Genomic DNA, 230,686 nt, shown 5'->3' on the forward strand with positions numbered 1-230,686 from the left:
TGGAAATCGATCCCTTGTGCCATGGGGTTATTTTTTGATTCAATGCCTATGATATTTATATCATATTTACTTGTTTCGACCAATGAACGACCAAACTTTTCGAGCATGCGTGTGTCATCGATAGGCTTGAGGATAGAGGCAATGACAACTTTGGTCTTTTTCATGAAACGTAATTAAAGATAAAAATTTTCTGAATCTGAAATGGAATTAAAAGACATCATAGAAAAGGCTTGGGATGATCGTTCACTCTTACAAGATAAGGATGTGGTCTTGGCGGTAAAGACCATCATTGAAGACCTCGACCATGGCGACAAGCGGGTGGCAGAACCAACTGAGAATGGCTGGCAGGTCAATGAATGGATCAAAAAGGCGGTGATCTTGTATTTTCCTATTCAGCAAATGAAAACCTTTGAGGTAGGTCCTTTTGAGTTTCACGACAAAATGATGTTGAAAACGGGTTATGCCAAAAAGGGCATCCGCGTGGTACCACATGCCATTGCTCGCTACGGAGCTTACATCAGCAAGGGTGTGGTGATGATGCCTTCTTATGTGAATATTGGTGCTTATGTTGACGAGGGGACCATGGTAGATACTTGGGCGACTGTTGGTAGCTGTGCGCAAGTAGGGAAAAATGTGCATTTGAGCGGTGGTGTAGGCATTGGTGGTGTATTGGAGCCGATACAAGCGGCACCAGTGATCATCGAAGATAATGCCTTCATTGGTTCTCGCTGTATCGTGGTAGAAGGTGTTAGAATTGGCAAAGAAGCCGTTTTAGGTGCCAACGTCACCCTGACGGCCTCATCAAAGATCATTGACGTGACAGGAGATAAGCCTGTCGAGTACACCGGTTACGTACCTGAGCGCTCAGTGGTGATTCCGGGAAGTTATGCGAAGAAATTCCCAGCTGGAGAATACAATGTGCCGGCTGCTTTGATCATTGGACAGCGCAAAGCCAGTACAGATTTAAAAACCTCCTTAAACGAAGCCCTGCGAGAGAACAACGTAGCCGTTTAGCGTAGATTTATTGGTACACCGCTAGTCTTAGCATCACTAGTCTTAGCGTCTCGCTAAGACCCCACTACTAGTCTTAGCGTCTCGCTAAGACTCATCGCTAATATCCGCTTGCTCATTAGTAAAGAAAAGTAATGTCAATCATTCCTTTTTCATCCTCATAATCTCGAGCACTGCTGTAAAGCCAATCTCTGGGCTTATCTACCCAACCGGCTTCAACGGGATTGTTGTGTAAATAATCCATCCGTTGCAAAGTCAATTGAGAAGACGATAATTCAATTGGATGATTATGCTGTTGCCAAAGCTGAAAATCCTTGTTGTTGACTTTATTTACCCCTGCTTGATACATCAGATCAAGCAGCCAGCTTTTTCTGCTTTCGTAAGGACTTGCTTCTATGAATTTTCGGATATGCCGTGACGTGTAACTCTTTAGGTCACGAATTACATTGGATAGATTCCCATTCTTTTCAACGCCTAGAATTAAATGGATATGACTGCTCATGATACACCATGCACCTACAAGCAAGCCTTTGTTCTTTTGACAATAGCGAATAGAATCAAGGAATATGTTGCAGTATTCTGTCCGAGTGAATAGGTCTATCCACCCGATTGTAGTGAATGTGACAAAGTAGTACTGGTCTGTGCTCGCAATTCGATACTTCATTCCCATGTTGTGTGTGATTTGTTTTTAAGATATCAAGAACAATACATTTTGTAAAGCGCACTGCGAAGAATTATGTGGTCTGTATTGTGGTTCAGAGATGCGGTCTTAGCGAGACGCTAAGACCAGATAAAGTAGCATCAATCATACCTCACCACTAGTCTTAGCGTCTCCAATACTAGTCTTAGCATCTCGCTAAGACATTCAGAGTCTAACTCACGATTTTTTACGGTTTCCTAACAGGTAGGGGGTTCGAATAGAGACCTTTTCTCCCATTCTGGGAAATAAAAGCATAGGGAAAAATATCTAAACACCTATTAATCAGTGCGATAGGATTTTGGAGTCCAATTTGAAATAAGAGGAAGTGTTGTTTTGAGTTGTTGGCCTGTTGCAGGACAATACGTGTTGAAGGGCAGTGGCTTTCACCCTGTCCGGGAAGAGGAGCTTCGGCTCCTTTTTCTTTTTGAATACTTAGTAGAACCTATACCTTTGCGCCATATTTACGTTCACATGAACATGTTAAGAAAAAGCTTCCTATTTGCCGCCGTGTTGGCCGTGTTATCAGCCTGTACTTCACAAGTATCGAGAGATGCCGATGCCTTGTTTATCCAAGGGGACTTTAAGGGAGCCATAAAATCCTATGACGAGTACTTGGTCACCAAGCCAAAGGATATCAAATCGATCTACAACAGAGGACGAGCCTACGAAGAACTAGGCCAGATCGAACGAGCAAAGGAGGATTTCATTAGAGTGCTGGACATTGATGTAGACAACATCAACGCCAACCTTAGCATGGGAAAATATTGGTACAATAAGTCCGACTTTAAGCAGGCGATCAATTTTTTCGATAAGGTGATCAAAGTAGATGGCGATGAGGAGTCCGCTTATTTATTGAAAGGCCGTTCTTTACACAAGATGGGTAACTTAAAACAAGCCAATCGCAACTACAATGTGGTGATCGATCTGAATAACAAGAACGAGGAGGCCTATTTGTACCGAGGAGCCTTGCGCATCAGCCTGAATCAAACGAAAAAAGCCTGTGACGATTTCACCAGGTCCCGTGCCTTGGGTTCAGAAGAGGCGGCTGAGGCATACAACAAGTACTGCAAGAAGTAACTCAGTACTGCCACTGCTTAGCAGTATAGCCTGATTCTAGGTAATCTTCTAAATCATCCGGAATACTAGGGAAAAAGTCTAGTCCCGTGAACTCTTCAAGTCGATCAATGCTGATCTCATAGCGTTGAAGAGGTAAATCCGTGGCGTCATTTGGGACGAGAAAAGCAATTGCCTTGATATTGGATGGTTGAATGGTCAAAATGATCTTGTAGAACGACTCAGGGGCTGAGACTTTATTTTCCCCAATAGCAGAAAGGTTTTTTGTCAAAAGGGGTCCGGAAACCACCTGTACCTCACCATTCGCCAATGCCCATTCTCGTGTTTTTCGGGCCAAATCTAACCATAAGCCTTCATTGAAAGCGGGCTTTTGAGGACTCACATTGCTCATGTAATAGCTTTGAGACAAGGCGAAGTCATCGTAACTGAAGTCTTCAACCGGCGCCAATTGCCCCATCACATAACCACTTTTGGCGTAATCTTGAGGGCTAGCGGAACCTGTTCGAACCCTGGGGTCGATGCGAAACTCTTCGTTGATCGCTAATTTCTCTTGCGTTAAACTGTCGGCACTATTTGGGTGTGAGTATGCCCTATCTAACCATCAACGAGTTTACTGCGGATAACTCTGACATTACCTTTACCAAGGAACGCTCTTTGTATCTTTTAGCAGGATATGTTTTTGACTTGGGAGCAAGTGACTTTAAGATCAAACCTTACGTAAACCTGAGGGTTCCAAGTGGCGCTCCAGTCCAAGTTGATCTCAATGCTTCTTTGATCTACAAAGAGCAAGTTTATTTAGGGTTTGGTGTACGACCGGGTTCTAGTTTATCGGCCATGTTTGAATGGCAGATTCAAAATTTCAGGTTTGGCTATGCAGCAGACTTTTTACACAACGATTCGGATATTTTTGGAAGAGGGGCAAATGAATTTTTGCTGAGTTATACACTACCAACTAAAGGAAAGGCGCCCAGAATAAGATTCTTTTAAAATAAAAAAAGGGAGTCATTGACTCCCTTTTTTATTGATTGAATTTGTTGTTTATCTCTTATCGATGCCCACATATGGTCGCTCGTTGGCGCCAGTGTACACCTGTCTTGGACGACCGATAGGCTCTTTATTCTCTCTCATTTCTTTCCACTGAGCGATCCAACCTGGAAGTCTTCCCATGGCAAACATCACCGTGAACATGTCCGTAGGAATGCCTAAGGCTCTGTAAATGATGCCTGAGTAGAAATCCACGTTTGGATAAAGCAGCTTACGATCTACGAAGTACGGATCATTCAAGGCTTCTTCTTCCAATCCTTTGGCAATGTCTAACACCGGGTCATTCACACCAAGCTTAGCTAACACATCATCCGCTGCTTTTTTGATGATGCGTGCACGAGGATCAAAATTCTTGTACACTCTGTGTCCGAAGCCCATCAAACGGAAAGGATCATCCTTGTCTTTTGCTTTGGCCATCCATTTTTTCGTGTCGCCACCGTCTTTACGGATGTTCTCTAGCATCTCAATTACTGCTTGATTCGCACCGCCGTGCAAAGGCCCCCAAAGTGCGTTGATTCCTGCAGAAATGGAAGCATACATGCTGGCATGTGATGAACCGACTACTCGGACGGTAGAAGTAGAGCAGTTTTGCTCATGATCTGCGTGTAGGATCAACAGCTTATCCAAAGCATCAGCAACAACAGGATCTACTTCGTATTCCTCAGCAGGTGTAGCAAACATCATTTTCAAGAAGTTTGCCGTATAGTTCAAGCCGTTATCCGGATAATTCACTGGATGACCAATTTGATTCTTGTAAGACCAAGCAGCGAAGGTTGGCATTTTAGCGATCAGTCGAATGATGCTCATGTCCACCTCATCAGAAGATCGGTTAGGATCTAATGATTCCGGGTAAAAGGCTGTTTGGGCACAAACCAAAGAAGACAAGACGCCCATGGGGTGTGCAGTAGATGGAAATCCTTCCAAAATCTTCTTCACATCCTCATGCACCAAGGTGTGGTTGGTGATTTGTGAACGAAAAGTTGCCAACTCATCAGCTGAAGGAAGTTCTCCGTAGATCAACAAATAGGAGACTTCCAAAAAGCTAGACTTTTCAGCCAGGTCTTCTATCGAGTAGCCTCTGTACCTCAAAATACCTTTTTCCCCATCAAGAAAAGTAATCGCACTTTTCGTTGAACCGGTATTTTTGAATCCAGGATCTATGGTAATCACACCACTTTGACCTCTCAAAGCTGAGATGTCGATGGCTTTTTCCTTTTCAGTACCTGCAATAACGGGTAGCTCGTAGCTAGTACCGTCTATTTTAACTTGCGCTGTGTTTGACATTTGACGTATTCGGGGTTTTGTATTGTTTTTATTTCCTCTTTCGCGAATTTATCAAATAAACTTCAAAATTCGTCTCTTGTTTCATGAGTGGTCATTTTTTAATTGTTGCCGAGAATCAGCGGTAAGCCATCTTCGCTTGAGCCTACAATCACCACCTTCGAATTCGGTGATTCTGCTAGCTTCAACGTGGCTTCAATTCCTCTCATTTTCAATAGCGCAGGGGTCAAACTGTTGTTAATGATCTTATTCGCTTGTGATTCTCCTTCCGCAGCAATACGCTTACGCTCGGCTTCACTTTTCTCTTTGTCCAATCTAAACTGGTAGGCAAGCGCTTCTTGCTCTTGCTGGAGTTTACTCTCAATGGCTTGCTTGATCTTGTCTGGTAAGTTGATCGAACGGATCAGCAAGGCCGTCATGGTGACGTTATTGGTGTCATTACCCAATACTTCTGCAGTTTCTGTACGAATGGCAGTTTCTACTTCTGCTCTTTTGGTAGAGTAGATCTCTTCTGCAGTATATCGGCCCATTACCTGGCGGACCGTGGAACGAACCTCTGGGATGACAAGTGTATTGATATAGCTCAATCTGAAGCGCTCATAGATGAAACCAATTCGATCAAAACGCGGGTAAAATCGAACCGATACGTCGACAGAAATACTCAAACCATTCTTGTCCAGCACATCCATGTTTTCTTCCACTTTTGTTTCCGCCACATCGAACACGATCAAATCATTCCATGGGGCTTTGATGTTAAACCCGGGTTGTATAACGTTTTCTTTGTCAAGTCCGCCAGAGAATTTTTTAAAAAGTACAGCACGCTCATTGGCCTGCACCGTGTAAAAAATACTGGAAGACAGTCCTAACACCACGATCAACGCGATGACACTGATGACGATAACGGGTAGTAATTTTCTATTGTCCATAATTCATTCTTCTTATTGGTTTAGCCGATCTTGTGTAGATTGGCTTCAATTTGTTCTAAAATTTGATGCGCTACTTTTAAGGCTTGATAGCCATCCTCAATGGTAACGATTGGTTCGGTATCCTGTTCGATGGCTTGCCCAAAAGAGTACAATTCTTCTCTGATCGCATTGATCGGTTCTACCTTGGGGTTTTCAAAAATGATCTCTTTTTTTCCTTTGTCTTCTCCCAAGTCAAGCACCATTGAGAAGGGTCCTTCATCTCCTGTAGCATCTTTCATCCGAACGATCTCCGATTTTTTTTCAAGGAAATCTACGGCCACATAGGCATCCCGTTGGAAGAATCTTGATTTGCGCATGTTTTTTACGGCTATGCGGCTGGTGGTGAGGTTGGCGACGCAGCCGTTTTCAAATTCTAATCGGGCATTGGCAATGTCCGGGGTATCGGCCACTACATTGACGCCACTGGCAGAGACTTTGGCAACTTTTGATCCTACCGTTTTCAGAATGACGTCCAAGTCGTGAATCATTAAATCCAGCACCACAGGCACATCCAAGCCTCTAGGGTTGAACTGAGCAAGCCGATGCGTTTCAATGAACATGGGCTTATTCAAATGGGGTTTTGCGGCAATAAAGGCTGGATTGAAGCGCTCTACATGACCAACCTGGATTTTCTTACCATTTTTTTGGCTCAACTCAATCAAGCGTTCAGCTTCAGCGAGTGTATTGGTTACCGGTTTTTCAATAAAGACATGTTTACCAGCCTTAAGGGCTTTTTCTGCGCAGGTAAAATGCGAAAGGGTAGGTGTTACGATGTCCACAACATCCACCGCTGCGATCAGGTCGTCGATCGAGTCGAAGGCTTTTAATTCATGTTCGAGGGTAACCTGCTTGGCGTTTTCCTGCGAAGCATCGTAAAAACCCACGAGCTCATACTCAGGAATGTCTTTGATGCATTTGATATGTATTTTACCAAGGTGTCCGGCACCGAGTACGCCAATTTTAAGCATGATCTTGTGTTTGACGTAAAGCTACTAAACAACAAACCATTTGAACAGGCTTTGTCCAAATGATTTGCCGGTAATCAATGGTGCTTACAGCGCTCGTTTGAATTCAAGCACCGGCTGGTCTTCCGATAAGAGTTGCAATACGGCTCGATCCTCTGACAACCGATAGCCTGTAGACTGCATTAAGGCTTGCATGAACGCATCCGAATAGGCCATTTGAGGACATGCTTTCTTGGTTTGAGCTAAAGGCCCAAGGGCAACTTCATCAGTCGTTAATTTGTCAAACTTTCCATTGAAGAAGTTACAGCCATCAGTACCTGAAATGCTATTTGCACGAATGTTTACTTCAATTCTTGGAATTTCATTGCCGCGCATGACCTCAAACGCCTCTCCACCGATCTTATCGGCTACCCAAATGGAATTCATGGCCAGTAGTGGGTCAACCATCTTTTCTTCAACTTCCACTAGCACATAATTCACGGTGGAACCATCGGCTGCTGGTGTAGCCAGAGGTACCTCTCTTACCTGAAGGTCATATAAATAGCCGGGTTCATACACAAAACCATCGATCGTAGAAGCCATGGTTTGCCATTGGCCATGCAGCATTTCTTCTTCTTTCTGGAACTGAAGACACTGAATGTCCGGTGCCAAGGCACAGGGTACGGTATAACTATTGATCCAATAATTGTGCACATCTTGGTCCGCCCCTCCACAAGAAAAAAGGAGAAGGACGAATAACATCGGAAGAATTTTCTTTACTATCATGAATCAGTTTATCAAGTTGAGTGCATAAGTTAGCAGGATATTCAATGTTTAACAATAGACTGAGAATAGAGAAGAACGATTTTTGTACGGCCATTCTTCATTTTCTTATTGCTTGATTTGCTATGAAATATTACATCATTGCCGGAGAAGTATCAGGAGATCTGCACGCATCGAATATGATGAAGCAGTTGAAAAGGCATGATGCGGCTGCTTACTTTCGGGTTTGGGGTGGTGATCGAATGGCCGCAGAAGCACAAGAGTTGGCCAAGCACATCCGTGAGACCTCCTTTATGGGCATCTTCAAGGTGCTCTGGAATATTCGCACGATCAAAAGGAACTTTCGCTTCTGTGAGGCTGACATCGAAAAATTCAAACCAGACGTCCTGATTTTGATCGATAATTCCGGTTTTAATTTGCGGATAGCCAAATACGTCAAACAACGAAAGCTTCAGACCAAGGTCTTCTATTACATCTTACCGCAGGCATGGGCATGGAAGCGCAAGCGCGTGCATACGATCCATCAATGGTGTGACCGCGTATTTGCCATACTACCTTTCGAAAAGGACTTTTATAAATCCTATGGTTATGAAGTAGACTATGTCGGGCATCCTATATTGGATGCGATGGCGGACCGAAAAAAGAACTTGGTGTCTAAGTCAGAATTCAGGAAGGCACATGACATGGATGAACGCCCCATCATCGCCTTGCTTCCAGGAAGCAGGAAGCAGGAGATCAAAACCAAACTGCCGAAAATGGTGGCGGTGATCAAACACTTTCCAAATCATCAGTTTGTGATCGCAGGATCGGATAATGTCGATACAACACTTTATCGTCCATATCTTCAGGAGGCCAAGCTGGTCATAAACAAGACCTACAACCTGCTCAATAATGCGGAAGCGGCATTGGTGACATCCGGGACGGCCACACTGGAAACAGCGCTCTTCAAGGTGCCTCAAGTGGTCTGTTATAAACCAGGAGTAGTGACCTATTATTTATTGAAGAACATCATCAGCATCAATTACATCTGTATGGTGAATTTGATCTTGGATAAGATGGCGGTGGAAGAATTGATTGAAGGAGACCTCAATGAAAAACGCATGACCCAGGCCTTGAAAAAGGCAATGAAAGAACCGGAACGATCCAGGATCCTGACCGATTACGAAGAAATGGAGAAGAAGCTTGGTGGGGAAGGTGCATCTTCTCGAGTGGCCAAATTAATGATTGAGGAGCTCGGCCTGTCTTCTTCTTGAAGGCCCTAAAATGTAACGAAAAGGTTACTAGCTAGGGCTAAAGCACATTATCTGCTAGGGAGAGCCGATCAAGAGCTCAACTCTTCCTTTTGTCAGCTGCGTCCAGTTTTTCCTCGATGGCAGATAGTCGTTCATTCATGGCTTCTAAGCCTGTAATGACTTGATTGAGTCCGTTTCGAAGAACGTGCGCGGTACCGAGAGCACCTACAGCAATAACGGCGAACATGATGGTGTTGAAAATTTCTAACATAACTTCTGTCTTTAATCTCGTGAATCGTTTATTTGGTAAAGTGAGAAGGAAGATAATACTTTTTACCATATTGTTCTGTGCGCTAGCTGCACGGGCTCAAGGCTATCTAAACGTGGATACAACGGAATACATAGAATGGAACGAGCAAAGACCGTTGAGCTGGTCGGATTATCGTTACATTCCACAGGAGGGAAGAGGCAATGGCGTGTACGCCTTGACAACGGTTTTTCATTCCGTAAGAGGGGGAATAAAAAATGGCAAGCCGAATTTTCAAGTCAAGGTGCTCTATGTACGGAAGAAGAGTTGGACGACTACTCTTGGTAATGCGGAACTATTGGCTCATGAGAAGCTTCATTTTGACCTGGCGGAATTGTATGGTCGAAAAATAAGAAAACAGCTGGCATCGCTTGAGCAGCAGGGAGAAGCAAGAATGAAGACCTACAAGGCCAATATTGAACGACTGCTGAATGATTTTAAGATTACCTCCAAGACATATGATGAAGAAACCTTACATGGGAAAATTGCCGAGGCGCAGCAGGAATGGGAAGAATATGTGAGCTATGAACTCGCGCGACTTAATAAATACATAAATATTAATATGAATAAATAAATAAATATTCATATATAAAAAACTCATACAAATGAACCAAAAGGAATACCACAAAGAAGAACTGACCATCGTTTGGAAGCCTGAGCTTTGCATTCATTCCGGCATTTGTTTAAGGGGCTTGCCAAAGGTTTTCAACCTGAAGCAGCGGCCTTGGATCGATACAGCTGGAGCTAATGCTGAGGAAATCGTGTCGGTCGTCAAGGAATGTCCTTCGAAGGCGCTTAGTATAAAAGGGGTGAGGTTCAAGGAAAAGGACAATAGTCAGGTGGAGGTGGTCTTGATTCCTAGGGGTCCACTGATCATCAAGGGTGGAGCCACGGTGAACGATCGAAAGCAAAAGGAAGTTTTCCATGAAACTGTTTCATTTTGTCGTTGCGGAAGATCGAAAAAGTTACCTTATTGCGATGGAACTCACGCTTAACCAAAAGCAAACTAAATATGGCTGTTACGATCAAGGACATAGCAAATGCTTTGGAGATTTCTCCATCGACAGTATCTCGTGCGCTAAATGACCATCCTAACATTAGCGAAGAAACCAAGAAATTGGTTTCGGCCAAGGCCAAGGAAATGAAATACCAGGCTAATTTCATTGCAGCAGGGTTGCGCACAAAACGATCGAATTCTATCGGCATTTTGGTACCTCATATCAACTCTAGCTTTTTCGCTTCAGCCATAGATGGCATACAAAAAGTGGTGAGTGATAATGGTTATTTTTCCATCATTTGTCAATCCAACGAGGACTACAACAACGAAGTGGACCAAATTCGGTCGCTACTTTCGTCTAAAGTAGAAGGGGTTATCCTTTCGCTTTCTAGTGACACCAAGATTTTTGAGCATATCGAAACATTAGAAGCGTATGAAACGCCTTTTGTGTTTTTCGATCGTGTAGCGCCTGGTTTTGACATGCCAACGGTGGAGGCCAACGATTTTGCTGGCGGTTTCCAAGCTGTTGAGCACTTGATCAAAAGAGGGCGTAAAAAGGTGGCACACTTAGGAGGCCCTAGTGTCTTAGGCATTAGCAAACGAAGGTATGAGGGCTATTTGGAGGCACTTAAAACTTACGATTACGAGATCAATGAAAACTATGTGGTCTTTACTGATCCTGATGAAAAGCACGATAACATCATTGAAAAGATGTTTGCTGATCCGAAGAATATGCCGGATGCGTTATTCACGTTCAGCGATGAGCTTGCCGTAGAGGCCATCTTGAAGCTGAAGAAGATGGGGTATAACGTACCGAAGGATGTTTCGGTCGTTGGCTTTGGCAACAGCAACCTCTGTGAAATCGTGGAACCACACTTGACCAGTGTTACCCATGAGCCTGAGCAAATGGGTGAGGCGGCAGCGGACTTGTTGTTCAAAGTCATTCAAAAGCGACATATCCCACCACATTTAAAGAATCAGAAGTTTGATTCGAAGGTGATCATTCGAGACTCTTCGCGTTAAAAGCGCATCAAGAAATCGTTCAAATTGTCTTTTCTTTCGAGCTCAAGTTTCTTTCGCACGCGGTAACGACCTATTTCTACACCTCTTACCGAGATGTTCAGTAAATTGGCGATCTCTTTGGTGTTGAGGTTCATGCGTAGGTAGGCACTGAACTTGATTTCCTGCGGGGTGAGTTTTGGATAGGCTTCTTTTAGTCGGGTAATGAAATTACCGTGCACTTGATCGAAATTGTTCTCGAATTGTGCCCATTCTTCACCTGAAGCCAAGTCTTTATCGATCTGCCGCACCAAACTTCTGAGTTTGGCATTGACATCATCGTCCAAACTGTCTTTGTCTAAACCTTTTAACGTCTTTTTCACTTGCGTCAGCAGCTCATTTTTCTGGATGAGGTGCATCGCAGAAGAGGTAAGGTCTTGCGCTTTTAATTTCAATTCGGCTTCAAGTTTTTCGTTCCTCAAATGGTCGATCTCTTTTTCCGATTCTTCTGCGATCGCCTTGATGCGCTGATTTTTTTCTTCCAGCTCAATGTTTTTGGCGTCCTCAAGTGCACGTGTCGCTTCTTTGTGGCGGTAGTCTAAGGTTTTAAAACCTAAGAAGAACAAGAACATGAGTCCACCGGCATAGAACAAGTAGGCGACGGTGGTCCGATAAATGGGCGGTTTAATGCTGAATTCATAGGTGATGGTTTCACTTTCCTGGTCAAAAATGTTCTTTGCACGCACATGAAATGCATATTCACCTTCTTTCAAATTGGTAAATTCTTTGTAGGAGATAGTCGACCAATCAGACCATTCTTCTTGATAGTTCTCTAAGTAATATTGATAGGCCGTATTGTTACCGGATTGAAAATCAGGGCTGTAATAGGCAAAGCCCAGGGAGTTATTTCGATAGGCCAGGCGTAAGGGTTCTTCCGTAGCCAGTTCACCGTGACCTTGATACAAAGCACTATCTGATCCGTTGAGCACGTGGATTTGATCGAAAGCAATTTTTAATTCAGGCTTTACCAAACGATCTTTTTTCCTTTCGTAGAGAATAAAGCCTTCTCTCGCTCCAAGCAGTACCTTGTCGTAGGTCAATACGTTGATGTTTCCCAGGTCGTCATTCCAAAGCTTTTTGGCTGCTCCAAAATTATTGGTGATCAATTCATAGGCACCGGTAGCTGATTTGGTTAAGCGACCCACTTTATTTCTTTCGATAAAGTAGACATTGCCCACAGCATCCTCATCCATATCGACCATGGCAGCATCGTCGCCTAAGAGCTGATTGAACGCTTCATCAATTATAAAGCGGTCATTTGCAGCATTGAATCGGTAAAATCCTCTTTCAGCACTAAAGATGAGCTCACCATCGATTTCAAATACATTGATCAAAAAATCACTTGGAAAACCATCTTTGGCATTGTAAAGGCGGCTCGATTCGATCGTGCCTTTTTCGATGTCGAGCGACAGGCGATACGCACCTTTATACCCTTGGGTGATCCAAAGGTCAGATTCATCAAAGGCCATTACTCGAGAGCTTTCAGAGAATCCTTCGAATGTCCGAATGACCTGATTACGGTCAAAGTCGAATAAACGGATCCCATTATAGGTGCCTAAAATGGCCAGATTATTTGAGTTTGGAACACGAATGAGTTTCCATGCACCCTTCTCATTGGTCAAAAGTCGTGCATTCCCATCCTCAATAAACATCAGGCCTTCATGGTGTGAGACGTAGACTTGCTCGTTGAATTCTTGTATGGCATAGACCTGACCTTCTGTTCCTGCTAGCATCCTAACCCTTCCTTCTTCCACCACATAGGCGCCAATATTAGTCCCCAGATAGGTCTTGCCATTGGCTTCGATGGCGGTATAACCCGCCCCTTGAATTCCTGCACGTTCATCAATGATGGAAAGGGGAGAGCTGAGATCTATTCTGGAAATGCCATTATTTAAAGAGAGCCAAAGGTTTTCGCTCAAGTCTTCGTAGATGCCGTTGATGGTATTGTCCATTAACCCGACGGACTTGTCTATCTGCTGTAAGTCGTTCGAGAGGAGAGAGACGATGAACAACCCATTGGTTTGGGTGCCAATAGCCAAACGGCCATCTCGCAATAAAATGGCATCGTTAATGATCAGGTTTTCAGGTAGGTCCTTGAATTCCAGGGATTTAATTTTCCCATTATTGTAGAGAAAAAGCCCATGATTAAAGGTGCTGATCAATAGTTCCTTTTTGTTGTAATGTAAGATGGACGAAATTCGTTTGTCCTTAAAAAAAGCTCCCCCGGGTAAAAGTTGCAGGGTTGCATCTTTCAGTTGGCTTAATCCTTTGCCCCATTCCTGAACCATTAATTGGTGGTCTACATAAAAGGAGATTTCAAGCGGGTAAGAAGATGAGATGGCCTTGATTGCCCCTTGCTGCACTTCGAAAATATGATTGAAAGTGCAAAAGTAGAGCTTTTCATTGCCTTCATAGATCTTCCATGTTTCATCAAAATTCCGAAGAGTTGCCGGTAGGGAATCCGCTAAGGAGACGTAATGGAGTCCCCCTCGTTTGTTGGGAAGGAAGTATCCAAAATCGTTCTGCGACCCAACGTAGATCTTATCTTCTTTGACCAATAAAGAGCGCAATTTGGTACCGTACTGGATTTGATAGTTATGCCATTCAGTCCCATCGTATTCTAACAAGCCCAAGTTATTGGCAACATAAAGTCTACCATCACTGGACTGGGTGATGCCCCAGTTTTGAATTCCCGCTTTATAGTCCACTGCTTCGTAATTTTGAATGAAAGGGGATGTCGCTAACGTGGAGATTTGCGCGAATGATTCGATAGAAAACAGCAAGAGGAGAAGAAGAGAGGTATATGCTTTCATAAGTGCTTGTAGCGCATCAGGTTTGTTGAGGTGCAAATGCAGACGTTATGTTCTTTATTGGCTCTAAAGGTATTGATTTTTTTAGTTTTGATGTATTATTGATGTAGCCGTTCGTACAAATTGAGAAAGTCATTACCCTGCCTTTTGTTGCATCTATCGAGTTTCATCAGCATCTTATGCACTGAAATAAATCTCGGACCGTGCGTTGGCATCTATTGAGTAACGATTTGTAGTCAGGCGTTCAATAGAAACTTAGGGTGTTCGGGTATTTTGAACAGCGCAAAGCAAAAGAATATTTTATGAAAACGACTTTGAAATGGAGTTCTGCTCTACTGCTTTTGACAGTTTGGGCATGTGGAGATTCAGATCCAGATCCTACACCGCCTGTGGTTGAATTGCCCGGGTTAGAGATTCCTGAAGGAGGAGCAACATCGCCGACCTCATACGACGGAATGACATTGGTTTGGGAAGAAGAATTTGAGGGAGCAAGTCTCAATACACAGAATTGGAGGCACGAAACCGGTAGAGGAGATAATGGCTGGGGCAACAACGAGTTGCAATATTATCGCCCTGAAAATACATCATTGGTCGATGGTCATTTAGTGATCACAGCAAAACGGGAAGACTTTAGTGGTAGTCCCTACACGTCGTCGCGGATCATTACCCAGGGTAAACAATCATTCCGTTACGGACGAATTGATATTCGTGCTGCTCTTCCTGAAGGGCAAGGCATGTGGCCCGCACTTTGGATGCTGGGTAGCAACTTCAGTAGTGTCGGATGGCCTGCTTGTGGAGAAATTGACATTATGGAAATGGTCGGTGGCCAAGGCAGAGAAAATGAGATTCACGGTACGGTGCATTGGCAAAATGAAGGGGCATGGGCAAATTTCGGTCGTATGACCACCTTACCTGATGGACAGGCACAAAACGAATTCAACGTGTATTCCATCGAGTGGGATGAAAATCAGATCCGTTGGTTGGTCAACGATAGGGAATACAATGTGGTCGACACAAGACCTGCTGAATTGAATGAATTCCGAGAAGAATTCTTTTTCATCATCAATTTGGCTGTTGGCGGCAACTGGCCCGGTTCACCCAATAACACCACCAGTTTTCCGCAATACTTCATTGTAGACTATATCAGAGTATTTCAGGAGAATTGATAACTTCTCCTTTTCAACTTCAACCTTAATAACATACTATGGCTAGTAAATCAGGATTTACCACCAAGATCGCAGCGATTGTTGCCCTTGGTGGTTTACTTATGGGCTTTGATGCTTCTGTGATCTCAGGAGTGAATAAATTCGTTCAGCTCGATTTTCAATTAACAGATGGACAATTAGGATTCTCCGTTGGGTCATTGACCTTTGTGGCAGCGGTTGCCATGCTTTTTTCAGGAGCCATAAGTGACCGCTACGGGCGTAAAGTGGTACTCAAGGCCTGTGCCATCATCTTTACCATCTCTGCCGTAGGTTCTGCCTTGGCACCTAATTTTATCCTCTTTTTGATTTTCAGAATGCTTGGAGGAATAGGTGTTGGTGCTTCGCTGATCTTAGCACCTATGTACATTGCTGAGATCGCTCCGCCTAAGATCCGAGGCAAAATGGTTTCCTTTAATCAGCTGAATATCGTTGTAGGTATTTCTTTGGCTTACTTTACGAATTACCTCATTCTTTCGCTTGGTGATTCCGATGCAACCTGGGTAGAAAGTTTGGGTATCGGCGAGCACAACTGGCGATGGATGCTGGGCTTAGAGGCACTTCCTGCAGTCCTTTACTTCTTCGGTCTTTACATTGTGCCGAGAAGTCCGAGATGGCTGGCCATGAAAAAGCGTGATGACGAAGCCTTGGAGGTCATGAAAATGTTCAGGTCCGAAGAAGATGCAAAACGTGACATTGATGCCGTTAAAGAAGCTATTGCAGCGGATGCTAAGAAAGAAAAGACCCCTGTTACTGCCGTATTCAGGCCAGCTTTCCGATTGGTTTTGGCCATTGGTTTGGTTGTCGGAATTCTTCAGCAGATCGTGGGTATCAATGCTGTATTCTTTTATGCCCCTATGGTATTTGAACAAGCAGGAGGCGGTACCGATGCCGCTTTTAAACAAGCCATCATTGTTGGTATCACCAATGTGGTTTTCACTATTTTGGCCATGTCAGTTATTGATAAATTAGGCAGAAAGAAACTCTTGGTTTTTGGTGTCTCTGGAATTGCTGCATTTATGTTCCTTATCGGGTTCGCCTTTAGTCAGGCCACTTATGTACTTAAAGCCGAAAACCTTGCCGCTATGGAGGTTGATATGGACAAGACTAGACTGAACGCCATTGTTGATCAACCTTTTGAAAATGACGTGGCGTACAAGAAAAAACTTCGGGAACTATTAGGCGATGAACAAGCCAAGACTTATGAGTCGAATCTCATCACCGCAGCCATCGATGTCAATGCAAACCTTGTCCTAATTGGTATCATCGGCTTTATTGCCTGTTTTGCTATGTCCTTGGGTCCGGTCATGTGGGTGCTTTTCTCCGAGTTGTTTCCACTTTCGATCAAGGCCGTTGCGATATCCTTTGTTGGATTCATCAATTCAATGGTAAGTGCAGGTGTACAATCCGTTTTCCCTTGGGAATTGTCCACCATCGGCAGCTCGATGACCTTTATCATTTATGGGGTCTTTGCACTGCTCGGATTGATCTTTATCATCGCCAAGGTTCCTGAGACAAAAGGAAAGAGTTTGGAAGAGTTAGAAGCTATTTTGATCAAAGAGTAAATTATGAAACGCATATATCAGTTATTTCAATTGTGTATATTCTTTGCCCTTTTAGGTTGTGTAAACCCTGTAAAGGAACTCCCTGATGTGGTGGTGGATGTTACCGCCTATGTGGCACAAGAAGGGTCTTGGTTTGATCATTCGACTCAAATGCTGTTGGGCGCGCCGACTGGTTCTCTTTCATACGATATCAATGTACCTGCACCAGGACGTTATCAAGTCGAAGTTGTGGCTGAAGGCATTGGAGAAGTTTGGATCGAAGATTATCGTGATAATGAAGATGGTAGAACTTATAATATTACAGGGGCGATGACGATAGATTCACCAGATGAAACCGTAACGGTGAGTAAAGATGGAAGTCCTTTGAACGCAGGAGTGCACCCGATCAAATTACATGCATCTTCTAATGGGGAAAGTCCTCTTAAAATCAAACAGGTCAACTTCACTAAGATGATCGACCATCAGGTAACCCCTGAATCACTCACTCAGTCTTACGAAGGCGACGAATGGGAGTTGGTGTGGTCTGATGAATTTGAGGGGACCGGAGCTCCGGACACCACCAAGTGGATCTATGATGTCGGTAACTGGGGCTGGGGAAACAATGAGCCTCAGTACTATACAAATGACCGCAGAGAAAACGCCCGTTTAGAGGATGGCAATTTGATCATTGAAGCCAGAAGGAATGATATGGGGCAAGAGTGGACCTCTGCTCGCTTGACGACACGAGGCAAAACAAGCTTTTTGTACGGTAGATACGAGTTCAGAGCGAAAGTACCGGCTAAAGATGGAACATGGGCTGCAGGTTGGTTCTTAGGTGACGAGTACGTCGATGAACTGTCATGGCCTTATTGTGGAGAGATCGATGTGTTGGAATGTGTGGGAAGCGAAATTGATGACATGACGGGAGACGGCATCAATCACGGTTCTTGTCATACCCGAACCTATTACTTTAAAGAGGGAACCCACATTACGGCGGTAACGGATGTCAAGGACATGGTGAACACTTACCATACGTATTCGATCGAGTGGACTCCTGAAGAGATCAAGGCCTTTGTTGATGGCGAGCATTATTACACTTATGACAAGAACAAGGACGAACTGGAGTGGCCTTTTGATAAACCTCAGAACATCATTTTGAATTTGGCCATGGGTGGTGGAATGGGAGGAACGATCGATCCCAGCATTGACAGCCAGGAATTCATCATTGATTACGTTCGCGTTTACGGTAAGAAGTGATGAGAACAAAGATATTTTTTTGGGCACTATTGAGTAGTGCCTTTTTTTATTCCTGTCAGCACAGCCCCGAACTCCTGTGGTCAGATGAGTTTGAAGGGGAGCAGATCGACCCCTCGAAATGGTACATTCATGTGGGTGATGGCTGTCCACAACTCTGCGGCTTTGGAAACAATGAATCACAATACTATAGCGATAGGCCCGAAAACCTTCGTATTGAGGATGGGATATTAGTCATTACAGCTTTAGCGGATTCTTTTGAAACCAGAACCTATTCGAGTGCGAAGCTAAGCACGAAGGGAAAGGCAAGCTGGAAACATGTACGCGTCGAAGTAAAGGCCAAGATCCCTTCAGGTAGGGGGAATTGGCCTGCGATCTGGATGTTACCCGAAGAGAATGTATATGGTGGCTGGCCAAAAAGCGGTGAGATCGATATCATGGAGCATGTTGGCTACGATCAGGGAGTTGTATGGGGAACAGTGCATACGGCTTCCTTTAACCACATGAAAGGGACCCAAAAGGGAGATTCGATCATCGTACAAGACGTTTCGGAGGTTTTTCATGTATATGCCATGGAGTGGCATGAAGACCGTATCGATTGGTTTATTGATAACGAGCAGTACCATAGCTTTGAAAACACCGGCAATGGATCAGACGATTGGCCTTTCGATCATCCTTATCACCTCATCCTAAATGTGGCCATTGGAGGCAGCTGGGGTGGAAAAGAGGGGATTGCAAACGATATCTTTCCGAACAGAATGGAAATTGACTATGTTCGTGTTTATGACTTAAATTAAGTTGTAGATTCACATTCAACCTTAACTTTTAACCTATGGTAGATCTTGTAGGCCTCGATTATGCATTTTTGATCGGCTACTTCGTCATCGTTTTTGGAATCGCCGCATGGGCCACCTTCAAAGAAAAAGTAAATGCCTCATCCTCAGATTACTTTCTTGGCGGCAAGAACGTAGGCTGGTTTGTTATTGGGGCTTCCTTGTTTGCTTCGAATATAGGCTCCGAACACCTTGTGGGGCTTTCCGGAAGTGGTGCAGCTTCTGGTGTGGCCGTTGGTCAATTTGAGATACTAGCCGGGTTTATGCTCTTGCTATTGGGCTGGGTCTTTGTTCCTTTTTACGTGAGATCAGGTGTTTTTACCATGCCCGAGTTTCTAGAAAAAAGATACTCACCAGCAGCAAGAACCTACCTTTCATGGGTATCAATTATTGCCTATGTCCTGACCAAGATCTCTGTGACCATTGCTGCCGGAGGGATCGTTTTTGAGGCCATTGGGGTTAATTTTTGGACAGGTGCAATTATTGTCGTTGTCGCCACTGGTGTCTATACCATTTTTGGAGGCCTAAAAGCCGTGCTCTACACCGATATGATCCAAATGTTTGTGTTGATCGGGGGTTCATTAGCCGTAACAGGATTTGGATTGGCCGAACTAGGGGGCTGGGGAGAACTAAAAGCTACCGTTGGAGAAAGTTATTTCGACATGTGGCAACCCATAGATCACCTCGATTTTCCATGGACAGGGATTTTGTTTGGGGCACCTATTCTGGGACTTTGGTATTGGTGTACTGATCAGTACATCGTACAGCGCGTCTTGTCCGCTCGAAACATTGAACAGGCCCGAAAGGGAACGATCTTTGGTGGTTTTCTGAAGATGTTACCGGTTTTCTTGTTTGTGCTTCCTGGAATAATCGCTTACGCCTTGTCTCAAAAAGGTGTTTTGGCGCTTGAAAATAATGATCAATCATTGATCGTGATGGTGAAGAACATGGTGCCGGCAGGTGTCCGAGGTCTTGTGATTGCCGGCTTGTTGGCTGCATTAATGAGTTCTTTGTCATCAGTATTCAATTCGTGTTCAACGCTTTTCACCATTGATGTATATAAAAGATGGAAACCTGAAACTCCAGAGAAACGCCTGGTGGTCATTGGACAGATCGCTACAGTGATCATGGTGGGCATTGGCCTGGCATGGATTCCTTTTATGGAGAATGTGTCTGATCAGCTCTTTGTTTATTTACAAAGTGTCCAGGGCTACATCGCGCCACCAATTGCTGCGGTATTCTTATTGGGTATTTTCTTTAAGCGTTTGAATGCACAAGGAGCCATGGCGTCTTTGTTGTCAGGATTTGTCCTGGGTGCTACACGATTTGTCCTTGAATTGAACAAGGATACCCTGACGGAAGGATCATTTTTGCATAGCTTTGCAACGATCAATTTCTTGCATATCGCCATCTTTTTGTTTGTGATCTGTAGTGCCATTTTGATCATGGTGTCCTTATTGACAGCGGCACCACCATTGGAGAAAACAGAAGGGTTGACCTATGACCGCAACGTGAAAACCGATTCTTCTGGCAAAAAACTTGATACATTGTTGACTGCTATCTTGTTGGTCATTATTGTCGCACTCTGGATTTACTTTAGCTAATGATGAATAAACAAGCCAAAGTGGCCGTCGTCGGCCCGATTCCCCGCGATCATATCACTACTCATCGGGGTGAGGTAATAGAGAAATACGGATGTATAACACATCCCACAGTTGGACTTGCCCGCTTGCTGGAAGGAAAAGGGACGGTTTATCCCATTTCCAATATCCGTAAGAAGGATATGCCGGCAGTTAAAGAGATCTTTGCGCCTTATCCGGCCATAGACATGTCCAGTGTTTCTGATGAGTCAGATACCGGAGATGTGATCAAATTGAAATTTCTCGATCAGAACTTCCGAGAGGAGCGCCAAACGGCCTTCATGAACCCGATCATGCCCAAGGATGTGGCGCCTTATTTAGATTGTGATGCCTTCGTTTTTGTGCCGATCACTGATCATGAGATCGTGCTGGACACGTTAAAATACCTTAAGGAGCACAGCAAAGGCACAATTATTTTTGACGGACATGGCCCGACGCATTCCATGGCCATCAGTGGGGAACGGCATAAAAAATTCTGGGTAGAGCGCGATCTATGGCTTCCCTACATCGATGTGCTGAAAATGAACCTCGAGGAGTCGTGGTGTACCTGGTATAAAAACGAATACAAAGAAGAAGAGCTGACAGATATGTTAGACGATATTGGTCAGGCACACCTTGCTCCAATGGCGGACTACATTCTAGACAGAGGACCAAAAGCTTTGATCATCACGACCGATTCAACAGGCTGCAAGGTATTTACCAAAGAAAATGGATCGCTTCGAGAGGAATTTGTGAAGTCTATCCACATGGAAAATGTTGTGGATACCACAGGCTGTGGAGACTCTTTTGCAGGTGGCCTGGCATATGGACTGATAGATGGCGGAGATAATTTTGTCTTAGCATCTATGTATGCAAATGCGCTAGGGGCTCAACGCACGCAAGGTTCTACCTTTGAGGTGTTCAAAAGCCTGCGAGAGACTGAAGCCATGATGAAGTCGAATTATCCCAATTTTTAATGAAGATCAAGGCGGTTATTTTTGATTTGGATGGCGTGATCGTGGACACGGTGCCGGCGCATTATGTTGCCTGGAAATCCATCGCGGATGAGCTGGGGATTCCTTTTGGAAAAAAGGAGAACGAGCAATTGAAAGGCGTGAGCCGCATCAAGTCGATGGAGAAGATCTTAGCACTGGGGTCAATGACCAAAACCAAAGAGGAGATACTGGCCCTCACGGATAAGAAAAACAAGATCTATGTAAACATCATCAGCCAAATGACGCCGGATGATATTTTGCCGGGGGTTGTTTATTTTCTCAATTTGCTGGAAAAGCATGGTCTGCCTAAGGCGATCGGTTCAGCTAGTAAGAACACCCCAACGATTCTTCAAGCGGTTGGTTTGTCCGGGCGATTTGACTGCATAGTAGATGGTAATTCCGTAGCCCGATCAAAACCTGATCCTCAAGTCTTCTTAAAAGGAGCCGAAGGCATGGGCATGTCGCCTGATCAATGTGTGGTTTTTGAAGACGCCATCTCAGGTGTCAAAGCAGCCAAAGCAGGAGGGATGTATTGCATAGGAGTAGGTAAGCCGGAAGTATTGGGTGAAGCCGATCTGGTGGTTCCGGATATGAAAAATGTTGATTTAAAAACCTTAGAAAATCTTAAACGATGAAAAATTACATCAAGCACGATCCTTGGTCGATCATAGAAGAAGGCTTCGTCCCTGAGTATAATCAGATATCTGAAAGTATTTTTAGTATTGGCAATGGCATGTTTGGCCAGCGAGCGAATTTTGAAGAGGCCTACAGCGAAGAAACCCTACTTGGGAATTATGTCGCTGGGGTTTATTATCCCGACAAAACCCGCGTGGGCTGGTGGAAGAATGGCTATCCTGAATATTTCGCTAAAGTATTGAATGCTGCGAATTGGATAGGAATAGGGGTCTCCTTTGAAGGTGAAGAACTCGATCTTGCCCGCTGTGAAGTTCGCGACTTTCGTCGAGAGCTCAACATGAAAGAGGGCTGGTTGAAAAGAACCTTCACGGCCAAATTGCCTTCAGGCAAAGAGGTAAGAGTGGAGTCCACCCGAATCTGTAGCATGGCCAGGACAAAAATCGGTGCGATCGCTTATCAGGTAACGCCATTGAATTTTAGCGGTGAGGCCATGATCACTCCTTCGGTTGACTTCGATGTAATGAATGCCGATTCTAATTATGATGAGAAATTCTGGTTAGAACAAGACAAGAATGCAGACCTCGAATTTTCCTACGTCTTGGCCAGTACAAAAAAGACCGATTTCTGGGTGGCTACAGGAATGGAGTTTTCAATTGAAGGAGCATGGGAATCAGCGGGTAAGACAGCACTGGAGAGGGAGAAATATGTCGAGGTATCCGAAAAAGGCAACGTTCAAGAAGGTAAGTCATTCACGGTTTTCAAGTACGCAGCGAATATTTCATCCATGTATTTCGCAAAGGATGAATTGGTGAAGGTTTGCCAGCAAGAAGTGGCTGACGCAGGGAAGACTGGATTTGATGCACTAGTAGACGAGCACAAAGCCGCATGGGCCTCAAAATGGGAGAAATCAGATATTGTCATTGATGGTGACGTTTCTGCTCAGCAAGGTATTCGATTCAATATCTTTCAGTTGCAACAGACCTACACAGGAGAAGATGAGCGACTAAATATTGGTCCTAAAGGATTTACGGGCGAAAAATACGGAGGTAGTACCTATTGGGATACAGAGGCGTATTGCCTTGCCTTTTACTTGGCCACTTCAGACCCTGAGGTTTCGAAGAATTTGGTTCTGTATCGCTACAAGCACCTACAAAAGGCCATAGAGAATGCTGAAAAATTGGGTTTTACCAACGGGGCTGCCTTGTATCCGATGGTCACCATGAATGGCGAAGAATGTCACAATGAATGGGAGATTACCTTTGAGGAGATTCACCGAAATGGTGCGATCGCCTATGCCATTTATGATTATGTGAATTACCACGGAGATGACGAATACCTGATCGAATATGGTTTGGAGGTGTTGATCGCGATTTCGAGGTTTTGGGCGCAACGCGTGCATTGGTCTGAGGAGAAAGGCCAGTACGTGATGCATGGTGTTACCGGACCCAATGAATACGAGAACAACGTCAATAACAACTGGTACACCAGCAAAATGGCCTTGTGGACCCTTAAATACACCTTAGAGGGTTTACAGCAATACGAGAATGATGCTAGACTCACAGGACTCCTCAAAAAGCTCAATTTCAAAGAAGCGGAGGAGACGGCTAAATGGAAGCACATTTTGGATACTATGTATTTGGGTTATGATGAAAAACGAGGAGTATTCCTTCAGCAGGATGGTTTCTTGGATAAAGACATCATGCCAGTAAATGACATTCCGGAGGGACAACGTCCGATCAACCAAAATTGGTCATGGGATCGTATTCTAAGGTCTTGTTTCATCAAACAAGCCGATACCTTACAGGGAATTTACTTGTTCGAAGATGAATTTGATCTGGAAACGATTGAGCGAAATTTTGATTTCTATGAACCTATGACGGTGCATGAATCGTCGCTTTCGCCTTGTGTGCATTCGATCTTGGCTTCAAAGTTGGGAAGAGAGGAGAAGGCGTATGAAATGTATCTGCGTACGGCACGTTTGGATTTGGATGACTACAACAACGATACAGAAGAGGGTTGTCATACGACATCGATGGCCGGTACGTGGATGGCGTTTGCCAAAGGATTTGCCGGTATGCGCGTTCGTAATGGGCAGCTGTATTTCTCGCCTAGCCTACCGAAGCACTGGGATGGCTATTCGTTCCACATTAAATTTAGAGGAAGCAACTTAACGATCAAGGCGACAAAAGGGCAAACAACGATTCACAATGATTCTGCTGAGTCGATTGATGTTTACCTGTATGATGAAAAGAAGACTGTCGATGGAAACGGACAAGTTGTGGTGCCAATGAAATAAAAATCTGCGGATTTATGGAAAAGCCCGGTCAGTTTGGCTGGGCTTTTGTTTTATTCGGTAAGAAGGTTAGGCGATGCATACGAAACGATCAAGCACAAAAAAGAAGTCGATGTACTGGAGCTACTGCTCGTTAGCATGCACTACGCTATGCTGGCTTTTCTTTATGTTGATTTTATCACCGTCGCAAGGACAAAGCTATACTGCATCAGGCAACTACCGAGTGTTTCCAATCGACTCCATGGGGGTAGTGCTTTTCTCTACGGAATTGAGAGAAGTTGAGTCTACTGCTTTTCAACTCACCATAACGAGACTCGATACCGATTTGAAGGAAGTATGGACCAATTCATTTCCCTTTACCAAGGGCTTGCGTCTTGCGCTTCAAGAAATAGGCGAGGAAGAAATCAGTTTGCTTTTTACCTCTCAAAACGGTCGGTATCTTGAGCTTATTCGAGCGAATACAGCCTTCGGGGATTATACACGATCACGTTATGAGTTTTCGGCTGCCTTTGTTCCATCTTCCATCACCAGCTACTTTGATAACTTTTGGGTTACTGGTTTTATTAACGAGAATCCGGTCATTTTTAATCTGAAAGAGCAAGGTCGTTACGAAACCTTACCGGTAGGCATTCCAGGTGAGCTAAAGGCCATTGCCGGTTTGGACTATGATCGGAAATCGAAGGCATTGAATTATGTGCTGTTGGGGAATGTAGATGGAGAGTCTGTGATGATCTGGCGATCGCTCGGGCTGGATGGCCGTTTGATTCAAAATCACAGGTCTGCTTCATTTGAGTCAAACCAAGCCATGAACGTTCGAGTCATTTACGACGAACAGCACGCAGCTTATGTCGTGGGAACCTATTCTAAAACGAATAGATCGACAGTGGAGGGTTTTTACTTCAGTCGTATTGCGACCGATCCAGACAATAAGTTCCAGCGATTGAAATCGATCAATGCAGCCATCAGTTATAAACGACTGAATCGCTTGGAGAGTGGTAACTTTGACCAGCTCAAGGAAGTGAAAACAAGCAAGGTCAATAAGCTGTATGCATTGGATGCATTGTCTTGGAGTCCTTCAGGGCAGCTGATGGTTTCCTTTGAAGTCTATGGACGTGAATTTCGAAATAGAGGAACGTTGGAGCAACAGATCATTGCCAGAGATCGAGCCGCTCAGATTGATTTGAATACCTACGGACGAAGAGCTTTTGACCAAACGGGCCCCGATCTGACCGAGAGGATAGATCAAATGTCAGCTACAGATCAATTGCAAATGCGGTTCATGGATCAGTCTTTGGCCAAAGCCATTGCAGAAGGGGTCTATTTTCAACATGTCGGGGTCATCAGGTTCAACAAACTGCTCGATATAGAACAGAGCTATGGACTGTTTCTGGATTTGGACGATCAGGGCAGCTATGCACAAGCAGAAAACATGATACAAGGAGAATTGAGATATGCACAGGGCAATCGTATCAAGACCATAGATTTACTCAAAAAGCAGTTTTCTCAACACGATGGACCAGAACAGAGCTTTTTAATTCCCTGGCAGCAACATGTTGACTTGGTCGTCGCCTTTAATGCCGCTGCTGAACAGCTACAGTTGTCTGTTCTTCCGCGGGACTAATGGGTCATTTGAGAGAGTTGATATAGGAAGCAAATGCAGGGTCGGAGAGAAGCTTAGGCTTGGCATCTATTAAATTTCCTTCGCCATCAAGCAAAAGGGTAGTAGGAATAAATTCCTTGAAGAACTTTCTAACCAAGTCCTCTTCAAGACCAATGAGGTACTGGCTCTGATGAAATTCAGGTCTAATCAATCCATGGATCACCTGATTCGTTTGCCATTGTTCTGTTGCTTGATCAAGAGAGACCAGATGCACTTGGACGATTCCCTTTTTGATGAGTCGTCGGGTGGTAGTTGATCCGATCAACTCGTAATAGTTAGGCGGAGCCCATCCTGCCCAAAAGACAACAAAATGGAAAGTAGCCGGTGAGGCTGTAATCCGTTCTAGAAAGTCGGGTTCTTCGATTATCCCCCTTATTCCCTTTTTCATTTGATTATAGCGCAAAAATTGTTCGTCTAATTCCATACGCTGAGAGAGGTCTTCAATGATCTGATCCTCCAAAGGAGTTGCTTGCAGTACGGTGTAGTCATTCCAAAAAGTACTGTCGAATGTGATGTTATTCAATTGTTCCTCCTCGGGTTCTTCACGGCTAAACCCATCGGGATCACCCTTCAGCTGAATGTTGTTGACCATCAGCTCGATGTGTGACTCATGACGCGTCGACGGTTGCGTAGTATATCGAAGGTCGACATGCGTTGCGGCCACATCTGAAATCACTCGATTGGGATAATAGTGTCGGTCGATCCTTTGGTAAAAGATCTTTTTTTCCACCACGGAATACGTACTATCGTAGCTCGTCACTTCTGTTTGCGCCTCTTGAATATCTGCTCTCACGAAAGCCTTGTCTTTCAAGGTGATGTAGAGCATGCCGCTATAACTTCTGGTCGAATGTTCTGTGTTTTCCGAAATAAAATCCACCAAGACAACGGCTTCATTATTGAATTGCGTCGTGTCTTTTATGGTGAACTTTAGCCGATTGAAGGCGCTCCTTAACGGATTTCGAAATTCATAATTCATAAGGTCATTAGATAGTAAGAAATTCAACGAGATGGGAGGGTGCTCAAGTTTGGCGAAGGCCGTAAAGTCAAAACTTCTCCGCAGTTGAGCCAAATGAAAGTTCAAGCGTTCTTCCGGTATTTGACTAAACGACTTGTTTGATTTCTCCTGATAGAAACTCAGCGCGGCTTCGACCAACCGTACGTAGCTACTGTCTTCCTTGCAGTAATGCCGATAGAACGAATCGGCTGTATAATGGCCTTTGGCTTTGTTTTTAGGTATTCGATCAATAGCTGACTGCACCAGTTTTTTTGCCTGATTTTCTTCTTTTTTCCGGAGCTTGGTGCCCTTCACCACAAATTCACCCAAGGCATTGCTAGAGCGTTTCAACTGGATTTGTTGGTAGTGCTCGAAATTGATGGTCTGCAGGGCAATGAGCTGATTTTCATATCCAATACAGCTGATCTTTAAGTGATTGTTCTTTTGTACCTGATCTGGTCTGATCTTCAGTTCAAAACGTCCTTCAAGATTGGTAGAGGTGCCGTAATAGTAGCCGTTCAGTAGAATGTTCACAAAAGGAACTGGCTTTCCATTTTCGCTTTCCGTCACCTGACCTTTTAGATGATAGACGTTTTGGGAAAAGGCTGTTGAAGCAGCGAACAGTAAGCAACAGATGAAAAGGAAACGCGGCAACTTGTTCTTCTTTTGGATTTAATTGGCTATAGATTCAATCGGCGTCAGGCTCAAATAACATAAGGATCGGCTCATCGGCTAAGATAGTCTTCAAATACTTTGCCAAGGGCTTTTTCAAAAGCCGATTTTTTGGCATCTTCGCACCAAATAGTTAGCTATGTTCATCATTGTTGTATTCGCCCTGTTTATTGCTGCCATTGCTTCAGCTTTTTTGATCCCTAACAAAAAAGTATCAAGTCATAAGAAGGATTGGGACGTTTGATAAACTTCTCTTTGGCTATACGCTAAGCCTGCTCATTTTTTCTTCAGTTCAAACAGATCTGTTCTTCGGTCTTTAAGGTTGCGTACGCTGCCTTTTTCGTGCAACTCTGTCAACAGGTTGAGGTCCACGTCTGCAATCAATATCATTTCTGAATTAGGTGTCGCTTCTGCCTTTACCCCATTGGTTGGGAAAGCGAAGTCGCAGGGGGTGAAGACCATGGATTGTGCAAATTGGATATCCATATTGTGCACATTCGGAAGGTTGCCAACACTTCCGGCAATGGCAACATAGCACTCATTTTCAATGGCCCTTGCTTGCGCGCAGTTGCGTACCCTCGAATAACCATTCTGCGTATCCGTCAGAAAAGGAACAAACAAGATCTCCATGCCCTCATCTGCTAATAATCTACTTAGTTCCGGAAACTCCACATCATAGCAAATCAACACACCGATCTTACCACAGTCCGTGTCATAGACCCTCAAGGAATCACCTCCTTGCATGCCCCAAACTTTGGTTTCGTCAGGGGTGACATGCAGTTTTTCGAAACGCTCTATGCTTCCGTCTCTGCGACAGAGGTAGCCTACATTGTAAAGCTGATTGTCGATCACTTCTGGCATGCTTCCCGTAATGATGTTAATATTATAGGAGATAGCGAGTCCAGAAAATTTAGAGACGATCTCCTCAGTGTAGGTGGCGAGCTGCCGAATGGCCTCCGGTTCAGAGAGGTGATTGTTTTTGGCCATCAATGGCGCGTTAAAAAACTCGGGAAAGAGTGCGAAGTCAGAACGGTAATCTGATACCGCATCTACAAAATATTCGGCTTGTTGCATCAAGGTCTTGATGTCGTTGTAAGGCCTCATTTGCCATTGGATCAGGCCCAGACGGACTACGGTTTTCGAGCTCGAGGCTTTTTCATCTTCTGATGGATCTTCATAGTAGATGTTTTCCCATTTCAGCAGAACAGCGAATTCATTCGATAAGGTGTCACCTTCCAAATAGCCTCTCAAGATCTTGCTGGGGTAGAAGTCATTCGATATCTGGAAGCTCAAGACAGGGTCATGAATTTCCTTTCGTTTGACTTTTTCAATGTACTGTTTGGGGGTGAGCTCATTCGCATACTCGTGGTAGTTCGGAATTCGTCCACCAAAGGCAATCCCCCTCAAATTCAGTTTTTCACAAAGCTCTTTACGATAGTCGTAGAGCCGTCTTCCCAGGCGCAACCCTCGGAACTCCGGTTTAATGAAGATCTCAATGCCATACAACAAATCACCTTTTGGTTTGTGTGAATTGAAGGTATAATGGCCGGTGACCTCCTCGTAGGTATGGTTCTTATTGACGATCTGATGATTGGTGCGTATGGCCAAGGCACAGCCAGCCAATTGATCATTCACTTTGATCACCACTTGTCCTTCCGGGAATTTGGTGACTAGGGTTTCAATATGTGATTCCTCCCAGTAGTCATCCGGCATGGTAGGGTATGCCTTGATCATCGCTTCTTTTAAGAAGCGGTAATCTTCCAGTTTAAGGAATTCTAACTCTACCTTATCAATCTCATTGAGCTTCATTAGCAGTCATTTCTTTTTTGGCCTTGTTCAGGAGTTATCCTTTTAAATCTCTTGTAGTGATTAAACAACAAAGCCCCACCCATAGGTGAGGCTAAAGTCTAACTCGTGTAGTGATTTAGATTTCGTATTCGCTTGGATCGATCTTGATTTTGGCTCCGCCATTGTTGATCGCTTCGTGAATCTTGTAAATACAGACCTCCGAACGATACGACTCAATGGCATCATAATTTAAGCTTTCTTCACCTCGAACAGATTCAACAAAGTTGTAGAGGTGGGCGGTATGCGATTGCATGTTGTATACTTTGCTCATCCCACTCATGTCCTTGATGTCATAAGATATCTGAGGCGCAGTAGCTTTGATGCCAGAATCTCCTTGTTCTTTCTCCTTGTATTCTTCCATGTCCGCCAGGTTGGCGATATAGCCCTTATCGATGTACTTTTTCCACTTGTCAGCCGAGATACTAGATTCTCGATAGATTTGGTTACCGTCTCCTTCCGCAATATTGAAGGTGCCTTCATCACCGATAAAGCTTTCGAAGACACCTTTAGCACGTGAATTAGAGATGTTTTCGTAGATGCCGATGGCAGGGCCTTTCGGGGTATCGTACTCTAAAATAGTGGCCATGGTGTCCGCTTGCTCCAATCCAAAGTAGTCGTTATTGCCTGATGCATAGACGGTGTGAGGGAACGCACCCAAGAACCAGTTGAAGATATCGATCTGATGTGAGCCCAAATCAGAAACAACGCCGCCGCCGAGCTTTTTGTAGTTTCGCCAGTTGTACACCTGATCCATGGAGTCAAAACCGTATTTCTTCAATTTGGCCATGTCCAACCGGTCGTTTTTGTTCGGTTGTTGTGTCCAGATTTTCGATCGATTCCATTGTCCGATGGCATGCGTGAGGCGACCGAACATTTGTTCTTGTTCTAGTAGCACCTCTTTGGTAAATCGGTAGCGATCATTCGAACGGCGTTGACGACCAATTTGCAACATGACCCCTGTTCTTTTCATGGCTTTGGCCATGTTTTTCGCATCTTCGATGTTATTCGACATGGCCTTTTCGCAATACACGGGAATACCAGCTTCTAAAGCGGCAATCGCGTGTGGTGCGTGCCAGAAATCCGGTGTAGCCATAGCGATGGCATCCAGTTTTTCTTTTTCCAGCATTTCATAGAAGTCCTCGTAAGCTTTTACTTTGCCATCATACTGAGCGTTGAATCGCTCTTTGGCGCGTTCTCTTCTGCTTTCGATCACATCACAGACAGCCACCAAGTTGGCACTTGGAATTTTGGGAATGTTACTGAAAATCATTCCTCCACCGCGTCCTCCGCAACCAACCACAGCGATATTGATCTTATCTGCAGCCTTTAAAGGGTTTGCCGTGATGTTGAACGGATTGATGAGTACAAGTCCTGTTCCAAGGAGGGTAGATTTCTTCATGAAATCTCTTCTATTTGAATTGTCCATAGTCTTTAAATTTCAATGATTGCGAAAATGCGAGTTGCCCTTAAAAATCTTAATTTAAATCCTCTTTTCCAACAAAATGAAGCTTTCCCTGAGTAGCGTATGCCATCCAAAGAATATCATCGCTTTCGTCGATGCAGGCTTGCATTTCCTCCGGGGTCAACATAAAGGCCGCTGTGGAGAAAGCATCGGAAAGAACCGCCGTTTTCGCGCATACCCAAACCAATTGGTAAGGAGCTTCCAGGTCGTTGTCACCGGTTCTTGGATCAAAGATGTGCTTTCCCTGATAATATGTCCCGCTGGCGCTAATGCTGCAATTCGAAAGTTTAACGATCCGTTGCTCAAATTTGGAGGCGATAGGATAGGGCCAATGGGCTTTTTTCTCTACTTCGTTGCCCAAGAGCAAGGTGGAATCTCCTGCGCTTAGGCTGAAATTGGCAACCTCTAATTCGGCTAATTTTGATTTAACCAAATCGAGTACAAAGCCTTTACCAATTCCCCCAAGGTCGAATTGCATACCGGGCTCACCACAGATGATCAAGGGTTGATCGGGGTCCAAATAAAAGACACACTTACTCTTGTCTTCTTGGACCCTTTGAAGCGCATTTTGCATTTCGTATTCTGTCAGGATACCCTGTTTAGTCGCTCGAAAGATGTCCATGTGTCGAGCAACACCGATGTCAAAGGCTCCTTTGCTCAATTGTTGGGCGTAAAAGGCCTGCTTCATCACCTCCCAGGTTTCCACATCCAGTAGGAGCTGATCACCTGCTTTTAATCGATTGATGCGTGAGATTTCGCTGTCAGGGATGAATCGACTTAAGCGTTGTTCTGTCTCATCAATCAGCCGAAAGACCTGCTCTGCAACACTCAAGGCATAGTTTTCTTCTTCAAAGGCGATGACCAGCTTGAAATAAGTGGCCATGGCTTGATGCTCGTATTGAAATAGAGGTGTTTCCAAGATTAAGCGGCTCGCTTTTTAATTTTACTCCTGCCCATTAATTTTACCAATACGTCAGCATCTGGATTTTGCGCTAGAATTTCTCTCGCCAATACAATAAGGGGCACGGAAAGCAACATGCCTGCAACACCCCAAATGTAACCCCAGACCACAAGGCCTAAAATAACAGTCACTGTGTTCAGCGCGACAGTAGAACCCATTAACAAAGGTTCTATGACATTGCCCCAGGTAAACTGTGTGGCAATGAGGAGGAGCAAAAAGAATAGGAAGGTGCCTCCACTATCGATTTGGATCAGGCCGAGCAAAGTAGGGGGGATGGTGGCAACAATTGACCCCACTGTCGGGATGAAATTCAGAAGAAAAGCGAGGAAGCCCCAGAAGAGGGCGAAATCAATCCCAAATAGCCAGCTGATCCCTCCGAAAAATAATCCGGTGAATAGGCTGGTCAGGAATTTAACCTTCATGTAATCAACGATCGATGTTTTGACCTCAATAAAGGACTTGAGAAGTTTTTCTTTTCCGATCACATCATCTCCTTCGAGGTAGCCGATGTATTTTTCATAGCGCACGATACTCCCAAGAATGGCGACCAGATAAATGGCGGATAGAATAAAGTTAAACGTAAAGGTACCCAGTTGACCCGCTACAATGCCGGAAGTACTGATCAAAAATTCGATGGAGATCAGTTTATTGAGCGTTTCAATTAATCCATCGGTTTCAAAGGCAGTAATTCCGGGAATAAAATCCAGTCCGGAGAGGATATCCTGGAATTTTTCGTTGATCTGTCCGAGGAGCTTCGTTTTTTGAGCCACGATCTGACCCGCAGTATCAAATACTATAAGGCCGATAAGAAATAAAAAGCCGAGGGTCAATATGGTGATGACTGTGATGCTGATCGAGTAAGGCCAACCTTTTTTGGAAAGAAATTGAATGAGGGGTTCTAGTAATAAACCAATGAACAGCGCGAAGGCAAGAGGAATGAGCAGTCCAGCCAGTGTTTTGATGATAAGTACGCCCACAATGGCCAAAAAAATGAGTAAGGTGTTTTTGATCGACCTTACATAGTCTTCTAACGTGTTCAAGTTCATGTATGTCTAAAATTACAACCTATCTGTTCAATTAAAAGCATGGCATGAGCAAACACTTGTTTTTATTTAAAAAGTGAGATGGATAGTAGTTTTGTCCTTAAGTTTGTAGCTTCAAACATAATCAAAGGGAATGCTTTTGGAATTTGAACAACCCATCGTGGACCTAGAAGAGAAGCTAGCGGAAATGAAAAGGCTAGCTGAAAATAGCAAAGTCGATGTTGCTGACGACGTTAAATCGCTCGAAAAGAAAATCGATCTGCTGAAAAAAGAGACGTATAAAAACCTCACGCGTTGGCAGAAAGTACAGCTTTCGCGCCACCCCGATAGACCCTATACCTTAGACTTTATCTACAAGATGACCGATGACTTTGTGGAAATTCACGGAGACCGGAATGTTAGGGATGATAAAGCCATGGTCGGTGGTTTTGGTACATTGGATGGCCAAACGGTTATGTTTGTTGGACAGCAAAAGGGAAGAAATACCAAGCAGCGTCAAATGCGAAATTTTGGTATGGCCAACCCTGAAGGCTATCGAAAAGCGTTGCGCCTATTCAAAATGGCCGAAAAGTTCAATAAACCCATTGTCACCTTGATCGACACCCCCGGAGCCTTTCCGGGCCTGGAAGCCGAGGAGCGAGGGCAGGGCGAAGCCATTGCCAGGAACATTCAGGACATGTTCATGCTGAAAGTGCCGGTCATTTGTATCATCATAGGTGAAGGAGCTTCTGGTGGTGCCTTAGGTATTGCCATAGGGGATAGAGTATTGATGCTCGAAAATACCTGGTATTCGGTGATCTCTCCGGAGTCCTGCTCATCAATTCTTTGGAGAAGCTGGGAATACAAAGAACAAGCAGCCGAGGCCTTAAAATTGACTGCAGAAGACATGAAGGGTTTTGGACTGGTCGATGGGATCATTGAAGAACCATTGGGAGGTGCGCACAAGGACCCGGATTGGATGGCCCAGAAATTAAAAGAGACCATTTTAGACGAGATCAAGGCGTTATCGAAAATGAAACCTCAAGAGCGCATTGATGCCAGAATTGAAAAATTCTCGGGAATGGGAGAATTCATTGAATAAGAAATGCAAGACACCTAAATTAAAGTCACTCAAGCGAGTGACTTTTTTTTGCCTATGAATCAACAAAAGAAAAATATCAGCGCTTATCTCTTCGAAATCATCACTGTGGTGATTGGTATCACCATCGCCCTTGCGCTAGACTCCTATATCCTTAATAATGTCGCTTTTCATCCCAGAGAAGACCGAATTTTGAGTGCTGATCCGCTCAAGACGAACGAAGCCATCAACTTGCTCGGAAGCTTTTTCAACATGATGTCCAAACGAAATCAAGACTACAATGAGTTGATCGATCATTGTAATCATGTCAAGGGTATTCTATCTTCGGCCATATGAAGTTACATCCTATAGAAACGGGCTTTTTCAAATTAGATGGAGGGGCAATGTTTGGCGTTGTACCTAAAGTGCTTTGGGAAAGAACCAATCCGGCAGATGAGAAAAACCTCTGTACCTGGGCCATGCGTTGTTTGTTGATTGAAGAGGGCGATCGTTTGATCCTGATCGATAATGGCATAGGAAATAAGCAAGATGCCAGGTTCTTCAGCCACTATTACCTCCATGGTGAAGCCTCTTTAGACTCCTCCTTGAAGAAAGCAGGGTTTAGCCCCGATGACGTCACTGACATGTTTTTGACACACTTGCATTTTGATCATTGCGGGGGCGGTGTCGACTATGTGGACGAGCAAAAGGATCGACTGGCATTACACTTTCCAAATGCCCGCTATTGGTCGAATAAGGCCCATTGGCTTTGGGCAACCCAACCCAACCCCAGAGAAAAGGCTTCCTTTCTCAAGGAAAACATCCTTCCGATGGAAGAAAGTGGGCATCTCAATTTTGTTGATGTAACCAGAGACAATGACCTGCCTTTTGAAGTGATCACGGCTGATGGCCATACAGATCAACAAATGCTACCTAAAATTCAATATAAGGGGCGGACACTCGTTTTTATGGCTGATCTGTTGCCTTCAATAGGCCATATTCCTTTGCCTTATGTAATGGGATATGATACACGTCCTTTATTGACACTTCAAGAGAAAGAAGCATTTTTGAAAGAAGCGGCGGCTAAGGACTATGTGTTGTTCTTAGAGCATGATGCAGTCAATGAGTGCTGCACTGTTCAGATGACCGAAAAAGGGGTACGACTGAAAGAGACTTTTAAACTAAGCGACTTATAAATGAAAATTGGATTAGCATTATCAGGGGGAGGAGCCAGAGGCTTTGCCCATCTGGGTGTATTGAAGGCCTTAGAAGAAGCAGGAGTCAAAATTGATATGCTCAGTGGTGCCAGTGCCGGTTCTATGGCTGCCGCATTTTACTCACACGGCTATAGTCCTGACGAAATCTTGGATATTTTCGAGTCAACCAGTTTATTGAAGTTGGTGTGGCCGGCATTTAGCTTTACCGGCTTGTTGAATATCCAAAAGACCGAGTCTGTTTATAAGAAATACTTGAAGGACGACTCGTTCGAGAAGGCAAATTTGCCACTTTTCATTTCTACGACCAATTTGAATGAAGGAAAGGCAGAGATGCTCAAGAGTGGTTCTTTGAGTAAGGCCGTCATGGCTTCAAGTTGTATCCCTTTTATTTTTGATCCGGTAAAGATCGGTGACAACTTTTATGTGGATGGAGGGGTGTTGAACAACATGCCGACGGAAGTATTGAAAGAAAATGGTGCGGACATCATCATCGGGGTCAATGTGGCGCCGGTGGTGAAAGAGCCCGAGCTTTCGGGACCTCGAAAAATGATCGAACGTGTCAGTGTACTCGCGCTGAGTGCGAATGTGGCCGCGAGCAGTAAATTGTGTGACTTTTACATCAAGCCTGCGGAGCTTCGCAGTTATGGCACTTTTGACTTTAAGAAATCCAAAGAGATCTTCAACATCGGGTATGAGTATAGCTTGCACGAATTAGAGGTGTTGGATAAAAACAATAAGCTCAAGAAAATGCTTAATAAGGAGAAAAAAGAGCAGGCCTGATGAAACATGTTGCTTCTTTTGTCGACTTAAGGTAAACGAAGCGTTCCATAAGCTAGTTGGTCAAAATTATTCTCTAAACAACATCCCCATGCTAAGGTCGGGCATCGCCCTTTTTCTCTTTTTCTTTCTCTTTATGATGAATGCCCAGAATCGGGTGACATTGAGTGGTTATGTACGAGATGCGGCAACGGGAGAGGAATTATTAGGTGCAACGGTATTCGTCAAAGAAATGCAAAATGGAGTCGTTACCAATGGTTATGGTTTCTACTCGCTTACCTTAGCCCCAGGGGAATACAACTTTGTTTTCAGCTTTATTGGGTACGAGTCGGTCGAGCGGAAAATCAATCTCAACGAAGCCTATTCCCTGAACATAGAATTGATGGAGTTTTCCCAAACCTTGGAAGAAGTGGTGGTTGTCTCTGAGCGAGAAGATGAAAATGTCACGGAGCTCCAAATGAGCCGAAACGACATCAACATTGCCCAGGTAAAGAAATTGCCTGCACTCTTTGGTGAACCCGACATCATCAAAACGATTCAATTATTGCCCGGTGTTATTTCGGCGGGTGAAGGAACCTCTGCATTCTTTGTTAGAGGGGGGAGTGCGGATCAAAACCTGATTTTGATCGATGAAGCACCGGTTTATGACCCCTCGCATTTATTTGGTCTCTTTTCTGTCTTCAATGCAGATGTGATCAAGTCCTCAGAGTTGTATAAGGGAGGTATTCCGGCCCGATACGGCGGAAGGCTTTCCTCGGTGCTGGACGTCAGAACGAAGGACGGGAATAACCAACGCTTTGCCGGGGAGGGAGGAATTGGTTTACTGGCCTCAAGCATCATGCTAGAAGGGCCCATAAAAAAGGACAAAAGCTCTTTTATTGTATCGGGTAGGAGATCCTATGTTGATGCTTTTTTGAGGGCGGCAAATCAAGACAACCTGGTGTTCTTTTACGATGTGAATGCCAAGGTGAATTGGAGAGCAAGTAACAAGGACCGCTTCTTCCTAGCGCTTTATGCCGGACGTGATGATTTTGATTTTGGCGATACCTTTGGCTTTGATTGGGGCAACCGAACCGCAACTTTCCGCTGGAATCATTTATTCAATGACAAGGTATTCTCTAACACCACCTTGATCGCCAATAGTTTTGATTATGGCTTGGGGTCTACCTCCGCCACCAATTCCTTTGATTGGGATTCGAATTTGAGTGAGCTGTCCTTTAAGGAAGACATCAACTATTACTTGTCTCCGTCATTGAGCTTAGATTTTGGATATCATCTGACCTATAGGCGTTTCGCTCCAGGCAAGATCGTTCCAGGTGCTACATCTATTCTGGGTGCAACAGAGCTTCAAAACGAACAAGCCCTTGACCATGCCCTTTATGTATCGGTTAAGCATAAGATATCGGATCGTTTGACTTTAGATTATGGCGGACGCTTGTCCTATTTTCAAAGTGTTGGAGATTATACCTTGTATCTCTACGACGATGTTCAGGACAATATCAATCCGAGACGAGTGGATTCGATCGCTTATGGGAGTTTTGAGACCATTGTGGATTATTTGAATTTCGAACCACGCTTTGGTGCGCGTTACCTGCTCAATCCACAAACCAGTATTAAACTGAGTTACCAGCGTATGGTGCAAAATACGCATTTGATCTCGAGTGGAACGGTACCAGTACCTTTCAATACCTGGGCACCAAGTTCGACCTACCTCAAGCCACAGCTGGCCGATCAATTTGCTCTTGGCTATTTCAAGAACTTCCCAGGGAATCGCTACGAGCTCTCTATTGAAGCCTATTACAAGGACATCCAAAATGTGACGGATTTTGCTGACAATGCAAGCATCTTCTTCAATCAAGACTTGCCTACTGAGTATCGTCAGGGTAATGCGACCGCCTATGGGGTAGAGTTCATGCTTCAAAAGAAGAAGGGAGCCTTAACTGGCTTTGTGAGCTACACATGGTCTGTTGCTGAGCGTCAAGTTGAGGGAGTCAATCAAGGGCGTGTATTCTATGCTAATTATGATCGAAGAAACAACTTGAACATCGTCGCGACCTATGAACACAGTCCAAAGTGGAGTTTTGGAGGAAACTTTACCTACGGAACTGGACGTCCCATCACCTTGACTTCCGGAACCTATGAATTTGGCGAAAGCTATCTGCCTGATATCATTACGGAACGAAATGGGTATCGTTTACCCGCCTTTCATCGAATCGATCTCAGCGCCACTTTAGTGCCTCAAAAAGCACGCAAAAACAAGAACATAGAAACCTCTTGGGTCTTCGGGTTGTACAATGTCTATAGTCGTAAAAATCCTTTCACCTTGTTTACCAGCATCCCATTGGATGATGATGGACAAGTAGAAGGAGATGGTACCTTGAGAGAAGCGAGAATGATCTATCTGTTTCCAGTTTTACCTTCCATCACCTATAATATCAAGTTCTGATCCATGAAACGTGCATTACAATTGGTTTTAGGATGGTCGCTCATGTTGCTTCTGGCATGCGAAGAGGTGGTGGTCATCGATTTGAATGAGCTGGATGAACGTGTGATCATCGAAGGGCTAATCACCAATCGACGAGAACAGGCTTTTGTAAAGCTTACGAGAAGCCGTGATTTCTATGCGCAAGGGCGTGCCGAACGCATTACAGATGCTATCGTGGAAGTATCGATCAACAATGGGGAAATGGTTCAGTTTGCCCATAACCCCGATCAGTCGCCAGCCTTGGAAGGTTATTATTTTCCGTTCGGTGGCTTAGAGGGAATTGTGGGGAACGAATACCAGCTGACCGTTCGGATCGATGAGCAAGTTTATATAGCACGTGAGGCCATGCCGCCGGTAACGGCAATCGACTCATTGACCACTAGGTTCGACCCGTCTGAGTTTGACGATCCACAAGTGCCCGGTCGGTATTATCAGGTTTTGCTGAATGCACAAGAACCTCAAGATCGAGATGATCAATACCTCTTTAAGTTTTATCGCAATGATACCTTGGTCCGAGACTTCCCAACCGATATCTACGTAGCAGAAGATCAGTTGCTAGGAGGTAATATTGCTGAACTGGAAATTGCGGGGTATTATGCCCTCAATGATGTGGCACGGGTGGAAATGTATAGTTTGACCAGAGAAGCGTATATCTATTACTCCGACTTAAGCAACTTGCTCAATGGTGACGGTGGTCTGTTCAGCCCACCTCCTGCAAACCCAAGAAATAACCTGAGCAATGGAGCTTTGGGCTACTTTCAAGTCTCCGCCTTGGCCCGGGAAGAACTAATTGTTTATGATCCCCGAGAGGACGATTAGTCGACTACGCTGATCAGGTAGTAGTTCTTTTTGCCTTTTTGCACCAAGAAGTACTTGTCTTGCAGCAGTTTGACCACTGGTTTGGCATTCATGTCTTCGATTTTGGCTTTATTGATGGAAACGCCACCGCCTTGTAGCATTCTACGTGCTTCTCCTTTGGAAGAAAAGATGATGTCATTTGTCTCAACCGAGAGTAAATCGATGTAGCCTTGTGCGTCGTTCAAGACGCTTTTCGTAATCGTGGTTTGGGGTACACCTTCAAAAACGGACAAGAGGGTACGTTCATCAATGGCTTCTAGGTCTTCTGTCGTCGATTTACCAAAGAGAAGGTTCGATGCTTTCTGTGCCAAAATGAGGTCTTCTTCCGAATGCACACGCACAGTGATGTCTTCCGCCAATGCCTTTTGCAAGACTCTTAAATGCGGGGCCTCCGCGTGCTCCTTAACCAAGGTGTCGATTTCTTCTTTAGGTTTTAAGGTGAAGATCTTAATGAAATTCTCTGCATCCTCATCTGAGGTATTCAGCCAATACTGGTAGAATTTGTATGGAGAGGTGCGTTCGGGATCCAGCCAAACATTGCCTCCTTCTGATTTGCCAAATTTTGATCCGTCAGCTTTCTTAATGAGCGGCGCAGTCAATGCGAATGCTTCGCCCTGAACCTTTCTTCGGATCAATTCCGTTCCAGTAACAATGTTACCCCATTGATCGGAACCTCCCATTTGAAGCTTGCACGACTTGTGTTGGTAAAGGTGTAAAAAGTCATAGCCCTGCACCAGCTGATACGTAAATTCAGTAAACGACATGCCGGTTTCTAAGCGATTCTTTACAGAATCCTTCGCCATCATGTAGTTCACGGAGATGTGCTTGCCTACTTCTCGAATGAAACCTAAAAAGCTGAAGTCCTTGAACCAGTCGTAGTTATTGACGAGTTCCGCTGAGTTGTCTCCGCAATTGAAGTCCAAGAACTTTTTGAGTTGCTCTTTCTGGGCATTGAGGTTATGATTCAATACCGACTCATCCAACATGGGGCGTTCAGCTGATTTTCCTGATGGATCACCCACCATGCCAGTAGCACCACCAACGAGGGCGATGGGTTTATGCCCGGCGCGCTGCAAATGCACGAGTAACATCACCGGCACCAAATTACCGATATGGAGTGAGTCTGCCGTAGGATCAAAACCGACATAGCCGGTGGTCATCTCTTTGGATAATTGCTCTTCCGTTCCGGGCATGATGTCGTGAATCATCCCTCTCCATTCTAATTCTTGTACTAATGGGTTGCTCATGGTCTCAACGATTGGACGGCAAATATAGAATAAGGAAGGGCAGGGGAAAAGGCTAAAAATAAAAAAGCCCGGTCTTTACCAGGCTGCACTTGTGTAGTTGTCGTTCGAAAGCTTGTCAGGCGAGCTGTGCATCTGCAGTTTGGAGGAACGCGAAGGGGAACTTGCCGTAAATTCAGGTAAGTCGATTTCTTTGCCTACCGTGACCTTCCCATTGAGTTCGGCTCCATTTTCAATGGAGATTTCTTTCGCGAAGATCTTACCATAGACCTTCGATTTACTCGTTAACTGCAGCAAGCCATTGGAAATGACATCCCCATTGATATATCCTTCAATGGTGATGTCAGCTCCACTCAAATTACCTCCAATTTCACCTAGCTCACCGATGATGATCTTCTCTTTAGAGATCAAGTCACCTGTCACGAAACCATCCACACGAATGCTGTGTGGAGATTCCATGTTTCCTTTGATCACCGATCCTTCTTTGATCTGGGTGATGTAGGTTGACGGATTAGAATTGGAGAGGCTTTTCTTACTCATTAGTACTCAGAAGGTATGGATGATTCAGTTTCCAAGTTGTTCTCATTAAAAACCGACACGATCGTTGAAGAGTTACCAATATCTAGACCGACTGCATTGGCCTTCGCGCCACCATTCAATTGGGCGGAGTTTATGCAGTATCCTCTACTGGCCAAACTCTGCGGTTCATGAGCCACTTCCAGATCCAGGATGTCCTGAAACTCTTGTTTGAAGCAATCCACTAAGGCCGGATACATGGCGCCACCCCCGGCCAAGAACATTTGATGGGCGATGGTAAAGTCATTGTCATTGAATGCTTTTCTCATGGCAGGAGAGATGACATCGTCATAGTATTGCTTTAATACTTTATCTCTAATGCCTTGAATATCAATTTGTTTTCTATTCAAGAAGATCACGCCTTTTTGGAAGGCAGCGTCAATTTGATGCTCTGTCTTTAGTTCCAAATAGTACTGCTTGGCGAGTTCCTTTTCTAACAAGTTAACCGCATAACGCAAGCCAAAGGTAGATAGTGATGTTCGCTGTACGATACCGCCTTCTGTGCTAACCAAGCCTTCTAGTGTTCCATATCCTAAGGACATGACAAAGAAGTTACCCGATGCATTTTGGATACCTTTTCTCAAGGCTATGGCACAACTAATAACCTCAGGAATGATCTGTACTTGATCCAGTTCTACCTGAACACTCTTTTTGCCTCCACCACCATAGGTGCCTCCATCATAATCGACAACGTGCTGTGTATTGAGCAAATTAGCTGCCGTTTCTTTGTACAATTGAAAGGTTGAGAATGGAAAGTCCGAAGTTACCGTTAAGGGGTTTCCTAATTTTTGATTCGCAATGAGTAGTCCTGATTTCATCAGTAGGTTATAATCCAACTCATCTGGTGCGGCATTAATGTTTCTGTGAGGAGAGATCCCCTCAGTTAATGCCAAATTACCGATCACGTAACCATCTCCATTATGGTAGATTTTAAGCCCGTTGATCAAATCAGGGGCAACGTTTCTTAAATCGGTGTTATTTCCTTCGAATACGCTAGGAAAGATGTAGGTCTTGAACATAGCTTCTTTCTAAGTGGTTGAAAGTCTTGAAAAATTCGAATAGCAATAATACAATTTAATCAGGTTTTTCATTGACCGAAATCCAAAAAAGTTAGGGACTTCGCACATTCTCGCTGCTAATTGTTGATGACCACGGCCAAACGTTTGTTGTTTTGATTTACTGCCATTCGGGTGATGCCTTTGGCAGCCTTTTCTCCTAGATCAGCAAATTCGATCCAATCCTCATCATTCTCCGGATTGTATTTGAAGAGTTTTGTTCCCACAGAAGTAATGTAAGTACCTTCTTGTGTGATGGTCCAGTCATTAGCTCCTTCTGGTTTGGTCCTTACTTTTCTGAACTCATCTGTTTCCTGATAAAGACGATAGATCACCTGACTGCCATCTTCTTCTGTTCTTTCAAAAGCAAAATCATTGGTTTCAGGAATTACCTGAAGCGTCCTTCCCACCTTACTGGTAACGATGATATCATCCACTTCATTGGCATTACCTTTGACTAAGGTGATGGGTTCACCAAGTACAAAGGCCAGAATGTCGTTTTTGCTGTTCCATGCAAAATAACCAACAGGTTCGGCATCAAATAGCACTTGCTCTGGTGGCGCTTGGCCATTCGTATGGAAGATCCACAGGCGTTGCTTCCCATCCTTGCCGACTCGTACGGCACCGAAGGTATCGTAATTGCCGATGATCTGGGCAGAATACTCACTTTCGGCAGATTTGGTCAAGTTCATTTTAGCCCCTTCATAAATGTCCAGGACCATGATGTCTGTCTGGCCATCAAATTCAGAGGTGTACAATAAGAAGTCCTCACGGTAAAAGGTCGGCTGGTTGTCATAGCCTGGTCTGTTGGTGAGCCGAACTTCATCTGAAAGGCTCAGCTTTCCCTTTTTCTCTTTGAGAGTATAGCCCCAAATGTCCGTATTTGATGCGTTTTGGCTATATGCCGCACTGCTGATGCAGAGGGCGAGAAAGTAATGCAGGTATTTCATTGTTCTGGTTTGAAGAATGAAAAGATTAGGAAATTATGCTTTTTCTTAAATCCTTTCCTTTCTTAACAACCAAGTGGCTCATTATCAGTTGTGCCTTTAATGAAAACGCCATTCTTGTCTACCGCTCTCGATTCCATGCGTCAACTGACTGACGATAAAGCAGACGATGTCATTGCGCATTACTTTCCTGCGCAAAAAGCGGATCTACAAGCGCAACTTGCACAGCTCCAAGTCAACCAGGACCTCGAAAAGCTGGAGGTAGCGCCCGTTTTAACTGACTTAATACAGGAGATGAAGAAGGATGCGGCCAAGGGCACGGCCTATTTGAGTCAAGGGCAGGCTTTTTTTAACGATCACGCCTCGGACATCATGTTATTGCTAGGCTTTCTTTCCTTGCCTTATTGTTATGCGGCTGCAAAAGGGGCAGAGGTATTGGTCCGTTCGAAACGAATCGTTGAGCAGCCAGCGGAGCGACTTGCAGAGACGGCACATTTCGTCTTTGATGTATTCCACAAAAACGCTTTCCAAGCGGAGGGAAGGGCATTGGTAGTGATTCTCAAGGTACGTTTAATGCATGCGGCAAGTCGATGGTACGTTTCGCAAGGACCTTGGAATACGGAGGAACTCGGCCAACCTGTCAATCAAGAGGATATGGCGGGCACCAACTTGTCTTTTTCGTTGATGGTGATCAGAGGCTTGCGACGCATGGGCAAACTCATTACCGGAGAAGAAGCCTTGGCCTATATTCAGTACTGGAATTACATTGGGAAATTACTCGGGTTAAAAGAGGAGCTATTGCCTCAGAATAACAAAGAGGCTAACCAACTCGAAAAGGCCATTCGCAAACGCCAGTTTGCTTCCTCTGATGCGGGTCAGCAATTGACCAGTTCTTTGGTTAGCTATTACTACCAGGCGGCTGAAGGAACCCCTTTGGAAGGTAAGGTCAATCAAATGCTTGAATTCCTGCTCGGCGAACCAGTGTGCAATCTCTTGGGATTAAAGACCGATGAGTTGGAATCAAGCTTATTCAAGCCATATACACTGATCATGAAGCTGCAGAATCAATTACTGAAGAAGAATGATTCTTACCAACAGGCCTGGTTCAATTACCAGCAGCAGTCGAAGGATATTTCGCCTGACAGTGCCTTCAGCTTGCCTTGATCATCCGATCCTATGAATGATGGGATTAAAGGCTTTAGAAGCAACCACAACTTTATCGCCTATGTGAAGGCCTGCCGCTTCTTGCTTATCAATAACTACCTGGATCATTTGATTACCAACCAGTATGCCGGCAATAAAAAGTATGCCCTCGTCTTTCAGTGATATCAGGTCTCCTTGGAACTGAAACTTTCCGCTTAACTGTCCTCCTGCGATCAGCTCCGTTGGTTTCCCGGATCTTTCGATTATTCCTTCATCAATGATCAGCAGGTGATCGGCCAGTCGAAGTATCTCGGATTGATCATGAGTGACCATTAGTGTGGTGAGCTGCAATTCCTGATGGACCTTGCTTAAGGTCTGCTGCAGGGCATAGCGTGTGGTGTTGTCTAAGGCAGACAAGGCCTCGTCTAAGAGCAAAAGAGTCGGTTGCTGCGCTAAGGCACGTGCCAGGGCTACCCGTTGTTTTTGTCCACCCGAAAGGGTGTTGATCTTTCGATTGATTAAGTATTGAATGTCAGTAAGATAGATAAATCTATCTAAGTTGTTGTTTGAAGTAAATTCAAGGTTTTGAATCACGGTCATATTTGGGAACAAGGCAGGCTCTTGAAAGACCATGCCAACTCCTCGCTGCTGTGGCGGTATGTCAATGTTACCGTTCTTGTCAAACCAGGGCTTGTTCTTTACCGAAATACGGCCTGCATCAGGAGAATCGAGACCGGCGATCATGCGGAGCAGGCTCGTTTTTCCGGCACCCGATACACCAGAAATGGCAGTAAAGCTACCTTCCTTAATTTCAAATGAAAGGTCGAGTGTGAAGGTGTCAGAACCGTTGTGAAAAGCTTTTTTAATGTCAACCGTAATCATTTGTTCAGTGGCTTAAATGATCGATTATTGACAAGGTACACGGTAAGTAGTATGAGGAAAGTCACCACCACCAGAAAGAGAGCGTACTGATTCGCTGCTGCATAGTTCAGCGACTCCACCTCATCGTAAATGGCAATAGAAGCTACTTTGGTTTCTCCCGGTATATTTCCTCCAATCATCATCACCACGCCAAATTCTCCTATGGTATGGGCAAAGGTTAGGACCAATCCTGTCAGTAAGGACGATTTAATATTGGGCAGTTCCACTTTTCTAAGTGTTTTCCAAGGGCTTTTTCCCATTAAATAAGCCGCTTCTCGCAGATTTTTCGGTAAACCGGCCAAGCCAGATTGGATGGGTTGTACCATAAAGGGCAGGCTGTATATCACAGAGGCCACGATCAAGCCTTCAAAGGAGAAGATCAGCTGTAGACCGAATACCTCATTCAAGAATTGACCTAAGGGACTATTTTGTCCAAAGGCTACTAGGAGGTAAAAACCTAAAACGGTCGGTGGTAACACCAAGGGCATACTGACCAAGGCCTCCACCACTGGTTTCATTTTTGATTTCGTCGTCGTTAGCCATTTGGCTAAGGGGAGGGAGATCACAAAAAGTACGACGGTCACGATCAGAGCCAATTGGAAGGTCAATATGATCGGTTCCCAATTCATGCTTTTGATACCATGACTTCGTTCGTTTTGACCATTGCGACCGCCGGACTTCCCTCGGCAAAACCCAGGCGCTCGACTGATGCGGTCGTAATGATCGCAGCGAGTGGTCCATGTACCGTGTCCAACACAATTCTGCTGAGGAAATGGTCTTTTTCAAGGCCGCTGATGGTACCTTCGATCTGGTTTTGAAGGCTGATCTCCGGTAGTCGTTTGGTGGCTAAGGCTATTTCCGTTTCCTTGATGTGCAAGGTCACTTCGTCGTTTTTCTGATAGCTGTTGTGCTCACTTTTGATGATGATGGCGTATAGCGTACTTGTTCCTTTACTCACCTCGATCAGCTGAAAACTGCCTTCAGATGTAATGCGTGTAATATTTCCGTTGATGCTATTCAAGGTGTTGTGTCAAAATGATGCAGTATAATCAATTTACCCGATACCCATAAGCTCTTAGGATGTCTTTTGCTTCAACGCTCGAAATGAATTGCGCAAAAGCTTCGGCCTCCGATTTCTTTTTGGACTTGCTGACCACGACATAAGCCTGGGCGATGGGTTGGTGTAAGGAGTCAGGGATAAGGATCCATTCACCAGCTGAGCTGAATTTCTTCGATTTAACGGAAGAATAGGAGGTAAACCCTGCATCAACCGTTCCGCTTAATAAGAACTGGTTGACTTGTGAAATGCTTTCACCATAGACCACATCAGGCAATGCCCGGCCTGTTGCTTCCAAATAGTCTTCCGTAGCCTTGCCATATGGGGCTGTTTTCGGATTGGCCATGGCATAGAGTTCCTTCTTACCCTGCGGCTTTTGCCATTCGACTAACTGGCCATAAGCATAAACGACCGGTGCATTGGTCAATTGGCTGCTGGCTAGCTTTTCAGGATATTTAGAATCTGCAGAAAAGAAGAGATCGTAGGGTGCACCAGCTTGTATTTGTGCGGTCAACTTACCTGAAGAGCTGAGGATCATCTCTGCTTTGATTCCTGATTTATTTTCGAATGCCTCGATCAATTCTTCCATGGCAAACTGCATGTTGGCTGCCGTTGCGATGCGCAAGGCATCCGATCTTTTGGTGCAAGCTGCACAGGCTAGCAGACAGCAGCAAAGAAGCAGGAATTTGAACGTTCTTCGACTCATAAAGTGTTGATTAGGCAAGGATAATTGCCTTCTCTAAAGTACATTGCATACGAAGAGACCGATTTTTTCATTTTAATACAACCCTTATGTACAAGCGGCTCCTATTTTTTTTGATGCTGTGCATTGGTACAAGTTTCTCAACCAAGGCACAAAGCGCGAAAGATATCATTCAGAATGCCTTGGACCTACAAAATGGACAAAGTAATGAAGGGGTGTTGGAAATGACCCTAGTCCGACCCAGGTATGAGCGGACTCTGACCATGAAAACTTGGAGTCTAGGAACCGATTATTTCATGATCTACATCGAATCCCCAGCGCGTGATAAAGGACAGGTCTTTTTAAAGCGACAAACCGATATGTGGAACTGGGTACCAAGCATCTCGCGGATGATCAAGCTGCCACCAAGTATGATGAGCCAAAACTGGATGGGATCAGACATGACCAACGACGACCTGGTTAAGATGAACAGTTTGGTCGAAGACTACGAGCAAGAGATCGTTGGGGAAGAAATGATCGAGGGCTTATCGTGTTACGTGATCGAATTGATTCCAAGCCCAGAGGCCAAAGTGGTTTGGGGTAAGATCAAGCTGTGGGTCGCTAAAGAGGACTATTTTCAACTAAAAGGAGAATACTTCGATGAGGACATGGAACTTGTCAATACCATGGAGGCCTCCGAGATCACACAATTTGATGATAGAAAACTGCCTGCTCGATTAGTGATGACCCCTGCGAACAAAGAGGGACATCAAACGATCATGTATACCAAGTCATTGACCTTCTCTGTGCCGATCACAGAAAGCTTTTTTTCACAACAAAACATGAAACGGGTGAAATGAAAAAGCACATGATAATGGCATGGCGCAACCTCTGGCGCAACCGAAAACGGACTAACATAACGTTGGCGTCCATCGTCTTTGCTGTGATCATCGCCACCTTTATGCGTGGTATGCAGCTGGGTAGCTACGACAAAATGCTATCGGATGTCATCACTTCTTCAACCGGTCACTTGGCCATCATGGACAAGCTCTACTGGGATGATAAAACACTGATCAATAGTATGGCATTTCCATCAGACTTGGAAAAGGCCTTGAATGCTGATGTAACCATTGATTTTTGGGCACCTGAGGTGACAGGAGGTTGCTTGGCCAGTTCAGGACCTTATACACGAGGGGTGCTGGTTTTAGGCGTAGATCCGATGGTGAAGGATCGCCAGATGAAATTGAAAGAGAAGCTCATCGCAGGGTCTTATTTGACTGATGAAGATGAGGCTGTACTGATAGGGAAAGACCTGGCGCAATTCTTAAGGATAGGGGTGGGCGATACGATGGTGCTCTTTGGACAAGGTTATCAAGGCGTCACTGCAGCCGCTAAATACCCCGTTAAGGGGGTTTTCGACCATCCCATGGCCGATTTCAACCGGCGATTAACGATCCTTCCGCTAGGTGCGGCGCAGTACCTCTTTTACATGGAGGGCCGAGTCACCAACATCAACCTCATACTGAAGTCAGCTGAAGTGACAGAAGAAAAGGAAGTCGAATACTTAAGTCAGCTCGATACAAGTCTGCTTACGGTCAACGACTGGCAATCAATGAATAAGGAGCTACTCTCTGGCATTGAGTCCGACAATTTTTTCGGGAAGCTGATGATCGGGATTCTCTACATGGTCATCGCCTTTGGGATCTTTGGTACTATTCTCATGATGACCATGGAACGAAAAAAGGAGTTTTCCATCATGATCGCCATTGGAATGCAGCGTTCCCAATTGACTGGCCTCGTGATCATAGAATCCATTTATTTGGCGGCCATTGGTGCCGTGATCGGTTTGATCATAAGTTTCCCTGTGGTATATTTTTATGCGTATAACCCGATCGAGATCACAGGGGAAGCCGCCGAAACCTATCGCCAATTGAACATGGAGCCGATTTTGGCCATTAGCACCAGCCCTGACTATATGGTCATCCAATTCGTGATCGTCATGGGCATCAGCCTATTGGCGAGCATTATTCCCTTGAGGAACATCTATGCATTCAATATTGTAGACATCATAAGAGGAAAGCAATGATCAGGCAGCTGGCATGGCGAAACATATGGCGAAATAAGACAAGAAGCATGGCTGTGATCCTGGCCTTGGCTGCTGGTCTAAGCGGTGCACTCTTTATGTCGGCCATGGCCAATGGTATCGCGCAACGCTCGGTCATGGCTTCTATTGATCGAGAAACCGCGGATATTCAGATACATCAAGCCCAGTACCTGATCATGGAGGACCTCAACATGACCTTTGACGGTGCGGAACTTGATGCGCTATTGAACACCCATTCGGAAATAAGGAATCATTCCTATAGACTGAAAACACCGGCAATGGCCTCAACTGCTACCAATGCCTTGCAGGTGAATTTGATCGGAGTGGAACCGCTTAGCGAACAGCAAGTGAGCACGATCCACAGCTTATTGGAAGCGGGAGCTTATTTTGAAAATGCTTCGCTGCTGCAAGAGATCGTTCTCTCTACGCAATTAGCAGAGAAGTTGAAGGTTAGGATGGGTTCGAAGATCATTCTCTCTTTTGCGAATGTTGAGGGTGAGATCGCTTATGAGAATTACAAGGTCGGTGGACTGTTTAAAACCAATAATGCGGTCTTTGATGAGGCCCATGTGTTTGTCAAGCGAGAGGGTTTGCGAAAGTTGTTAGCGCTCGAACCCGGCATGTTCCACGAAGCGGCAATTCGTTTGAACGAAGGTGCTGTTGTCGAGCGCGCAGCAGAAGACTTGAACGAGCAACTTAATGGCTTGCGTGCTGAAACCTGGAAGGAGCTGAATCCAACCATGGCGGTCGCTTCCTCTACGATGGAGATTTTCAAGTACATTTTGGTCATGATCGTGTTGATCGCCTTGGTATTTGGCATCATCAACACCATGCTCATGGTGATCTTAGAACGGACAAAAGAGATCGGTATGCTACGTTCTTTGGGCATGGCCAAATCGAAGATCGCGCGCATGATCATGTTGGAGACCCTTTATCTGTGTTTGGTGGGTGGGCTGATCGGCAATGCCTTGTCATTTCTTTTGATCAGCTATTTTGGAACAAGAGGAATGAACTTTGAGAGTTTTCAGGAAGGCTTTGAGCAATTTGGTTATTCGGCTGAGATCTTTCCAATGATCGAATCCAGTTTTTACCTGGTGATCACCGTGATGGTCGTCTTCACAGCCATTTTTGCATCATTTTTTCCTATCATGAGAGCCTTTAAACTGGATCTCGCTAGTGCCATAAGAGATTGATATGAGTATTATTTCTACCACACATGCTGTAAAAGTCTATAATCCCGATACCATTCCTGTGAGGGCCGTTGATGACATCTCACTTGCATTCGATAAGGGTGAGTTCACGGCCATTATTGGTCCTTCTGGTTGTGGCAAAACTACCTTTCTTAATTTGATCGGTGGACTTGAATACCCGACGTCAGGAAAAGTACTGGTGAACGGCCAAAGGATAGACCAATTGTCGAGTAAGGCCTTGACCGATTTCCGGCTCCATCATATTGGCTTTGTCTTTCAGGCCTATAACCTGATCCCTGTCATGAGTGCTTATGAGAACATCGCCTTCATCATGGAGCTGCTTGGCAAGCCACAGAAAGAGATCAAGGAGCGCGTGATGAATTTGTTGCAAGCCATGAGCATTGAAGACAAAGCCCATAAACGACCAAATGAGATGTCAGGAGGGCAGCAACAACGAGTGGCTGTCGCTCGGGCTTTAGCCCCGAGGCCAGAATTCATTCTGGCAGATGAGCCGACGGCTAATCTCGACAGCCAGGCTACCGAGAACCTGTTGGATTTGATGCTGAAAATGAACGAGACCGAAGGTACCACCTTTATTTTTTCAACACACGATGACCGAGTGATGAAGCGAGCGAAGCGACTGATCAAGCTAGATGATGGCAAAGTTTTGGCTGATGAGCTGGGTTGAGTTCCCTGAGCGTCTAGCGCCCATGTTCCATGGTCTATGGATAAAAGCCACGAGCGCCAAGCGACAAGCGACAAGGGTTGTGACCTTACTATTCCTTGTAGCTTGCAGCTTACAGCTTGCCGCTCAAGAGGGTTTGCCAGACAAAGAACTCACAGGCTACATTAAGTATCTCCACACCGAGATCATACCGCCAACCGATACGCTCGATTTCACCTCAGATAACTTTTTGCACAATCGCCTAAATTTCAGCTGGTACCTCAATGAGAACTGGACCTTCAAGACCTCTATGCGGAATCGTTTTTTCTGGGGCGAGCTGGTGGAGGAGGCACCGCAACTCTTCCGCAGTCTCGCAGAGGATCCTGGGTTCATGGACCTCAGCTTTGTGTGGCTGCAAGGAGATCGTTCCTTGGGCCATACCATTTTCGATCGGATCAACTTCGCCTATCAAGATGAGCAATGGGAAGTGATCATTGGTAGAGAGCGGATCAACTGGGGCATGACGCTCATCTGGAATCCAAATGATATTTTCAATACCTATGCCTTTTTCGATTTTGATTACGAAGAAAGGCCAGGCACCGATGCCGTGACCGTCAATTACTTTACCTCTGCCACTTCTCAATTTGGCTTGACCTACGCACCGGGGAAGACCTTGGAGGAAAGTACCATTGCCGCACGCTACCGATGGAATACGGGTACTTATGACCTACAGGGCTTTGCCGGCTACCAGAACCAGTTTTATGTAGTGGGTGCTGGCTGGGCAGGAGACATCAAAGGTGCGGGTTTTAGGGGAGAGGGTACCTATTTTGTTCCTGACCAGGGTAGCCTGGGGGAACAGCAGTTTGTGGGGACCTTGGATGCCGACTACTCCTTCTCAAACAGTTTAGCCCTCTTTGTGCAGTTTTCTTATCTCTTCAATTCGCAGGGTATTAATGCACCATCCGGGGATTACTCGGTATGGTTTCTAGACCGAAATTTATCGGCGCAGACCTTGAGTCCTGCCATGCACAACCTGTTCTTCACTATTCGTGGCCAGATCACACCGGTGGTCAATCTGACGATGTCTTCTATGGTGAATCCTGCCGACGGTTCCTGGTTCGTGGGGCCTGCCTTGGATATTTCACTGATGCAGAATGTTGATCTGCTGCTCAATACCCAGCTTTTCCGTGGTGATCCGATGACCCTTTTCGGCGATGGAGGGAGTTTGGTGTTCGGAAGGTTAAAATACTCATTTTGAAAAGGCTCATGCTGCAAGCTATAGGCTTCAAGTCTAGGGAAGCTTCTCGCTACGAGTTTTGAGCTGTTCTTCTCTGAAGTCTGCCGGTTTGGAAGGCATGGAGGTGTCCCGTAGGAACGGAGGAGGATGAAACCTAATTTTAATGCGAAATACGATTATTTTGCTTTGGAACGTCACTGCGAGGCACGAAGCAGTCTTTTTTGAAAGCTGCTCGTTTTTCATGTGTGTGATGTTGATTAAAAATAATAAACGAGTCTAATCCCCCCAACCCCCTTTTCAAAAAGGGGGAGATTGAGTCTTCGTTTTCACTTTAGAGCTAAATGCAATTATCCGTACCTATTCAGGTAATTTTTATCTCCTGATATAAAACTCCATTATCCCCCTTGGTGAAGGGGGCAGGGGGATTGCGCCTTGGTGAAGGGGGCATAGGGATTGTTCCTTGGTGAAATAGGGGGATTGGCCCTTTGCAAAGCCTGCCGGAAAGCAGTGGAGGTAGATTACACTAGAGCATCATATAAAATTTCTACCGGATGCAGCGCCTTACGAGCCGTACCATCTTTGATCTGATGTCGGCAACTCGTACCAGCTGCAGCAATCAGTGTTGTTTCTGGCGTTTCACGTACCGTAGGGAAGAGCACTAGCTCACCGATCTTCATCGACACGGCATAATGCTCTTTTTCATAACCGAAGCTTCCTGCCATCCCGCAGCAACCGGAAGGGATCATCTGTACCTTATAGTTTTTTGGTAGCTGCAAGATCTTCTTGGTGGGCACCATAGAGCTCAAAGACTTCTGATGACAGTGTCCATGCACCTTGATGGTCTTTTCTTCATCGGTGAACTGCTCAGGCTTGATGGCGCCTTGGTCCACTGCCTTGGCTAGGAACTCTTCTATGGTAAAGACATTTTTCGATAGCCTTTTGGCTTTTTCCTGCTCCTCGCCACGTAATAAGGAGGTGTACTCATCCCGAAAGGTAAGAATGGCGGAGGGCTCAATGCCAACCAATGGCGTTTCAGCTGAAACCAGCTCAGCAAAAAGGTTCACATTCGCTTCAGCCAATTGTTTGGCTTGGTCGAGTAGGCCCTTCGACAATTGCGGACGACCTGAATCTTCGTGAACGACATAGATCACTTCAAAACCAAGCTTATCCAATAGCCTCACAGCTGTTTTGCCGATCTCAGCATCATTGAAATTGGTGAACTCATCACAAAAGATGTAGACCTTTTGATCGCTGAATGTTGGGGTGAATTTTTGAAGCCACTTATGAAAACGTTCTTTCGCAATGGGCGGCACAGAGCGTTCTTGAGCAAAACCAACAGCACCTTTCATCAGCTTGCTAGTGATGGGATTGCTAAAGGCAAAATTATAGGCCCAAGGTGCCAGTGAAGCCAGTTTCATGTTCTGAGAGAAAGCAGCGATCTGCTTTGTACGCCATGGAATGCCTTTCTCTTTGTAATACTGGTGTTGCCATTCGGCCTTTAGCTTGGCCATGTCCACATTGGAAGGACATTCGGAGCTACAACCTTTACAGCTCAAGCACAGGTCCATGACCTCCTTGATCTCTTCGTTGGCGAAAGGGTTCTCTTCTATTGAGTGGGTTAAGATCTCGCGTAGAATATTCGCTCGTGCTCTTGTAGTGTCCTTTTCATCTCGAGTGGCCATAAAGCTTGGGCACATGGTACCACCACTTAATTCTGACTTTCGGCAGTCGCCTGAGCCATTGCAATTCTCTGCTGCGCGCAGAATGCCTAGGGTTTCGGAAAAGTCGAATGCTGTGTCAAAGTCTTTGGTTTCCTGGTCCTTACTGTAGCGCAAGGAGGTGTCCATCGGGGGCGCATCCACGATCTTGTTAGGATTGAAGATGTTGTAGGGGTCCCACAACTTCTTGACTTCCTGACAAAGCTTGTAATTGTGTTCGCCCAGCATTTGCGGGATAAACTCCGCGCGTAAGCGGCCATCGCCATGCTCACCGGATAACGAACCTTTGTATTTCTTCACCAAAGTAGCGATCTCTTCAGCGATGACCCGGAAAAGTCGTTGCCCTTCGCTGGTCTTCAGGTCCAAGATCGGACGGAGGTGCAGCTCACCACTACCGGCATGGGCATAGTGCACCGAATACAGCCCATGTTTGGCCAGGATCTCATTAAAGTCAGCAATGTACTGGGGCAGATCTTTGACATCTACCGCGGTGTCTTCTATCACGGGAGCGGCCTTGGCATCTCCAGGTACATTGCTCAATAGACCTAGTCCGGCCTTGCGCAGAGACCAGACCTGTTTGATCTGTTCTCCCTGGATCACAGGAAAGGCATAGCCTCTTTTAGCATTTTTGAGCTCAGTGATCAGTGCGTCTACCTTACGGTCTGCCTCCTCGGGCGTTTCTCCATTAAGCTCTGCCACCAATATCGCTTGCGGATCGCCTTCCACGAAGAAACGCAGCGCATTGTACATGGGGTTGCGCTTGGTGGCCTCCAGAATGTAATGGTCCATCAGCTCACAAGCGGAGGGAACATACTTCAATGCGATCAAGTTGGCATGCAGGGCATCATCGATCGTTTCTGAATGGATACAGACCAAGCGTTTGTTATTGGGCGGGAGAGGGGTCAGCTTGATCTTCGCTGCGGTAACCAAACACAAGGTGCCTTCAGAGCCTGCGATCAGGCTCGAGAAGTTGAAGTCAGTGCCTTGCTCAGCAAAAGGGGTATGACGCAGGAGCATGTCCAGGGCATAGCCAGTATTTCTTCTGGGGATATCCGCTTTGGGATAACCCGCTTCGATCTCTTTTTGGTTCGCCTCATCTCTGAGCATTTCCCGTGTTTCGAAATAGATGCTATTCTGCAATTCTCCCGAAACGGAGAGACCGTTGCAGCGGTCTAAAAAGGCACTCGCATCAACAGGACCGAACCAGGCTTCGGTGCCATCAGCCAATATGGTCTCTACTTCAAGTAAATGTTCTCTTGTGCTATCATAAACAACTGAATTAGAACCACATGAATTATTTCCAATCATCCCGCCGATCATAGCGCGGTTGGCGGTAGAGGTCTCCGGCGCAAAGAAGAAACCATGCTCGGCTAGCTGCTTGTTGAGGTCATCGCGGATCAGGCCCGGTTCTACCCAGGCATAGCCTTCTTCGGCATTGATCTCCAATACTTTGCCGAAGTGTTTGGAGATATCGACCACAATTCCGTCACCGACCACCTGACCGGCCAATGAAGTACCGGCCGTACGCGGGATCAAAGACAGCTCATTTTCTCGAGCGTAATTCACCAAAGTGATGAGGTCTTGCTTGTGGGCGGGAATGGCCACTGCCAAAGGCATTTCTCTGTAGGCAGAAGCATCCGTAGCGTACAATCTACGGGTGGTATTATCGGTGAAGAGTTTTCCTTCTAATTGGTCCTTTAATGCTAGCAATGACATGAGATGCTAAAATAAGGAGGTGTTCATAAAATGGTTTGTGAAAACATGAAATAATTATGCAATCGTGAATCGCTTTACACAAGGCAACCTTCTCTTGGGGACTTTCACCTAGTCTTAGGATCTCCCAAAGACTTAATGGAAAGGTCTTAGCGAGACGCTAAGACCAGATGGGGCGCCATCTTCCCCCTTGGTGAAGGGGGCTAGGGGGATTGCTCCTTTCGTGTCCTGAATTTTGGACGCAAAATGCAGTATGTGTTTTCTACTCAATTGTTTATAAGAACTCAATAGACTCACCTAGTCTTAGGGTCTCCCTAAGACTTGATGGAAAGGTCTTAGCGAGACGCTAAGACCAGTGGGGTAGACCAGTCTTCCGCGGAAGCTGGTGGTGCAGTAGCCTCTTGCAGGAGGACAATATCACAATCAGATGAATTGAGATAATCCCATGACTCTGATCTATGTGCCATATTCCACGAGATGATCTTCATACTAATTCAATTTAATTGATTGGTTCAAAATACAGTTCTTTTCCCCATAACTGAATATCTCTTTCCGGTAAATCGGCCTTATACATTAATTCTGAAAATTCTCTACTGATTTCAAGTACGGCATTCAGGTCGTTGGTTCTCACTCTACTTTCATAATTGTACTTCAAACCACTCCAAGTGAAGTTTATGGAGCCAAGGTAGGCAATGATGTCATCTATGATATAGATCTTGCTGTGAATAGTCGTTTTACTCGAAGTGCGGTTTTGCCATGAACCATAAACTTTAAAGGGAAATAGCTGAGTATAGTAATAATTGTAGATTCTCTTTCTCCGTATTCTAGCTTGGTAACTATTGATCATTAACAACATGATCAAAACCGGCAATAATGCGAAGACCACGAATAGGTTTACCAAATAGAAGAAAAGTAATGCCACAATAACGGTCACTATGACTGAGGCATAACTTAATTTCTTTGAAATATCTTTCCATTTATCCCTTTGCAAAACAGCCTCATAATCAATATTCCTATTCTGCTTTATGAGTTTATGGATATTCTTTTCATAACTGTCATTGTACTCAGGTATATCGTCCGATGTGATTAACTCTACTCTAATACCACGGTCGTGAAGTTTAATCAATTCATTCACCAATGCAGGGGATAAATAGGGAGACACGATCTTAACAGAATTCTGTGCCCTAGATATATCATTCATAAGCTTTTTACCAGCCCCTTTGCCGATATAAATATCACAATTAGCTCCGTTGAAGTTCATGATTCAAAGATTTAAAGCCCTGATAAACACCTTCCAATAGCCTCTCGAATATCATCAGCTTCGGTACTACCTTGACCTTCAGCAGTACATGAATAGACTGTCTCATAGGTTTTAGTATCAAGGAATTTAATGGTGACTTCCAAAGTATATCCCCAAAGACCACCAGCTAGATATCTCTTACCACTTTCACCATAGTTAACAATGAGTGTTTTGTGTGCTAACTGTGGTTTAATCTCAGGAATTATGACCATTCCTTTCTTTAGTAATACTCCTTGAATAACATCGGAAGGATTTACAGACTTTGAAACCGAAGTTCCATAGACTCCATATGTATCTCCATATACACCTCCAGAGCCTGAAGAGAGCGTGTTCGTACTTGGAATTAAAACATATTCATAGTTCCCTATAGAACTCTGCTTTGAAATAGTTGGAGGCTTCAAGCACCCTGTTAGCAAAAAGGCTAGTGACATGAGAGTAATTAGTTTAAAGTTTTTCATATCTATCCGTTTTGGTTCACAGTTGGTCGAGCAAAGTGTACACCAATGTGGAAGAACCGTTTATTTGGGGTTTTAGAGGGGGTGGAGGTTGTTTGGTATTCCCAAATTGGGATAACGAGCCTCAAGCTAAAAGCTGTAAGGAAGGAAGAGTTGCGAGTTACGTGCTCAACCCAGTCTTAGGGTCTCCCAAAGACTTAATGGAAAGGTCTTAGCGAGACGCTAAGACCAGTGGGGGTGACTGAAGTTTTTAGTGTTAGGTGTTGAGTGATTAGTGTTGAGTGGGGGTCGGAGCAAGAATTAAAGCTTTTCACACCATCTAGTCGTTCCGTTTACGATGCGTTAGAAGCCTGAAGTTGAGAGGAGGAGCGGTTTGAGGTACAATGCTAAAACTAGAACAGCTTTTGACGTGCTACTGCTTGGTTCACCTAGATAAGGATTCAAAGCTACTCCTCTTGGTCGGTTTTAGGGCTCATTCGCTGACCGATGCCGGCACCAAGGACAAGACCAATGGCTAACCATGTGCCGGTATTGTCCAACAGTTGACCGATAACGATACCGATGGTCATGCCCATTACCATACCAACAGCCAGGGGTTTGTTCTTATTCATGTAGGAAATAACGCATAATTCACCACATAAACGATGGCTTAGCTCAGAAAGTGGGAGAGCGATAAGCTACAAGCAAAAGGTCACAAGTCTTGAGTTTCTAGGAGAAGTAAGCGATAAGCTGCAAGGAGCCAGAGGCAAGGGTGAGAAGGATGATATCAGAAAGACCGGGTTTAGTTTACATTGGTTTGATGCTTTGAGGCGGTGGCATGTTGGTCCAGTGCATTCGTCTTGAGCATTTCTGCGTAACAGTTGTTGTCGTTGAGGTTCATTTCCAACCAGGTAAAGGCCACATTGCCCACGTCTCCGTTGCCGGTACTTGGAAAGAGCGGTGTGGAATGATTCCCTTCAGCAATCTCATAGAGCATTTTTTTGGTGGATCCAGGGGTATAGGTATAGTGAATATCGGAATGACTTGCCGGTGGTGCTGTTGGGTCCACCTGACCACTGATGATCAACAGGGGTACGTTATGCTCCAAATCCGACTCTTGTAAATTTCTAGGGTATAACCAGGGTGCTATGGCAAACACGGCTTTGATGCGTCGATCTAGTGTAGCGGCCAATTGGGCGCCGCCACCTCCCATAGACCATCCACCCACCGCAATGTTCTCGGTGTCGATCTTCCTACGCAAGGGCGAACCTTTTCTCTTGTTTTCAGCACGAATGGTCTCCATTCCATCGATCAGGGCCTTGGCGCGAAGTGCGGGACTGTCTTTTAATTCGTTAGTGCCGATGGTCATGGCGACATAGCCTCGTTGTGCAAAATACCTCGCCCAAAGGCTGACAGATCGTTCTGTGGCTTTGTATCCGGGTACAAGTACAATGCTTTTGAGTTTTTTGCCCTCCGTTGGAAAATACAAGGTGGCACCATCATAGTCATCTCCATTTCTTACGCCGTCGGTTTCGTACAAGGAGTCAATGGCGAATGCCGTGTAGTTGGCTACGCGGTCGACCGTAACGTTTTCGCACTGGGCATAGCCCAGCTGAGCCATTCCCAATAGGGCTAAGATGAGGATAAGTCTTCCTTTCATTTGAGTTAAGTTGTGTTGGGCAGATGTAAAAGTTCCTTTCAAGATAGGGATAGATTTCATTTGTTGATCAAGACAAGTGGATCTTTGCATCGACCAATTGATGCACAGCATGCAAACTTAGTCCTCCAAACGGATCACCACATTGCCCTTTTTTCGCCCACTGTCGACATGGGCGTGGGCTTGGGCAGCATCTTCTAGGGCATATACTTTTTCGATACTGGCATGAAGTTTACCCTCATCAAATAAAGTGCTGAGCACTGCCAATTGTGTCCCTGTTTCTTTGGCGACATCCATTCCGCCCACTGTAATGTACCTTCCTCCTTTGGTCAATAGGTGTTTGATCTCTCTTTTCTTGATCTTGCCAACAGCATCAAAAACGATATCGAATGAAGCATCCAACTGGCGGAGGTCGTCTTTGGTGTAATCAATGAGTGTATCGGCTCCTAATGACTTGGCCAAACTTGCTCCTTGTGGACTGCAAACGGCCGTCACATGAGCTCCGTAGTGCTTGGCGAGTTCAATGGCTGCAGTACCGACTGCACCGGTAGCTCCGTAGATCATGACCTTCCCTTGCTGGAGTCGTTCAATCCCCGCTTTTTCCAAAAAGTAGAGGGCCGTCATTCCACCAAATAAAATGGCAGCAGCTTCTTCGAAGCTGGCGGTCTGTGGTTTATGCAAGAGAGGAGCCAATTGCTTCACGCGGACATAGTCGGCATGAGCACCCATTCCTGCACTGCCGTAAATTTCATCGCCGATAGCAAACTTATTGACTGCTTCGCCAACGGCCTCCACCACTCCTGAAAACATCATGCCCTGCACACTGTTTTTGGGCTTTTTCCAGCCAAAGATCAGCCGCATGATGACCGGAGGAACGCCACCACCGTCTAAGGCACGGATACGCACATCTCCAGAATTGACTGCTGCGGCTTTGACCTTGACCAATACCTCATTCGACTTGATTGACGGTTTGGGCACTTCTTGTAGTTCAATGACTTCGGGTCCACCGTATCTGGTGGTGATGGCAGCCCGCATAGCATCGGGATTGTGTTTGACAATTCTTTGCTATTAGACGAGGACGGCCTATATAAGTTGCAGTCCGGCAGTTCTTGAGCGGACTTATCGGCTAATGGATTTGAGCATGCCGTTAAAGATAAAGCCATGAAAGGGGAGAACGCTGTACCAATAGAGTCTGCCCATCACACCTAAGGGCCTGAAGGTTGCGGTTTGCACCACTTGCTCTCCCTCCAAGGTAAACTCCAACCAAGCTTCTCCGGGTAATTTCATTTCCGCGAACAGCAATAGTCGACCTTCTTCTTTGTTGGCATACAGCACGCGCCAAAAGTCGAGGGCATCTCCGGCTTTGATGCTATCCGGGTTGGTTCGGCCTCTTCTGAGCCCTACACCTCCTACGAACTTATCCAGCACACCGCGAATCTTCCATAGCCAGTTGCCATAGTAATAGCCGTTTTCGCCACCCAGTTTCCAGATGTTGTCGATGGTGTGGCTTTTGTTCTCGTAATAGCGTTTACGCTTGTCGATGAAACAGCCAAAGGTGGGCACTTCGATGTAATCGGAAATGTTGAAGTTGACATCACTCGATACGTAAGAATCCTTCCAGCTGGAGGTGATGTTGTTTTGTTTGATGCTTCGAAATGCCCGCTCCAAGGCCTCACGATAGCTCATGGGCTTTATGCCTAAGATGTGATTCAGTTCATCATTCTGGGCAACGACTTCAACCTTCATGCTATTGACCAAGGCCACAGCGAGTTTGTAGCTGGTTGAGGTAACAAAGTACAACCAATAAGAAGACAGCTTCGGTGTCATGACAGGCACGACAAAGATCCAGCGTTTCAGCTTACGTACTTTTGCAAAACCCAAGAGCATTTCCTTATAGCTCAAGACATCCGGTCCACCAATATCGAAATGTCGGTCGTAGACCTGTTCATTCCCCAAACAGGCGGTCAACATGTTTTTAACGTCATGCATGCCAATGGGTTGACAACGGGTGTTGAGCCATCTGGGGGTGATCATGACCGGTAATTTTTCTGCCAGGTCGCGAATGATCTCAAAGGAAGCACTGCCCGAACCAATGATGATACCGGCTCTTAGGGTGGTGAGGTGGTAGTTGCCCTCACCAAGAATCTCTTCTACCCGTTTCCTAGAGGCCAGGTGTGGGGAAAGTTCTTTCTCGTTGATCATGCCACTGAGGTAGATCACTTGTTTGGCGCGAGTTTTCGCCAACGCATTTTTGAAGTTGGTCGCACTGCGGGCTTCAAGTTCCTGATAATCGGTAGATGAGCTCATGGAGTGCACGAGGTAATATGCGGCGTCGATGTCCTGCGGAATCTGTTCAAGACTTTTTTCGTCGAGCAAGTCCAGCTCGATGAGCTCGATCGAGGGCGCCAAGGATGCGGGAGCGGAAAAGCGCCGCCGGTCGCGTACACAACAGACGACATGATGGCCTTGATCTACCAATTCGGGTAGAATTCGTTTGCCGATGTAACCTGTTGAACCGGTGAGCAATACTTTCATGTCTTATAAAGTCTTTTGTAGCCTAGAAGGTTTATTCATTTGGTGCACAGGGCTCAATTCTCATAGGGTAAAGGCCTTTATTTGGTCATATCTTATCTATTCTTAGAGTCTGCCTAAGGCGTATATTAAAGATCTTAGCCTGCCTTTGTCGGCAGACAGGCGAGAGGCTAAGACCAGTGTAGTAAGTTGAGGTTTTTAGTTTAGTGTAAGACCCACCCCAACCCCTCCCTTACAAGGAGGGGAGTTTTGAGGGTGTTTTTTGGAAGGTCCTCATCATAGTCCTTGACTAGTCTTAGGGTCTCCCTAAGAGGTATATTAAAGGTCTCAGCGAGACGCTAAGACCAGCGTAGGCTTACCTTTGTCGGCAGACAGGCCAGACGCTAAGACCAGTGTAGTATCACCGATCGATTCGTTTAATAAAACAGCTTGCGGATGGCGATAAAGACCAAAATGGCCAGCGTGTAGGAGAAGAAGAAGGGCAGGATAAAGGATTCGAGTCCTGCCACTAGCAGCAAAGCCATCAATAACAATTGAAAACCCAAGCCCATGGTAGAAAGCGCGGTCATGAACCAATTCGGAAAGACCTTGCCATCCACAGCGTTTTCGTCCAACAAATAAATGGTCTTATCGAAGGCAATGTAAAGCAGGTTATAGGTATGATAAAGCACATTGACCTGCGCCTGACTTTCTCCTTCAAAAGCAACGGGCGCTTTGTGCTCAACGACTCTACTGGTCGTATCGCCATCAAGTTTATTGCGTAAGATCACATAGTAGTAGTTGTAGAGGGTACCCTGCAATTGCAAGCCAATGAAGGCGGCTGCACATAGCCAAAGATCGGCCTGCACCACATGGCCAATGGCCAAGATAAAGACACCGTTCAATAGAATGTCAGCAGTGGAGTCCAAGTAACGTCCGATGTAGGAGGGTTTTTGTTTTACCCGGGCCAGTTCCCCATCGGCGGCATCCAGGATCGATTTGAGCACAAGAAAGAAAGCAGCCATCAAGTACTGTCCTGTCAAAATCCCATAGGTTGCAATCAGACCTGAGATGATAAAACTAATGGTGACATGCACCGGAGTAAAACGTGTTTCTTTCAAACTATTGGCGATCACTTTGGCAATGGGCCTTCCGTAATCAGACAGATCAACGAACTGATGTGCCTTTGGTAATTTCGACATATAAGGTAATAGACTGCTTTTTGAAGGAATATACCCGATAAAGCGGGCGCAAGTTAACCTTTATTTGCTTTCGCATACCCGAGTTTTTTATCTTCTTTTCTCTCAGTAGTTTGTTTGGCAAGAAACGGAGTACCCACTTTTCTCTTGAAAAGGCCTTAGAAAAATGGACCACTTCAGCTTTCTCATTGGGCCGAAAGTGTTTAGCGCTTCATCTTTTCCTACAAGCCCTCTCATCAAATTGTTTTCGGTTTCCATTCGGCAATGCGTAAATTGAGTTGTAAATATTGATCCTATGAAAAAGTTCTTCCTTGCATTTCTCTTTCTCAGTTTGCTTGCCGTTTCAGTGGTTGCTCAGCAGACCGCATTTACGGTTGGGGATATCATCAATGTAAAATCCTTGGGTAGCCAAACCCTGAGCCCTAATGGAGATTGGCTTGCGGGCGTGATTAGTGATGGTACAGCCCGTTTTGGTACCGATCATTTCCGCTTTAGAGATCCCAGCTATGTAAACCTAAGGGCTGGCGAGCCTGTGTTGATCAATACCGCGTCTGGTGAACAGCTCAGGCTCTTCGATGAGAAAGCGCGCATTAGCAACATGACCTGGTCTGCTGACGGCAGTCGCTTGTTCTTTTTCGAGCAACAAGGAGATGCCTTGGTCTTGGCCTATTTCGATGTCAAAAGTGAGAAAGTACGCTACCCAAAAGTGAAGGATGAGCGAATACTGACGAGCAATCAAGGCATTATTGTCGCTCCTGATGGTGAATCTGTGATGATTGGGGTAAGAAAGAAGGGTTGGTTTGAGATGGCCATGGCAGAATACAAGGAAGCTACTGAAGGGCCTATTGTCGTGTATGATGGCAAGGATGACTTTTTGAAATGGGATAAGATCGCCTTGACTTCGTCATTGACGGAACTGGTGAAGATCGATTTGAGATCGGGCAAAGTAGACGACCTTTTACCGGAATCGAATTATGGGGGAGTCAGCCTTTCCGAGAATGGACAATACCTTCGTTTCAATGAAACCTTTCGTTTGAAAACCAGCTACTCCCGAAACAGTGGTTCAGAATACCAAGTGGGGTTTTTAGATCTACAACGAGCAGATTCGGCACAATACATTTATGAGCGAAACAAAGAGCGCAAAAACTATCGCTGGGATGATAGCGGCATGCAATATGCCTGGATCGATTCTGGAAATGTGTTATTGCAAAACCTGGCCAATTATCAAGGCGAACCGGTCAATTTGACCAAGGGAAAAGCTTTTGAGGATGAGGAAGGGAAGAAGGCAGTAAAGTTTTCCATTGTTAGGTTTCACCCCCAAGGAGAGCGCATGCTTCTTTCATCGAATAAAGGGTGGTGGACCATCAATACCGATGGTTCTGCCCTTGAAATGATCTATGAGTTGCCTGATGAAGAGGCGCGTAAAACAGCACCTAATCGCAGCGTGGTCAATTGGTCAAACGATGGGAACTATTTGTATGTGAGCTATTCAGAGAAAGACCAGTGGATGCGTGGCATACAACGGTATAACATCCAAACGAAGGAATTTGAAGATTTGATGACCAGCTCTGACCTCTACAGTGGATGGGAGTTCGCCAAGGAGAGCGATAAGGTGGTCTACAGTTTATCTGACGGCGATCGCCCCAGTGATGTGTTTGTCAGCACCTTGAACTTCAACAACTCAAAGCAACTGACAGTTTTGAATCCATGGGTGGCCAATAAAAAGTGGACAAAGTCTGAGCTGATCACCTACCGCGATGTGGATGGAGAAGAGTTGAAAGGCATTCTGTATTATCCGGTTGACTATGATCCGAATAAGAAATACCCTTTGGTCCTTGAGGTGTATGAGACCTTTTTCAACAATGGCTACCGTTCTTCTATGAACATGATCGCCAACCAAGGCTATTTCGGTTTGAGGCCGTCAGTTGACCTGGAAGAAGGCTATCCCGGCGAGGCCTGGTTAAAGGGCGTGACTGGCGCCATCAACAAACTGGTAGAAGAGGGAAAGGTTGATAATGACAAGGTGGGGCTTCACGGCACCAGTTATGGTGGTTATGCTGCTTCCTTGATCATTACACAAACCGATCGATTCGCTGCAGCCATTAACATTTCTGGAAAGGTGAACATCATCAGCTTTCTGGGTGATAGTCCTAAGATCGGTACAAGGAATTATGCCGCAGCAGAAGTAGGACAAGATCGCATCGGCGGTTCTTTCTGGGATGAGCCCTTGAAGTACTTCCAAACGACGGCAGTACTTTATGCTGACCGCATCAAAACGCCACACCTGCTTTTAACGGGAGAAGGCGATTGGAATGTACCGGGCACTAATACAAGAGAGCTGTATTATGCTATGCGCCGCTTGGGTAAGGACGTGACCTGGGTAAACTACATGAAGGGAGGCCATGGTGCAGGCTGGGCGAGTGATGAGAGTGATTACTACGATCAGTGGGAGCGTATGCTGAGTTTTTATGACAAGCATTTCTTCCCTGAAAAAGAAAAGGAATCTACTTCTAGCGAAATGACTGATGCGCAAGGGAATTAAACGCGTTGAGTGATCAACCTAAGCGATGACCTGTACTTTGAAGCCCTCAAGGTCTTAATTGATCAGTTTGTGGCTGATCATCCGGATATTGATACCGATAGAATTTATGTAGGAGGTTGTAGCAATGGTGGCTACATGAGCTTGAAGTTGATCTTGGAATATCCGAATTACTTTGCCGCAGGCTACATCAGTGCCTTGGCCTATAGTGGCGCCTATTTTTCAGTGGAACAGGCAAAGAGCATCCGGAAAGTACCGATCTGGTTTGTACATTCAAAAGATGATTCCACGACTAAGGCTGATGAAACGGTGATTCCGATCTATGAAAAATTAATGAATGCGGGCGCAAAGGATGTTCATTTTTCCCTCTATGACCATGTGGTGGATATCACTGGCGTCTTCGGGGGTGAAGACTATTATTATCCTGGCCACTTTTCCTGGATCTATTCACATGCGAATAAAGCCCAGAGAGATTATGACGGTAAGCCTGTTGTGGTTGATGTTATGCCGGTGACCATTATGCAGTGGTTGGCTGCTCAAAAGCGTTAGGAATTAGTTGATCAGGTATCCGTTATCAGTTAATCGGAGGGTCGAGGAATTAAGAAGTACGTCATTCAGAGGTACGAAAAAACCAAGGAATTTCAGTGTTCGTCTCGGAGAATTTTTGGTCTTCTGATCATTATCGAAATTCCTTTGAATGAACGAAACCAAGAACTAATTGAACTAGATTCGTTTAATATTTATATGGTTGAATCGCCCTCAAGGAGTTAATTCGCCTCTTACAACTCCGAAAACACTAATGACTTCTTGTTTCTCGTTAATTAGATAGACGATCGTGTAATTGCCAAAAACGAGGTCTCGGATTAGATCATTATCAAAATAAATGGACTTCCTATTTGCATAGGGTTGATTTGGGATTTTCCTTAGGCGAAACAATAGTTCATTTTTGAATTTTCTTGCAGCGGAAGGCTTGTCCCAAGCAATGTAGGCGATTTGTCGATTTAGTTTTTTAAGAAAGTTATCCTGAAGTACGACTTTCATATTTTGTAATCGCCTCTTCAAGAAAAGAATCGGCTTCCCCTATTGTGTATGTTTTAGATTCACCTGATTGGAGTTTTGTAAGATTGGCTTCCAATTCGGCTTGGTTGGCTTCAAACGAATTAGGTTGAATTTCGTAGGTCAATCCTTCTTTTTCTAGTTCTCTTAAAAACTTCGTGATTTTTCCAGATAAATGGTCTTCAGCCCTAATCGTAACTTTAATCATTATTGAATATACAAATTTCCTAAAATACGATTCAACAGAAGTACCGATTAACTGCGTTTGCGCTTGACTCCTCTGATAGCCGGTTCATTCCATGGGTCATCGGGCCAAACATGCTTGGGATAGCGTCTTTTCAACTCTTTGCGTACTTCAAAATAGGCATCGGACCAAAAGCTTTTGAGATCGCTGGTGATCTGAACTGGTTTAAAACCAGGAGAAAGCAAGTGGAGGAGTACAGGCTGCTGGTTATTATTGATCCGAGGTGTTTCGGCCAAACCAAATACTTCTTGGATGCGAACAGCCAAGACAGGCGGCTCGCCATTTTCTCGATAATTCAGTTTAATCGACGAACCACTGGGAACCATTATCTTTTCTGGGGCAAGTTCTTTCAGCTTATTCTGCTGTTCTATACTTAAGATATAGGTGATTATTTCATTGATATTCAGTTTTTTAAGGTCTTCGGGTTTGCGTACAGAAGTCAAATAAGGGCTTAGCCATTCTTGTGCAGAGACGAGGAGACTATCGGTGCTAACTTCTGGCCATTTCGATTGCGGATTCCACTTTCGTAAACTCAATATACGCGCTTGCAGCTGCTGTACATCCTCGTTGAAATCCAATAGTCTTTCGCCTTCTTTTTTGATGGCATCCAGGATGGCCTCGATCAGACGGTCGGGATCAGGATCAGGTAGAGGCGTGCTTTTGAGTACGATGCTACCAATGCACAAATTCAGCGTTGCACTCAGCCCACCATCATCGGTATCCCATTCGACCACTTCCTTTTCTTTTACTAAGGGAGCCAAGTCTCTTGGATTCAAAGGGGAGGCCATATGGATCTTACCCAATCCGTCTCGAGCATCGACATGACAAACCGCCAGCCAAGGCTCTGCAGCGAGGTCATCACGATGCCCGATAGCCGCAATTCGACCGTTCGAAAGCTGAAATTGCGCATTATTACCCGGCCGCGCATGGGCGATGCGTTCTGGATAGGCATAAGTGATCAAAACACCCGTTTCGTATGGGTCGTGTGGGTCGTTGTCTTCCGGCTCATCAAAAAGTTTTCGGTATTGGGATGCGATCTTGGCCAATCGACCCCATTTGTGGTTATCGCGCTGTTCTCTTCTATGAGTTCTGAGTACATCAATGCGTTCATTGATGTCACTTCCTGCTTCTCGTCCCAAAGGGTCTCGTTCTTCTAATAAGGCGGCAATATCAGCAGCTAAAGCGACTTGATCTTGCTCCTCTGCCATGATGAGCATATGGGCGATGCGTGGATGGCATGGGAGTTTTGCCATGGCTTTCCCATGTGCTGTGATCTTACCATTTTCTAGGGCCTCCAATTCGTGCAGCAGTTCGCGCGCCTGCAATAAATGTCCTTTTGGTGGAGGAGTCAACCAAGTCATTTGTTGGATGTCCGAAATTCCCCATTGTGCCATTTCAAGTACCAGTGAAGCCAAGTCGGCCTGTTCGATCTCAGGCAGGATATGGTCTGTTAACCGACTGTGTGTGGCCTTTGACCAAAGCCGGAAAGCAACACCCGGAGAAAGTCTACCCGCACGTCCTGCTCGTTGATCAGCAGAATCTCTAGAAATGCGATGTGTCTCTAAACGGGACAGTCCAGAGTTCGGGTCGAATTGCGAATGACGCCCAAAACCACTGTCAACAACGATTTTGACCCCCTCAATGGTCAAACTGGTCTCGGCAATGGAGGTAGCAAGAACGATCTTGCGTTGTCCATTTTGATCCGGCAGGATGGCTGCTCGCTGTTTGTTTTGCGGTAGTTGTCCATAGAGCAAATGAATCCGGACATTTCCTACTTTGCCTTTCAATAGGTCGGCCGTTTTATGGATCTCGCCTTGTCCGGGTAGAAAGGCTAATACATCACCATCATGTGCTTTGATTGCTTTTTGAATGCTCCGTGCACACATTTCAGCCATCATGAACTCATCCGTATCGCCTTCATACTGCACATCTACCGGATACTGTCTGCCTTTTGACACTACGGCTTCTGACTTGAGTAGGCTTGTTAGTTGAGGCATATTCAAGGTAGCAGACATGATCAAGATGCGAAGGTCTTCTCTTAGCACTTGCTGAGCTTCTCGACAAAGAGCAAGGGCGACATCCGCATGAATGGAGCGCTCGTGGAATTCATCAAAGATGACCATTCCAACGCCCGCTAAGGTGTTATCTGATTGCAACATGCGGGTGAGAATGCCTTCCGTTACGACCTCAATTTTAGTCTTTTCCGATACCCGCGCATCAAAACGAATGCGATAGCCTACCGTTTCACCGACCTGTTCACCTAAAAGATCCGCCATCCGCTCGGCGATCGATCGTGCAGCAAGTCGCCTTGGTTCGAGCATGATGATCTTTTGATTTTTCAACCAGTCGAGGTTAAGAAAAGCAAGAGGCAGGAGGGTAGATTTTCCTGCACCGGGAGGGGCATTGACGATCAAGGTATTTTGAGAAGCCAGTTTTTCATTCACTTCATCAATGATTTCGACGACAGGAAGGTCTATTTGCTTAGGATCAAACATGCTGCGAAGGTAATACTAGTAACCAGTAGATGGTATTGAGTCTTTGGACTTTTGTTTCACAATACGTACAGGCAAGACTCACTACCTATTCATTTCCCCCTTGGTGAAGGGGGCTAAGGGGATTGTTGGTATTGGGGAATGCTGCAATAAATTCCGTTTCTACCCCGGCCCTAAAGGGAGCATATATCGGTGTTGTTTTGACAAAATATCCGCCTTTGTTGGTGTTGTCACCAACAACTTGGCGAATAGCACATGGCGATCTTATGTATCATTCAACCAGCAACTACGAACAACCACCTCAACTCCTCCTTAGAAAGGAGGAGAGTCAGTTTATTGTGGAAATCTCGATTTCGATCTAGCAATGACGCCAGGTTACTAAGAATGACATTCTTTTCTCCCCCTTGGTGAAGGGGGCTAGGGGGATTGTTGGCATTGAGAAGAGCTAGTGTTCAACCTTAAATTCTGCCCCGGCCCTAAAGGGAGACTTTCTGAGCTTGATGCTTGATGATAAACAACTTAACACTCAACACTTAAAACTGAACTACCCCAGCCCTAAAGGGAGACGTTCGCGGCTTGATGCTTGGAGCTTGATGATTGATGACAAACAACTTAACACTCAACATTCAACACTCAAAACTGAACTATAGCAACCCTAAAGAGTGAAGTTTTTATTTTTTCGCACTACGCACTACGCACTACGCACTACACACTACGCACTACGCACTACGCATCCCAGTACCTATCGGGACACTAAACAATACCAAATAGACAATATCTATACGATTGGCAAACATTTCTTCTGTTCGCTTTGTATTATTGCAGAAAAAGAAGATCACTATGCTTTTCGTACTTTCTCCAGCAAAAACATTGGATTTTGAAACACCTTGTGATAAAGAAGCCTCTTATCCGAAGTTCCAGAAAGAGGCACTTGAGCTTATCGGTGTCTTAAAGGAAAAGTCACCGGAAGAAATTCAAGAATTGATGGACCTGAGTGAAAACTTAGCGGAATTGAATGCAACCCGCTATCAAAAATTCGCCAAGGCCAAGAATACGAAAAGAGCAAAACAAGCGGTTTACGCCTTTAAAGGAGATGTCTACGTGGGCTTAGAAGCAGAAGATCTTTCTAATGACGACTTGCTCTACGCGCAAGATCATTTACGCATTCTATCTGGACTTTATGGTATTCTCAAACCATTAGATCTTATTCAGCCGTATCGATTGGAAATGGGCACAAGGTTGGCTTTTGATGACTACCGAACGTTGTACAGCTATTGGGCAGACAAGCTATCAAAAGAACTCAATAAACAAGCCAAGAAAATAGGCGATAAGACCTTAGTCAATTTGGCTTCTCAAGAATACTTTAAGGCCGTGGACTTGAAAGCGTTGAAGATGAAGGTGGTCGATGTCGAATTCTTGGATTACAAAAATGGCCAATACAAGATCATTTCCTTCTTTGCCAAGAAAGCAAGAGGGCTGATGGCTCAATACATCATTAAGAATAGGGTAGAGACCTTTGAGGGCTTACAGGGCTTCGATTACGAGGATTATCTCTACAGTGCCGATGATTCATCCGATAACAAGCTGGTCTTTAAAAGGGGGTAGACCTACTTGATCACTTCCAGCTTATTGTAGCGAATTACTGACCTGACCTCTTTGACATATTCAAGTCCTCTGGCGGAGTATTTTTCTAGTCCAACAGCCATTTCATAGCCTGAGGGAGCTGTCTTTGCTCTTCTTGAGGCAAGTCGAGCATCTCTAAGAGGCTCGTAAAAAGGATGAGAATTGAGGTGATGCATATAGCTCTTAACAGAGGCATTGATCGTTTCGAACTTTTGTACCTCATGGGTTTGATCAGGTTTTCTTTTGCTTGGAACAATACCACATCCTTGCGTAAAACACCACTGACCGAAGAGGTTGTTCGCTGTTTTCGCAAAGCGGCTGGTGCCCCAAGCAGATTCAATAGCCGCCTGCGCCAAGAATAGCGACTCAGGGATGATATCTACCTTCTTCAGCAAGGCTTGAATATCAGCCGATTCGGTCATATCGAATGGAGACACTCGAGAATACGCGGCCATATCTTCTAGCCATTCTTTGTCAGTCTCGCTAAGCTCCTGGCCATCTTCAATTTCACTGAAAAGAGCTAGGATTTGCTCGTTTTCATTTTGTAAGATTTGGTTTTCCTCTTTGACCATGGGTCTGATGAGATCAAAGAACGATCTCTTCTTTGTTTTTACATCTTTGATACTAGCAAAATCAGGAAGTGTGGAAATCGCTTCAGCTTTGTTCACACCCGCTTTAGCCCAGGAAGCATGTGGTAGGTCTTGTGCTTTGCTCGTGAAACAAAGGATGGGTATCAAGAGGATGGAGCCATTTCTGATCATTGGGTGAAGGTAAGGCTAATCTCCTACCATTTCTCACAATACTGCCTGCATTTTATTGATGTTTTCCTTATTTCTATCCGTTGGCAGTTCAAGGACAAAGGTTATGATAAGGCAATACATAAATTATGGAAGCATGGTGTTTACGTTATGCACGAATTCGGTAATCAGGAAATGGGTTCCTTTTTGTCTCTCAGAATGAATCCCAATGCGTATCGGGAGTAATGAGGAGGCTCCTGACCTATTAGGAAGATTCTTCAGTCGTCCGGAGTTCTCGGGGCTCCTTCTAAATGATGATAATTATTAGAACGTCATTCCCGCGCAAGCGGGAATCCCCAAATAAAGAATAGATACCAATTGTGGAGATCCCCGCCTACGCGGGGATGACGTTTTTAATTGAGTTCTGACGCTGCGAATCCACGTTTCCCCCTTGGTGAAGGGGGTTAGGGGGATTGAGGACGATTTACAATGCAAGTGCGTAAACTCTATTTTACCCCAGCCCTAAAGGGAGGCGTTCGAAGCTTGATGCCTGGTGCTTGGAGCTTGATGCACAAACGAACTACACTAGATCCAAGCTTACCTTCGCCTCTTACACATTACCGTTACTTTTTTAGCACAGAATGTGTTAGTATTAGGTTTTGAAGTACTATACAGAACAACTTATGAAATTAAATCCCCTCAAATTAGTCATTGTCCTTGCATTGGGCAGCATGGCTCTGGTCGATGCACAGGCACAAGACAAGCTCAAAAACATGCCAGGGTATGAGCAGTATCGAGAGATTGCTCCGCAGATCAGAAGATCCGTCAAACCCGGTACGCTCTATGTCGACTGGGCGGAAGATGGCAAGTCGTTTACCTATGTGCAAGACGGCAAACAGTGGCAGTACGATGTCAGAAAAAAGAAAGTAACCGAAATGGGGGTTCCTCCACAGGTGCAACCAAGACCCCGCGGTTTCCGACCTGCTCGAGGACGTCAATACCCTTCGGCTGAGTCGCCTGATGGCCAATGGAAGGCTTATACGGAAAACAGGAATATGTACCTGAGCAAGCCTGATGGTTCTGGTAAGGTCGCCATTACCACTGATGGCAATACGGAGAACATGAACAAATACGGCATTGCAACTTGGGTGTATGGTGAAGAACTTGGCCAAAACACCGCCATGTGGTGGTCGCCTGACAGTAAGAAAATTGCCTTTTACAAATTCCAAGAAAAGGGAGCTAAGCAATACTACGTCCTACTCGATCAATTACAGCTCTATGATTCCTTAGAGATCATGTCGTACCCCAAGGTAGGCGAACCCAATCTACCTGTTGACCTGTTGGTCTATGATTTAGAAACCAAACAAATGACGCAATTCGATGTGCGCGATGGTAACGGGTTTCAAGATGGGCCACTCGGTACCTACCTCTATGGCATGAGCTGGACACCGGATGGTAAAGATTTCTTATACCACAGTACTAACCGCAAGCAAGACATTATGGAGTACCGTGCGGGTAACCCTGAGACCGGCGAAACGCGAGTAGTGGTCAGAGAAGAGTGGCTGCCGAGCTTTACGAAGAACACCCCTGAAATGAGGGTTTTGGAAGATGGTGAGCATTTTATTTGGGCTTCAGAAAGAACTGGATTCAACAACTACTACTTGTACAATTGGGACGGCACCTTGGTCAATCCGATCACGCAACATGAGTTTGAAGTAAGCAATATTGTTCGCGTCGACGAGAAAGCAGGCTTGCTCTATTACATGGCACGTAGCGGTGATAATCATATGAAAATGCAATTACACCGTGTTAAACTCGATGGCACAAAAGACACTCGTTTGACCGATCCAACGATGAATCATTCGGTAGATATTGCACCTGATGGCAAGCATTTTATCGACATACAAGAAACGCATAATACGCCGCCGACAACTAAGCTGATCTCAGATAAGGGTAAAGAGCTGGCGATTTTGGCCGAAAGTGACATTTCGAAATGGGAAGAACTAGGCTTAAAAACTGTTGAGGCCTTTACATTTATTTCTGCCGACGGTGTGACCGAATTGCATGGGTTGATCCATTTCCCATCTAATTTTGATCCGAACAAGAAGTATCCGCTGATCTTGGCAAACTATGGAGGTCCGGCGACCAACGAATTCAGAGAGACCTTTACTTTTCCGAATCCATTGACCGAATACGGTTTTTTGGTCGTTGATATTGACGGCAGAAATGTTCGAGGAAGAGGAAAACGCCTGCTAGATCAGCTGTATGGCAACCTCGGCATTGTTGAGCAAGACGATTTTGCGGAGGGCATCAAATCATTGTATGACAGACCGTATTTCGACAAGGACAGAGTAGGGGTCTATGGCACTTCCTATGGTGGAACTACTGCAGCGATGAGCTTATTACGCTTCCCGGATGTATATCATGCCGCTGTGGTAAATTCAGCCGTTACCGATTGGATCAACTATGATAATATCTACACAGAGCGCTACATGAACACGTTGGAGAACAACAAGGCGGGCTATGATGCTTTTAACTTGATGAACTATGCAAAGAACCTACAAGGAGAGATGTTGATCTATTATGGCACGTCGGACAACAATGTGCATCCTTCTAATTCGCTTCAACTCATCAAGGCCTTGCAAGATGCCGGTAAGAGTTTTGAGGTGCAGGTGGGGCCAGACCGAGGGCATACGGCAGTTTCTACTGACCGCATGATGGAGTTCTTTATTGAGCACTTGGTGATGAACAAGAATGAGAAAATGGGGATTCAGCGATAGGCTTCATTTCTTACAATAAATCACAAAGGTGCTTCGAAAGAGGCGCCTTTTTTTATGCCTTGTAGGAAGTTAACAGTAATTTGTGACTTGTAATTTAGAAGTCCTCAAATCTGATAACGAGTATTAGTCTATTGTCATCATTCCCGCGCAGGCGGGAATCTCAAAATACAAACTCGAATATCATTGAGGAGATCCCCGCACAGACGGGGATGAGGTTCCTTTATTTAGTTAAGTAGTTGACTAATCAAAGAAACGCTAAAGATCGTCAACCCCGAGTCGCTTCTCCCGATGTTTATCGGGATCGCAGTAACATTCTATTTATGTAAATTCATGGCTATGAAAATCAAATTCCTAATTCCCTTTGTACTGGGCATGGCCTTTATCGCCATTTTTGCCATGCGTGATGCCGGTCAGCTGCGCCATGTGGTTTGCTTTAAATTCAAGGCAGATGCGACAGAGCAGCAGGTCAATGCTTTAATCGAGGCTTTCAAGAACCTTGAAAACGAGATCGATGAGGTCAAGGCTTTCGAATGGGGCCTCAATAATAGTCCGGAAGGTTTAGATCGAGGCCTGACCCATATCTTTCAGCTTACTTTTGATGATGAAGAGGACAGAGATATTTATTTGCCACATCCTGCGCATCAGGCTTTTATTGAAGCACACGGTGGTTTGATCGAAGAAGTAGTTGTAGTTGATTATTTGATTGAATAGTTATTAGTTAATTGTTAATCGATCAACGAGATTCGCACTACGCACTACGCACTACGCACTACGCACTACGCACTACGACCCAATGCGATTTAACCCTAAAGAAATAGCATCACGAGACTTTAGCTCCGAGTTTCAGTTTCAAACGTCAAGAAGCTCAGGTCCGGGTGGGCAGAATGTGAATAAGGTGGAAACGAGGGTAACTTTACGATTTCGAGTGACGAGCAGCGAGTTACTAGGTCAGAGGGAAAAAGAGAGACTATTGCTCAAATGGAAGAGCAAGCTGACCTCGGAAGGAGAACTACTGGTCAGTGCTGAGAAGCACAGAAGTCAGTTGAAAAATAGGGAAGAGGCGATCAAGCTCTTTCAGAAACTATTGGAGAAAGCGTTTACTGATCCTAAACCCAGAAAAAAGACCAAACCTTCAAAAGCGGCTGTTAAGAAAAGATTGGAATCAAAAAAGCAACAAGCAGAGAAGAAGGCAAATAGAAAACCTCTGAGATTATAGTACAAAGTACATAGTACAAAGCTTTTGATTAGCTCCAAATACTATGTACCATGTACCATTTACCATGTACTATGTACTTACTTTTTCAATGCTCTAAACCCTTGTACATCAAAACCCTTGACCACGCCATCTTCAAAATAGAAGCTCAGCCAAGTGCCATCTGACTTGTCAAAAAGACGCGTTTTTTCACTCACGAATAAGGTGATCTCCGGGTCAATCATATCTCCTGAAGCTTTTAATACACCATCTTCTAATCTGATCTCAAGATCTCCCAATTGTTGAATATTGTATAGGCCTACATAAGCGTTCAGTTCTTCCTCTGAGAGTTCAATCGTACCACGTACATCAGGTGTAATGCCTTCAAGACCATAGGCAACAGCAATGGCCAATTCTATCTCACGAATGATCTGCCCGTTATCGGAATTGACCATTACGACCATCGCCCAAGGTTCTTTTTTAGAGGCGATCAAGTTGGCCCTGAAACCTTCATCAGCACCACCATGCCCAAAAAAATCTTCTTCAGCACTTGGTCCAAGACCGTGATTGTTCATTCCAGGGGTAAGCATGGCTTCGACCGTTTCATAGCTCAATATGCCGTCTTTTTTGTTTTGGTAGATATCCTGAATGGAGATGGCGTACTGGATCAGTTGGGTAGGGGTGGTCCAAAGCCCCGCTGCAGCCATTTCAGGATAGATAGGCCATTTGCCTTCTACCTCATCACCATTGCCTCTGTAGCCGGTTGCCGCGATGCTGTGATACTTTTCTGGCAGCGGGTTTTCAAAAGTGCTGGTCGTCATATTGATCTTATTAAGCACATGCTGCTGCATACTGGTATAGAACGTATCGGCCTCGATATCATCGATCACCAATTGCATGATGGTATAGCCACCTCCTGAATACATCCAGCTTTCACCCGGCTCTTTATAGACTCTTACTGCACCTGTGTTGCCTTTACCATCAAGAACTTCTTGCACTGAAGGGATGTCATCGCCTTTATCATAGCCCGGAAATCCCCAAACTGTTAGCCCTGCTGTATGATTGAGGATTCTTCTCAAAGTGACTTTTTCATCGCTTGTGAATTCATTTTCTGGAAGTTTCCACGAACTCAGATATTCATTGACATTGGCATCAAGGCTCAATAGTCCTGCCTCAGCCATCTGATGAGCGCGCAGGGCTGCTACGGGTTTGCTTATGGACCCAGCCAACAACATGGTCTTGGTGGTCATTTCCCTATTCGAGGCACTATCGGCCATGCCATAAGCGCGTGCCCAAGCTAATTTTCCGTCTTGTACAAAGGCAATACTAACACCTGGGATACCTAGAACTTTCAGTCTTTCTTCTAAACTGAAGGTTGGCACTTCTTCTCCTTCGATTCGAAAGTTCGGTTGAATACTTTGTTCAATAATGGCAATGCTTTGGGCATGGTCAATTCCTGTTTGCTCAGTAGTGCAGGCAAAGAAGGATAGGCTTAGACATAAAAGGATTAACTTTTTCATTTGTTAGGTTTTGAGTTATTTGACTATGAGATTATTGTTTACCGATGAGACTTTAACATTCGAATGATCAGGCCTATCTGACCCAAGTGATAAAGATCATGATGGATCAAGCCTTCTAATAAGAAGCTTAGACCGAACTCTTTTTTATAGTCTTGATCAAAATAATGTTGATCCAAAATTTCATCAGTATGTTGATTTATTGCAATCAGCAGATCTTGATTAGCTTGTTGAAAATCACTTTTAAGTCGCTCCCAACCTAAGTTGCTCAGCTCGCTATTTTCTTGCCAATTTTCAGGGTGATCATCCATTAATAACCCTTTACCTTGTTTGAGCTTAAGCAATGCGTCTTTCTTCCAAGCCGTTAAATGGGCAACGATCTGTGCGACACTATGAATTCCATTATTTGGACTTACAAATGCATTTGAATCATCGATCTGCTTGAATTTGTCAGCAAAATTTTGTCCCATCCAAAGCTGACCATTTTGAATATCTTGAAGCTGCTTGTTATATAGGCTTAGTCTATCATTTGGCATAGAACAAGTTAAGGAGTTAGTAATAAAAAAGCCTGATTCATTAATGAAATCAGGCTTTTGAATTTTATTGCCAAGATATTGAATTAGTTGCCACCAGAACGATTCGGCTTACGAGGGCTTGGCCACGCCATTTGCTCACCACTTCTTCTGCTCATTGGCAAGACAGCCTTGTCTCTAGGGAATGTTTGGTCGTCCTCACTCGCCATATAGGTCAAGATCGCAGTAAGGATCACATTGTCTCTCACGTCATCGAACACGATCTTGTCGTAAGTATCACGATTCGTGTGCCAGGTATAAGTGCCATAGTCCCAGCTCAACGAGCTTAAGCTAAAACCAGGGGCACCTGCTGCCACAAACGAAGCATAATCAGAGCCACCGCCACCTGGCGTCCCTGGGAAAGTCGTGTTGATCTCGCCTTTGATGCTATTTGGAACCGGCTGCATCCATCGCTGGAAGAACTCATAAGCGTGCAAGAAACCTTGTCCGCTAATGTTCACTACTCGACCTGTTCCGTTGTCCTGGTTGAACAAGGCTTGAAGGCCTTCAACCACCTCCGGATTGTCTTCTACAAAAGAGCTTGATCCATTCAGTCCTTGTTCTTCTGATCCCCAATGCCCTGCAATGATGGTTCTTTTGGGATTAGGATACAGTTGCTTCAGGATGCGCATGGCTTCCATCATCACAATGGTTCCTGTTCCATTATCAGTTGCGCCAGTACCACCGTCCCATGAATCAAAATGTGCAGAAAGAATGATGTATTCGTCCGGTTTTTCTGATCCTTTAATTCTTGCAACGGTATTAAATGTTGGCACCATGCCTAAGTCTTCAGACTGTGTTTCAACGCGTAAGCGAGGGGTGTCTCCGTGGGCTACCATGCGGTGCAATGTGCCATAATCTTCCAAGCCGATGTCAATCGTTGGGATTGTCTTTGCTCTGGAGCTAAAGATCTTGTTTACGCCAAACCCTCTCGACCAATAAGAGGAAAGAAGGCCAACGGCTCCAGCCTCTTCCAGATCGGCAGGTAGTGTTCGGCTGTTTACTCCTGCTGTACGGAGGTTGTTGTTCCATGCAGAGGTTACTTCGCGCTGCTCAGCTCTCATGGCTTCAATAGACGCTTCTTTACCAAATTTCTCCCAGTTGTAATTAGGTCTTCCGGTGGGTTGATGCGGGTCGGTCAATACGAGTTTACCTTTAACTGTAGGCAACCAATCTTTGTATGCTTGCTCATTTTCAAATGTTGGTAGGGTCACCACATCGGCTTCGATGGGGCCATTCGTCGAGGCCGACCAAGCCAGTTGCATGGCCTCCAGAGATCTCACGCGAGGTTCGATCATGTCGACATGCGTGATGCCACGGTCCCAACCACGCCATTCTCCCCATTGTTGGTTTTCGGCAGGGATTCCCCATTCTTGGTATTTGGCAACGGCCCACTCATGCGCGGATTGCATTTGTGGAGTGCCGACCAAACGTGGACCGTTTTTGTCCAATAGCTCGTAGGCCAGCTCTTTGAGCATAGAATTTTCACTGGCTTCTTTAATGATATTATCAATGATTTCTTTGTCTTGGGCTTGAAGGTTGATCAACCCAAAACATGCGATCATCAATACGATAAATACTTTTTTCATAGGATTAAAATTTAGTGGAAGTTAAAGATGAATGGGCTTAATCAATAAACCGACTGTGTAATTACTGGTTAGATTCGAATTTGGTCCAAAGGCGATTCGTTTGTGCTTGAAGTTTTTTCTTGAAAAAAGGTGTCCAGCCGATCAGTTGGCCTTGAACACCTAATGCCATGCCTGCCCATTTGTGTAAGTTGAATTTGTCTTTGTGTTGAATGATCAATCCATCTTTGAAGACAAAGGAGGCATCAATTCGATTATGCACCTTTCTTCCTGTTTTAGAAAAGACGTAATGCGCCTCCCAATGCGCTTCATGCACAGAGAACACTTCATATTCAATGACCATGCCTTTGTCTTGTTGGCTTTGACAGAGCATGCGCCACATGTTGGCTGCATGTGCTCCGCTGAGCTGACCAAAGGCAGGGTCTTCAAAGAGCACTTCCGGATGATAGCAGGCCGCCATGGCTTCTGCATCCAATGCCTTGAAGGCTTGGTAGAATTTACTAATGATCTCTTTGCTCATAAATAAGGTTAGGAGGATCTATTTACCGTTTTGGGTGAATAAAGCCATCTTTTTGCATTTGCTTAAAGGTCATCATGGCTACTTCTCTGATGGTTCTGTCGATCTTTGAAGGATTCACAGTACTTGTGATACCTGACCAAACGAGTTTGTTTTCTTCCAACGAAAAGACTTGTGTTTCGATGGCATAATAAGTGTCTTCTCGGTAGTAACCCGGATTATAATAACCACCCCAATAGCCACTATGGTAACCCCAATAGCCGCCGGTATAGGAGCCAGGTACATAGGATGTTTGTTTGTTCTGGTCGATCAAGCGCATTGTCATGATCGCATCGTAGTCGCCTTGTTCAATCTTCCGTTGTAAGGCTTCTTCGTTTTGAATGGTTGCTTTGTCAGGGAATACCGTATAGGAGGCATAAAGGACCTCACTCATGGCCGCGACTTCATCTTCTGCCACTCTTCTTTTGAGGTCACTCGGACTCTGTACAGCCACCAATACTTTTTCCCATTTATCGGGATTGTCAGTTGAATTGGGGTCTTTCCACGAATTGATGATGCTTGTGGAAGAACATGAAGCTAATATACCGGTGATCAATAAGAGGCCCAGTATTCTTTTCGTCGTTTTCATTTGTTGCTTTTTATAGGGATTTGAATGTATTTATGAAAGTATCAAATTAATTATTCAAAACGGAATGATTTGACCAATGAGCAATCAAAAAGAATGTCCTTCTTGTGCCATGACAGTAGATAAAGCAGAAAAGACCTGTCCGATTTGTCAATACGAGTTTCCGACACAGCCGAAAGCCTTTTCGTGGATCGCCATTTTATTGATCATAGCCCTCTTGCTGTTGTTTATTCTTTAATTCGGATCAAAGCGCGTATAACGAAAACTGGCTTCCTGAGTAGCTTCACCTTCTTCACTCATCAATACATGCACCTGCATTTCGTTAGCAGAGACCTTTTCAAAGGTAAGTCCATCGAAATAAACAAAAGCCCCATCGATCTTGACTAAAGCAAAATTGACGGATTCGTTTTGGGTTTCCCATCCGGTAAAGTCGGGGTTGAAATGCCTGATCTGAAGTAGGAGTGTCCCGTTCTTTTCCTGAATGTGCATGAGTTCGTAAAAACTCACTTCACCCTTCATGACCATTTTGAAGGAACCCATCATGGAACCGCCGAGGGCAGGCGACCATATTTCTTCGATCTGACCGCCAAAGGCTTCGCCGCGCCAGTGCCCTTGGATCCAGGTAACGTCTTCAAGTGTAGCACTTGGGGATTCGCTTACTCCTAAAGCGATCGTCTGTTGTGCATAAAGAAGGGGAGTGAATGCGAATAAAATGGCGCCTAGAATTGACCGCATAATAATGACCTTAAAAAATGACACTATCAATTTAAGCAAAAAAATCAATCCTACTCGTTGGTGGCAACACCTACGAGGGCTTAAGAAAGGGTTTTGTTTTTTTCCTCGCCTTTGTTGGTGTGGTCACCACAACCTTTTCCATTTAGTTAGGCTTAGAAGGAACCTGTTTGACATCAACTCCCTGCCGTTGTTGGTGTTGTCACCAACAACCTAGGGTTGTGAAAGCCTAAGCCGTTTTGGGTTCTTTTTTTCTGGTCATGAATTGCTCAAGCAGAATGAGTCCCGTACCGACCATGACGGCCATATCGGCTACATTGAAGATCCCGGTATGGGCGAATTGAAAATCTAGAAACAGCATATCGGTAACTGAACCATAGACGATCCGGTCGAAAATATTACCTAATCCACCACCTACGATGAAGGATAAACCCCACAGGCTATAATTGGTCAAGTCTTTTGAGCGAATCAGGTAAATAAGCAAGCCGATCATGACTGCACTTGGCAATATCAACAAGAGCAGTACGCGCAGGACCGGCGATAGTTCAGAACCCATGCCCAAAAATGCCCCGGTATTTTCCACTTTAGTGAAGATAAGATAGTCACCGATCACCTCGATGGTTTCGTTGTATTCAATATGTTTTCTTGCAAGCACCTTTGTGACTTGATCTAGCGCAATGTTGACTACAATCAGAATGATGATCAAACGGATTCTCGAACTTCCCTTCATGTCAAAAATTTCTTCAAAACTAGTGAATTGGCCTTCAAAACAAACTATTTATAATTCGATCTTAAAAGTGGTACCAAGACTGCTTGATTTAAATGTCAATTGCCCTTGGTGTAAATTGATGATCTGCCGCGACAAACTCAAACCAATACCTGAACCTTTGGCCTTTGTGGTATAGAAAGGGATGAAAACCTGGTCGGCGATCTCTTCAGGCACACCAGTTCCATTATCAATGACCTCAATGATCGCTTTTCCGTCTTCACAGGAATAGACGAGATCAATTGTGCTTCCATGTTCACAGGCCTCAACTGCATTTTTTAACAAGTTGATGATCACCTGCTCCAGAAGAGTCGGGTCGGCCTGAAATAAAGCGCTATCGTTCAAATGCAATGTTAGCAAAATGCCTTCCTTTTCAATTTCCGGTCTAAACAATTGATAAATGCTACCCAAGAATGTGGACGGATCTATTGACTCAACTTTAGGTGTTGGCACTTTGGTTAAGGTGCGATAGGCCTCTGTAAACGCCAACAACCCCTTACTGCGCTGTTCAATCGCTTCTAAGCCTTCCTTTATGGTAGCTAGCTTGTCAGGATGATCTGTGAGTGCTTTCAAAGAAGATGACAGGGAGTAAATAGGGGAGCCTGAGTTCATGATCTCATGAGTCAGTACCCTGATCAATTTGTGCCATGCTTGCATCTCATTGATATCCAGCTCATTCTTGATGTCTTGAACAGAAACGATCTTGTAATGGCGCTGCTTTAATTTCATTTCTGAAGCAGCAATGGCTAAATGATGCAATTGCTCATTTAACTTGGTCTTGAGGGTTGATCTGGTGTTGCTCTGAAGCTGCTGAATGGCGTCATATAAATCGATATTGGTCTCTTTAATTTACTTAATATCAATTAATTGATTCTTATTAATTAAAGTCTTAAATGACTCGTTGCTAAGATGCACCCTTCCTTGATCATCATAGATCAATACGCCCAGTTGCATTTGTGAAATCAGACCAATGATGAACTGGTACTCTGAAGCCTCTTGCTGTGTCTGTTTGACCAATTTCTGATTAATGAGGGTGAAGGCCTTATACAATGAATTAAAAGAAGATCCTTTTTTGCTTTCGGGGTATTTGAGGGTAAAATCATCATGCAGGACGGCGTTGAGGAAAAAACTAAGGTCTCTGTTCGTCTTGTTGATGAAATAGAAAAGGGCAAACAGCATGAGGAGAATGAAGAGGCTGATGAAGAAGATCCGAATGTAATTGAGTTCAATAAAGCTATAATAGATCAACCCATACATAGCCAACGCTATGCACAGTAGGTAACCAATGATTCGAACCGAAAAGTGCTTATAGCTCATATTTTTCCATTCTTCGATACATGGCTCCTCGGCTCAGTCCAAGCTCCTTTGCTGCGTGACTTATATTTCCCTGATGCTTCTTGATCGCCTTGGCTATGGCCCAGGATTCCAATACCTCTAGGTTAAAGGTGTCGATGGATTGGTCTTCCGCTGAATTGATTTCACTCAGGTTAAGGTCGTTCACCTGCAGTTGTTTTCCATCACTCATGATCACCGCTCTTTCAATGGTGTGCTCAAGCTCACGGATATTTCCGGGTATTTCTTCAGAAAAACTTGATCGTCACCTCGCCTGATCTTGGTAGGGATCCGATCATCTTTTGGATTCATCGACCAGACACCGAATACATTGTTGGCTTCCTTAAAAAATCTTGACCGTCCCCAACCAGATTCTATAGCCGTTTGCCCTAGGACAATGCTTGTTGGATGCGTTTTCATTCGTTTGATCAATTGATCGAGGGTTTCTGCACGATAGGCCACTTTCAAGGGCCTTAAAAAGGCAGAGTCCAACTCGTCTAAAACCGTTTTCTTTTTCAGCAAGATCACTTGCTCTCTCTGGAAGTCAATCTCCTTTTTGGCGATAGAGGTGCACGAGATGTTAATCCACAAGATATCACACGCGATGGTGGCAAGGTCTACAGACTTCATGATAATGGTAGTATTCCTTCAAATAATCCATTTGTAGGACAGCAAGGAGCCAAGGAGGCCGTTTTCTCCTATGGACATCGTAATCCTCAAGGAATGGCCACACATCCGTTGACTGGAGACATTTGGTCGCATGAACACGGTCCTCAGGGAGGAGATGAAGTCAACCTGGTCAAAAAGGGCGCAAATTATGGATGGCCTGTGATCACTTACGGTGTAAACTATGGCGGGGCACCAATCACAGATGAAAGAGAAAAGGCAGGCATGGAACAGCCTGTGACCTATTGGGTGCCGTCAATTGCACCTTGCGGTATGGCCTTTGTGCAGGATGCAGTGTACGATGGCTGGGAGAATAATCTAATTGTGGGGTCATTGAAATTCAATTACCTCGTCAGATTGGTCTTAGAGGATAATCAAGTAGTAAGTGAAGAGAAGATCGCTGAGGGCATTGGCCGTGTGCGCAATGTGGAAATGGGGAATGACGGCTATCTTTACGTCGGCGTAGAGGGAAAAGGCTTGTTTCGATTGATCATTGAGAAATAAGGCCTATTCTAAGTTGGCTTGTTCCTCGATAACCTCCTTGAAAGTCAAATTTCGTATCTTAGCATCCAACCATGCATTTAGATCAAAGTAGAGCTGGAGCTTCTTATTGAAAATGTTGTTGTCTAAATGACTCAGGGTTTTTCTTAGGTCCCTGAATCGTTGATTGAGTTCCTGAGGGTAAATATTACCGGTGTCTTTTAGGAATGTGATGAAAATTTCCTGGAAAGCATTTAATGATTTTTGTTGCTCAAAATGTAAATAAGCCGCTTTGATCTTTCGTTCGATGTACGCCTCATCTCCTGAATCATAGTCAACGAGGACCAAGAGTAATCGAGCAAATCCTTTCAGATCATTTCTGAGGGATTCTTTGTCATCCACCAGCAGCTTAAAATAGAATCTTGCGTTGTCGTAATCTCCTTGGGCAAAAAAGAAAACGCCAGCTTTATAAAAGATCACCAATAGATTGTGCTTATCCATGAAGCTGCGCTGGCGATCTACCTTTTTCAGAAGAGAAATAATTTCATCTTGCTGCTTATCAAAATCTGCAAAAAGGAAGACACGATTCAAAGATTGAATAGTCTTGTATTTGAGAATAAGTGAACTCGCATTGGAATTCAGCGGCGCGTTATTTTTTTCAAACTCATCTAATAGCACGAAGTACTCATTAAATTTCGCTTTGTCATTTACGCGGAAAGCAGATTGTAGAAGTCGATTTAAGCCTTTGAGGTAACCGCTTTTACGCTTTTGATGAAGCCCTGTCTGCTGAAATAAGTGTACCCATTTTTCAGCATACAAGACGCAGTTATGAAAGTCGTAAGTGAGGTAAGAGAACCAATAGAATGCACGATAGAGGTAAAATTTTTCATTAAAGGCCATCTTTTCTTCATCATATTCAGGAAGATTTCTGTAGAATAGAGCCCGAAGATTATTCATTTCTTGCTCGTTCTTTACCATACCTTTCTCAATGAATCTGGCCTTCATACGGCTTGCTAGACCAAAGAATTTCTGGACCCTGCCGAATCGGGACATCGCTTCTTCAGTTTCTTTGTCAATCTGTTCAGTATATTTTTCTTCTAGATCAAAGACCTGTTGAGAGCGGATTTGCTTTTCATAGTCTAGAAGGGCTAATTGAAAAAGGTCTTTACGATAATCACCAGTGGTGTTTTTAGCTCTCCCTAACAGTCGAAGACTTTGAAAATAGAGTCCTTTCTTGTAAAGAACACGGATAAAATCCAATTGCTCACGGAGTTGAATATCAATATCGTCTTTGAGGTGAGAAAGCCGTAGACTGGTAAGAACCAAACCATATAAGTGAGATTTTTGATTAGCAAACTGCGACTTTGACACGCCAGGCAGCTTTTTTAAAATAGTCTTTTCATCGTAGCTATTTGCTTGTTCCATGGCATCAAAAAGTATCAGGTACTTTGCTTCACTTTGGTTGTTATGTTTTTTGGCAAAAAGCTTAAAGCTACGCTTCTCCGATTTGGTCATTGAATGAACCAACTCAAATAATAACTGATCGTTAGGTGTTTTGAACATAGGATGAAAATAGGTTCTAACTAATTGATATACAGCTGTTAGGAATTGTTTTTTACCCTTTGACCATCATATAATCACCATAATGTGATTTTCCAGTCTATCGTCAAGAAGCGAAATTCCTAACATACTTCCGGATTCTCACCCGAGAATGACCGTAAACGATTGCCAACAATAGGAGATATGCAGAGAGGGTTATACAGAGAAGAATTTGAAAAAGATGCCTGCGGCATTGGTTTCATTGCAAAAATTGATAACAAGCCGAGTCATTTGGTTGTCGTCGATGGCTTAAAAATGCTTCATCGGATGGAGCACAGAGGTGGAGTTGCAGCTGACGACCAAACTGGTGACGGGGCTGGAATCATGTTGCAGATTCCACATGGTTTCTTTCATGCTGAGGCTCAAAAACAGGGGATTAGATTACCTAAACCAGAATCCTATGGTATCGCCATGACCTTTATCCCCAAGCACGGAACTCATCTGTTCATCAAACAAATCAACTTAGCGGCGCAGGAACTAGGGCTTGAGATCATTTGGGAGCGAACAGTACCCACGAATGATACACAGCTGGGGAATTTTGCCAAATCAAATGAACCGGAGGTTCGTCAGTTTTTCATCCAAGCTTCGGAGAAAACATCGGGTATAGCACTTAATCGCAAGCTGTATGTTTTCAGGAAATTGGCTGAAAAGTATGCCGCGCATTTTGAGGATGCCAAGTCATTTTATATGGCTTCATGTTCTGTGCATACCTTGATCTACAAAGGAGAACTAAGAACTTGGCAGATCGACGAGTATTATCCAGATCTGAAAGTTGAAGGATTTATTTCTTCATTTGCTATCGTTCACTCACGTTTTTCAACCAATACCTTACCTGAATGGCGTCTAGCGCAGCCTTTCCGCTATATCGCGCACAACGGCGAGATCAACACGATCAAAGGGAATATCAATAAAATGTTGAGTCGCGAGTCGTTAATGAAGAGCACTCATTTTACAAAACAAGAAATTGAGCTGTTGCTGCCCATTTGTAAGGCTGAATTTTCGGATTCTGCCAACTTGGATATGGCGGTAGAATTGTTGCTTTTAGGGGGGAGAGATATTGAACGCGTCATGGCCATGTTGGTGCCTCCAGCTTGGCGAGCAGATGAAGATCTCAGCGAAGAATTGCGCGCTTTCTATGCATACCATGCTACCTTTTTAGAGCCGTGGGACGGTCCGGCGGCCCTTTGCTTTACTGATGGCAACAAAATTGGAGCTTGTATTGACCGGAACGGACTAAGGCCTACGCGTTATGCCGTTACCACAGACAACCGTGTGATTTTTGCCTCTGAGGCAGGCATTGTAGACGTTCCGCAAAAGGATATCTTGAGAAGAGGCAAGCTCAAGCCTGGACAAATGTTACTTGTTGATCTATTAGAAAACACGGTTGAGGAAGACGATACGATCAAAGAGAGAATCGCCAATAAGTATCCTTATCAAGAATGGAACGAAAAGCTGATCATTGAAGGGGCTGATCTTTTCACTGAAGAAGGAAATGGGCCTGAGCATATAGAAGAATTATTACTGGAGCAATTGAGCTTTGGCTATTCTAAGGAAGATCTGAAATTCATATTGACACCAATGGCTGAAACAGGCGCAGAACCAATAGGGTCTATGGGGAATGATGCTCCACTTGCTGTTTTTGCGAAGAGAAGTGCACACGTATCTAATTATTTAAGACAGTTATTCGCGCAAGTGAGTAATCCGGCCATTGATCCAATCAGAGAAAAAGCGGTAATGTCTTTGGTCACCTATTTGGGGCAATCAAACAATCTGTTGGAAGACAATGATCCAACATCGAAAAAGATCAAATTAGAGCAGCCAATTCTACAGAAACATGAATTGAATGTTTTGATGAATTACAAACTAGGCTTCAAAAGTACGCGGCTAAATGCGACCTATGATAACAGGCGAACCAATTTATCTGCTGCCCTTGATACGCTTTGCGATCAAGCCCTTTCTGCCGTAAAAGCTGGTGTGAATTTACTTCTGATCAGTAATCGATACGTTACTGATGAGCTTGCTATACCATCTTTGCTAAGTGTTGGGGCTGTTCATCACCATTTGATTAAAAATGGATTGCGTTCACGCGCCAGTATCATTGTTGAGGCGGGTGACGCTACGGAAACGCATCATTATGCCACATTGCTGGGCTATGGAGCTAGTGCAGTCTATCCTTATTTGGCTCTTGCTAGTTTGGGAGAGATAGTTGGAGATGATAAATCACGGGCTGTTTCAAACTATATAGAGGGTGTGAATTACGGATTGCGCAAGATCTTATCAAAAATGGGTATTTCGACGCTGCAGTCCTATGAGAGTGCTCAAATTTTCGAAGTGCTGGGACTTTCTGATGATGTGGTTAACAAATGCTTTAAGGGATCCAGAAATAGCATTGGGGGGAAAACATTTGAAGAATTAGAAGCTGATCTTATTGCCAATCAAGACTTTGTTAAGTTACAAAATGGAGGGAAGCTAAAAGATGGAGGAATCTACCAATGGAGAAAGGAAGGGGAACAACATCTGTTCAATCCAAAGACCATTCATTTACTTCAGAAATCTACCAAACTCAACGATAAAAGACTTTTTAGGCAATACAGTCAACTCATTGATGAGCAGGAAGCGGGCAAAGTAACGCTCAGGAGTCTTCTTGATATCAAAGAAGGACAGTCTATCCCACTAGAAGAGGTCGAGTCTGCCAAGGAAATCATGAAGCGTTTTGCTACAGGGGCTATGTCTTTCGGATCTATTTCTGAGGAAGCCCATACCACCATTGCAAAAGCAATGAATATGATTGGAGCAAAATCTAATTCAGGAGAAGGAGGTGAAGATGCCGAGCGATATACTGTCGGTGACGATGGATTATTAGCAAGATCCGCTACTAAACAGGTCGCTTCAGGTCGGTTTGGAGTGACAGCTCATTATTTGGTTAATGCGGATGAGATACAAATCAAGATTGCCCAGGGAGCTAAACCTGGAGAAGGTGGACAGTTACCTGGCTTAAAAGTAGATAAGAACATTGCTAGAATCAGGCATTCAACACCAGGAGTTACGTTGATCTCACCTCCGCCACATCATGATATTTATTCCATCGAAGATTTGGCACAACTTATTTTCGATTTAAAGAATGTGAATCCAAAGGCTGAATTGAACGTGAAATTAGTGGCGGCAGCTGGTGTGGGTACCATAGCTGCTGGGGTTGCCAAAGCCAACGCAGACAACATTCTAATTTCAGGACATGATGGAGGGACCGGTGCTTCTCCTTTAGGCTCTATTCAGCATGCAGGTATTCCTTGGGAGATTGGCTTGGCAGAAACACATCAAACCTTGATGCGCAATGGCCTTCGTTCACGTGTGAAACTACAAACAGATGGCCAGATCAAAACAGCTAGAGATTTAGCGATTGCGACAATGTTGGGTGCTGAAGAATGGGGGGTAGCTACTGCTGTATTGGTTGTTCAGGGATGTGTAATGATGCGTAAGTGTCATTTAAATACTTGTCCCGTTGGCGTTGCTACACAGAATCCAACACTGAGAAACTTATATACCGGAAAAGTGGAGCATGTGGTCAATTTCTTCACCATGATGGCAGAAGAATTGCGTGAGCTCATGGCATCATTGGGTGTTCGAACGGTGAATGAATTGGTCGGTAGAACAGATCTTCTCAAATTCAATAAGGAAAAAGCTCAAGAAAAAACAGGCACGCTTGATCTAAGTGCATTGCTAGATAATCCATATTTAGGGCAAGATAAGACGCAATTTAAATCACAGCAGCAACCTGATCGAACGGTTGATGTGCTAGATCACCAATTAATAAGACTATCAAGTCCTGTTTTTGATCAAAACGTAAGGGTTAGATTCCAACAAGAAATTAGGTCAGAACAGCGGACAGTTGGCGCCATGCTATCTGGAAAATTTGCGAAATCATTCGGTCCCGAAGGCTTAGCTGACGGAACGATTACCGCAGATTTTAAAGGAACAGCGGGTCAAAGTTTTGGCGCCTTTCTTTCTCATGGCATGACCTTCAATTTGGAAGGGGAAGCAAATGACTATGTTGGTAAGGGCCTATCTGGAGGAAAACTTGTCATCTATCCATCAATGGAAAGTCCATGCAAAGCACATGAGAATATTCTTATTGGGAATGTGGCCTTATATGGAGCCACAAGAGGTCGTTTATACTGTAATGGACAAGCAGGTGAACGATTTGCCGTTCGAAATTCGGGTGTTAAGGCTGTTGTCGAGGGGGTTGGTGATCATGGTTGTGAGTATATGACTGGCGGACGAGTGGTGATCATTGGAGAGACAGGAAAGAATTTTGCAGCAGGAATGAGTGGTGGAATTGCCTATGTTTTTGAAGATGGATTTGATTTTACTTCAAGATGTAATACCGAACTCGTCTCATTAGAATACCTAGAAGAGGATGATGTGAACTTTTTGTACATGATGCTTGACAAGCACCACCGTTATACGAATTCCGTTCGAGCACTTGAACTATTGACACAATGGGAAATCAGTCACTCAAAATTTGTGAAGGTGATTCCTAAGGAATACAAAAGGGTAATGGAAGCAGATAGAAACTTTAAAAACGCAATTGTATAATGGGAGACGTCAAAGGATTTTTGAAGCATAAGAGGGCATCAAAACTGATGCAATTACCTGAAGAACGCGTAACTCATTTTGGTGATTTCACAATGTCTTGGAAGGAAAAGGACTATCAAGAACAAGCTTCGCGCTGTATGGATTGTGGTATTCCTTTCTGTCAAGATGGATGTCCCTTAGGTAATAAGATTCCAGACTTTAATGATGCAGTTTATCGCGGTGAATGGAAAGAAGCGTGGGGCGTATTGAAAGAAACGAACAATTTTCCAGAATTTACAGGCAGAATATGTCCTGCACCCTGTGAAGTGAGCTGTGTTCTTGGCTTGAATAATGCTGCGGTCAATATCGAGCACATTGAAAAGGAGATCAGTGAAAAGGCTTTTTTAGAAGGATGGGAACAGCCAATTACCGTTGAACAAGAGAGAAGTGAGAAAGTGGCTGTTATTGGCTCTGGTCCAGCCGGCCTAGCTGCCGCTGAAGAACTGCGAAAGCAGGGGTTTCAGGTGACGATCTTTGAACGTGAAAATCAAGCAGGTGGATTACTTCGATATGGTATTCCGGATTTCAAACTAGATAAAAAGGTAGTCGAGCGGAGGGTTGAGCTTCTTAGGGAATCCGGTATTTGTTTCCAGCTTGGTGTAGAAATAGGAAAGGATATCACTGCAGAAAGTATTGAAAAACAATTTGATTCAATAGTCATCTGTACAGGTTCCACTGTACCTCGAGACCTTACAATTCCTGGCCGTACACTAAAGGGAGTTGAGTTTGCAATGGGTTTTCTTAAGCACCAGAACCAATTGATAGCTAAAGAGATAGCGGTTGTTAATGAAACATATAGTGCAGATAATAAAAATGTAGTTGTCATTGGTGGTGGTGATACCGGGGCCGACTGCGTTGGTACGAGTAATCGACAGTTAGCAAAGTCCGTGACCCAGATAGAACTAATGGACAAACCGGCAACTGCCCGGAGCATTGAAAATCCGTGGCCCGAATGGCCAATGCTCCTACGCAATTCTACTTCACATGAAGAAGGTGTTGCCCGCGATTGGTCTGTTCTCACGAAGCGATTTGTTGGGAATACTTCAGGTGAGCTGACTCACATTGAAACAGTAAAGATTCAATGGACCGATAAAGCGGCATTCAAGTTTAAGGAGATCGAAGGATCTGAAGAATTAATTCCTTGCGAATTGGCACTTTTAGCCATCGGGTTCACAAAACCTGAATCCTCATTACCGGGAATGTTCGATTTAGAGCTGAATGATCTTGGAAATATCAAAACTACGGGATTTAGAACCTCGAAGTCAAATGTGTATGCGGCAGGAGATTGTAGGAGAGGGCAAAGCCTAGTAGTTTGGGCAATCGCAGAGGGAAGGAATGCTGCCAAGGCAGTTATGCAAAGTCTTCCTGTTATGGCTTAATAGTCGACCAGGTAAAATCTAGATAGACAAGGCCCGTTTTCTGTCCTTGAGACTTCATGGCTTTGCGATCAATTTCGGTGTCACTGCCCATGAAATTCAAGGGTATGCGGACCTTTTCCATTTCAAAACTGGCGATTACCTGACTCGGTAACGCTTGATTGGTCGTATAGCTCAATTCTAAAAGAAAGGTGCCTTCATTTTTCGTAGAGATCTCAGCGCCAACGATTTGATAAGCCTCTGTGTCCACCTTAATGGTCATGATTGCAAAGTCTGCCGTTTGATCATTCGGAATAATGGTATATACCTGAAGCTCTTTTCCGCCTTCCTCAATGAGTCCTCTATCGACTGTCAGAAAATCGACAGCAAATAGGTTGGACCAGCTCAAGTCTAATCCCCTTTTTGGAATGAAGATGAAGTTTTCGGAAGTATAGGCAATGGGTTCTCCTTTCTGATAAAGCAATTGTGCTGATTTCTCCGGCATATTGATGAAGTCCACATCAAGCCGAAGTCTGACTTCTCCCTCTGCACGTTCAACGCCTTCGATTTTATCTTTTGTCTTTTGCAGCAAGGTAGGTAACTGCTGTGCGGACAAGTGCATGGCCATCATGCTGGCAAGCGTACAGATCAATAACCTCATCCGATTTCCTTTTTCATAAAACTTACCCCCCCTAAAACGCCAATAAGAATGGTATAGCACAACAGCAGGAGGTGTTGATGCGTAATTAACGACCAATTGAGCTTAAAGTAAAAGAACTGTTGCCAGGCATTGGTCATCTTGGGTAAAAGCCACTGATTAAATACCCCAAAATCTACTTTCAACAACAAACCATTGAAAATCAGTACAAAAGCACAGAGAATCCATGTGATCGTTTGATCTTTGAACCAGACGGCTAAGCTGATACTGGTGACCGCATAGAAGATCATTAAGAGAATGCCAGAAGCGAATCCAACGAGAATGCGATGAAGCGCCTGCTCTGGTGGAAAAAAATTCAAGCCCGCCAAATAGGTGATAAGGTCTCCATTTCCAAAAATGGAATAGGCCATAAGTAGAGAGGTCACAAGCACAAAAAGGCTGACTAATATGGAAAATACAATCGCAGTAGTGAATTTGCCTAGGATGAATTGACGCTTGCTTACGGCTTGCAAGAAAATGGTTTGTATGGTGCCGTCTTTGTACTCATTGGTTAAGATACCGGATACTAAGATCATCATGATCAATGGAAAGTTGAACCATAGTGAGTTGAGCACAAGGTACATGACCAAATTACCATTCATCAGGTTGCCTTCCAGCACAAAGTTCTTCGATAAGTTTTCCAGCAGTAGCTCGAGGATGTCCTTGCCCTGTACGTAGGCACCGGCTACGATGAACAATTCTATCGCGAAGATCACTCCAACTCCATAAAGCGTGCGCTTTTGCCGCAACAGTTTAAACAACTCTATTTTCGCTAATGACATCATTGGTCTGAATAAAGGTCGTTTAAGTTGAGTTCTGGACCGAAGGATTCGATATCATGCCCTTCCAGGATCAAGGCCTTAATAATAGCCTTTGCTTCGGCCGGCGTAGATGAAAAGAGAGTTACGTCTCCATGTATTTCTTTGGTAAAAGGTGCTAAAAGAGGGGATGTGCCAATGCCAGCGCCAACAAGTCGATACTGTTGTGTTGCTTTGTGCAAGATCTCAGCGGTTCTCCCTGAGTTAATGATCTTTCCTTGTTGCAAGAGATGCAATTGTTCACACACCTTGCTGAGTTCTTCTAATTGATGACTTGACACGAGAATGGCCATATGTTCTTCTTTAGCAAGCCTGATGAGCATTTCACGAAGGTCTTTCATTCCCATGGGGTCGAGTCCAAGAAAAGGTTCGTCAAGGATCAAGGCATCAGGTGCATTCAATAATGCCGTTGCTATGCCGAGACGTTGCTTCATGCCTAGTGAGAAGTTCTTGACTTGATCCTTTCTATTCGGGTCTAGACCAACAGAGGTCAATAAGGCCATGACGTCTGCTTTGCTTAGGGCCAATTGTTGATATTGAGCAAAGGCCTGTAGATTTTCTTGTGCCGAGAGGTATTCATAGAGCTGCGGGTTTTCTATGATGGCGCCAATTTTTTTCGGTTTTGCTGACTCAATTGAGAAGCTTCCGGAGGTCGCCTTAATGAGCCCTGTGAGTATTTTAAACAAGGTCGTTTTTCCTGCCCCATTTGGTCCTAAGACACCGGCTATTTCACCTCGTTGAACAGAAAAGGTGACTTGCTCCAGGGCCGTCAGTTGCCCATATCTTTTTGTGAGGTTGCTCGTCTTGATCATTCCGCAAGGGGCTGAGCAGATAGCGCTTCAAAATTATATTTAGGTGTGTAATGCTTTTCCAAAAATGTCCTTTTCCAGAAGTAAGGTTTAATTAGAAACAGCGGGTCTTTGATCATAAAATCAGGGATATAGTGGTACCAGCGATACCCCATCAAGCGAAACTGTTTCTTGACCTTTTGACCATAGCCCAATTCTCTGGCAGCAGTTTCAACTGCTAAGCGCTGGCATTTCGAGCCGATGTAATGGTTTACCACACGGGGTTGAAAACCGTATTCAAAGAGTTGATCTTTCGCTCGTTTATAGTTTTGAAACCTCGACCAAGCGTCGGCAGTGACGAGAAATATATGGATGAAGGAAAAAAGGAAGCACCATGCCCAAAATAAGATCCATAAAGTGGATTGATTGTCAATGGCACGTTCAAGTGGAAGCCAATAGAGGTAAGACTCCAGTAAAAACAAAAAGGTAGACGCATGAAGCAAACGGCCGCAAACCAAATAGGAGACCCACATAGGGGGTTGCTTGGGTAAAGTATACTGTTCAGTGTTCATGTTGGACCCCTGAATCTATAAAAGAATTCTCATGTTTCAGCCATTTCTAATGGCTAATTGGAGAAAAAGGGAATTATAAAGGACTAGCCCAAAAGGAGAAAACTGTTTGGATTGGTTTGTAGAAGAGCCTTAGGATTGAAGGGTGAAGTTCATTTTGGTAATGAAGGAATTAAAAGCCGCTTCATCTAGCCTGAATTCATTCTCGCGTTTATGCATGATGTTTTGGGTGACGAAACTATCGATAAAGTCCATTTGATCCAGTAAGTATTCACCACCAAAGAAACCCAAGGCAGTGGCATGGTTACGAAGCAACTCTGGAAAGGCCTCATTGAATTCTTCTTCTGCCTTGTCTTCCAGCATGTAACACATATATAAGCCTAACCTTTTTTGGAGCAATGCCTTGAGGTGTACGGTGCAGAAATCCCTCACTTCGTGTTGAATTTTCCCATAGTGAATACTACCTCCAATGACCACTTGATCGTAATCCTCTATCTTATGGGGAGCCTTCTCCATTTTGAGGTCAAGCAAGCGAACGGAAGTGTGATGCAGCTCTTGTGACATTAAATGAGCGATCTTCTGAGCGCTGCCATGTCTACTACAATATGCAATCAAGGTTTTCATGGCGAAGCATTTAATGCTTCAAAGTACATTTCAATTCTTCGCCAAGTAGTGACTATAGCCATAAAACCTGCTGATTTATGTCATTGATTTTAACGCCTTACATAATGCAAGGTCACTACATCATTCCCAAAGTCTGTCGTCTGGCGCAGCTTGAAGGTGGTTTCTGGAGGGATATCGGGGAATAAACGGATACCATCGCCAAGAATGATGGGTATGATCGTTAAGATCAATTCATCCAGCGCATCGAGTTGTAAGAATTGAGAAACCAATTGGCCACCTCCAATGAGCCAAATGTTTTTTCGGCTGGCTGTTCTTATTTTATTGATCCATTCCTGGCTTATATCATGAACCAAGCACGTATTTGGTGTTTGTATCTGGTAATCCTTAGCTGAGGAAATGACATGAGATTGTGCATCTGCGTAGGGCCAAGGCACGTCAAAGCCCAAGACCTGGTCGTAGGTTTTTCGACCCATAACGACTGTGTCGATTCCGGAATAAAACGCGGCATAACCCATATCTGAACCTTCAGGAACCTCGATATTCTCTAGCCAATCAATGCCTTGGTCAGCTCTTGCGATATAGCCATCAAGAGACTGTGCAATGTAACACTGTATTTTGCTCATTACCAGCCTGTTCTATAGTCTCTCTTCACAAATTGGTTGGCTTCGTCAAAATTAGTGATCTTCATGTTATCTCCATCCCAGAGTAATTTGATGTAACGGCCTGGGTATTCCCATTGGTTGTTGCTTCCTCTTCTTCTAATGTCGAAACTTCGTAGCGCCAGATTGCCCATGAGAATACTTTCGGTGAGTGGACCGGCAATATCAAAATCAGAACTACATTCCTGCTTGCCATAACCCGCCATGCAGGCATTGACCCATTGGACGTAATGGCCCTCGGGAACACGAGCAAGTGTCTCTGGTACGTTGATCTCGTCTGTGAGTTGGGTAGGAATCAGTCGAGGATTGATGCCATAGGTATTGCACATCATGGTACCTTCGGTTCCCTTCATGATCACTCCATTTCCTCCGTCTCCCATTTGCTCATTAGCCCCAAGCCCTTCTGGTCGAGTGGGCTGAATGCCACCATCCATCCAGTGTAGTTTCAGTGCCGATTTTCCTTCTCTTTCAGGGAAATCAAGTATGATATGCGAAGAGGGTGGACAACTCTCAGGGAAATAGCCACGTTGAAACTCACCGACATAGACCGAGCCAACAGAGGCTTCTACTGCTGTAGGATAACCCAGTTGCAGTGTTTTGAAGGCCGGTTCAATGATGTGGCATGCCATATCTCCCAAGGCTCCGGTTCCATAGTCCCACCAGCCTCTCCAATTAAAAGGGACTAAGTTGTCGATGTAGTCCTTATTCGGAGCGGTACCTAGCCAAAGGTCCCAGTCTAATTCAGTAGGAACATCCATTTTCTTTTCTTTCGGCAATGGAATGCCTTGTGGCCAAACCGGACGATTGGTCCAACACCAAACCTCGGTTACGTCACCGATCAATCCTGCATTGTACCATTCTTGCATTTTTCGAACACCATCGCCCGATGCACCTTGATTGCCCATCTGAGTGACCACTTTGTATTGGTGCGCCGCTTGGGTGAGTTGGCGTGCTTCGGCAATGTCATGCGTCAAAGGTTTCTGCACATAGACGTGCTTGCTACGTTCCATGGCTGCCATGGCCTGTATGGCATGCATGTGATCAGGAGTGGAGATAGTGACCGCATCAATGGCCTCTTCCTTTTCGAGCATTTCACGGTAATCTTTGTAATAGGGGATGCCTTTCCATTGGTCGATGGCGCGCTCAGCTCTTCGGTCGTCCACATCGCACAATGCCACAATTTTAACCGCATCGCTCTTAGCACATTCGGCTAAATCAGAGTAACCTTTGCCACCGACGCCAATACCTGCAAGGTAGAGGGTGTCAGAAGGAGCTCTGAATCCTTTACCAAGTACATGACGAGGAACAATTGTGAAAGCTGTCGCTGCCAGGGCAGAATTTTTTATAAAGGTTCGACGTGAAGATTTTTTAGGGTCCATAGTGCTGAGATTTGCATAGAATTTAGCTAAAAAAATGAAACCAAGAAACTTGAACTTTTCAGAAGGAAAGCGAGACAAGTTGCAACTACTTGTTCATTTTGATGACGAAGAGCATCCAAAAGGTTTTATGCTCAGAGAGGGAGGGACTTCGGTTGAATTTTGATTACGCTAAGGCTTTTCCGCATTGCGGTTGGCATAAAAGACCAAGAGCTTCATTTCTGTGTTGATCATTGTTTTACATCCCCATCTCAGGCCAAAATTCACATTGAGCATGAAGTTCTCCTCAAAGGTAAACATGGACGTAGCTCCCTTGAAACCATTGCCTAAATCACTCTCAAGACTAATAGGATCTCTCGTACCGAAAACATAGGCATTCTCTCTATCGGTAACATCAAAGTAGACAATGCAGTCTGTTTTTGCCACCAGGTACATGCGAACTGTCGTGTTGGGTTCAAGCGTCTCCAAATAGGCGCTCATTTCGTTATTGACACCCCTTAGTTGGCCGTCAAATGTACCGTAGTATTTCCACTCGACGGTTTCATCCATCATCTGACTCTCTCTAATGCGCTGAGAGATATCGGCGAGGTTTTGAGCTTGACAACAGAGGCTTAGGAGGAATAGGGTAATGGTTAAGGTTGATCTCTTGGTTAATTAAGAACGTATGAATATACACATTTGGATCACCTCAACTAACTGCAATCGGTATTTTGTCATTTTTCTGTATAGTGTACTGCGGCCCAATCCGAGTGTTTTTGCCGCCTTTGTCAAGTTGCCATCATTGAACCGGATGGCGTCTTGGATGGCTTTTTTCTCCAACTCATCAATGCTGAGATCCTGAGAGTTGTTTGATGGGGTTGCCACAGCTGGAATAAAATCACTTGTCGTCAAAAGATGACCTTTTGCTGTCTGACATACTCGCTCACAGACTAAAATCAATTCTTGAAAATTTCCGGGCCATGGGTAATTGGTCAATTCTTGCAAGGTCGTCTCGTTCAGTCGAAAATTGTGTTTACCATATCGTGGTCCGAAGCTCTTCAACAATGCCCTGATCATCTTTTCAAGGTCATCCAGCCGACTTCTCAAGCTCGGTGATTCTACCACGCGGGGCTCGAAAATCTGGATAAAATCAGGTTTTAATTGTTCTGTGTTTTTGAGCTCAGCAAGGGCTTTTGTTGAACTGGCAATGATTCTCAATTCGATCTTGGTGCCTTTAATGTCTTTCGGAGACCTGAACTCTTTGAATTGGATGGTATCCAATAATTTGGCTTGAGCTTGTGGCGTAATCAGCTCAATGTATTCTAAAAATAAGGTTCCCTCATTGGCCAGTTCAATGACACTTGCCTCATCTGATCCACTAAATAGCCCTATTTGCTCTTCGGGGGAGTAGTCTACCAAATTAAGGGAGATGAGTTGACCCGCTTGTGCTGAAAGGTCATGCATTCTTTTGGCTACCAGGTCATGTCTTGTTCCTTTTTCTCCGAACAGCAGGTAGTGATTGGCCTTGTTCAGTTGTTCAAGGCTTTGCACAAATGTTTTAAAGGTCTTGGATTTACCGTCAAAGAATATTTGCTCAATTGTTTCCGTCAGGGGGTCTGTCTTTGGTCTTTTTTGTGCATACTTACTACTGGCATTCAGTTGCCCCAATTCAATTAGCAGGTGAACTCAGGTGATCAACTTTTCTTTTGACCAGGGCTTGACTAAATAGTCTTTAGCCCCGAGTTGTATTGCCTCTAGGGCAACGTCCGTTTCACCATAATCTGCCGTCAGCAAAACTTGTGCATCTGGGAAAAATGAAAATATTCTCTTTAAAATTTTGATGCTTTCTTTTCCCCCGGTTAATCCAAAAGATAAATTCAGATCGAGTACGATGACATCGAAGTGCTCTTTTTCTAAAATACTCTCGAGTCGTTTGGGATGACTTTCGGTCACCACTTTCTGAAATGACGATTGCAGGGCGATGCGCGAAGTAAATAGCATGGCATCATCGGCATTCAGGATCAATACATTACCATTGGCAGTTGTCACAGATGTATAGTTGAGTCTGCCTGTAGGAATTGTATCAAAATGAGACAAGTAAAATGAAATGATTGGCATAAAAAAAGCCCTGACATTACTGAAAGGACTTTGAACGGAATCATTCTTTGTTAAGTACTAGTTTCCTCCACCGCGTCTCCTTCTTTGCATGGGCGGGTTTTCTTCTTTCCATTTTTCATAGAGCACCCATTGGTTCTCATTGAAAATCAATTTCATTTCCTTTTCCAATTCGGTTCTGGCTTCTTCCATAGCCGTTTGCATGGCCTCTCTGTCACCAGATTCGCGTAGCGCCATCATTTTCTCTCTAGATTGTTGCTGGTTTTTAAGCAATAGCTCATAAAGTGATTTATGTTGTTCGTCGGATAGACCAAATTTTTCTTGAAAGAGGTCTGCTCTGGTTTTAGCCATCTCTTCAGGAGATTGTCGCTGGGCTCTGGCTTGCCCGCCACCTTGGGCGATTGCAGATGAAACCCCAATGAAAATTAAAAATGAAAGTAAGAGTGATATTCTTCTCATGTTCTAATCTGTTTCGTGTTAGACAGTTTTGTCTGTGAAAAGTTTAATCGTTAGGCGATTTCGCCTGAGCCGATCAATTCATTGTCCTCATGCCACGCCACAAACTGTCCAGGTGCGATGCCTTTCTGATAGTTGTCAAAAATAAAATAGAGTCCGTCTGCTTCACTGAACAACTCAACTGGTTCGAGCACTTGTCTGTAACGTATGCGCGCCGTGTATTTTTTTGATTCGCCTACGGTCAATGCCAAGTCTGGCCTCACCCAATGGGCCATGCCTCTAGGAACGAATAATCCTTTGCGCAAGAGGCCGGGATGATTTTCCCCTTGTCCGGTATAGATCACATTGTGCTCCGTATCCTTTTCAATAACAAAGAGTGGTTCTGGGCTTCCGCCAACGCCTAGTCCTTTACGCTGTCCAATGGTATAGTAATGAGCTCCCTGGTGCTGACCGACTACTTGACCATCACTGGGCATGTATTCGTAAGGTTTGGTGAGGAATTCCAGTTTTTCACGCTGTGTTGTAAATGTAGCCTTCCCATTTAGTTGATACGATTGGAAATTAGCTGCATCAGCGCTCAATTCTCTGATTTCCCCAGTCTTGGGTTGTAATTGTTGTTGAAGGAAATCCGGCAGCCTGACTTTCCCGATAAAACATAAGCCTTGGGAGTCTTTCTTTTCAGCAGTAATTAGATCTGCAGCTTTAGCGATCTCTCGAACTTGAGACTTTTGCAAATGGCCAATGGGGAAGAGGGCATGAGCGAGCTGTTGCTGATTCAATTGACAGAGGAAGTAACTCTGGTCTTTGTTTGGATCAGCTCCGGCTAACAAACGGTGGACCTCTTTACCGTCTTTTACAATGGTTTCTTTTTGCACATAGTGACCGGTAGCCACGTAGTCTGCTTTGAGCTTGAGGGCGGCATTCAAAAAGATATCGAACTTTACCTCTCGATTGCAGAGGATATCCGGATTGGGTGTTCGTCCTTGCTCGTATTCTCGAAACATGTAATCCACAATGCGCTCTTTGTATTGGGCGCTTAAATCGATCACATGAAAGGGGATGCCCAACTTTTCTGCCACGGCCAAGGCATCGTTGCTGTCTTCTACCCAAGGGCACTCATCGCTGATGATCACTGAATCATCCACCCAATTGCGCATGAACATGCCGATCACTTCATAGCCTTGTTCGACTAACAAGTGAGCTGTGACGCTAGAATCAACACCACCCGATAAACCAACAACTACTCTTTTGCTCATGAATCTGCCCTTTCGCAGGACTAACATCTATTTCGCAAAAATAGTTGAATTGATGGCCATAAAAAAAGCACTGCCGGTTGACAGTGCTTTTTTCAATAATTTAATCTAAGGACTTATTTCTTCTTGATATCGATCACAGGCTTTGTCTTGTCAACACCTGGTGTTCTATTCATGAATTCGTCATACAATCTGATCTGACGAGAAGTCATCGGTACCTTATAGCCATCGATGAACAGGTCAGTGATCTTAGTGGCAGTTTCAAACGGATCGCCAGTGGCGACAAAAACGTTCGCTTTTTTGCCCACTTCGATCGAACCGATTTGATCGCCAACTCCAAGGATTTCTGCTGCATTGATCGTTATCGCTTTCAAGGCTTCTTCACGACCCATCCCGTAAGCCGCAGCGAAACCTGCATGGTAAGGAAGGTTCCTTACGTTTTCAGCTTCCATGGTTCTCAGGGCAACTTTGACACCAGCTTTCTGTAAAACAGCTGGATTCGCATATGCCGCATCAAAACGATCGGATTGTCTTGTTGGAATGGCCTGAACAGGACCTGTAATAACCGATAGGCCGGAAGCGGCAATTTCATCAGCTACTCTCCATCCTTCTGCTACACCAGTCAAAACTACTTTTTCATAACCTCTTTCTTTGATCCAACTAATGGCAGCGGTAATGTCTGCTGCAGCATTTGCCTCAACGAAAAGCGTTAATTCTCCTTTGATAACAGGAACCAAAGCTTCGATTTCAGGATATGCCCGAACATCATCTGCATTTTCGATCTTCGCATAAAGTTCTGCTTTATCCCAAGCATCGTTGATGGTTTTCAAGGCTCTTTCCAAACGCTCTTTCTTCTGCGCTTCTGAAAGTCGTCTTGCTCTCCAGCCTGTTGGGGTAGAAGGGAAGTTCATGACAACACCTTTTGACCCAGCAAACATTTGATCAGGAGTATAACCGAACAAATTGATGGATGCTGCGGTACCAGGCAGTGGTCCGCCTTGTGGCATGGTCCATACGGTGGTTACACCACTTACTCTTGTTACCGGAATGGCAACAGAATTCGGGTTTACAGCAGTCAAAGCCTGCATTTGAGGGGTGATGTCTCCAAACTCTCTAAAGTCTTGCGCTTCAGAAATACTACCGATCTCAGACAAGCCGAGCGTGGTGCCACTATCGATCATGCCTGGGTAAATTTCTTTTCCCTGCACATCGATCACTTCAGCATCGGCCGGGATGGTCACGTTCGTGCCCACCGCTTCAATGATGCCATTAGAGATCAACAGCGTGCCGTTTTCAATGACACCGTTGGTTACTGTGAAGATCTTTGCATTGGTTAATGCAAATTTTCCACTTCTTGCTTTGAGTACCTGATCATCTTCTTGTGCAAAACTGCTACCGGCGAAAATGATAAAGGCAAAAAGCAGGGTGAATAATTTATTTATTGTCGATTTCATCTCATTTATTTTTTAAAGGTTGAGAAGTATTCTTCCATGTTCAAGAAAGCACCTTCCATACATCTGTGATCATTGTGTCTTTCGTACAATGTGATCTCACTGATGCTAGACTCGGGATTGATGTAGATGCGCTGATCGTCACCATCATTCGCGATGTCGAAATACTTCACGCCATCAACAAATGTCATTTGAGGAATGGCATATACAGAAAGAGGATGCTTGTCGAAAATGGCAATGTCAGCATCTTTACCTTCTTCTAAAGAACCTACTCTGTTATCGATGCCCAGCTGTTTAGCAGGGTTCAAGGTGATCAAGGCCAAGGCCTGGTCGTCAGTCAATTCTCCATATTTCTGCGTCTTCGCCGCTTCGTGGAACAGGTGTCTGATCAATTCTCCTGAATCAGAGTTGATGGATGTCAATACACCGTTTTCTGTTAAGATCGCCGCATTGTAGGCAGTAGAGTAGTATACTTCTAGCTTGTATGCCCACCAATCAGCGAATACAGAAGCACTGGCACCAAAAGCAGCCAATTCAGGGGCAACTTTGTAGGCTTCGTTGGCGTGCTGGAACGTAATCTTCGGGATATTGAAATCGCTGAAAACTTTCAACAACATGTAGATCTCATCCGCTCTATAAGAGTGGCAATGCACCAATACGTCACCATTCATGATGTCGACCAAGGTTTGCATTCTCAGATCGTATTCAGGCGCTACTTTACGCGGATCTTTGTTCGCGTTGTAAGCGGTCCATTCTTTTTTGTATTCTACGGCTTGCGTAAACGCGTTTCTCAGCATGTTTTCAACCCCCATACGCGATTGTGGTTGAATACCTCTAGAACGACCACCTCTTGTTGGATTTTCACCCAATGCAAATTTGATCGTACGTGGAGCTCCTTCAAATCGTAGATCGTCAGGGTTAGTGGTGCCATAGCGCAATTTCATGGTTTCATTTTGTCCACCAATCACGTTGGCTGAACCATGCATCAAGTGAATGGATGTTACACCACCTGCTAGGGCTCTGTAAATGGAAACGTCTAGTGGATCCACTACATCTTCCATGCTCACTTCTGCTGTCACCTGGCTGGTGCCTTCATTGATGGCTGAACCGGCAATGTGCGAGTGGGCATCAATAATGCCTGGCATCACGAATTTACCTGTTGCATCTACTTCCATGACACCATTTGGTGTTCTCAAGTTCTTTCCGATTCTTCGGATCTTACCGTCACGGACCAAAATGTCTGTGTTCTCTAGTGTTCCGTTCGTTACGGTCAACACTGTTCCGTTCTTGATCATCACATCACCAGTAGGGGTCTGAGCGACCATAACTGCTGCCATGAAGAACAAGCTTAAGAATGTATATAGCTTCCTCATTGTCTTATTTTTCATCTTTAGTTGCGCTTATTTCTAATGTCACATTGAATGCTTCAACTGTTGCTTGGGCATCATACGAAGTACCCGATACAGTACCTTGAACCACCAATAAAATGGATTGGCCACCTGCATCCAGTTCCAGGTTAAAACTCAATTCATTATCTCTGAAACTGATGTCGTTCATGTCGGTGTCAGGAGACCCTTCATCGCTTGTGAACACACCTTCTAAACCGGCAGCGCCATTTTTAATGATCATTTTGCCAGTTTGCTCTCCTTGAGGAGTTCTGAAAGTATAGCTCCAAGAACCGATTACCGCTGCGTAAGGACCTGTTGCATCTCCAGCTGAAGCGGCTGCTTTGCTCGCTTCTTTTTTGTCCTTAGTGTCGTACTCGTATTTGTCACCATCCACGAACATCATTTTCACTTGAGCGTCTTTTTCGAAAACAGGCGCAGTGGAAACGATCAGGTTGGCCAATTTACCAGACTCTACAGTACCGGTCACTTGGTCAATACCCAACATTTGAGCCGGGTTTGTGGTCAAAGCGGCAAGTGCCACGTCTTCAGATAAGCCATTTTCGATCATGGTTCTGATGTTGGCCATGATCTTTCCGCTACTGGCATCTTTCGAAGAGAAACCAAATTGGATACCTTCTTGTGCCAAAAGCGCTGCCTGTCCGACGTGCTTTTTATAGAATTCCATTCTGCGTGCCTCTAAAGCGGCTACTTCATCCGACTTGTCTTCTGATTTGATTTCTTTGGGTTCGTCAGGCAGATCTAAAGAAAGAAATACCGGAACTCCTGTTGCCTTGAATTCGTCGACCAATTCAAATGCTTGCTGAACGCCCGCCACCATAAGGGTGAATCCGAGGTCATTTTGCAGTCGCATCGCTCTTCTTACATCTAGCATACCAGAAACGTCAAACATTACCGGCTTTTCTTTGGTTAGGACAGGATAGAAGGCCTGGCTCACACGGCTGCTTGTTGGACGAGGTAATCCTGAAGGATTTTCAGCGTACATATCGGCGTGCTGCTTATTCAATTCCGCATTGCGATACAGATTTCTCCATTTGGCCATCATACCCAAGATGTTGTTGGGATATGCACCCGGTGCACCTACCCATTGGGCATAAAGCGCAACATCTCTTGCCATGAGCATCTCATCAGGATGATCAGCCTCTTTCAATAAAATAAGAGAACCACTTCCTGGAAGCATTCTACCGTAAGGTACGGTGTGCGAGATCGCAAAACCGATCTTTCTCATGCCTTCAATGGAACCACTGCTAGCATCCAATTGATCTACCACGCTATTCTCGGGAGTTATTCCGGCATATTCGTTTGGTGGATCTGGTGTAAAAAGGTCTCTTGGTCTTTCTGGATTTTCAGGGCGTGCCGCTCCCGTATTGGACATCCCATCGATAAAAGCTGGGTAAACATACAAGCCAGTGGCGTCGATTACCTCAGCGTTGGCTGGAATGGATACATTTTGGCCCACATTTAGGATGAGTCCATTTCTTACCACAACTGTGGCTTCTGTCAAGGTGCTACCCGGTGAAGTGATCACCGTCGCATTGGTCAATGCAAATGTACCTGTCACAGGAGAGTCACCCGTAGGATCACTCTGTGCAAATGTCACGACATGACCCATGCCGAGCATGAACAGAACCGCTAGTTGTAAACGCAGTTTCTTTAGTCTCTTCATTTATTCTTAGTTAATAGTTTATGCTATCGGGAATATAGGCACACTCTAGCGTGATTTCAAAGCGAAATATGAGAGTGGTTTGCATTTGATTTGGTTGGTGATGTGCTTCAGAAATAGGCAAGTCGACAGTTGCCTTTGGAGGCGAGTAGGTAAAGCACTTAGGGCTCATCTCTCATTGGCGATGTTTTTGTAACAAATGCTACACACATTCGCTTATCCTTATTTAAATTCGAGCAATGCAAGACTATTGGCAAATCATACAAGAAGCATATTCGGGCTACGCTTCCTACTTATGGCAGGAGATCACCTTTGCTTATGATTACAAACCCTGGTGGCAGAATTACTTCTGGGCACTGATCGGCTTGTCTTTGTTCTTTTTGGGCTGGGAATGGTTACGTCCTTGGCGGAAGGATCAACCGAAATTCAGGAAGGACTTTTGGTTGGATGCCTTCTACATGTTCTTCAATTTTTTCCTTTTCTCTTTGATCATCTACAACGCCATGTCGGAGGTTGTGGTGAACGCTTTCAATAGTTTGCTTGCCTCGGTGGGTTTAACGAATCTTGTGGCGATTGAGATCGGTAGCTGGCCTGTTTTCTTGCAATTATTGACCTTGTTTGTGGTGCGAGATTTCGTGCAATGGTGGACTCACCGACTGCTACATGCTGTGCCGGCTCTGTGGGAATACCACAAGGTACATCATTCGGTGGAACAGATGGGCTTTGCTGCTCATTTGCGTTACCATTGGATGGAAACCATCGTGTACCGCACCATCGAATACATTCCCTTGGCGATGATCGGGTTTGGTATTGATGACTTTTTCTATGTGCACCTGTTCACCCTAGCCATAGGGCATTGGAATCATGCCAACATCAAGGTAAATCTAGGCCCATTGAAGTATATCCTAAATAACCCGAATATGCACATGTGGCACCATGCGCATGATCTCCCGGCCGATCGAAGAAGAGGAATCAACTTTGGCATTACCTTAAGTGTCTGGGACTACTTATTCGGGACGGCGTATGTACCGCATAGTGGCCAATCGATCAAGTTGGGTTTCCCTGGAGTATCAAAATTCCCTAAAACCTTCTGGGGTCAGATCAGCCATGGCTTTAAGAAGAAGTCCTAGTTAGTTTCATGTTTCCATTCGTGTAAAGGCATTTAGGTTTTCGAGAGAAAACCATTAGGTTCACTGATGAACTAATCTTTTACTATGAAACGACTACACTACTTTTTGGCCTTCCTTGTTTTGTTTGCGTCATCCTGTACACAGGAAAAAGCCGTAAGCGACATGACGGAAGATGAACTGAATGCCTATGCCAAAGGAATTCATGAGCGCGTCATTACCTTAGATACGCACGATGACATCAACACTTCCAATTTCACTGCAGAACGCAATTATACGCAAGACCTGAGCACGCAGGTTAATCTACCAAAAATGAAGGCTGGGGGCCTGGATGTGGCGTGGTTCATTGTGTATACCGGACAAAGAGCGTTAGATCAAGAAGGCTTCGATGCAGCCTATGCCAATGCTGACGATAAGTTCAATGCCATTCATCGCTTGACCGAAGAAATTGCACCAGATCAGATAGAGCTTGCCTTGACTTCTGACGATGTAAAACGAATTGTTGCCGCTGGCAAAAAAGTGGCCATGATAGGCGTGGAGAATGCATACCCGATCGGTATGGAGATCGAACGGGTAAAGGAATTTCATGACCGAGGTGCACGCTACATGTCATTGTCTCACAATGGCCATAGTCAATTGAGCGATTCCAATACGGGTGAGCGTGACTCGGTTTGGTTGCACAATGGACTGAGTGCCTTTGGAAAAGAAGTGTTGGCCGAAATGAACAAATGGGGCATCATGATCGATTTATCACATCCCTCTAAAGAAGCGAACATGCAGATGATGCAACTGACCAAAGCCCCGGTGATCGCATCGCATTCAAGTGCAAGAGCACTGAATGACGTGAGCAGAAACCTGGATGATGAGCAATTGATGATGCTAAAAGAAAATGGTGGGGTTGTCCAGACCGTCGCTTTTAGAAGCTATGTCAATTCAGATAAGAACGCGGCGAATCGCAGAAAAATGAATGAAGTGGTGGCTGAGATCGCAGAGAGAGAAGGATTTGAGATCAAGCCTGGTGCCATGTTGAGAGGTATGCAGGGGGATCAGCGTAGCGCTTACATTGAGGAGTATAGAGCTTTTCAGGATAAACATGCTGCGGAGATCAACGAAAAGGTGAATGCCGAAGCACCTCCGGTAGATGTCGCTGACTTTGTCGATCATATTGATTACTTGGTTGAAAAGATCGGTATTGAACACGTAGGAATCAGCTCAGATTTCGATGGTGGCGGTGGAGTTGAAGGTTGGGATGATGCATCAGAGACCTTTAATGTCACCTTGGAGCTGGTAAAAAGAGGCTATTCAGAAGAAGAGATTGGCATGCTTTGGTCCGGTAATTTGCTCAGGGTATTGGACGAGGTGCAGGCCGTGGCTAAAAAAATCCAAGCAGGAGAAATGTAAAATATGATACGTCATTCGCGCGCAGGCGGGAATCTCGATTAACTATTATTGATGATATCAATGAGGTTCCGGAATATTTCTTCTTAGAAAATCTTAAGAAGAAATATTTTGGAATGACGTTTTAAAATAGATCTACTATGAAAAAACTCATCTTAGCAACAATATTACTTCTTGCCTTCAATCTTATCCAGGCCCAAGAAACTCCAAAGGCAGACCCGAACGATGTGGTTTCAATGGATGCGATCATAGGTGCACTGTATGATGTGATCTCGGGTCCGGCAGGAGAAAAGCGCGATTGGGATCGGATGAGAAGCCTGTTTATTCCCGAGGGTCGTTTAATGCCTTCTGGGCAGGCTCCTTCGGGCAATACGGCCTATCAAGTATGGACAGTCGAGGATTATATTACCAAGGCTGGGAAAAACCTTGAGGAGAGAGGCTTTTTTGAGCAAGAAATAGCACGTAAGGTGGACGAATACGGCACCATTGCCCATGTTTTTTCAACCTACGAATCGCGCCAAAAGGCCAATGATCCGACTCCATTTGCCAGAGGCATCAATAGCATTCAATTACTAAAAGGCCAAGATCGTTGGTTTATCGTTTCGGTTTTCTGGATGGGGGAGAATCCTAATTTTCCTTTGCCGGCAAAATACTTGAACCACTAGAAACGGTAGATCTGTTCGATGATTGAAGTGCAAAAACGGCTGAATTAAACCTCAATATACTGCGTTTGTAAGTGAGTGAATAGGTATCGCTGGATTATTGTGAACGCCTTTAAACAGGGCATGCTACGCATTTAGCGCAGCGGATTAGTCCATTGATTCTGTGTAAAGCGCGAATCGATCTAAAATGGCTTGCCAGATACGCTGTTGTACTTCCTTATCTTCTGCTGGCGCTGCTTCAAATCGCTGGACACGGCGTATCTCGTCTGTTAATTGTTCGAACATGACAGAAAAACGTCGGCCATCTTCCAATTGATAGGAGATGAGTTTCGTTCGAATCACTTCGGTGTACATTCCTTAGATGGTGTAGCCTGATTGGCCATCCTTAGATTCTATTCGATAATCGAAGGTTCCTCCCACACGGAGGTTGTTTCTGGCTGATGAACAGGACCACTCGTTATCAGCAAAGTTCCAATGAATGATGTGCTCGGGTAAGGTCCAACAAAGCCAAACTTGCTCTAGCGGTGCCCTGACCCTTGTTTCAACAGAAAGGTTCATGTTTACCTAACAGCCTTTGTCTGGCATTGTTTTTAGTTGCCAGGATACCAGTCTTTCAGTTTTACGCTAATGTCTTCGTTACCTTGATTGACGATTTCCTTGAATTGCGCGACGTCTGCCAGGCCACCGGTTCCTCTGTAATGATAAGGATAAACTACCTTAGGCTTAAAGTCTAAAACCGCGTCTGCCGCTTGATTTATGTCCATCGTGTAAGGCAAGTTCATGCATACGAAGGCCAGATCAATTCCCGTCAATGCGCGCATTTCAGGAATATCTTCTGTGTCTCCTTATAGGTACACCTTCTTACCGCCAATGGTCAATACGTAGCCATTGCCGCGGCCTTTGGTGTGTCTTGAGGTTTCGTCTTCGGGAAGATTATACATCGGAATAGCCTGTATCGCTAGTCCATTGATAGTGAGCTCTTGTCCGTTACCAAGCACCTTAGCCTTCGCTTTAAGGTTTTCTGGCAATTGATCCATCACGGCTTGAGGAACGACCAAGGTTGCTTCGCCGGTATTCAAAGCATCTAAGGTATTCTTGTTTAAATGATCGCCGTGGATATCCGTGATCAAGATCAAAGTTGGATTAGCCAAGCCTTCATAGCGTTCGCCCCCTCCATAAGGATCGACAAAAATGTTTTGGTCTTTCCAGTTCAAAACGACAGAACCATGAGTGATCGGTTGTACAGTTAAGGACCCATCGTTGGTTGCTACTTCATCCGGGCTTGTTCTGTTCTGGGCGAATAATAACGAACTGATTAATAGCGTGATAAGGGTTAATTATAATTTCATAGTTTAAGGTTTTTTGGCAGTGTCTATTGATAAATGTCATTCAATACGCCAGCCAATCGAACACCTGCTTGTAATACCCTCAATTTGACAAGATCAAAGTTTTCATAAGAGTATTCGTAACCTAATCGTCCGTTTTCTGGCAATGCATAGACCTGCTCTCTGTAAGACATGGACTCCATGGCCCAATCTCTCACGGTTGCAGCCTGCCATTCCTTAACCTGATTCTTGTCCGGATGGTTTATCCAATCAGCGAATTCATAATAGCTCAACTGTTTGCCGTCGATCATTCGGCTATCCCAAACGCTGTGGAGATTGGTATTGCTGCCGAACCATTGAACACGCACATCATTTCCACCTCGGTCTTCGCCGTTGCCAACGTGTAAGGGTTGGTGAATGTCACCGACCATGTGTACCAAGAATTTCAATTTAATGGCTTCTTCTTCAGGACTGAGTCCACCTGCTTTTAACTCTTTTATCATGGTTTCAATGGCCCAGATCACATCGCCACCTTCTTGTGTTGGTGCTGTTTCGTAGGTCATGCCATCTGGAATGGTGCAGTAATGCCAGGTATTGGCATAGTCAAAGGCGTTGTCAGAACGAACTTCGTCCATCCACGTGCTCACTTCGGCTAGGGTTTCATGGCCTAAAACACGTTTTACCTGCTTTTGTGCTCGCTTGGTCAGCATGCCATCGGCAATATGACCAATGGTTCGATGACCGATCTGTCCCCAAAAAAGAGCACTTGGACGATGAGCGGATAATGTCAAGAGCAGGGTGATGGTGAGAAGAGCGCTACGCTTTAGAAACTTCATAGTAATGATTTTGGGTAAAGATAATTGGCCGAGCGAAAAATATAGGGGCTTTCATTTTAAATCTAGGTTATGCTATTGTGGTTGACCTACTCATTAAAGCTATTGGTCAAAGAACAATCAAATGAGTAGATTCAATCAAAGGATCAGAGCTAAGACCTGAATGGAATGACAGCAGGTTATTTTTTTAGTCCAATGCTTCCCACCAAGGCTCAACTTGGGGTGGCTTTTCCATAGCTACTATTTCACCAATTCTGGGCGTTGAAATGGTGACGCCTTGTTCTCTGGCTGATTGGACAAAGCGCTCAATAGGGTCTTTCCAATGGTGTCGTGCCAGGGGAAAGCCCGCCCAATGCACGGGGGTAAGAACTTTGGCTTTTGCTTCTATTCCTGCTGTAACAGCTTCTTCGGGATACATGTGGATGGCATGCCATAGTTCGTTGTACTGACCATCTTCCATAAATGCCCAATCAAAAGGTCCCAGTTTTTCTCCAATTGCTTTGAAATGAGGGCCTTCACCACCGTCACCGCTCCAATAGACCTTGAACTTGTCAGTGGTAAAGGTAAATCCGCCCCAAATTGATTTGGTCCGGTCGTTCAGGCCTCTCCCTGAAAAATGACGGCTGGGCGTAAATGTGATGTCTATGTTCTCAAATCGAAGACTATCCCACCAATCGAATTCCTTGATGTGCTCGACAGGGATGCCCCATTTGACCAAGTGACGCTGTACACCTATGGCCACAAACCAATTTTGAGTTTTGTCTTGAAGTTTTCGAATACTCGCCAGATCTAAATGATCGTAATGATCATGCGTGATCAAAATGGCATCAATCGGGGGAAATTGATCAATGAGGGAAAGGGTGTTTTCACTAAAGCGTTTGACTTGGAACGGTGCTACAGGAGCAGCATTGGGTCCAAGCATGGGGTCGATCAAAAGTGTTTTCCCATTGAGCTGAAGCAGCAAAACGGAATGTCCATACCAGATGAATTTAGGCGCTGTATCTGCTTCCCAACGTTCTTGATTGAAAGGAATGACCGGTAGGGGACTTTTTGGACTGCGACCTTTTCGATCGAACAACTGCTTCCATAAAAGTCCAGGAATTTTACTGGGTCCAATGTCCATTGTTGTTAAGAGCTGATTTTCGAACACTTTTCCTCCCCATTGTGGGGATTTAGATAGCTTGGCCAATTCCGCATCATCGATTTTGCCACCGAACTGAGGGTTCAGCTTTAAGAAAAGGACCAAGCCCAGAACGAACAAGGCAATCAATAATAAGACAATGACCAGTAGTTCCATTGCATGTAAGATAGGGGAATGGCATGGATTATTCTAGCCCTTGTTTATCCAGGTTAATTAGTGGATGTAGCGCAAGCTTTCCAGACTCTTTTGTAACCCTTGTTACCCTGAGCGTCTTGATGAAATTTTATGAATAAACTTCATGTTCTACGGGTAGTCAAAGCAATAGACTAAACAAAAAGATGATGAAAAAAATAGCCCTATTAATCGCTCCTCTACTGATGCTCAGTTGTAGCCTTTCTCAGGAGGAAGATACTAATCCAGAAAAGCTAACTGCTGAGACAGCTTATGCAGAAAGTTTGATTTTTATGAGAGAGGAAGAAAAACTGGCAAGAGATGTTTACCTCTCACTCCATGCAGAATGGGGACAACCAATCTTTCAGAATATTTCATCAAGCGAACAACAGCATATGGACGCCGTACTCGTATTACTCAATAATTATGGTATTGAAGATCCTGTGACCTCTCTCGCTGTTGGTGAATTTACAAATGAAATGTTGGCAGCTTTATACGATGATTTGATGGCACACGGAACAGCAAGTGTGACAAAAGCCTACGCTGTTGGAGCACTTATCGAAGAAATCGACATTCGAGACCTCGACTTAGCATTAGATTCTATTGCGCAAGCCGATATTTTGACTGTTTACGAGAGTTTGAATAAAGGCAGCAGAAATCATTTAAGAAGCTTTTATGGTGTCCTTAAACAGTCTGGGGTTGATTATCAAGCGCAGGTGCTGAATCAGGAGTACTTTCTATCGATCGTCAATTCACTAATGGAACGAGGCAAATAAAGATGGCTCGAACAAAATATCTCTTGATGAGGCTAGATGAATGGAAGATTGCAGTTGGCACATGTATGACTATCAATTTCTCATTCCATCGATATTCCCTTTGAAATAAAGAAAATGAATCATTTTCAGCTGTTGAAAAAGGAGTCTGACAATAGCGTGCTCCTCCATTGATGACAGGCCACAGGATCTTGCATGAAGTAATAAGTTCATGCAAGATTAGCTGCTAATACGTCAATGGCTAAGCGTGACTTCTATCTTCTTAATGTCTCCCGTTCTTGAGAAGAGCATTTCGCTCATTTCGGCATTCAAACTATTGCCTGTAAGGCTGACGGATTCTCCAGTTGCTAAATCAATCGTAAGAGAATCTGCTGCACCTAATTGATAAACAATCGGTACTTGGCAATAGGTGAAGGCCAGGGCATTTTCAGGTAAAGCCAAGGTCTCGAATTTGCCTTTGACATCCACATATTCAAAAGATGAGGCTTCCTTCATGAACTCAGAGCTATCAAGAATAGTAGGAGCGAAGTGCACCTGACCAGCTGTAACTTCCACACCAAGCTCCATGATACGACTGATCACATCTTCCTTGACCTGGCCCGTCATGCCAGGTTGTTGAGCCCCTTTGTAATACGGGGTGTGCGAATAAGGGTCTATCGGAAATGCACCATAAACCGCAGGGGATTTGTGCACACCAATGCCTTCAAACACTTCTTTAACATGTTCTTTCAGGGGAGCTGTGGCTGCTGCATCTTCCTTCGCCGCAATAATGGCACATTCTTCTACCGCTAAGAGCAATTTGGACACCATGTGCCAATAGATAGAACCAAGCCCCTCATAGCCATAGAAAGTACCCGAACGACCCGTAAAGGTTCTGTGATTGAAGACCTTTTCGTAAATGGCTTGCACTAATTGACTGTCTTTCGCCACCAGCTGGCCGTACTTGGCTTGATCGAGCTTTTTCAAAGCTGCATCCAATTCAAAACGATTTCTAATGGCCCCGTGGAAATGATAAACACCTGTTACGTCCTTTTCGATCACGGTGACTTCTTGGTTTTTCACGAGTTGCTGGAGCAATTCAGAGCTGTTGACCTCTTCGGCTGGCACCTGATTTCTTTCAAGATACCCTTTTAACTCTTTATTCGGATAAAGAATGTAGCTGTTTTGATCTGGTCGATAGAGGGCACTTTTCCTTAGAGCATCGAGTAGGCCTAAGACCTTGTCTGGCGATAAATAACCCGAACTCAACACCGCCACTTGTCCTTCAAGCATTTCATCTAAATACCCTACGCTGACAGCGTTTTCTTCGATGTCGATGATGTTGTAGGCATGATAGAGCTTATCGGCTCGCTCGTTATTGTCAATGGATTTTTCTAGATAAGCATTACTCAATCGATAAAATTCATCCAATGTCTTCAGCTCCAGTGTCGAACGCTCACCGGAAAATCCGTTGCTGTAAATGCTATTTCTGAAGCGCGATGCCGCCTGCCCAAGGCCATCCATCAGTTCTTTTCTTTCGTTATCCGTGAATCCTTTTTCTAATTTGTCTTTGTGTTGGACCAGGGCCTGATGTACAGCAGTAAAGCAGGCATGTAGTTCGGTAGACAGCTCAATGTGTTGATTTGGCATGTCGCTCAAGAGCGCATTGAAAAAGGCCAAAAAGCGTCGCAAGTAGTATAGCGTCACCATACTGACCCCATTTCCCACTAATGCATTGTTGGCATCGTTCCACTCAGGGCGTTGGGTATTCATCCAGATCCCAGCATCAGGTATCAGGTTGGAGATCTTCGCTAGGGTAGTGGCTAATATTTTTTCAATAAAATTGACGTGGTAGACCTTACCCTCAGTTTGCAACATTGCGCCATCCGATCCCAAGGAATCTCTTCTTGCTCTGATCTCTGCATCCCACTCATGGTCAAAAATGATGGTGTCTTTTGGGTTTTTGAGGATCTCTGCATAGTCCTTGATCTGATATGGCACTGCAGCGTAGGTGAAGGTTTCTTGTGTAAAAAGCTCTTCCAGTCTGCCTGGACGATGTTTTTCGATAAATTCCAAGAACTTCAACAAGTAGATGATCTGGTGGTCACCCCAATAGCCAATATAGCTCCATGGGTCATCCGGTTCGATCGTTTCCCAATCAAAGCCATGCTTCATCACACGGTAAGGATTGTAGCCGTCGAAGGTGGAGGCATTCAAGAAACGGAAGATCATGCCTTCCATAAAGTCAGGGTAAGCGAAAGCGAGCGCTTCCCAGTTCTGGAAGATGTCACGCCAATTTCCTTGATAATCCAAGATCTTTGACCCGTCATCCTCATTTCTCGTATTGATCGAGAATTTGTTCCATGGACGACTCGGATCACCATGTCGACGGCTGAACTTGAGTGGAAGGTATTCGCTCAATAAACGTGTGAACGAAGGATCATTGGCCGTTTTTGCCAGCTGTTCCAGATCGGCCAGGGTCAGCAGCTCAGCTAAATTAGAAATTTTATTGTGGTGTGTGTGATAAACCTCCTTATTCGCAATCTCCAGGTATTTCAGCAGGTCCCACTTTTCGATCTGATAATTGTGATCGAAGACCCCTCCACGCATGATGTTGAACATCACATTTGCAAAATGGCGAACATCTTTCAGCTTATCCGCTGAATGTTGTAGTCCATCTGCCGATGCCGTTAGTTTGATCAGTTCTTGGGTGCCCAGTGCAATATCTTCTTGAATGCGTGCTTGGATGTTCGGTTGGGTAATGTCTACGATCAGGTTAGCAACAAAAGGGTGATTCTTATTGACGTCAGTAGCCATTACCCACTGGTGTGAATCCGCCTTGGATAGGGTAAAATGCGATTCTACCAAGTAAGCGCCTTTTTCTGCTTTAACATCGGTTTCTTCAGTTAGGGGCTTTCCTGCTTTGAAAGCCGGCACCTGCTTGGAAGAAACCAAATAAGTAGGATTTTCTAAGCCATTTTGCCAGACAACATTCGCTTTGAGTGCTTCGCTCGGCTCTGCTCGATCGACGATAATGGCGCTTAAGGCATAAATACCCAAACCTGAGGCTTTATCTAGCTCATTCCGTTTGTAGGCATCGACCAAATTACTCTGTTTCATTTGTAGGTCACTGCCCACACCATAAGGCAAAATATTTTGCAAACCATCGAGCAAGCGAATGTCACGCTCTTTTTCCCCTTCATTTCTCAAGTTTGCTGTTCTGACAAACCCATACTTGTCTGAAGAAGCCCATTCGTAACGAAAGGTCATCAGCAGGTCGTGATTGATTTCTTCAAAAACCACCTTATTGCCGTATTGATTCTTGTAGAGATTTCGTTCGATGCTGAATTTTTCTGAACCGAATTGACTAAAAGGTTCCCAGTTGATCAATTGAACATGTTCTTGGCATTGTACGATCGTTTTTGGTCCGGTAATCTCGGTCGATTCAATGATCTTGTCATCCGAGTAGTACGGAAATAAGGCGTATTCAGCATTTTTTCTTCCTGCGGTCAGTCCTCCATTGCTTCCAATGAATAGCCAATGATTGGATGGACTGACGATACTCATAAAGAAAGGGCGCAGTCGATCTGACTTTTCAATTTTGAAGAAGGTTTCTCCGTTCAATTCGACACTTTTTAGCGATTCGAGGGCTTGACTAGTCTTGGTCATTGAATCTTTTGGTTAAGGGTTTGTTGCTTGCGGGCTCAAAATAGTGAAATGTCCGCTAAATTTTGGGGTGAAATTATCAAAGCTGTCGATCTCCTCAGACCGCCACAATGATTTTTGGGTTAATCGATTGCAGAGCTGCAATAAGGCCTTTTTTGTCTTTAGGTGAAATGACCACCGAATTCCATTTTCCATAAAGAATCTCGATGCGATCGAATGAAGCTGCCGGGCTTGCCAACCAAGATGAGGTCTTTTGAATTTTAGTAATAGCTGAAATAGGGATGCTTAGGTTATTCATAAAACCTGCCTTAATTCTTAATTCTTCTGCATCGTTTATCCAGTAGTGTATGCTGAAAAAGGCGTGCAAAATAAATGCGATCGTTAGGATCATAACGATCGACAGTATGACCAGCGCTTGTGTCGGCGCACCATAAATGGCTGGGAGCATCCATGAAGCCACAGAGGTCAAAAGCACAAAGCTTAAAAGTCCATGGCTGATCTTTGATTTATAGATGATCATTGTGATAAGTTCATTTCAATGAAACCCTTTTCAATAGTGCTGTTAGGTATGGTTCAATGTGATTTCAACTTAGTTCTTTCTCAACTCATGCTTCACCCAATCCACTTCCATTTCCCAATTTTGGGTCATGGGTGAATTATTGATCTTGGCGAAATTCAAGATGGCAAAAAGTGGCTCTGGGAAGTTCTTTCCTTGGCCTTCAGCACGATAAACTTCTTGCTCATCCAATCTAAAAACGAGATCATCTCCTTCCCATTCCACAGAGTAGTCATGAAATTCATCGAGTTTAGCTTCTTGTACCAACATCAATTGCTGCCAGTCTCCACTTTGACATTCGCCAAGGCTTTTGATGGCTCTTGCGGCATAGTGATCAGGTCCGCCATCGCTATGGTGTTCGAAAATGTCAATTTCTCCAGATCCAACTAGGGGCCAACAAACGTTTTCGTCTTCATCTTCAACAGGAGGCTCATTATTTCTCGCACCGAGTAGCCACCAAGCAGGAAACATTCCCGATTGTCCGCTATTCGCCACCCGAAGCCTGGCGCTCCATTTACCTTTGATGAATTCCTTTCGATTTTTAGAAATGATCCTGCCCGCGACGTAGGGAGTGGCTGGGTGTTGTTCACCTGTTTTGACATCACGGTTGTTGCAGGGTTTCGCTTCACCTAGGTCGATGACGCGCAACTTCAGTGTTCCATCACTTACTTCACGTGTATTGTATTCACCGTTAGGGACATAGCAATGGTTCTCATTGTTCACCCAGATCATTTGATCCTGCCAATTTTCTTCGTTGAAGGAATTGAAATCATCGAAGAAATCGACTTCCCAGGGGCTTGTAGCAGTTTCTGCGGCTGATTTTTCTTGTTTATTGCTGGTTGAACAGGCTGTAATCGCTATGAAAAAGACTAAAACAGTGATGTGTTTGATTTTAAGCATGGGTCGATTTTGAATGATTTTCGATTTGAATATAAGAAAATTGAATTGTTCCATTGAGTCCATTTAGGTTCGAGACAAATGAAGAGTATCATCTCCTCATAGGAGATTTTTCGGTCGTGTCTCCCTCTGAATGACGGCTAGGATTGAGAATGATGAAATAAAATAGACAACGCCACTCAGAGCCTAGCGAAGAGTCTCCTGAGTGAAAAAGGAGATTCTTCAGTCGTCCTTCGTCCTTCCTCTGAATGACGGATAGGATTGAGAATGATGAAATAAATTAGACAACGTCACTCAGAGCGTAGCGAAGAGTCTCCTCAATAAGTTAACTCCAACTTCGCAACCAATGGCCGATGATCGGAAACCATAGGCTCTTCCAGCAGGTCGATCATTAATACCTTTAGCTGAGAATCTTTCGTGCTTCGGTAGATCACATGATCGATCTCCACCTTGTTTTCTCCCTGAAAACTCAAACGATCTGCCCCTTTGTCGGCAAATTGAAACCCTGCGGTATAAAATAACTGCATGGTAGGAGAATCGGGTGTGCAATTAAAATCTCCTGTGATGATCGTGGGTATTTCAAACTGTGCCAGATAGGTGATGAGAGCTTTGGCTTGTGCACTCCGCCTCTTTTCACCTTCATCACCTGATATCCAATCGAAGTGTACGTTGGCGAAAAGGAGTGTGACGCCCTCCACCAATTCAATTTCCTGAACAATAGCCGATCGCGGCTCATAAAGGCCATCAGGCAGGGGGAGAAGTTGGGTTGAACGAATGGTTTTGCCAGAGAGTGTGGCCATGCCATAAGCACCCCCTTGAAAATCCATAAAGGGTGCGAAAGTGCCTGTCATGTTGAGCGCCTTAGCAAAGAAGGCGGTTTGATCTATGCTGTCTGAGCGCTGTGCCAAATGGTCGATCTCCTGCAGGGCCACAAAGTCTGGTGCTTGTCTTTGGATCACGGCCAAGGCACGGGATAAGTCCAAGGAATCGTCATTTCCCACCCCATGCTTGATGTTGTATGACATTAGCCTTACTTCAACTCTTTTTTGAGTTTGGCAGGAGTTGAAACTGAGGACAATAATGATTAAGAAGGAGAATAGGAGACTTGATTTCTTCACGCTAATGAAGGTATGAAATCCTCTATTTTCTCCCAAGGGTCAGATGAATTGACCAGTTGGGGAAACTGAAAGCCTGCTACACACTTGAATTGTTTTCAACGCTTTTCACCTTCAAGGAATCAATCCATTTGATTATTTTTCGAAATGAAGAAGAGATGCTACCTCTACCTGGCCATCGTACTAACTCTTGCTGCTTGTTCACCTAGTGTTCAAGCTCCAGATCCTATTGGACCGTTGCCCACAAAGGCCCAGTTGGCATGGCAAGAGATGGAGTACTATGCTTTTGTCCATTTCAACATGAACACGTTTACCGATATGGAATGGGGCTACGGTGACGAACCAGCTACTACGTTTGATCCATCGGCCTTGGACACCCGACAATGGGCTCGTGTCGCAAAGGAAGCGGGCATGAAGGGCATCATCCTTACAGCAAAGCACCACGACGGTTTTTGTTTGTGGCCTTCGAACTTTACCGAGCATTCTGTAAAAAATAGTCCATGGAAGAATGGACAAGGTGATGTACTGGCTGATCTTAGGGCTGCGTGTGATGAATTTGGACTTAAAATGGGGGTTTATTTATCACCCTGGGATCGAAATCATCCACAGTATGGACAACCCGAATATGTGACCTATTATCGAAATCAGGCCATCGAGTTGCTCACCAATTATGGAGAGATCTTTGAGTTTTGGGTAGATGGAGCCAATGGTGGCGATGGCTATTATGGAGGAGCAAATGAGACGCGAAATGTAGACAGAACGACTTATTATGATTGGGACAGTACATTCAATTTGGTGAAGTCACTTCAAGAGGACATTATTATTTTTTCTGATGGTGGACCCGGAACACGCTGGGTAGGAAATGAAAATGGTTTTGCAGGAGAAACAAACTGGTCAACTTTCCGCGCAGAACAATTTGCTCCAGGTGTTGGGCCCTACCAAGAGTCACCGTTTGGTCATGAGGATGGAGAATATTGGGTACCTGCAGAGGCTGATGTGTCTATCCGTCCGGGATGGTACTATCACGAAAGTCAAGACAACGAGGTCAAGTCCTTAAGCCAGCTTTTGGCTATTTACTACAAGTCAAACGGTAGAAACGCAAACCTGCTCCTCAATTTGCCTGTCGATCGGAGAGGGTTAGTCCACGAAAATGACGTGGCGGCCTTAATGGAGCTTAGAGAAACATTGGACCACACATTTGCTAACAACCTGGCAACTCGGGCTCAGGTAACTGCATCGGATGAGAGAGGGGCTGGTTTTGAAGCGAGGAATGTTACAGATGCCTCAGGGGATACGTATTGGTCTACACTCGATGGAGTTCATTCCGGAATGCTGACACTGGAATTTGATGAACCCATCACGTTCAATCGACTCAGGTTACAAGAATTCATTGCCCTAGGACAGCGAGTGAAGGCTTTTGAAGTGTGGGTAAAGAAAGGAGAAGAGTACATGAACGTAGCCACGGAAACGACGATTGGCTATCAACGCATTCTTCGGTTCAATGAATTAACAACCACTTCGATTCAACTAAAATTTATCGATGCAAAAGGTCCGCTGACCATTTCTAACCTGGGGATTTACCTGGCCACAAAAGAACCAGCATTCTCCGAATGAAGGGTTTAAGGAGGAGTGTTAGAAACATTCACAAGTGAATTTCACCAAATAAATAGTTCTACAGGCTCCGAACACATAGAATAATACTGCAGCTTATAATACTTACATTACTCAATTATTATGTCCATTAAACGACTTCTCACTTTTGTTTTTATACTCTGTGCCTCGACCACGGTTGCTCAGCAGTTACCTTATCAAAACCCATCACTGAGTACTGAAGAACGCGTTAAAGATCTTTTGTCTCGGATGACGCTGGAGGAAAAAGTTCGGCAAATGGATATGTATAACGGAGCAGAAATGAAGACGAATGAAATGCTTAACCTCGTTGCAGTAGAAGAAAGGTTCAGCGATGGATTAGGCGTGGGATCTATCCACGATCTGTATCCCAAAGATGCTAAGACGATCAATTCTTTGCAGGAGTATGTGATCGAACACAATCGATGGGGCATTCCTGCGATCATCTTTTGTGAGTTTCTGCATGGGTATACAGGTGCTGGCAGCACGGCCTTTCCGATGAACATAGGTTTAGGTGCAACTTGGGATCCTGAACTGATGAAACGGGTCGGGCAGGTGATTGGCAAAGAAGGTAGGGCCCATGGTATTCACTTCGGTTTAGGTCCTAATTTGGACCTAGGCAGAGAGCCACGATGGGGAAGAATTGCCGAGACTTTTGGCGAGGACACACATTTAGCCAGTACATTGGGAACAGCATTGATCCAAGGAATCCAAGGCGATGACCTAAGGTCCAAGACATCCATGATCGCCGAGCCCAAGCATTTTGCTGCTCACGGATCTCCTGAATCGGGAGGAAATGCCGGCCCTGTATTACTCGGTGAACGTTCCGTTCGTTCTGACTATCTCCCTGTTTTTCGCAAGGCCTTTCAAGAAGGAGGAGCCTTAGGAACTATGGCGGCCTATTCTGAGATCGATGGAGTGCCGATGGCATCAAATGAGCATCTTTTAACAGAGATACTCAGGAATGAATGGGGTTATCAAGGTATTGTAGTTTCTGATCTAGGCGCCATTCGTTTTTTAAGAACCAGTCACCGTACTACCTCTACCAACAGAGAGTCCATCAGAGTAGCAGCAGAAGCAGGTGTCGATATGCAGTTTTATGATTTCTCCAATGAAGAGTACCAGACCACGCTTATCGATCTGGTGAATTCCGGGGAGATGGATGAGTCCGTGGTGGACCGAGCGGCTAGTGGAGTTTTACGCCTCAAATTCAAACTTGGATTGTTTGAAGACCCTTTTACTTCTCAAGAATTGATAGATGAGCATCACCACTCCGTTGAAAACCAGGAAGTAGCATTAGAAGCAGCACTTAAATCGATGGTGCTTTTAAAGAATGTGAACAATGCACTTCCATTGAGCAAAGACCTCAAAAAGATCGCAGTCATCGGTCCGATGGCCAATAAAGGTGAGTTAGGTGGTTATTCACTAAGAGATGGGTCCGAAGGAATGAGTGTTTTTGAAGGTGTCAAAGAGCTCCTAGGTGAAACAGCTGAAGTCCTATATGAAGAAGGGGTTCCATTGATTTACAAAGGCCAAGTCATTCCATTTATAAATTTAAAAACACCTGATCGGTCAAGTGCAGGCCTAAAAGCTAGTTTTTATAATAATCGTAATTTGGAAGGTGATCCTGTGTTGACCCGGATCGATAGGCAAGTAGGATTTACATGGGAAGCCTCTCCTGGACAAGGGGTTAATCCCGATCAATTTTCTATCCGATGGGAAGGTTGGTTAATACCGGATGTAGACTTTGAGGGCTGGATCGGAGTGAGTTCAGACGATGGCGTCCGTTTAGCAATAGACGGCCAAATGGTCATCGACAACTGGCGCAAAGGAGCTACCAATATCGAGACAGCCCCCATGTTGTTCAAAGCGGGACAAGAATATAAAGTGGTGCTCGATATGTGGGAAGGAGGTTATGGCGCTAAAGCATTCTTGCTTTGGAATAAGGAGAAGCCTGACTACACCAAAGCGGTAAAGCTGGCCGCGGAGTCAGAAGTAGCCATCGTAGTAGTTGGGGAGTCCAAAGAATTGGTGGAAGAGAACAAAGATGTGACCAGCCTGAATCTCTACGGGCTTCAGCAAGATTTGGTCGATGAGATCTTAACGACAGGTACTCCTGTGGTCGCAGTGCTCTACAATGGTCGTCCACTGAGCATCAATGGATTAGATCAGAAAGTACCTGCGATCTTGGATGCATGGTTTCCTGGCGAAAAAGGAGGATTGGCAGTGGCTCAAACGCTCTTTGGCGATTTTAACCCAGGGGGGAAGCTACCGGTCACTTTTCCAAGAAACGTGGGTCAGCTGCCGATTAACTATTCGTCCAAACCTACACGCAATCATCGTTATGTTGATGAAAAGATTACTCCCCTGTATCCTTTTGGCCATGGCTTAAGTTACACCACATTTGCGTACAGTAATTTGAGTGTTCAAACAAAAGGCAATGGCTATTTAGAGATTCAAATCGAGCTAACCAATACAGGAAAAGTAGCAGGAGAGGAGGTCGTTCAGGTTTATTTATCCGATGTCATCAGTTCTGTGACGACTCCTGTAAAACTGTTAAAGCGCTTTAAGCGTTTAGCGCTCAAGCCCAATGAAACACAGAAAATTACTTTTTTCCTCGAACCCGAAGATTTGGCCCTCTGGGACAGATCTATGGAAATGGTTGTGGAGCCCGGAACTTTTAGAATACAAGTGGGAGGTAACTCTATTGAAGGATTAAAAGTAGATTTTGATGTTTTAGAGGAGATTAGACTAAGAAAATGAGGACTATGAATAAGCACAAGCACCTGATAAATAGAGTGAAAAAGGTGCTTGTGTTTATCGTTTCCTTAAAATTTTAGTTTCTAAAATCATTAATTCCAGAGGCTGCCTCAGGATGATGACCAGATTTTTTTATAAGAACCTGCCAATAGCAATCGCCAATGCAAATGTCATAATGACAAGATTAGTTGTAATTGCTTTAGGGCCGTCCTTTCTCTTCATGTGAAGCACCATGGCTCCAATCATGATACTTGTAGCGCTTGCAGCGGATAAGGGTGTAAGCCAGTTAGGTAATGCCTGAACGAGTAGGGGTACAATTAATCCTATGGCAATTAAGAATTCAAGTGCTCCAATCAGCTTAATGTTGCTGCTAGAAACGTCATCCACCCAGTCCATACTTCCTTTGCCTTTCACTTTTAAATCTTCTTTCGAGTTTGATAATTTCATTAGTCCTGGCATTAACATCATTAAAGCCAACAGACCTTGTAAAATCCATAATGTAGTATTCATCTTTCTTGTTTTTTAAGGCAAAGATGGAGCGGTACAATTTGCATTGCATTGATGTATGTTAATAAAACGAATCAAAGTGCTTTTACTTTTTAAGATGATGGGCCTTTGCTCTGCTGAGAGCTTCGGGAGTTACGCCAAGGTAGGAGGCTATCATTCGCTGTGGAACACGTTGGCTAACATTAGGATACGTTTCAATAAAGTGTCGGTATCGGTCTATAGCAGAGTAACTCATTAACATTGTCACACGCTTCTGGAGTACAAAAAGACGTCTTAGTAGAGGTTCAATGTCTATATTTTCTTTGCCTTTTTCTTTGGTGGTTACCTCAATAACTGAATCCTCTAGTGCATCAATGTATAGTTCACAAGGAATAGTTTCATAAGAAGCATCTGCAACGATCCATCCCTCTGGTGCAAACATAAAAATGTGTTCTTTTCCTTTTTCATCGATCGTATAGCTCCTCAAAAGGCCCGATTTAACAATAAATGCCTGTGTGCTAAAGTCACCTTTCCTTTGTAAAATTTGTCCTTTATTAATCTTAAGTTCCTTCAAATTCAATTATTTCTTGTTGAGTTCAATGCAATGGTGTGGCCTGTGAAGTCCTAAGTGTTCAGGATTGAAATGGTTTAAGTTTACCCAGAACAAATACCGTGGATTGAAGATATCAAATTATTTGTGAGGTTGTATTGACATACGGAGGTAGAGCACCAAGCCAATGAATCACTAATCATTTACTGAAACCAAAAGATGTGGCCTTGAACCCTGTACTAGAAAGGACGATGCAACCTAGCCAAGTACGTAGTCGACTGGGCAAGTCAGTAGAAGATTAAAGAGAAGGTTTTGATGTGTAGAAAGAGTAGTTGAGGAAGATAACGCGCATATATGGCACATGCATCTGACCTTTTCAATATTACAAATGGTTTAAGTTTTGTTCATTTCTTTCAGATTGTTAAGAAAAGACATGCACTATATCGCTTGCTAACGACTACGGGCCTTTTTAAATGAAAATCATAGCTAAAGTCAGTATAGTGCCCGCCAATGCGAAGTAAACTCCTTTTTTGAATACGGACATTCTGGGTGAGTACATCCAAAATGCAGAAACAACAAAGAATAAAAGGGATAAGCCAAAGAAGATATTTAGAAAATATAAAGGACTATTGGTGGTTGCTTTGTGCAGCCTTTCCATTTTTTCCAAGAGAAATGGGAGCTCCATTTTTTTTACTATGGCTAAACCTGTTTTCTGATTGTAAGATCCGTCCTTAAAGAAAAGAACATCACCCTGTTTATCGCTTATAACAATGACCATCCTCAGTTTCGGGCTTAGCTCACCACCAGTCAGGTTTGGCTCGAGTTGAGTTTCAACTACCTGTTCCGATTTAAGAAAACTAGTTTCTCTAAAAATCATAACGATACCGCTCAAAGCGTAGACAACCATGATTCCCGCTAGGAAGAACCCTAAATAGCGATGGATAACACGCATTGAGTTTCTTATTTATTTGATATTTTTCATTTAATAAGTGTTTTTTAATGCGATAAGCTAAAAATCCCAGCCTATAAAAAAACCGTAATTTTCTGTGAAGTTTTTATCCGGACCGTATTGATCCAAATTAGCGCCAAGACCATAATTGAAGTTTCGCTTTTTCAAGCCGATTCTTAAATACATAAAACTCCTATTATGTCGGCTTTCACCCAAACTCTCGTTCAATAGTGCCTGAAATCTCGTATAAAGCGATATCTTTTTATTGATAGGTGGCTTAAACTCATAAGATCCAAAAAAGCTCAGGTCATGTTTTCCATCAATCGAATATGACACGATAGATACCGCCAAAAATTTACGTGAAGCATAAACATGCTTAGGGCCAATAACTGGGGTGAGACCAACTGCTGCGTTAACATTTACTCCTCCCATAAAACCAAATCCTTTCCCCAAATCATAAGTGATTTGATTGATAAGGGCGAGGTCATTTTCATAACTATTCTGGTTGTAACCGGAAGTATAGGTGGTTAAACTGAAGAAGGAAAATTTACTATTTGGACTAAAATTTCGATTGAGAACCAGCTGTGAAAACACCGCCTCATTACCAAATAGTAATTCAGCCGGAATGGGAGGTTGCTTATCCTGTGCATAGCTCTTCAGGCCGCTTAATAAAAAGGCGATCAAAACAATTATCAGCCTCTTGTGCTCAAAACTACTATTCCTCATTGTCGTATTTTTCTGATTACAAAGGACGGGAATAGGATAGATGAAAGTATTGCTCTATAGCAACGTTTTCAACAAGTGATTATAGTTCAGATTTCAATCTGCTTAGCGTGTATTGTGTGACGCCTAGATAGGAAGCAATGACTTTACTCGATAGTTTACTTAATATTTTGGGATGATGGGCCATCAGCCATTTAAGTCTCTCAAGCGCAGAATAGCCTTGAAATCCATAGATCCGTTGTTGTGACATGATGTAGGCCTGTTCCAGCATGTTTCTGTAAATAGAGCTGATCTCTGGCATAGTATTCACGAGAGTATAGAAATCTTGTCTTTTGATCTTCAAAACTTCAGTACTAAGAGCAGTCTGCATAAACTCCTCAGAAGGCTGCTGATTAATGAAACTGGTTAGAGCCGTTCCGAATTTATTTTCAAAAGCGAAATATCGGGTCATTTCATTTCCTTCAGGATTCGTTGTATAAAACCGAATGCACCCTGAATTGACGAAATACATAGAGGTACAGGTTTCTCCTGCGCGAAGAAGAAATTCATTTTTCTTTAATGTTTCTGGTTCAAAATGTGTTTTTATACGATCAAATTGATCAGGGCTTATACCCGGGCCATCTGTTAAGTAGCTATGTAGTTGTTCAAACACTTAGATGTGATTTAAAGAATTACGATTGCCATCACATCGATATTTTGACGTATTCTTCATCAGGAATTATTCAATATGCACACAGTTAAGAATAGTCCTTTACCTATATTTTTTAGTTCTAGCATCTTCTATTTCACCGCTCCAATTGAGGCCAAAAGCAAAATCATATGTATGGTCTTCGGAATCTTTATAGGCTGTCATATCTCTAGGTACATCTTCAAACTGGGCCTCTACGGTTAACATATTGGAAGGCATCTGAAAAGGTAATAATCCGGAAGGTTCTGTCTTGCCAGAAATGATTTCCATTAAAGCTTGGTCTTGAACACCCATATGAATCAAGATAGAAGATGCACTAGGTTCAATTTCAGAGAAGATCATCGGTTTGGATACCTTTATTACCACAATCACAGGTTTATCACCCATTTTACTTTTGGTTGTAGTGACCAGATCCATGTCTGAACTGTTAACAGTTTTAACGGATTTGTCTTTGTAGGTTCTATTCGTGAAATCTTCTAACGGACTACCTCCTGCAAGACTGACTTCCCGAGCGGTTGAAGCAGTATATGGACCGTACTGCAAACTAATAGGAACGTAGCCATTACCGCCTTTTGCTAAATCAGCCGCATCGTAACCTACACCACCATTTGGGCTTTGGATACCTACCAATGCAAAGTCAGCATCATTCGGATCATCTACGACATCGTAATACTGAGCAATCACCGCCATATTAAAGGGCGATTCAGTTTTTGCAGGCGTTACATTACCAAACCAATTAATGGTTGAGGTCACATAGCGCTGTGGAATATAGACTTTTCGTTTTTCTTTTATAGGTAGTGTGCTTGATTGATTTTTAAGCATCACTATCGAACGTAGTTGTGCCTCAAATCCAGCCTTCATGAATTCTGGGTTTCCTACTATTGCCTGGGTTTCTTCAATAGGTAAATAGGGGTTTTCGAAAAGACCTACTCTAAAGATATTCTTTAACAGGCGAATCGCAGAAGTTTCAAATCGCTTGCGCATGTATTCCTCTCCGTGTTCTGCAACTCCCAATTCGTAAGCAGCTAGTACGGGCTTCATGTCATTGTTTCCTCCGAATTGGTCCATGCCAGCTTCAATCGCCTTGTAATGACGTTCAGCAACAGAGAGATCTTCTACACCCCAGGGTTTTCCTTGAAATTGATCAACGGAAGCAACATCACCGGTTATACCCCAATCTGTACACAATACGCCGTCATAGCCATATTTTTCTCGTAAAAGATCAGTGATCAAGTATTTATTATAGCCATTGGCAACCGCTTCACCTTCGCCAACCGAAATGGTGTAATAGGGCATCACGGCAGATGCCATTTTCGTAGCACCATCCAGATTAAAAGCTCCTTCAGTGAAGGGTTTTAGGTGATCTCCAAGGTTTTTGCCTGGATAAACAGCATATGCACCATACCCAAAATGCCCATCACGGCCACCTTCTCCAGGTCCTCCACCAGGCCAATGTTTTACCATGGTGTTGACGCTTTCAAAACCCCAATCTCCCCCTTGAGAAGATTGAAACCCATCGACATAGGCTTTGGCTAAGTCTGCTGCTAAATCAGGATCTTCACCCATTGTGCCATCAAACCGGCTCCATCTTGGTTCGGTGGCTAAGTCAATTTGTGGTGATAAGGCAGTAGCAATTCCCAGGGCACGATACTCTTTCGAGGCAATGTCTCCAAATTGTTTCATCAGTTCAGGGTCGAAAGATGCGGCAATCCCTAATGTGCCTGGCCACATAGAAATGTCACCACCTGCTCCTTCATTGAATTCTGCATAAGTGTCGCTTCCATGTCTTGGGTCAGAACTTGTATTTACGGGTATGCCCAGCCCCATGCCTTCTACAAAAGCTTGCGCATTATTATTCCATTGAGCAGAAATAGCAGCACTTTCAACACTGGTAATTAACACATGTCTTAGGTTATCTTCTGTTAGAAACTTCTTTTGGGCATCAGAAAGGTCGCTTGGTAATGCACCACTTTCTTCATAGGATTTACCTCCGTAGTTAGATCCTCGTCTGCCTCTGGCGGGAATTGATTGATGCCCACTGTAAAGCATCAAACCTGCAATTTGCACTACAGACATTTTGGAGGCTAAGTCTGCCGCTCTTTGCTCAACAGGTAAACGCCAATCTTCATAATCATCCAACTTACCATTTTGATTGAGGTCTTTAAAGGCATATCGGTCTACAGTCAATAGGCCCACGCCAGAATTAGGACTAAAACCTAAGGTACTTCCGTTTTCATTCATAACGCTAATGAACCCGCCTTTCGACTCTGTGGTGAATCTTTCGCCACAATTGGTAAGTAAAAGGAAAGGGGTAAGGGAAAAGAGGAGTTGGATTAGATTCTTGGTCTTCATAGTTACTTAATTTACACGGGAGGCTTTAATTTGTCATTATGACAAATTAAAGATATGTATTATTTTGTTACTTTGAAATATTGGAAGATCGAAGCATCTGTTTTGAGTAAATTTTTAAGAGAGTTAGTAGAAAAGTGTGTCCCGGGTGTATCCCTTGATTGTGTGGTGTTTGGCTACCAGAATAGCGCACTTAAGGTCCTTTTGCTTAAGTATAAGGAGCACAATGCATGGGCCTTACCTGGTGGGTTTTTACCACAAGAACAGGAAATGGAAGAGGTGATAGGTCTGGTGCTGAAGGAAAGAACGGGACTCGATGGGGTTTATTTGGAACAGTTTAAAACCTATAGTTCCATCAATAGAGGGTGGAATTGTAATGAAATCAGTCAAGAGGGGATTAACAAACTTAGATCAACGTGGAATACTTCAGATCGGACTGTCCTTGAGCATTGGTTCAGTCAGCGGTTTATTTCTACCGCCTATTTTGCGCTCATCAATTGTAATAAAGCCGAACCGACTCCGGATGCTGTCAGTGAAGAGTGCGCTTGGATTCCAGTAAATGAACTGCCCAACCTTGTTTTGGATCATAAGGAGATGATTTCGGAAGCGCTGAGTCAGTTAAAAAGACAAATCAATTTTTTACCGATCGGCAAAGAACTTTTGGATCAAAAATTTACTATGCTGGATTTGCAACGACTCTACGAATCAATTCTTGACCAGAAACTTGATAGGGGAAATTTTCAGCGAAAAATGATGAAGTTAGGTATTTTGAAGAGACATGAGAAATTGATGACCGGAGCGCAGAATAAGGCTCCCTATTTGTATAGCATAGACCATAAAGTATATGATCAACTCATACAAACAGGAATCAGTTTTGTGTAAGAGACTTGTTGCTAACGTTAGCCATCGTGCATTTTTGTGCACGATATATTTCCAATAATTTGACTTTTATGCACGATAGCCGTCCCAATTGGAGCGCTTATGTGTATTTTCTCTTATTTCCTGATCGACTGATCATTGCCCACCTGTCTTCTCAATATCAATGCGTCTGTCTTGTTTCTGTAAGGCTTTATTGAATTCTTGGATGTCCTTATTGATCAATTCGTCAAACTGCTCAATGGCTACCTGTAGGCGCTCATCCAACACCTCATAAACCTCACCCTGTTGATCGGTCGGACGGAAATCAATTCCACTCGAGTTGATGTCTGAAGCCAAGGCGCTCAAACGACCATAGAGCTTGATTGGAGAGCGGAAGGCATCTTCTCGGGCGCCCGTCAAGTGGATGTCATAGAGTTTGCCGGCCACTTCTTCAGCGGCAGCTTTTAGTTGTACCGCTTCTCGAATGGTGCGTTTGTTTCCACCTTCTGCGATGATGGCTTCCAGTTCTTTTCGTAAGATTTCGACAGCATTGATGTTGCTGACCGCCACATTCATGGCATCGCGCAATTGCAAGGAGAACTCAACTTGTGCTTGGATATCATCGATCGTTCCCTCCGCATGAGGATCTTTCAATACGGTAAAAGTGGCACTGGTACGGCCAGTTTCCTTACCTTCTTTGTCGGTCAAGATCAAGGTGGCTTCATATTGACCCGGAACTACACGCGGACCGCTTTGACCTGCCATTAGATCAAGATCCCATTGAACCAGTGGTCGCCAGCCCTCGCCATTGAGCTGCACCCAAGGTCGACCCGGAGGCTGTACGCGCAGCTGCGGACGGAAAGTGGGTTCGTAGCGCAAATCCCATTGTGCACGGTTGGCTCCAGCATTCGCTCGGGCATTCACTGTACGCACCAAGTCACCATTGGCATCACGTATTTCAATTTGAGCTGTTCCTTCATGTTTTTCAGGCAAGAAATAATTCAAACTAGCGCCATAGCGTGGGTTACTACCCGAATTAAAGCTTTGTCCGTCCGTTTTGATATTCTCTCGGTTATTGAAACGCCAGGCATCGCGCACATCGAAAAAAGCCAACTCGCTCTTTTGGTCTAAGCCACGAACAGCCGACAAGTCATCTAAGATGTAATAGCCACGCCCATAAGTGCCGACCACGAGGTCGTCAAATCGTTCTTGAATTTCGAGCCAATAAACAGGGGCAGGAGGTAAGTTCAATTTCAATCGACTCCATGAGCTGCCATCATCATGGGAGATGAAAATGCCATTATCGACACCCACATACAGCATGCCTTCTCTTTTGGGGTCTTCCTTGACCACATGCACAAAAGAGGATTCATTTTTTGGAATACCATCCGAGATCTTTGTCCAGCTTTGCCCATAGTCTGTGGTTTTGAAAATATAAGGATCAAAATCACCCATTTGATGCAGATCGACCGTGATGTAAGCTGTGGCCTTATCGTAACGAGAGGGTTCGATATTGGCAATGGTTCCCCATTCCGGTAAGCTGGGGATATTGGCAGTAAGATTGACCCAGCTTTCGCCACCATCTTTCGTTAGTTGCACCTGCCCATCATTGGTGCCCACCCAGATGACTCTGGCTTCAAACTTCGATTCTTCAATAGCAAAGAGGGTAGAACCATCAAAGGTCATGAGGTTGTCGATGGCTACACCACCGGAATTTTGCTGATGGCTTTTCAGGTTTAGGGTTAGATCAGGAGAGATCACCTGCCAGCTTTGGCCACCGTCATCGGTTTTATGGACAAATTGGCTACCCACATAGACTCTACCACTCGTATGAGGAGAATGGCTTAAAGGGAAGTTCCAATGCCATCTGTATTTCATGTCAGCCGGAGCCCAACCGTAACCCGCTTCCGGCCAAACTCGAACATCGCGAGAATAGCCTGTACGCAGGTCGTGACGATCTAAACCACCGTCGTAGCAGCCTGACCAGATGATGTTGTTGTCGACAGGGTCTGGCTTAGCAAAGCCTGATTCACATCCACCTACGCCTTTCCACATGCCAAGCGGAATGTAACCGGCCAGGGAGTTGCTTGGTCCCATGTAAGACCAGCCGTCTTGTCGGTTACCAAAGACATTGTAAGGGATTTGATCATCCACAGCGACATGATACATCTGTGCGATGGGAAGCACCACGCGCTGGAAAGATTTGCCATGATTGTAGGTAATGCTCACCCCACCATCATGGGCAACCATGTAATGATCGGGATTCTTTGGGTTGATCCAAATGTCGTGGTTATCTCCACCACCTCTAGGTGGACGTCTGTTTCTAGTTTTGCCACCGTCTAAGGAATGGGTGAAGCGAACGGTCATCGAGTAGATCTCGTTAGGATCGCCTGTGTTCACTCTCAATCTAGTGTAATAGGGTGCCCGTTCGTTCCAATCATGGTCTTGGCTCATGAGCGTCCAGCTCATGCCTTTGTCTTCCGAACGCCATACTTCAGGACTTTCCGCCTCAAAAAGAGCGTAGACGATATTCGGATCGCTATGGGAAACATCGACAGAGGTTTTCCCAACCGGACGGTCAGCACCAAAAGGTAAACCATATTTATTCAGCGGCTCCCAGCTATCACCTCCATCTGTCGATTTATAGATACCACTGCCGGCACCACCAGAGTTTAGGCCCCAGGTGTTGATGTCTATCGACCACATGGCCGCATAGATGATGTCAGGGTTTTGCGGGTCGATGGCCATATCAGAAACACCAGTACCTTCGTCGACAAACAAGACTTGTTCCCAGGTATTACCACCGTCTTGGGTGCGATATACGCCTCGCTCTTGCTGTGGGCCATAGGTGTGACCCAAGGCACCGGCAAATACCGTTTTTGGGTCAGTCGGGTGGACGATCACTCGTCCAATACGGCCTGTTTTTTCTAGGCCTTTATGTTCCCAGGTTTTACCTGCATCAGGTGAAAAATAGATGCCATTGCCCATGGCGTGAGCCGGACGAATGACGAAAGTTTCACCTGTACCTACCCAAACATGCTGTGGATCAGAAGGTGCCAAGTCGATCGCTGCGACAGAAGAAACGTCCTGTTGATCAAATATCGGGCGCCAGTTGATGCCCATGTCTTCGGTTTTCCAAAGCCCACCTGAAGCAGCACCGATGTAGGCGACACTTGGATTATCCGGTTCAGCGATTACGGCTATGGCACGGTTGCCTTCAGGACCGATAAAGCGGAAGTTGTGTCCGTTGAGTTGCTCATCTAAGCTTTGCTGTGCAAAACAGATGGAAGTGGATAAGAGGAGAACCAGGCTTGAAATGATGCTTTTCATTGGGAACAGATAAAGGTTGAAAACTGAATTTAAGGAAATATTCAATGCTCATCACACCATTTCCACAAAAGGAGATTATGACGTTAAGCGCTTAAGCGGTAAATTCATTCCACATGAAATACTTTTTGATTTTTTACTGCCTCGGTACCATGTCATTGGCAGCACAAGAGGGACGCTATACCTTCGTCTTCCTCAATACCAATCCTGATAGGGAAGAGCTGCCTAAAGAGCAAGTTGACAGTCTACAAGCGGGACATATCGCTAATATTGGCCGTTTGATCGAAGAGCGCAAAATGATCGCAGCGGGACCATTCCATACCGGTGGGGGCATCTTCATTTTTGACAAAGACAAAAAAGCCACGGAGGCAGTGCTGAATTCAGATCCTGCCATTGCTGCAGGTCGTTTCAAGATCGAGACGATTCCGTTTTCTATGGACATGGGACAGCTCTGTCCGATATGGGATAAGGATGAAAGCGAAGTCGAAATGACCACCTATTTTATCATGCGGTTCCGAAATAAGTTCGATTCTGAGGGTTCTTATGCCATGAAAACCAACCGATTTACACTCGATAAGTTGAAGGAAGCCGAACGCAAGCTTCCAGAGGTACAGGTCTTAGGCGACCTCAATTTTGATGGCAATCAAGGGCAAGTGGTGATCTTTAAAGGAGATGAGGGAAAAATGGCAGATTATGAACAATTCTTCAAAGCCCATAAAGGAGTACAAAGTGGGATCATGGAGTTCTATTTGAAACAGCTGTATTTCGCTAAGGGGGTGTTCTGTGAGGAGTAATATTGAGTCTAGAGTCTTGAGTTGGCGTAGGGGCGGCCCGATAGTTGTCGTCACTCAGAGCTCCTTCTCCGTAGTACTACAAAGGAGAAGCACAGCGAACTTGCCTGACGATAGGCAGGGAGTACTCTTCTAATAATAAGGAGATCCTTCTCCCGATAGCTATCGGGACGTCATACTTCCTCCTTCTGGATGACGTAACTAAATAAAGAACGTCACTCAGAGCAGAATCCCGATATCATCGGGATGTAGCGTGGAGTCTCCTTATTCAAAGGAAAAGAAAGACCTGCCGGTGGGCTGGTGCTTGCTTCAATTACTAGATCCAAAAGGCGATCCAACTGAACAAGGTGAAATCACATGGAGGGTGGCTCAACGCACTGAGCACTCAACAGCATTTACCTAAATTTAGGCCGTGGCCATTTTGCCCTTCGGCTGTTCCGTGTAACGAGGACTGAGGTCTTGCTTTTTGTTCTTCGCTCTTTTCTTTTTCAGTTTATTCACCCAGATCAGCGTACCCGTAACCGGTAAACTTGTCGCGATCAAGCAGGTAATGAAATAAATGATCTTGGAGAATGTCCCAAATACATAGCCCATGTGTAAGGCTTTAATGGAACTGCCAATGCGCTCATTCAAAGGTTTTTCAGAAAAGATGTTTTGCTCAACTACCTCACCCGTGTATCGATTCAGTTTGATTTGATCACTTCCCGAGGGAGCAAAAAAGCCTACTTTTGATTTGGTTATTGATATAGTGGTGGCTTCATTGGAGGGGATAGAAATTCGGTAATTACCGTCATAAGCTAAGACTTGATCCGCCTTTGCTAAAGTGGCTTCCAAGGCTAGCGCTTCTTGTCCCTCATAGGATTCCTGAGCTTGAAATTCTTCCTGTTGTGCTCTTTTGGATCGATCCACTCCGAGGACGTTATACAGGCCAGATCTGTACCAATCAAAAGACCATTGAAGGCCTGTCAGACTCATGATGAGTAAGAAAATGGCAGAATAAAAGCCGAGTGCGTTGTGCAGATCGTGATTGACGCGTTTCCAGTTACCCGACCATTTGATAGTCAGTCCTTGCTTCCAAGCTTTTACTTTGCGAGGTGTCCAGATGACTAGTCCTGAAAGGGTAAGGAATACAAAAATGATGGTAGCGATACCGACGATAGGTCTGCCGATGCTTCTATCTAAGGCCAGCCATCGGTGCAGGCGCATCATTAAACTGAAGAAACTGGAACTAGAGGTGGATGTATCGCCTAAGACTTCTCCTGTATATGGATTGATGAGGTAATAGGTACCACGTCTTTCACCTTCTTTACGCACATAGACGCGTGCTGCACGTTCAGGGTTTTCATCCAGACTTAGTGTTGTGATTTGCATCTCAGGGAATACCTCTTGCGAAACGATCAGGATCTCATCAGGAGAGAGTCTTTTGCTATTTTCAGGTATATCCACGAAGAATTTATCGCGGGCAATGGTTTCTTCAATTTCAGTTCTGAAGGTGTAAATAGTCCCCGTTAAACAAACAATGAAAAGGATGAGGCCGGCAACAAGACCAAGCCATAAATGAAGTGTATTCACCAATTTTCTTGCCTTTTGCCAGGTTGTTGTGGGTTTTTGCATCACTAAAGTCTGTGGTTCTCTATTCTTATTTAGACTGATTTCAAGTAATGCAAAACTAATGGTGGAAGTATTGGCAGTCAATCACTAGTTCTAGTGAATATGGTGAGAGTTGAGAGAGTTAAGTCTCAAGTCTTGAGACGTGAGTCTTGAGTTAGCATAGGGGTGGCCTTATGGTTATCGTTACTAGGAGTGAAATTAGGTGGAGCTAGGATTCTCCTTTGCTGAAGGGGAGACCTGCCTGCCGGCAGGGAGAACTCTTCTAATAATAGGGGGATCCTTCTCCCGATAGCTATCGGGACGTCATACTTCCTCCTTCTGGATGACGTACCTAAATAAAGAACATCACTCAGAGCTCCTTCTCCATAGAACTTCGAAGGAGAAGAGCAGCGAAGAGTCCCCTTATTTGAAAGCTTATTAAACTGTATTTCATTAAACACACCATATGACTTACGGCGGGACAGTATATATTCTGACGAATAGACATCACACAACTCTTTACGTAGGTGTCACGTCAGACATTCCATCAAGATTCAGACAACATTTGAATAGAGACGACCCAAAGAGCTTTACGGCTCGATATAACCTGAATAAACTGGTTTATGTAGAACATCTAGATCATATTGATTCTGCGATACAAAGAGAGAAATATATCAAAGGAAAGAGCAGAAAATGGAAAATTGCATTGATTGAAGCTAATAACCCTGACTGGAGTGATCTTGGACCGGAAATATTGAAATGGTAAAAGTTTGAGTAAACGATTAGGAGATCCTTCGGTCGTCATACTTCCTCCCTCTGGATGACGAAAAATAAAAAGGTTCGTCACTCAGAGCGCAGCGAAGAGTCTCCCTAAACGATAGGGAGATTCTTCGGTCGTACCTCCCTCTGAATGACGGTTAGTATTAAGGATGACGAAAAGTAAAAAGAATCGTCTCTCAGAATGGAGTCCCGATGATAATCGGGACGGAATGAAGAGTCTCCTAAATTGACAAGGATACATCTTATTGACGGTAGGTAACTGTGCACTAGGCATCATGCACCGGGCACTATTTTCCTATTTCTACTACATTCTTTCCTATGACCTTTCTGTCCATCAAATCTTGGATGGCTTGTGCACCTTCTTCTAGAGAGTAGGACTTGTGTATGTGTTGCTTCAATTGTCCCGTTTTGATCCAGCCAAGGATCTGCTGAAAGTTCTGCATGCTCTCTTGAGGCTCTTTTTGAGCAAATGCGCCCCAGAAAACACCCACAATCGATGCACCTTTGAGCAATGGCAGGTTCATTGGAATGGCCGAAGGCTTACCTGCCGCGAATCCAACCACCAAATAGCGACCTCCCCATGACAAAGAACGAACGGCAGGTTCGGCATAACGATCACCCACCGGATCATAGATCACATCGATACCTTTGGGGTGATGTTCTTTGACAAAAGCACGTAAGTCGGTTGTCTCATAATTGATCAGTTCATCGGCTCCTGATTCCTTGCAAACGGCTAGTTTTTCTTCAGCACTCGCCGCAGCGATCACATGAGCCCCCATCAATTTGCCTATCTGAACAGCCGCTAAACCCACACCCCCTGAAGCACCTAAGACCAATAATTTTTCTCCTTTTTGGAGCTTTCCTCTTTGCTTAAGTGCATGTAAGGAAGTACCGCAGGTGTACATGGTGGTGGCACCTGTGATAAAATCCATTCCTTCAGGCATGGGCAAACATTTGTGTCCATCGGCTGCTGCATACTCCGCAAAGCCACCCCAACCGGTCAAGGCAAAAACTTGAGTTCCGGGCTTAATGTGTTTGACCTCGCTGCCCACCTCAACCGCAATGCCTGAAACCTCACCACCAGGGGCAAAGGGTAACTCGGGTTTGAATTGATACTTATTTTGAATGATGAGCGTATCGGGAAAATTGACTCCACAGGCCTTGATCTGAATCAAAACTTGATTTGGGTCGACCTTAGGATGAGGTAACTCTCCAAAGCTCAAGTTCTCCGGCTTTCCAAATTGTTGACAGATAAGTGCTTTCATGTCCTTAATTAACAATTAACAATTGACAATTAAGCATTAGTAAATATCAATAATCAGTAAGGCGTCCACTATTGGCGTATGATTTACTGCTCAATGAAGTAGGTAACCGTTACCGATTTGCTGAGCTTTTGAGGTGCCAGGTTATAATTGCCAAAATTTAGCGACTTCTCTCTTGGGGCGACCACTACTTCTCCGAGCATTTCGGCATCGCTGAATCCGAAGGGAGTCCTGTTGCTCTGAAAATCGATTGACTTGATCTTTCCTATTTGAAATGCGCCCGAGGCACTCAATAGTTCTGCTTGCATCTTGGCATCAGCAAAAGCAGCTTGTGAGAGGGTTTTTTCTTTTTGTTTTCTCAAAGATGCACTGATCATTGGGTTAGGAGAAAAGTTGAAGCTTCCTTCAACATCATTGAGCACATTAAGGATCGCAATGATGTCATCTGAATCAGCATTCATGATGAAATACATGTTCTGCAGGCTGCTGAAATAGTTTTTGCCATTGCGATAGGTATTATCAACCACATTGGTTCTGAAATTATCCGTTTTGATACTGTCGGCATGGATTCCTGAACGGGTTAATGCGGCCACTACTTTATCGATCAGTTGATTCAATTCTTCAATAGATTCCTCCTGCGTATCCGCATTGACATTAAAATTTAAATTGAACTGCATCAAGTCAGGGATCACTTCAACTTCGGCATTGCCTACCACACGAACGGTGCCCTGGTCTTGGGCTTGTGAAACTGTGTAGGAAAAGAATAGGAGTAACAAGAATAGCTTTTTCATAGTAATTGTGTTTCCTGTTAGTTGTACAACTACAATGCCATTTATGAATTAAGAGTTAAGAATTGACAATGCACAATTAGGTATTGATAAGAGGTGCAGAGATTGCTTCGTTCGTTTCACTCCCTCACAATGGCAAAAACGAAATGGGACGTCAGTGCGAGCTACGAAGCAATCTAGAATTAAACACTCGCGATGTCACGAAGTGACGCGCGAGTAGTCCATTTCTGGCCAGATGAATTTTTCCCGTATTTCCGGTACATTTCCCAGATAGGGATAGTCTTTCCGGTCACGAAGGTTTCTTACAGAATGGAAATCCAGTAATTCGTCAGGATAGGCCCTGCAAATGTTTTTGATCTCCTCCTGAAATAGTTTTTCTTGAACAGGGTCTCCTTTTTGACCAGGAGAAGTGGGGTATGGCCTTAGGTATTGCTCTGCCTGTTCTTCATCTAGGATCACCAGCATGCGGTGTCCATTCCCTCGTTTGATCATGCTCGGATTGTTATGGATCCGGGCCAGCTTCTCATTGGCCTCACAGGTTAAGGTGGCCAGCACATTCTTCACGACTTCCTCACCAGTCTCTTCATCCACAAAGCGTGCCTTACGACAAATGGCAGCGATGAGCATAGGAGAGTCATCCTTTTTAAAAATACGGAAAGGGTAGGTCTTGCCTTTGTAATGATGTGATTCGTAATAGGCATCGATCTGTACCACACAGCGACCATAACGGGCTGCTTTGCCAAAAGCGCGCTTCTCAAACATGGTCTGTGCTTGTGCATTGAGGTTGTTGTTGTACGGACTAGCCGGATCGTAGGCTTCTTTTTTGTTTTTCACCCAGGAAGGAATAAACCCCCATTCAGCTACAGCCGCTTTTTGTGGGGTCAAGCTAGGGTAAACGATCATCGGTGGATGAGCAAAGCCGCTGACATGGTAGAATCCGGGGAGCTCCATCGATTCAATTTCGTTACCCATTACAGGTCGGCCGGTCAAGGTTTCGATCTCTTTGATCAGTTTCTGAATGGCCGATTCGTCCATACCGCTATGGTAGGCGCGCTTCAATTGACTCTGTAATTGGTATTCTTTATCGTAACACATAGCGCTTCGCGAATTTCAATTGTCAAGTAAGAATTAAAAGGTATCCAATCAAGATACAATAATCACCAGTTGATACTGAGCATGAGGCCTTCCAAACTTCCATTATCGGTCTTCCGACTGATTTTCTCCTCACTCCCAAATGCATGTTGCATAGGCTGTCATAGAAAGTTGCTAAAAATACTAGTGAGAGGCAATGTTACAAGAATGATTAAATACTAAAAATAATAGTTTACTATACTAATATATTTAGTATATTTGAATCATGAAGATCAGCAATTCGAACCCAATGTTTTCTTACAGTGCTTTGAGTGAGTATTTGATCATTGCTTTGCCTTATGCCGAGATCGGTGAAGAGGTGAAGCAGATCAAGAAGGATTTCTTTCAAGCATATGGCGCTTATCCAGGCCAGAATTCTTGTGGCCATATCCGTTTGGTTTCTTTTTTTCAGTTTGAAGAGCGAGAAGAGAAGATCCTTGGAGCGGTACAGTCTGTTTTAGATCAAATGACTTCTTTCGAGGTCTTCTTAGATGGTTTTGGCTTCGATGGGAGGAGAAGAGATGTCTATCTTGACGTATTGAATAAAGGGTCATTAAAGGATCTTTACGATTTGCTTCGTTTAGCGCTTTTCGATCAGCTGGTCTCCTTGGCTTTCTTAAACCCGAATTACGATCCGAGGATGGTGATCGGGCAAGACCTTTCCCCACTCCAGTTTTTGCATGCGATCAAAGCCTATGAGCAAAAAGCATATGCTAATCATTTTAGGATATCGCGGCTGCATGTGCTCAAACGAAAGGCACCTTTTAAGGTATGGGAAAGCTTAACGGCATTGCCTTTAGCAAAGACCCAGTCGGAGCTATTGGGCTTCTACGAATAGTAAGTTCGAGGGCTCAGAAGGAGCCTTCATATGTTTAGGTGAACACCCGCACGTCTCCACTACTGCCATGGTGGAGACGGCTTGGGTGTAAAGACACTCCTGGAGAGTGATGTGTGTAGTCAACAACAATAATCGAAAAAGTAAACCATGAGGCGTTTTAGTAATTTGAAGATCTTAGAACAAGGGATGCAGTTGGTCACTGCGGCGCATCAGCTGAACGACCAATACGCACACACAGATATGGCCGGACTGATCAAAGAGATCAACCTGCTGGCCATTGGTATTCCATCATGCATTGCTGCAGTCAGTGAAGACGAGCAAGAGATGTATCGAAAAGGAATTGAAAAGGCATTGGGCTCAGTAGGTGATATCCAAGGTAAATTGGCCCATATTCCTATTAAGGACGATCAGTTACAGGGCTTCGAAAGCTTGGTGATGGAAGGGTCCGCTCTTCTCAAAAAAGCGCTTACTCCCAAGCAGAAAATAAACTTTAAACGACCAGTCAAGCAATCTAGACTAACCATTGCCAGCAAGGGTAGGGCACCAATGCCTTTGCGCGTAAAGCAAGGTTGGCAGGCGGAGTTGTTTTAGCTATAAGCTTTTAGCTACAAGCTCCAAGGAGATGAAGAATTTTAAAAAGTTAAAAGTTTGGGAGAAGGGAATAGAGCTATCTGTCAAAGTATATCAGTTGGTCAAATCGTTACCTGAGTATGAAAAATATGGACTGTCAAATCAAATGACTAGGTGTGCCATATCGATTCCTGCTAATATAGCTGAAGGAAGTAGTCGAGATAGCAGTAAGGAATATAAGAGGTATCTTGAAATTGCCTTAGGTTCATCTTTTGAGTTAGAAACATTTCTTACCATAGTGCTTAAACTCAAAAAGCTCGAAGAAAGTGCTGTAGATGAGTTAATGCAATTGAATACGGAAGTACAAAAAATGCTTTCAGGACTAATCCGTAAACTCAAATCTGAATACTAAATTCCTATAGTTTAAATCTAGTCCCTTACAACTTGTAGCTCGTAGCTTGTGGCTTGTGGCTTGTGGCTATTCATCATGAATACCATCATGCATCTCGACCTCGACACCTTTTTTGTGTCGGTAGAGCGGTTGTTAGACAATCGCTTAGAGGGTAAACCCGTACTGATCGGAGGAACAAGCGACCGTGGTGTGGTCGCCTCCTGCAGTTACGAAGCACGCGCTTATGGCGTACATTCTGCCATGCCCATGAAAAGGGCACGGGAGCTTTGTCCTGATGCCCTGATCATCAGGGGCAATTCGGGCACTTATACCGAATACTCGAACATGGTCACCGAGATCATACAGGAAACCGTTCCCAGTTTTGAAAAGACCTCTATCGATGAGTTCTATGCCGACCTGACCGGTATGGACAAGTTCTTTAGTAGCTATAAAATGGGTACGGAATTGAGGCATCGCATCATCAAAGAAACCGGTTTGCCCATCTCTTTTGGGATGTCGCGTAACAAAACGGTATCGAAAGTAGCGACAGGTGAGGCCAAGCCTAACAATCAGCTGCGGATCGATGACGGCACAGAGAAGCCCTTCTTGGCGCCGTTGTCTGTAGCGAAGATCCCTATGGTAGGGCAGAAGACACAGCAGACCTTGTATAGCCTGGGAGTAAAACGAATCCATACGATACAGGAAATGCCGGTGGAGCTAATGGAGAAGGTCTTGGGAAAGAATGGGGTCAGCATTTGGCATAAGGCCAATGGCATCGATAACTCGCCCATTATTCCATACCATGAACGCAAGTCGATCTCGACAGAGAGAACCTTTGAGCGAGATACCATTGATGTACATAAACTCAAAGGCATTTTATTGGCCATGACCGAGAACCTGGCATTTCAGCTCAGAAGAGGAACGAAACTGACGGCTTGTGTGACGGTCAAGCTGCGCTATTCTGATTTTAATACCTATACACTGCAGTCGAGGATACCTTACACCTCAGCCGATCATGTGCTGATCCCTAAAGTGATGGAACTGTTTCACAAGCTGTACAATAAAAGACTATTGGTCAGGTTGATAGGTGTTCGATTTAGTCATTTGGTAGGAGGGGGCTATCAGATCAACCTCTTTGATGATGCCGAAGAAATGATCAATCTCTACCATGCCATGGATAAGATCAGAGACAAATTTGGGGATAGGCAAATCATGCGGGCTTCAGGAATGGAGGCGAAGACCATCGGTCGATTCAATCCTTTTAACGGAGAGCCTCCACCATTACTGGCAAACAGGCATCAATAAATATTAATAAAATAGCATATATAAATATGTAATTATAAATGTATATAAATAATCATACGTATTACAGTTTCAAATACGGTGTCATCAATACTAAGGATTTACTCAGAGAAGCCCAAACCGCTGGGATAAAGGACCTGGTATTGACAGACATCAATACGACTGCAGCTTGCCTGAATTTCGTTCGCTTGGCAGAACAGTTTACTGTTCGACCGATCCTTGGTATCGACATTAGGAGGGGGGCTGAGCAGCTTTTTGTGGCCATTGCAAAGAGCAATCAAGGGTTTTATGAACTCAATGAATTCATCTCGCCTTACTTGCACAGCAAAGAAGCACTACCTGAGCGTGCTCCTGATTTTCAGGAGGTCTTTGTAGTCTATCCTTTCCAACGTTATACCGGCTTTGAGTTGAAGTCTTATGAGTTTGTCGGAATAAAACCTGAAGATTTGCCTCGTTTGATCTATCCGCCACATCAAATGAACAAAGACAAGTTGGTCGTTTTGGCAACGTGGACCTTCCGCAACAAAATGGAAGACGGTCAACTGCGCTTATTGAAGCGCGATTTTAATGCACATCGCTTACTCAGGGCAATTGACAACAATACCTTGTTGAGCAAACTGCCTAAGTCAGAAGAAGGGAGTGAAGGAGACTTTCTATACCCACCTAAGGAATTGAAGGAACGTTATGCAGCCTATCCTTACCTAGTGGAAAATACGCAGCAGCTCATTGATCAATGCCATATTCATTTTGAATTTGGGACGGATAAACCACATAAGAACCTACAAACCTATACGGGGACAAAACAGGGTGATTATGCCTTATTAGAAAAGCTAGCTTATTCCGGTTTGACTTATCGTTACAGAAAGCCGGGGCAAGACATCATGAAGCGTATTAAATTGGAGCTAGACCTGATCAGGGAAAAAGGCTTTATGTCTTATTTTCTCATCAACTGGGACATTTGTTCGTATGCCCGGAGCCAGAATTATTTCTATGTCGGCAGGGGTAGTGGGGCGAATTCGATCATTGCCTATTTATTGCGCATTACCGATGTAGACCCTATTGAACTTGACCTGTATTTCGAGCGTTTCATCAACCTGTATCGTCAGAACCCTCCTGACTTCGATATTGATTTTTCCTGGACAGACAGGCAAGACGTTACAGATTATATCTTCAAGCGGTTTCCTCACGTCTGTTTGTTGGCTACTTACAGCACCTTTCAATTCAAAGCGGTCACGCGAGAAATAGGAAAGGTGTTGGGCTTGCCTCCTCATGAGATCGATTACATCTCAGAGGTTCCTGTACAACAGCTCGATGAAATGGCCCGACTGGTGATAAAGTATAGTCAGTTAATACATGGTTTTCCTAGTCATTTGAGCATACATGCTGGGGGTATTCTCATTTCTGAAGCTCCAATCCATTGGTATACAGCCACAGATCTGCCCCCAAAGGGCTTTCCAACGACTCACTTCGATATGCTCATCGCAGAGGATGTAGGGCTTTACAAGTTCGACATCCTTGCTCAGCGCGGCTTGGCGAAGATCAAGGACAGCCTAGCCATCATTGAAAAGAACAATCCTAGAGATGTTCGTTTCGATATCCATGATATCCCGGCCTTTAAGCAAGACGAGAAGGTGAAGGTCTTATTGAGAGAAGGGAAAGCCATTGGTTGTTTTTATGTCGAATCGCCCGCTATGCGGATGTTGCTGAGAAAACTTAAAGTAGATGAGTATTTGGGTTTGGTGGCGGCCAGTTCCGTGATCCGTCCCGGAGTGGCACAGTCAGGGATGATGCGGCAATACATTTTACGCTTTCGTGAGCCTGAGCGAAGAAATGATGCACACCCTGTAATGCTGAAGATCATGCCGGAGACCTTTGGGGTGATGGTCTATCAGGAAGATGTGATCAAGGTAGCGCATTACTTTGCAGGACTGACCTTGGGTGAAGCGGATGTTCTCAGACGTGGGATGTCGGGTAAGTATCGTTCACGCGAAGAGTTTCAAAAGGTCAAAGACAAGTTCTTTTCGAATTGCAAATCAAAAGGCTATACTGATGAATTGACCAAGGAGATCTGGCGACAGATCGAGAGCTTTGCAGGATATGCCTTTGCCAAGGGACACTCGGCATCTTATGCCGTAGAAAGCTACCAAAGCTTGTTTTTGAAAGCCCATTATCCCTTGGAGTACATGGTGGCTTGTTTGAATAATGGCGGTGGATTTTATCGTCCGGAGATCTATGCACATGAGGCCATGATGCATGGCGGCACAATAGTGCCTCCCTGCGTAAACAAGAGCGACTATTTATGCACCATTTACGGTAAGCAGATCTTTATCGGGCTTGGTTTCATTGCTGCACTAGAAAAAGCGACGGTTCAAGCAATCATGCAAAATAGGGAAGAGGGTGGCGCCTTTCTCGACCTGGATGATTTCCTCAAGCGCGTAGCCATCAGTTTGGAGCAGTTAAGCCTGTTCATTCGTATTGGCGCATTTCGTTTCTCGGGTAAAACAAAAAAAGAATTGCTTTGGGAGGCTCATTTTCAACTGGGTAATACCAAGAAAAGCAACCCTGTGAAAATGCTGTTTAACCCCGAAACCAAACGTTTTGAATTGCCCAAATTGAGTTATAGCCGACTGGAAGATGCTTTTGATGAGATCGAATTATTGGGTTTCCCGCTATGCAATCCTTTCGATTTGCTGAAGGAGCAGCCAACAGCAGAAGTATTGGTGAACGATATGCACAAGCATCAGCATAAACTCGTCAAGATGGTCGGCTATCTCGTCCATGTCAAACGCACAAGCACAAAGCATGGCAAGCGGATGTATTTTGGCACTTTCATCGATCGCCAGGGATATTTTTTAGACACTACACATTTTCCGGGAGTGAACGAGAAACACCCGTTCAGGGGAAAGGGAATCTATGAGATCACAGGAAAGGTGGTGGAAGAATTTGAATATTTCAGTTTGGAAGTAACGGGTCTGAGGAAGCTTCTGTATGTGCATGACCCACGGATGGCAGAAGAAGCAAGGCACGCCACCATGGGACTGCCGCAATAAGTGTAAAAAACTATTGCGCGATATAGCATCCTCTCTTTTATTTGTATTTAGATTTAATCTAAATAGATGATTGTACCACACGACGATTTGCCAATCCCTGATGTCAACTCCTCCGGTTGTTTCCATGAAATGGATCGAAAAATGCTTGTACTAGAGGAATGCATTTTTAAAAAGTGTTGCAAGAAGTACAAGAAAAAGGGCAAAAAGCACTGCAAATCATGTCCTAAAAGATAAAAATTCCGGTATTTTTTCTTTGATCTGGTAAGATTTCAATCGATTTCAGCTTCTTTTCGATTTTTTGAACCTTTCTCCCTAACGCTTGTTAGCTTTGTACGATGAGACAAAGCCAACGAGCGAACAAAGATTCAATCGGTAACTTGTTCAACCCGACAACAGTGTTGTTCATCCGAACGCAGCAACTGTAAATCCACCTGTATAGCATTTCAATGATCGACCTACCGCAAGTAGGCCGATGATCCTATTTATATCTACTGTAAAACGTATAAAACACGAAAAATGAAAGTATTAGTAATTGGAGCTGGAAACATGGGATTAACCTATGCAACCGCAATCGCCAGGTCAGGGATTCTGAAAAAGGAAGATCTGATGATCTATGACAAATCGATAGAAGTTGTGGATCGACTGGCAAAGGACAAGGAAAACTATACCGCATACGACAATTTACAAGATACGCTTCCGATCTCAGACATCATCATGGTGGCCGTTAAACCTTATCACAACGAGGGCTTGATGGCAGAGATGAGAGAAATGATGAACGATCAACAACTCGTGATCTCCATTATGGCAGGGGTAACCATTGACACCTTACAAGAAGGACTAGGTGTCAGAAAAATTGTGAGAGCCATGCCTAATCTGCCAGCACAGGTAGGCAAGGGAATGACCTCTTACATGGCTGCCAAAGAGATCTCAAGAATAGAATTGTGGATGGTGGAAGACTTATTGAATTCTACTGGCAAATCGGTACGGGTCGATTCTGAAAAGTTTATCGATGCCTCAACGGGGATCTCCGGCAGTGGACCTGCCTACGTCTTTTACTTTATGGAATCCATGATGGAGGCCGCCAAGAGCATGGGCTTTTCCTATAATGACAGCAAGGCCCTCGTTAGCCAGACCTTTGAGGGAGCGATAGAATTATTCAACAAAAATAGTTTAAGTCCAAATGGCTGGATGAAACGCGTGGCCTCAAAAGGAGGGACAACACAAGCAGCTTTGGATTCACTAGAAGGCAATGATGTCGGTCAATTGATCCATGATGCCGCTTACGCCGCATTTCACCGAGCGGTAGAAATCGGAAAAGAAGACGATCAACAAGAAGAAACGAAAACAACTGAAGCCTCTGAATTAGTATCGTAATGAAGAAGGACATCAAAAGAGTAGTGATCAAGGTGGGTACCAATGTATTGACCAATAAAGATAACCGTATTGTACGGCCAATTATTCACGAGATCGTTCGTCAGATCGCTGAGGTTTACGAGCAGGATGTATTGCCTGTATTGATCTCTTCGGGTTCTGTGATTGCCGGTAAGGAAGTTGTCGGTGATTGTCAGATCAATAACAAAGGAATCCGACGTCAAGTGTTTTCATCCGTTGGTCAACCTCGTATGATGCGGACTTATTATGAAACATTTCACGATTACGGATTGCGATGTGCACAGATATTGGCAACCAAACGTGATTTTACCCCAGGTGTATGGCGTGAGAACATGATCAATTGTTATGAAGGCCTGCTTGCAGAAGGAATCATCCCTATTGCGAATGAAGATGATGCTACATCTGTATCGAGCACCATGTTCACAGATAATGATGAACTGGCCAGCTTGATCGCCGAATTGATCAACGCCGATATGCTCATTTTACTCACCGATACGAATGGTTTTTACAACGGTCATCCGAATAGAGATGACACCAGCATCATTCGAACGGTCAAAGCTACCGATAACCTCGAGCGCTATATTCAAAAGAGTGAAAAAGGTGAAGCAGAAGGAAGAGGGGGCATGGGATCTAAATTGAAAATAGCTCAACAAACCGCCTCAAAAGAGATCACGACATATATCGCCAACGGAAAACGTGATAACGTGATCGTGGATGTAATTAATGGAGAAACTGTAGGAACAAAATTTGTAGCCTAAATGGAATTATTAGATACTAAAACAAAGAATACTATCTTAAAAACGATGATGGAGTTGCTCGATGTCAATAGAGCAGCCATCATTGAAGCGAATCAGCGTGATGTAGAACTCTTCAAAGGGGGTGATCAGGCGATGATGGATCGATTGATCGTGAACAATGCCAAAGTTGACGGCATGATTCAAGCGGTCAAGGAGATCATGGAAAAGCCCGACCCTGTCGATCAGGTGATCAGTGAAATGCTCCGAGAAGACGGTTTGAAGATCATCAATAAAACGGCTCCGTTCGGGACCATCATGATCATTTACGAATCAAGACCTGATGTGACCATAGAAGCTTCGGTTCTCGCTTTCAAGGCCAATAATAAAATTATTCTAAAAGGTGGAAAGGAAGCAAAGAACAGCAATTTGAAGCTTGTTGAATTGTGGCACAAGGCCTTAGCATTAAACGATCTGGAAGAAGATTGGATCGACTACCTCAACCTGCCACGGGAAGAAGTGCAGCAGTTCTTAAAGAAACCAGATCGACCGATCGATCTTATCGCTCCAAGAGGTGGAGAGCGCTTGATCAATTTCGTGAAAGAGCATGCCACCTGTCCTGTGTTGGTAAGCGGTAGAGGCAACAACTTCTTGTTTGTCGATGAAAAGGCTGATTGGGAAAAGGCGAAGCAAGTCATTATCAATGCAAAGACAGATAAAATATCTGCCTGCAATGCATTGGATAAGGTGTTTTTCATGCCTCGCTTCCTGACCTCGCTTCAAAATTGAAGGAGCTTCAAGCTGCTTTACAGGATGCCAAGGTTCAAATTTTAGGAGACGAGCATGTCGCAAAACAACTCGATGGCGTCGAATCCATTATGGACGAGGAGATTTGGTATGAAGAGTTTTTGGAGTTGAAGATTGTCCTTGGCGTGGTTGATAACTTATTTGAAGCCATTGAAAAAATCAACCAATACTCAGGAGGACATTCGAGTAGTATCATCACAGAAGACGCACTTTCTGCTGGTGCTTTTATGCAGCAAGTAGACAGTGGAGCAGTTTATCATAATGCGTCGACTCGCTTTACAGATGGAGGCCAAATGGGAGTTGGGGCTGAATTAGCCATCAGCACCGATAAGCTTCATCATAGAGGACCTCTTGGCTTAGAACAATTGGTGACCAACAAGTACTATGTGTATGGCGACGGCCATGTGCGTGTGTAATACAGTAGATGTATAAAAAGAGAGGTTAGCAAAAGTGATAACCTCTTCTTATTTAAGGCTGTAGGTGTTTTTAATTTAAGCTTTCAATTAAGCTTTTATTCAGTCGGACATAGTCTGGGTTTCCACCTTCTTTTGCTAACTGCATCGATTCAGTAGCCGCCGCTTTGGCCTCTTTATTCATGCCTAGTCTAACCAATAATTTCGCTTTCAAGTGTACCACCCAATATTGCTTCTGCGGACTTCCTTCAATGGCTTTATTGACCCATTCTAGCGCTTGCTTTGCATCACGCTCGGTGTCATAGTAATAGCCCGCTGCTTGGAAATAAACACCCGCATTCTGTGGTATGGCATCGATCACTTGCCTTTGGATGTCTGCCATTACGTATTTGTCCACTTCAGATTCAATGGTGAACATTGCTTTGGTATGTTCCCATTTCATATTCAGGTTGGCTGAATTCATCGTGAAGTCAGAAAAACTGATGGTAAATGTCTCATACATACTGCTTGGGTGTTTAACCGGAACATCGAAGCGTAGCAGATCATCTTTAGCATTATATCCTAATGCTCCCCACCAACTCAAGTTTTTGCTTAAAATGATGGTTGCGGTCTCCTCAGTAAATTGCGTGTACAGGGCATATTCTCCAGCCGGAACCGGGTTGCCATTTAATTTTACGTCCTTTGAGAAGGTGATCTTTGTTGAAGCATTGGCTCCAGTACGCCATACTTCATTATAGGGGATCAGATTTCCTGCCACTTCTCTTCCTCTGGCACTGGGTCTGGAATACACCACCTTGACTTCAGCTAAGCCAACGGTGCCCTTAAGTTCAAAAGTAGGGGAAGGGGCAGGCATTGCAATTTGGCCTTGTGCCCACAAGGTTGTGGCGCAAAGTGCGATTAAAACAAAAAGATTTTTCATGATGCTTGAATTTGATTAGGCGAAAATAAAAAAGCGGCTACTAATGCAGCCGCTTGATCAATGTTTTCTATTGATTTATTGTACTTCGATCGGAAATTTTACTGAGGTATTTCCCCATGCCAATTCAATGTTGGCACTCTTTTTTCCGTCTTTATCAAAATCTTCCATCATGATACGGAAGGTTTCTACTTTTTTGTCCGTTTGTGTTGCTTTCGCCATAAAGCGCACCACATCTTGAGATTCGTCATACTGCGTTCCCCAACTTTTGGCTTTATTGATGATCACTGTCCATTCACCATCTCCCGGAATGGTGTACATTGAATACTCGCCTGCAGCCACTGATTTGCCACCAATCGTTACGTCCTTGTTGAAGTTGATTTTGGTATTGGCATTTGCACCAGTTCTCCAGACTTTACCGTTTGGCGCTAAGGTAGACAGGCTTCTACCGGCTAAGCTCGGACGCGAATAAATAAGAGTCATTTCTGTTCCGCCGATGTCTTGTGTTACAGTAACTGTTGGACTAGGTGCGGGGCCACGCTGTGCAAAACTTTGGTTCATTGTGAAAACCAATGCCAAGGTAAAAATTGCGCTAAGTACTTTTTTCATTTGTATTCTGATTTAGTTTCCCTTGTTTAACTACTTCTTGGCAATAAAGTTGTCGAAATCTATTGTGAGACTAAAAAGAGAATTTTACGAACGGGATGATGTGGTTCTTATCGCCAAAGAACTATTGGGTAAAAAGCTAGTTTCTACTGTTGATGATACCCTCGTGGCCGGCTACATCACCGAGGTTGAGGCTTATAGCGGAAGAAACGATAAAGCCTGTCATGCAAACAATGGGAAAAGGACCGCACGAACGGAAGTGATGTTTGGTTCGGCAGGACACGCCTATGTGTATCTTTGCTATGGCATTCACCACATGCTGAATGTCGTATGCAATGTCAAAGGACAAGCAGATGCCGTGCTCATTAGAGCAATGGAACCAACAGATGGGATAGAAATGATTTATCAAAGAAGAGAGAAAAAGCATTTGGACAGAACCCTCTCCTGTGGACCTGGTAATGTAGGTCAAGCATTGGGAATCAACGCGTCGAGCCATAATGGAATAGATCTTTTAGGAAACCTCTTGTGGATTGAGGAAGGAAAGTGTTACGACAACGATGAAATTGTTGCAACGCCACGCATAGGAGTAGATTATGCCGAAGAGGATGCACTGAAACCGTGGCGATTTTACTTGAAGCAGACAAAATGGATAAGCAAAAAATAGATGTACTTATAGCCACCAAGGTGTGGAATCCTCAACCCTGGATAGAAGGGTTGTCTCAATTGGACACTGTTAACAAAGTTCATGTTTGGCCAACACAAGACGACTTGACCAATGTGGAAGCTCTTTTCGTCTGGAAACCACTAGATGCACACGTTTTGAACCAATTGCCTAACCTTAAATGGATCAGTTCGTTAGGTGCTGGAGTCGATCATTTAGTTACAGACGAACAAATACCTGAGCATCTACCCATCACCCGCATTGTTGATCCTTACCTCACGCGCGACATGACCAATTATGTCATCATGGCCATTATGATGCACCAAAGAAGCATGCTTTCGCTGATCAAAAATCAACAAGAAGCACAATGGGACCGAATTCCTTACAATGACCTGAAGGTGGGTGTACTAGGTTTAGGCGAGTTAGGTGGGCATTGTGCTCAACATTTAGCTCATCTTGGCTTTGAAACCTTAGGCTTTAGTCGGACGCCTAAGAAGATCTCCGGTGTTGAGACATTTTCAGGGGATCAGATGGCGAACTTTCTGGAGCACTTGGATGTGTTGGTGAATTTGCTGCCGGTAACACCCACAACAGAATCCATCTTGAATGCCCGCTTGTTCGAACAGATGAAAAAGGGAGCCTATTTGATCAATGTTGCCCGCGGTAACCACTTGGTAGAAGAAGACCTGCTCAAAGCCTTAGACAAAGGCCAGCTATCAGGAGCTACGTTAGATGTCTTTCGAGAAGAACCCTTGCCTCAGGATAATCCCTTATGGCAACACCCAAAGGTGATGATTACACCACATGTCGCCAGTGTGACTACTCCAGCATCGGCACTGGAATTACTTCGTACCAATATCAACAAACTTCTAGAAGGGCAGGAGCTACTGCATCTGGTCGATCGATCGGCCGGCTATTGAGGCGGGATTCCAATGAACAAAAAAGGAGTCACAAGACCCCTTGATTCATGGCCCAGGCGATCAGGTCAGGTGTATTGGTTTGCCCCGATTTCTTGAGTATATTCTTACGGTGTGTTTTTACGGTATGGACAGATATAAAGAGTCTTTCCGAGATTTCAGTGCTGGTTAAGCCCTCGCTGATCAGCTGTAAGATCTCAACCTCTCTCTTGCCTAGGATTTCACTTGATACTTCATCTTCTGGGAAATCATCAAAGTGTCGTTCATCACCCATAACGCGATGCACGGCTTTGGTCAATTGAAGACCCGTGTTACTTTTCAATATACAGCCTTCCACAAGCGTTGCCAACTCTGTGATAAAGGTTTTTTGAGCATACTGTGTTAGAATGATTATTTTGATATGCGGACGTTCGGCTTTTATTCGCTTCGCACAGGTAATGCCATCCATTTCGGGCATGTTAATGTCCATTACCACAACATCTACCCTATGGGAATCGAGGAAGTTCAATACTTCTACGCCGTTTTCAACCTTACCTACTACTTGTATTTCAGGATCTGCACTCAATAAAAAGTCAAGTCCATCGAGAACAATTCGATGGTCGTCTGCCAACAAGAGTCTGTGTGTTTTATTCATGTGGAACCTCTATAATAAAGCGTGAACCTTTAGGACCTGAATCTATGGACAATTTACCATGATAAGGAGTTAAACGCGTATTAATTCCTTTAATTCCTAGTCCTTTTTTGACCTTTTCGACATCAAAACCGACACCATTGTCTTGGTAACTTATTGTAATCATTCTTTCAGATTGCTCAACGCCGAAACGTAGCTGGCTGGCTTTACTATGTTTCAGGGAGTTGTTCACCAACTCTTGGCAAATGCGATAAAGATTGATGGCTTTTTCTGAAGGCACATCGATAACAGGACAGTCGATCTGCATAGTGACCTTTCCGGCACCGTTAACAGTTTCCTGAAGGTCTTGCAAGGCGTTGTGTAGTCCAAAGTATTGCAAAACACCGGAATGCAATTCGTGGGAGATTTTCCGTGTTTCCGTTGCAGCCATTTTACTCACTTCTGAGATCTTTTGTGCAATGGCTTCCTTGTTGGGACGGTTTTGTAAAAGGCCATCGGCGTACATGCTCAATGTGACCATAATAGAACCCAAGTTATCATGTATATCCGCTGCAATGCGCTTGCGTTCCGCATCTTGGGCCTGCATGATCTCGTAAGCAGACTCCAGTTCTTTATCCTTTAATTCATCCTCTATGGCCTGAAGTTCTAATTTTTTATTGATCAGTTTTCGTTGATAAAGGAAAATGAAGGTGGCAAAACCACCAGCCATCAGAATCATGGCGAAAGTGCCACCATAGAAAATAATGAGGTTGATGATCTCTTCTGAAAACTCCATTAGGTAATGCGCGTCAATGTTCGTTTTTCTTGTTTATGAATCAACCAAATGAGGTAGGAAAAACTTAAATAAGTTAGAATAGAGACGGTGCTTTGGACAATCCATAAGTAGGCATATTCTCCACCATTTCTTGTTATAAAATCGACCATCAACGAAATAAAAAAACCTCCAGCAGCATAAAAGAACACGATGCAAGTAATCCAAAAGGTGAGGTCACTCTTTAATTTCAGGTCGGCTTCGGTTTGATATATGTGGTAAAAGTAGCGGAAGCAGAGGGCGATGAGCGCGATATTGTCTGCAACGGTACTGATATTTGGGGTAGTGTTGCTCGGTTGAAAAGTCCATCGAATGATTAAATGAAGGGTAAGGGTAATCAGACCAAAAAAGAGCAAACTGCGTTTCCGATTACTTTCTCCGTAGATCATCCAAGTAAACGCGATGATAATGACCAAAAAAAAGAGTTCTCCCAAGTATCGACCAAAAAGATAAAAAACACCCATTTCCGCAACCAACACATTAACCAAAAGGCTGGCGATCAAAAACACGAGGATAAATCGTGTCCGTGGATGAAAGAATCGTCCGAGTATAATGGCCAGTACAATACCCACCAAGGGCATGAAGTTCTGAATGAATGCAGCGATCTCAAAAGCTTTCATTCCCGAATTATTGGCAAGAAGGAGGACAGAATAAAGGATTATTCAAGGCATCTCCGTCATCATCTGAAGGATCAAGAATAGGTTGGCCTTCATTGTCCAAATCATCATCTATAGCGACGAGGTTTTTGTTGTTGGATAGGTAAGGAATAAGTAACACGTCATCACCAGGCTCCTCTGGCGGTAAGGTTCGGGTATTGTAAACACGAACGCCTACCACCGGAAATTGTGGGTCATTTGCATTGTAGGCCTCTATCCGTTGAATCATGGTTTTCATTTGCTCTAAACCGAAAGCGTAGGCATAATGGTCCTTCTGTGGGTTCCATGGTAATTGATGAGTTTGCTCTTACTCCTGTCTGTACCGAAAGTATGCCTTGATCATTTGCCGGGCTTTTTTTTGGCTGATGAAATTACCCGGACCTTGTTGACCGTTAGTAGTGCTCATAATTGGAATAATAAGTTGTGGTTGCGTTTTAATTTTTAGATGGTGGCATGATCATGATGTGTGCTCGGTACAAGCCTGGAAACATGATCCAAGGCTGTCCGGGGACATCTGGTCTAACGGGCAAGCCCGTGGATTCCGCCGTGGCCATCGGAGTATAGATCACAGATCGGTATTCCGCATTCATGATCTTTTGTTCTTTGGCATCATAGTATGCCTTGTCCCCGTAATAAATATGCAAGGTTGAACCATAACCGGGCTTTTGCAGACTACCTTCATGCATTTCTTTTTCACGTATATCAAAGATTTCTGCTCTGTTTTTGCCTTCGGCCCGCAGTTCTCGTCCTCTTTTCATAAAAGGCTCTACATCCTTTGGGTAAGCCACCACCTCAAAGCCTTCTTTGGTAGGGTCGTCCGAACGCACGATCATGTGGTTGGTTCCTTCACGCAGGGTGATCATTTCACCTTGTTCAGTAAAACCGAAGACATGAGCGCCTGCACGAGCGGCTTCAGGAGCGGCAAGAACAGCCATAGCGATTTGGTCTTCTTTAGAAAAATAGGTTTGCCCTGAAACGGTAAGGGCGGCAAAGCAGAATGAAAAAACGAGGGTTAACGATTTCATGATGTTTTTTGAGGAAATTATAAAAGGATAAGGATAGAATGAAACTTAGTCATTCTTTTTATTGAAAATACCTTTTACAAAATGCAGAAAATCGGAGAGGCCTTCCTTTGTTAAAAGGCTTTTGAAAACGTCTGTTCTGGTGCTTGGCCTCTTCACAGGGCCAGACAATTGGTGCTTTTGATCCTGTGATGGCTCTAGGCTGGAGGACCGGCTCGGTTGGTAACCTACCAATTCATTACTTTTATCGAAGCTCTTTTTTGCCGCCTCCTGTCTACCGAGTTTTTCTCTATCAATCCTTTGTTGTTCAATGCGATCGCATCCTCCGGATCTAAGGTAATTGCTTTTTCATAGGCTTCAATCGCAGCCTTGGGTTCTCCAATTCTGTCTTTAAAGAAAGCCAGAGAGGAATAGCGATAAGGGTTCTCTGGATCCAGCTCAATCGCTTTTTCAAAGGCCTTGAGCGCTTCTTCATTTCGCTTATTGAGATGAAGTGAAACGGCATAGTCACCGATATAATCAGCATTGGCCGGTTGAATGTCGACCAACCGTTTAAAATCCAGCAGCGACTCACTCAATTGACTTAATTTGGCAAAGGCTCTCGCTCGGTTATACAAAGCGGCTAGGTTTTCAGGCTCTTTTTCGAGTACCTGTGAAAAGCAGCGAATGCCTTCTTCAAACTGCTCCTTCTTGCAAGCATCTATGCCTCTGTTGATTAACTCTTCCATCACTTTTCCTCCATTTTGCCGTAAATATAAGTTCTCAAAATCTCTTTCGTCTAGCCTAATGAAAATTGAATTCAAGGTGTATATTTGATGACAAGTCCTATGAGTTTACATCCCGATCAGGTCTTGGCTGAATTACGTTCAGGAAAATACGCTCCCGTCTATTTTCTGCAGGGAGAAGAACCCTTCTACATTGATCAGATCAGTGACTTTATTGAGTCGAATTGTATACCCGAGGCCGAGAAAGGGTTTAATCAAACCATCATGTACGGCAAAGATGTCAACATGGCACAGGTCATTACCAATGCTCGACGATTTCCGATGATGGCAGAACGCCAGTTGGTTTTGGTGAAAGAGGCCAAAGAAATTCAGGATATCGATAAAGAAGAAGGACAGCGGCTTTTGCTTGATTACCTTAACCATCCTGTTCCATCTACGGTGCTCGTTTTTGGTCATAAGCACAAAAAACTAGACGGTAGAAAACCTTTGGCAAAGGAGATCGGGAAAAAGGCGGTGATGATCACAACCCAAAAGGTAAAAGAGTACGAAGTGCCGCAATGGATCGATACTTACGTGAAAACCAAAGGGATCAAGATCGATCGCGCGTCTACTCAATTGTTGTCAGACTATCTAGGCAATAACCTAGAGCGACTGAGCAACGAGATCAGTAAGATCTCTCTTAATCTGAAGGAAGGTGAAGAAATTACACCTGCCCTGATTCAGAAGTATGTAGGGATCAATAAGGATTACAATGCCTTCGAACTGCAAAAAGCCATTGGTTTAGGAGATGTAGTCAAGGCGAACAGAATCGTGAATTACTTTGCAGCAAACATCAAGGCCAATTCACCCATTATGGTGATTGCCGTGTTGTACACCTATTTCACAAAACTCTTACTGGCGCATGGTGCAAAAGATAAAAGTGCCGCAGGCCTCGCTCGTCAGCTTCGACTGCCAGCATTTGTCATCCAGAAAGATTTTATGCCAGCCTTGCAGCGTTATAGCTTAGCCAAAGTGATCCAATGCATTTCTATTTTGCGCGATGCAGACCTCAAGTCGAAAGGAGTAGGGAGTGGCAATCAGAGCGACGGCGACTTGCTCAAAGAAATGGTGTTTAAGTTAATGCACTGATGAATGAAAGAAGAAACAATAAAAGGCTGCGAAAGCAGTTTAGTGATTAAGTGAACCGAAAAGCTATGCTGAAATACCTTATTTCGATTGTTCTTGTGTTCGCTGTGCTGGGTCAACTACAAGCTCAAAATACTTTCCATCAGAACAACTCAAATCTACTTTATCGATTTGGCTTGGAGCTGATGGACAAAGAGAAGTACAGTGCGGCAAGAGATCAATTTGAACGTTACTTAATTGTTGGTGAAGACAAAGTAAAAAAGATCGATGCCGAATATTACTTGGCCTATTGTGCCTTAAGTCTGGAAAACGAAGATGGAGCCGAGTTGATCGCAGACTTTGTGAAGAATCATCCGAGTCATCCTAAAGCGGCTAAAGCCTATTTCAATCTAGGCTTAAATGCATTTGAGCGAACAGACTATGAGGCTGCTTCCAGTTACCTTAAGCAAGCAGATGCTACGCGCCTGAGTGAAGCAGAAATTTCAGAGACCTATTTTAAGATCGCCTACAGTGATTTTGAGCTGGGACGCATCAAGGAGGCCACAGAATATTTTGATCTGGCCAAGCGTGAGACCAGCCCTTTTTTAGCAGACGCCTATTATTATTCCGGCTATTTGGCCTATGAGGCAGGTGATTTCGACAAAGCGCTCGTTGATTTCCGCCGAGCGGAGAACGATGAAGAGTACAAGCATAAGGTGCCGGTGATGATCACCGGGGCCTACTTCAAGCAAGATAGGTTTGGGGAAGTATTGAGCTATGCGGCTGGCTTTAAGAACGTAGAGGAAGAATTAGGTAAGACCGAGGCGGTTTACCAGATCTATTTGATGGCTGCTGAGGCAGGCTTTTTCACAGAAAGGTACATTGAAGCCACTGAGTATTTTAAACTTTTCAGGGCCTCAAGCTCAGTTACCATTACCGAAGCCACGCTCTTTCGCTACGGATATGCAGAATTTAAATTGGGCAACAGTGAACCTGCCATTGAAAGCTTTAAGCGAGTGGCCTTGAAACAGGATACAATGGCGCAATATGCGGCCTATTACCTGGGGCAATTGTATGTGGAACAAGAGAATTGGTTATTCGCTTCCTCTGCTTTTGATCAGGCAGCCAAACTACCCTACAACGGAACCATCCAGGAAGAATCGGCCTTCTTATATGCAAAAGTGAATTTTCAATCGCAAAAGTTCACCCTTGCCATTCTCTCGTTGGATCGTTTCATTAACAACTATCCGCGTTCGAAGTACATTCCTGAAGCCAACAACTTACTGAGCGAAGCCTTTTTGAGCACCAATGATTTTCAGCGGGCGATCACCTTTATTGAACGATTAGATCAAAAGTCTCCTCGAATCCAAGAGGCCTACCAAAAGGTCACTTTTTATAAGGGAACTGAATTCTTTAATGCTGCGCAATACGACAAAGCTGTTCAGCTCTTCGATAAGTCCTTGCAGTACCCAAAGGACAGGAACTTACAAACCGCAGCACTTTTTTGGAAAGCAGAAGCCCTGGCCACCATGGTCGCTTATCCTAGAGCGATCGATGCGTACCAGCGCGTTTTTCAGACTAGAAACACGAATTCCGAATATTACCTGAAAGCCAATTACGGGTTAGGCTATGCGTACTATAACACCAGAGACTATCGAAATGCACGGATCTACTTGAAACGCTATGTAGATGCCTTGGAAAATGCGACCAATCAATTGAATTACAACGATGCCATTCTTCGCTTGGCCGATTGCTATTATGTGGATAAGGAATATGCCACTGCAATCACTTATTACGATAGGGCCATCGCCAATGGGAACCCAAACATTGATTATGCTTATTTCCAAAAAGGAGTGGTCCGAGATTTTCAAGAACGAGCGGAAGAAGCCATTGCCGCGTTGGATGTGGTGATCAATGAGTACAGCAGCTCCATTTACTACGATGATGCCATTTACAAAAAGGCACAGATCCAATTGGAATCGAAGGATTTCAGGGCCTCCATTTTCGGCTTTACCAGAATCATCGAACGACTGCCTCAAAGCTTGTTCGTGCCTTATGCTTACGAAAGCAGGGCATTGGCATATTTCAATTTGAATGAATTGGAAGAAGCAGAGCAGGATTATAAGCTTATTCTTGATCAATACGTGACCAGCAAAGTGGCGAACTCAGCTTTGCTTGGGCTTCAAAATACCCTGAGACTCAACGACAAGGACATTGAGTTCAATCAATACTTGACGAAATACAAAGAGGCCAATCCTGAAAATGAAGACCTTGTTACGATTGAATTAGAATCGGCTAAGAACCTTTATTTCAGCCAGAATTATGATGCGGCGATCGGTGCTTTCGAGGGCTATGAACTAAATTACCCCAATAGTCCGTTGAGAGATCAAGCCAAATACTACCGTGCAGAGTCTTACTTCAGGTTGAATGACCGGACCCAGGCACTCACTCTTTTCTACGAGTTAGACAGAGAGAACCGGATCGATAACATTGACGTCGTGTATCAACGCATTGGCCAGCTGCAACTTCAAGCCGGTGATTACCAGGAGGCGGCGAACTACTATTCGAAGCTAGAAGGAATTGCAAGAAGCAAGCGACAGGAAAATGACGCCTGGCTAGGCCTGCTCGAATCGTATTACCGCTTGAGCAATTATGAGCAAATGCGGATCTACGCACGAAACATCATCGAAAAGGCGAATATTTCAGCGGATGCGAACAACAGGGCACAGCTGTACTTAGCAAAAGCGGCATATGCTGAAGGGGATTTCGATGCTGCGATTGATGAATTGTTGACCACAGTAAACACAAGTGCAGATGTCTATGGTGCTGAAGCCCAATATTTACTTGGAAAGATCTTTTATCAACAAGAGCAATACCAGCAATCGCTGAATACACTCTTTGATTTCAATGAAAAGTACGGGAATTATGACTTATGGCTGGGCAAGAGTTTTTTGCTGATCGCGGATAATTACTTGGCCCTTAAGGAATATTTCCAGGCAGAAGCCACAGTCAATTCCATTATTGAATATTCGCAGTTGGAGGAGATCGTCAACGAAGCGGAAATCAAATTGGATAGCATACGGGTGCTGGCAGATCAATCGTTAATTGAAGACAATATCAAAGTGGATACTATTCAAAAGAAAGGAGGGAACCAATGAGAAGGCTCATCACACTGACACTCCTTTGCACCTTAACGCTTGGGCTTGTCGCTCAAACCAATGAGTTGGAAGAGGCAGAAATCGTTATTCGGAAAGACCGACAGATCTTGTTGCCTTTGGCGACAAGGAACTTTGAAAAGATTCCGCAACTACCGAAGTTAGAAGTTCCGGAATTACAGCAATATAAATTCAGTTCATTCGACTTGAACTTAAATCCCTTTATGCCTTCTTTCGGTACGGTGCCTTATAATTCCGCAGCGCCAGTTTATGACTCGAAAAGCAACTACGTCAAACTGGGCTATGGAAACTACATCACACCGTATCTTGAGGCCTATTTGGGCTCAAAGAGGGCAGAGAATTTCTTGTACAATCTATACGTAAGGCACATGTCATCAGAACGAGGACCTGTAGCAGGAGAGAACTCAGCGAACGGCCAAACAGAAGCTGTTGTTGGCGGAAAGTTTTTTGATGGTACCAATGCGATAGCCGGTTCATTGATCTACAATCGCTTCAATACACATTATTATGGATACAACCCGGTCTTAGACCTGCCTTCTGATGATATTGAACAGGTATTCAATAAGTTTTCTGCCAAGTTTTCGGTGAACAGAACACGGAAGGATGTGCCTTATGACTACCATTTCACGACGATATGGGGCTTTTTCAAGGATGTGAACGATGCGCGTGAAAATAAATTCTACTTTGACCTCGGTGGCGAACTCGAGATCAACGCAAATTGGAAGGCGGAACTCAACCTGATCACTACCTTCTCTAATCGTAACGACTTAATTGAAGAAACCCGTAATTACATGAACCTGATGCCTCGCGTGGTCTATCAGAAAAATGCCTTGGATCTAAACGCTGGTTTTAATGTTGCTGGAGATAATGATTCCGGACGCGGAATAAAGCTTTATCCGGCAATTGAAGGAGGATACCTGATCAATTCAAGTCTTCGCGTCTATGCCGGTTTCGAAGGCGATGTGGAAATGAACACCTTTGAGTCAATGGCGAAAGAAAATCCATGGCTGACTCGTGGTTTTGATCTCCGCAACACGGAGAAAGCGGCCGATTTCTACGGGGGAGCCAGTATGCAATTGTTGGATGGCCTTAACCTCAATGTTAAAGCATCCTATGCACGACTCAATGACCTGACCTTCATTACCAACGACATCAGCGATTCAACACGTTTCAATGTGCTTTATGACACCGAATCGGTCGATCGACTGACCATTTCGTCATCGCTTAATTTTGAAAAGAAAGACCTGCTACGCTCGGCCTTAACCTTTGATTATTTCAATTACAGCTTAGGGACTTTGGCTGAAGCCTGGCACAGACCAGATTTCAAAATAGATTTTAACAATACGTTTTATCCGCTGAAGAATCTTGTTTTCACCTTTGACCTGTATTACATGGCGGGCTTAAATGGCTTGAATGGTGAGACGGGCCAATCGGAAGCCTTAGACGATATTTTGGACCTCAATCTTGGCGGTCGCTACAGTATCAATCAGCGAATTGGTGTATTTTTGAAACTAAACAACTTGTTAGGGAAGGAGTATCAACGCTACTTGAACTATCCCACAAGAGGCATGCAGGTGCTTGGTGGCGTTTCATTTACCTTCTGATTCTAATAATCATTTTAGTTTAGTGGTGAGAATTTGTTAATTTGACTAAACATTTTTCAATCTCAACATTTTATGGCTGCTAAAAAGAAAAGCAATAGCTCGAAAGACGAAGAAAATAAGAACAAGGCGAAGCCCGCATCAAAAAAACGCGGAGCGCCAAGAAAAAAACCTGTTCCTCCGAAAAAAGAAGAGCCCAAAGTCACAGATGACGATTTTGGACTGGATGATATCTCCTTAGATGATGTCAATCTGGATGAACAGGTGGATGAATTGGAACCTGTCCAAGAAGAAAAAGCCGAGGCCATTGAAAGTTCAGACATGAAAGAAGAGGAAAAGGAAGAGGAGACACCAATCGTTGTTCCCGTCGTTGATGCCGCTGAAAATACAAAAGAAACGCCTAATGATCCGCCTCAAGAAGAGGAAGAGGAAAAGAAAGGAGGCCTGCTGTGGTTGGTCATTGTATTGGTCGTTCTGGTCATCGCTGTCTTATTGTACTTTTTTGTTTTTGACAAGGAAGAACCTACTCCAGAACCAGTGAAAAAGGAACAGGTTCAGCCAAAACCAACGCCTAAACCAGCACCCGAACCGGAACCTAAACCGGCGCTGGCACCAGAGGCAGCACTATATACAATTTCTGCCCCTGACGGACGTTTCTATGTTGTTGTCGGAAGTTTCTATGATGTAGACCTTGCCGAAGACAAAGCCAAATCCATTGTTGCATCAGGTAAAAATGCTTACCTGCTGGCGCCAGTGGGTGATTTTGTCTACCACCGGGTAGCCGTTGCTGCCAGTGCAGATAGAGGTCAGGCAGAGGCGTCTAAAGAGACGTCTAAAACTCAATTTGGAGAAGATATCTGGGTCGTTAAATATTAATATGTTATTCATTCAAGAAGTCGTTACAGGAGATTCAACCAGTGTTGAATCCAGTGAGAGTATTATCTCATTCTTTGATCTCTTACTTAAGGGAGGTTTTTGGTTGGTCCCTCTGGTGATCCTTTGGGCCATGGCCATTTACATTTATTTCGAGCGTTTGCGCAATTTGAATCGTGCATCTAAAACGCCTTTTGAATTCATGGACAAGATCAAAGAATTAGTGATCAATGGAGATGTGAACGGGGCAAAGTTGCTGTGTTCCCAAACCGAATCGCCGATTGCGAAGATGATTGAGAAAGGAATCAGTCGGATCGGAAGTCCGCTCAAAACCATTGAGGCTTCCATAGAAAATGTGGGCAAGATCGAGGTCTACAAGCTCGAGAAGAACTTGTCGTTGTTGGCAACTATTGCGGGTGCAGCACCTATGATCGGTTTCTTGGGGACAGTTTCGGGCATGATCCAAGCCTTCATCGCCATTGCGAACGAAGAGGGATCAGTTAGTCCAAAGTTATTGTCTACTGGAATTTACGAAGCAATGATCACAACGGCAGCCGGATTGGTGGTCGGTATCATCGCCTATCTGGGTTATAACTACTTGGTATCAAAAGTGCAGAAGGCGATCCATTACATGGAGTATACATCGATCGATTTCATTGATTTATTACAAGAGCCGCAATAAATGGATATCAAGACAAAACATAAGGTCGAATCAAATTTCAGCATGTCGTCGATGACAGACATCGTTTTTCTGTTATTGATCTTCTTCATGTTGACCGCTTCATTCATCACCCCCTCGGGATTGCCGGTGAATTTGCCTGCAGCGGCCTCTTCAAGCATTGTCATGCAAAAGAACAGCTTGTCCATCACAGCCGATTTGCGTTATGTGCTCAATGACCGCGAAATTCAGAAAAGCACCTTAGAAGCAGAATTGAATGCCTTAGTGGGTGAACAAGAAGGAACTTTGAGTCTGTACATCGACGAAACGGTGCCTACTGGTGAGTTCGCTTATGTTGGTGGTATCGCCAATAAATTGAAGCAAAAGACCGTTTTGGTGACAAGACCTTCCAAATAATGTCAGAACAAGAAAAAAAGGATAAGAAATTCGGGTTGATCGCTTCAGGGATCATCCATGCCTCCTTGGTGCTTGTTTTCTTGCTCTTGGTGGCCTGGAGAGAGCCTGATCCGCCAATTCCTGAATACGGTATTGAATTGAACCTTGGTTTTCAAGAAGAAGGGAGCGGTGATACGGAAAGAGAAAATGAAGCCTTAGTTGAAGATACTGCGGAAGAAGAATTACCGGATGCCACTGAAGAGACTGAAGAAGAAGAGTCGGCTGAAGAAGAAGTAGTAGAAGAAGCTACACCACCGGAAACGGTGACCAAAACGGATCCTCAAGAGACAAAAGAAGTCAAAGAGGAGGTAAAAGAAGTGGTCAAAGACCCAGTGACTACTGAGAAATCAGAGGTTGTTGTGGAAGAAAAGAAAGAGGAAACACAGGAGAAAAAAGAAGAAGAAGCGGTAGAGAAGAAAGAAGCAGAACAGCCACCGGTAGAAAAGCCAAAGCCAAAAGTGGATAATCGGGCATTGATGGGCGGCAAGAAAACTGATTCGGCCAGCACAGAGCAAAGCTCCAACAACCAAGGTGATCAACGGGGTTTGATGGGGAATCAGGGCAGTAAAGATGGAAATAAAGATACTCAAGGACAAGCTGATGCCGATGGTCTTAGTTATAGTCTCGAAGGATGGAGCTTAGTTGGAAGAAAGATTGAAAGAGACGATTCTCAGGTAGGAGGTAAGATGGTCTTCACCATTGAAGTTGATGATCGGGGAATAGTCCGACGTGCCTATTTAAAACCAGGAGCAGGTTCGTCAATCGGAGACCAAAATATTGTAGCTTTTTATCAAAGACAGATTATGAAGTTTACTTTTGAGCCAAAGGATCAAAGTAGAATATTTAATGGTGTATCAAAGGGAACAGTCACAATCGTTATCAAGAATAATTGATTCCTTTCTAACAAGCCTAGTATCTTCGCGCCGTGAATTATCAGCAGACCTTAGACTTTATGTTTTCTGCTTTACCGATGTATCAACGGCAAGGCAAATCAGCATTCAAGAAGGATTTAAGCAATACCATTGCGTTTTGTGACCACTTGGAATCACCTCAACACCAATTTAAAAGTATTCATGTAGGCGGCACCAATGGCAAAGGCAGCTGCTCGCACATGCTGGCTTCCATTTTGCAAGCGGCTGGTCTTAAGGTAGGCTTATATACTTCCCCTCACCTAAAAGACTTCAGAGAGCGAATCAAGATCAATGGGGAATTGATTTCGGAAAATGAAGTGATCGAGTTCATTGCAAACCATCAGGGGTTCATTGAAGAGCTGCAACCCTCTTTCTTCGAAATGACAGTGGCCATGGCCTTTGATCATTTTGCGAAACAAAAGGTTGATGTGGCAGTGATCGAAGTGGGCTTGGGAGGGAGACTCGATTCCACAAATGTCATTCACCCCGTATTGAGTTTGATCACCAACATTGGCTTCGATCATGTAGACATGCTAGGCGATACCCTTCCGTTGATCGCGGCCGAAAAGGCAGGCATCATCAAAGCAGCCACACCGGTGGTTATCGGGGAACATCATCCAGAAACAGCCCCGGTTTTCGAGCAAAAAGCGAAAGCAATAGGGGCCGAACTCATTTTTGCGGAGAACACGCAAACAAAAACCTATCCTTCAGATCTCAAGGGAACTTATCAAGCGAAGAACCAGCGGGCGGTGTTGGCGGCTATTGCTAAGCTGCAAGAAATGGGTTGGTCTATTGAAGCGCATCACATTGAAAAGGGACTTGGAGATGTCATGCGTTTCACGGGACTTAAAGGACGTTGGCAAGTACTGCATCAGGCGCCGCTCACCATTGCCGATACTGGACACAATAACGAGGCCTTTGCCTATTTGATTCCTCAGTTGAAGAGTTTGCCACACGATCAGCTTTGGATGGTCTTAGGCTTTGTCAAAGAGAAACAAGTAACCGAACTGTTACAAGGGCTTCCGGAAGAGGCACATCTGGTCTTTACGAAGCCTAATGTACTAAGAGGGATGCCGCTCGAAGAGTTAAAAGCGCAGGTAGCCAAGCTTCAGCGAACAGCTGATTATATCGAAGATGTCAATGAGGCCATTGCTTTTGCACAAAAACAGGCGAGCGATAAAGACCTGATCTTCATAGGAGGTAGTACCTTTGTGGTTGCAGAGATCAATGATTTGTAATGGGAAGGGCAAAACTCAAACGATTCACCGAAAATCAAGACAGGCCGAACGTTTTACAAGACGACAAGCCGATCTACCAATCCTTAAAAGGCAATTGGAACAAGGAGGTATTTGAAAAAGCGCAACCCATTACCGTTGAAATGGGATGTGGTAAGGGCGAATATACGGTAGGCTTAGCCAAACGATACCCAGAGCGCAACCATGTAGGCGTGGATGTGAAAGGCGATCGCTTATGGGTGGGAAGCACGCAAGCCATTGAGCAAAAGCTTGGCAATGCTGTGTTTCTACGTGCTCAAATTCAACAGATCGATCAATTCTTCGAGACCAATGAAGTCGATGAAATTTGGGTAACGTTCCCAGATCCTCGTCCAAAAGATCGAGACATCAAGCGCCGTTTAACCTCACCACGCTACCTCAAGATGTACAAAGAGATCCTCAAAACAGACGGTGTCGTCAATTTTAAAACTGATAACCAAGGGCTTTTTGAATATACCCTCAGTGTGTTGGAAGAACGAACCGACATAAGGGATCTGTCCTACACATTCGACCTGTATGACAGCGACCTGCAGATGCATACGCAAGGTATTCAAACGAATTTTGAGGAAAAATACTTGGCCTTGGGTACCTCCATCAAGTACATGAGGTTTAAATTTAAGGCATGAGCTTTCATCAGATCAGCAAACCGGTTCAATGGTTAACCGCCGGATCATTGGTGCTATTTGGCATCTATCTAGCCTTTACAGCCCATGGTGACTTTGTTCTTTGGTTGAACGGACGGCATACAGCAGTTGGAGATGTATTCTTTCGGTATTGGACCTACGTTGGTGACGGGGTTGTCTTAGGCCTTGTGGCGCTTCTTTTTCTCTTTCAAAATTATTACCGCTTCTTCACTTTCCTGATGGCCATTGCGTTTCAAACGGTCTTTGTGCACCTATTCAAGCAAGTTTTATTTGCAGGTGAACCCCGTCCTCAGCGTTACTTCGCATCCATTATTGAGCAGCTTCATTTTGTAGATGGGGTAGTGGTCAGGTCGTTCAATAGTTTTCCCTCAGGGCATACGGCATCAGCTTTTACTCTTTGCTTTTTCTTAATGCTGATAACGAAACGCACAACCGTGCAATTATCGCTTTTGCTTGCTGCTGTTTTCGTTGGGCTTTCCAGGGTCTATATTCTTCAGCACTTTGGTCGAGACATCTTATTTGGTGCCATATTTGGCATTCTCTCGGTATTATTGGCGCAAGGAATCATGAAACGATACGAAGACCGACCAAAGCTTCAGCGCGGGTTATTAAAGAACTAATCTAATCCCTTTCCCAATACATCAATAAAGAGGTAGGGTTTTCAAAGGTATCCTTGGCTTGATCAATGAAGACCACACCCTCAAGCTGTTCGAGTTCTTCTCGGTAAGTTGTGCGAGAAATAATGTATCCTTTTGGTACATCCTCTATGGCTTCTTTCAATTCCTCGAGGCTCGCATAACGGGGAATGATACGTTGCAGCTCAAAGACAAATGCCGGATTGAGCCTGGCATAAGAAACAATGGGCAATGCTGTATCCATCTGCGGAATGAGCTTTCTTGTGGGATTTTCTGCATCCACCTGGGGAAAAGCCAAGTAAAAGAATATCAAAATGGTCGCCATCCAAACGGCCATATTGACCTTAATAGCGAGTTGCAGCCCTTTCTCTTGCATCAAAATGCGAAGCAGGTAAAGGCCCAAGAGACCAGTAGGAAGGAAGTAGATCCATAATTTTTTGAGATGATCCAGGGCCGGGTCCGTTTGTAAACCGAAATAAATGCCAAACGGAAGTGCAATCAAAATGAGCGCATAGAGAATATACAAGGCATAATTGCTCCTTCGCTTGAAAAAAGCATCATCAAGGGAGGCGATGTAATGACCTATCAATAGAGCCAACAAGGGATAAGCAGGAGTGGTGTAATTGGGAAGTTTTGTACTGGCCAATGAGAAAAAAACCAAGATCACAGTTGTTCCGGTGAGCAAGTAAGCCAAGGCCGCACCGTTCTTGAACGCATGTTTAATGGCTTGAGGAATAAAAGGTAAATAGCTCAACATGCCCAATAGAAAAGCATAAGCAAAAGTGAGCAAAAAGATTCCCTGATGTCCTTCCATGGCCTCAGAATACCGTGAGAAGTTGTGTTTGAAGAAAAACTCCTCGGTCCACAATCCATCGGTCGCTTGATGAACAGCCCAATACCAAGGAATCGCCACGGCAAATGTCAGTAAAAGCCCTCCAAAAGGTTGAAGTCGCCAGATGGTTGACCACTTTAAGTCCTTCCGGACGATCAAGAAGATCAATGCGGTTAAGCCGGTCAGCCCGACAGCAACAGGTCCTTTGAGGAGAAGCCCGCAGCCAATCGCGAAATAGAACGAAAGTTTCTGCCACCATTGATTCTCTGCATAAGCTTCATAAAAGCTAAAAAAGGCCCAGGTCAGAAAGAAGATCAAATAAGGATCCGGGACTGACATGTGCATTTGCATGTTGAAGTGCAAGGAGGTGATGAGCACCAAAGCACTAAAAATGGCTGTTCGTTCACCAAACTGTTTCTTGGCAAATAAAAAGACGATGAGGACGGTCAACACCCCAAACAACGCATTCATGAACCGAGCGCCGAAGGCATTCACACCAAAAATGGCATAACCAACCGACATGAAATAATAGTGCAAAGGCGGTTTGTCAGTACGGAGTTCACCGTTATAGTATGGAGTAACATAGTCTCCTGAGCTGAACATTTCTCGTGCAGCTTCGGCATTTTTGGCTTCATCCAAGGCATACACATCCAATCCACCAATATTGGCAAAGACGGTCGCTGTCGCCAGCGCGAGTATGATCAGTAAGTTTTGATGTGTCCTCATCAGCCACAAAAGTAGGAGAAAATCACGGCCTTCGGGTGAAAGATAATTCGTTTTTTGGTGAGAGTTTCGGGCTGAGTTAGGTTATTCTTTTTCAACTCGTTTATTTTGCAACACAAAATGTGGTTATGAAGCTATCGGTAGTTGTTTCAGTATATAACGAGGAAGACAATGTCATTCCTTTATGTGAAAAGGAGTACGAGGCCCTTGAAGGTATTGATTATGAGTTGATTCTGGTCGATGATGGATCAACTGACAAAACCATTGAGAACATCAAGTCGGTGGCCAATGACCGCACAAAGCTGTTGATCTTCAATAAGAATTACGGGCAAAGTACGGCCATGCAAGCCGGTATCGATGCGGCTCAAGGAGAATTTATCGTCACCATGGACGGTGATCTACAGAATGACCCGGCCGATATCCCTCACATGATGGCCAAATTGGAAGAAAGTGGGATGGATGTGGTCGCGGGTGTACGTGCCAATCGTAAAGATGGTTTTGTCTTAAGAAAATTTCCAAGCAAGATCGCCAATTGGATCATTCGCAACACGACGGACGTACGACTAAGCGATTACGGCTGTTCCTTGCGGATCTATCGAGCTGATATCGCTAAAAACCTCGGGTTGTATGGCGAGTTGCACAGGTTTATTCCGGTACTGGCGAAACTTCAGGGGGCAAAGATGACAGAAGTAGACGTCAACCACCATGCGCGCATCCATGGAGAGTCTAAGTATGGCATTAACAGAACCTTTAAGGTGATGGCCGATCTGCTTTTGATGATCTTTTTCCAGAAGTATTTTAGAAGACCAATGCACCTCTTTGGCGGGGTAGGCATCATCACGCTGGGCTTAGGCTTTCTCATCGACCTTTACCTGGTGATCTACAAGTTCGTGACCGGTGCTGACATTTGGGGAAGACCGCTGCTCTTGCTGGGCTCGATCATGATCTTGGCGGGATTGCAGTTCATTACCGTTGGCATCATAGCGGAATTGATGATGAGGACCTATTTCGAATCTCAGAATAAAACCGTTTACCGACTAAAAGAGACATTTGTTGGAGAAGCAAAAGGCTAAACGATGGGCCAAAGTGCTTGTTCAGCTGTTTATCGCAGTGCTGGCCATCTACCTGGTGAGCCAAAAGATTGACATTGAAGCGTTCAAAGAACAGCTCCTTCAAGCCAATTGGTTGTGGTTGTGCCTGGCATGGCTCGCATTCAATGCCTCAAAGATCCTTTCTGCTTTTCGACTCAATTACTTCTTCAGGGCCCTTTCACTGAACTTATCAGAGCTATTTAATCTAAAACTTTATTATCTGGGGATGCTATACAATCAATTCCTGCCCGGAGGCATCGGAGGAGATGGTTATAAGGTCTATTTATTGAACAAACGCTACCAATTGCCTGTCAAAGGCCTGATCGGAGCGACCTTACTTGATAGGATCTCAGGTGTCGTGGCACTGGGGTTTTTAGCCTTGGGGCTAGGTTTTCTGGGTACGGGCCGAGAGGTGATGGGTGATTTGGCCTTTTTGCTTTGGCTAGGCCTTATTCTAGCCTATCCTTTATTCTATTTCTTTGTTAAATACCTGTTTCCAACCTATAAGCAGGTGTTGGGCATCACGAATGTCCAAGCCTTGGGTGTTCAAGGACTACAGGTACTCTGTGCCTTTTTCATCCTAAAGGCCATAGGAGTAGAGCTTGGATACATCGATTATTTGACCTTGTTCTTGGTAACTTCTGTTGCTGCCTCTTTACCCATCTCATTGCCGGGCGGCATTGGTATTCGAGAGGCGATCTTTGCGTTTGGCTATGCCTATTTTAACATTGAGCAAACCTCTGCAGTCGCCTTGGCCTCCTTGTTCTTCTTAATTTCCTTGGTCAGCGCGCTGATCGGCTTGGCCTTTTTAGGGATCAAACATCCGCCAGCGGAGTCTTCCTGACTTGCCATGCCCAATAGATCAGCAAGGGGTGTACGATCAGCAACCGAATCCAAGCCACCCAAGCGGGGACGCATGAGCCGGCGTCAACACAACCACCGATCTGAATAAAGTAAATGTGAGAGGGGATGAAGGCAATTAACAGGGCAATAATGCCATAAACGGCCCATTTTCTGGTTTGTGAAGGAATCACCAATACGCCCAAGCTTACCTCGGCCAATCCAGCAAGCACATTGACTAAAACCAATTGGTCAAAGGCAGGCGGAATCAGGGGTAGGTAAAATTCGGGATTGATGAAATGATTGATCCCAGCCAAAACGTAGAAGGCGATCAATAGCCATCTGGAATAGTTAGACCCTAAGAAATTCTTCATTCAACGAATGATCAGTAGGACAGGAGCGTCAATTTCGCATTTCCCAATGAAGAGAGCGTCACAATAAAGATTTTATCGTACTCATCTTCCTTCAACCAGCCAAAACGTTCTTCGCCGAGTAAGGCATTCACCAGAATGGGAGTGGTATTCGAATGTCCGGAGATCAGCACCGTTCCCCCGCGATGAGCTTCCAGCAATTCTGCCATCAATTGGTTGTTTCGAAAATCATAATCCATTACCTCAAGTTCTTTTTCTTCGGCTATTGGGGCAACGGTATTCCTAGTCCTTTTGTAAGGTGTTGAATAGATGGCAGAGATTTCCATCGGGCCTAACAAGGCCGATAGTTTTTCAGCACGTTCCTGACCTATTTCCGATAAACTGGGGTTTCTGTCGTCGTCCTGGGCTTTTTCCGCGTGACGCACCAAGATGAAGGTGGTCAGGTCTTGGGCCAAGGAAGAAAGGGAAAAACTAATGAAAAGGCAGCAGGCAATCAGGGTTCTTTGAATCATAGCTTAAATGTATTCGTCGGTATCTAGTGCTTCTAGTATATCTGCAAGCTCGTCAAAATTTTTGAAACCCGGTCTGATTTCGTTTCCACCTTGCATAGCAATTCCTTTTACCTTGTATTTCTTGGTCAGCTCTTTGACATTTTCTGAGGTAAAGCCTGCTCCAATCACCAGTCGTTCGGAATGCTGCAATTGGCCAGTAAGCTCCTCTTCCTTGTTTTGCCAAAGCACATAATCTACCTCGGGATATTGCTGGAGGACACTTTGGGCCGTGACCAAATCATCTGAACAAAAAATGGTTTTGAGCCCTGTTGCTAAGGCCTCGGTCAGCTGAGAAGGATGCATCACCTGAATGGCGTCCAAAGGATAATCAGCGATGGCTGCTGTCAAATTCGTTGACTCGGTCAGAATTTCCCCAACCAGCTCAACACCCGATAGCCATCCGGTCAATTCGTTAAAATCGGTTGGCGAAACGTAGTTTTCTTGTCCTTCGTCAATAACAAAACCCAGTTGGTTGACTTCCATGCCAGCACAATAGCGGGCATCACTGAGGTTATTGACTGAATTGATCTTTACGAAAGTTGCTAGGGCCATATCAATAGTATCTTGGGCAAAAGTAAAGAATGCAGGCAAATTTCATGACCAACTGGAAAGGAATTCGCCGATTAGGGTGAAACCGTTGTCAACTGTAGTTGTTATTGAAGTTAAGCTGAAGGATTTTCGATTATTGCTTAGCTTTGTTTCGACGTATGACAAAACGGATTCTGAACATATTTTGGGTGCTGCTTGTGCTGTGCTGTCTGGCCTGCAGTGAGTTTACTGATTTTGATCCCATTCTACCCTTAGATCCTGATACAGGAAAGTCTTATTTCTTTTTGGAAGAAGGCAAGTTTAGGGAATACAATGTGTTTGAGATCCGCTACTTGGCGGTTGACCGATCAGATACCTTGAGGTACCAATTGCGCGAGGTGGTAGGTGAATCCTTTGATGCGGCCAATGCGGAAAGCGCTCGACTCTTGTATCGTTACAAACGGCCCGATAGCAATGCATCCTGGGCTTTAGATTCTGTCTGGTCGGCTAGAATAACCGAGCAGCGAGCGGTGGTGAATGAGAACAACGTCGCTCTTATTAAAATGATCTTTCCGACAGACACAACCCGCACCTTGGATCGCAACCTGTTCAATGATAAGGCCCAACGGATCATAAAAGCCAAGTCGTTCAATGAACCCTTCACTGTTGGGTTCAATACCTTTTTGAACGCAGCAGAGATAGAGATCAATAACCGAGCGATCGATTGCCTTATTTTATTTGTTCCAGACCAACGCACCGAAGTGTATGCAGATAGCATCGGGTTGGTATTCAAAGAATTCAATGTGTACAGCCTTTGCGCCAGTGCGCTCGAAACCGGATGCGACGCTGCAGGGGTGGATGTGATCAAATCAGGTCGGTACATCCGCATGGAATTGACAGCCCACGGAAATGTAAATGATGAGGATTAACCTCTTACTGTTTCTTTTAGTGACGTATGCCGCCCCTTTAGTTGGGCAAGATCGCTACATGGTCTTTTTTAATGACAAAGCAGATTCGCCTTATCGCATAGATGCCCCTCATGAATTTTTATCGGCGAAAGCCCTGGAGCGTAGAACAAAGGAAGGGCTTGTGATCGACGAATCTGACTTACCGGTTTCACCTAACTACGTCCAAGCCATTCGAGATCTGGGAGTAGAGACCTTTTTTACCACCAAATGGATGAATGGCGTGATCGTACAAATGGATGCTCAGCAACGGACGCAAGTTGAAGCCCAGAGTTTTGTGCGCTCAGTGGAATATGTTGGTCCAGGGCTGTGGTTATCACATGATCAGGAGCTACCAAGAAGGCAGACGGCTATTGTAACGACTACTGATGTCAATCGCCCAACGGACATCCAGCATGCCATGATAGGGCTTCATTCTATGCATCAACAAGGATTTACCGGAGAAGGAGTACTGGTGGCAGTTTTTGACGATGGCTTCGCTAACTATACACAGGTTCCTGCTTTCGGAGACCTGATTAATGAAGGGCGTATTCTGTATGCCCATGATTTCACCACCAATAGCACACAGGTGGAGAGAGCCGGTACGCATGGTACGCGTGTATTGAGTGTATTGGCGGCTGATGATGGGAATTTCCGGGGAGCATTTCCTGATGCTTCATATGTCTTATCGATCACTGAGGCACCCGGCGAATACAGAGTAGAGGAGTACAACTGGTTATTTGCCGCTGAAAAGGCAGACAGTGCGGGTGTAGACATTATCAACAGCTCTTTGGCGTATGGCGCCTTTGACGATCCATCGATGTCTTATACGCCATCAGATATGGATGGAGAGACGGCCATTGTATCGCGAGCGGCCCAATGGGCTGCCAACAAAGGAATCTTGGTGGTCAACTCTGCCGGTAATGCTGGAGCTTCTGCCTGGCAAACGATTCTGGCACCAGCAGACGTTCCGGATGTCATGGCTGTAGGAGCTGTGGACAGAACAGGAGAGAAGTCCTTCTTTAGTTCGATCGGACCGAATGCAAAGGGTGCACTGAAGCCGGAAGTTGCGGCGTTAGGTTCTTCCACCGCAGTTGTTGATTGGAACGGCCAGTATCAGTTTCAGAATGGCACATCGTTCTCGGCGCCGCTGGTGGCAGGATTAGCCGGAGGACTGCTCAATGCAGTACCTACTGTAAAGAAAAATGAGCTCTTCGAAGCGATCATTCGTTCGGCAGATCAGTACGAAAACCCTACAAATCAGCTAGGGCATGGCATTCCTCATTTTCAACGAGCCTATGAACTATTGACCCTGCAGGAAAGCATGGCCGAATCGGAGGTCAGGCTTTATCCAAACCCATCAAGCGATGGATTGGTCCAACTGCTCATTGGGGATGGATTGAAAGAAACCTTGCGTCAATTGCGGATCATTAATCAAAGCGGGCAGGAGGTCATGAAGCAGGAATTGCTCAATACGAACCTAATTATCCTTGATGTTGGGGGACTTCAACCCGGGGTTTACTTGGTTCGCATTGAAAGTAAAAACGGAATTCGCACGAAGAAGCTACTCATTCAATAGTTATTTCTATTTTTAAGGATGGACTCACCAATTGTTGCCCCTTCGATCTTAGCCGCTGATTTTGCAAACATTCAGCGTGATGTTGAAATGCTCAACGAAAGTGATGCAGATTGGATACACATCGACATCATGGACGGCGTTTTTGTGCCCAATATTTCTTTTGGTTTTCCGGTATGCGAGGCCATTAACGAATATGCCAAAAAACCCTTGGATGTGCATTTGATGATCCAATCGCCTGACCGCTACTTGAAAGCATTTCGAGATGCTGGTGCAGCCAGTATTTCGGTGCATTATGAAGCCTGTCCTCATTTGCATCGAAGCATCGAAGCCATCAAGGCCATGGATTGCAAGGCAGGTGTCGCGATCAACCCGCATACCAACGTGCAATTGCTTGAAGATGTGATTGCTGATGTGGACCTGGTGTGCATGATGAGTGTGAATCCAGGTTTTGGCGGACAAAAGTTCATTGAGAATACTTACAGGAAGGTCCAACAGCTAAAAGAGATCATCGCTGAGAATGATTCGAAAGCCTTGATCGAAATAGATGGAGGCGTCAATGCCCAGAATGCACCCAAGCTGATGGCTGCAGGAGCAGATGTGCTCGTAGCGGGCAGCTTTGTATTCAAGTCGATCGATCCGCTAGCGACGATCAAGGAGCTGAAAAGTATTGGTTAGTAAAGAGCCAAGAGTTTCGAGCTATGAGCTATGAGCTTCGAGTTGCGAGTGGGGGGGTAACCAATACTTTACTTCTAATTATGACCTTTCTAATGAGATTTACCCGATAAATTCCTGAAGGGCAGCGACGTTCTTTTTTGAATTACCGATAAAAATTTGATCACCGATGATGAAAACTGGTCGTTTTAGGAAGGTGTATTCCTTCAAGAGGTAGTCTTTGAGGTCAGTTTCCGTCAATTCCTTTTCGTTTAATCCTAATGCACGGTATTTACGGGCCACCTTGCTGAAGAGCGCTTCGTAGGATCCGGCCAAGGCGTGCATCTGTTCTAACTGATCTGCCGTAATGGCCTCTGTTTTGATGTCTTGTTGTTGGAAGCCGCTGAGGTCTAAGCTGCTCATGATTCGTTTGCAGGTGTCACAGGTGGAGAGGTAGTAAACTTTTTTCATGGTATTCGTTTGTTTCAAAATTAAGTCCAATGCCATTCATAGAAAAGTCGTTATAAAATTTTAAACATAGGGGTGAATACGCGATTTCTGACTGTGAATAAACAACTTTGGCCTATTTTGGCTTGTATGTTAACATGGAATCCTTTTTTTTGTATCGCTATTAACAACTAAACTACTAACTGTATCAATTCTAGCGAGCGAAAGCTCAAAAACTAAAAGCAAATTATGATGAAAAAACTATCTCATGTGGTGATGGCATTCTTGTTGTTCGGATTCGTTTCTGTTAACGCCGTGAATGCTCAGGATTTAACGGATGAAGATTACAAAGATTATGCGATCATTTTAATGGCACAGAAAGCGATCACGGACAAAATCAGTCCAATGGTCAATGAATTGATCGAGAAGCAAGAGGGCATCGACGGTAATCGCTATGTTGAGTTAGACGGAGCTGCAAAAGGCGATGTAAGCAAATTGCCTGCTGATGCTACTGATTTTGAAAAGCAATTCTATGCGATCATTCAAAAGCAAGTGGACAAAAAGAAAAAAGCAGCGCAAACTGTAGTGAGCCAATTGGCTACGCATACGCTTGGCGCTAAAAAGTACAACGCCGTAAAAAAAGCTTACCAAAGTGGCGGCGATGCCAAGTCTAAGATCGACGGCTACATGTCATCTTTGACTGCTGAATAAGACTCTTAATCAACCTTAACATACTAAATAGAAAAGACTGCCAAGCAGTCTTTTTTTTGTGCCTTCCGTAATAAAGCTTTTCTTTTACCATTATAAGAAAAAGACCTTTTGAAGATCATCAAATTCACCTCTTGCTTATTCTTTCTTCTCCTGCTGTACGCGAGTCCGGCAGAGGCACAGATTTTTAAAAAGAAGAAAAAGAAAACGAGCGTATCGGGCTTTACCCTGCAAGAGGCACCGAGTGAAGCGGATCGGCAAAAGGCCATGGAAAAGCAGCTGGTCAATCCGGTGCGCCAATTCTTGAATGGCTTTAATTTCCACATTGAAAAAAGCTTTGGCTATTTCAGCTATCGTTCCCCCTTAACGGGTGTGAGTGTGATACGCGACTTGGACACGGAGGCTTTGTTCATTGTGCCCTTAGGAGAGGAGTCCGCCGTTAATACACCCGTGAACGCCTACTCCAATTGGTTCACCAACTTAAGCAGTGTTGTAGTCAATGCCCTCAACCCCAATAGCCAAATCGTACGGACCGATACGGTGGATTTTGCTTATGCGAACAATGGCTGGGCCACGCCATGGAACTTCAGGCTAGATTATAGTTTCAAAAAGGTCGATAAAGCCCACAAACAGCGCACAGGAGAGAAGCGCTACCTTGATCAAGACCTTTTCCGTATTGGGGTCGGTGCCAGTTTTGGTTCCTTCAAATTTCGAGAAAACGAGCATAGCCAGGAGGTCGATCCCTTACTAGGAAATTATCCTGTATCTAATAAGAAGATCAGCAGCACCAAGCTTTTTGGGAGCGTCAGCTACAATGCCTATTCTGTAGGCTATCTTGACATTTTTGCAGATGTCTATGGTGGCGTTTGGTCTTCAAAGACCACTGACATCAACGACAGTTTTGTTACCTACGATCCCTTCTTCAACGTGGGCATTATGTTTCAGACCACCTGGAGCAAGTATTTCAAAGGGTACATTCGTCCGTCTTTCGAGATGCGCAGTTATTCCATTGCCAATGAGATGATCAACGTGTCGCATCGCTTCACCACCTTTAGTATAGATCTGGGACTGATTCTCAAGTATCCGACCTATCCTCGAAGTAAGTACAAAGCTGATATGGTGCAAATGGAGCATGTCTTCAATGGCAAGATCTACCGAGGTCGACCGTTCTACCGCAAACAAAACCCTCGCACAGGGCAGCGCCGAAATAGTGGCAGGGGAGATGCTTTTGATTTTCCGGTGAAAAAGAACAAAGGAGGGGAGTGAGGAGAGTTCAATATTGAGTGTTGAGTGTTTAATGTTGAGTGTTTAGTGATGAGTGTTTAATGTTAAATGAATGGTGTTGAGCGTCTTGAGTCTTGGGTATTGCGTAATGGGTCTTGAGTCTTGGGTATTGTGACGGGAAGTCATAAGCTGCAAGGGACAAGCTTCAAGCTTCAAGCTTCAATCTTCCCGTATCCTTCACCAACCACCACGCATCACTCATCATGCATCCTTCACCACGCCCTAAGGATCGTCACTCAGAGGATCCCGAGCATTCGGGTCCGAAGAGTCTCCTTATTGGTATTGCGTAATGGGTCTTGAGTCTTGAGTATTGTGACGGGAAGTGATGAGCTACAAGCTTCTAGCTTCAAGCTTCCCGCATCCTTCACCAACCACCACGCATCACTCATCATGCATGCTTCACCACGCCCTAAGGATCGTCACTCAGAGAATCCCGAGCATTCGGGTCCGAAAAGTCTCCTTATTGGTATTGCGTAATGGGTCTTGAGTCTTGGGTATTGTGACGGGAAGTCATAAGCTGCAAGGGACAAGCTTCAAGCTTCAAGCTTCAATCTTCCCGTATCCTTCACCAACCACCACGTATCCTGCGTCACTCATCATGCATCCTTCACCACGCATCCCGCACCCCAAACCATACCTCACTGTGTCTGCCTCAAGCGTCCAAAATTCTCCTCTCGAAACACATTAAAAAAGGAGGTCAGAAAGTATAATTTTAGTATCTTGCTCGCTTTAGATAATTCACTTTTTATAAGTATAAATGGCAGAAGGAGACAAGGAAATCATCATCCCGATCAACATAGAAGATGAGATGAGGGGTGCCTACATCGACTACTCAATGTCGGTGATCATTTCAAGAGCTTTACCAGATGTAAGAGACGGCTTAAAACCAGTGCATAGGCGTGTATTGTACGGCATGCTCGACCTCGGGGTCAACTGGAACAAACCCTATAAAAAATCAGCAAGAATTGTAGGAGAGGTCTTGGGTAAATACCACCCACACGGCGACTCTTCTGTTTACGATACCATGGTGCGAATGGCACAAGAGTGGTCGTTGCGTTATCCCTTGGTTGACGGCCAAGGAAACTTCGGTTCGATCGACGGTGATTCGCCCGCAGCGATGCGTTATACCGAGGCCCGATTGAGACGAATTGCTGAAGAAATGTTGAATGACATCAACAAGGATACGGTCGATTTTCAGCTCAACTTTGATGACTCGCTAAAAGAGCCTACGGTATTGCCTGCGAAGCTACCCAACCTCTTATTAAATGGTTCTTCGGGTATCGCAGTGGGTATGGCGACCAACATGGCGCCACACAACCTAAATGAGGTCGTTGACGGCATCATCGCCTATATCGACAATAAGGACATTACCATAGCGGAACTGATGGAGTTCGTTAAGGCCCCTGACTTCCCGACCGGTGGTATCATATACGGCTACAATGGCGTGAAATCCGCTTTTGAAACGGGCAGGGGACGCGTGGTTATGCGTGCAAAAGCCGAGATCGAAAGCACCAGCACCGGTAGAGAGCGCATCATTGTGACTGAGATCCCTTATCAGGTCAATAAAGCCAGCATGATCGAAAAGACGGCGGCCTTGGTGAATGAAAAGAAGATCGAAGGTATCTCTGACATCCGAGATGAGTCGGATCGAACAGGTCTCCGTATCGTCTATGAATTAAAGAAAGACGTGATCGGCAATGTGGTGTTGAACAATCTGTTCAAGTACACACAACTGCAGAGTTCTTTTGGAGTGAACAATGTGGCCTTGGTAAAAGGCAGACCCTACACTTTAAATCTAAAGGAATTGATCGGTCATTTTGTGGACCACCGACACGACGTGGTGGTACGCAGAACACAATATGAGCTCAGTGAAGCCGAAAAACGTGCGCATATTCTAGAGGGCTACCTGATCGCCCTGGACAATATCGATGAGATCATTGAGATTATTCGTGCGTCTCGCGATCCGGAAGTAGCTAAGGCTGGCTTGATCGAAAAATTCGAATTGTCCGACATCCAGGCCAAAGCCATTCTTGAAATGCGATTACAGCGTTTGACAGGACTTGAGCGTGAGAAGATCCAGAAAGAATACGATGAATTGATGGAGCTCATCACACATTTGAAAGAAGTGCTGGAGAAAGTGGAGCTAAGGATGGAGATCATCAAAGGCGAATTAACGGACATCAGAGATCGTTACGGGGACGACAGACGCTCTGAGATCGTTTATGCGGCGGATGACCTCACCAGTGAAGACATGATCCCGAATGATGAAATGCTATTGACCATTTCGCATCAGGGTTATATCAAGCGTACCAATTTGTCGGAGTACCGCACGCAAGGTAGAGGCGGAGTGGGCTCAAAAGGAGCGGGGTCGAAGGAAGACGACTTTACCGAATACCTATTTGTGGCTAAAAACCATGACTACCTGCTCGTATTCACTGAATTCGGCAAAGTATTCTGGAAGAAGATCTGGCAGATCCCTGAAGGAGGGAAGACAGCCAAGGGTCGTCCTGTCCAGAATTTGATCAACATTGAACCAGAGGATAAGATCCGTGCGGTGATCAATGTGGCCGATCTGAAAGACGAAGACTACATCAACAATAACTTCTTGGTGATGTGTACCGAAAAGGGGACTATCAAGAAAACCTCTTTGGAGGCCTATTCGCGTCCAAGAACCAATGGCATCAATGCCATTACGATCAACGAAGGCGATCGTTTACTCGAAGTGAAGCTAACAAATGGTGACAATCATATCATCATAGGCAAGCGATCGGGTAAGGTCGTTCACTTCCACGAGAGTGATGTGCGTTCCATGGGAAGAACTGCTGCCGGCGTGCGCGGTGTGAGCCTGGAAAGCGATGACGATAAAGTGATTGGCATGGTTTGTGTCAACAGAGAAGATGCGAACCTGTTGGTTGTTTCAGAAAATGGCTATGGGAAACGTTCAGCAATTGAAGATTACCGCATCACAAAACGTGGCGGTAAAGGTGTTAAGACCATAAATATTACTGAAAAAACCGGTAACTTAGTCGCGATCAAAGAGGTGATCGATACCGATGATTTGATGATCATCAATAAATCGGGCATCACCATTCGCTTAAGTGTTGAATCGCTCAGGGTAATGGGCAGGGCGACACAAGGCGTAAAGTTGATCCGATTGAATGAAAATGACGTGATCTCCTCAGTAGAGAAAATAGAAATGATCGAAGTAGAAGGAGAACCTGTTGAAAATCAAACAGATGAAGCAGAACAAGGAAGTGATGCTTCAACTGAAATTGAAGATTAATTTGAACCTAAATTAGAGACTATAAAGATGAAAAGAGTATTTTTCACAGCAATGCTGTCAGTCGTTATGCTGAGTGCTTTCGCTCAAAAGAAAGTGCTTAAAAACGCAAACAAGGAGTTTAAGAAAGAGAACTATGCCGAAGCGGTAAAATTGGCCAAAGAAGCGGCCAATCATCCGGAAACCAAGGATAATCCTGAGGTATACATTCTTTTGGGTATGGTAGAAATGAACAAGTTGGATGCTTCTGGCAAAACCGACCTGGCCGCTGCCCAAGCTGCTTATGAGTATTTTGCCATGGCCATGGAGAAAGGCGATGACAACCTGAGAGAGGACATGATGGCAACACCTGTGATCTCTCAATTGCCTGGGCAAGACGAACCTACACAAGTTGGAGGATCAGAGACCATGGCATTGTTGGAGCGCTGGATGCTGTTGGGTGGTAACGACGCCCTAGACCAAGGGGATAGTGAAACCGCGTTCAAAATGTTTGAGATCGCTACCATGATCAATCCATCGGATATGATGTACTTCTTTACCGGCTATGCGGCTGATGGTGCAGACTTGAAGGATGAAATGGAAAATTACTATACGAAAGTGATTTTCTCTGAGGCAGATACGGTGTACGAGAACGCCAACTTTGCTTATAACGGTGTGATCTCATACAAGCTTCAGAAAGAAGAGTTTGATGAAGCCCTGGAGATCATTCGTAGAGCACAAACTGTTTTTCCTGATGAGACCCTGTATAAAAAATGGGAAGTGGATGTCTTGATCGCCAACGACATGATCGCGGAAGCGGTTGCAGGTTTAGAGAAAGCGATCGCAGCTGGTGGAGCGGATGTGCAGACCTACACGCAATTGGCCTTTTTACATTGGCAAGATGAGAAATTGGAGAAAGCTATTGAGGTAGGCATGAAAGCTGTTGCTGCAGACGCATCTTACTTCGACGCAAACTATGTGTTGGGTGGGGCCATGTACGACAAAGCGGCGGCGACACTCCGTAAAGCAGGTGACCCAAGCGTTGATGACGCGACCTACAACAAATTGAAGGCTGATGCCAAGGCTCAATTCGAAGCAGCTAAACCATACTGGGAAAAGTGCTACGAATTAAAGCCGGAAGATACCGCATTGTATGCGCCATTGTCTACTATCTATGAGCAACTGGATATGCCAGAGAAGCGTGATGAGATGTTAGCAAAAATGGATGCCGCAGGAGGTAATTAAGAATTAGCGAATAAAGGGAAGTAGATCTTCCCTTTATTTATAGTAATTGTATTTAACATAATATAGATTATATAACATTCATAGTGAATTACCGCAATACGAAGCTTGCTGAGTATTTCACATAAAACCGTTATCTACACTTTAGTGAGATAACTGTAGGTTTTATGTTAAGGGAATTCACGCTTAGCTAATCCCGACACTCTGTTATATATTCTATATTATATTAACCAGCAAAGCTGGACCGTAACTATTCGTGTCATGGAACTCAGTTCTCCTGATCCCTGCTCAACGAGTTCATTTCGTGCACATGTTATATAATTAGTTTTATTTTAAATAGCCGCTTCGGCCAGCGATATTGGCTACGAGAGCTTTTTGCTTTTGATAGCAAAAACTCTCGCGCACCAATCTGCATCCGCACGGCCGCCCTGTTCCAAAGCTGCTATTTTATTCTACCCGCCCGCTGTGCCGTGCCGGCAGTTCCCTGCGCAAAGCATAAGATTTAAAGGCTGTCTATTTTCTCTTGTACTGTACGATTGTACGGATTGCTCTCAAATATGCGATTCTCAGGCGTTACGTTTATCAGCCTTTAAAACACATGCTTGCCTGCGCTTTGTTGGTGCTATTCTGGATTGTTGGTTCTCTCTGGTGAGTCATGGCTAGTCTGTGGCTCTTTAATGAACGTCATTGCGATCCCGAGTAGTCGGGAGAAGCAATCTCCAGATAGATTTGTATTAATGATGCTCGCCATTGAACGCTGAGATAAATAAACGATGTCTATTATCATTAAATTAACTCAATAGCCGATAAATAGCATTACCTTACCTAGGATCAAACCAAGACCCGAATGCTATGCTAGAGCAACAAGTACTGATTATTTCGGGCGCTGTCCTTGCCGGACTGATCCTCTTCTTTTACATCTTTCCCATCAGTTTATGGATCACAGCCACCTTTTCCGGTGTTAAGATCAACCTGATCGATCTGGTCTTTATGCGCCTGCGTAAGGTTCCTCCTCCTCTTATTGTCAATACCTTGATCCTAGCCACCAAGGCGGGTATCGTAGGCATCAACACACAATTGTTAGAAACCCATTACCTGGCCGGCGGCAACCTGAACAAGGCCATTAAGGCGCTTATCGTTGCCGATAAGGCTAATTTGGCCATGACCTTCCAACAAGCAACTGCCATTGACTTGGCTGGCCGTGATGTGCTTGAAGCCGTGCAGATCTCTGTCAATCCTTACATGATCATTGTTCCCGCCATTACAGGTGTATCAGTAGATGGTATCCAATTGATCGCCGAGGCACGCGTTACGGTGCGAACCAACATCCAGCAATTAGTAGGCGGTGCAGGAGAAGAAACCATCAAAGCCCGTGTTGGACAAGGCATTATCTCCAGGATCGGTGAAGCGAAAAGCTATTTATCGGTCTTAGAAAAACCGGAAGAGATCTCCAAACGAGTATTAGCCGGGGGCTTGGATGCAGGCACGGCCTATGAGATCCTGTCTATCGACATTGCAGACATCAATATCGGGAAAAATATTGGTGCGAAACTGCAAATAGACCAGGCCGCAGCCGACCTAAAGATCGCCAATGCCAAGGCTGAGGAGCGTCGTGCCATGGCAGTTGCCGATGAGCAAGAAATGCTGGCCCATGTGCAAGAAGCACGGGCTAAGGTGATCAAAGCCAAAGCACAAATTCCAGGCGCCATGTCCTTCGCCTATCGAAAAGGTCAGTTGTATGCTTAAAAGACTCATCAGAAGTTATTCTGAACAAGTTCAGCTACACGTTGTTATAAACCCAAACTATAACAACGAATTATGAAAAAATTGAATTATTTGTTCGCCCTAACACTTGCTGTGTTCATCTTAAGCGCATGTGGCGGAACGACTACTGAGAATAGCGAAACTACCGAAACGGCCACTGAGGCACCATCAATGGAAGAAATGACACCTGACATTGTTGGACTTGCTGTGGAAACAGACGCTCTATCGACACTAGTAGCTGCTGTAAAGGCTGCAGGACTGGTAGAGACCTTGCAAGGTGACGGACCTTTTACTGTGTTTGCTCCAACCAATGCAGCTTTTGCTGCCCTTCCAGAAGGAACGCTCGAGAGCTTATTGCTTCCAGAAAACAAAGACCAATTAGTTGCCATTTTGACCTACCACGTAGTGGCTGGTAAAGTAATGTCGACTGATCTTTCTGATGGCATGAAAGCGACTACAGTGAATGGTGCAGAGGTGACCATCACTACTGCTGGTGGTGCGAAAGTAAACGGTGCAAACGTGGTGAGTGCGGATGTGGAAGCGTCAAATGGCGTAGTACACGTGATCGACGCGGTCATCTTACCTCCATCGAAATAACCAATAAATGGACTTAACGAAAAAAGCTCCGAACTCTCGGAGCTTTTTTTATGCCTAAACTTTCTTGCCATGTCTCATTCAACCAAGGCCTTATTAATCCATTTGTAGCGTATCGGCCGGGTTCTTTCTGGCGGCGTTGTAGGACATAAAACTCACGGTTATTGCAGTCAGCAAAAAGGTAATGACCAGTCCTAAGGCAAACAAGTCCCAACTCAAAGAGATACGGTAGGTATAGTTCGCCAGCCAGCCATTCATGGCTAAATAGGCCAAGGGTGCACTGATGATGAAGGCGACAAAGGTGAGGACAAAGAACCGGTTGGAGAATGTGAATAAGATCTGACCAAAAGAGGCGCCGAGTACCTTTCTGATGCCGATCTCTTTCGCCTTTTTTGCTGCCATGAATGAAACGAGGCCATAAAGACCGAGGCAGCCGATGCAAATGGCGATCAAGGCAAAAATTCGGATACTCTTTAACATGATGTCTTCGATCAGGTAGCCCTCTTGCATGTACTCATCTACCGTTTGGTATTGAAAAGCTCTTGTAGGAAAAACATCAGCCCAGGTAGTTGCTAACTCTTCCATGGTAGCGGACAGGTTATTAGCCGGTACTTTTACGTCGACACCCAACACCTGAATATTCGATGGAAACATGATCAACGGTTCAATCTTGTTGTCGAGCCTCGCGCTATGAAAGTCTTTGGTCACTCCCACTATTGGCGCTTGAACACCGTAACAACGGATCTGCTTGCCAATGGCGTCTTGGACATTTTCGACTTCCAATTGCTTGACAAAGGCCTCGTTCACAATGAATGCGTCAATAGTGTCGTTGTACTCCGTCGCTCTAAAATCTCGTCCTGCAACTAGTTCGATCTTGTAATTGCTGAGGTAGCGATGGTAGATGAATTTGTTCTTTGTATCCATGCTTCCCTTGTCCTCGTGCCCCACTTCAATGAAGGAAGTAGAAAATCGGCCATTGTCCATTGGAGGTCCCGACGAAAAAGAAAAAGAGCTGACTTCCGGCATTTCACTGAGTACCATCGTTAGTCGAGCCACTTGATCCGGTTCTGCACTGAAGGTATTGATGGTGACCATATGCTCTTTGTCGAAGCCCATTTCTTTATTGATGAAATAATCCATTTGGAAAGAGATCACAATGGTGCCAATGATCATCAACTGCGTGATCGTGAATTGTGTCAGCACCAAAGCTTGTCTCAAATTGAGCCCTTTTTTATTGGTATTGAGTGCTGAAAATCCTGTTCTCAACGACTCAGAGGGTCGATAAGAAGAGAGCTTTAAGGCCGGATACAGACCTGCAAGAAGACTTACCACCAGGATCAGGCCTATACCGAAAAGCCAAACGGAGGAGTCGATTTGCATGTTCATGTTGACCATGGAGAGCAGATCGTTCCAACCATTTAAGGCCAGTTCTGCTACCCAAACTGCCAGAACAAAGGAAATGGTGGTCAGTAGAATGGTTTCGGTCAAAAATTGCATGATCAACTGCCAACGTGTACTGCCCAATACCTTCCTCACTCCTACCTCTTTCGCCCTTGTCGCCACCTGAACCGTTTGTAAGTTGATGAAGTTGATGAAGGAAGAAAGCGCTATGAATAAGCCCATGACCAGAAAACCAATGGTCAACGCGGGATCACTGGTGTAATTCCCGGCAAAGCCCCATATCGGTTCTTGATGGATGTCTAATAAATTGATGAGACTGAAGGATACAATTTCATGTTGGTCCTCTTCTCTGTATTTTTTAACCAAATCGGGAAATCGTGCTGCTAAACGCTCATGATCTTGCCCTTCTTTTAAGACTAAAAAAGTCAAGCCCGACTCGATATTTCCCCAGTTTCTCGGGTAATCGTATTCGTTATGCTCATAGTAAATATGACTGGAGGCCAAAAGTTGAAAAGGTAAATTGCTGTTGCTGGGTGGATTTTCTACAATACCGGTAATGTAAACCGTAAAGCGGTCATATAATTTGATCTCTTTGCCGAGTAAGCCCGCTTCTTTGCCAACATATTCCGGGTAATACTTCTCTACCATCTTTTTGGAAAGCACAATGGCATTCAAGTCATCGAGTGCTGTCCGTTCATTCCCGGCAATGAAGTCATAGTCAAAATGCTTTAAAAAGACGCTGTCAGCGAAGAATAATTTCCGTTCTTCTTCAAAATTCTTTTGGGCTTCCGTACCCGGGTGAATCGCTAAAAAGGAGTTGCGCGGCCCGATGACTTGTATAACGCCTTCTAGTTCAGGGTATTCGTTGGCCAGCATGGGAGGTGTCCCACCCGTCTGAATTTTGCGATTGGGATAGTCCATCGTGGTGTTGACGCGATAGATCCGATCGGCTTTTGGCTGGTCAATATCGAAGGAGGTTTCGTATCTGTTTTGGACGTAAAGAAAGATCAAGCTACTTAGCCCGAGCGTTAAGGCCAATACATTAATGGCTGAGGTCAACGCTAAAACATCGGTTTTGATCAATCAAGCCAAGGCATTCGAACATTTAGTCATTGGCAGTTCGGGTACCATGCAGGCCGTCATGCAAATGGTGAATAAAGTAGCAGAAACAGATGCAGCAGTGCTCATTACAGGCGAGCATGGTACCGGTAAAGAAATGCTGGCGAAGTACATCCATAGCCAGTCGAAGCGTGGCATGGAGCCTTTTATTCATGCCAATCTCCATTCCATTACAGGTAGTTTGTTCGAATCGACCTTGTTTGGACATGTCAAAGGAGCATTTACGGATGCACAAGAAGACCGAACAGGATTGATCGAAGCAGCTAACCTAGGGACTCTTCTACTCGATGAACTGGCGAGTTTACCTCTTGCTCTTCAAGCCAAATTATTGACCGTACTCCAAAACCGAGTAGTCAATCGCATTGGCGATAACCGCAATAAAGCGGTTGATTTTCGCCTGATCAGCACAAGCCATCTGTCCTTGGAGGAATTAACCGATGCCAAGCAATTGCGGCAAGACCTGTTGTATCGGATCAATACAGTCCATATTCACTTGCCCGTCTTGCGCGACCGAAAGGACGACATCGTTCCTTTAGCACAACACTTTTTATCCGTGTTCAACCAAAAGTATGGACATGACTTAGGCTTCAGCAAAACTGATTTGAAACTTCTTGAGCAACAGCCCTGGCCCGGTAATGTCCGTGAATTGAAAAATAGCATTGAACGCATGGTGGTCATGCAGGAGGTGGATTTTTCACCTTTGTCAGTAAAGGGTCAGAAGACCGATCGCCTAATTGAGGTGGAAAAACAAAAGATCGCGGAGGTAATGGCTCGTCATTCAGGAAACATCACGCATGCTGCTGCTGAATTGGGAATTGGGAGAAATACACTGTACAGAAAACTTAAATAATATGCGCTTTAATCAACGGTTTATCGCGCTTTTGATAAGAGTGCTGCTCATGGTTGGGTTTTCCTTCGGGATAGTCTATACCTCTTTAGCAACTGATCTGCGCATCACACCTTATATGTTTGGTGGACTATTGCTTCTTCTATGTATCGAATTGATTTGGTGGCTAAGGCAACAAGAACGGACTTGGGCACAGTTTCTTCATTCGATCCGTTTTATGGATTTCAGCCGCACCTACCAGCACAAAACGAATGCGAAAGAACTGGAAGTGGCCTATTCATTAATTACGGACCAATTCCTCGCCTTGCAAACGAATCAAGAGGCCGAATTCAACTTATTACAAACACTGCTTAGGCACATTCCGATTGCCGTCATTTGCTATCAAGAGAAAGGTGATGTGGTCTTTACCAATAAAGCCTTCCACGAACTACTCAAAGTGCACGAGATCACACAGTTTGCTCATCTGGAGAATTCCTTACCGGAGGTGCATAAAGCCATAAACAGCGCTAGCGATATCGGCGAGGTGGTTCAGCTAGATAATGGAAAACAGCTGATGATTCGTACAGAATCTTTCAAATTGAAAGGAAATCCCTATCGATTGGCTTCCTTAACCGATGTGGGCAACACATTAGAAGGCCAAGCCTTGGCCAGTTATCAGCAATTGTTGCGGGTGATGACGCACGAGATCATGAATTCAACAACGCCTATCCTATCCTTGATCCGGGTGGTCAATAAAAAAATGATCCATGGGGAGGAGATTATCCCCTTATCGCCCCAAGACCAGAAGAATACCGTCAAAAGTCTACAGGCCATTGAAGAACGAACACAAGGAATTGTTCAATTTGTGGATGCTTATAAAAAGATCAACCAAACGTTTTTCCCACAATTGGAGTCAGTCGATAGCACCGAATGGCTGTTGTCTGTTCGTGCCCTTATAAAAGATAGAAAGCACATTTCGCTGGATATTCACGATGATTTTGGTGGTCAGCTGGTCATCGACCGTGCCTTAATGACACAGGTCTTGCTCAATCTGATCCAAAATGCCATGGACGCTGTGATCGCAGTGGAAACACCTGTTGTTGATATTCGCCTTTTCTCCGAGGAACGTTCTATTCAGCTCATTGTGGAAGACAATGGTCCTTGTGTTGCTCCTCATTTGATCGATGAGGTATTCGTTCCGTTCTACACAACAAAGGCCACCGGTTCTGGCATTGGTCTGGCCATTTCTCGAAAAATTGTTTTTGCTCATCAGGGATCGCTTCGTTACCAACGCGTTGAGCAAAAGACCCATTTCATCATTTCCTTACCCTGGAAAAGACTCCCAAGCCTTAAAGACCGTAAAGTGAGCGGAAAGGTTAAAAATGAGGTCATTTGAATGGTCTTTTCCGTCAGCTTGTTAAGCTCACTAGAAGGGATTTATCCCATGAAAAATCAAGATATCTTGCGAATTCCATGCATTAGCTAAAAGTTCTTGTTAGCTTGCATGTTACCTGTGGGTTTTGAAAGAAGTTCATAGTAAAACCCAAATTTCATCGCGGTCATTCCAAAAAATGTATGGAACTGACCTTTAAAAAAGACAAGAACAAGTACATGGAGGCATTAGGAATAAAAGAATTTTATCCAATTTGGAAGAAGTATCGTCCCGTAATTTTAAAAATGATGGTGGACGCAATTGACGGAACTCCTCAATCCTACAAATTATCCAAGCATGAATTTTCGGATGCCAACACGAGAAAAAGTTCAACTTACACCTTTAAGGTGATCACCGAGAATACAAGAAATCTCAAGCCAACCAAGGCGAGCATTGTCGGATCGGACTTCATTGCCATGCTGCAACAGTCGGGTACTGCTGTAGAGTTAATGCAAGTGCATCAGTTCACCTTTGGAATGGACAATCAATTCAATCTAACGGTGAGTGCAGAACCCCTTGCGAGCGAAGAAGAGGAAACACCAGCCGAAGAGACAGAATAGACGCATTGCGAAGAATTTATTCTCAACAACACATCATCCCTAGAACACAGTCTAAAATGAGGTATCGCCATTTGTTAATGGCTTTGCTTTGTTTATGCTGTCTCATTGCCTCAACAGATGCGCAGGTGGTCAAAAGAGATACGCTCATCGAATGGACTCATTTTGATTACCAAATGGATGAGGACTTTAGTCTGGAAAGCTATAGCCGCTCCGACATTGTCACCAGTACCTTTCAGGGAATTGTGCTTGAAAATGAATACGTAAAGATCTGCTTGATCCCAGAGTTTGGCGCTCGTATCATTTCGTTCATTTATAAACCAACAGGTAAGGAACAGTTGTATCAAAACCCGATCGGTGTCCCCTATCAGATCGGAAGTGGGATCTTCTACCACGATTGGCTGATGGTGTATGGTGGGATCTTCCCAACATTTCCGGAACCTGAACATGGAAAATACTGGAATACTCCTTGGAATGAATCGATCATCAGAGATAACGCCCAAGAGGTGACCGTTTCGATGTGGTTGAAAGATGAGCTCAACAATCCTCGTCATCCCGGACAATACAACAACGGAGTAACCGGCATCACTTGCTACTTTGATGTCACACTAGCGGCAGGCCAGCCTTATTTTACCGTAGACATACGCTTGGAGAATGATGCCAGTACCGCGCGCTATGAGTATTGGACCTGCTTGACCTTAGCCCCTGGGTCTGATGTCGGCAATACCTTTACCCCCAGTGCTTCTGAGATGATCGTCCCCATAGAAACGTATCAGGTCGCCTGGAATCCTAATAATTGGATGAATGACCTCGACGAGGTCGTGAGTACTGGTAATCCGCGCATACAGACCTATGATAAACTTGCCCATCTTTCGAATTGGGAAGACATGGGCATTGCCTATGCCTATCCGACCATGCAAGAGGCCTTTTACGGGGTTATCAATCATACCAACGAACAAGGTCTTTTTCGAATTTCAAGTGATCAAAGCCAAACCCCTGGCTTGAAATTTTGGACCTGGGGTGATGCGCAAGGCTTAGCGGCTGATCCCATGGACTTCAACAACGAGGCACGTCCCTACATAGAATTATGGTCGGGAGTCTCTCAAGAGTTTTTTGAAGATGCCATCTTGGCACCCAATGCTCAAAAGGAGTGGCGAGAGCAGTATGTTCCGACCGTCGGTATCCCAGTCGTCAGTTATCTGGATGAATCCGTTGCTTTTGGTTCTAGCCTAAACGAATCGGAGCTGACGCTGCATGGCTTTCAGGCGGTCGCACAATCCAATACTTATGAGTTGGTTGTTGAGGCCTTGTCCCAAGACGGCACAGTGGCTTTTCGCTCTACCGAGCAAATCACCCCTAATCCTGTCAATAGCCAAGAATTTAGCCTCGACTTAAGCACGATTGATCTCTCGGCTGGCAATTATAACATTCATGCCTCAATCCATGCAAACGGTGCATCTTTGGCGACAGATCGCTACACCTATGCCGCTGAGGGCACAGATCCTTCTTTTGATCCGACGATCAGCTTGGTCAATGGACACTTGGAAATCACTTTCCAGAACGAGGCGGTACGCTCGGTGTATTTATATGATCTTATGGGAAATGAATTGGCGACCACCACTTCTGAAGCTCAGCAAGTGCGCATGCCATATCCAGGCCATGGTGTGTTTGTGATCAATGTGTTAGCTGACGGTGTGCGATGGTCCAAGAAGATTCAAATCTTGACCAATTAGCATCTTCCAAGCGGAGATCGATCGAATAATTTCTTTATTCAGGACCATTTGCATAAAGCTGTGCTAAAAGAGGGATTTATTTCATAATTTGAATGACAACCAAATTCAATATCAATGAAGCAATTGACCTTTCTTTTTTCATTTCTATTGGTCTTTCCTGGACTTTTTAACCTTCAAGCACAGGAACAACTACCAGTAGACCCAACGTTTTACCAAGGCTATGAATGGCGTAATATCGGACCAGAGCGAGGCGGCCGATCCTTGAGTGCCATGGGAAGCCCTGGACGACCCAATGAGTATTATTTTGGTGCTACTGGAGGTGGCCTGTGGAAGACTACTGATGGCGGAAATAACTGGTATCCCGTTACGGATGGCCAAATTACCTCTTCAAGCATAGGAGCTGTTGCCGTCTCGGAAACCAATCCTGATGTGGTCTACATTGGCGGAGGTGAAACACAGCTTCGAGGTAGCATTACACAAGGTGATGGTGTTTACAAGACCACCGACGGTGGAAAAACATGGCGTGATCTGGGCCTTAAAGAAACACAAGCCATTGCACGCATTCGCGTCCACCCTACTGATCCGAACATTGTCTATGTGGCGGCACTAGGTCATGTGTACGGAGACAATGAGCAACGTGGTGTTTTTCGTTCTAAGGATGGTGGTAATACCTGGAAAAAAGTACTTTATGTAAGCGATAAAGCAGGTGCTGCTGATTTGATCATTGACCGTAAAAACCCGAACGTCATCTACGCTACTACGTGGCAGGTTTATCGAAAAGCATGGAAAATGTGGGGCGGTGGCCCTGATTGTGGTCTCTGGAAGTCAATGGACGGTGGGGATACCTGGGTTGAACTGACCGAAAATCCGGGTATGCCGGAAGGACCTATTGGAAAAATTGGTGTGACGGTCTCCCCTGTTGACCCGAACCGTGTTTGGGCTGTAGTTGAGGCCAATGAAGGCGGTGTTTTTCGCTCAGACGATGCGGGATGGACCTGGAAACGTGTTAACGCAGAGCGTAAGTTGCGTCAGCGTGCCTTTTACTATTCGCGTCTTGTGGCCGATCCTTTCGATAAAGACGTTGTTTACGGGCTGAACGTGGGCTTATGGAAATCGACAGATGGCGGCGAGACCTTTGATATTCGCATACGTCCTCCCCATGGTGATCACCACGACCTCTGGATCGATCCAAATGATCCTAATCGGATGATCTCGGCAAACGACGGTGGTGGTACGGTGAGTATCAACGGAGGAGAAACCTGGACAGAACAAGACTACACAACCACGCAGTTCTATCATGTAATGACCACTTCAGATGTTCCTTACCATGTAGCTGGTGCTCAACAAGATAACAGTACACTTGCAATGCCTAGTGATGGATGGGGTCATAAGCTGGGACGCGGTCCAAGCCATGGTTACCATTATGCTGTTGGCGGTGGAGAAAGTGGTTGGATCACACAAAGCCCAACAGATCCTGATGTTTTCTACGCGGGTAGTCAAGGGGCCTTATTGACCCGTTACAATAGAGCAACCGGTCAATACCGAGACATTCAAGTATATCCCCGTTTCTTCTCTGGTGAGCCGTCAAGTGCGCTACCCGAACGTTGGCAATGGACCTTCCCGATCATGTTCTCTCCTTTGGACCCAAGCATCATGTACACAACTTCTCAGCATGTCTGGAAAACGACCAATGACGGCCAAACGTGGGAAAAGATCAGTCCTGACCTAACCTATGCAGATCCGGAAACCTTAGGCCCTACTGGCGGTATCATCACCAAGGACATGAATGGTCCTGAGATCTATGCCACGGTATTTGCCTTGGCTCCTTCCAATCATGACGTCAACACGATCTGGGCTGGTTCTGATGATGGAAAAGTACACATCACTCGAAATGGCGGTAAAAAATGGGTAGACATTACGCCGAAAGACTTGCCTAAATTCTCACGCATCAGCATCATCGACGAAAGTAAATTCAATCCGGGTACCTTGTATCTTGCGGCCAACCGCTACCAGGTAGATGACCGTGAACCCTACGTCTTCAAGACCAATGATTATGGGAAAACCTGGACGAAAATTGTGAATGGCATAGCGGCTGGACATTTTGCCAGGGCGATTCGAGAAGACCTGCAGAAACCGGGACTGTTGTATCTCGCTACAGAACATGGGGTATACATTTCGTTTAACGACGGTGCCCAATGGCAGAGCTTACAGCTTAATTTACCAGACACCCCTATTCGCGACTTGGTGTTGAAGAATGACGATGTCGTTTTGGGTTCGCATGGTCGTGGTTTTTGGATCTTGGACGATATCCGTCCCTTTAGAGAAGCGGCGGAGATCAACAAGACCAATCAGGTGACCTTATTCCAACCTGCCAATCCTATCCGAGGTGTCTATAATGCGGTTATTCAGTATTATTTACCCGATGAAGCAGACTCTGTCACCATTGAAATCATGGATGCCAAGGGTGGCTTGATTCAAACCTACACGGGAAAGAAAGGCCAAGGTAGAGGTGCGCCGAAAACGGCTAAAGGCTTGAATTCATTCAATTGGAATCTGCGCTACCCCGGTGCCACAACCTTTGATGGCATGATCATTTGGAGTGGAAGGCCACAAACAGGGCCTACTGCCCCTATTGGTGACTATCAGGTAAAGCTAAAGGTAAATGGACAAACGCTTGAAAATAGCTTTAGCATTGAAATGAATCCGAATTTGGAGGGTGTAACAGCTGCTGATATCCAAGAGCAGTTCGATCTAAGCATGCAGATCATGGCTAAGACCTCGGTCGCAAATGAAGCAGTGATTCAAATTCGAAAGATCAAAAAGCAAGTGGCTTCGCACAAAGGCATGGACAACGGAGCACTGCAGGCAGCCATGGCCGATATGGTCGAAAAACTAAGCGCCGTTGAGTTAAACCTCTACCAAGTGCAGAATCAAAGTCCACAAGATCCCTTGAACTTTCCGATCAAGCTGAACAACCGTTTGGCTTCATTGAGAAGATCAGTTGAAACTGGTCAGGCGAAACCAACGGATGCTGCTTATGTGGTGTTCAACGAACTATCGCAAGAGCTTGAGGGACATCTATCAGACCTAAAGCGAATCATTGACCAAGACCTTAGCCAAATCAACCAACAGCTGCAGACTGCTGGAAAATCAGGTATTAAGGTAGATTAGATCCGAACGGAACATTCAAAAAAAGCCCACCATTTTGGTGGGCTTTTTTTGTGATCATGGTATCAATTGAACCGCTTCTTGGGTCTTATCGCATGTTTTAATCCAAAATTGGCAAGTACTCGATTCGCGTTATCTTCTCCTTCAAAAAACTTTTGTCCACCGAAGGCGATTTCCAGCCATGAACCATCTGTAAGCTTGAGCTCAGTGCCGATGGTATACCTCAAATAAGTGGTGGTTCTGGTGTCCATCAAGGTGAGCATCTCTGCTTGCTGATCGGCATAAAAGAGGTCAAACGAGAGACGGTTATCACTCGTCCCGATCAACGCTCTCAGCCCGGCACTGAAACCGTTGAGGTTCAAGGTATCAGAAGAAGAGTTCATGTCGTACTTGAGTTGACCGATGAGCTGTCCTTTGTATTTGCCATCATGTCTGGACATTAAGGGAAGCGAAACACCACTAAAAACGGAAAAGCGTTCTCGCCTGAAGTCCTCGTAATTCGATGTGGAAGAATGACTGACCCAACCCGCTGAAACTTCTAAGGCAAAGGCATTCCAATGGGTTTTCTTGTAACGCTCTTTTTCTCTTTCAATGATCGCGCTGATGTAGGTTTCAAACGACTGACTGCCATTGGCACAATAGTTCAACAAGTTGTCCTTATACAAGCTCACCGCTTCAATGAGCTTCTCTTGACTGACGACGTTTTCGAGTCTAGCCTCAATGAGTTTGCTCTGAATTTCTGCAAAGAAGGTAGTGTCCGTCATCAATAGCGTGCCGTTCTTCATCCTTTTACAATTGTCTTCTATCGTTTGATAGCTGAGCGTTTCCCAGAGCAGTATGAAGACTTGTCGTTCCGTTGTACTCATGTTTTGATTGTCCCAATTGAAAAGGTTTAGGAACGCGTCCATGTATTGCTCTTCGTTTGTTACCGCATCCGTTTGAAAATAGGCCTGACCAAGCTGAGCCATCAAGTTCATAAAGGCGGGGTCTGCAATGGGTTCACTTTTGTCAAAGGGCACCCACTTCAAGCCAAGCCCGATCCTAGTTCCTAAGGAGTCCTGATTTGTCGTTGCCAAGGAAATGGCCAGGTTACGAGGTTGAAACGCTCGATTCCAATTCATTTGTCCTTTTGAAAGGGTACGCATAAAGGACCACTCCAAAGCAAGCGCAGGTTTTAAGGAGCCATCGGTATCTACAAAATTCGAAAGAGCAAGCGCAAACTCTTTCATATTGCCTGGTCGCACGATCTCATCATTTTGAATGCCCAATAGCCCAAGCGCTGTCAGGTCAGGAGTTGAATAATCCACATAGTAATCGTCGATGGTCAAGGTATCGGTAGCTTCCTGTGACAAAAGCGGCACTGTCCAAGCGCTCAAAAGAAGTAGTAGAACGAGTTTTTTCATGATGGATTCAGTAAAATTTCACTTTTCAATTCATCACCTGAAACGGCTTTTATGCGGTCTAGTACCTCTTCCCATTGGTGCAGTTGTACAGGTTGCCCGTTCACTTCTTGCCACCAGGTCATGCTTACTTTGATATCTTCCACCGGAAAATTCGATGGATTAATGAATAAAAAGCTCCATTTGTGTATTGGTCTTATGAGTGCTGAATGCGGCCCGAGCACAACTTTTTTATCATGATCGATTGCGTTGCTGTTCAAGTGTTCACTATCTGCTTTGTAGCGAAAATTCCAAGCGGGTGTTTCATTTTCAAGGACATAAGTCACATAGACCTGTCCGCCGTCTTTACGATATGTGAGTAATTGTTTCATTAGATAATTGGTTATGGTGTATTGATGAATTGCTTTGTGAGCCACATCTCTTCTATCCTTCCCTTGATCAACCAGGCACTGCCAAAAGCGAGTAAAGCCACTACCTCGGCCCAAAAAATCCCATTGGCAAAAGGTCGTTGCTCTTTATCCAGCAACAGGTAAACGAACATGAATAGCAAAGAGAGGATAACGACGATGCCACTCCACTTGAAATACGTTTTCATCCAAGGTTTCTGGGTATGGATGCAAAACTTGGTCATGGCCATGATGCCCATAAGTAAAAGAAAAGCACCAGCACATATGAGATGAATATCACCCCAAATGACGGCTGTTGGACATAGCACTACATGGCAAGCTGTCTTTGCATCTTCAGGGAGATGTATTGGGATCAATGCGGCGGCTATTGCGAATAAGCCCGCTAGGTTCGTAAGTCGGTTGTCACCGATACGTTCTCCTTGTTCAGGTTTTCGTTTATGCCCACGATAGCTAAAAAGAAATAGGCCAAAAGAGATGAGCACCCCAGTAAAAACAGTGCTCATTTTAGTGTAAAAGTAATCACTGATGGAAGGTTCTACGCGCAGGCCATTACCCATCCCAAGGATCAGAATTACCGGTAAGGCAATGCCTAGTTGGCCCAAAAGTCGACGCAAGAAGCGATAAGAAAGGTTGATGCCAGTGTGTGTCACTGAATCAATCTAATTATTATACCTTAATAATGCAACAGGTAATTGATTAAAGCTAATAACGAAAACCTTGCTATTTCTAGCCCAAGGGTTACTCCCAAAACAGCTTGATCGAATCTGTTGATGCTTTAAAAGGCTGCCAAGTCGTGCTCATGTAGTCTTCGAATGCTTTTTCGAATGCATACACTTCCTTGGCTGCTTCTTCAATTAAGGCATATTCTTGTGCCGAAGGCATTTGATGACTTGACATGAACTTTCTACCTGCATCGCCCAGCATACTCATGGCCGTTTCTTCAAAACTTTGCCAGGCTCCCACCTGTCGGGTTTCCGGTGTACCCACCGCTTGGTACCTCAGTATTTTTAGCCGTTCGATCACCTCTCTTGCCTGAGTTCGCAAGGATTCTTGTTCAGGCTTATCCAAGAATGCAATCAATTTTGTCAAGGCCTTCTCCTGCTCGTTCAATTGATTCAATTTACTCATAAGTCGCCCTCTCAAGCGATCGATATCCTTTTGTGCTTCATATAAAGCCAAATCGATGGCAGGGTCAAAATCAAAGCGTGGGTCTGGAATCACCTCGATCGCAGTTTTCACCTGCTGCTGACCATAGGACAATTCGGCGGTGTATTCGCCGGGTAAAACGGAGATGCCTCTACCCGATTCGCCCTGCTCAGTTAATCGCCAGCTGATGTAGTTCAATCCTTTGGTCGGCGGACGGTTGTCTTTATATTGATGAATAGCCTCTCCTGTTGCATTGTAAATGGTCAACGAAACGGTTTCCTTGTCCAAGGGTTCCTGAATGAAATACGGGATCTCTGCCTCTCGGAAAGGTCTGTTATCGCCCTCAAAAGTCGTATGGAAACCAGTCCATATATTGCCGGGCGCATTAATGAATAAGCCTTTTACTTGGACTACAGGGTTTACGGGAACCGCAGTGATACCCGCTTGATTCTTGCTGCGGGCGTAGGTACGCATCGCCTGTAGGTCATCAACGATCCAAATGGCACGACCAAATGTGCCTATGATCAAAGCAGACTCCCTGCGTTGAATCTTGAGGTCCATGGTGGAGACCGATGGAAATCCATTGGTTACTTGCTCCCAGTTGCTTCCTTCATCAAAACTCACCCAAAGTCCATTTTCTGTTCCTAGAAAGACCAATTGAGGCACTTCTGGATCTTGAATAAAGCTCAATGCATAACCTTTCACCGGTGCGTCTGATGAAACCATTGCTTTCCATGATCTGCCATAGTTCTCTGTTTTGAATAAATAAGGAGTGTAATCTCCACGGCGGTAGTCATTCACAACGGCCCATGCAGTACCGGCTTCGTGTTCAGAGGCCAATATGCGAGCAACCCATGCGCCTTTTGGCATGCCTTTGATCTGTTGCCCGACTTCCGTCCAGCTGGCACCGCCATCTCGGGTAATATGAATCAGGCCGTCGTCTGATCCTGTCCAAAGTACATTTTTGTCTATCGGACTTGGTGCCAAGGCGATGATGGTATTGTAGAATTCAGCTCCTGAAGCGTCAAGCGTAAGCCCACCGTAAGCTCTTTTCTGTTGCTCCGGGTTATTGGTGGTGAGGTCTGGTGAGATGATCTCCCAGGTTTTTCCTCTGTCTGCACTTTTATGCACAAACTGGCTGCTGTAGTAGACAGTAGCCGGATCATGTGGATCTTCTGCAAAGCCTGCGTTCCAATGGAACCTCAGTCGAGGGTAATCGGCAGATTTTGGTGGTTTGATGCTGCTGTAGTATCCGCCGATCTTATCGTAGCGGTAAAGGCTACCGTTCTGTGAGGTACCATATCCAAACCGTTCGTCTTCGCGATCTGGAGAGATATAAAAGCCATCGCCACCAACCAGATATTGCCAATAAAGGGTTCGAATGCCACCTCTTCGCCAGACGTACCCTGGTCCATACCAATTGCCGTTGTCCTGCATTCCACCATAAACATGATAAGGCCTTTCCTCGTCCACGTTGATCTGGTAAAACTGGGCAACAGGGATCGTTTCCGGAAAATACCAGCTTTCGCCTCGGTCTCTTGTGATGCCTATACCGCCATCTCCACCAATGATGTAAAAATCCGCATCATTAGGCGACATCCAAAAGGCATGAAAATCGGCATGAATTCCTTTGGTTTCATCGGCCGGAATTTGCGGGACAGGATCGAAGGTGCGTCCCCCATCAAAGCTGACGGTTAGGGGCTGGTAAATGTTATACAACAAGTTCGGGTCATCTGAGCTAACGGCGAGCTCCTGAAAATAAAACGGGCGATTATTGGTATAGCGTGGATCATCATTGATCAGCTCCCAGTGATAGCCTCCGTCATTGCTGCGATACAAGGCATTTTTGGTCGCTTCAACCTTCGCATAGATCCGATCAGGATTACTTGGCGCAATGGCCAGCCCGATCCTTCCTAGGGCACCTTTAGGCAGTCCTTCTGCTGACCCAAGCTGCTTCCAGGTATTACCGCCATCCAAGGTCATGTAAAGCCCAGAACCGGGTCCTCCAGAGCGAAAGCTGTACGGTGTACGCTGGTGGTCGTACAAGGCCACAATCAGCTTGTTCGGGTTAACAGGGTCCATGACCATGTCTGCTACACCAGAGGTAGTATTGGTGAATAGGAGTTTTTCCCAGGTTTTGCCACCATCAGTCGTGCGATACAGGCCTCTCTCTTGCGTTGGAGTGAAGGTGTCGCCCATGGCTCCGACATACACCACAGCCCCGTTGTTAGGATGAACAATGATGCGATGAATGGTTTTTGTGGCTTCTAGGCCCATGTGCTGCCAGGTTTTTCCCGCATCAACGCTTTTAAAGATCCCCATACCAAGATTCATGGAATTCCTTGGATTGCCTTCGCCAGTACCTACCCATACCACATTGGGTTGGTCTTGCTGAATGGCGATGGCTCCAACATTTTGAGTGGGCGCAGCATCAAAAACAGGATCCCAACGTGTTCCACCATTCTCAGATTTCCAAACACCACCACTTGCCGCTCCCACATACATGATGTCCTGGTCTTTGTCTACTACATCAATTGCTGTAATGCGACCACTCATGTTTGCCGGACCGACACTTCTTATGCGCAGGTTATTGAATTGATCCCAATGATTTGTCTGCGCCTGACTAAATGAGGTAGCCAAAAAGCAGGTGATAAATGCCGCGTATCTTAAATAACTCATGTTGTTAGAATTGCTTCTGCTTCGATTTCAACTTTGTAGCCCTTCCCCACCAATTTTGCCTCAACTAAGGTATTGGCGGGTAAAATATGGTTAAAGCGTTCCCCATGAGCACGTGCTACAGGTTCCCAATCATTCACATCGTTCACAAAAATCCTTGTCCGGTGCACATCCTCCAGTGTACCTCCTAATGCCATGATCGCTCCTTCGATCTTGTCAATCACAAAATGGGCCTGCGCTTTGGCGTCTTCACCTCCGATCATGCGATCTTCATGTGTGGCAGTGGTACCCGACACTTGAATCGTGTTTCCAATGCGTTTGGCTCTACTATAACCGGCCATGCCTTCCCAATACGTACCGCTCACAACTATCTCATGTCCATTATTCAGTGTCTTTGTTTCATAGGGAGACGGAAATCCTTTGACATGATGACTGAGGTCTCCCGATGCAGTTAAAAAAGGAGGTTTGCGATACTCATCACCGCAGTCGCCCGGAATAGGTTTCAGCCCATTCAATACTTCTTGAATGTACATAGTATCATCTTTAGTTAACTGAAAACTAAAGAGTTGACTATTGTCATTGATATGTTCACTTTGACCCAATCGGGCACCTAGGATGACACCTGCCACATGCGATTGACTCAGAATGAACTTCGTCGCAACATTCGCCATTGACACCTGATGTTTGTCAGCGATCGTTTTAATGGTATGCAACAACTGCTGAAATTCTTGCCAAGACCCCACTTGATCAATAAAGCGCTTGTATTTCATTTGTGACCATGAGTAGGACTCATCCACCGCTGGTTCTTCCCTACCCAACCATTTTTCACTTAAGAAGCCTCCTGCCAGGGTACCGAATGCCAATAATTTGACTCCGTATTCTTGACAAACAGCCGCCATTTCTCCACTTGCTCGTTGGTCGAGTAAAGAATAGCAAACCTGATTAGAGACCAGTTCAATGCCACTAGCTAAGGCAATCCGCAAATGTGCCGAATCAAAATTGGTGACACCTAAATGCTTAATAAGCCCTTCTTGCTTCAATTCTTGTAAGGTAAAAAGGGTATCAAGCCAGGCTGGATCAGGATATGACCAGGCATGATACTGCAATAGGTCGATCTGCTCGGTTTGTAAGCGATTCCTCGCTGTATTTACCGCCTCTCTGACAGTTTCCTCGCTCACTTTTCCTGGTTCAGGCACCCATTTGGTCAGCATTTGCGTCTTTTTGCCCGCAGGAAACTCTTTCTTATAGGTTCCTGCAATCACTTCTGCGGAGCCATAATGATCGGCCATATCAAAGGTGGTTAAGCCGGCGTTGACGTATTCATCCATGAATGGCGCCATTTGATGAGGGTCTAAGGTTTTGCCATCCCGTTCGAGGTCTGCTATTTGCCATAACCCTGTCAATACACGCGAGATCTTCAAATCAGGCGCTAACGCTACGTACATTTCTTCTTTCATTCCTGTGGTAATTTAGTAAACAAGGACTTCAGATCCCTTCCTGCTGCTTTCATGGCTCTGGTCTTTGCCCAATAGATGATTGAGCCTATGCCCATGACGATCAACCAAACGGGTGTGGACCGGTAGTACCATGCGTCTACAGTGGCATTCAAATCTTTCCATGTATGCACGCCTAGAAACAAGCATAACAATGCGACACCGAAAACCCCGATGAGTTGTCTTTTTTTGTTTGATCGGATCATGTTGATCTCTACTGACAGCTTGGGGTTTATTGTATTGATGGTGATCAATGTTAAGCACATCAGCAAGAAATTGACCATCATGGAAGTTACCATAATGTCGATCCCCAAAAAGAAATCTCCGGCAAAATGACTTCCTAATACCCCGATGGATGCAATTATTCCGCTGAGGTAAAGTGCTTTATGGGGCGTTCGATAAGTCTTGTGCACAACTGCAATTTGCGAGGGAAAAATGCCGTCATCGGACCAGGCAAAGACCAAACGAGAGACCGACAGCAACATGGCCGGAAGGTCATTGATCAGGGCAATAGCCGCTCCGAAGAGAATGGCAACGGACAATCCCATAGGCAAGAGTGGGCTGATCAGCCCGGGTGCCGTTATGTCTTTCAATTGGGCTTGTTCTGCTACATAAGCCCATGGTACCGCATGATAAACGGCAAGGGTAAAGAAGAAGTAAAAGCTACCAACAATGGTAATGGCCAATAGAATGGATTTGGGTAATGCTCTTGTGGGCTCCTTGGCCTCTCCACCTGCTTGTGCAATGGCATCAAAGCCGATAAAACTTGAAAATAAAATGGCTGCTGCTGAAAGAAAGATCATTGGGTCAAAGGGTGCCTTTTGATCAAAGGAAGTGGCAATATCTTGCCCTATTACTTGAGCATAGTCTTGCTGATCATATAGAAAACCCGTAATGATGACGATGATCCCCAAGGCAAACATTAAGAACATGAGGGGCACCACCGTACGTTCGTAAAACTTACCACCTCGGATATTGATGTACACAAAGAGCCAGATCAAACCTAAGGCAATACCAATACGGATGAGGTCGACTTCCATCAAGGCTGCTGCTTCTGTCCAATGCAAGCCGATAAAGACATCTCTGATAAAGGGGACGATGATGTAGGCAATCACACCGATCACAATAGAAAGGCCAAACCATTGTGAGAAACTCGCAATAAAGCCCAGATAGGGATTCAAGCCGCGACTTGCGAAAATATAGCTACCTCCTGCCCTGGGCATTGCAGATGCCAAGCTACCATAAGCAAAAGCGGCCAGTAGGGCTGGTAGCATGGCAAAGAGAAAGGCAGCAAGCACATGGTCTCCAATCCCTGGTACATTGCGGTGGATCATGAAAGGGATCACATTGATGGATGCCCCTAGCATTGAACAAATACCTGTTGCTGTAAGCGACAACAACCCTATTTTCCTCGAAAGCCTATTTACTGAGCTCAAATGATAGAGTTTTGAAACTGAGGCCTGAATATAGCTTCAAATTATGAACTCTACCTAAGTATTTTTAACAGCGGCTTATGTCGAAACAGGTCTTTAGTTGAAGTCGATTGTTAAACTCACGGTCACTCGACTTTCTTTAAATTCGGAAGCTTCAGGTCTTTGATCTCAGGTAAGATGAGTAAACCAATGATTAGCGAAACACCGCACGAGAACTCGATATTCAAGCCGACAATGAGAAGCAATAAACAGATAATAGTCGAGGTGATGATGTAGCGTAGAAACATGATCTTATTCTTTCCTATCGCTTACGCATAGGGCATGCCAAGTGCAGAAAACGCTGTAAATGGCACATGATCATATAATCCAACGAAATTACGCTCCCAAAATGGGATTTTTGTTCCAGGTTTTTTTTGTGAAGGAGAAAGAGATCGATCGGTTTAGGACTTCCGTTTGTGGTCAAACAAACGAGGGAATACCGCAGGCACCTCTTCTATGTAACGCTGACGTTCAGGTGATAACTTTTGAGCACTTTCCAGCATTGGAACCCCTGAAACACGAAGCAGTAGATAGGTTATGGTAATCGGGGAAATTATGGTCAGCCAGGGATAGCCAAAAGGAACGACCATTAGCCAAATGCCCCACCAGATGCAGATTTCACCGAAATAGTTTGGGTGTCTGGATCGAGCCCACAAGCCCGTGGTCAATAAGGTATGCTTCTTCTCGGGGTCTGTTTTGTGCTTGGCCTTTTGCCAATCGGCAACGGATTCCCAATACATGCCAACAAACCAAAAGATACTTCCAGGGATCAACCACCAGGTCCATTCGATGTTCTTAGCTAATGTAGCAATGTAGATCAAGGGAAAAGCAATGACCAGCATGAAGAGGTTCTGCAATACATAGATCTGAAGAAAAGATCGCCACCAGAGATTTTTGCCCCATTCTTTTCGCCATTTCGCGTAGCGTCGGTCTTCCGGTTTTCCAATACTGCGCAGCAATAAGTAACCACTTAGCCGAAATCCCCAACTACAGACGGCAATGAAGATCAAGGCTTGTGGCCCACCTAAACGATACTGATGTGCCAGCCAATAGATGATATTGACAAAACCCAAGCCCCATGCCACGTCAACAAAATCATTGCGAACGATCAGCAGCGACGTCAGGTACCAAAAGATGGCCCACATGACCATTGGAAAAAGCAGCTCTTGATAAGCTGTTAGAATTATGTCAACCATTTAAAAATGTAATAACCCGCAGTCGCGACAGCACCCGTCAAGACTATGCCCCAAAGGATATCGATCACAACTACTTTTACCGGCCAGTTTTTTAATGTGGCTAAGTTAGTCAAATCGTAGGTAGCGTAGGTAAAAAACCCAAAGAGTACACCATAGAGTAGCGCATGCTGCAGGCTTGATTTTTCTACTGCTGGCAGCACAGCGAAGATCAAGATACCGGCAATGAATAATAAATAAAAAATGATCGCTGCGGTCCAGTTTACTTCTGGAGCCAACAAGTGACCCAAGAGTTTATTGTACAGGTTTTTAGCGATGACGCCAAGCCAGAGTAGATCGATCGCAAAAAATACGATGGCTGTAAGCACATAGCCCATTAAAAGCTTCGATAGCGGAATTGAAAACATAACAAAAGAACCTTCAGAATTCCGAAATGTTCTAGGACACCTTATTGATCATCAATCTTTCAATAAAGTCTCCAACAGTTTATTGACCGCTTCAGCTGTAGCTGCGGCCTTTAGTTCTTCATAATTAACCCTGTCCTCTTTAGGATCTTCTTTAGCAGGAACTTCTTGATGCTGATGATTACCTCCTGCCCAATCGTTCAGAAAGCGCCAAAAATCAATCCTTTCCTGGCATGAAACCACCCAATGATTATGGACGGCAGCTTTTACCAAATGATTCTCCTGATTGACGAGCCAAATGAAGGGTATCTTACCATAAAGTGCTTCTTCCTTCATCTGGAGATAGTCGGCTATGGAAACTAGGTGGTCACTTTCATAGGCCAACGGAACCAATAACAGCTCTTGTCTTTTCGCTTCAAATAGCGCCTTGTAGTCAGCATACGTAAAGAACCAGGTTTCTTTTTTGGTCGCCTGTTCTTCAGCAATTTCTACTTCGTATGGCCCCATTTGCATTTTTACATACATAGTAGGGCACGACATCTTCTTCAGGTTTGCTTAAGCCTTCCGTTGCATTGTCCAGTTGGGTCTGCGCATCATCAAGCTTAGTGTTAATGAGTATATCCATGACAAAAAAATTGTTTGACCGTGTACCCAAGCTACGTACAGCAAAGGACGGATTACATGAGATTTGTCAGGGATTGAGTTGATTTACGGCCATGATTAGAGGTAGAGCCGGCGAGACCAATCAACCAAAATTGCTTACTATATAGTAGAATTAAATCACTGAATAACAACTATTTAATGGTTACTGCTGAATTCATTAAATAAAAAAAGCCGCTACTCGTCAAACGAATAGCGGCTTTTGAAATCAAGCAGTTGAATTTAGCGTAACACGTCCACCCTAACAGCAACGAGTCCCTTCGGTCCTTCTTCTACTTCAAATTTCACTTTGTCTCCTTCTTGCAACGTACTACTTACGTTGTTCGCATGGACAAAAAATCTTTCTTGAACACCATCTTGATTGATGAATCCGTATCCTTTTGCATCATTATAAAACGATACTCTGCCTCTGCGTTCTCCACTCAGGTCTTCTTTTTCCTGTTTAGGCACACCCACCACAATGTCTTTTGCTTTGATGGTCTTTTTCTTCGCATCCGGATCCGGTGGGGTATCTGAGATATTACCGAATTCATCAACATAAGCCATCATATTATCCAAGCTACCGTCTTTTTCGGCATCTCTTTTTTCTTCGCGCTTGGCCATCTTTTCCTTGCGCTTCTGTAGCTTCTTTTTTTCTCTTTCTTTCTTGCTAAATGTGGTTTGGGATCTTGCCATGTATTGTTTTTAGGGTGAAAGAACCTCTTGGTTCTGATCAAAAGTAATGAATAAACTAAGTTCGTTTAATGACATAACTCATGTTAGCGGTCATTGATTCAATTTGTTTTGGGTTCACTCAAATTGAAAGAAAAAGTGAAAGCCAGCATTACACCGGCTTTTGAGGGTTTCGATTATCCGATCACTTTAACGCGAACGGCATTGATACCTTTTTTGCCTCTTTCAGTTTCAAATTCTACTTTGTCGTCTTCACGAATTTCTTCTGTCAGACCTGATTGATGCACAAATACATCTTCTCCTCCGTCATCTGGCTTAATAAATCCGAATCCTTTAGAGAAATTGAAAAACTTAACTGTTCCTTCCATGGTAATAATTATTAATTGATATAAAAATTCTTTTGTTTGTTAATTGACGAAAGTGAATGCTTTCCCCGTTTTACCAGCTCTTCCTGTCCGCCCGATGCGGTGGATATAGCTATCGTATGTTAATGGCAATTCGTAATTGATGACATGACTGACGTCTTGTACATCGATGCCCCTTGCAGCCACGTCTGTCGCTACGAGTACCTTTATGTCTCCCCTTTTGAATTTTCTAAGGGCAGTCATTCTATAATTCTGCTTCTTGTCACCGTGAATCTGATCTGCTCTGATCCCAGCTTTGTTCAATTGGGTACTGACTTTGTCTGCCCAACGTTTGGTTTCTGTGAATACGAGTACCTTTCCGACTTCGTCACCTGCAATTAAATCTTGCAGCATCTCGAATTTATCTTCTCCATGTGGCACCTCAATGATGTCCTGCTCCACACGATCTGTGGTGGCAGTACCTGTACTGACATGAATGGTGATAGGGTTTTCCATCAATTCCTTGATGATGTCTTCTTGTCCTTTTTCAACTGTTGCAGAGAACAACATAGTTTGTGTTCTTGCTGCCATGTCACTCACGATCTCACGAATGTCGTGCTTAAAGCCCATGTCGAGCATACGATCAAACTCGTCCAAGATCAACACAGGTGTTCTGTTGAAACGCAAGGCCCTACGATCGATCATGTCTTTCAAACGACCTGGTGTTCCAATAATGATATGGTTCTTTCTTCTCGCTTTGTTAAAGTCTGCACCAACACTGGTACCCCCGATGAAACAAGAGCTAAAGAGCTTCGTTCCTTTGGTCAAACTTCTAAATTCTTGCTCAACTTGCTGTGCCAGCTCTCTTGTTGGTACAACTACTAAAGCCGCCATTTCGATCGGGTCGATCATCAATTTTTCAACGATCGGAATCAAAAAGGCTGCTGTTTTTCCAGTCCCTGTATTGGCTACGCCGATCAGGTCGTTTCCTTCCAACAAAGCTTCTAAGGTCTCGTTTTGGATCTGACTAGGACTTTCGTATCCTTTTTCTTTCAGGTTTTGAAGCAACAAGGGTTGCAAAGGCATTTCAGCAAAGCTTCTGTTGGCGACGTACTTGGTCTCCTCTTGATTGCTTGCTTTTTTGATCAACAACGAGAAGTCATTGAGTTGAGAAACGCGTTTCCCTTTTCCTCTTCCGCCTCCATTACGAGGTCTAGATGAACCTCCGTTTCTTGGTCTTGAAGATTTAAAGTTTGGACGATCATCGTTCGATCTTCTGTTTTGAGAAGATTCCGGTCTGCTCTCTGAACGAGAAGCACCTTCTTCCGAACGTCTAGACTTGGTTTCAAATTGATCAGGTCGCGGACCTCTATGAAATGCCTTCTTAGGCTTTCTGCGTGTATCTTCAGCGCTAGCGCCTCTTCTGCTTGCCTGTGGGCCTTTTGTTGGTGACTTTTTCAGTTTCTTTCCAACAGTTTCTTGAAACACCTGATCGATATCGACAGACTTTTCAATTCTTCTGGCTCTTCTACCGGCTCTATTGCTGGAGCTTCCACTTCTTTTTCCCGGCTTTGCGCCGAATATCCCGGTATTTCCAGGACGTTTCTTTACATTTCTTGACATAAAAGTTTTTTGGCTCAGCTCGACTTATTGCTCAGCTGAGAGTTCATTCATAATTGCGCTATGACTCTAATGGGCGACTGAACGAATCAACGATCATTTCTTATTGATCTTTCGCCTATTAAGCAAGCTATGTGAGATGATTGATTCCCTGGGTCTGATTTGTTAAGCCTCGATTTTTCGCTTATGGACAGACGTATTGAAGAAGGGCTTATAAAAAGCCTGTATTCAAATCAGAAAATAGGGGTATGAATTGTATCGAACTGGTAGGTTAAATAGAAAGCTACTCCTGCTATCTCGCTGCAAAGGTGAAATTAATAATTGGTGTTTCCTATTCTTGCTCAACTATTTATTATGCAATCGATGGAAGGAATTGTATTTTTGAGGATGTAATGAGTAGTGAGTATTGAGTATTGGGTATTGAGTAGTGAGAGGTACTGAGTACTCGGTACAAAGTACATGGTACATGGCCAAGATACTCAACATTCAACATTCAAAACTTAACACTCACACTAAGCATTCAACACTAGGCAGTTGAAAGTCAGAGGTCAGAAGTCAGAAGCTGGAAGAACACCACATCATTCCCTACTTTAATCAAACTGACAATAACCTTCGCATTGTATGATATAGGATATTGAGTAAATAGTACGTGGTACGTGGTACATAGCGAAGACATTCAACACTAAACACTCATCATTCAACATTAAACACTAAACACTAAGCATTCAACATTCAACATTCAAAACTAAACACTCCCCCAACTCCAAACTATTCCGTCTAAAAATTTCAGCATTGCGGTTTCTGCCCTATCTTCGGGTGCAATCAAGAAAAACGATCAATTATGAGAAAAATAACAGTAGCCAAAGGCGATGGTATCGGTCCTGAGATCATGGACGCTACCTTAAACATTATCAAAGCCGCCGGCGCAGCAATTGACATTGATTATATCGACATTGGGGAGAACGTCTACCTTTCTGGTCATAGCTCAGGTATCGCACCTGAATCTTGGGCTTCATTGCGCAAGACCAAGGTGTTCCTCAAAGCCCCTATCACTACCCCTCAGGGTGGCGGATTCAAAAGTTTAAATGTCACCACAAGAAAGACCTTAGGGCTTTATGCCAACGTGAGACCATGCATCTCTTATCATCCCTATGTATCCACCAAACATCCGATCATGGACGTAGTGATCATCCGGGAGAACGAAGAAGACCTGTATGCAGGTATTGAGCATCAGCAGACCGACGAAGTCACCCAATGCTTGAAACTCATCACAAAGCCGGGTACAGAGAAGATCATTCGATTTGCATTTGAGTACGCGAAGGCATACGGACGTAAAAAGGTGACTTGTTTCACCAAAGACAACATCATGAAATTGACGGATGGCCTTTTCCACAAAACCTTTGATGAGGTGGCCAAGGAATATCCAGAGTTGGAAAGTGAGCACTGGATCGTGGATATCGGAGCAGCAAAACTAGCCGATACTCCTGAGAATTTCGATGTGATCGTCATGCCCAATCTCTATGGAGACATCCTTTCTGATGTAGCGGCTCAGATCACGGGCTCTGTTGGCTTAGGAGGAAGCGCCAATATCGGTGCCGACTATGCCATGTTTGAAGCCATTCACGGTTCTGCACCAAGACGCGCAGGACAAGACATGGCCAACCCTTCCGGTCTGTTATTGGGCGCCATTCAGATGTTGGTGTACATAGGACAATCGGAAGTGGCTGAAAAAGTACACAATGCCTGGTTGCGTACCATGGAAGATGGTGTGCATACCTATGACCTGTTCAAAGAAGGTGTGAGCAAGCAAAAAGTAGGCACCAAAGGCTTTGCAGAAGCCGTGATCGAACGTATCGGACAAAAGCCTGAGCATTTGAAAGCAGTGAGCTACAATGCAAGTAGCAACCATCAGATCCAAGGTACCTACACTGAGCAAGCACCTGCGAAAAAGGACCTGGTCGGTGTCGACATCTTCTTGCATTGGAATGGTGATAACCGAGATGCCAATGTGTTAGGTGGCATCTTGAGCCAATTCAAATCAGGCCCATTTGAGATCAAGTTGATCACGAACCGTGGTGTGAAGGTATATCCTGACGGTTTACCAGAAACTTTCTGTACCGACCACTGGCGTTGTCGATTTACAACGGATAAAATGGATCAGCCCGGTAGTTACGAGGACGTATTGAAGATCAGTCAAATGATCACAGAAGCCGGCTTGGATATCATCAAGACGGAGAACTTGTGCCGATTTGATGGCGAGATCGCCTTCTCATTGGGTCAAGGACAATAAAACCAATTTCCATTCTATGGCCAAAATGCCAAGTATAGGAATGGACATGTTCAGGGGTAGAACACTCATCATTGCCACTCAACACGGCAAAGAACAAGTGATCGCCCCTGAACTTGAAAAACAATTGGGTGTCAGATGTGAGGTCATCACTGGCCTGGACACCAATCAATTCGGCACCTTCTCAGGCGAGGTCAAACGTGAAGGCACGGCCCTCGAAGCAGCACAGAAAAAAGCACAGGCTGCACTTGCCCTATCAACAGCTCCGCTAGTTGTGGCTAGTGAAGGATCCTTTGGACCACATCCCTACTATTCCTTCATCCCCGGAAATGAAGAACTGCTGTTGTTCATAGATAGGGACAACCACTTGGAAATTGCCGCACGTCACCTCACCACTGACACAAACTATGCTCAACGTCATATCGAAAGCATCGAAGAATGGGAAGATTTTTGTGAACAAGTCGGGTTCCCATCCCATGGCATCATTCTAAAGGCAACACATCCGGAAAAACCCACACAGTTTTTCAAGGACTTGCTCCACTTGAACGAATTGATTTCAATAAGTCGGAAATTAATGGCTGACGGTTACCTCATTCATGCTGAGACCGATATGCGTGCCATGCGGAACCCCACCCGAATGAAGGCCATTGGAGCAGCTACTCAACGTTTAGTTGAACTTCTGAAGTCTGCATGTCCTTCTTGCCAAGCTCCCGGTTATGCTAAAACCGCAGCCATTGAAGGACTCCCCTGCACGCTTTGCGGAAGTCCTACGCGCTCTGCAAAGGCCTACACCTACACCTGCTCTTCTTGCCAGTATAGCGAAGAAGTCGCCCGAACAGATAAAAAGGGGGAAGACCCAATGTATTGTGATGTTTGCAATCCCTAGGGGCTTATGGGTATTTAGCCAAAAGTTATAAGTCTCTCGGAAGATGACGAGTAAATGATGAATGCTGACTTCATATCTGAATTTTTAATTGATCAGTCCTAATTGAGCCAGCACCCACACTCCCTGAAGGGATGCCCAAGTTGCAAGATTGACCACTGAAGTTAGAGTTCTGCCTTATTGTTAATTGGTCATTCCTAATTCCTAATTGACCTCAGCTAAACCAAATACAAGTTCAGTCAGTTATCCAACCATGCACAAGCTTTTGCTCATCTCCTTAAGTTTCCTTCTTATGACCGATCCTATGACCATCGACTTTGGTAAAGACAAGAACGACTCATGGTTTTCGGTGAACGATGGCGTAATGGGTGGCAGATCACAGGGGAAAACGAGCTACACTGAGAACAGCTTGGTCTTTACCGGATCGGTCTCCTTTGAGAATAATGGAGGATTTGCCTCGGTAAGAAGCGAGCAGCAAGTGATGGACCTGTCTGATTTTGAAACAGTCACCATTCGTTACAAAAGTACCGGGCAAAGCCTCAGTTTGAATTTCAATTACTACCGCCAATGGTGGTACCCGAATTACAAAGCCCTCCTTCCCGAAACCTCAGGTGAATGGCAAACCCTCACCCTCTACTTAGACCAACTGAAAGAATACCGCGTAGGAGAACCCACAGGCGACACCATAAGCCCTGAAAAACTCAAACGCATCATCCGCCTGGGCATCATGACCAACGATAAAAATGAAGGCCCTTTTGAGGCGGAAGTGGATTTTGTGAGGTTCGAATAAGACAAAATAAAATGGTCCTAGTTGAAAACTAAGACCATTTAAGTATTGATAAGCAATTGCTATTCCTCCAGCTTCACCTTCTTCTTATCTAAATGCTTGACACCGTCAGCTAGCCATTGCGGGGCTTCGGTGTCTTTGAGGTAGTGGTCAAAGTACTGTTTCATTCTCACTTGGAAGTCCTTTTGATTGGCTTCTTTCGTTAGGTGATGCGGTTCATCTGGATACACCAGCATGATCACTTCTTTGCCTAGTCTGCGCGCCGTTTGGTAATACTCCACCCCTTGCACGAAGTCTACTGCGCCGTCTGCTGTACCGTGCAAGATCATAAATGGGGTATTGATGTTCTCTGCGTTATGAATAGGCGATTGGCTGCGGTAAAGCTCCATATCTTCCCATGGACTCACTCCCATTCTTCCTTGCGACCATTGGATGATCGGTCCGTTGAAATTTCCCGTGCGCTTGTACACCACATTGTGCATGGAGATCAGGTTGGTCAAGGGTGCACCAGTGACCACACAGGCAAACATATCGGTTTGCGTCAGGATAAAGCTCGACTCATAACCTCCCCAGCTATGTCCTTGTAAACCAATTCGTTCTGGATCGGCATACCCAAGATCAATCACCTCTTGTGCGGCAGCTGTCACATCGTCTAGTGCTGAGCTTCCCGGCTTGCCCATATCGTAGACAATGTCCGGCATCAGCAGCAAATAGCCATTGCTGGCGTAGGTAGACATGTGCGGGCGGTCATCATACGTCGGCATAGAATACTGGTGGTGTCTCTGCGACATCTTCTCATAGAAATATATGACCATCGGGTACTTTTTACCCTCTTCATAGTCGGCCGGTAAAGCCAAAGTGGCTTGTAGTTTATGGCCACGCTTGTCGGTATAATCGACCAAAATCCTTCTACCCCATTTGTATTCGGACTGTTGTGGATTCGCATCGGTGATTTGTTGTGCTTTCTTGAAATCAGCGTTCGCTACCCATACATCTGGAAATTCTTCAAAGGTCTGCTGAGTATACATAACTACCTCTGCATCCTTGGCCTTGGTCGGTCTACCGATGCTCTTATCTACATAGAGTAAGGCTTTAGGCTTCTTGCCCACAGCTACCTCATAATAGCCTGATTTCTTGGTCCATTCACCATAAGCGCTTAATAGCAGCGGTTTTGAGACATCGTAAGTCTCGGCTTCCGGATCTAGTTGCGTCAGTCTGAAACGGATCTCGTTCTCATTACCCATCCCTTGTGTGATGTTCAACACCTCGTTTGAATTGAGTGAGAAAGCATAGATGTCGTATTTGTGGTTCATGAATATCCACTTGCCATCAGATGACCATCCTGCTATACCATAGACTGGCTTCTCTACCGGATAATCGAATTCCCTATTGGTGAAATCTACGTCAGTGTGTCTGGAGATATTCGTCGTTTGCTTCGTTTCAAAATCATACACCATCACTTGCGCATTTGTAGAATAGACCGCAAAACGACCCATTGGATCTGTGCCCATAAAATGGTAATTGTTCTCCACAATGAGCGACTCCTCTCCTGTTTCCGTATTGATCGCATAGAGATCAGCAAAGCCGGAAGGTTGATCTCTCAAGGCACGATATTTTTTATCGTACAAGGCTACCGCCCACTTAGATTTATCGCTGGTACGAACACCGGCCATCTCTTCCTTTTCTAATGGGATCAGCCTTTCATTGGCTAAATTGAAAACTGCCGCGTAGGTAGCTCGACGGTCACGATTGGCTCTAACCTCTTGTGCGGATTGCACCACTTCATCTTTCCAATGCCACACGTCGACGTTGGCTTCTAATTCATCTGCCTTTTTTAGCTCTGCTACTTGTTCTTTGATGCCCAAGAACAACTGGGTTCCGGCTTCATTCCAGCTTAGGTTTCGGTATTCGGATATCACATGGCCTTCTGGAACATTATTGAACGTCCTTACGACAGGCTTCATCCCTAATCCTAAGTTTGAAGCCCAAAGCAATGTATTCTCTCGCTGCATGAGGCTGTCTGCTTTGCTTCCAAAGAGTGCAGCAAATGCAGTACCCGCTTCGTTCCAAACCAATTGACTATAGGTATTGGCACTGCTATGTACAGCCTGCGTAGACATGCTTGATAGATCGATCGTGTAGACCCCATTACCCGCCTGACCATCAGCATCAACCAAATAAGTGAAAAGGCCTCCGGTTTCATTAAAACCGTAACTCGATACATTACCAATGTTTAGTACCATGTCGCCTGACAGGCTTCTTAGGATGAGGTCAGTTCCATTGTGCTCGGCATCGCGATCTTTCTTTACCTTTTGAATGGCGATGAAATTGGCCGTTTCCGAAAAGCTATATCCTTGTACATCTTTAATCTCCTCGACGCTCCGGTCGTTCAGGTTGTATAAATGCAAATTGCTATTCACCTGTTTTTTCTGCTTGCGAAGCTTTTCTGCCTCGGCTTTTACTGGATCGACCAAAAAGGCCAACCATTTGCTATCATTCGAAAAGGCTACACGCTTGGCATTCTTTACGCTGTAAACGGTATCCCCATCGAGCTCGCGAATAAAAAAGGTCGCATCCCCTTCATTGGGGGAATAAGCATAGGTCATCCATTCTCCATTGGGTGCGAGCACGGTGTTGGTGATACGGTTCCAGTCTTTGTAATCCTCTAGGCTGAGGACTTTCTTCTCTTGTGCAAACGCGATTTGGCTAGACAAAAGGAGCCCTATAAAGGCCAAAAAGTAAGATGAGTTAAGGGTTGATTTGATGGTCATAGTTTCGGTATAAATAATTCAATTAAAATTTTCGATAAATGCCATCTAAGTATTGATTGGCTTCATCTTCTTTAAATTGGGCTTTTTCACTATCCCAATGTAGTTTCTTATTTGGGAAACGTCCGGCAATGACGCCGAGTAAAATGGTTTCCGTCAATCTTGCAGCATAAGAAAAGGGCGCGCTGCACTCGTCTTTTCCTAAACAAGCATCCACAAACTGGTGGTAGTGCTTATTACTTTCTGCACCATAATCGGTAGTTGGGCTGCCGACATCATTAAAATTACTCAGGTCGAGGTCAAGGTATTCACCCTTGACAATATGCTTAGGCAATTGCATAAAGTGAGGCAATAACAAGCGTCCTTTTTCACCGACGAACATGGCCCCTTGATCTGGTAATGCCTCTCCATCGGGTAGTTTCAAGTCTTTATGGTTTTTGGGTGCGCCTGGACCGTCGTACCAGATCCATTTGAATTTATTCGTGGTATAAGCCGTACCAGGGAATTGATAGGTCACCTTGTTGTTTTCAGGAAAACCGAATCCTGTTGGCTTTCGGCACTTGGTTTTAATGGTTTTTGGCACATCTAAAGCAAGGGCATTGTAGGGTGTATCAAAAATATGAACGCCCATATCGCCGAGGGTGCCACAGCCATAATCCAAGAGTTTACGCCAGTTACCAGGATGATAAACACCCTCAGCATAGGGTCTCTTGGCTGCCGTGCCCAGCCAAAGGTTCCAATCCAAATGCTCAGGGATAGGATCCGTATGTTCAGGTGCTGGGCCATCAAAACCCCAATTTTTTGGAGACCAAGCATGTACCCGCTTTACTTTACCGATGATGCCTGACTGGATCAATGCGGTACCGAGCTTATAATCATAAAAGGAATGGACTTGAATACCCATCTGCGTGGTGAGTCCCTTTTCTTTGGCCATTTGATCCATGGCCCTGGCTTCAGAAACATGATGTGTAAGCGGCTTTTGGCAATAAACAGCCTTATTCATCTCCATGGCCATTAATGAGGCCGGTGCGTGCGTATGGTCTGGTGTTGATACGATGACGGCATCAATATCCTCGCTCATTTCTTTCAGCAATACCCTGTAATCGGCAAAAGTCTTGGCACCAGGGTGCATTTGATGGGCTGCAGCCAATCTGTTGGAATCCACATCACACAAGGCCACTACTTCGACCGCAGGGTGCGCGGAGATCGCTTTGAGGTCTTCCATGCCCATTCCACCCACACCGATATGGGCTGTTCTTAGTTTTTCAGCTTTGTCTAATGCCCACAAAGAGGAAGGCAATAAGGAGGCAGAGGTCAGCAATGCGGTGCTTTTTAAGAATGTTCTCTTATTCATATGAAAGCTTTAAATAGGATGTTATAACTTCTTGATCTTAATGTTTTTAAACCACAATGGACTGTCATGATCTTGTAGGCCGATGTAGCCTGATTTAAAGGATCCATAAAGCTCGGCATCCTTCCATTTGCCAGCGGCTTTACGTTCTTTCCAATCTTCAGACCAAGGCACAAAAGAGACGATCTTTTTTCCGTTGAGCCAATGTTCTACTTGCGTAGGCGTGAATATGATTCGGGAGGTATTCCATTCTCCTGCTGGCTTAACGATCTTTTGTTCGAGGTCTGGCGGATACATCGCATAGTCTGCCCCGGTCTTTTGCCACTCCTCGAGTTTGGCATTATTGATCTCTTCCCACTGCAGGTCATCTAATAATTGATATTCAGGAGCGATCGCTGGAGGACCTCCGGGTTCATTCTCCTTTAAATGGTAGAAAACGCCGCTATTGCCACCTGCAGGGAGCTTCCATTCGAGGTAAAGTTCGAAGTTATCAAATTCTTCTGCGGCATAAATAATGTCTTTTCCGCCTTGCCATTCGCTCTCAAGGCGTTTTTGGGTATCAAAGGTCAGTGTCCCATCCTCGATGACCCATTGTGGGGGCAGTGCATCTCCGTTGTAAGCGCGCCAACCTTCCGTGCTGGTGCCATCAAAAAGGTAGATCCAGTCATCGGTTTGAGATTCTGCCGTTTCTTTTTCTTTTGTCGCTCCACAGCTCCAGGTGATCAAAGCGAGCAGGCCTAGTATAGGAAGTGATTTCCTCAAATTCATCCGTTTGTCTTGCATATTGCGTTATCGTCTTTTTTTGCTACTTAATCTTGATCTAATGGCGTCAGTTCGATGTTTCTCCAGCGCACCTTGATGCCGCCTCCATCGTGTATCTGGAGCGCGATACTCCCCTTTCCGGCTCCTAGTTTTTCGTCTTTTAGGTGTACCATTTCGGTACCATTGAGCCAAGAGGTGACCTCATCGCCCAATACCCTGATCTTCATGGTGTTCCACTCACCCATTTTGAGGGCTTTGTCTTTTTCAGGTGCGGGCTGTATCAACCAGCCGCGACCATAGGATTCGTAGATACCGCCAGTATTGCTTCCTGGCGGCGCGACTTCTACCTGCCAACCGCTTACTTTGGTGCCCTCGACAGTTGACCTGATGAAGATACCGCTATTGCCATTGGACTCTTGTTTGAAATCCAGGGTCAGTTCAAAGTCATCGTAGAATGCTTCTGTCGAGAGATAGCCGTATTGTGCTGCTGGACCGCTTTCACAGATCAACTCTCCATTCTCGATATACCATTTTTCTTCGCCATGGTTTACCCAACCGTCGAGGTTTTTACCATTGAATAGTGAAATGGTAGCGTTTTGTGCATGGACGCTGTTGAAGGTGATCAGTAGGGCTAGACTGAGCATCACTTGGGTTCTTTTGACAGGATTCATTGGGTTTGGTTGATGTCTTACTCGCTGAAGATATGAACTCGTGACTCAAAAAACCAACCATTGGTCAAAAGCTATAAGGGACTAGCTTCGAGTTGTGAGTTATGAGCATCGAGCTGCAAGGCGTGTAGTAATTGCTTTCAATTCTTAATTGATAATTCTTAATTCCTAAATACCTGCAAGCGTCAATCTGACCGTCATTTCGAGGCGTAAACGCTGCGTAAGCGAGCGATTACAACGAGGCAATCTCCACACTCTTAATTCTCAACTAATAGCTTAAATCTTTTATCCTTAGCCCTCAGCCCTTAAACCTCAATCCATCCCCCGGTGCCGATATCTCTGCTTTATTTTGGTTTAGCAGCAAGCAGGCCGTACTATTACATACAACAAATTCTTGCGGGCAATAGCACTCCTGCTTTTAATGACCCCATGATGAAAGAACTCAACAAGTACCCTATCCTTTTTATCCTTTTCGCCTTCTTATTGTTCAGCTGTGATGACAACGAAACCACACCAGAGAATGAAACACCTGTTGTCGAGTCTGAAGCAATCTTCAATGAGGATTTAAGCTACGGCACCATGCAAGACAATGAAGGTAATACCTATCGCACGATAGAGATCGGTAATCAAACTTGGATGGCGCAGAATTTAAGAACCACACAGTTCAGAAATGGAGATGAAATCCCAGAAGTGACCGAGAATGCCGACTGGCCGGCCTTAATAGATGCTGCACAGAGTAGTTATGAGAACAACGACAATGAAGTCTTTTTGGCGACACACGGTCGTTTATACAATTGGTTCGCAGCGACTGATAACCGAAACATTGCCCCTGAGGGATGGCATGTCCCGACAATTCAAGAGTGGGAAACCTTGGCTGCCACCTTGGGCGGTGCCGAAAATGCGGGTGGCCAAATGAAAGAAATTGGGGAAGCCCGTTGGAATGCGCCTAATACCAATGCAGATAACTCCAGCGGCTTTACTGCTTTGCCTTCCGGAAGAAGAGAATACACCGATGGTCGATTCATAAACCAAGGGTTTAATACCTTCTGGTGGACAAGCTCTCCCTACAATCCGGATTATTCGTGGTACTACCAAGTCAATTATGACATTGCTTCCTTAAACGCAGCTAACTTCCATAAGCAGTATGGTTTTGCCGTGCGTCTAGTGAAAGATTGATATTGAGTGTTGAGTGTTTAGTGTTGAGTGTTTAGTGCTTAATGTTTAGTGTTGAATGTTTAATGATAAGTGCTGAGTGTTGAGCGTTCATCTAGCTTCTGACTTCCATCTTCGGTCTTCTAGCTTCTGTCTTTCAACATTTGACTGCCTAGTATTGAATATCTTGGCTATGTACCATGTACTATCTACTCAATATCCTATATCACAATATGTCGAAGATTTACTGTCAGTTTGATTGAAGCAGGGAAATGATGTTGAGTGTTTAAGGCTAAGTGTTTAGTGCTTAATGTTTAGTGTTTAGTGTTTAGTGTTGAATGTTTAATGATAAGTGCTGAGTGTTGAGCGTTCATCTAGCTTCTGACTTCCATCTTCGGCCTTCTGACCTCCATCTTCGGTCTTCTAGCCTCTGTCTTTTGTCTTTCAACTTCTGACTGCCTAATATTGAATATCTTAGCTATGTACCATGTACCATATACTATCTACTCAATATCCTATAACAGAATATGTCGAAGATTTACTGTCAGTTTGATTGAAGTAGGGAAATGATGTTGAATGATAAGTGTTGAGTGTTTAATGTTTAATGCTTAATGTTGAATGGTGAGTGGTTCCTCTAGCTTAGAGCTCATCCTATTACTCATTCTTCATACGTCATGCCTCACAACTCGCCCCTTGTAGCTTACAGCTCTTAGCTCTTAGCTCATCCCTCACAACCCCTTCCTCCCACTCCCTACTCTAAACAATATTTATTAGATTAGAGGAGTAACCTCAAGCGAATGAAAAACATCAAATTTGCCTTGCTCAGTTTGGGCAGCCTTTGCATTTGGGCATGCAGCGATAAACAAGAACTTTCAGTCGAAGCATACGAAACCTCTGCTGCCGGTGGTAACTGGCAGGTAGTCGAGCAAATAGCAGGTACGGGCGATATTCAATTGAAATTGAATCCGGAGAAGACCTACCAAACCATGACCGGCTTTGGCGGTGCCTTTACCGAGTCTTCCTCCTATTTACTCAATCAGCTGGGTGAGAAAAATCGCAAAAAAGTCATTGACGCCTATTTTGCACCTGAAGGCGCGGCTTATTCTTTGACACGTACGCACATCAATTCCAGTGATTTCTCACTAGGGAATTACGCCTATGCTCCTGAAGAGGACATGTCGCTAAGTAACTTCAGCATTGAAGAAGACATGGACGATGTGATTCCTTTCATCAAAGAGGCACAAGCGGCCTCACAGGATGGGTTTAAGATCCTAGCGTCACCATGGACGGCGCCCCCTTGGATGAAGGACAATCAAGATTGGAAAGGTGGTAAGCTCTTACCGAAATACTATGACACCTGGGCGCTCTATTTCTCCAAATACATTGACGCTTACCAAGCCCAAGGCATTGACATCTGGGGACTTACCGTAGAGAACGAGCCATTAGGCAACGATAGCAATTGGGAAAGTATGCACTATACGGCAGAGGAATTGGCGCTTTTTGTGGAAAATCATTTGGGCCCTTCTTTAGAAGAAAACGGACATGGAAACGTGGTGCTTTTAGGCTATGACCAAAACCGTGACGAAGAATTGGATCACTTTACGGAGGCGCAATGGGCCAACGAAACGCGTAAACAATATTTTGATGGAACCGCAGTACACTGGTATGCCAGTACCTACAAGTATTACCCGGAACTATTGCAAATGGCGCATGAAAGAGCGCCAGGCAAGTACTTGATTCAATCAGAGGCTTGTGTAGACGCTGAAATACCCCATTGGTACGACGACGCTTGGTATTGGGCCAAAGAAGCTACCGACTGGGGCTGGACATGGGCTCCGGAAGAATTAAAAGCAGACCATCCCAAATACGTACCGGTTTACCGCTATGCCCGTGACATCATCGGCTGCATGAACAACTGGGTGGATGGCTGGATCGACTGGAACATGGTACTCGACCGCCAAGGAGGCCCCAATTGGGCAAGCAATTGGTGCATTTCTCCCGTCATTGTAGATCCTGATGCCGACGAGGTCTACTTTACACCGTTGTACTATGTGATGAAGCATTTCAGTAAGTATATCCGTCCCGGAGCTGAGCGCATCGACTTTAGCCTGTCCGATGATAGTCTGATGGCGACTGCAGCGAGCAACCCCGATGGATCGACTGTCGTGGTCTTGCTGAACATGGAAGAAACCGCCAAAACGGTTCGTATCGAACTGAATGGAGAACAAGTCAACGTTCCGCTTAAGGCTCAAGCCATCCAGACCTTGGTATTGAACGCCGTAGAATAAGGAATGTGCAAACCATTGGCCGTTCGATGTGTTGATGAAGAAAACGTCATCATGCAGGAACACTTCTTTGGTTGCCCTTATTGTGGGGCAGAGATCTCCATGCTGTTAGACCCCTCTATTCGTCAGCAAAGGTATATCGAGGATTGTGAGGTTTGCTGTAATCCGATACAGGTGACCTTGGTCTTTGAAAAGTTAGACCTGATCGAATTTAGGGCCGATTCTATTGAACAATAGTGCCTGTGGAAGCTTTAAGAAATATGCTTATCCAGAAGGAACAATCATTAGCCGAAGTGTTCAATGCCGTAAAGCAAGAATTGAAACGATCGACAGTAGACAAGAAGCACCCTTTTCGCTACACTGTCTTGAGTACTCAAGGAACCCATGTTCGCTCTCGTTATGTGGTTCTACGAGATATCGCCGATAATTTTCAATTCATCATCTACACGGATAGTAGAAGTCGAAAGGTGAATGAATTGGCCAAGCACAACGAAGCCCAGCTGCTCTTTTATCATCCAAAGAAGCAAGTGCAGGTGGTATTGACAGGATATGCGAGTATTTTACAACATGAAGACTTCAGTGAAAAGGCTTGGGAGAAAGTGCAAGGACCAGCAAGGAAAGCGTATAATACCCAAAAAGCACCAGGAGCATCAATAGATGAACCCGCTGAAGGCCATTTATGGAGAGATGCCATGGATGACACCTATTTTGCCGTGATCACGATTGACCCAAAGGAGATCGAAGTACTGCAATTGAACAAATCGGAACACCTGAGAGCTTCCTTCCAAAATAAGAATGACTGGGCCGGTGAATGGCTGGTTCCTTAATACTCCATACAATCTGTAACTTCTACCTTTCACGCCAGGAAAAGCACTTCGTATCACTCCTAAACATGAAAACCAAGACATGTCCATATTGTCAACAAGCCAGCAACGTGATGTATAGAATTCAAGTGCAAAAAGGTAAAGAATGGATATTTGTTTGCCCAGAATGCCTACCGAGTTGTCAACAGCTACCACAATACCGTTATGGAGGCACATGGAAAGGTGCCCGCCACTAGGCCTAAACATTAAGATTCACTTCCTGTTACTTTAGAACAGTTGACAAATCACTTAAACTCATACTACAAGCTTGTACTATCTTCTGAGACGAAGGAAAAGGCCGAACGAGCGATCATATGGGTCTCCATTTTAAGTTTCATTGTTCATTTGGGGTTAATAGAGGCGGTTGATCTGGGCGTGATCGACATCCCCTTCCAATCACAGTTGCTGACGAATCATATTTCAGCGATTTATACACCATTTTCATTTATCCTCTTATTTGAGGTCTATCTTTTGGTTTATCATATCCCAAAGTCTACCTCTACCTACATCGCCAAGCAATATGAGATCATCACACTTATCATCATCAGAAGAATTTTCAAGGACTTAGCCAATCTTGATTTATCGATCAACTGGTTCGAGGACAAATATGATCTCCAGTTCACTTATGACATCATATCAACACTTATACTCTTCTTTCTAATCTTTCTTTTCCATCGACTCCACAGGAATAAATCAGCACATCAACAGATCTCAGCGCTTCCTCAGAAAATTCAGCTTTTTATTGAACGCAAAAAGCGAATCGCGTCATTCCTTGTCCCTGTCATCATCATCATGGCCGTATATACATTCGTTGCTTGGAGCGGAGATCTAGTTCTCTATTGGAATGATGCACAGAAAGGTGCAAGTAGCTTTGCCGACATCAATAATATTTTCTTCGATGAATTTTTCACCGTGCTCATCCTGACCGACGTCCTCCTATTGCTCTTTTCATTTTTTCACACCTCTGAGTTTCATGTATTCATTCGCAATTCTGGCTTTATCATTTCGACGATCTTGATTAGGATCTCCTTTTCGATAGAAGGTGTTTTGAACAATGCGCTCATCATTGTGTCAGTGCTTTTTGGGGTACTCATCCTGTGGATTACACAGAAGTACGAGCAAATCGAGAAGGAAAAGCTGGAAGTATGATGCTGCTCGACTGATCCATATCATCTTCATGAAACGGCAGCTGCCTTTACACGAATTATTTCATCTTTGATTCGATCTACCTGCTGTCATGCATACACTCATTCTAGCCTATGCTGAGAACCTTAACCCTTTTTCACTTCAAGACCTGGCGTCATAAGGCACTTTCTGTTGATGTACAGATAAGTAGATAGTTAAAATGAACACAAATCAACAAGATGATTTGTTTATTCAACCTTATATTCGAAATATTCAATGAAACGTCGATAGTCTCTTGACATGAAAAAAGCATACCCATTCGATCCATTACTTAGGCACCATTTGATCATCGCTGGTGGGTTGGCCATTTGGGTATTCACTTTTTTGTTTTTTACTGAGCCGCTGGATGTGGCTGAGCTGCTGCCAGAAGAAAAGCTCCTTTATCTTCCGGTCTATGGCTTATTTGCCTCTGCTTGTTACTTATTGACGCTTCCCTTACAGCAGTTGCTTTATCAGCGTTGCAAACAAACCTGGTCTTTATCGGCCGAATTGCTTCTGCTTGCTTCCATCTTCGTATTAGGCTTCTTGATTACCCGCGGTGTCTATTATTACATTGTCATGAGACAGCATCCTAATGCTTATGACCTACTCTATTTTTTGAAAGCCATCTACATGCCGGCCATCATGACCATTTTGCCCATTATTGCCATTGGCAGATGGTCTTTTGGGAAATACAGAGAAAATAAAATTGAAGAGAAGAAGATCGAGATCAAAGGAACGGGTAACTATGAAGGCATACGACTGCACTTGAGAGACCTTGTTTGCATTCAGTCTGCTGACAATTACATTGAAGTCAACTACCTTGAATCTAGAAAACTCAAAAAACAGCTCATTCGAAACAAGCTTTCAGAGGTTGAAAAACTCAGACCAGAACTGATCAGAACTCACCGTTCCTACTTAGTCAATCCAATGCATTTCAGGCAATGGAAATCTGGGAATCGTAAGGTTTTGGTCGTACTTGGTAATGGAATAGAGATCCCCGTTTCTAGTACATTCAAGGAACAAGTAGAACAAGCAGTCAATTCCGCCACAGACTAGTGCCATTTCACCACAAGAGGCTTATACTATAGGTTAAGGCCGTTTTTTCTTGCCTAGGTTTGTTTCATCGTAAAACAAAAACACAATTGAAATGAAACAGATCATCACCCTTATGATTGTCTTATTCTTCACGCAACACCTAGCCGCACAAGAATCCTGTAATTGTCCGCAAGAGCTTAGCTTCGTTTACACTCAAATGCAAAGCATGGCATCATTCAAGTCACAAGTGAAGGGCGCCGAAAAGAAAGCCTTTGAGAAGACTTACCAAGCCATCCGCGAAAAGATCAATGAGAACACCTCCAAAGTCGAGTGTTTTTGGCAAATGAATCAATTGATGAGTTTTGTGAAAGACGAACACGCCTCCATCTATGAGACTAGTCCCGATTATACGGTAGAGGACATTTATGATTCGGCCTTTATCCAGAGGTATCAAAAGAGCGAGGTCTTCAAGAACTTCCCGAAAGCGACAGTGGACCTAGCATCACTGCGAACAGACCTGATGGGAAAAGAAATTGACGACATAGAAGGAATTTATGCCATGGGACAAGATGTTATGGAAATTGGTGTTTATCGAACGGCAAGCCAAGACAGCTTGCTTGCTGTGGTGTTGAGCTCAAAGATTGGCATTTGGGAAGCAGGACAGGTATTTGCCTTCATCAAAGAAGTAGAGGCTTTAGAGGGCATTTATGACGTCATAACCTTCAGCCAAGTCTACAAAAACCTTAGGTTCATGAACAACCGATGGGTTAGAAATGGCATCTTATTTTCAAATGTCAAAAAACCCCTTAGCACCAAAGATTACGGCATTCCTGCTCTTGAAGCCAGCGATGCCTACCAGTTAAAGAGATTGAACGATGAGGTTCAATACATTTGGATCGATAATTTCAGCCGGATCGGTAATGCGCAAAGAAGAGATCAGCTCATTCGCCAAATAGAAGAAGAACTGACTTCAGATTACTTGATCTTTGATTTACGAAATAACCCAGGCGGTGCAAGCAAGATCTCTAAACCCATTCTTAAGGCTATTGACAAGCATTCCGATGCAAAAGTGTATGTTTTGACCAATTACGGCAGTGGAAGCAATGCAGAACAAACAACGGTTCGATTGAAGGCGAAGAAAGGAACGGTTCACCTCGGGGAGAGAACACGAGGAGCTATTGCCTATGGAACCAATTATGGAACTTCTTATGCCTCTCCTTCAGGTATGTTCCGGATCTTACCGACTGATATGAAATTCAATAAATGGTTGTCATATGAAGAGGTGGGCGTTGTGCCGGATATTGAATTGACGCAAGATACCGATTGGATCAAGCAAACGCTGGACATCATTGAAAGACAGAAAAACCTGTAAGGGTTAGTCAGATGAACTGATGGGCCTTATTTGTGCCCAAGGCTCGGGGGATGAGTATTGAATGTTGAAAGACTTCAGTGCTATCCTCCGAGCGCATGTTGCAAGTCTTTTCCAATCCCCCTGCCCCCTTCACCAAGGGGGAAATGGAGTGGCTGATATTTCAATTCTCTTAAGAAGTAAACCCAAACCTCATGCTATTACCCACTACGCAAGACTCAAGACCCAAGACGCAGGACCCAAGACGCACTACGCAATACGTGGTACGCGGTACGCAATACCAATACAGAGACTCTTCGGACCCGAATGCTCGGGATCCTCTGAGTGACGTTCTTTTTGAGTTTGGCGCGTGATGTGGGATGCGTGGTGGTTGGTGAAGGATGTGAGAAGATTGAAGCTTGAAGCTTGTCCCTTGCAGCCTGCCGCTTTCCGTCACAATACTCAAGACTCAAGACTCGAGATTCAAGCCACCCAACAGATCTACCCATACAATTACCGCTTTTTCCTTTTCATGAGTATATTCAAGCCATGAAGCCAACGGTATGTGTGATCGGCGCGGGACCTTCCGGGATAACCGCCATCAAGAACTTATTAGATGAGGGATTAGCGGTTAAGGCCTACGACTATAACCATGACGTAGGCGGTAATTGGATCTATACAGAGAACGAAAGCCATTCCTCCGTTTTTGAAACGACCCACATCATCAGTTCAAAGACCATGTCGCAATACGAAGATTTTACCTTTGACGATTTCGAAGCAGGAATTCCAGACTACCCCTCGCATGACCAACTCAGAAGGTATTTTCAGGCCTATGCCGCACATTTTGGACTCTATGCTCATATCGAATTCAAGACCTTGGTGAAGCATTGTGAGCGAATTAACGATCACAAATGGAACGTGACCACCGAATGCAACGGGATTCAAAAAACAGAAACGTTCAGTCACCTTGTCGTCTGTAATGGACACCATTGGCAACCGCGTTATCCCGAATATCCCGGTGAATTCACCGGTACGCTGTTGCATTCTCATCATTTCAAAAAGGCTGATCCGTTCAAAGACCAACGTGTCTTGGTGATCGGGGGTGGTAATTCGGCTTGCGATGTTGCTGTTGAGACGAGCCGAGTGACAAAAAAGACAGCGATCAGCATGCGAAGAGGCTATCGCATCGTTCCTAAATTTCTATTTGGTAAGCCAACGGATGTAGTGGCCAATAAAAACAAATGGTTGCCGCTGAAGTGGAAGTATTTTTTCTCTGAACAACTGGTCAAACTCATCAACGGTCCGAACACCCTCTACGGTTTGCAAGAACCTGATCACAAAGCGGGTGGAACGCACCCGACTGTAAACGATGAATTACTTTATAAGCTGAGGCATGGTAAGGTGATTCCCAAGGTAGACATTGATCGTTTTGAGGGAAATAAGGTACATTTCAAAGATGGTAGCACTGATGAATTTGATGTGGTCATTGCCTGCACTGGCTTCATTTTGGCACACCCCTTCTTTGATAAAAACTTCTTGGACTACACTGACTCAGAGGTACCGCTCTATTTAAAAATGTTTCACGAAGAGTATGAAAACCTTCATTTTATCGGCATGTTCCAACCGCTTGGCTGCATTTGGCCGGGTAGTGAGTTGCAAGCGAAGATCGCAGCCCGTGAGATCTCTGGCAAATGGCAAAGACCAGGAAACATGAAGGAACTCTGCCAAAGAGAAGTAACCCATCCCCATTTGAATCAGATCAAGACGCCGCGGCATACGATCACGGTAGACTTTGCCAAGTTTGTGAATCAGTTGAAAAAGCATCTACCCAAAGACTATGTGAGTAAAGAACCTCGAAAGTTGATGCAGGAGGCATGATTCATTACAAAGCAGAAGGAGCCCAAACCAAAGGTCATGTCCTGTTCATTCATGGTATGTGCCACGGGGCTTGGTGTTGGGACTTTGGCTTTATGCAAGCATTTACCCAGGCCGGTTATGACTGCTCAGCGATTGATCTACCCGGGCACGAGCAACCGGGTAAGAATCGAAAGGTCAATGATTTCGGCTTGTCAGACTATCTACACGCTATTGACGAGGCCATATCATCCATTGGGAAGGAATGCATCATCATTGGCCATTCGATGGGGGGATTCCTGACTCAAAAATACTTGGAAGTCAACACGTGTAAAGCGGCGATTCTACTGGCTCCTGTCCCCTATTTTGGGATACTCGCTCCTTCCTTGCGTTACATCAGTCGTCATTCTATGGCCTTCTTTTATCTCATGGCCCAAGACATTTACGGTCCTTTTGTAGAGCATGCAGAGGAACTCTTCTATGCTCTTCAGCAAGACCTGAGCATTACAGCAATTCAATCGCTGATGCGCTCAGAATCCTTTAAGGTATTGATTGGTATGATGGCAAAACCGGTTAAAGCACCCATCCCTAAACAAATCCCACTTATGGTGTTCGGAGGAGAAATGGATCGTGTCATCTCTACTTCAGAGATTGAACGCACGGCTCAGTTTCACCGTGTGGATCATCACCTTTTTTCGAATTGCGGGCATAACATGATGCTCGAAAGGGTATTTCCTGATGTTGCCCAATACATGCTTGATTGGTTGGATGACTTGGGAAACCCTAAGAATTCCGCTATTAACTAAAATGGAGAAATAAGCTACTCACCTTCTTAGCCGACCCAGGCTATTTTGATGACATCATCGATCTCTACTCTGAAATTACCAAAACGTGACCCTCCTTTTACGATAAGCGCAGGAGGTAAAGCCGGTACAACGATACGACCATAATTTTTTTCTACAGTCTCTTCTACTTCATGGCTGGCCAGAATCACTTCGGTGATTTGCCCATTGCGTTTGATCAATTGGACCTTACTTCCAATTGGAATATGCCGTATGCTTTCAAGTGCTTCTTCTTGAGTCATTAATAAATGTAATCTATTTGGTCATTGTATTGAATCATCATAAACCACTGTGCAATTCCTTTGTTCCTCAAATGGTCAAGATTTTTTATTTCGACCCGAAAGCAGGCGAAAGTCTTTGGTTGTCAAGGACGTGGAGATTAGGCAATACCCCGATTTTTTCACATCTTATGTCATGGACGCGCTGCGACATGTCATTTGGTTGCCTTTTTTGCTCCTGAACCTTCACATTGATGTACAGGGGCAAGAGTGGGAAAGAGAACTTGAACAAGACGGCATCTCTGTCTACACGCGCAACGTACCAGGAAAGGCATACAAAGAGTTCAAAGCCACCACCATTGTCAATACCTCTCTCCACAGCTTATTGGCCTTATTCAAATCGGTAGATCAAATGCCCGAGTGGCTAACACAATGCGAAGAAACTAAACTCATCAGCTCTGAACATTTTTGGCATCAGCTCAGCTATCACGAAGTGAAAGTGCCTGTTTTACGCAATCGAGACATGGTGCTCGAAATGAACATAAGCCAAGATACGATCATGAACACCCTCCGAATCGATATTCAAGGAAAACCTTCACTCTATCCCAAGCAAAGCAGAAAGATCCGTGTGGAGGACATTCATGGCTACTGGCTTTGTAAGCCACTTGAAGATGGCTCCATGTACATCGAATATAGCATGTACCTTGATCCTGCCGGAATCATACCTCCTTGGCTATACAATAAACGCATCAAAAACGATCCGTATGAAACCCTGCTGAACCTGCAGCAAAGAGTGAAGCGAAAAGAATTGAAGTTGGCCTTTTATCCGCAAGTTGCGCAGCTCACCAACCAACAGCAATTGATCATGAGGTAATTTGGCGGTATTGCCTATCTTTCGGAACATCTTTATTCCTATGTTTCAAAAATACACTTGGTTCCTTTTGGCACTTTTGATACCCTTCTGCTCTTTTGGCCAAACGCCATGGGAGCTGAAAGAAGATAAGGAAGGTATTCGAATCTATACACGAACCTTACCCAATAAGAAATACTTGGAGTTCAAAGCGACCACAGAAGTTGATGCTTCCATGCATAGCTTGATCGCGCTGCTGAAGTCAGTAGAAGACATGTCAAGTTGGATGAAGAATTTTGAGCAAAATAAGCTCCTGGCATCAAACGACTTCTGGCATCAGATCAGCTATCATGAGGTGTACATTCCTATCCTACAAAACAGAGATGTCATCCTGGAGCTAAAGGTCAATAAAAACCCGACCAACGGGTCCGTGCGTATTGACATGCTAGGTTTGCCCACCTACCTGCCAGAAGAGAGTAAAAAGACACGCAT

215 protein-coding genes (2 of these 215 only partly in view) are annotated in these 230,686 nt (G+C 44.6%); 100 read left to right on the top strand and 115 right to left on the bottom strand.

The annotated features are described in order from the left end of the window. On the bottom strand, window positions 1-164 hold the start of the coding sequence (locus tag AC2D6U_RS03930) for a glycosyltransferase family protein (protein ID WP_484719639.1). 943 nt of this gene lie to the left of the window's left edge; the window shows 164 of its 1,107 coding nt (coding positions 1-164); its start codon is at window positions 162-164; the stop codon falls past the left edge of the window. A 37-nt stretch (window positions 165-201) separates the two neighbouring features. Between AC2D6U_RS03930 and AC2D6U_RS03935 the strand changes: the two genes are divergently transcribed. Then, window positions 202-1,014, top strand: a complete 813-nt coding sequence (locus AC2D6U_RS03935) for a 2,3,4,5-tetrahydropyridine-2,6-dicarboxylate N-succinyltransferase (RefSeq protein WP_484719640.1) — start codon at window positions 202-204, stop codon at window positions 1,012-1,014. 115 nt (window positions 1,015-1,129) lie between these two features. Here AC2D6U_RS03935 and AC2D6U_RS03940 read toward each other — a convergent pair whose 3' ends face one another. After that, the gene (locus tag AC2D6U_RS03940; RefSeq protein ID WP_484719641.1) at window positions 1,130-1,675 is read right to left on the bottom strand and encodes an REP-associated tyrosine transposase; all 546 of its coding nucleotides are present in this window, start codon (window positions 1,673-1,675) and stop codon (window positions 1,130-1,132) included. Window positions 1,676-2,188: 513 nt separating this feature from the next. Between AC2D6U_RS03940 and AC2D6U_RS03945 the strand changes: the two genes are divergently transcribed. Beyond that, complete coding sequence (locus AC2D6U_RS03945) at window positions 2,189-2,788, top strand: tetratricopeptide repeat protein (RefSeq protein WP_484719642.1); 600 nt, start codon at window positions 2,189-2,191, stop codon at window positions 2,786-2,788. A 1-nt stretch (window position 2,789) separates the two neighbouring features. On the opposite strand, the gene AC2D6U_RS03950 is transcribed toward AC2D6U_RS03945, so the two are convergent. Beyond that, window positions 2,790-3,323 (bottom strand): DNA/RNA non-specific endonuclease, encoded by a 534-nt coding sequence (locus tag AC2D6U_RS03950; RefSeq protein WP_484720578.1) that lies wholly within the window; start codon window positions 3,321-3,323, stop codon window positions 2,790-2,792. Between the two features lie 41 nt (window positions 3,324-3,364). On the opposite strand from AC2D6U_RS03950, the gene AC2D6U_RS03955 reads away from it, so the two are divergent. Beyond that, window positions 3,365-3,772, top strand: coding sequence for a type IX secretion system membrane protein PorP/SprF (locus tag AC2D6U_RS03955; protein WP_484719643.1), 408 nt, complete (start codon window positions 3,365-3,367; stop codon window positions 3,770-3,772). A 51-nt stretch (window positions 3,773-3,823) separates the two neighbouring features. On the opposite strand, the gene AC2D6U_RS03960 is transcribed toward AC2D6U_RS03955, so the two are convergent. From AC2D6U_RS03960 to AC2D6U_RS03975, 4 genes are all read right to left on the bottom strand, one after another. Next, on the bottom strand, window positions 3,824-5,113 hold the full coding sequence (locus tag AC2D6U_RS03960) for a citrate synthase (protein ID WP_484719644.1): 1,290 nt from the start codon (window positions 5,111-5,113) through the stop codon (window positions 3,824-3,826). A gap of 98 nt (window positions 5,114-5,211) precedes the next feature. Beyond that, entirely contained in the window at window positions 5,212-6,036 is an 825-nt protein-coding gene (locus AC2D6U_RS03965) for a prohibitin family protein (protein WP_484719645.1), read from the bottom strand. 20 nt (window positions 6,037-6,056) lie between these two features. Further along, window positions 6,057-7,043, bottom strand: a complete 987-nt coding sequence (locus AC2D6U_RS03970; RefSeq protein WP_484719646.1) for a Gfo/Idh/MocA family protein — start codon at window positions 7,041-7,043, stop codon at window positions 6,057-6,059. An 84-nt stretch (window positions 7,044-7,127) separates the two neighbouring features. Then, window positions 7,128-7,805 carry a DUF4377 domain-containing protein gene (locus AC2D6U_RS03975; RefSeq protein WP_484719647.1) on the bottom strand — a complete coding sequence of 226 codons (678 nt, stop codon included), beginning with the start codon at window positions 7,803-7,805 and terminating at the stop codon, window positions 7,128-7,130. A gap of 122 nt (window positions 7,806-7,927) precedes the next feature. Between AC2D6U_RS03975 and lpxB the strand changes: the two genes are divergently transcribed. Then, window positions 7,928-9,055: a lipid-A-disaccharide synthase gene (gene lpxB, locus AC2D6U_RS03980; RefSeq protein WP_484719648.1), complete on the top strand. Its 1,128-nt coding sequence runs from the start codon at window positions 7,928-7,930 to the stop codon at window positions 9,053-9,055. Window positions 9,056-9,131: 76 nt separating this feature from the next. Here lpxB and AC2D6U_RS03985 read toward each other — a convergent pair whose 3' ends face one another. After that, window positions 9,132-9,305, bottom strand: coding sequence for a hypothetical protein (locus AC2D6U_RS03985; RefSeq protein WP_484719649.1), 174 nt, complete (start codon window positions 9,303-9,305; stop codon window positions 9,132-9,134). A gap of 112 nt (window positions 9,306-9,417) precedes the next feature. Between AC2D6U_RS03985 and AC2D6U_RS03990 the strand changes: the two genes are divergently transcribed. Genes AC2D6U_RS03990 through AC2D6U_RS04000 form a run of 3 tightly spaced genes read left to right on the top strand, consistent with a single transcriptional unit; the run spans window position 9,418 to window position 11,361 of the window. Then, the gene (locus tag AC2D6U_RS03990) at window positions 9,418-9,915 is read left to right on the top strand and encodes a DUF922 domain-containing protein (RefSeq protein WP_484719650.1); all 498 of its coding nucleotides are present in this window, start codon (window positions 9,418-9,420) and stop codon (window positions 9,913-9,915) included. A 31-nt stretch (window positions 9,916-9,946) separates the two neighbouring features. Then, on the top strand, window positions 9,947-10,336 hold the full coding sequence (locus AC2D6U_RS03995) for a (4Fe-4S)-binding protein (RefSeq protein WP_484719651.1): 390 nt from the start codon (window positions 9,947-9,949) through the stop codon (window positions 10,334-10,336). A gap of 17 nt (window positions 10,337-10,353) precedes the next feature. Further along, complete coding sequence (locus AC2D6U_RS04000; RefSeq protein ID WP_484719652.1) at window positions 10,354-11,361, top strand: LacI family DNA-binding transcriptional regulator; 1,008 nt, start codon at window positions 10,354-10,356, stop codon at window positions 11,359-11,361. Here the strand turns inward: AC2D6U_RS04000 and AC2D6U_RS04005 are convergent. Further along, window positions 11,358-14,210 (bottom strand): triple tyrosine motif-containing protein, encoded by a 2,853-nt coding sequence (locus AC2D6U_RS04005; RefSeq protein WP_484719653.1) that lies wholly within the window; start codon window positions 14,208-14,210, stop codon window positions 11,358-11,360. The two genes, AC2D6U_RS04000 and AC2D6U_RS04005, sit on opposite strands and share 4 nt — an antisense overlap. A 299-nt stretch (window positions 14,211-14,509) precedes the next feature. Between AC2D6U_RS04005 and AC2D6U_RS04010 the strand changes: the two genes are divergently transcribed. The 9 genes from AC2D6U_RS04010 to AC2D6U_RS04050 all read left to right on the top strand — a co-directional run bounded on the left by AC2D6U_RS04010 (window position 14,510) and on the right by AC2D6U_RS04050 (window position 26,204). Further along, the gene (locus AC2D6U_RS04010; RefSeq protein WP_484719654.1) at window positions 14,510-15,373 is read left to right on the top strand and encodes a glycoside hydrolase family 16 protein; all 864 of its coding nucleotides are present in this window, start codon (window positions 14,510-14,512) and stop codon (window positions 15,371-15,373) included. A 38-nt stretch (window positions 15,374-15,411) separates the two neighbouring features. Further along, complete coding sequence (locus AC2D6U_RS04015; RefSeq protein ID WP_484719655.1) at window positions 15,412-16,974, top strand: sugar porter family MFS transporter; 1,563 nt, start codon at window positions 15,412-15,414, stop codon at window positions 16,972-16,974. A 3-nt stretch (window positions 16,975-16,977) separates the two neighbouring features. Next, window positions 16,978-18,210: a glycoside hydrolase family 16 protein gene (locus AC2D6U_RS04020; RefSeq protein ID WP_484719656.1), complete on the top strand. Its 1,233-nt coding sequence runs from the start codon at window positions 16,978-16,980 to the stop codon at window positions 18,208-18,210. After that, window positions 18,210-19,004: a glycoside hydrolase family 16 protein gene (locus AC2D6U_RS04025; protein WP_484719657.1), complete on the top strand. Its 795-nt coding sequence runs from the start codon at window positions 18,210-18,212 to the stop codon at window positions 19,002-19,004. The genes AC2D6U_RS04020 and AC2D6U_RS04025 overlap by 1 nt, the downstream gene beginning before the upstream one ends. Before the next feature lie 35 nt (window positions 19,005-19,039). Next, window positions 19,040-20,644 (top strand): sodium:solute symporter, encoded by a 1,605-nt coding sequence (locus AC2D6U_RS04030; protein ID WP_484719658.1) that lies wholly within the window; start codon window positions 19,040-19,042, stop codon window positions 20,642-20,644. Then, window positions 20,644-21,636 carry a carbohydrate kinase family protein gene (locus AC2D6U_RS04035; RefSeq protein WP_484719659.1) on the top strand — a complete coding sequence of 331 codons (993 nt, stop codon included), beginning with the start codon at window positions 20,644-20,646 and terminating at the stop codon, window positions 21,634-21,636. The genes AC2D6U_RS04030 and AC2D6U_RS04035 overlap by 1 nt, the downstream gene beginning before the upstream one ends. After that, a complete protein-coding gene (pgmB, locus tag AC2D6U_RS04040; protein WP_484719660.1) occupies window positions 21,636-22,289 on the top strand; it encodes a beta-phosphoglucomutase in 654 nt (217 codons plus the stop codon). Before AC2D6U_RS04035 ends, pgmB begins: the two co-directional genes overlap by 1 nt. Further along, window positions 22,286-24,586 carry a glycoside hydrolase family 65 protein gene (locus AC2D6U_RS04045; protein ID WP_484719661.1) on the top strand — a complete coding sequence of 767 codons (2,301 nt, stop codon included), beginning with the start codon at window positions 22,286-22,288 and terminating at the stop codon, window positions 24,584-24,586. Before pgmB ends, AC2D6U_RS04045 begins: the two co-directional genes overlap by 4 nt. 163 nt (window positions 24,587-24,749) lie before the next feature. Then, entirely contained in the window at window positions 24,750-26,204 is a 1,455-nt protein-coding gene (locus AC2D6U_RS04050) for a hypothetical protein (protein WP_484719662.1), read from the top strand. A 4-nt stretch (window positions 26,205-26,208) separates the two neighbouring features. On the opposite strand, the gene AC2D6U_RS04055 is transcribed toward AC2D6U_RS04050, so the two are convergent. The 5 genes from AC2D6U_RS04055 to AC2D6U_RS04075 form a co-directional block, all read right to left on the bottom strand. Then, on the bottom strand, window positions 26,209-27,807 hold the full coding sequence (locus AC2D6U_RS04055) for a carboxypeptidase-like regulatory domain-containing protein (protein ID WP_484719663.1): 1,599 nt from the start codon (window positions 27,805-27,807) through the stop codon (window positions 26,209-26,211). Between the two features lie 378 nt (window positions 27,808-28,185). After that, a complete protein-coding gene (locus tag AC2D6U_RS04060) occupies window positions 28,186-29,718 on the bottom strand; it encodes a bifunctional GNAT family N-acetyltransferase/carbon-nitrogen hydrolase family protein (RefSeq protein ID WP_484719664.1) in 1,533 nt (510 codons plus the stop codon). 115 nt (window positions 29,719-29,833) lie between these two features. Next, the gene (locus AC2D6U_RS04065) at window positions 29,834-31,156 is read right to left on the bottom strand and encodes a Gfo/Idh/MocA family oxidoreductase (RefSeq protein WP_484719665.1); all 1,323 of its coding nucleotides are present in this window, start codon (window positions 31,154-31,156) and stop codon (window positions 29,834-29,836) included. A 76-nt stretch (window positions 31,157-31,232) separates the two neighbouring features. Next, window positions 31,233-32,138 (bottom strand): FAD:protein FMN transferase, encoded by a 906-nt coding sequence (locus AC2D6U_RS04070; RefSeq protein WP_484719666.1) that lies wholly within the window; start codon window positions 32,136-32,138, stop codon window positions 31,233-31,235. 2 nt (window positions 32,139-32,140) lie between these two features. After that, the gene (locus tag AC2D6U_RS04075; protein WP_484719667.1) at window positions 32,141-33,226 is read right to left on the bottom strand and encodes an AI-2E family transporter; all 1,086 of its coding nucleotides are present in this window, start codon (window positions 33,224-33,226) and stop codon (window positions 32,141-32,143) included. A gap of 130 nt (window positions 33,227-33,356) precedes the next feature. Between AC2D6U_RS04075 and AC2D6U_RS04080 the strand changes: the two genes are divergently transcribed. The 6 genes from AC2D6U_RS04080 (at window position 33,357) to AC2D6U_RS04105 (ending at window position 39,578) form a co-directional block, all read left to right on the top strand. Then, the gene (locus tag AC2D6U_RS04080) at window positions 33,357-34,304 is read left to right on the top strand and encodes an acetyl-CoA carboxylase carboxyltransferase subunit alpha (protein WP_484719668.1); all 948 of its coding nucleotides are present in this window, start codon (window positions 33,357-33,359) and stop codon (window positions 34,302-34,304) included. A gap of 54 nt (window positions 34,305-34,358) precedes the next feature. After that, entirely contained in the window at window positions 34,359-34,637 is a 279-nt protein-coding gene (locus AC2D6U_RS04085) for a hypothetical protein (protein ID WP_484719669.1), read from the top strand. After that, window positions 34,634-35,476 (top strand): MBL fold metallo-hydrolase, encoded by an 843-nt coding sequence (locus AC2D6U_RS04090; protein WP_484719670.1) that lies wholly within the window; start codon window positions 34,634-34,636, stop codon window positions 35,474-35,476. The genes AC2D6U_RS04085 and AC2D6U_RS04090 overlap by 4 nt, the downstream gene beginning before the upstream one ends. Next, window positions 35,477-36,277, top strand: a complete 801-nt coding sequence (locus tag AC2D6U_RS04095) for a patatin-like phospholipase family protein (RefSeq protein WP_484719671.1) — start codon at window positions 35,477-35,479, stop codon at window positions 36,275-36,277. It begins immediately after the preceding gene. Window positions 36,278-36,365: 88 nt separating this feature from the next. Further along, window positions 36,366-38,720 carry a TonB-dependent receptor gene (locus tag AC2D6U_RS04100; RefSeq protein ID WP_484719672.1) on the top strand — a complete coding sequence of 785 codons (2,355 nt, stop codon included), beginning with the start codon at window positions 36,366-36,368 and terminating at the stop codon, window positions 38,718-38,720. 3 nt (window positions 38,721-38,723) lie between these two features. Next, entirely contained in the window at window positions 38,724-39,578 is an 855-nt protein-coding gene (locus AC2D6U_RS04105) for a DUF4249 domain-containing protein (protein ID WP_484719673.1), read from the top strand. Here AC2D6U_RS04105 and tyrS read toward each other — a convergent pair. The 4 genes from tyrS to AC2D6U_RS04125 form a co-directional block, all read right to left on the bottom strand. Beyond that, complete coding sequence (tyrS, locus tag AC2D6U_RS04110; RefSeq protein ID WP_484719674.1) at window positions 39,575-40,864, bottom strand: tyrosine--tRNA ligase; 1,290 nt, start codon at window positions 40,862-40,864, stop codon at window positions 39,575-39,577. The two genes, AC2D6U_RS04105 and tyrS, sit on opposite strands and share 4 nt — an antisense overlap. 75 nt (window positions 40,865-40,939) lie before the next feature. Then, on the bottom strand, window positions 40,940-41,401 hold the full coding sequence (locus AC2D6U_RS04115) for a bactofilin family protein (RefSeq protein WP_484719675.1): 462 nt from the start codon (window positions 41,399-41,401) through the stop codon (window positions 40,940-40,942). Then, complete coding sequence (locus tag AC2D6U_RS04120) at window positions 41,401-42,456, bottom strand: ParM/StbA family protein (RefSeq protein WP_484719676.1); 1,056 nt, start codon at window positions 42,454-42,456, stop codon at window positions 41,401-41,403. The genes AC2D6U_RS04115 and AC2D6U_RS04120 overlap by 1 nt, the downstream gene beginning before the upstream one ends. A 116-nt stretch (window positions 42,457-42,572) precedes the next feature. Next, entirely contained in the window at window positions 42,573-43,442 is an 870-nt protein-coding gene (locus AC2D6U_RS04125) for a TolB-like translocation protein (protein ID WP_484719677.1), read from the bottom strand. Between the two features lie 99 nt (window positions 43,443-43,541). Here AC2D6U_RS04125 and AC2D6U_RS04130 point away from each other — a divergent pair, with 99 nt between their 5' ends. Continuing rightward, complete coding sequence (locus AC2D6U_RS04130; protein ID WP_484719678.1) at window positions 43,542-44,603, top strand: oxygenase MpaB family protein; 1,062 nt, start codon at window positions 43,542-43,544, stop codon at window positions 44,601-44,603. Here AC2D6U_RS04130 and AC2D6U_RS04135 read toward each other — a convergent pair whose 3' ends face one another. The 4 genes from AC2D6U_RS04135 to modA are packed head-to-tail and all read right to left on the bottom strand — an operon-like array spanning window position 44,604 to window position 47,266. Then, a complete protein-coding gene (locus tag AC2D6U_RS04135) occupies window positions 44,604-45,464 on the bottom strand; it encodes an ATP-binding cassette domain-containing protein (protein WP_484719679.1) in 861 nt (286 codons plus the stop codon). Then, complete coding sequence (gene modB, locus AC2D6U_RS04140) at window positions 45,461-46,132, bottom strand: molybdate ABC transporter permease subunit (protein ID WP_484719680.1); 672 nt, start codon at window positions 46,130-46,132, stop codon at window positions 45,461-45,463. The genes AC2D6U_RS04135 and modB overlap by 4 nt, the downstream gene beginning before the upstream one ends. Beyond that, window positions 46,129-46,524, bottom strand: coding sequence for a TOBE domain-containing protein (locus AC2D6U_RS04145; protein WP_484719681.1), 396 nt, complete (start codon window positions 46,522-46,524; stop codon window positions 46,129-46,131). Before AC2D6U_RS04145 ends, modB begins: the two co-directional genes overlap by 4 nt. A 28-nt stretch (window positions 46,525-46,552) precedes the next feature. Continuing rightward, the gene (gene modA, locus AC2D6U_RS04150) at window positions 46,553-47,266 is read right to left on the bottom strand and encodes a molybdate ABC transporter substrate-binding protein (protein WP_484719682.1); all 714 of its coding nucleotides are present in this window, start codon (window positions 47,264-47,266) and stop codon (window positions 46,553-46,555) included. Between the two features lie 86 nt (window positions 47,267-47,352). On the opposite strand from modA, the gene AC2D6U_RS04155 reads away from it, so the two are divergent. From AC2D6U_RS04155 to AC2D6U_RS04175, 5 genes are read left to right on the top strand one after another with little or no spacing between them, the layout of a single operon-like run. Continuing rightward, on the top strand, window positions 47,353-48,102 hold the full coding sequence (locus tag AC2D6U_RS04155) for an outer membrane lipoprotein-sorting protein (protein WP_484719683.1): 750 nt from the start codon (window positions 47,353-47,355) through the stop codon (window positions 48,100-48,102). Further along, window positions 48,099-49,328 carry an ABC transporter permease gene (locus tag AC2D6U_RS04160; protein WP_484719684.1) on the top strand — a complete coding sequence of 410 codons (1,230 nt, stop codon included), beginning with the start codon at window positions 48,099-48,101 and terminating at the stop codon, window positions 49,326-49,328. Before AC2D6U_RS04155 ends, AC2D6U_RS04160 begins: the two co-directional genes overlap by 4 nt. Continuing rightward, window positions 49,325-50,539 (top strand): ABC transporter permease, encoded by a 1,215-nt coding sequence (locus tag AC2D6U_RS04165; protein WP_484719685.1) that lies wholly within the window; start codon window positions 49,325-49,327, stop codon window positions 50,537-50,539. The genes AC2D6U_RS04160 and AC2D6U_RS04165 overlap by 4 nt, the downstream gene beginning before the upstream one ends. Window position 50,540: 1 nt before the next feature. Further along, entirely contained in the window at window positions 50,541-51,224 is a 684-nt protein-coding gene (locus AC2D6U_RS04170; RefSeq protein ID WP_484719686.1) for an ABC transporter ATP-binding protein, read from the top strand. Continuing rightward, window positions 51,190-52,458, top strand: coding sequence for a hypothetical protein (locus AC2D6U_RS04175; protein ID WP_484719687.1), 1,269 nt, complete (start codon window positions 51,190-51,192; stop codon window positions 52,456-52,458). Before AC2D6U_RS04170 ends, AC2D6U_RS04175 begins: the two co-directional genes overlap by 35 nt. A 497-nt stretch (window positions 52,459-52,955) precedes the next feature. Here AC2D6U_RS04175 and AC2D6U_RS04180 read toward each other — a convergent pair whose 3' ends face one another. From AC2D6U_RS04180 to AC2D6U_RS04220, 9 genes are all read right to left on the bottom strand, one after another. Further along, the gene (locus tag AC2D6U_RS04180) at window positions 52,956-55,871 is read right to left on the bottom strand and encodes an FAD-binding and (Fe-S)-binding domain-containing protein (protein WP_484719688.1); all 2,916 of its coding nucleotides are present in this window, start codon (window positions 55,869-55,871) and stop codon (window positions 52,956-52,958) included. A 332-nt stretch (window positions 55,872-56,203) separates the two neighbouring features. Next, a complete protein-coding gene (locus tag AC2D6U_RS04185; protein ID WP_484719689.1) occupies window positions 56,204-56,356 on the bottom strand; it encodes a hypothetical protein in 153 nt (50 codons plus the stop codon). 11 nt (window positions 56,357-56,367) lie between these two features. Further along, entirely contained in the window at window positions 56,368-57,129 is a 762-nt protein-coding gene (locus tag AC2D6U_RS04190) for a phospholipase D-like domain-containing protein (protein ID WP_484719690.1), read from the bottom strand. 11 nt (window positions 57,130-57,140) lie between these two features. Then, window positions 57,141-57,626, bottom strand: a complete 486-nt coding sequence (locus tag AC2D6U_RS04195; protein WP_484719691.1) for a YajG family lipoprotein — start codon at window positions 57,624-57,626, stop codon at window positions 57,141-57,143. A gap of 443 nt (window positions 57,627-58,069) precedes the next feature. Next, a complete protein-coding gene (locus AC2D6U_RS04200) occupies window positions 58,070-58,234 on the bottom strand; it encodes a hypothetical protein (RefSeq protein WP_484719692.1) in 165 nt (54 codons plus the stop codon). A gap of 170 nt (window positions 58,235-58,404) precedes the next feature. Continuing rightward, window positions 58,405-59,262: a poly(ethylene terephthalate) hydrolase family protein gene (locus AC2D6U_RS04205; protein WP_484719693.1), complete on the bottom strand. Its 858-nt coding sequence runs from the start codon at window positions 59,260-59,262 to the stop codon at window positions 58,405-58,407. Window positions 59,263-59,379: 117 nt separating this feature from the next. Next, window positions 59,380-60,294, bottom strand: coding sequence for an NAD(P)-dependent alcohol dehydrogenase (locus AC2D6U_RS04210; protein ID WP_484719694.1), 915 nt, complete (start codon window positions 60,292-60,294; stop codon window positions 59,380-59,382). An 84-nt stretch (window positions 60,295-60,378) separates the two neighbouring features. Beyond that, window positions 60,379-61,794: an SDR family oxidoreductase gene (locus tag AC2D6U_RS04215; protein ID WP_484719695.1), complete on the bottom strand. Its 1,416-nt coding sequence runs from the start codon at window positions 61,792-61,794 to the stop codon at window positions 60,379-60,381. Window positions 61,795-62,207: 413 nt separating this feature from the next. Next, window positions 62,208-62,972 (bottom strand): CDP-alcohol phosphatidyltransferase family protein, encoded by a 765-nt coding sequence (locus tag AC2D6U_RS04220; protein ID WP_484719696.1) that lies wholly within the window; start codon window positions 62,970-62,972, stop codon window positions 62,208-62,210. Between the two features lie 292 nt (window positions 62,973-63,264). Here AC2D6U_RS04220 and AC2D6U_RS04225 point away from each other — a divergent pair, with 292 nt between their 5' ends. Both AC2D6U_RS04225 and AC2D6U_RS04230 read left to right on the top strand, forming a co-directional pair. Beyond that, on the top strand, window positions 63,265-65,511 hold the full coding sequence (locus AC2D6U_RS04225) for a S9 family peptidase (protein ID WP_484719697.1): 2,247 nt from the start codon (window positions 63,265-63,267) through the stop codon (window positions 65,509-65,511). A 9-nt stretch (window positions 65,512-65,520) separates the two neighbouring features. Continuing rightward, on the top strand, window positions 65,521-66,057 hold the full coding sequence (locus AC2D6U_RS04230) for a carboxylesterase family protein (protein ID WP_484719698.1): 537 nt from the start codon (window positions 65,521-65,523) through the stop codon (window positions 66,055-66,057). 210 nt (window positions 66,058-66,267) lie between these two features. Here the strand turns inward: AC2D6U_RS04230 and AC2D6U_RS04235 are convergent, their stop codons facing one another. From AC2D6U_RS04235 to hrpB, 3 genes are read right to left on the bottom strand one after another with little or no spacing between them, the layout of a single operon-like run. Next, window positions 66,268-66,549 (bottom strand): type II toxin-antitoxin system RelE/ParE family toxin, encoded by a 282-nt coding sequence (locus AC2D6U_RS04235; protein ID WP_484719699.1) that lies wholly within the window; start codon window positions 66,547-66,549, stop codon window positions 66,268-66,270. Then, the gene (locus AC2D6U_RS04240) at window positions 66,527-66,772 is read right to left on the bottom strand and encodes a hypothetical protein (RefSeq protein WP_484719700.1); all 246 of its coding nucleotides are present in this window, start codon (window positions 66,770-66,772) and stop codon (window positions 66,527-66,529) included. The genes AC2D6U_RS04235 and AC2D6U_RS04240 overlap by 23 nt, the downstream gene beginning before the upstream one ends. Window positions 66,773-66,819: 47 nt before the next feature. Next, window positions 66,820-69,303, bottom strand: a complete 2,484-nt coding sequence (gene hrpB / locus AC2D6U_RS04245; protein ID WP_484719701.1) for an ATP-dependent helicase HrpB — start codon at window positions 69,301-69,303, stop codon at window positions 66,820-66,822. Between the two features lie 783 nt (window positions 69,304-70,086). Here hrpB and yaaA point away from each other — a divergent pair. After that, entirely contained in the window at window positions 70,087-70,905 is an 819-nt protein-coding gene (yaaA, locus tag AC2D6U_RS04250; RefSeq protein WP_484719702.1) for a peroxide stress protein YaaA, read from the top strand. 2 nt (window positions 70,906-70,907) lie between these two features. Here yaaA and AC2D6U_RS04255 read toward each other — a convergent pair whose 3' ends face one another. Continuing rightward, the gene (locus tag AC2D6U_RS04255) at window positions 70,908-71,684 is read right to left on the bottom strand and encodes a glucosaminidase domain-containing protein (protein ID WP_484719703.1); all 777 of its coding nucleotides are present in this window, start codon (window positions 71,682-71,684) and stop codon (window positions 70,908-70,910) included. A gap of 659 nt (window positions 71,685-72,343) precedes the next feature. On the opposite strand from AC2D6U_RS04255, the gene AC2D6U_RS04260 reads away from it, so the two are divergent. The 3 genes from AC2D6U_RS04260 (at window position 72,344) to arfB (ending at window position 75,656) form a co-directional block, all read left to right on the top strand. Next, window positions 72,344-74,440 (top strand): S9 family peptidase, encoded by a 2,097-nt coding sequence (locus AC2D6U_RS04260; protein WP_484719704.1) that lies wholly within the window; start codon window positions 72,344-72,346, stop codon window positions 74,438-74,440. 336 nt (window positions 74,441-74,776) lie between these two features. Then, window positions 74,777-75,151, top strand: coding sequence for a Dabb family protein (locus AC2D6U_RS04265; RefSeq protein ID WP_484719705.1), 375 nt, complete (start codon window positions 74,777-74,779; stop codon window positions 75,149-75,151). Between the two features lie 82 nt (window positions 75,152-75,233). Beyond that, window positions 75,234-75,656 carry an alternative ribosome rescue aminoacyl-tRNA hydrolase ArfB gene (arfB, locus tag AC2D6U_RS04270; RefSeq protein WP_484719706.1) on the top strand — a complete coding sequence of 141 codons (423 nt, stop codon included), beginning with the start codon at window positions 75,234-75,236 and terminating at the stop codon, window positions 75,654-75,656. 77 nt (window positions 75,657-75,733) lie between these two features. Here arfB and AC2D6U_RS04275 read toward each other — a convergent pair whose 3' ends face one another. The 5 genes from AC2D6U_RS04275 to AC2D6U_RS04295 all read right to left on the bottom strand — a co-directional run bounded on the left by AC2D6U_RS04275 (window position 75,734) and on the right by AC2D6U_RS04295 (window position 80,452). Continuing rightward, window positions 75,734-77,152 carry a serine hydrolase domain-containing protein gene (locus AC2D6U_RS04275; protein ID WP_484719707.1) on the bottom strand — a complete coding sequence of 473 codons (1,419 nt, stop codon included), beginning with the start codon at window positions 77,150-77,152 and terminating at the stop codon, window positions 75,734-75,736. A gap of 38 nt (window positions 77,153-77,190) precedes the next feature. Then, entirely contained in the window at window positions 77,191-77,685 is a 495-nt protein-coding gene (locus AC2D6U_RS04280; protein ID WP_484719708.1) for a DinB family protein, read from the bottom strand. 83 nt (window positions 77,686-77,768) lie between these two features. After that, window positions 77,769-79,310 (bottom strand): M20/M25/M40 family metallo-hydrolase, encoded by a 1,542-nt coding sequence (locus AC2D6U_RS04285; protein ID WP_484719709.1) that lies wholly within the window; start codon window positions 79,308-79,310, stop codon window positions 77,769-77,771. A gap of 61 nt (window positions 79,311-79,371) precedes the next feature. Then, window positions 79,372-79,827, bottom strand: coding sequence for a nuclear transport factor 2 family protein (locus tag AC2D6U_RS04290; RefSeq protein ID WP_484719710.1), 456 nt, complete (start codon window positions 79,825-79,827; stop codon window positions 79,372-79,374). Between the two features lie 22 nt (window positions 79,828-79,849). Next, window positions 79,850-80,452 (bottom strand): DUF4136 domain-containing protein, encoded by a 603-nt coding sequence (locus AC2D6U_RS04295; RefSeq protein ID WP_484719711.1) that lies wholly within the window; start codon window positions 80,450-80,452, stop codon window positions 79,850-79,852. 76 nt (window positions 80,453-80,528) lie between these two features. Here AC2D6U_RS04295 and AC2D6U_RS04300 point away from each other — a divergent pair, with 76 nt between their 5' ends. Then, window positions 80,529-80,687 (top strand): hypothetical protein, encoded by a 159-nt coding sequence (locus AC2D6U_RS04300; RefSeq protein WP_484719712.1) that lies wholly within the window; start codon window positions 80,529-80,531, stop codon window positions 80,685-80,687. On the opposite strand, the gene AC2D6U_RS04305 is transcribed toward AC2D6U_RS04300, so the two are convergent. The 6 genes from AC2D6U_RS04305 to AC2D6U_RS04330 all read right to left on the bottom strand — a co-directional run bounded on the left by AC2D6U_RS04305 (window position 80,684) and on the right by AC2D6U_RS04330 (window position 83,801). After that, window positions 80,684-81,184 carry a DUF6265 family protein gene (locus tag AC2D6U_RS04305; protein WP_484719713.1) on the bottom strand — a complete coding sequence of 167 codons (501 nt, stop codon included), beginning with the start codon at window positions 81,182-81,184 and terminating at the stop codon, window positions 80,684-80,686. The two genes, AC2D6U_RS04300 and AC2D6U_RS04305, sit on opposite strands and share 4 nt — an antisense overlap. A 226-nt stretch (window positions 81,185-81,410) precedes the next feature. Then, a complete protein-coding gene (gene lspA / locus AC2D6U_RS04310; protein WP_484719714.1) occupies window positions 81,411-81,911 on the bottom strand; it encodes a signal peptidase II in 501 nt (166 codons plus the stop codon). A 48-nt stretch (window positions 81,912-81,959) separates the two neighbouring features. Beyond that, window positions 81,960-82,676, bottom strand: a complete 717-nt coding sequence (locus tag AC2D6U_RS04315; RefSeq protein ID WP_484719715.1) for a sensor histidine kinase — start codon at window positions 82,674-82,676, stop codon at window positions 81,960-81,962. Between the two features lie 120 nt (window positions 82,677-82,796). Beyond that, window positions 82,797-83,264: a hypothetical protein gene (locus AC2D6U_RS04320; protein ID WP_484719716.1), complete on the bottom strand. Its 468-nt coding sequence runs from the start codon at window positions 83,262-83,264 to the stop codon at window positions 82,797-82,799. After that, a complete protein-coding gene (locus AC2D6U_RS04325) occupies window positions 83,254-83,478 on the bottom strand; it encodes a helix-turn-helix domain-containing protein (protein WP_484719717.1) in 225 nt (74 codons plus the stop codon). Before AC2D6U_RS04325 ends, AC2D6U_RS04320 begins: the two co-directional genes overlap by 11 nt. After that, window positions 83,475-83,801, bottom strand: a complete 327-nt coding sequence (locus AC2D6U_RS04330; protein WP_484719718.1) for a glucosaminidase domain-containing protein — start codon at window positions 83,799-83,801, stop codon at window positions 83,475-83,477. The genes AC2D6U_RS04325 and AC2D6U_RS04330 overlap by 4 nt, the downstream gene beginning before the upstream one ends. A 6-nt stretch (window positions 83,802-83,807) precedes the next feature. On the opposite strand from AC2D6U_RS04330, the gene AC2D6U_RS04335 reads away from it, so the two are divergent. After that, window positions 83,808-84,449 (top strand): PQQ-dependent sugar dehydrogenase, encoded by a 642-nt coding sequence (locus AC2D6U_RS04335; protein ID WP_484719719.1) that lies wholly within the window; start codon window positions 83,808-83,810, stop codon window positions 84,447-84,449. A 3-nt stretch (window positions 84,450-84,452) separates the two neighbouring features. Here the strand turns inward: AC2D6U_RS04335 and AC2D6U_RS04340 are convergent, their stop codons facing one another. Further along, window positions 84,453-85,988, bottom strand: a complete 1,536-nt coding sequence (locus tag AC2D6U_RS04340) for a hypothetical protein (RefSeq protein WP_484719720.1) — start codon at window positions 85,986-85,988, stop codon at window positions 84,453-84,455. A gap of 180 nt (window positions 85,989-86,168) precedes the next feature. On the opposite strand from AC2D6U_RS04340, the gene gltB reads away from it, so the two are divergent. Together gltB and AC2D6U_RS04350 are read left to right on the top strand one after the other, a co-directional pair. Beyond that, the gene (gene gltB / locus AC2D6U_RS04345; protein WP_484719721.1) at window positions 86,169-90,617 is read left to right on the top strand and encodes a glutamate synthase large subunit; all 4,449 of its coding nucleotides are present in this window, start codon (window positions 86,169-86,171) and stop codon (window positions 90,615-90,617) included. 20 nt (window positions 90,618-90,637) lie between these two features. Next, window positions 90,638-92,035 carry a glutamate synthase subunit beta gene (locus tag AC2D6U_RS04350; RefSeq protein WP_484719722.1) on the top strand — a complete coding sequence of 466 codons (1,398 nt, stop codon included), beginning with the start codon at window positions 90,638-90,640 and terminating at the stop codon, window positions 92,033-92,035. Here the strand turns inward: AC2D6U_RS04350 and AC2D6U_RS04355 are convergent. The 7 genes from AC2D6U_RS04355 to AC2D6U_RS04385 form a co-directional block, all read right to left on the bottom strand. Further along, the gene (locus AC2D6U_RS04355; protein ID WP_484719723.1) at window positions 92,025-92,672 is read right to left on the bottom strand and encodes a hypothetical protein; all 648 of its coding nucleotides are present in this window, start codon (window positions 92,670-92,672) and stop codon (window positions 92,025-92,027) included. The two genes, AC2D6U_RS04350 and AC2D6U_RS04355, sit on opposite strands and share 11 nt — an antisense overlap. Further along, window positions 92,669-93,493, bottom strand: a complete 825-nt coding sequence (locus AC2D6U_RS04360; RefSeq protein ID WP_484719724.1) for an ABC transporter permease — start codon at window positions 93,491-93,493, stop codon at window positions 92,669-92,671. The genes AC2D6U_RS04355 and AC2D6U_RS04360 overlap by 4 nt, the downstream gene beginning before the upstream one ends. Further along, a complete protein-coding gene (locus AC2D6U_RS04365; RefSeq protein WP_484719725.1) occupies window positions 93,490-94,338 on the bottom strand; it encodes an ABC transporter ATP-binding protein in 849 nt (282 codons plus the stop codon). Before AC2D6U_RS04365 ends, AC2D6U_RS04360 begins: the two co-directional genes overlap by 4 nt. Further along, the gene (locus AC2D6U_RS04370) at window positions 94,335-94,886 is read right to left on the bottom strand and encodes a hypothetical protein (protein WP_484719726.1); all 552 of its coding nucleotides are present in this window, start codon (window positions 94,884-94,886) and stop codon (window positions 94,335-94,337) included. The genes AC2D6U_RS04365 and AC2D6U_RS04370 overlap by 4 nt, the downstream gene beginning before the upstream one ends. A gap of 129 nt (window positions 94,887-95,015) precedes the next feature. After that, on the bottom strand, window positions 95,016-95,507 hold the full coding sequence (locus AC2D6U_RS04375) for a flavodoxin domain-containing protein (protein WP_484719727.1): 492 nt from the start codon (window positions 95,505-95,507) through the stop codon (window positions 95,016-95,018). Window positions 95,508-95,596: 89 nt separating this feature from the next. Further along, window positions 95,597-96,130 carry a dihydrofolate reductase family protein gene (locus tag AC2D6U_RS04380; protein ID WP_484719728.1) on the bottom strand — a complete coding sequence of 178 codons (534 nt, stop codon included), beginning with the start codon at window positions 96,128-96,130 and terminating at the stop codon, window positions 95,597-95,599. Next, on the bottom strand, window positions 96,130-97,545 hold the full coding sequence (locus tag AC2D6U_RS04385) for a Gfo/Idh/MocA family protein (protein WP_484719729.1): 1,416 nt from the start codon (window positions 97,543-97,545) through the stop codon (window positions 96,130-96,132). The genes AC2D6U_RS04380 and AC2D6U_RS04385 overlap by 1 nt, the downstream gene beginning before the upstream one ends. A gap of 34 nt (window positions 97,546-97,579) precedes the next feature. On the opposite strand from AC2D6U_RS04385, the gene AC2D6U_RS04390 reads away from it, so the two are divergent. Then, window positions 97,580-97,708 (top strand): hypothetical protein, encoded by a 129-nt coding sequence (locus tag AC2D6U_RS04390; protein ID WP_484719730.1) that lies wholly within the window; start codon window positions 97,580-97,582, stop codon window positions 97,706-97,708. A 5-nt stretch (window positions 97,709-97,713) separates the two neighbouring features. Here the strand turns inward: AC2D6U_RS04390 and AC2D6U_RS04395 are convergent, their stop codons facing one another. The 8 genes from AC2D6U_RS04395 to AC2D6U_RS04430 all read right to left on the bottom strand — a co-directional run bounded on the left by AC2D6U_RS04395 (window position 97,714) and on the right by AC2D6U_RS04430 (window position 105,868). Further along, window positions 97,714-98,094, bottom strand: a complete 381-nt coding sequence (locus AC2D6U_RS04395; RefSeq protein ID WP_484719731.1) for a hypothetical protein — start codon at window positions 98,092-98,094, stop codon at window positions 97,714-97,716. A gap of 102 nt (window positions 98,095-98,196) precedes the next feature. Then, complete coding sequence (locus AC2D6U_RS04400; RefSeq protein ID WP_484719732.1) at window positions 98,197-99,189, bottom strand: sigma-54-dependent transcriptional regulator; 993 nt, start codon at window positions 99,187-99,189, stop codon at window positions 98,197-98,199. An 18-nt stretch (window positions 99,190-99,207) separates the two neighbouring features. After that, entirely contained in the window at window positions 99,208-99,639 is a 432-nt protein-coding gene (locus AC2D6U_RS04405; RefSeq protein WP_484719733.1) for a response regulator, read from the bottom strand. A gap of 57 nt (window positions 99,640-99,696) precedes the next feature. Further along, window positions 99,697-100,095, bottom strand: coding sequence for a hypothetical protein (locus AC2D6U_RS04410; protein ID WP_484719734.1), 399 nt, complete (start codon window positions 100,093-100,095; stop codon window positions 99,697-99,699). A 50-nt stretch (window positions 100,096-100,145) separates the two neighbouring features. After that, entirely contained in the window at window positions 100,146-101,348 is a 1,203-nt protein-coding gene (gene mnmA, locus AC2D6U_RS04415; protein WP_484719735.1) for a tRNA 2-thiouridine(34) synthase MnmA, read from the bottom strand. A 113-nt stretch (window positions 101,349-101,461) separates the two neighbouring features. Further along, window positions 101,462-102,799, bottom strand: a complete 1,338-nt coding sequence (locus AC2D6U_RS04420; protein WP_484719736.1) for an amidohydrolase family protein — start codon at window positions 102,797-102,799, stop codon at window positions 101,462-101,464. 5 nt (window positions 102,800-102,804) lie between these two features. Continuing rightward, window positions 102,805-104,169: an amidohydrolase gene (locus AC2D6U_RS04425; protein ID WP_484719737.1), complete on the bottom strand. Its 1,365-nt coding sequence runs from the start codon at window positions 104,167-104,169 to the stop codon at window positions 102,805-102,807. Between the two features lie 4 nt (window positions 104,170-104,173). Further along, window positions 104,174-105,868 carry an amidohydrolase family protein gene (locus tag AC2D6U_RS04430; protein WP_484719738.1) on the bottom strand — a complete coding sequence of 565 codons (1,695 nt, stop codon included), beginning with the start codon at window positions 105,866-105,868 and terminating at the stop codon, window positions 104,174-104,176. Window positions 105,869-106,104: 236 nt separating this feature from the next. On the opposite strand from AC2D6U_RS04430, the gene AC2D6U_RS04435 reads away from it, so the two are divergent. The 3 genes from AC2D6U_RS04435 to AC2D6U_RS04445 all read left to right on the top strand — a co-directional run bounded on the left by AC2D6U_RS04435 (window position 106,105) and on the right by AC2D6U_RS04445 (window position 109,055). Beyond that, window positions 106,105-106,995: a sterol desaturase family protein gene (locus tag AC2D6U_RS04435; protein WP_484719739.1), complete on the top strand. Its 891-nt coding sequence runs from the start codon at window positions 106,105-106,107 to the stop codon at window positions 106,993-106,995. Between the two features lie 84 nt (window positions 106,996-107,079). Continuing rightward, window positions 107,080-108,393 (top strand): dipeptidase, encoded by a 1,314-nt coding sequence (locus tag AC2D6U_RS04440; RefSeq protein ID WP_484719740.1) that lies wholly within the window; start codon window positions 107,080-107,082, stop codon window positions 108,391-108,393. A gap of 137 nt (window positions 108,394-108,530) precedes the next feature. Continuing rightward, window positions 108,531-109,055: a hypothetical protein gene (locus AC2D6U_RS04445; RefSeq protein WP_484719741.1), complete on the top strand. Its 525-nt coding sequence runs from the start codon at window positions 108,531-108,533 to the stop codon at window positions 109,053-109,055. 144 nt (window positions 109,056-109,199) lie between these two features. On the opposite strand, the gene AC2D6U_RS04450 is transcribed toward AC2D6U_RS04445, so the two are convergent. From AC2D6U_RS04450 to AC2D6U_RS04475, 6 genes are all read right to left on the bottom strand, one after another. After that, window positions 109,200-109,406 carry an SRPBCC family protein gene (locus AC2D6U_RS04450; RefSeq protein ID WP_484719742.1) on the bottom strand — a complete coding sequence of 69 codons (207 nt, stop codon included), beginning with the start codon at window positions 109,404-109,406 and terminating at the stop codon, window positions 109,200-109,202. Window positions 109,407-109,409: 3 nt separating this feature from the next. Then, window positions 109,410-109,610 carry an SRPBCC domain-containing protein gene (locus AC2D6U_RS04455; protein WP_484719743.1) on the bottom strand — a complete coding sequence of 67 codons (201 nt, stop codon included), beginning with the start codon at window positions 109,608-109,610 and terminating at the stop codon, window positions 109,410-109,412. Window positions 109,611-109,642: 32 nt separating this feature from the next. After that, window positions 109,643-109,873, bottom strand: coding sequence for an MBL fold metallo-hydrolase (locus AC2D6U_RS04460; RefSeq protein WP_484719744.1), 231 nt, complete (start codon window positions 109,871-109,873; stop codon window positions 109,643-109,645). Window positions 109,874-109,897: 24 nt separating this feature from the next. Next, window positions 109,898-110,380, bottom strand: a complete 483-nt coding sequence (locus AC2D6U_RS04465) for an MBL fold metallo-hydrolase (protein ID WP_484720579.1) — start codon at window positions 110,378-110,380, stop codon at window positions 109,898-109,900. 44 nt (window positions 110,381-110,424) lie between these two features. Next, window positions 110,425-111,213 carry a S1/P1 nuclease gene (locus AC2D6U_RS04470; protein ID WP_484719745.1) on the bottom strand — a complete coding sequence of 263 codons (789 nt, stop codon included), beginning with the start codon at window positions 111,211-111,213 and terminating at the stop codon, window positions 110,425-110,427. Between the two features lie 184 nt (window positions 111,214-111,397). Next, window positions 111,398-112,507, bottom strand: a complete 1,110-nt coding sequence (locus AC2D6U_RS04475; protein WP_484719746.1) for an MBL fold metallo-hydrolase — start codon at window positions 112,505-112,507, stop codon at window positions 111,398-111,400. 185 nt (window positions 112,508-112,692) lie between these two features. Between AC2D6U_RS04475 and AC2D6U_RS04480 the strand changes: the two genes are divergently transcribed. Then, complete coding sequence (locus AC2D6U_RS04480) at window positions 112,693-113,298, top strand: DUF2202 domain-containing protein (protein WP_484719747.1); 606 nt, start codon at window positions 112,693-112,695, stop codon at window positions 113,296-113,298. Between the two features lie 231 nt (window positions 113,299-113,529). Here the strand turns inward: AC2D6U_RS04480 and AC2D6U_RS04485 are convergent, their stop codons facing one another. The 4 genes from AC2D6U_RS04485 to AC2D6U_RS04500 all read right to left on the bottom strand — a co-directional run bounded on the left by AC2D6U_RS04485 (window position 113,530) and on the right by AC2D6U_RS04500 (window position 119,418). Continuing rightward, entirely contained in the window at window positions 113,530-116,943 is a 3,414-nt protein-coding gene (locus tag AC2D6U_RS04485) for a hypothetical protein (protein ID WP_484719748.1), read from the bottom strand. Window positions 116,944-117,037: 94 nt separating this feature from the next. Continuing rightward, window positions 117,038-117,460 carry a PH domain-containing protein gene (locus AC2D6U_RS04490; RefSeq protein WP_484719749.1) on the bottom strand — a complete coding sequence of 141 codons (423 nt, stop codon included), beginning with the start codon at window positions 117,458-117,460 and terminating at the stop codon, window positions 117,038-117,040. Between the two features lie 69 nt (window positions 117,461-117,529). Then, the gene (locus tag AC2D6U_RS04495; protein ID WP_484719750.1) at window positions 117,530-118,396 is read right to left on the bottom strand and encodes a glycoside hydrolase family 16 protein; all 867 of its coding nucleotides are present in this window, start codon (window positions 118,394-118,396) and stop codon (window positions 117,530-117,532) included. A gap of 314 nt (window positions 118,397-118,710) precedes the next feature. Beyond that, the gene (locus tag AC2D6U_RS04500; protein ID WP_484719751.1) at window positions 118,711-119,418 is read right to left on the bottom strand and encodes an endonuclease/exonuclease/phosphatase family protein; all 708 of its coding nucleotides are present in this window, start codon (window positions 119,416-119,418) and stop codon (window positions 118,711-118,713) included. Window positions 119,419-119,655: 237 nt separating this feature from the next. On the opposite strand from AC2D6U_RS04500, the gene AC2D6U_RS04505 reads away from it, so the two are divergent. Then, on the top strand, window positions 119,656-121,122 hold the full coding sequence (locus tag AC2D6U_RS04505) for an alpha-L-fucosidase (RefSeq protein ID WP_484719752.1): 1,467 nt from the start codon (window positions 119,656-119,658) through the stop codon (window positions 121,120-121,122). A gap of 120 nt (window positions 121,123-121,242) precedes the next feature. Beyond that, window positions 121,243-123,900: a glycoside hydrolase family 3 protein gene (locus AC2D6U_RS04510; protein WP_484719753.1), complete on the top strand. Its 2,658-nt coding sequence runs from the start codon at window positions 121,243-121,245 to the stop codon at window positions 123,898-123,900. A gap of 129 nt (window positions 123,901-124,029) precedes the next feature. Here AC2D6U_RS04510 and AC2D6U_RS04515 read toward each other — a convergent pair whose 3' ends face one another. From AC2D6U_RS04515 to AC2D6U_RS04540, 6 genes are all read right to left on the bottom strand, one after another. Beyond that, entirely contained in the window at window positions 124,030-124,407 is a 378-nt protein-coding gene (locus AC2D6U_RS04515) for a DoxX family protein (protein WP_484719754.1), read from the bottom strand. Between the two features lie 82 nt (window positions 124,408-124,489). Further along, window positions 124,490-124,963: a Crp/Fnr family transcriptional regulator gene (locus AC2D6U_RS04520; RefSeq protein WP_484719755.1), complete on the bottom strand. Its 474-nt coding sequence runs from the start codon at window positions 124,961-124,963 to the stop codon at window positions 124,490-124,492. Between the two features lie 439 nt (window positions 124,964-125,402). Next, a complete protein-coding gene (locus AC2D6U_RS04525; RefSeq protein ID WP_484719756.1) occupies window positions 125,403-125,885 on the bottom strand; it encodes a hypothetical protein in 483 nt (160 codons plus the stop codon). Window positions 125,886-125,942: 57 nt separating this feature from the next. Next, window positions 125,943-126,608: a hypothetical protein gene (locus AC2D6U_RS04530; protein ID WP_484719757.1), complete on the bottom strand. Its 666-nt coding sequence runs from the start codon at window positions 126,606-126,608 to the stop codon at window positions 125,943-125,945. A gap of 79 nt (window positions 126,609-126,687) precedes the next feature. Next, a complete protein-coding gene (locus tag AC2D6U_RS04535) occupies window positions 126,688-127,257 on the bottom strand; it encodes a Crp/Fnr family transcriptional regulator (protein WP_484719758.1) in 570 nt (189 codons plus the stop codon). Between the two features lie 99 nt (window positions 127,258-127,356). Continuing rightward, window positions 127,357-129,645, bottom strand: a complete 2,289-nt coding sequence (locus AC2D6U_RS04540) for a glycoside hydrolase family 3 protein (RefSeq protein ID WP_484719759.1) — start codon at window positions 129,643-129,645, stop codon at window positions 127,357-127,359. Between the two features lie 102 nt (window positions 129,646-129,747). Between AC2D6U_RS04540 and AC2D6U_RS04545 the strand changes: the two genes are divergently transcribed. Then, window positions 129,748-130,524: an NUDIX hydrolase gene (locus AC2D6U_RS04545; RefSeq protein ID WP_484719760.1), complete on the top strand. Its 777-nt coding sequence runs from the start codon at window positions 129,748-129,750 to the stop codon at window positions 130,522-130,524. 132 nt (window positions 130,525-130,656) lie between these two features. On the opposite strand, the gene AC2D6U_RS04550 is transcribed toward AC2D6U_RS04545, so the two are convergent. Next, on the bottom strand, window positions 130,657-133,830 hold the full coding sequence (locus AC2D6U_RS04550) for a WD40/YVTN/BNR-like repeat-containing protein (RefSeq protein ID WP_484719761.1): 3,174 nt from the start codon (window positions 133,828-133,830) through the stop codon (window positions 130,657-130,659). Window positions 133,831-133,943: 113 nt separating this feature from the next. Between AC2D6U_RS04550 and AC2D6U_RS04555 the strand changes: the two genes are divergently transcribed. Further along, on the top strand, window positions 133,944-134,621 hold the full coding sequence (locus AC2D6U_RS04555; protein WP_484719762.1) for a YciI family protein: 678 nt from the start codon (window positions 133,944-133,946) through the stop codon (window positions 134,619-134,621). Window positions 134,622-135,023: 402 nt separating this feature from the next. On the opposite strand, the gene AC2D6U_RS04560 is transcribed toward AC2D6U_RS04555, so the two are convergent. Beyond that, window positions 135,024-136,232, bottom strand: a complete 1,209-nt coding sequence (locus AC2D6U_RS04560; RefSeq protein ID WP_484719763.1) for a PepSY-associated TM helix domain-containing protein — start codon at window positions 136,230-136,232, stop codon at window positions 135,024-135,026. A 442-nt stretch (window positions 136,233-136,674) separates the two neighbouring features. Between AC2D6U_RS04560 and AC2D6U_RS04565 the strand changes: the two genes are divergently transcribed. Further along, complete coding sequence (locus AC2D6U_RS04565; RefSeq protein ID WP_484719764.1) at window positions 136,675-136,974, top strand: GIY-YIG nuclease family protein; 300 nt, start codon at window positions 136,675-136,677, stop codon at window positions 136,972-136,974. A gap of 301 nt (window positions 136,975-137,275) precedes the next feature. Here AC2D6U_RS04565 and AC2D6U_RS04570 read toward each other — a convergent pair whose 3' ends face one another. The 3 genes from AC2D6U_RS04570 to AC2D6U_RS04580 form a co-directional block, all read right to left on the bottom strand. Then, a complete protein-coding gene (locus AC2D6U_RS04570; protein WP_484719765.1) occupies window positions 137,276-138,253 on the bottom strand; it encodes an NADPH:quinone oxidoreductase family protein in 978 nt (325 codons plus the stop codon). Between the two features lie 83 nt (window positions 138,254-138,336). Then, the gene (locus AC2D6U_RS04575) at window positions 138,337-139,041 is read right to left on the bottom strand and encodes an SIMPL domain-containing protein (RefSeq protein ID WP_484719766.1); all 705 of its coding nucleotides are present in this window, start codon (window positions 139,039-139,041) and stop codon (window positions 138,337-138,339) included. 195 nt (window positions 139,042-139,236) lie between these two features. Next, window positions 139,237-140,133, bottom strand: coding sequence for an SOS response-associated peptidase (locus AC2D6U_RS04580; RefSeq protein WP_484719767.1), 897 nt, complete (start codon window positions 140,131-140,133; stop codon window positions 139,237-139,239). A 262-nt stretch (window positions 140,134-140,395) separates the two neighbouring features. Between AC2D6U_RS04580 and AC2D6U_RS04585 the strand changes: the two genes are divergently transcribed. From AC2D6U_RS04585 to AC2D6U_RS04625, 9 genes are all read left to right on the top strand, one after another. After that, on the top strand, window positions 140,396-141,007 hold the full coding sequence (locus AC2D6U_RS04585) for a 2'-5' RNA ligase family protein (RefSeq protein WP_484719768.1): 612 nt from the start codon (window positions 140,396-140,398) through the stop codon (window positions 141,005-141,007). A gap of 147 nt (window positions 141,008-141,154) precedes the next feature. Continuing rightward, window positions 141,155-141,598 (top strand): hypothetical protein, encoded by a 444-nt coding sequence (locus AC2D6U_RS04590; RefSeq protein WP_484719769.1) that lies wholly within the window; start codon window positions 141,155-141,157, stop codon window positions 141,596-141,598. Between the two features lie 31 nt (window positions 141,599-141,629). Then, window positions 141,630-141,989 (top strand): four helix bundle protein, encoded by a 360-nt coding sequence (locus AC2D6U_RS04595; RefSeq protein ID WP_484719770.1) that lies wholly within the window; start codon window positions 141,630-141,632, stop codon window positions 141,987-141,989. A gap of 75 nt (window positions 141,990-142,064) precedes the next feature. Then, the gene (dinB, locus tag AC2D6U_RS04600; RefSeq protein ID WP_484719771.1) at window positions 142,065-143,273 is read left to right on the top strand and encodes a DNA polymerase IV; all 1,209 of its coding nucleotides are present in this window, start codon (window positions 142,065-142,067) and stop codon (window positions 143,271-143,273) included. A gap of 38 nt (window positions 143,274-143,311) precedes the next feature. After that, on the top strand, window positions 143,312-146,320 hold the full coding sequence (locus tag AC2D6U_RS04605) for a DNA polymerase III subunit alpha (RefSeq protein WP_484719772.1): 3,009 nt from the start codon (window positions 143,312-143,314) through the stop codon (window positions 146,318-146,320). A gap of 516 nt (window positions 146,321-146,836) precedes the next feature. Next, window positions 146,837-147,694, top strand: coding sequence for a pyrroline-5-carboxylate reductase (proC, locus tag AC2D6U_RS04610; RefSeq protein ID WP_484719773.1), 858 nt, complete (start codon window positions 146,837-146,839; stop codon window positions 147,692-147,694). Then, window positions 147,694-148,470, top strand: coding sequence for a glutamate 5-kinase (proB, locus tag AC2D6U_RS04615; RefSeq protein WP_484719774.1), 777 nt, complete (start codon window positions 147,694-147,696; stop codon window positions 148,468-148,470). Before proC ends, proB begins: the two co-directional genes overlap by 1 nt. Next, the gene (locus AC2D6U_RS04620; RefSeq protein ID WP_484719775.1) at window positions 148,471-149,235 is read left to right on the top strand and encodes an aldehyde dehydrogenase family protein; all 765 of its coding nucleotides are present in this window, start codon (window positions 148,471-148,473) and stop codon (window positions 149,233-149,235) included. After that, window positions 149,232-149,669 carry an aldehyde dehydrogenase family protein gene (locus AC2D6U_RS04625; RefSeq protein WP_484719776.1) on the top strand — a complete coding sequence of 146 codons (438 nt, stop codon included), beginning with the start codon at window positions 149,232-149,234 and terminating at the stop codon, window positions 149,667-149,669. Before AC2D6U_RS04620 ends, AC2D6U_RS04625 begins: the two co-directional genes overlap by 4 nt. Window positions 149,670-149,739: 70 nt before the next feature. Here AC2D6U_RS04625 and AC2D6U_RS04630 read toward each other — a convergent pair whose 3' ends face one another. Further along, entirely contained in the window at window positions 149,740-150,585 is an 846-nt protein-coding gene (locus AC2D6U_RS04630; RefSeq protein WP_484719777.1) for a DUF2911 domain-containing protein, read from the bottom strand. 75 nt (window positions 150,586-150,660) lie between these two features. Beyond that, window positions 150,661-151,191, bottom strand: a complete 531-nt coding sequence (locus tag AC2D6U_RS04635; protein WP_484719778.1) for a DUF2911 domain-containing protein — start codon at window positions 151,189-151,191, stop codon at window positions 150,661-150,663. Between the two features lie 64 nt (window positions 151,192-151,255). Between AC2D6U_RS04635 and AC2D6U_RS04640 the strand changes: the two genes are divergently transcribed. Both AC2D6U_RS04640 and AC2D6U_RS04645 read left to right on the top strand, forming a co-directional pair. Next, complete coding sequence (locus AC2D6U_RS04640; RefSeq protein ID WP_484719779.1) at window positions 151,256-151,852, top strand: DNA-3-methyladenine glycosylase; 597 nt, start codon at window positions 151,256-151,258, stop codon at window positions 151,850-151,852. Then, window positions 151,834-152,769 (top strand): 2-hydroxyacid dehydrogenase, encoded by a 936-nt coding sequence (locus AC2D6U_RS04645; RefSeq protein ID WP_484719780.1) that lies wholly within the window; start codon window positions 151,834-151,836, stop codon window positions 152,767-152,769. The genes AC2D6U_RS04640 and AC2D6U_RS04645 overlap by 19 nt, the downstream gene beginning before the upstream one ends. 28 nt (window positions 152,770-152,797) lie before the next feature. Here the strand turns inward: AC2D6U_RS04645 and AC2D6U_RS04650 are convergent, their stop codons facing one another. The 6 genes from AC2D6U_RS04650 to AC2D6U_RS04675 all read right to left on the bottom strand — a co-directional run bounded on the left by AC2D6U_RS04650 (window position 152,798) and on the right by AC2D6U_RS04675 (window position 156,689). Then, the gene (locus AC2D6U_RS04650; protein ID WP_484719781.1) at window positions 152,798-153,400 is read right to left on the bottom strand and encodes a response regulator; all 603 of its coding nucleotides are present in this window, start codon (window positions 153,398-153,400) and stop codon (window positions 152,798-152,800) included. Continuing rightward, window positions 153,393-154,172, bottom strand: a complete 780-nt coding sequence (locus AC2D6U_RS04655) for a sensor histidine kinase (RefSeq protein ID WP_484719782.1) — start codon at window positions 154,170-154,172, stop codon at window positions 153,393-153,395. The genes AC2D6U_RS04650 and AC2D6U_RS04655 overlap by 8 nt, the downstream gene beginning before the upstream one ends. Further along, window positions 154,172-154,828, bottom strand: coding sequence for a hypothetical protein (locus tag AC2D6U_RS04660; protein ID WP_484719783.1), 657 nt, complete (start codon window positions 154,826-154,828; stop codon window positions 154,172-154,174). The genes AC2D6U_RS04655 and AC2D6U_RS04660 overlap by 1 nt, the downstream gene beginning before the upstream one ends. Window positions 154,829-154,835: 7 nt before the next feature. After that, entirely contained in the window at window positions 154,836-155,102 is a 267-nt protein-coding gene (locus AC2D6U_RS04665; RefSeq protein WP_484719784.1) for a hypothetical protein, read from the bottom strand. 196 nt (window positions 155,103-155,298) lie between these two features. Continuing rightward, window positions 155,299-155,889, bottom strand: coding sequence for a hypothetical protein (locus tag AC2D6U_RS04670; protein WP_484719785.1), 591 nt, complete (start codon window positions 155,887-155,889; stop codon window positions 155,299-155,301). A gap of 224 nt (window positions 155,890-156,113) precedes the next feature. Continuing rightward, on the bottom strand, window positions 156,114-156,689 hold the full coding sequence (locus AC2D6U_RS04675) for a tetratricopeptide repeat protein (protein WP_484719786.1): 576 nt from the start codon (window positions 156,687-156,689) through the stop codon (window positions 156,114-156,116). Window positions 156,690-156,713: 24 nt separating this feature from the next. On the opposite strand from AC2D6U_RS04675, the gene holA reads away from it, so the two are divergent. The 10 genes from holA to AC2D6U_RS04725 all read left to right on the top strand — a co-directional run bounded on the left by holA (window position 156,714) and on the right by AC2D6U_RS04725 (window position 167,928). After that, window positions 156,714-157,739: a DNA polymerase III subunit delta gene (gene holA, locus AC2D6U_RS04680; RefSeq protein ID WP_484719787.1), complete on the top strand. Its 1,026-nt coding sequence runs from the start codon at window positions 156,714-156,716 to the stop codon at window positions 157,737-157,739. A gap of 65 nt (window positions 157,740-157,804) precedes the next feature. After that, a complete protein-coding gene (locus AC2D6U_RS04685; RefSeq protein WP_484719788.1) occupies window positions 157,805-160,873 on the top strand; it encodes a tetratricopeptide repeat protein in 3,069 nt (1,022 codons plus the stop codon). Continuing rightward, window positions 160,870-162,495, top strand: coding sequence for a hypothetical protein (locus AC2D6U_RS04690; RefSeq protein WP_484719789.1), 1,626 nt, complete (start codon window positions 160,870-160,872; stop codon window positions 162,493-162,495). Before AC2D6U_RS04685 ends, AC2D6U_RS04690 begins: the two co-directional genes overlap by 4 nt. A gap of 72 nt (window positions 162,496-162,567) precedes the next feature. Then, a complete protein-coding gene (locus AC2D6U_RS04695; RefSeq protein WP_484719790.1) occupies window positions 162,568-163,368 on the top strand; it encodes an SPOR domain-containing protein in 801 nt (266 codons plus the stop codon). Between the two features lies 1 nt (window position 163,369). Further along, entirely contained in the window at window positions 163,370-164,047 is a 678-nt protein-coding gene (locus tag AC2D6U_RS04700; RefSeq protein ID WP_484719791.1) for a MotA/TolQ/ExbB proton channel family protein, read from the top strand. After that, window positions 164,048-164,440 carry an ExbD/TolR family protein gene (locus tag AC2D6U_RS04705; RefSeq protein WP_484719792.1) on the top strand — a complete coding sequence of 131 codons (393 nt, stop codon included), beginning with the start codon at window positions 164,048-164,050 and terminating at the stop codon, window positions 164,438-164,440. After that, the gene (locus AC2D6U_RS04710) at window positions 164,440-165,372 is read left to right on the top strand and encodes a hypothetical protein (protein WP_484719793.1); all 933 of its coding nucleotides are present in this window, start codon (window positions 164,440-164,442) and stop codon (window positions 165,370-165,372) included. The genes AC2D6U_RS04705 and AC2D6U_RS04710 overlap by 1 nt, the downstream gene beginning before the upstream one ends. Window positions 165,373-165,404: 32 nt before the next feature. Continuing rightward, the gene (locus AC2D6U_RS04715; protein ID WP_484719794.1) at window positions 165,405-166,628 is read left to right on the top strand and encodes a bifunctional folylpolyglutamate synthase/dihydrofolate synthase; all 1,224 of its coding nucleotides are present in this window, start codon (window positions 165,405-165,407) and stop codon (window positions 166,626-166,628) included. Continuing rightward, window positions 166,628-167,290 (top strand): tRNA (guanosine(46)-N7)-methyltransferase TrmB, encoded by a 663-nt coding sequence (gene trmB, locus AC2D6U_RS04720; RefSeq protein WP_484719795.1) that lies wholly within the window; start codon window positions 166,628-166,630, stop codon window positions 167,288-167,290. Before AC2D6U_RS04715 ends, trmB begins: the two co-directional genes overlap by 1 nt. After that, entirely contained in the window at window positions 167,287-167,928 is a 642-nt protein-coding gene (locus tag AC2D6U_RS04725) for a phosphatase PAP2 family protein (RefSeq protein ID WP_484719796.1), read from the top strand. The genes trmB and AC2D6U_RS04725 overlap by 4 nt, the downstream gene beginning before the upstream one ends. A gap of 1 nt (window position 167,929) precedes the next feature. Here AC2D6U_RS04725 and AC2D6U_RS04730 read toward each other — a convergent pair whose 3' ends face one another. After that, window positions 167,930-169,501, bottom strand: coding sequence for an ArnT family glycosyltransferase (locus AC2D6U_RS04730; RefSeq protein ID WP_484719797.1), 1,572 nt, complete (start codon window positions 169,499-169,501; stop codon window positions 167,930-167,932). A 125-nt stretch (window positions 169,502-169,626) separates the two neighbouring features. Here AC2D6U_RS04730 and AC2D6U_RS04735 point away from each other — a divergent pair, with 125 nt between their 5' ends. Continuing rightward, window positions 169,627-170,571, top strand: coding sequence for a glycosyltransferase family 2 protein (locus AC2D6U_RS04735; RefSeq protein ID WP_484719798.1), 945 nt, complete (start codon window positions 169,627-169,629; stop codon window positions 170,569-170,571). Continuing rightward, entirely contained in the window at window positions 170,552-171,433 is an 882-nt protein-coding gene (locus tag AC2D6U_RS04740) for a lysylphosphatidylglycerol synthase transmembrane domain-containing protein (protein WP_484719799.1), read from the top strand. The genes AC2D6U_RS04735 and AC2D6U_RS04740 overlap by 20 nt, the downstream gene beginning before the upstream one ends. Here AC2D6U_RS04740 and AC2D6U_RS04745 read toward each other — a convergent pair. Genes AC2D6U_RS04745 through AC2D6U_RS04755 form a run of 3 tightly spaced genes read right to left on the bottom strand, consistent with a single transcriptional unit; the run spans window position 171,405 to window position 172,903 of the window. Continuing rightward, window positions 171,405-171,803, bottom strand: a complete 399-nt coding sequence (locus tag AC2D6U_RS04745; RefSeq protein ID WP_484719800.1) for a DoxX family protein — start codon at window positions 171,801-171,803, stop codon at window positions 171,405-171,407. The two genes, AC2D6U_RS04740 and AC2D6U_RS04745, sit on opposite strands and share 29 nt — an antisense overlap. An 11-nt stretch (window positions 171,804-171,814) precedes the next feature. Next, window positions 171,815-172,312, bottom strand: coding sequence for a SixA phosphatase family protein (locus AC2D6U_RS04750; protein ID WP_484719801.1), 498 nt, complete (start codon window positions 172,310-172,312; stop codon window positions 171,815-171,817). Window positions 172,313-172,315: 3 nt separating this feature from the next. Continuing rightward, complete coding sequence (locus AC2D6U_RS04755; RefSeq protein WP_484719802.1) at window positions 172,316-172,903, bottom strand: beta/alpha barrel domain-containing protein; 588 nt, start codon at window positions 172,901-172,903, stop codon at window positions 172,316-172,318. A 155-nt stretch (window positions 172,904-173,058) separates the two neighbouring features. Here AC2D6U_RS04755 and AC2D6U_RS04760 point away from each other — a divergent pair, with 155 nt between their 5' ends. From AC2D6U_RS04760 to rpe, 3 genes are read left to right on the top strand one after another with little or no spacing between them, the layout of a single operon-like run. After that, window positions 173,059-173,808 carry an L-threonylcarbamoyladenylate synthase gene (locus AC2D6U_RS04760; protein WP_484719803.1) on the top strand — a complete coding sequence of 250 codons (750 nt, stop codon included), beginning with the start codon at window positions 173,059-173,061 and terminating at the stop codon, window positions 173,806-173,808. Next, on the top strand, window positions 173,795-175,402 hold the full coding sequence (locus AC2D6U_RS04765; protein WP_484719804.1) for a S8 family peptidase: 1,608 nt from the start codon (window positions 173,795-173,797) through the stop codon (window positions 175,400-175,402). The genes AC2D6U_RS04760 and AC2D6U_RS04765 overlap by 14 nt, the downstream gene beginning before the upstream one ends. 18 nt (window positions 175,403-175,420) lie before the next feature. Next, the gene (rpe, locus tag AC2D6U_RS04770; protein WP_484719805.1) at window positions 175,421-176,077 is read left to right on the top strand and encodes a ribulose-phosphate 3-epimerase; all 657 of its coding nucleotides are present in this window, start codon (window positions 175,421-175,423) and stop codon (window positions 176,075-176,077) included. 99 nt (window positions 176,078-176,176) lie between these two features. Here rpe and AC2D6U_RS04775 read toward each other — a convergent pair whose 3' ends face one another. After that, window positions 176,177-176,524 (bottom strand): arsenate reductase family protein, encoded by a 348-nt coding sequence (locus tag AC2D6U_RS04775; RefSeq protein ID WP_484719806.1) that lies wholly within the window; start codon window positions 176,522-176,524, stop codon window positions 176,177-176,179. A 225-nt stretch (window positions 176,525-176,749) separates the two neighbouring features. Here AC2D6U_RS04775 and AC2D6U_RS04780 point away from each other — a divergent pair, with 225 nt between their 5' ends. The 6 genes from AC2D6U_RS04780 to AC2D6U_RS04805 all read left to right on the top strand — a co-directional run bounded on the left by AC2D6U_RS04780 (window position 176,750) and on the right by AC2D6U_RS04805 (window position 185,354). Continuing rightward, entirely contained in the window at window positions 176,750-177,211 is a 462-nt protein-coding gene (locus AC2D6U_RS04780; RefSeq protein WP_484719807.1) for a hypothetical protein, read from the top strand. Between the two features lie 108 nt (window positions 177,212-177,319). Next, window positions 177,320-178,474 carry a hypothetical protein gene (locus AC2D6U_RS04785; RefSeq protein ID WP_484719808.1) on the top strand — a complete coding sequence of 385 codons (1,155 nt, stop codon included), beginning with the start codon at window positions 177,320-177,322 and terminating at the stop codon, window positions 178,472-178,474. A gap of 775 nt (window positions 178,475-179,249) precedes the next feature. After that, entirely contained in the window at window positions 179,250-181,775 is a 2,526-nt protein-coding gene (gene gyrA, locus AC2D6U_RS04790; protein ID WP_484719809.1) for a DNA gyrase subunit A, read from the top strand. A gap of 27 nt (window positions 181,776-181,802) precedes the next feature. Next, window positions 181,803-182,996, top strand: a complete 1,194-nt coding sequence (locus tag AC2D6U_RS04795) for a hypothetical protein (protein WP_484719810.1) — start codon at window positions 181,803-181,805, stop codon at window positions 182,994-182,996. Between the two features lie 849 nt (window positions 182,997-183,845). Further along, complete coding sequence (gene floA / locus AC2D6U_RS04800) at window positions 183,846-184,739, top strand: flotillin-like protein FloA (RefSeq protein ID WP_484719811.1); 894 nt, start codon at window positions 183,846-183,848, stop codon at window positions 184,737-184,739. Window positions 184,740-184,811: 72 nt separating this feature from the next. Next, a complete protein-coding gene (locus AC2D6U_RS04805; RefSeq protein WP_484719812.1) occupies window positions 184,812-185,354 on the top strand; it encodes a fasciclin domain-containing protein in 543 nt (180 codons plus the stop codon). A 93-nt stretch (window positions 185,355-185,447) separates the two neighbouring features. Here AC2D6U_RS04805 and AC2D6U_RS04810 read toward each other — a convergent pair whose 3' ends face one another. Further along, complete coding sequence (locus tag AC2D6U_RS04810) at window positions 185,448-187,811, bottom strand: ABC transporter permease (protein WP_484719813.1); 2,364 nt, start codon at window positions 187,809-187,811, stop codon at window positions 185,448-185,450. Here AC2D6U_RS04810 and AC2D6U_RS04815 point away from each other — a divergent pair. The 5 genes from AC2D6U_RS04815 to AC2D6U_RS04835 all read left to right on the top strand — a co-directional run bounded on the left by AC2D6U_RS04815 (window position 187,798) and on the right by AC2D6U_RS04835 (window position 195,590). Beyond that, window positions 187,798-188,721: a sigma-54 interaction domain-containing protein gene (locus AC2D6U_RS04815; RefSeq protein ID WP_484719814.1), complete on the top strand. Its 924-nt coding sequence runs from the start codon at window positions 187,798-187,800 to the stop codon at window positions 188,719-188,721. The genes AC2D6U_RS04810 and AC2D6U_RS04815 overlap by 14 nt on opposite strands. 1 nt (window position 188,722) lies before the next feature. After that, window positions 188,723-190,093: a sensor histidine kinase gene (locus AC2D6U_RS04820; RefSeq protein WP_484719815.1), complete on the top strand. Its 1,371-nt coding sequence runs from the start codon at window positions 188,723-188,725 to the stop codon at window positions 190,091-190,093. 179 nt (window positions 190,094-190,272) lie between these two features. Beyond that, window positions 190,273-190,689, top strand: a complete 417-nt coding sequence (locus AC2D6U_RS04825) for a hypothetical protein (RefSeq protein WP_484719816.1) — start codon at window positions 190,273-190,275, stop codon at window positions 190,687-190,689. A gap of 56 nt (window positions 190,690-190,745) precedes the next feature. Then, window positions 190,746-192,419 (top strand): DUF5107 domain-containing protein, encoded by a 1,674-nt coding sequence (locus AC2D6U_RS04830; RefSeq protein ID WP_484719817.1) that lies wholly within the window; start codon window positions 190,746-190,748, stop codon window positions 192,417-192,419. Window positions 192,420-192,533: 114 nt separating this feature from the next. Then, window positions 192,534-195,590, top strand: a complete 3,057-nt coding sequence (locus tag AC2D6U_RS04835; RefSeq protein WP_484719818.1) for a VPS10 domain-containing protein — start codon at window positions 192,534-192,536, stop codon at window positions 195,588-195,590. Between the two features lie 62 nt (window positions 195,591-195,652). Here AC2D6U_RS04835 and AC2D6U_RS04840 read toward each other — a convergent pair whose 3' ends face one another. The 13 genes from AC2D6U_RS04840 to AC2D6U_RS04900 all read right to left on the bottom strand — a co-directional run bounded on the left by AC2D6U_RS04840 (window position 195,653) and on the right by AC2D6U_RS04900 (window position 209,077). Further along, a complete protein-coding gene (locus AC2D6U_RS04840; protein WP_484719819.1) occupies window positions 195,653-196,990 on the bottom strand; it encodes a hypothetical protein in 1,338 nt (445 codons plus the stop codon). After that, on the bottom strand, window positions 196,987-197,358 hold the full coding sequence (locus AC2D6U_RS04845; protein ID WP_484719820.1) for a hypothetical protein: 372 nt from the start codon (window positions 197,356-197,358) through the stop codon (window positions 196,987-196,989). Before AC2D6U_RS04845 ends, AC2D6U_RS04840 begins: the two co-directional genes overlap by 4 nt. A gap of 11 nt (window positions 197,359-197,369) precedes the next feature. Then, window positions 197,370-198,044 carry a hypothetical protein gene (locus AC2D6U_RS04850; protein WP_484719821.1) on the bottom strand — a complete coding sequence of 225 codons (675 nt, stop codon included), beginning with the start codon at window positions 198,042-198,044 and terminating at the stop codon, window positions 197,370-197,372. Window positions 198,045-198,132: 88 nt separating this feature from the next. Next, window positions 198,133-201,219, bottom strand: coding sequence for a WD40/YVTN/BNR-like repeat-containing protein (locus AC2D6U_RS04855; protein WP_484719822.1), 3,087 nt, complete (start codon window positions 201,217-201,219; stop codon window positions 198,133-198,135). Beyond that, window positions 201,216-202,673, bottom strand: a complete 1,458-nt coding sequence (locus AC2D6U_RS04860; RefSeq protein WP_484719823.1) for an aldo/keto reductase — start codon at window positions 202,671-202,673, stop codon at window positions 201,216-201,218. The genes AC2D6U_RS04855 and AC2D6U_RS04860 overlap by 4 nt, the downstream gene beginning before the upstream one ends. Beyond that, complete coding sequence (locus AC2D6U_RS04865) at window positions 202,670-204,145, bottom strand: APC family permease (protein ID WP_484719824.1); 1,476 nt, start codon at window positions 204,143-204,145, stop codon at window positions 202,670-202,672. Before AC2D6U_RS04865 ends, AC2D6U_RS04860 begins: the two co-directional genes overlap by 4 nt. A 122-nt stretch (window positions 204,146-204,267) precedes the next feature. Continuing rightward, window positions 204,268-204,429, bottom strand: a complete 162-nt coding sequence (locus tag AC2D6U_RS04870; RefSeq protein ID WP_484719825.1) for a hypothetical protein — start codon at window positions 204,427-204,429, stop codon at window positions 204,268-204,270. Window positions 204,430-204,582: 153 nt separating this feature from the next. Next, window positions 204,583-205,377 (bottom strand): DUF1295 domain-containing protein, encoded by a 795-nt coding sequence (locus tag AC2D6U_RS04875; protein ID WP_484719826.1) that lies wholly within the window; start codon window positions 205,375-205,377, stop codon window positions 204,583-204,585. Beyond that, a complete protein-coding gene (locus AC2D6U_RS04880; protein WP_484719827.1) occupies window positions 205,365-205,781 on the bottom strand; it encodes a DUF2177 family protein in 417 nt (138 codons plus the stop codon). The genes AC2D6U_RS04875 and AC2D6U_RS04880 overlap by 13 nt, the downstream gene beginning before the upstream one ends. 51 nt (window positions 205,782-205,832) lie before the next feature. Beyond that, entirely contained in the window at window positions 205,833-206,318 is a 486-nt protein-coding gene (locus tag AC2D6U_RS04885; RefSeq protein WP_484719828.1) for a hypothetical protein, read from the bottom strand. A gap of 342 nt (window positions 206,319-206,660) precedes the next feature. Continuing rightward, window positions 206,661-207,113 carry a cold-shock protein gene (locus AC2D6U_RS04890; RefSeq protein WP_484719829.1) on the bottom strand — a complete coding sequence of 151 codons (453 nt, stop codon included), beginning with the start codon at window positions 207,111-207,113 and terminating at the stop codon, window positions 206,661-206,663. Window positions 207,114-207,286: 173 nt separating this feature from the next. Continuing rightward, entirely contained in the window at window positions 207,287-207,478 is a 192-nt protein-coding gene (locus AC2D6U_RS04895) for a cold-shock protein (RefSeq protein ID WP_484719830.1), read from the bottom strand. Window positions 207,479-207,517: 39 nt separating this feature from the next. Next, complete coding sequence (locus AC2D6U_RS04900; RefSeq protein ID WP_484719831.1) at window positions 207,518-209,077, bottom strand: DEAD/DEAH box helicase; 1,560 nt, start codon at window positions 209,075-209,077, stop codon at window positions 207,518-207,520. 838 nt (window positions 209,078-209,915) lie between these two features. Here AC2D6U_RS04900 and AC2D6U_RS04905 point away from each other — a divergent pair. From AC2D6U_RS04905 to AC2D6U_RS04915, 3 genes are all read left to right on the top strand, one after another. Beyond that, on the top strand, window positions 209,916-211,364 hold the full coding sequence (locus tag AC2D6U_RS04905; RefSeq protein WP_484719832.1) for an NADP-dependent isocitrate dehydrogenase: 1,449 nt from the start codon (window positions 209,916-209,918) through the stop codon (window positions 211,362-211,364). 16 nt (window positions 211,365-211,380) lie between these two features. After that, window positions 211,381-212,247 (top strand): DUF6671 family protein, encoded by an 867-nt coding sequence (locus AC2D6U_RS04910; RefSeq protein WP_484719833.1) that lies wholly within the window; start codon window positions 211,381-211,383, stop codon window positions 212,245-212,247. 250 nt (window positions 212,248-212,497) lie between these two features. Next, complete coding sequence (locus AC2D6U_RS04915) at window positions 212,498-213,034, top strand: CIA30 family protein (RefSeq protein WP_484719834.1); 537 nt, start codon at window positions 212,498-212,500, stop codon at window positions 213,032-213,034. A 59-nt stretch (window positions 213,035-213,093) separates the two neighbouring features. On the opposite strand, the gene AC2D6U_RS04920 is transcribed toward AC2D6U_RS04915, so the two are convergent. Genes AC2D6U_RS04920 through AC2D6U_RS04935 form a run of 4 tightly spaced genes read right to left on the bottom strand, consistent with a single transcriptional unit; the run spans window position 213,094 to window position 218,556 of the window. Then, on the bottom strand, window positions 213,094-215,802 hold the full coding sequence (locus tag AC2D6U_RS04920) for a S9 family peptidase (protein WP_484719835.1): 2,709 nt from the start codon (window positions 215,800-215,802) through the stop codon (window positions 213,094-213,096). Window positions 215,803-215,824: 22 nt separating this feature from the next. Beyond that, a complete protein-coding gene (locus AC2D6U_RS04925; RefSeq protein ID WP_484719836.1) occupies window positions 215,825-217,153 on the bottom strand; it encodes a Gfo/Idh/MocA family protein in 1,329 nt (442 codons plus the stop codon). A 21-nt stretch (window positions 217,154-217,174) separates the two neighbouring features. Further along, window positions 217,175-217,918, bottom strand: coding sequence for a 3-keto-disaccharide hydrolase (locus tag AC2D6U_RS04930; RefSeq protein ID WP_484719837.1), 744 nt, complete (start codon window positions 217,916-217,918; stop codon window positions 217,175-217,177). Window positions 217,919-217,959: 41 nt separating this feature from the next. Continuing rightward, the gene (locus AC2D6U_RS04935; RefSeq protein ID WP_484720580.1) at window positions 217,960-218,556 is read right to left on the bottom strand and encodes a 3-keto-disaccharide hydrolase; all 597 of its coding nucleotides are present in this window, start codon (window positions 218,554-218,556) and stop codon (window positions 217,960-217,962) included. Between the two features lie 453 nt (window positions 218,557-219,009). Here AC2D6U_RS04935 and AC2D6U_RS04940 point away from each other — a divergent pair, with 453 nt between their 5' ends. The 10 genes from AC2D6U_RS04940 to AC2D6U_RS04985 all read left to right on the top strand — a co-directional run bounded on the left by AC2D6U_RS04940 (window position 219,010) and on the right by AC2D6U_RS04985 (window position 229,090). After that, window positions 219,010-219,756 (top strand): fibrobacter succinogenes major paralogous domain-containing protein, encoded by a 747-nt coding sequence (locus AC2D6U_RS04940; RefSeq protein ID WP_484719838.1) that lies wholly within the window; start codon window positions 219,010-219,012, stop codon window positions 219,754-219,756. Window positions 219,757-220,529: 773 nt separating this feature from the next. Next, the gene (locus tag AC2D6U_RS04945) at window positions 220,530-222,020 is read left to right on the top strand and encodes a glycoside hydrolase family 30 protein (protein WP_484719839.1); all 1,491 of its coding nucleotides are present in this window, start codon (window positions 220,530-220,532) and stop codon (window positions 222,018-222,020) included. Window positions 222,021-222,023: 3 nt separating this feature from the next. Continuing rightward, window positions 222,024-222,254, top strand: a complete 231-nt coding sequence (locus AC2D6U_RS04950) for a CPXCG motif-containing cysteine-rich protein (protein ID WP_484719840.1) — start codon at window positions 222,024-222,026, stop codon at window positions 222,252-222,254. A gap of 23 nt (window positions 222,255-222,277) precedes the next feature. Beyond that, window positions 222,278-222,844: a pyridoxamine 5'-phosphate oxidase family protein gene (locus AC2D6U_RS04955; RefSeq protein WP_484719841.1), complete on the top strand. Its 567-nt coding sequence runs from the start codon at window positions 222,278-222,280 to the stop codon at window positions 222,842-222,844. 273 nt (window positions 222,845-223,117) lie between these two features. Next, a complete protein-coding gene (locus AC2D6U_RS04960; RefSeq protein ID WP_484719842.1) occupies window positions 223,118-224,029 on the top strand; it encodes a hypothetical protein in 912 nt (303 codons plus the stop codon). Between the two features lie 276 nt (window positions 224,030-224,305). Further along, window positions 224,306-225,103, top strand: a complete 798-nt coding sequence (locus tag AC2D6U_RS04965; protein WP_484719843.1) for a LytTR family DNA-binding domain-containing protein — start codon at window positions 224,306-224,308, stop codon at window positions 225,101-225,103. 91 nt (window positions 225,104-225,194) lie between these two features. After that, window positions 225,195-226,454, top strand: a complete 1,260-nt coding sequence (locus AC2D6U_RS04970) for a S41 family peptidase (RefSeq protein WP_484719844.1) — start codon at window positions 225,195-225,197, stop codon at window positions 226,452-226,454. A 191-nt stretch (window positions 226,455-226,645) separates the two neighbouring features. After that, window positions 226,646-226,804, top strand: a complete 159-nt coding sequence (locus tag AC2D6U_RS04975) for a hypothetical protein (protein ID WP_484719845.1) — start codon at window positions 226,646-226,648, stop codon at window positions 226,802-226,804. A 175-nt stretch (window positions 226,805-226,979) separates the two neighbouring features. Next, window positions 226,980-228,308 (top strand): flavin-containing monooxygenase, encoded by a 1,329-nt coding sequence (locus AC2D6U_RS04980; protein ID WP_484719846.1) that lies wholly within the window; start codon window positions 226,980-226,982, stop codon window positions 228,306-228,308. Then, complete coding sequence (locus AC2D6U_RS04985; protein WP_484719847.1) at window positions 228,305-229,090, top strand: alpha/beta hydrolase; 786 nt, start codon at window positions 228,305-228,307, stop codon at window positions 229,088-229,090. Before AC2D6U_RS04980 ends, AC2D6U_RS04985 begins: the two co-directional genes overlap by 4 nt. 26 nt (window positions 229,091-229,116) lie before the next feature. Here the strand turns inward: AC2D6U_RS04985 and AC2D6U_RS04990 are convergent, their stop codons facing one another. Continuing rightward, complete coding sequence (locus AC2D6U_RS04990; RefSeq protein WP_484719848.1) at window positions 229,117-229,368, bottom strand: hypothetical protein; 252 nt, start codon at window positions 229,366-229,368, stop codon at window positions 229,117-229,119. A 172-nt stretch (window positions 229,369-229,540) separates the two neighbouring features. Here AC2D6U_RS04990 and AC2D6U_RS04995 point away from each other — a divergent pair, with 172 nt between their 5' ends. After that, on the top strand, window positions 229,541-230,218 hold the full coding sequence (locus AC2D6U_RS04995; RefSeq protein ID WP_484719849.1) for an START domain-containing protein: 678 nt from the start codon (window positions 229,541-229,543) through the stop codon (window positions 230,216-230,218). 40 nt (window positions 230,219-230,258) lie between these two features. After that, window positions 230,259-230,686 carry the 5' portion of an START domain-containing protein gene (locus tag AC2D6U_RS05000; protein WP_484719850.1) on the top strand. Its footprint extends 226 nt past the window's final position, so the window shows 428 of its 654 coding nt (coding positions 1-428); it begins with the start codon at window positions 230,259-230,261; its stop codon lies off the right edge, out of view.

This window comes from Roseivirga sp. YIW32, assembly GCF_057219245.1.

Excerpts from the sequence above, each read along its gene's own strand:
- AC2D6U_RS03935 (WP_484719640.1), top strand. The coding sequence starts at position 202 with ATGGAATTAAAAGACATCATAGAAAAGGCTTGGGATGATCGTTCACTC.
- AC2D6U_RS03940 (WP_484719641.1), bottom strand. The coding sequence starts at position 1,675 with ATGAAGTATCGAATTGCGAGCACAGACCAGTACTACTTTGTCACATTC.
- AC2D6U_RS03945 (WP_484719642.1), top strand. The coding sequence starts at position 2,189 with ATGTTAAGAAAAAGCTTCCTATTTGCCGCCGTGTTGGCCGTGTTATCA.
- AC2D6U_RS03960 (WP_484719644.1), bottom strand. The coding sequence starts at position 5,113 with ATGTCAAACACAGCGCAAGTTAAAATAGACGGTACTAGCTACGAGCTA.
- AC2D6U_RS03965 (WP_484719645.1), bottom strand. The coding sequence starts at position 6,036 with ATGGACAATAGAAAATTACTACCCGTTATCGTCATCAGTGTCATCGCG.
- AC2D6U_RS03970 (WP_484719646.1), bottom strand. The coding sequence starts at position 7,043 with ATGCTTAAAATTGGCGTACTCGGTGCCGGACACCTTGGTAAAATACAT.
- AC2D6U_RS03975 (WP_484719647.1), bottom strand. The coding sequence starts at position 7,805 with ATGATAGTAAAGAAAATTCTTCCGATGTTATTCGTCCTTCTCCTTTTT.
- lpxB (WP_484719648.1), top strand. The coding sequence starts at position 7,928 with ATGAAATATTACATCATTGCCGGAGAAGTATCAGGAGATCTGCACGCA.
- AC2D6U_RS03985 (WP_484719649.1), bottom strand. The coding sequence starts at position 9,305 with ATGTTAGAAATTTTCAACACCATCATGTTCGCCGTTATTGCTGTAGGT.
- AC2D6U_RS03995 (WP_484719651.1), top strand. The coding sequence starts at position 9,947 with ATGAACCAAAAGGAATACCACAAAGAAGAACTGACCATCGTTTGGAAG.
- AC2D6U_RS04000 (WP_484719652.1), top strand. The coding sequence starts at position 10,354 with ATGGCTGTTACGATCAAGGACATAGCAAATGCTTTGGAGATTTCTCCA.
- AC2D6U_RS04005 (WP_484719653.1), bottom strand. The coding sequence starts at position 14,210 with ATGAAAGCATATACCTCTCTTCTTCTCCTCTTGCTGTTTTCTATCGAA.
- AC2D6U_RS04010 (WP_484719654.1), top strand. The coding sequence starts at position 14,510 with ATGAAAACGACTTTGAAATGGAGTTCTGCTCTACTGCTTTTGACAGTT.
- AC2D6U_RS04015 (WP_484719655.1), top strand. The coding sequence starts at position 15,412 with ATGGCTAGTAAATCAGGATTTACCACCAAGATCGCAGCGATTGTTGCC.
- AC2D6U_RS04020 (WP_484719656.1), top strand. The coding sequence starts at position 16,978 with ATGAAACGCATATATCAGTTATTTCAATTGTGTATATTCTTTGCCCTT.
- AC2D6U_RS04025 (WP_484719657.1), top strand. The coding sequence starts at position 18,210 with ATGAGAACAAAGATATTTTTTTGGGCACTATTGAGTAGTGCCTTTTTT.
- AC2D6U_RS04030 (WP_484719658.1), top strand. The coding sequence starts at position 19,040 with ATGGTAGATCTTGTAGGCCTCGATTATGCATTTTTGATCGGCTACTTC.
- AC2D6U_RS04035 (WP_484719659.1), top strand. The coding sequence starts at position 20,644 with ATGATGAATAAACAAGCCAAAGTGGCCGTCGTCGGCCCGATTCCCCGC.
- pgmB (WP_484719660.1), top strand. The coding sequence starts at position 21,636 with ATGAAGATCAAGGCGGTTATTTTTGATTTGGATGGCGTGATCGTGGAC.
- AC2D6U_RS04045 (WP_484719661.1), top strand. The coding sequence starts at position 22,286 with ATGAAAAATTACATCAAGCACGATCCTTGGTCGATCATAGAAGAAGGC.
- AC2D6U_RS04050 (WP_484719662.1), top strand. The coding sequence starts at position 24,750 with ATGTTGATTTTATCACCGTCGCAAGGACAAAGCTATACTGCATCAGGC.
- AC2D6U_RS04060 (WP_484719664.1), bottom strand. The coding sequence starts at position 29,718 with ATGAAGCTCAATGAGATTGATAAGGTAGAGTTAGAATTCCTTAAACTG.
- AC2D6U_RS04065 (WP_484719665.1), bottom strand. The coding sequence starts at position 31,156 with ATGAAGAAATCTACCCTCCTTGGAACAGGACTTGTACTCATCAATCCG.
- AC2D6U_RS04075 (WP_484719667.1), bottom strand. The coding sequence starts at position 33,226 with ATGAACTTGAACACGTTAGAAGACTATGTAAGGTCGATCAAAAACACC.
- AC2D6U_RS04080 (WP_484719668.1), top strand. The coding sequence starts at position 33,357 with ATGCTTTTGGAATTTGAACAACCCATCGTGGACCTAGAAGAGAAGCTA.
- AC2D6U_RS04085 (WP_484719669.1), top strand. The coding sequence starts at position 34,359 with ATGAATCAACAAAAGAAAAATATCAGCGCTTATCTCTTCGAAATCATC.
- AC2D6U_RS04090 (WP_484719670.1), top strand. The coding sequence starts at position 34,634 with ATGAAGTTACATCCTATAGAAACGGGCTTTTTCAAATTAGATGGAGGG.
- AC2D6U_RS04095 (WP_484719671.1), top strand. The coding sequence starts at position 35,477 with ATGAAAATTGGATTAGCATTATCAGGGGGAGGAGCCAGAGGCTTTGCC.
- AC2D6U_RS04100 (WP_484719672.1), top strand. The coding sequence starts at position 36,366 with ATGCTAAGGTCGGGCATCGCCCTTTTTCTCTTTTTCTTTCTCTTTATG.
- AC2D6U_RS04105 (WP_484719673.1), top strand. The coding sequence starts at position 38,724 with ATGAAACGTGCATTACAATTGGTTTTAGGATGGTCGCTCATGTTGCTT.
- tyrS (WP_484719674.1), bottom strand. The coding sequence starts at position 40,864 with ATGAGCAACCCATTAGTACAAGAATTAGAATGGAGAGGGATGATTCAC.
- AC2D6U_RS04115 (WP_484719675.1), bottom strand. The coding sequence starts at position 41,401 with ATGAGTAAGAAAAGCCTCTCCAATTCTAATCCGTCAACCTACATCACC.
- AC2D6U_RS04120 (WP_484719676.1), bottom strand. The coding sequence starts at position 42,456 with ATGTTCAAGACCTACATCTTTCCTAGCGTATTCGAAGGAAATAACACC.
- AC2D6U_RS04125 (WP_484719677.1), bottom strand. The coding sequence starts at position 43,442 with ATGAAATACCTGCATTACTTTCTCGCCCTCTGCATCAGCAGTGCGGCA.
- AC2D6U_RS04130 (WP_484719678.1), top strand. The coding sequence starts at position 43,542 with ATGAAAACGCCATTCTTGTCTACCGCTCTCGATTCCATGCGTCAACTG.
- AC2D6U_RS04135 (WP_484719679.1), bottom strand. The coding sequence starts at position 45,464 with ATGATTACGGTTGACATTAAAAAAGCTTTTCACAACGGTTCTGACACC.
- modB (WP_484719680.1), bottom strand. The coding sequence starts at position 46,132 with ATGAATTGGGAACCGATCATATTGACCTTCCAATTGGCTCTGATCGTG.
- modA (WP_484719682.1), bottom strand. The coding sequence starts at position 47,266 with ATGAGTCGAAGAACGTTCAAATTCCTGCTTCTTTGCTGCTGTCTGCTA.
- AC2D6U_RS04155 (WP_484719683.1), top strand. The coding sequence starts at position 47,353 with ATGTACAAGCGGCTCCTATTTTTTTTGATGCTGTGCATTGGTACAAGT.
- AC2D6U_RS04160 (WP_484719684.1), top strand. The coding sequence starts at position 48,099 with ATGAAAAAGCACATGATAATGGCATGGCGCAACCTCTGGCGCAACCGA.
- AC2D6U_RS04165 (WP_484719685.1), top strand. The coding sequence starts at position 49,325 with ATGATCAGGCAGCTGGCATGGCGAAACATATGGCGAAATAAGACAAGA.
- AC2D6U_RS04170 (WP_484719686.1), top strand. The coding sequence starts at position 50,541 with ATGAGTATTATTTCTACCACACATGCTGTAAAAGTCTATAATCCCGAT.
- AC2D6U_RS04175 (WP_484719687.1), top strand. The coding sequence starts at position 51,190 with ATGATGGCAAAGTTTTGGCTGATGAGCTGGGTTGAGTTCCCTGAGCGT.
- AC2D6U_RS04180 (WP_484719688.1), bottom strand. The coding sequence starts at position 55,871 with ATGTCATTGCTAGCATTAAAGGACCAATTAGAAGGAAAACTCTTCACC.
- AC2D6U_RS04185 (WP_484719689.1), bottom strand. The coding sequence starts at position 56,356 with ATGAAGATCATCTCGTGGAATATGGCACATAGATCAGAGTCATGGGAT.
- AC2D6U_RS04190 (WP_484719690.1), bottom strand. The coding sequence starts at position 57,129 with ATGAACTTCAACGGAGCTAATTGTGATATTTATATCGGCAAAGGGGCT.
- AC2D6U_RS04195 (WP_484719691.1), bottom strand. The coding sequence starts at position 57,626 with ATGAAAAACTTTAAACTAATTACTCTCATGTCACTAGCCTTTTTGCTA.
- AC2D6U_RS04200 (WP_484719692.1), bottom strand. The coding sequence starts at position 58,234 with ATGAATAAGAACAAACCCCTGGCTGTTGGTATGGTAATGGGCATGACC.
- AC2D6U_RS04205 (WP_484719693.1), bottom strand. The coding sequence starts at position 59,262 with ATGAAAGGAAGACTTATCCTCATCTTAGCCCTATTGGGAATGGCTCAG.
- AC2D6U_RS04210 (WP_484719694.1), bottom strand. The coding sequence starts at position 60,294 with ATGCGGGCTGCCATCACCACCAGATACGGTGGACCCGAAGTCATTGAA.
- AC2D6U_RS04215 (WP_484719695.1), bottom strand. The coding sequence starts at position 61,794 with ATGAAAGTATTGCTCACCGGTTCAACAGGTTACATCGGCAAACGAATT.
- AC2D6U_RS04220 (WP_484719696.1), bottom strand. The coding sequence starts at position 62,972 with ATGTCGAAATTACCAAAGGCACATCAGTTCGTTGATCTGTCTGATTAC.
- AC2D6U_RS04225 (WP_484719697.1), top strand. The coding sequence starts at position 63,265 with ATGAAAAAGTTCTTCCTTGCATTTCTCTTTCTCAGTTTGCTTGCCGTT.
- AC2D6U_RS04235 (WP_484719699.1), bottom strand. The coding sequence starts at position 66,549 with ATGAAAGTCGTACTTCAGGATAACTTTCTTAAAAAACTAAATCGACAA.
- AC2D6U_RS04240 (WP_484719700.1), bottom strand. The coding sequence starts at position 66,772 with ATGATTAAAGTTACGATTAGGGCTGAAGACCATTTATCTGGAAAAATC.
- hrpB (WP_484719701.1), bottom strand. The coding sequence starts at position 69,303 with ATGTTTGATCCTAAGCAAATAGACCTTCCTGTCGTCGAAATCATTGAT.
- AC2D6U_RS04255 (WP_484719703.1), bottom strand. The coding sequence starts at position 71,684 with ATGATCAGAAATGGCTCCATCCTCTTGATACCCATCCTTTGTTTCACG.
- AC2D6U_RS04260 (WP_484719704.1), top strand. The coding sequence starts at position 72,344 with ATGAAATTAAATCCCCTCAAATTAGTCATTGTCCTTGCATTGGGCAGC.
- AC2D6U_RS04265 (WP_484719705.1), top strand. The coding sequence starts at position 74,777 with ATGAAAATCAAATTCCTAATTCCCTTTGTACTGGGCATGGCCTTTATC.
- arfB (WP_484719706.1), top strand. The coding sequence starts at position 75,234 with ATGCGATTTAACCCTAAAGAAATAGCATCACGAGACTTTAGCTCCGAG.
- AC2D6U_RS04275 (WP_484719707.1), bottom strand. The coding sequence starts at position 77,152 with ATGAAAAAGTTAATCCTTTTATGTCTAAGCCTATCCTTCTTTGCCTGC.
- AC2D6U_RS04280 (WP_484719708.1), bottom strand. The coding sequence starts at position 77,685 with ATGCCAAATGATAGACTAAGCCTATATAACAAGCAGCTTCAAGATATT.
- AC2D6U_RS04285 (WP_484719709.1), bottom strand. The coding sequence starts at position 79,310 with ATGAAAAAAGTATTTATCGTATTGATGATCGCATGTTTTGGGTTGATC.
- AC2D6U_RS04290 (WP_484719710.1), bottom strand. The coding sequence starts at position 79,827 with ATGAGCAAAGAGATCATTAGTAAATTCTACCAAGCCTTCAAGGCATTG.
- AC2D6U_RS04295 (WP_484719711.1), bottom strand. The coding sequence starts at position 80,452 with ATGAAAACGACGAAAAGAATACTGGGCCTCTTATTGATCACCGGTATA.
- AC2D6U_RS04300 (WP_484719712.1), top strand. The coding sequence starts at position 80,529 with ATGAGCAATCAAAAAGAATGTCCTTCTTGTGCCATGACAGTAGATAAA.
- AC2D6U_RS04305 (WP_484719713.1), bottom strand. The coding sequence starts at position 81,184 with ATGCGGTCAATTCTAGGCGCCATTTTATTCGCATTCACTCCCCTTCTT.
- lspA (WP_484719714.1), bottom strand. The coding sequence starts at position 81,911 with ATGAAGGGAAGTTCGAGAATCCGTTTGATCATCATTCTGATTGTAGTC.
- AC2D6U_RS04315 (WP_484719715.1), bottom strand. The coding sequence starts at position 82,676 with ATGAAATTAAAGCAGCGCCATTACAAGATCGTTTCTGTTCAAGACATC.
- AC2D6U_RS04320 (WP_484719716.1), bottom strand. The coding sequence starts at position 83,264 with ATGAGCTATAAGCACTTTTCGGTTCGAATCATTGGTTACCTACTGTGC.
- AC2D6U_RS04340 (WP_484719720.1), bottom strand. The coding sequence starts at position 85,988 with ATGTTCAAAACACCTAACGATCAGTTATTATTTGAGTTGGTTCATTCA.
- gltB (WP_484719721.1), top strand. The coding sequence starts at position 86,169 with ATGCAGAGAGGGTTATACAGAGAAGAATTTGAAAAAGATGCCTGCGGC.
- AC2D6U_RS04355 (WP_484719723.1), bottom strand. The coding sequence starts at position 92,672 with ATGAGGTTATTGATCTGTACGCTTGCCAGCATGATGGCCATGCACTTG.
- AC2D6U_RS04360 (WP_484719724.1), bottom strand. The coding sequence starts at position 93,493 with ATGATGTCATTAGCGAAAATAGAGTTGTTTAAACTGTTGCGGCAAAAG.
- AC2D6U_RS04365 (WP_484719725.1), bottom strand. The coding sequence starts at position 94,338 with ATGATCAAGACGAGCAACCTCACAAAAAGATATGGGCAACTGACGGCC.
- AC2D6U_RS04370 (WP_484719726.1), bottom strand. The coding sequence starts at position 94,886 with ATGAACACTGAACAGTATACTTTACCCAAGCAACCCCCTATGTGGGTC.
- AC2D6U_RS04375 (WP_484719727.1), bottom strand. The coding sequence starts at position 95,507 with ATGAAAACCTTGATTGCATATTGTAGTAGACATGGCAGCGCTCAGAAG.
- AC2D6U_RS04380 (WP_484719728.1), bottom strand. The coding sequence starts at position 96,130 with ATGAGCAAAATACAGTGTTACATTGCACAGTCTCTTGATGGCTATATC.
- AC2D6U_RS04385 (WP_484719729.1), bottom strand. The coding sequence starts at position 97,545 with ATGGACCCTAAAAAATCTTCACGTCGAACCTTTATAAAAAATTCTGCC.
- AC2D6U_RS04390 (WP_484719730.1), top strand. The coding sequence starts at position 97,580 with ATGAAACCAAGAAACTTGAACTTTTCAGAAGGAAAGCGAGACAAGTTG.
- AC2D6U_RS04395 (WP_484719731.1), bottom strand. The coding sequence starts at position 98,094 with ATGATGGATGAAACCGTCGAGTGGAAATACTACGGTACATTTGACGGC.
- AC2D6U_RS04405 (WP_484719733.1), bottom strand. The coding sequence starts at position 99,639 with ATGCCAATCATTTCATTTTACTTGTCTCATTTTGATACAATTCCTACA.
- AC2D6U_RS04410 (WP_484719734.1), bottom strand. The coding sequence starts at position 100,095 with ATGAGAAGAATATCACTCTTACTTTCATTTTTAATTTTCATTGGGGTT.
- mnmA (WP_484719735.1), bottom strand. The coding sequence starts at position 101,348 with ATGAGCAAAAGAGTAGTTGTTGGTTTATCGGGTGGTGTTGATTCTAGC.
- AC2D6U_RS04420 (WP_484719736.1), bottom strand. The coding sequence starts at position 102,799 with ATGAAATCGACAATAAATAAATTATTCACCCTGCTTTTTGCCTTTATC.
- AC2D6U_RS04425 (WP_484719737.1), bottom strand. The coding sequence starts at position 104,169 with ATGAGGAAGCTATATACATTCTTAAGCTTGTTCTTCATGGCAGCAGTT.
- AC2D6U_RS04430 (WP_484719738.1), bottom strand. The coding sequence starts at position 105,868 with ATGAAGAGACTAAAGAAACTGCGTTTACAACTAGCGGTTCTGTTCATG.
- AC2D6U_RS04435 (WP_484719739.1), top strand. The coding sequence starts at position 106,105 with ATGCAAGACTATTGGCAAATCATACAAGAAGCATATTCGGGCTACGCT.
- AC2D6U_RS04440 (WP_484719740.1), top strand. The coding sequence starts at position 107,080 with ATGAAACGACTACACTACTTTTTGGCCTTCCTTGTTTTGTTTGCGTCA.
- AC2D6U_RS04445 (WP_484719741.1), top strand. The coding sequence starts at position 108,531 with ATGAAAAAACTCATCTTAGCAACAATATTACTTCTTGCCTTCAATCTT.
- AC2D6U_RS04450 (WP_484719742.1), bottom strand. The coding sequence starts at position 109,406 with ATGTACACCGAAGTGATTCGAACGAAACTCATCTCCTATCAATTGGAA.
- AC2D6U_RS04455 (WP_484719743.1), bottom strand. The coding sequence starts at position 109,610 with ATGAACCTTTCTGTTGAAACAAGGGTCAGGGCACCGCTAGAGCAAGTT.
- AC2D6U_RS04460 (WP_484719744.1), bottom strand. The coding sequence starts at position 109,873 with ATGCGCGCATTGACGGGAATTGATCTGGCCTTCGTATGCATGAACTTG.
- AC2D6U_RS04470 (WP_484719745.1), bottom strand. The coding sequence starts at position 111,213 with ATGAAGTTTCTAAAGCGTAGCGCTCTTCTCACCATCACCCTGCTCTTG.
- AC2D6U_RS04475 (WP_484719746.1), bottom strand. The coding sequence starts at position 112,507 with ATGGAACTACTGGTCATTGTCTTATTATTGATTGCCTTGTTCGTTCTG.
- AC2D6U_RS04480 (WP_484719747.1), top strand. The coding sequence starts at position 112,693 with ATGAAAAAAATAGCCCTATTAATCGCTCCTCTACTGATGCTCAGTTGT.
- AC2D6U_RS04485 (WP_484719748.1), bottom strand. The coding sequence starts at position 116,943 with ATGACCAAGACTAGTCAAGCCCTCGAATCGCTAAAAAGTGTCGAATTG.
- AC2D6U_RS04490 (WP_484719749.1), bottom strand. The coding sequence starts at position 117,460 with ATGATCATCTATAAATCAAAGATCAGCCATGGACTTTTAAGCTTTGTG.
- AC2D6U_RS04495 (WP_484719750.1), bottom strand. The coding sequence starts at position 118,396 with ATGCTTAAAATCAAACACATCACTGTTTTAGTCTTTTTCATAGCGATT.
- AC2D6U_RS04500 (WP_484719751.1), bottom strand. The coding sequence starts at position 119,418 with ATGTCATACAACATCAAGCATGGGGTGGGAAATGACGATTCCTTGGAC.
- AC2D6U_RS04505 (WP_484719752.1), top strand. The coding sequence starts at position 119,656 with ATGAAGAAGAGATGCTACCTCTACCTGGCCATCGTACTAACTCTTGCT.
- AC2D6U_RS04510 (WP_484719753.1), top strand. The coding sequence starts at position 121,243 with ATGTCCATTAAACGACTTCTCACTTTTGTTTTTATACTCTGTGCCTCG.
- AC2D6U_RS04515 (WP_484719754.1), bottom strand. The coding sequence starts at position 124,407 with ATGAATACTACATTATGGATTTTACAAGGTCTGTTGGCTTTAATGATG.
- AC2D6U_RS04525 (WP_484719756.1), bottom strand. The coding sequence starts at position 125,885 with ATGCGTGTTATCCATCGCTATTTAGGGTTCTTCCTAGCGGGAATCATG.
- AC2D6U_RS04530 (WP_484719757.1), bottom strand. The coding sequence starts at position 126,608 with ATGAGGAATAGTAGTTTTGAGCACAAGAGGCTGATAATTGTTTTGATC.
- AC2D6U_RS04540 (WP_484719759.1), bottom strand. The coding sequence starts at position 129,645 with ATGAAGACCAAGAATCTAATCCAACTCCTCTTTTCCCTTACCCCTTTC.
- AC2D6U_RS04550 (WP_484719761.1), bottom strand. The coding sequence starts at position 133,830 with ATGAAAAGCATCATTTCAAGCCTGGTTCTCCTCTTATCCACTTCCATC.
- AC2D6U_RS04555 (WP_484719762.1), top strand. The coding sequence starts at position 133,944 with ATGAAATACTTTTTGATTTTTTACTGCCTCGGTACCATGTCATTGGCA.
- AC2D6U_RS04560 (WP_484719763.1), bottom strand. The coding sequence starts at position 136,232 with ATGCAAAAACCCACAACAACCTGGCAAAAGGCAAGAAAATTGGTGAAT.
- AC2D6U_RS04565 (WP_484719764.1), top strand. The coding sequence starts at position 136,675 with ATGACTTACGGCGGGACAGTATATATTCTGACGAATAGACATCACACA.
- AC2D6U_RS04570 (WP_484719765.1), bottom strand. The coding sequence starts at position 138,253 with ATGAAAGCACTTATCTGTCAACAATTTGGAAAGCCGGAGAACTTGAGC.
- AC2D6U_RS04575 (WP_484719766.1), bottom strand. The coding sequence starts at position 139,041 with ATGAAAAAGCTATTCTTGTTACTCCTATTCTTTTCCTACACAGTTTCA.
- AC2D6U_RS04580 (WP_484719767.1), bottom strand. The coding sequence starts at position 140,133 with ATGTGTTACGATAAAGAATACCAATTACAGAGTCAATTGAAGCGCGCC.
- AC2D6U_RS04585 (WP_484719768.1), top strand. The coding sequence starts at position 140,396 with ATGAAGATCAGCAATTCGAACCCAATGTTTTCTTACAGTGCTTTGAGT.
- AC2D6U_RS04590 (WP_484719769.1), top strand. The coding sequence starts at position 141,155 with ATGAGGCGTTTTAGTAATTTGAAGATCTTAGAACAAGGGATGCAGTTG.
- AC2D6U_RS04595 (WP_484719770.1), top strand. The coding sequence starts at position 141,630 with ATGAAGAATTTTAAAAAGTTAAAAGTTTGGGAGAAGGGAATAGAGCTA.
- dinB (WP_484719771.1), top strand. The coding sequence starts at position 142,065 with ATGAATACCATCATGCATCTCGACCTCGACACCTTTTTTGTGTCGGTA.
- AC2D6U_RS04605 (WP_484719772.1), top strand. The coding sequence starts at position 143,312 with ATGTATATAAATAATCATACGTATTACAGTTTCAAATACGGTGTCATC.
- proC (WP_484719773.1), top strand. The coding sequence starts at position 146,837 with ATGAAAGTATTAGTAATTGGAGCTGGAAACATGGGATTAACCTATGCA.
- proB (WP_484719774.1), top strand. The coding sequence starts at position 147,694 with ATGAAGAAGGACATCAAAAGAGTAGTGATCAAGGTGGGTACCAATGTA.
- AC2D6U_RS04620 (WP_484719775.1), top strand. The coding sequence starts at position 148,471 with ATGGAATTATTAGATACTAAAACAAAGAATACTATCTTAAAAACGATG.
- AC2D6U_RS04630 (WP_484719777.1), bottom strand. The coding sequence starts at position 150,585 with ATGAAAAATCTTTTTGTTTTAATCGCACTTTGCGCCACAACCTTGTGG.
- AC2D6U_RS04635 (WP_484719778.1), bottom strand. The coding sequence starts at position 151,191 with ATGAAAAAAGTACTTAGCGCAATTTTTACCTTGGCATTGGTTTTCACA.
- AC2D6U_RS04645 (WP_484719780.1), top strand. The coding sequence starts at position 151,834 with ATGGATAAGCAAAAAATAGATGTACTTATAGCCACCAAGGTGTGGAAT.
- AC2D6U_RS04650 (WP_484719781.1), bottom strand. The coding sequence starts at position 153,400 with ATGAATAAAACACACAGACTCTTGTTGGCAGACGACCATCGAATTGTT.
- AC2D6U_RS04655 (WP_484719782.1), bottom strand. The coding sequence starts at position 154,172 with ATGGAGTTTTCAGAAGAGATCATCAACCTCATTATTTTCTATGGTGGC.
- AC2D6U_RS04660 (WP_484719783.1), bottom strand. The coding sequence starts at position 154,828 with ATGAAAGCTTTTGAGATCGCTGCATTCATTCAGAACTTCATGCCCTTG.
- AC2D6U_RS04665 (WP_484719784.1), bottom strand. The coding sequence starts at position 155,102 with ATGAAAACCATGATTCAACGGATAGAGGCCTACAATGCAAATGACCCA.
- AC2D6U_RS04670 (WP_484719785.1), bottom strand. The coding sequence starts at position 155,889 with ATGAAATCGTTAACCCTCGTTTTTTCATTCTGCTTTGCCGCCCTTACC.
- holA (WP_484719787.1), top strand. The coding sequence starts at position 156,714 with ATGAGTTTACATCCCGATCAGGTCTTGGCTGAATTACGTTCAGGAAAA.
- AC2D6U_RS04685 (WP_484719788.1), top strand. The coding sequence starts at position 157,805 with ATGCTGAAATACCTTATTTCGATTGTTCTTGTGTTCGCTGTGCTGGGT.
- AC2D6U_RS04690 (WP_484719789.1), top strand. The coding sequence starts at position 160,870 with ATGAGAAGGCTCATCACACTGACACTCCTTTGCACCTTAACGCTTGGG.
- AC2D6U_RS04695 (WP_484719790.1), top strand. The coding sequence starts at position 162,568 with ATGGCTGCTAAAAAGAAAAGCAATAGCTCGAAAGACGAAGAAAATAAG.
- AC2D6U_RS04700 (WP_484719791.1), top strand. The coding sequence starts at position 163,370 with ATGTTATTCATTCAAGAAGTCGTTACAGGAGATTCAACCAGTGTTGAA.
- AC2D6U_RS04705 (WP_484719792.1), top strand. The coding sequence starts at position 164,048 with ATGGATATCAAGACAAAACATAAGGTCGAATCAAATTTCAGCATGTCG.
- AC2D6U_RS04710 (WP_484719793.1), top strand. The coding sequence starts at position 164,440 with ATGTCAGAACAAGAAAAAAAGGATAAGAAATTCGGGTTGATCGCTTCA.
- trmB (WP_484719795.1), top strand. The coding sequence starts at position 166,628 with ATGGGAAGGGCAAAACTCAAACGATTCACCGAAAATCAAGACAGGCCG.
- AC2D6U_RS04725 (WP_484719796.1), top strand. The coding sequence starts at position 167,287 with ATGAGCTTTCATCAGATCAGCAAACCGGTTCAATGGTTAACCGCCGGA.
- AC2D6U_RS04730 (WP_484719797.1), bottom strand. The coding sequence starts at position 169,501 with ATGAGGACACATCAAAACTTACTGATCATACTCGCGCTGGCGACAGCG.
- AC2D6U_RS04735 (WP_484719798.1), top strand. The coding sequence starts at position 169,627 with ATGAAGCTATCGGTAGTTGTTTCAGTATATAACGAGGAAGACAATGTC.
- AC2D6U_RS04745 (WP_484719800.1), bottom strand. The coding sequence starts at position 171,803 with ATGAAGAATTTCTTAGGGTCTAACTATTCCAGATGGCTATTGATCGCC.
- AC2D6U_RS04750 (WP_484719801.1), bottom strand. The coding sequence starts at position 172,312 with ATGATTCAAAGAACCCTGATTGCCTGCTGCCTTTTCATTAGTTTTTCC.
- AC2D6U_RS04755 (WP_484719802.1), bottom strand. The coding sequence starts at position 172,903 with ATGGCCCTAGCAACTTTCGTAAAGATCAATTCAGTCAATAACCTCAGT.
- AC2D6U_RS04760 (WP_484719803.1), top strand. The coding sequence starts at position 173,059 with ATGACAAAACGGATTCTGAACATATTTTGGGTGCTGCTTGTGCTGTGC.
- AC2D6U_RS04765 (WP_484719804.1), top strand. The coding sequence starts at position 173,795 with ATGATGAGGATTAACCTCTTACTGTTTCTTTTAGTGACGTATGCCGCC.
- rpe (WP_484719805.1), top strand. The coding sequence starts at position 175,421 with ATGGACTCACCAATTGTTGCCCCTTCGATCTTAGCCGCTGATTTTGCA.
- AC2D6U_RS04775 (WP_484719806.1), bottom strand. The coding sequence starts at position 176,524 with ATGAAAAAAGTTTACTACCTCTCCACCTGTGACACCTGCAAACGAATC.
- AC2D6U_RS04780 (WP_484719807.1), top strand. The coding sequence starts at position 176,750 with ATGATGAAAAAACTATCTCATGTGGTGATGGCATTCTTGTTGTTCGGA.
- gyrA (WP_484719809.1), top strand. The coding sequence starts at position 179,250 with ATGGCAGAAGGAGACAAGGAAATCATCATCCCGATCAACATAGAAGAT.
- AC2D6U_RS04795 (WP_484719810.1), top strand. The coding sequence starts at position 181,803 with ATGAAAAGAGTATTTTTCACAGCAATGCTGTCAGTCGTTATGCTGAGT.
- floA (WP_484719811.1), top strand. The coding sequence starts at position 183,846 with ATGCTAGAGCAACAAGTACTGATTATTTCGGGCGCTGTCCTTGCCGGA.
- AC2D6U_RS04805 (WP_484719812.1), top strand. The coding sequence starts at position 184,812 with ATGAAAAAATTGAATTATTTGTTCGCCCTAACACTTGCTGTGTTCATC.
- AC2D6U_RS04815 (WP_484719814.1), top strand. The coding sequence starts at position 187,798 with ATGGCTGAGGTCAACGCTAAAACATCGGTTTTGATCAATCAAGCCAAG.
- AC2D6U_RS04820 (WP_484719815.1), top strand. The coding sequence starts at position 188,723 with ATGCGCTTTAATCAACGGTTTATCGCGCTTTTGATAAGAGTGCTGCTC.
- AC2D6U_RS04825 (WP_484719816.1), top strand. The coding sequence starts at position 190,273 with ATGGAACTGACCTTTAAAAAAGACAAGAACAAGTACATGGAGGCATTA.
- AC2D6U_RS04830 (WP_484719817.1), top strand. The coding sequence starts at position 190,746 with ATGAGGTATCGCCATTTGTTAATGGCTTTGCTTTGTTTATGCTGTCTC.
- AC2D6U_RS04835 (WP_484719818.1), top strand. The coding sequence starts at position 192,534 with ATGAAGCAATTGACCTTTCTTTTTTCATTTCTATTGGTCTTTCCTGGA.
- AC2D6U_RS04840 (WP_484719819.1), bottom strand. The coding sequence starts at position 196,990 with ATGAAAAAACTCGTTCTACTACTTCTTTTGAGCGCTTGGACAGTGCCG.
- AC2D6U_RS04845 (WP_484719820.1), bottom strand. The coding sequence starts at position 197,358 with ATGAAACAATTACTCACATATCGTAAAGACGGCGGACAGGTCTATGTG.
- AC2D6U_RS04855 (WP_484719822.1), bottom strand. The coding sequence starts at position 201,219 with ATGAGTTATTTAAGATACGCGGCATTTATCACCTGCTTTTTGGCTACC.
- AC2D6U_RS04860 (WP_484719823.1), bottom strand. The coding sequence starts at position 202,673 with ATGAAAGAAGAAATGTACGTAGCGTTAGCGCCTGATTTGAAGATCTCG.
- AC2D6U_RS04870 (WP_484719825.1), bottom strand. The coding sequence starts at position 204,429 with ATGTTTCTACGCTACATCATCACCTCGACTATTATCTGTTTATTGCTT.
- AC2D6U_RS04875 (WP_484719826.1), bottom strand. The coding sequence starts at position 205,377 with ATGGTTGACATAATTCTAACAGCTTATCAAGAGCTGCTTTTTCCAATG.
- AC2D6U_RS04880 (WP_484719827.1), bottom strand. The coding sequence starts at position 205,781 with ATGTTTTCAATTCCGCTATCGAAGCTTTTAATGGGCTATGTGCTTACA.
- AC2D6U_RS04885 (WP_484719828.1), bottom strand. The coding sequence starts at position 206,318 with ATGTCGTGCCCTACTATGTATGTAAAAATGCAAATGGGGCCATACGAA.
- AC2D6U_RS04890 (WP_484719829.1), bottom strand. The coding sequence starts at position 207,113 with ATGGCAAGATCCCAAACCACATTTAGCAAGAAAGAAAGAGAAAAAAAG.
- AC2D6U_RS04895 (WP_484719830.1), bottom strand. The coding sequence starts at position 207,478 with ATGGAAGGAACAGTTAAGTTTTTCAATTTCTCTAAAGGATTCGGATTT.
- AC2D6U_RS04900 (WP_484719831.1), bottom strand. The coding sequence starts at position 209,077 with ATGTCAAGAAATGTAAAGAAACGTCCTGGAAATACCGGGATATTCGGC.
- AC2D6U_RS04905 (WP_484719832.1), top strand. The coding sequence starts at position 209,916 with ATGAGAAAAATAACAGTAGCCAAAGGCGATGGTATCGGTCCTGAGATC.
- AC2D6U_RS04910 (WP_484719833.1), top strand. The coding sequence starts at position 211,381 with ATGGCCAAAATGCCAAGTATAGGAATGGACATGTTCAGGGGTAGAACA.
- AC2D6U_RS04915 (WP_484719834.1), top strand. The coding sequence starts at position 212,498 with ATGCACAAGCTTTTGCTCATCTCCTTAAGTTTCCTTCTTATGACCGAT.
- AC2D6U_RS04920 (WP_484719835.1), bottom strand. The coding sequence starts at position 215,802 with ATGACCATCAAATCAACCCTTAACTCATCTTACTTTTTGGCCTTTATA.
- AC2D6U_RS04925 (WP_484719836.1), bottom strand. The coding sequence starts at position 217,153 with ATGAATAAGAGAACATTCTTAAAAAGCACCGCATTGCTGACCTCTGCC.
- AC2D6U_RS04930 (WP_484719837.1), bottom strand. The coding sequence starts at position 217,918 with ATGAATTTGAGGAAATCACTTCCTATACTAGGCCTGCTCGCTTTGATC.
- AC2D6U_RS04935 (WP_484720580.1), bottom strand. The coding sequence starts at position 218,556 with ATGCTCAGTCTAGCCCTACTGATCACCTTCAACAGCGTCCATGCACAA.
- AC2D6U_RS04940 (WP_484719838.1), top strand. The coding sequence starts at position 219,010 with ATGATGAAAGAACTCAACAAGTACCCTATCCTTTTTATCCTTTTCGCC.
- AC2D6U_RS04945 (WP_484719839.1), top strand. The coding sequence starts at position 220,530 with ATGAAAAACATCAAATTTGCCTTGCTCAGTTTGGGCAGCCTTTGCATT.
- AC2D6U_RS04950 (WP_484719840.1), top strand. The coding sequence starts at position 222,024 with ATGTGCAAACCATTGGCCGTTCGATGTGTTGATGAAGAAAACGTCATC.
- AC2D6U_RS04955 (WP_484719841.1), top strand. The coding sequence starts at position 222,278 with ATGCTTATCCAGAAGGAACAATCATTAGCCGAAGTGTTCAATGCCGTA.
- AC2D6U_RS04965 (WP_484719843.1), top strand. The coding sequence starts at position 224,306 with ATGAAAAAAGCATACCCATTCGATCCATTACTTAGGCACCATTTGATC.
- AC2D6U_RS04970 (WP_484719844.1), top strand. The coding sequence starts at position 225,195 with ATGAAACAGATCATCACCCTTATGATTGTCTTATTCTTCACGCAACAC.
- AC2D6U_RS04975 (WP_484719845.1), top strand. The coding sequence starts at position 226,646 with ATGCTATTACCCACTACGCAAGACTCAAGACCCAAGACGCAGGACCCA.
- AC2D6U_RS04980 (WP_484719846.1), top strand. The coding sequence starts at position 226,980 with ATGAAGCCAACGGTATGTGTGATCGGCGCGGGACCTTCCGGGATAACC.
- AC2D6U_RS04985 (WP_484719847.1), top strand. The coding sequence starts at position 228,305 with ATGATTCATTACAAAGCAGAAGGAGCCCAAACCAAAGGTCATGTCCTG.
- AC2D6U_RS04990 (WP_484719848.1), bottom strand. The coding sequence starts at position 229,368 with ATGACTCAAGAAGAAGCACTTGAAAGCATACGGCATATTCCAATTGGA.
- AC2D6U_RS04995 (WP_484719849.1), top strand. The coding sequence starts at position 229,541 with ATGGACGCGCTGCGACATGTCATTTGGTTGCCTTTTTTGCTCCTGAAC.